Origin of the sequence: Anatilimnocola aggregata (assembly GCF_007747655.1) — a bacterium.
Classification (GTDB): Bacteria; Planctomycetota; Planctomycetia; order Pirellulales; family Pirellulaceae; genus Anatilimnocola; species Anatilimnocola aggregata.
Window position 1 is genome coordinate 2,709,783 of the sequence record NZ_CP036274.1, and the last position, 230,686, is coordinate 2,940,468.

Below are 230,686 nucleotides of genomic sequence, written 5' to 3' on the forward strand. Positions count from 1 at the left end.
TGGGCGTATCAATTGTTAGATCCAGATCACTAATTCGCTGGTTAACCACCTCTCCCGGGATTGCTTCCATGAGAATTCCAGTCGTTCTTGCATTCGCTTTGTTCTGTTTGGTCACTGACAACTCTTCGGCAGCCGATGCAATGCGTCCCAACGTGTTGTTTCTGATTTCCGACGATCTGAACAACATGCTGGGCTGTTACGGCGATCCGCTCGCCAAGACGCCACATCTGGATCGGTTGGCAGCGCGAGGAGTGCGATTCGAGCGGGCCTATTGCTCCTTTCCGTTGTGCGGTCCAAGCCGCAATTCAATGCTGACGGGCCTGTATCCCAACAGTACCGGCATCTTGGCCAATCAGCAGATTTTTCGGCAAACCATTCCGGCGCACCAGAGCCTGCCGCAGGCGTTTCGCAATGCGGGCTATTTCGCAGCGCGGATCGGCAAACTGTATCACTACAACGTGCCGAAGTCGATTGGAACCAACGGACACGATGATCCCGGCAGTTGGGAACTGGAATTGAATCCGGCTGGCGTCGACCGGCTGGAAGAAGAGCCGAAAATTACGACGTTGACCCCCGGCCAATTCGGCGGCACGCTCAGTTGGTACGCTTCGCCGAAGGGCGACCAGTACCATACCGACGGCCTGATGGCTGAGGATGCTGAATGGGTACTGGAACGCTGTGCGAAACGGCAGGATCGACCTTTCTTCTTGGCGGTCGGCTTCTTCCGCCCCCACACACCGTACGTTTCGCCCAAGTCGTACTTCGATCTGTACAACGAAAAAGAAATGCCCGTTGTGCAAGGCGTGAAAGAAGACCAGGCCGACATCCCTGCCCCCGGTCTGGGCAGCTACAAGAAGGAGCAAGACAAACTCACCGATGATCTCCGCCGGCAATGTCGACAGGCATATCTGGCGAGTATCAGCTTTATGGACGCGCAAGTTGGCCGAGTGGTCGCGGCGCTCGATCGACTGGGGCTGGCCGACAACACGATCATCGTGTTCACGAGCGATCATGGTTATCACATGGGCGAGCACGGCCTGTGGCAGAAGATGAGCCTGTTTGAAGAAAGCTCGCGCGTACCAATGCTGATCGTCGCGCCGGGAGAAAGCACGAAAGGAGGAGTGGCGAAAACTCCCGTGTCGCATCTCGATCTCTATCCGACGCTCGCCGAGCTGTGTGGCGTAAAAACTCCGGCCAATCTGCAAGGCCAAAGCCTCGTGCCGATGCTGAAAGATCCGAATGTGAAAGGACGCGGTTGGGCGCTGACTCAGGTCATGCGCGGCGGCGGTCCGGCGAGAGCCTCCGTCACTACCAACATTGGCTCCGATGGGGCAAGGTTCTTTGGCTACAGCTTACGTACGCCGCGTTGGCGTTACACTGAATGGGACGAAGGGAAAAAGGGACGAGAACTTTACGATCACGATGCGGACCCTCGCGAGCTGACCAATCTGGCAAGCTTGCCCGAACATGCTCAAACCGTTGCCGAGTTATCTCAACAAGTTCGAACTGCAGCCAAGTCTACCTATCCGCAGTCAGGAGTTACGCCGGAAATTCAGCCCGGTGTCTGGGCACCCAATCTCACGGAGCCGTAACGATGCATCACTCAAGAAATCACTCACTGGTGTGCTTGTTCGCTTTGCTGAGCGTTGTGCTGTCATCAGCGCGGTCCGCTCCGGCTCAGCCCAAAGAAGCGCCGTTCCGTTGGATCAACAAGCTCCCCGCCGAGCGCACGCCGTTGCTGCTGCATGGCACATTTGCAAGTGCCGCCAATAAGACGGATGTGGGCTACTACGTCTACTTGCCTCCTGGCTACGAACAAGCGAAGAGTTCGGACGGTGCGGTTAAACGATTCCCGGTCATTTATTACCTGCACGGCGGTCGCCCTGGTGGTGAGCACAAGAGCATCAGCATGGCAGCGGTCTTCGACGCGGCGATTAATGCGGGGCGAGTACCGCCGCTGATTTATGTCTTTGTGAATGGCGGCGAAATGAGCCACTACGACTTTCCCGAAAAGCAGTCCCTTGGTGAGACCGCGTTCGTGAAGGAACTGATCCCACACATTGACGCGAACTATCGTACGATTGCCAAACGCGAAGGTCGCGGCATCGAGGGATTCTCTCAAGGGGGTAGAGGTACGGCGCGAATCATGTTTAAGTACCCCGAACTATTTTGCTCCGCAGCCCCGATGGGTGGCGGTCATCAGCACGAAAGACATGCTGCCGAGAACCAAGGTCGCGAAACGAGCGGCGTTCAGTTTGAACCGGGTAACAATACGTACGATCTCGCTGAGGCCTATGCAAAGCGGAAGGATAAGTTCCCATTGCGCATCCTCGTGGGCGTGGGCAAGCAAGATTTCAACTATGAAGCGAATCTAGACTGGATGCGCCATCTCGCCAAGCTAGAAATTCCGTACAAACAAGCAATCGCCGGCGATGCTCCCCACAGTGCAGCAGCCTGCTACCGGAACTTGGGAGATCAGGTCATGTTGTTTCATTCCCAGAGCTTTGCGACTCCGGTCATGACCAAGTAAAAGCAGCCACTTCACAGCTATTCCATCCTGAGTGCAACCAACATGAACCAAACTCGCCGTTTCTTTTTGAAACTCGCTGCACTTTGTTGTTGGTGGCGCTCGGCATCACCTAGCGCTAACGCTGCACCGGCATCAGCAGAACCTCCGCTTCCGTTTGGCTCAGAGTTCGCCAATCTTGATTCCTGTGCCGTTGGCCAGTGGTGGAACAAGCCAAAGCCTAAAGTAGCCAACCCACCACCGCCTATGGATGTGCCCCGCAATGAAGTGGTGGCATTCGCGCTCTATACCCATGATCGGGGCGTGCTCAAGCTCACCGCGCAGCTTTATCCGCTCAAGCCGGATGAGGTGCGGGAGGCGCGGCTGGAGTTTCAACGCGACGGAAAGTGGACGGAAGCTGCCAAGTCGCCAGTTCTGTTTCCCGGCTGGAGTGCTCACTTTCGGCTTGAGAACTGGGACGACACCGAGGACGTGCCCTATCGCGTGCGGCATGCCGACGAAGCGCTCTTCGAGGGGCTAATTCGCCGCGATCCGCGCGATAAGCCAGTGATTGTCGTGGCAAATATGTCGTGTAATTCCAGCCGCACGACGGGCTTGCGACCGGAGATCATCGACAATCTGAAAATGCAGGATCCCGATCTGCTGTTCTTCGCCGGCGATCAAACGTATCGGCACACGGAGCATACTGCTGGCTGGATCGAGTTTGGGTTGCAATTTCGAGAGGTGATTCGCGATCGGCCGACGATCACCATTCCGGACGATCACGATGTTGGTCATCCCAACCTGTGGGGCGAGAATGGCAAGCGCTCGAAAATCAGCGGCAATGCCGACGGCGGTTATTTTTATCCGGTCGAGTACGTCAATCTCGTGCAGCGGGCGCAAACCTGGCACCTTCCTGACCCGGTCGATCCAGCCCCGGTCGAACGCGGCATCACGGTTTACTTCACACGACTCCGCGTCGGCGGTATCGACTTTGCAATCCTCGAAGACCGTAAGTTCAAGACTGGTCCCGCGGGCAAGATTCCCCAGATGGGGCCGCGCCCCGACCACATCAACGATCCGAAGTACGATCCAAAAACAATCGATCTGCCGGGCTTGGAGTTGCTTGGCGAGCGGCAGCATAAGTTTTTACAGAACTGGAGCGAAGACTGGACCGGCGCGGCCGTGAAGGCCGTCCTCTCACAAACGGCTTTCTGCGGTGCGGTCCATATGCACGGCAAGCGGAGCGATCGACTTCTTGCCGATCTCGATTGCAATGGCTGGCCTCAGACGGCTCGCAACAAAGCTCTCGCAGAAATTCGCCGTGTGCAGGCGGTTCATCTCTGCGGCGATCAACATCTGGCGGTGGTGGTGAAACACGGCATTAACGAGTTTGGCGATGGCCCTTATGCTTTCACGAGTCCCGCCCTCGTCAACACCATTTATGGTCGCTGGTGGCATCCACTCGACGAGCAGCCTGGGCCCAATCCCGTTGCTAACAGTCCGTTGCCCTGGACGGGCGACTTCCAAGATGGTCTCGGCAACAAGATTTCGATGCTCGCGTATGCGAACCCCCAGAATATTGCTGACGAGCGCCAACGCTCCGATGGCTATGGCATCGTTCGCTTCGATAAGCAAAAACGCCAAGTCACGTTTGAATGTTGGCCCCGCTTCGCCGACGCGAAAGAGGGTGACCAGGCTCAGTTTGCCGGCTGGCCGATTACCATCGCCGCCGCTGATAACGACGGCCGCAAGCCGGTTGCTTGGTTACCGAAACTTGTTTTCGAGAAAATGCAAGATCCTGTGGTACAGGTCATCGAAGATAAAACAGGTGAGGTGCTCTACACGCTGCGAGTTCCCGGTGAGAGTTATCAGCCCCCTGTATTTGCGGCCGGGGAGTACACCGTAAAAGTTGGCCGCGACCGCCCCAGCCAGTTCCTTTTGAAAGGAATAAAGGGCGAGCCGCGCGACGCAACAAAGCCGATCTCAGTCAAATTTGGTTAAATGTGGCCCTGAGAGCGTATTGCGGCAGCAACGTTCACTTGCTCGTTAACTCATCTCTCATTCCGCCTTCCGCAGCCGCCACAATGTTGCCGTACCGCCAAAGTGCGTGGCCGCGAGCAGGCGATTGTCGGCAGTAATAGCGACGCCAGTTATCCAGCCACTGGTTTGTTCGCCGCTGCCATCGAGTTCCAGCAGTTGCCGACCTGTTGACGCATCCCAAACACAAACGTGCCCATCCAGCCCACCGCTGAGCAAGTATTTTCCATCGGGCGAAAAGCAGACCGTTGATACGCCACGCCGTGGCGGCGCTGGCTTGTCGTGTGCGTCCCAGGCAAGAATCTGCTTCCAATCGATAGTGTTCCACAGACGCAGCTTTGCTTCAAATACACCCGTGGCGAGCCGACCTTCCCGACTTATCGCGAGGCATTGGATCGTGCGCGGCAGTTCGGGCATGTCGATGGTTTTGCTGATCGCACCTTTTTGCACATCAATCAAGCGGAAGGTGCGATCCTGCGCGGAGATCAGCTGCTTGCCGTCCGGCAGGAACGCGACAACTGTTGAACCGAACGCCGGTGGCGGATGATCGATTCGCCGCAATTGCCGGCCGGTGGCCAAGTCCCAGAGCAGAAGACCAAAGCGCTCGTTGGTCGCCACGGAAGGCGGATTAGGGCTAACGCTGGCTAGCAGTTTTGCATCGGAGGAGATTGACAGGCTTCGAATGGCACCGGCCGTCGGTCCCAGTGTGGCGAGCGGCTTGAACGTGTGGGCTTCCCAAACTTTGATCACGCCCTGTGCGCCACCGGCAACGAGGTGTGTGCCGCGTGGGTCTTGCACAATCGCATCGACGGAGCGTTCGTCGACATCGAGCGTTTGCTTAAGTTCACCGCTGCTGGGATCCCACAGGTGAACGCCAGACGTCGCGCCGGTAACAAGCAATGCGTCTCCGTTCACGAACGACAGACAATGCACCGGGTTGCCGATGCTCTTGTTAATCGCCGGATGCCTGAGGACCAGCGGCTCGCTGGCCACGAGCCGCTCTTCCGCATTTGTCGTTCTCTGCGAAGCAAGGACAAGGCAACCAACGATCGCGAACCGAATTGTCACGCAGATCATGCAAGCAGTTCCGTAAGTGGGCCGTTTTGATCGAGGCCCGTTACGAGCAAGTTGAAATTCTCCCGTGGCGCTCCGGCTGCATGCAACAGCGTGCAAAACAGCCGATTGAGCGTTGGGTTGGTTGGCAAGCCGGTGCCCGCCTCGCGTGATTCGCCGTAGTCGTTCTCGACGGTCTTAGCCGTCATCGGGTAGCTGACCAGGTGGCCGGTCTTGAGCGTGCCGCCAAGGTTGCCGAGCAACACAATTGGCCACTGCGTCCCCTGGCTGTGTTGTCGCTCCGCGCTGTCGCTCATGAAGACGACGAGCGTGTTGTCGAGCATCGTCCCATTACCTTCGGGAATGCTTTGCAAGTGCTTCATCAGGTCTGCCGTTCGCTCGGCCATGAAGTGATGTGCCCGGCGGACAACCTCGGTGCCTCGGACACCCAGTTCCGGATCAGGATTGCCATGTCCCGCGCTATGCTGGCCCATGTTCGAAAAGCCCTTGTAGTTCGGGCCGAGACTACCCATGCCCGAGGTGATGGTGATCACGTTGGTCAGGCCGGCCGAGAGGGCTGCAGTGGCAATATCAAACTGAGCATCGATTACGTCGGGCATCGATTGTGGCGGAGCAACCGCTGGCCGCGGAGCGTGCCTGGCGAGTCGGCCGTCTTCCTTTAGTGTGCCGAGCTTCCCCCAGCGTTTGCTGAGCGACTCGAGCGCATCGAGATGGTAGTCAAGTTGCTGGCGCTCAGCGCTGCCCAGGCCGGATTTTATTTGCTTCAAATCACCCGATACAAAGTCGAGCAGATTCTTGCGGGCCAAGAAGTCATTGCGGTCGGTTCCCGCAGCTCCAAACAACGACTCGTACGCCAGTTCCGGCCGGCACTGAATCGGAATCGGCTTGCCCTGGCCCCAGGCGGACAAGCCGTAGGCGGTCGAGGTATCCGTATAGCCGCCATTGATTCCGAGTACGACCAAAGGGAAGAGGCCCGGAGAGATAATCGCCAAGGCTGCGTCGATCGATTCCGCCCGCACGCGCCGTTTGTCGGCCGGCGCTTGCGGCAGGCCGGAAAGCGTGCCGTAGCCGGCGCCGTGATTTGGGTTGAGATGCGTGCCGCGCAAGCCCTGAATGATCGTCAAGCGATCTTTGAAGGGCTCAAAGGGATCAATCACCTTGGCGGGCAACTTGAGCGCGTCCAAGGAAGTAATACGAGTCTTTTCAGTAGCAAGCGGCACGCCCTCAGGCTGCACTTCGCTTTCTCGCAATCCGTTTTCGAACACGACAAAGACAAACCGCTTGGGAGCGGGCGGCTCCACCGCGCTCGCGGCCTGCGCGGTCAGGGCCCTGGCCAGCGGCGATAATAACGCGCCTCCAGCCGCAACTCCGGCAAGCCATTTGCGCCGATCGATCATGGCAATCTCCCGTTCTGAAAAAGCATTCCAAAGGTCGCGTTACGGTTCAATCTTACCGCCATCCGTCGTGCGTTCCAAAAAAGCTGGTGAGCTGAGCAGCGCGGCGAGCAGCGCCTGCAGGCTGCCGTCGTTCTCTGCATACGCACGGTGTGCCTGCAGGAGGGTAGGGCCATCCGCCAGCGTTTCGTTGCGGCCGATGAAGTAGCGGAACACGTGGCGGACGAACACCTGCTCGACTCTCTCCGAACTGGCAAGTCGCTCAATCATGTCGATCGCATTCTTCACCGGGCCATCGAGCTTCGCATCGCCCGTCCCTTGCAACTCCCCGCTCGCCTCGACCGGCTTCTCAAGCTCTGTCTCTCGATAGCGGCCGAAGTGATCGTACATTTCAAACGGCAGGCCGAGCGGATCCATTCTCACGTGGCACTTCCAACAGTAGGTCTCGCGTGTGACCCGCATCCGCTCGCGCAGCGTGCTGTGTGGCTCTTCGGGCAACTGAGCGTCGACCGTGATCGGAATCTCAGGTAGTTTGGCACCGAGCAGCTTTTCGCGAATCCACTTGCCGCGATGGATCGGGCTGTTGTCAAAATTGTCCGACTGCGAGATGAGCCAGGCCGGGTGCGTCAGGATGCCCGAACGATGACCGGCTGGCATTGCATAGCGTCGATCGGGTGCCCAAGCATCGCGGCGGATGGCGAGCTCGTCCAGCTCATAAATCCGTAGCTCCACCGGAATGCCGCGGAAGAATCCGCGGGTCGTGCTGTTCTCGCGATGCTTGCGTTTGGCGTTTTGCAACTCGGCAGCGACGATCGGCCGCGGCCCACGTTCGCTCTTGGTGAGCGTGAACGTGTCACGGGTGGTGAGCAGCTGACGCAGCACGTCGCGATCTTGCTCGATAACGTCAAGGATCAACCAGTCGGCATCGCGCACAAATGTATAAGCGGCCTCGGCCCACTCAGTTTCTTTGCGGGTGTACTTCGCATCTTCGACTACCTTGGCAGCTTGTAGCGTGGGAGCGTCTTTAAAGACGTCCGGAGCTACCGTATAGCCGAAGTACTCCTGAAAGAATCGCAGGATGCGCAGTTGGGAAGTTTGCGGATCGCGCAGGATGCGGAGCACCTGGGCATGTACTTCTGCGGGCGTCCCCAGTTCATTCTTGGCAGCGGCCGCAAGCAAGGTGGCATCGGGAGCCTGATCCGTCAGCGTGTAGGCGATGGCCCTCGCCAAATGATGCGGCGTAAGCACCTCAGGCTGCTCCTTCGCCATCTCCACGCGGTAGAGCGACTCCGGGTGCAGCATGGCAGCCAGGTATAGCTGCTCGATCGCGATCTTGGCCTCAGTAGCTGCCAGATTCTTGCGAACGAAACCGGCATACCGCTCTCGTTCGGTCACCGTGGGATCGCGGCGCAGCACTTTGCGAAAAACGTAACCCACCGCAGCCGCCACTTGCTCAGCGTTAGCCGCCACGCCTCCCTTCGTCAGCGCGACGAACTCCGGCGGTTGTGACTTGTTCGCCATGGTGTCGCGCACGATGGGCAAGGCATTTCGCAGGTGATGTTCCAATTCCGCTTCGCCAATGCGATGCGCGGAGGCGAGGTCGCTAAAGCCGGTCTTGGGATCGGGCACCATTTCCCACGGCGCGCGAACGCGGGAAGCGGAGCGCAGGCCGCGGAAACTCTCACGCAGCAGGTTTTCATATGCGGGCTGTGACAACCGCCAAAGCCTACCAGGAGTTGCGCGTTGTGCCGCTTGATGCGTGTCGACCAATGGTTTGCCCGAGAACAACGCGTCATGATCGACTTCGTTCCCTTCGCGGATGACGCCAGCCTTTTCCAGTCCTGCATGGAGCTCCGTGATCGCGGTTTGACGCTGCTGCGCAGAGGGTTGCCGGGCGTCATCGGGCGGCATGTGACCGCTCTCCAGTTGCTCCACGACCCGCTTCCAGAGTGCGAGTTCCGCGGGGGACTCTGGCTTGACAGCCAAATTATGAACGGCAACTTTGGCCTGCTGCTCATTGACGCCGTGGCATTCGATGCAATGCAGCTTGAAGAATGCGGCGAGCTGCGGATTCGGCCTGGCACCGTTCCCAGGCTGAGCTAACGATTCGGCAACAAAACACAAAAAATAAGCGAGCAAGATGGCAGTTCGCGTTAGCAGCGGCGAGGGGATCACGCGATTTAGCTCCTTTACAACGCACGTCGTAACCCTACTAGACGCAAGGCAGGACTCTTTTATTGGGATAATGTCAAAACGGTTTCTTTGCCGAGCTGCAGATTAACCTTGCATCAGTCACCAGTCCTTGCCGATCCGCAGTCGTAGTTACCTCATCGTCAAGCGAGCTTTTCCAGCGCATCATATGGCCAGGCTGCGGTTTGAATTGCTGGCAGTGCCGCGGCGTAACATCGACGGTCATCTCGCCTGCGACCAGATCATTCGAAAATCGGACGGACCAGCGGCCCGTCTCATCAACGATCTGGCCCCAGTGAAAGCCAAGGTTGATGCCGCCTACCAGTTCGCCTGCGGCCGGGTCGCCATCGCCCATTTGCTGATCGATCGAGCTGTTGCCGAACGCGGGAAAGCTTTCGTTCTTCCGGAACTTCTCGGCAGGGTAGTACTTGTTGATCAGGCCCATCGCTTGTCCCCCTTCACCATGATCACCGTTATTCCACGAAAAGGCAAAGCCATGATGGCCAGCGGTAAGGACATGCACCATGTCGATGTTCTCTTGCCAGGTGGCGTAGTCATCGCGCCGCCCGCACGACCAGCCCACGAACGGCAGCCCCGCCGGACGAGACCCCCTTCGTGAAATCTTTCGGTTTTTGCGGCGGCCAGAGCTTGCGCTCACTGGCCTGCGTGACGAACACGCGATCGCCCCAGACAATGGACGTGGATTTACCGGCATCTGGCAAAGCGACTTTCCAACGCACACTCTTGGTCTGATTCCATTCAATCGGCATGTCCGTCTCCGTGCTCACGCCCTGGCCGGTCGGCCCACGCAAACCGGGCCAGTTCTCAGCGCAAAGCGCGGCGATAGAACTGCAGAAGAGCAGTAGCGACAGAATGAACGTTTTCATTTGCAACTCGGCGGATCAACAAAACAATTTGCCCCCGGCATGCATCAGCCTATATTGATCGACGGGCTCTGGCCAAGCAAAAGTTCAATCAGGGGAATCACAATGCAGTTGTGTTTAACAAGAGTTTGGTTAGCAACTGTCATCGCCTGTTGCTTGGCGGGTACGTCGCGCGGACAAGAATCGAAGCGCTATGCCGGTGTCCTTAGCCTGGATGTGCCCGCCATTGGCACCGATAGTTCTGTCGTCTACGACTACCCCATCGTCTATGTGCGCGCCCCGCGTACGAAGGCCGACGGTCGCGCGAAGTGGGCTGAGGTGGGTGATCCACGGAGCATGGAGCCCGGTGCACCTCTCGTTCTGCTGCAGCCCAATGGCACAGAAGAAGTGCTGGTGCCGGTGACAGAAAAAGAGTCGATCGCTGACCCCGCCGTGTCGTTTGATGGACAGTGGGTCTATTACGCCAAAATGCACGACGCCCTCGGCCACCACGGGGCCGACATCTACAAGGTTCATGTGCCTACTCGCACTACCGTGCAGCTCACCGGGCAGCAGTTCACTCCCAACACCGGCGTCGCCGAGTGGTCGAAGTCGCAACTGCCGCCATGGGGCGTTTACAACCTTGGTCCCTGTCCGCTGCCGGGCGGCAAGCTGGCGTTTGTGAGCGATCGCCACGCATACAAGGCAGCAAATCCCGGGTATGCCCCGAACGCCCTTGCCCTACAGTTGTTTGTCATGAACGACGACGGTAGCAACGTGGAATGCATTGGTCACTTGAACCTGGGCATGGCGCTGCATCCGGTGGTGCTCAAGGATGGGCGGATCATGTTCAGCTCGCTGGAATCGCAAGGCTTACGAAGCCATCACTTGTGGGGAGTGTGGTCGATTCATCCCGACGGCACGCGCTGGGGGCCGCTGCTGAGTGCTTTTGAGATCGGCAACGGCACGGCTGACTCGACGCACTTTCAAACGCAGCTGAGCGACGGCAGCATCGTCGCCGAGAGCTACTACAACCTCAACAATTTCGGCTTTGGCACCTACCTGAAGTTTCCCCTTAGCGTGCCCGATGGCTATGCCAGCTTTGGCCCCGGCTACAAGCCGCACGAGCGAAACGCCAAGGTGCGGCACGGTCGGCATTCGGACGGGAGGCCAATCCACATTCAATTTCCCTTCAGTCCACATGGCATGGAATCGCTCACGCCGTTCGTGCTAAAAGGGGATTGGCCCTCGCAGCCCAGCGACCCCAAGGACAACAACTCGCCGCGGCTTGGAAAGTTCACGCATCCTGCGGCGGCCCCCGACAATCACTTGCTAACTGCTTATTCCGCGGGTTCTCTCAACAGCTTCACGCGTTATAAACCGGGATTCGATAGCGGTATTTATCTGATCAAGTCGGGTGTGCCCATCGATGAGCCGGCGCAAATGCGGCTGATCAAGAATGATCCGAATTTTCACGAGCAATGGCCCCGCGCGCTGGCACCTTACAAACGGATTTACGGCATCGACGAACCCGCGAGGCTGGAACCACTTGCTAACGACGGCAAGCAATCGCCACATTTGCCCGCCGGTTCGCCGTTTGGGCTCGTCGGCACATCGAGCCTCTATAAGCGGGAGAGCTATCCGTACGGCGCGGTGCCACCTGGCAAGGTGACCGCCGAATACGCTGGGGAGAAAGATCGCACGGGATACAAGGGCTTCGATTCATCGCACAACTGGACCGTGCAGGGTAGCGACGCAGGACTTTATTCAAACGACGAAATTCATGCGATCCGCATTGTCGCGCTTGAGCCGACTTCGGACGTGAAGGGGCGCGGCCGGACGTATTACAATCACGCCAAGGAACGGATGCGTATCTTGGGCGAAGTGCCGGTCCGCAAGTTCGCAGGAGGCAAACAGCCGCTCGATCCCGATGGCAATCCCGACACTAGCTTTCTTCTGAAATTGCCTGCCGACATTGCTTGGACGTTTCAAACGCTCAACAGGGACGGCATGGTTTTGAACAGCGCGCAGACCTGGCATCAGGTGCGCGCCGGTGAGATTCGCACCGACTGCGGTGGCTGCCACGCCCACAGCCAACAGCCGACTCGGTTCGAAGACACGGCCGCGGCGCGAAAGGACTATAGCCTGTTTGACCTGACCCAGCGCTCTCCGCTGCTGACCAGCAAGCAATTCGACGAGACAAAGAAAAAATGGGATACCGCCGATGAGAGCGGCTTGCGCCACGAGGCAGGGGTGAAAAATGTGGAATACCACCGCGACATCAAGCCGATCTTTGCCCGCAGTTGCGTGGCTTGTCATACCAAGGAGAGCAACGAGCCAGCAGGCAATCTGGTGCTCGATGAAGATGAAATTGTGAAGGCAAAGAATCCGTCCGGCCTCGGCTTCGACATCAATCTTCCCGCCAGTTATGCGCGGCTCGCGGCAGATGCTAAAGGGCAATGGGGACACAAGCCGTGGCATCGCCACGGTTGGCGAGGGGAGAGCGCCTCGCGTTATGTCACCATGATGCAATCCCGGCGCAGTCTGCTGATTTGGAAGGTCTATGGCAAGCGGCTCGATGGCTGGCAGAACGAAGACATGCCCTATGAAACGACGCCTGGTGACGTGAAGTCGATGACGCTTCGCGGCGAGTTGGTTGATCCCACTTCCCAGGTGCTCGAGATCGCGCACTTGGCCTTTCTTGGCAGCAGCATGCCTCCACCTGAGGCGGTGAAGGCCGGCAAGGTGCAACCCCTCAGCGACGAAGACCGCCGAACGCTCGTTCGTTGGATCGACCTCGGCTGCCCGATCGATTTGCAATTCGAGGGCGATCCCAAAAAACGCACGGGCTGGTTAGTCGATGATCAGCGGCCCACGTTGACGCTCACGCTGGATGATTCAGGCAAAGACAAATCCCCCTCGCGCATCCTGATTGGCATGCACGATTACGGCTCGGGTCTCGATCAAGCTTCGTTGCAAGTCAAAGCAGACTTCGAGATTGCCGGAATCGCTGCGAACGAGAACCTGGCAGCCAGTTTCAAATTGGCAGGCGATGGCGTTTGGGAATTGCCGCTTGGGTCGTCGTTGGCCAATTTAAAGACCGCTCGCATTTCAATTGAAATCAAAGACAAGCAAGGGAATACCAGTCGCCTTGAGCGAACGATGGCGCTGGGCAGCTAACAGGTTCAAATACGCTACGGACTACCCGTGTCGACCGTGGCTGGAAGGATTAGGTCGGGATGCCTTCACGAGTACTCATTTTGCGAATATTGGTCGTCGCTACTTTGATTGCACTTGCGCATTGCGGAGTGACTTACGCTGCACCGCCGAATGTCGTGCTTATCATGGTTGACGACCTGGGTTGGATGGACCTGCATTGTCAAGGCAACGAGCGCCTCAACACGCCGCGGATCGATGCGTTGGCCAAGCAAGGAATACGATTCACCAATGCTTACGCGGCTTCACCTGTTTGTTCGCCGACTCGCGGCGCGATGATCACCGGCTTGGCACCCGCGCGGCTCCGCATCACCCAGCATGGCCAGGATGGTCCCGCGTTTTGGCCTAAGGACCGACCGTTACAACCACCGGTTGCCGAACACAGACTGCCCCTCGCGACCATCACGCTGGCCGAACGTCTTAAACTGGCTGGCTATGCGACAGGCTTCTTTGGCAAGTGGCATCTTTCTGGGGAACAGGACGCCAAAGAGGGGCAGGCGGGTGGTCCAGCCTTTTGGCCGGAGCATCAGGGGTTTGATATCAACATCGGCGGCTGTGGCTTTGGCGGGCCACCGACATACTTTGACCCCTATCGAATCCCCGCCATTAAGTCGCGAAAGAAGGGTGAGTACCTGACTGATCGGTTAGCTGACGAGACGGTTACTTTCATGCGAGCCGGTCACCACAAGCCGATGTTCATTTGCTTGTGGACCTATAACGTGCACTATCCCTTTGAAGCTCCGCAGGAGCTGGTCGCGAAGTACCAAGGCAACGAGGGAGCGGGGCTCAAGAACGCAGTCTATGGCGCTCAGGTGGAAGCCACAGACCGCGCAGTTGGCAAGGTGCTCGACGAAATTGACCGACTGGGCATCGCCGATAAAACCCTCGTCATCTTAACCAGCGACAATGGCGGTTGGGAGGGTGCCACGGATAATCGGCCACTCCGATCAGGCAAGGGAGACCTATACGAAGGTGGGTTGCGGGTACCTCTCGTCGTCCGTTGGCCGAAGTTGCCGGACAAGGGCTCTGTTGCCGGGACCAGCAACGACACACCTGTAATCAGCATGGATTTGCCTGCCACGATCCTGGATGTGGCCCAAGTGACGTTGGAACGGGAGACCAAGCTCGACGGCACATCTTTGCGCCCTCTGCTCCAAGGCAAGAAGCTGGAGCGCGATGATCTGTATTTTCATTACCCGCATTATGCTTGGCATCGCTCGAACCGTCCGGGCGGTGCGATTCGCTCCGGGCAGTACAAGTTGATCCGTCGGTACGACGACAATTCGGTAGAACTCTTCGATCTGCAAAGCGACATTGGCGAAACTCAGAATCTTGCACAGCAGTTGCCGGAGGTCGCCGCAAAACTCAGAGAACGCCTCGATCGTTGGCTGCAGGACACAGCAGCACAGATGCCCACCCGGATCAAAAAAACCGAATAGAAAGCGAATTACGAGCAGCGCTGAATGCAGTAGTTGAGTCATGTCGAAGTGAGCTGGCTTTTCTGATTTCATCATCAAGTTTTCCGAAAATGCCGGCAACTGGTGGGTGCTTCGTTCAATTCTTACCTTGGTGTTATCCGTTGGCTCACCAAGGAGTTGGCCGACGCCGATACAAAGCAAACTTAGCCCTTGGATGGGTATGAAAGGCGTCAGGAGGATGCACACCTGCCTCGTTGCTTTCCTTCCCTGGCTCGTTCATGCGGCATCCGGTCCATCAGCTGTTTGCTTTGATCCTGTTAGGGATCATTCTTGGCCAAAGTGGCTGCTCATCGTTCGGAATTTGCCATCAGCGAGGATCACATCAGTTATGCCGGCTGACGTTTTCTTCGTGCCCCTCGGCAATGGATCAAGCCGAAGCGCTGGATGCTGCCGGTGATGGGCAGTGCGTCGACGCGTACTTTCATGTCTGCGCTCACGCGTGGCAAGAAATGGATGCAGGTGCAGAGGGACGCGGAGCCTCGCATGCTACCTATAACAACGCGTTGCAGAAGTTGCTGTCTGCTGCGGGGCGGCATCAGCGACTTGATCCTGCCCGCGGCCTCAAAATCTGTAACGGTGGAAGCACCCTTGTAGTTCCCATCGATTACAGCGGCTTCACTTGGGACATTGCGGACTTCCAGCGACTCCACCTGCCGCCAACTCGGCATGAGTCTCTCTTGAGCAGATACTACGCTTGCCAGGGAATTGGGTTGCCCTTAGTAGTTGAACGCGCTCGCAGGAACTGCGATGCGCTGGAAGCAAGATTCTATCCTGAGCGGTCGTTCTTTTCTGCAACCGTCGTACTGAAGTTCGACTCGTTGCCTGTTGACTCAAGCACGCTGAATGCCGCCAGTTGCGCACAGCTCACGTTCTATGATCCGCTTCAAACGGCTCGCGTCAGCACACCTGCAAGCGAACGACCGCTCGCGAATGATCTGACGGCACCGTTGGCCCAGATGTTAGACAGCGTCCCGCGCACCTACTTTGCAGGGTTCATCGAACCGAGCGGCGCAATCACGCGAGCGCGGTTGGATTTTGTGGAACCCTACCAGCCAGGAAAGATTCCCGTCGTATTGATTCATGGCCTCTATTCCGACCCACAAAGTTGGGCGGACATGATCAACGACCTGCGGGCAGCTCCGGGATTCTTAGAGCATTACCAGTTGTGGGCTTATCGCTATCCCACAGGCCAGGGATTTCTGCAGTCGGCAAAAGTCTTGCGGAACGAGTTGCGCGCCGCTGTTGCTGCGCTCGACCCGCATCAGCGAGATCCAGCCTTGCGCCGGATGGTGTTGGTGGGGCACAGTATGGGCGGACTCATCGCGAAGCTTCAGATCACTCATTCTGAAGACCTGATCTGGAACAATCTTGCCAACCGGCCATTGGAAACCATCGAGACGACCGAGCAAACTCGCGGATTTTTAGCCGAGACTTGCTATTTCGATCCGTCACCAAATATTGAGCGAGTTATCTTCATCGCAGCACCGCATAGCGGAGCATTGACCTCCAGCGAGATGATAGGCCGCGGGGCGGCATTGCTCGTTGAACCGTCACCGCTGCAGGTGGAGATGCACGACCAACTCATCCGCGACAATCCACAGACCTTCAACCCTTTGATCGAAAGGAGGATGCCCACGAGCATCGACATGCTTTCTTCGCGATCGCCACTGCTCGAAGTCATGCGAAGAATGAGGCTAAAAGAGGGGGTCAAGCTGCATAACATCATCGGTTGCTCTCATCCATTGTCACTCGACGGACCATCGGATGGAGTTGTTTCTGTACGCAGTGCGACGCATCCCTGCTGTCAAAGCGTACTAGCCGTCAATGCACAGCATGCGCATGTGCATCGTTCACAAAAGGCAAGCTACGAAGTCCTGCGCATTTTGCGCTGGTAAGCAAAGTCCTCACAAGGCGAAGCGAACTCTCAGTCGCCATGCGATATTTCGATCCACGTGCGGGAAGGCGAGCGGTCTAGGCCCGCTTGCCGCTGCACCACAGGCGCAAGCGGTCCAAATAGAGATAGACGACTGGAGTCGTGTAGAGGGTTAACATCTGGCTAAAAATCAGGCCGCCGACGATGGCAATTCCGAGTGGTTGACGAAGCTCCGCACCATTGCCAGCTCCTACGGCCAGCGGCAAGCCGGCAAGTAGTGCAGCCATGGTGGTCATCGTAATTGGTCGGAATCGCAGAATGCAGGCTTCAAAAATGGCTTCACTAGGTGACTTGCCGTGATTGCGTTCGGCGTCAAGTGCGAAGTCGATCATCATGATCGCGTTCTTCTTGACGATGCCGATTAACAGCAAGATGCCAATCAGAGCCATGACGTTTAACTCGGTCCCGCACAACATGAGCGCCAGTAGTGCACCGACTCCAGCAGAGGGGAGCGTGGATAGAATCGTAAGCGGATGAATGTAGCTCTCGTAGAGCATCCCCAGCACGATGTAGACAGTCACCAGTGCCGCGATGATTAGGAGTGGCTGGTTGCTGAGGGATGCTTGAAAGGCCTGAGCTGAGCCAGAGAACTTGCCCTGTATGCTTTCGGGCATTCCTAGTTCTCGGGACGCATTTTCAATCTCAGGAACAACTTCGCTGAGCGAGGTACCGGGTGCCAGGTTGAACGAAATGGTGGTGGAGGGAAACTGCCCGGAGTGATTCGCCGACAAGGCCGAATACCTTTGGGAGTAGCGGTAGAGTGTTTTGAGTGGAATCTGGGCATCGTTCTGTCCACGAACGTAGATGTGGTTTAAAGCATCGGGACTCTGCGCGAAGTCCTCTTCCACCTGCATTACCACGCGGTATTGGTTTTGCTCTTTATACATGGTGGAAACTTGACGCTGACCGAACGCATCGTACAGCGTGTTATCGATGGTCGACACGGTGATGCCTAAACGGGCTGCCATCGAACGGTCGATGTCCAAGCGTGACTGCAAACCTCTGTTTTGTTGATCGGTGTTGATGTCTACCAGACCGGGAATCTTGCGCATGGCACCAATCAACTTGGGGTTCCACTCGTTCAACTCGGCAAGGCTGTCACCACGCAGGCTGTATTGATACTGCGCGCTACTCGCGCGGCCACCGATGCGCAAATCTTGCACCGCTTGGAGCAACAAGGTAGCTCCAGGTAGCTTCGATGCTCGGCCGCGAATGCGAGCAATCACCTCATCGGCGGATAGTTTACGCTCGTGCAGCGGTTTCAAGGAAACAAACATGCGGCCTGAACTCGAACCACCGCCCCCGCTCATGCCGCCGATCGAAGCCGTCACTCCCGAGACAGCTGGGTCTTCGCTGACGACGGCAGCAAACTGCTCGAGCAGGCGCGCCATCGATTTGAACGAAGTATCCTGATCTGCAGGCTGCAAGCTGCCAGATAACCGGCCTGTGTCCTGTTGAGGAAAAAAGCCTTTGGGAATAATGACGTACAGATAGATCGTCAAGGCGATCGTCGTTAGCGTCACCAGCAGGGTAACGAACTGACAGCGGAGCACAATCCGCAGCGTAAATTCGTACCAACTGAGAATCCAATCGAAAAAACGCTCACTTAGTGCGTAAATCCGTCCGTGACGCTTCTCGCCGTGAGCTTTCAGCATGTAAGCGCACATCATCGGGGTGGTGGTGAGTGAAACCACCAGCGAAACCACGATGGCGACCGAAAGAGTGATGGCAAACTCGCGAAACAGTCGTCCGACGATTCCGCCCATCAGCAAAATTGGAATGAACACCGCGACCAGGGAAATACTGATCGAGAGGACGGTAAAGCCAATCTCCTGTGCACCCTTAATCGAAGCCTGCATCGGCGTCAGGCCTTTTTCGATGTGCCGAGCAATGTTTTCGATCACCACGATAGCATCGTCGACCACAAAGCCCGTCGCGATGGTGAGGGCCATTAGCGATAGATTGTCCAGGCTGTAATCCATTACGTACATCACGCCAAAAGTGCTAATCAGCGAAACCGGGACGGCTACGCTGGGAATCAAAGTCGCCCGCCAATCTCGCAAAAACAGAAAAACGACCAGAATTACCAAACCGACCGAGAGTGCAAGGGTGAACTGAACCTCCTCCAGTGACGCACGGATAGTTGCCGTACGGTCTAAGGTGACGTGCAAGTTCATGTCGGCGGGTATCTGGGCCTCCAATTGTGGCAACATCTCGCGTATACGATCGACGGTGCCGATGATGTTGGCACCTGGTTGTCGAAATATGATTAATAGGATACAGGGCTTACCGTTGGCCATACCGAACGCGCGGGTATCCTCCACTGAGTCGGTTACGCTCGCAATGTCTTGCAGGCGAACCGGTGCCCCGTTGCGATAGACGACAATCAGCGGAGCATATTCCTTCGCCGTAAAGAGTTGGTCGGTTGCTTGCAGCGACCAGGTGCGCTCGCTGTCTGCAATGCTCCCCTTAGGCCGGTTAGCATTGGCGGCGCTCAGCGCGGCGCGAACATCCTCCAGCCCCAACCGCAGGTGATTGAGAATCGTCGGATTGATATCGACGCGCACAGCAGGCGCAGAACCGCCACTCACCATGACCTGGCCAACGCCTTGTACCTGCGACAATTTCTGCTGCAAGATCGTTGACGCGGCGTCGTACATGCGCGGCTTCGTATAGGTCTCGGAAGTGATCGCCAGAATCATGATGGGGGCGTCAGCCGGGTTCACTTTGCGATACGACGGGTTGTTTGGCAGGTTGGCTGGTAGTTGACCGCGTGCGGCATTGATAGCTGCCTGCACGTCGCGCGCAGCGGCGTTGATATTGCGATCCAGTTCGAACTGCATCGTGATTTGCGTGGAGCCGAGTGAACTGGCCGAAGTCATCTCCGTGACGCCCGCAATCCGGCCGAACTGCCGCTCGAGGGGTGTCGCCACAGCAGAGGCCATGGTCTCGGGACTGGCACCAGGCAGGTTCGCACTGACTTGAATCGTCGGAAAGTCAACCTGTGGCAACGGTGAGACCGGCAGCAGTGTGTAGCCCAGCGCGCCAGCCAGCGTAATGGCAATAGTGAGTAGCGCGGTACCCACGGGCCGGCGAATGAAGGGAGTCGACAGGCTCACGTGCCTTCTCCCGTCGGCACATGTTGAACTAGGTGCTCCGGCAGGTCATCCTCCGGGACAATGGTCGTCTGGACCTTGACGCCGAAGTAGGCCCCCAAACGATCGAACCAAAGGTAGATTACGGGCGTTGTATAGAGCGTGAGGAGTTGGCTAAAGATCAAGCCGCCGATGATCGTGATTCCCAGCGGACTGCGCAATTCGGAGCCAGTGCCGGTGCCAATCGCCAAGGGGACGGCACCGAGCAAGGCTGCCATCGTCGTCATCATGATCGGACGAAAGCGAAGCAAGCAAGCTTCGAAAATGGCCTCGGCGGGTGACATGTTTTGATTGCGCTGCGCATCGAGCGCAAAGTCGATCATCATGATCGCATTCTTTTTAACGATGCCGATCAGCAGAATGATCCCAATCAGCCCGATCACACTCAGCTCGGTTCCGCAGATCAACAAAGCAACGAGCGCGCCGACGCCCGCCGATGGCAACGTCGAAAGAATCGTGATCGGATGAATATAGCTTTCGTAAAGGACGCCCAGCACGATATAGACCGTCACCAGTGCGGCCAGAATGAGGAGCGGCGTGTTCTTGATCGAAGCCAGGAACGCTTCGGCTGTTCCTTGAAAGCTGCCAATCGTGCTAGGGGGCAGACTCAACTCGGCCTTTGCTTTGTCGATGGCATCCACTGCTTCACCAAGCGACACATGTGGCGCGAGATTGAACGAGACGGTAACCACCGGGAATTGCCCCTGGTGATTGATCGTCAACGGTGCAGTCGATTCTTCGAGGCGAGTAAAAGTGCTGAGCGGAACGGCTTGGCCATTCGGAGGGCGGATATAGATTTCGTTAAGATCGCGCGGAGCGTTGCGGAATTCGGGCTGAACTTCCAATATCAGACGGTACTGATTCAGCTGGGTAAACATGATCGAAATCTGTCGCTGACCGTAGGCGTTGTATAACGCATCATCAATCATCTGCGGCGTGATCCCGAGGCGCGACGCGATGTCGCGGTCGATTACTACTCTCAGTTGCAGTCCGGAATTTTGTTGGTCGCTGGTCACATCCCGCAGCTGCGGCAACTCTTGCAGCTTTGCGACGAATTTCGGTGCCCACTCATCCAGTTCCTTTGAGTCGGGATCTTCCAGGCTGTATTGATACTGCGTGCGGCTGACACGAGTTTCGACGGTCAAATCCTGCACAGGCTGCATATAGAGGCGAATCCCCGCCACTTCATTTAACCGCGACTGCAGTCTTTGAATGACGTCGCTGGCACTCTCATGCCGCTCTTCGTGCGGTTTCAAATTGATTTGAATTCGACCGCTGTTGACGGTCGTATTGGTTCCGTCGATGCCGATGAAACTGGAGAGACTGAGCACCGCCGGGTCTTGAAGAATCGCTCGATTCAATTCCCGTTGTCGCTCGCGCATCGCTTCGAACGAAATGCTTTGCGGTGCTTCAGAGATGCCCAGAATCACGCCCGTGTCCTGCACGGGAAAAAAGCCCTTCGGAACGATCAGATAGAGATATACGGTAGCTACTAGTGTGATGGCTGAAACGACCATTGTCGCGGTTTGGTGCCGCAAGACGAACTGTAAGGTGGTGCCGTAAACTCGGATTACCCACTCGAAACACGCTTCCGAAAATCGAAACAGCCGCCCGTGCTTAGTCGGGTCGGTGTGCTTGAGGAGTTTGGCACACATCATCGGCGTGAGTGTCAGTGAGACTACCGCCGAAACCAGAATGGTTACGCTTAAAGTAACAGCAAACTCACGAAACAAACGACCAACGATGTCACCCATGAACAGCAATGGAATTAGCACGGCAATCAGCGATACGCTGAGGGAGATAATCGTAAAACCGATTTGGGCGGAACCTTTAAGCGAGGCCTCCAACGGCGAATCGCCTTCCTCAATGTAACGCATGATGTTTTCGATCATCACAATGGCATCGTCGACGACAAACCCCGTCGAAATCGTCAGGGCCATGAGTGTGAGATTATTCAGGCTGTAGTCGAGCAGATACATCACTGCAAAAGTGCCGATCAACGACAAGGGAACCGCCACACTGGGAATGATGGTGGCGTTGACGTTGCGCAGAAAGACGAAAATGACCAGCACTACGAGGGCAATTGTAAACAGCAACTCGGATTGGACGTCTTCGACCGAAGCGCGAATCGTCAACGTGCGGTCGGTTAGGATCTCGATCGAAACAGCCGCAGGCAACGAGTCTTTCAGTTGAGGCAGAAGAGCCTTGACCCGATCGACGACTTCGATTGTATTGGCCCCTGGCTGACGCTGGATGTTCAAAATGACCGCGGGCGTGTCGTTCATCCAGGCTGCTTGGCGCAGGTTCTCGACATCGTCGACCACGTCGGCAACATCGGAGAGGTGCACCGGCGAGCCGTTGCGGTAGGCGATGATCAGTTTGCGGTACTGCTCGCTGGTGAAGAGCTGATCGTTCGCGCCGATCGTATATGCCTGACGTTGGCCATCGAAACTCCCTTTCGCTTGATTGACATTGGCGGCTGCAATGACAGTGCGCACGTCCTCCAAGTTGAGGCCCAGGCTCGACAGCGCAGTAGGATTCACCTGGACGCGGATGGCTGGCTTCTGTCCGCCGCTAATGCTCACCATGCCGACGCCGCTGAGTTGCGAGATCTTTTGTGCCAAGCGTGTGTCGGCGAGGTCTTCGACTTTCGAAAGGGGCAACGTCGCCGACGAAATTGCCAGCGTTAGAATCGGAGTGTCAGCTGGGTTCGTCTTTGTATAGATCGGTGGATTTGGCAAATCGCGTGGCAGAAAAGTAGAGGCGACATTAATCGAAGACTGCACTTGCTGGGCAGCCACGTCGATGTCTAACTCAAGTGCAAAACGGAGCGTGATGACCGAGCAGCCTTCCGAGCTGGTCGACGTCATCTGCGTCAGCCCGGGAACTTGCCCAAACTGCCGTTCAAGTGGCGCGGTGACCGAGGACGCCATGACGTCGGGACCGGCACCTGGATAGAAAGTCACCACCTGTATGGTCGGATAGTCGACTTGCGGAAGCGCAGACACCGGCAACAGGCGATAGGCAATTAACCCCACCAACAAAATGGCGAGCATGAACAGCACGGTGGCAACCGGCCGCAGCACGAATGGGCGGGAAATATTCATCGTGCTTTTCGTGAAGTGTCCGCTTGACCGGGTACGACTCCATCCGGCGTTTGCGGCTTTGGGACCTCGGCTTGCTTAACGTCTGACGGACTGGCCGCAGCCGTCTTCGCACCTTCAGTCTTATGTTTCGCATCTTTTGTCTTGGCAGAGCGCCTCGAAACCTTTGCGTTTGGCTGTAACTTATCGATTCCTTCGGTGACGACGATTTCACCGAGCGCTAAGCCCGTTTCGATGGCCGTTTCTGCGCCTTCCGTTGGTCCCGGCACAACCGTTCGCAGTTCGACGGTGTCGTCGCTCTTTACCACGTAGACAAAAGCAGAATCGGGGCCGCGCTGAACGGCCGCCGAAGGAACTACAATTGCGTCAGGCATGGTATCGACCAACAGCCGCGTATTGACGAATTGATTCGGAAAAAGAGCGGCTGCGTTCTGATCGATGATCGCCTTCAACCGCAGTGTTCCCGTGGCAGAATCGACCTGGTTGTCGGTAGCAAGCAACTTGCCACTGGCCAGTTTTGTGGTGAAATCACGGTCGTACGCGTCCACTTCAAGTTCATGCCCTTCAAGCATCCGCTTACGAACGCGTGGGATTTCGTCTTGCGAAATGGTGAATGTCAGGGCAATCGGCTGCAACTGATTGATCACTGCCAGGCCGCTGGGGTCGTTCGCCCGCACGACATTGCCAACGTCCACCAACCGCAGTCCAATACGGCCATCGATCGGAGATACAATTTTGCAATACGTGATCTGCAGCTCGGCATCGGCGACCATCGCGCGATCGCTTTTAATCGCTCCTTCAGTCTGTTGCACGATGGCAAACTGGTTTTCGACTTCTTGAGTCGACACGCTGTTGGCCTTGAATAGTCGTTCTAGTCGATCCAGAGTTAACTTGGCTGCGGTCAGAGTGGCTTCATCGCGGGCCAATTGGCCTGCTGCCTGATCGCGTTGAACTTCGAACGGACGAGAATCAATCTCCGCGAGCAAATCTCCTTCGCGGACCATTTGACCTTCGACAAAGGAGACATTCACCAGTTCGCCTTCGACGCGACTGCGGATCGTGACTGTTTTCAGCGCGGTAACTGTTCCTAGCCCATTCAAATACAATTGCAGATCGCGCTGCCCCACGGTAGCCGTGACGACCGGAATGACGCGCGGGGCCTTCACCGGGGGCGGAGCTTCGACGAATAACGTCGCAAATTGTGGCCACCAGTTTGCCTGGTAATACCAGCCGGCGCCAGCGCCTGCCACAAGAAGTAGTAGCAATACAAGCCAAACGAACCTTGCTCGCGCCGGCGCAGCGGCAACTGCTACCGGACGTGGTTCGGGGACTGGTGATAAACTATCCAAATGGTCGGCGGGACCGCTTTCGGCGATCGGCGGCGGTCGCCTCTTCGGGGCATCCGAAGCTGGACCAACTGCTGATGCTGAAATTGACCTGTTCCTAATCATCGGCTGAATACGCAATCAATAGGCGGGGGTGGGACGAGGCGAGGTAACCGACGTCTGACAACTATCAGGAGAGCATAGGATTTTAGCCACTGATATCTGCCATTAGGCATATGACAGTCTGGCTCGTTTCCCCGATGATTGCGAGGAAGCAAGACCTTTCAAATTATTCACTCGGGATCGATTGCGATAGAGTTTCAATCTCAGCGAACGGCGAAATGTTACTTGGATTCCGCAGCAAGCATACTCCGACGGTAGGCGTGAGACGAACAGACCGCATTCGCCCCCCCCTGATTGCGTGCGTTTTTGCCAGTTTATTTATGTTGTGGCTACCGAGCATGGTCCGAGCACTCGATCCGCAACGACCACTTTCTCAGGCGTTACTGAGGATTTGGCAAGCACCGCAGGGGCTGCCACGAGCGGCTATTTTTGCCATTCGGCAGACGCACGATGGCTACTTATGGCTAGGAACTCAAACCGGTCTCTACCGGTTCGATGGAGTTCGTTTCGTTCCTGTTCAAGGAAGTCAAAACGAGTTGCTCGCGAATCGCTGGATTCAGACACTGTGCGAAGACACCGCGGGTAACTTGTGGATAGCCTCTGATAGCGCCGGCATGATTCGAATTCGCGATGGTGAGACTTCGTCGTTTGGACTTGCCGAAGGACTCCCTTCGACGAAAATCTACTCGCTAATCGTCGATGTGCGCGGTGACTTGTGGGTTGGCACTGAAGAGGGACTTGCGCAACTTCACGACGGAGAGTTCACCGTTTATCGAACGAGCGAAGGACTTCCTGCGAACAGCATTCGCGCAATCTGCGAAGCTGAGGATGGAACCCTTTGGATTGGTACAGAAGGACCATACGTTTGCCGTTGGGACGGTTCTCAATTCATTCAGGAAGACTTCGAGTTATTGCCTCGACATAGCACGATCCAGGCGCTTCAAGTAGGACCTAAGGAAACGATCTGGCTGGGCACCACCGCTGGACTTGTGCGGCGGAATGGAGACGCCGAGCGATTATTCACAACCGCTGACGGCTTGGGAGACGATGTCGTTCATTGTTTAGCGCCAGCCCACGATGGTGAAATTTGGGCGGGTACGAAGAGTGGCTTATGCCGAATTCATGGCGATCGAATAGAGGCGTTTCAGGCGAAGGATGGCCTTTCGCAGAGCACAGTGTTTGCGATCTGCGAAGACCACGAGGGAAGCGTGTGGGTCGGAACCAAATATGGGCTGAATCAATTTGTCGATCGGCGTACTTTGCTCCCATTCACAACCAGTGAAGGACTCCCGAGCAATGATGCCGGACCTGTGCTACAGAGTCACGAGGGCAACATTTGGGTTGGTACCCTGGGTGCTGGACTCGCAGAGTTCGATGGCCGCCAATTTTCGAGGGTCGCAACAACAAAAAATGGACTGCCAAGCGATACCATCCTTGCGCTGGCGGATGGGGGTGAAGATCAATTGTGGATCGGTACCGACCAGGGACTGTGCAGTCTCCAAAGCGGACAGGTTAGCGATATATACACAACGGTGGACGGACTTCCTTCCAATAGAATCCTCGCAATTTGCCGCGATCACACCGGCACACTCTGGGTTGGGACCGACGCGGGCTTAGTGGAGTTCGAGGACGGAAATTTTGTCTCTCCCAAAGGTGACGCATCGATTATTCAGCAGCCTTGCCAATCGCTTATCAACTACTGCGGCAAATATTTGGTGGCTTCGCTGGTGGGCGGAGGTTTGTATCGAGTTCAAAATGGCGAACTCAGCTTGCTCAACAACCACCAGCAGTTCTGGACGGATAGTCATTCCCTCTTCGTCGATGACCAAAACCGGCTTTGGGCAGCCATTCGTGGCGGCGGACTAGGTATGATTTCGGGCGATCAGCAGTTTCGCTTCAGTGTCAAAGATGGTTTGTACGATGACGAGATCTTTGGTCTGGCGAGCGATGGCAAGGGGCGACTCTGGATGGCCTGTAGTCGCGGGATATTTTTCGTGCCTCTCACGGATTTTGCGAAGTTTACAGCAGGGCAAATCTCGCGGCTGACGAGTACTACCTTCAGTCCAACGGACGCGCTGCGAACTATCGAATGTCAAAGTGGTGTGCAGCCGACGGTCTGGAAGATGCAGGATGGAAGAGTGTGGTTTTCGACGATCCGCGGTGTAATTGTGGTTGATCCACAGCGCCTCAGTCGGCAGCTGCCACCCCCTTCTGTCTTGATTGAAGAAGTGCGCGTGAACGGTCAGGAATTTCGCCCTCAACAACTGCGGGGACTGTTGCCAGGCCGTGCTAATTTTGAATTTCACTACACGGCGCTTAGCTTCGCTTCGCCGAGCCGCATCGCCTTTAGTTATCGGTTGGAGGGCTTCGACCAGGATTGGATTGGTGCTGGACAACGGCGCGAGGCGTTTTATACCAATCTCGCGCCGGGGAGTTACCGCTTTCGAGTGCGGGCGCTGAATTCCGATGGCGTGGAAACGGAAACGAATCAACCAGTCGAATTCACGCTGAGACCGCACTTCTATCAAACCTACAGTTTTATTTTTCTGGTCGTCGTCGGGATTGCAACTGCCAGCTGGGTTGCCTATCGGTTGCGTATCCGGAATATCAGAAGCCGTTTGCAGGTAGTGCTGACCGAACGAAACCGGATTGCCCGCGAATTGCACGATACGCTCATCCAAGGCTTCTCGGGCGTGACGATGCAAATGCAGGCGCTGGCCACACGGCTCCACAAATCACCCGAGTCTGAAACGCTGGCCGAGATCATTCGCGATGCTGGCGGATGCCTGAGCGAAGCGCGTCGGTCGGTCGCCGGCCTGCGCAATCCGCAAGGCACTGAGTCTGGACTCGCTACCGCGATTGCTGATACCGCCCGCCAGTTGACCGAAGGAAGCGATGTTCGCTTGCGTTTGGAACTCTGCACAGCAATCCCCAATCTGGAAGCTGACGTCGAATACAACGCGCTGCGCATTGTGCAGGAGGCCATTGCCAATGCAGTCAAACACTCGGGAGCAAGCGTGATCGACGTCAAGGTGAGCCTTGCTCGCCAAATGCTCGAAATTTCGGTCCAGGACGATGGATCCGGATTCGATGTCGCCCGGCATCTCGAGCAGGTTCAGCCTGGGCACTATGGCATTATCGGCATGCGTGAGAGAGCCAGCCAGATTCAGGCTGAACTTCATTGGCGCAGTCAGTTGCGACAAGGCACGACGGTAACGCTTCGCTTGCCCAGTTCTCCGTCCTACCGCGGTGCCGCATGAGCGGAGAGCAATATGAGCGACGATAAATCCGCAACTGTAATTCGCGTGCTCTGCGTGGATGATCATCCGTTGGTTCGCAAGGGAATCGTTGCCATCTTGGCGAACGAAGACGATGTGGAACTTGTGGCCGAAGCCGCGAATGGCAACGATGCGGTCGAACTCTTCCGCTTGCATCGGCCAGATGTCACGCTCATGGACTTGCGAATGCCGGGGCTCGACGGCATTGGGGCGATCAAAGTGATCCGCAGCGAGTTTCCAGACGCCAAGATCGTGGCACTTACCAGCTACGACGGCGACCAGGACATCTTTCGAGCCTTGGAAGCTGGTGTTCGTGGCTACCTGCTCAAGGAGATGGTTCACACCGTGGTGCTGAGCGCCATACGCAAAGTGTTCGCCGGGCAAAAACTCATGTCACCCGAAGTGGCCGAACGTGTCGCAGGATACTTTCCGCAGGACGCCCTCACTCCACGCGAAATTGAAGTCTTGTCACTCGTTGCCCAAGGTCTAGCCAACAAAGAGATTGCTGGGCAATTGGGTGCTGCCGCCGGCACGGTGAAGATTCATGTGCAGAACATTCTGGCCAAGCTACATGCTACAGACCGCACGCACGCCGTCACCATTGCCCTGCAGCGTGGCATTATCCATCTTCCGTAATGCCGGCCATTCAATGGTTCGGACACAAACTTTCACTAATCCAGTGTCTGCCATTCGGCATATGACTTTCGGCAGATGACAAAACTTGCTTTTGCTCGAAGATGGGCGGGCACGACACTTGATCGGCTTGAGAATTTACTTTGATGTAGCACCGCGGGAAATGAATCGATGGCACTTGTGTATGTGTTCAACAAAGTCGGCAAGCTTGTCGGACCGGTGGAATCGGCCGTTTGGAATCTGTCGGAGGAAAAATGGCGATCCCTACTGACCCCCGAGAAGTTTCGCGTGCTAAGAAAGCAGGGGACCGAAGCTGCCTTCTGTGGCATGCTGTACGACAACGAGCGCTGCGGAGTTTATGTCTGTGCTGGATGTAGCCTCCCTTTGTTCTCTTCGGACGCGAAGTTTGACTCGGGCACTGGTTGGCCAAGTTTCTCTCGTCCGATTGCCGCCGAAAACATCCGCGAGAAGTCTGACGACGGCCACCGCATGCAACGGGTCGAAGTGAAGTGCACTCGTTGTGACGGTCATCTAGGGCACGTTTTCCCGGATGGACCACGCCCTACGGGTTTGCGGTTTTGTTTGAACTCTGAGGCGATGATTTTCGCGCCCGATGACCAACTGGCAAAGCTCGCCGACCCTGCGGCCGAGATTTAAAATCAGGGCTTCAAACCGATCGAAAGCTTAGATACCTCAAACTGTTATGACATTCGTGGTCAGCCTGGTTGAAACAACCGGCACCCGAATGCGCTCTCATCTCTGGGCTGCTAGCTCGACCCGTCGATGATCGTTTCGGAATTCGTTGGATTTGGCCAAAAAAAGCCGTGACGTTCACCCGGGAATCCGGTCTAGAACCAAGGTTCGCTGCGCGTTGTCGCCGTGAGAGGTCGCATACCCGGTGGCTGGGCTTGACTCTCTCGGTACAATCTCAGCCACAGCGGCCAATGAAAAGGATTCCACGTTGATGTCGCCCCCCACGCTAGCAGGCCCGGTTGCCCGGGATTCTGACACGTCTGAAATTTGCATTTATCCGCGTCCAGAGATTGAGTCGCTACTGGCGAGCGCTAGGCGCGGAGATCGGCAGAGCATCGGCGAACTGCTCGCACATTGTCGTGCCTATCTGACACTGCTCGGTTCGACTCACTTCCAGCGACGGCTGCGACCACGTGTCAGCCAGTCTGATATCGTTCAAGAAGCCATGCTACGTGCGCATGCCCATTTCGCCCAGTTCCGGGGGCACACGGAACGCGAACTCATGGCCTGGCTGCGCGAGATTCTCGTCAACAGCCTGGCCCGATTTGTCGAACAGCACGTGCGCACGGCCAAGCGAGACATTCGCCGGGAAATTTCGCTGGATCAAATTCCAGGGGCAATGGGAGCATTGGCTCAATCACCGAGCGCAGAATCGTATTTCGCGCCTCATACCAGCATCCCGCCCGACGAGCGGCCGACATTACTGGCTGCTTTGTTGAGCCAACTGCCCGAACATTATCGCGAGGTACTTGTCCTCCGAAATATTCAAGGGCTTTCGTTCGAGGAAGTTGCGGAGCGACTGCATCGCTCGCCCGGTGCCACGCGAATGCTGTGGCTCCGGGCGATCGAAAAGCTCCGCGCGGTCTATCGGAAAGCGGAGCAATATGATTGATAACGACGTCACCAACTCTCAATGCGAAGCCTGCGGCGCCGACTCGGACGGCGAACGCGAGCGGCTGGCGAAAATACTGGATGAATATCTCTCGGGACTGGAGCGCGGCGAACCGGTCGGACCGGAGGAACTGCTGGCCCGGCACCCCGACGTAGCAGACCGCCTGCGCGGTTATTTGAGCGGCCTCGCGCTGTTCCACAATGCGGTTGCGGCTCAGCCTTCGCTGACCTCAATCGCCATTACCGGAGGAGTGGAACTGGGCGCGGCACTCGGCGATTATCGCCTGGTACGTGAGATCGGTCGCGGCGGCATGGGGGTGGTCTATGAAGCGGTGCAGATTTCGCTCGGACGCCGGGTCGCTGTGAAGCTGCTGCCGTTTTCTGCCACGATCAACGAAAAGCAGATTGCGCGCTTCAAGCACGAAGCACAGGCGGCTGCCCAAATTGACCACCCTCACATCGTACCCGTCTTTGGCGTTGGGCAAGCGCACGGAATTCACTACTTTGCGATGCAGTTGATTGGCGGACAGTCGCTGGGTGAACTCATCGCCGAGATGCGCGAGGAACCCGCGGGCAGCACACCGCGCACTGCCGAAACGCTCGACCATGTGATGGCTGTTGCGCGCATGGGCGTGCAAGCTGCGGAGGCGCTCGATGCAGCGCACGAGATTGGGGTCGTCCATCGCGATGTGAAACCCTCAAATCTGCTGCTCGACGAAAGAGGCAAGGTGTGGATCACCGACTTCGGCGTTGCTCGCTGCAAATCGGGTGCCTGCCTGACCGAGACCGGTTACGTGGTCGGCAGCATGCCCTACATGAGTCCGGAACAGGCCTTAGGACAGCCGGCCTTGGTCGATCATCGCACCGATGTTTATTCGCTGGGCGTCACGCTGTACGAATTGGCCACGCTGCGGCACCCCTGCGAAGGTTCGGCACAAGCGGAAACAGCCGTTGAGTACAGCCGCTCGCAGTGGCGACGTCCGCGCTGCTGGAATGGCTCGATTCCCATTGATTTCGAAAACATTGTGCTCAAAGCGATGGCAGAGAACCGTGACGAGCGGTACGCCACTGCCGGCGAGTTGGCCGACGACCTGCAGCGATTTCTCGATGGAAAGCCAATCGTTGCCCGCTGTCCCTCGTTGAGTTCGCGCGTCGAAAAATGGGCTCGGCGGCATCAGCGCTCAGTTGCGGCAACGATCGGCGCGCTAGCGCTGGGAATGATCGGTGTCGTTGTTAGTCTGGTGATGATCGCGACGGAACGTGCAGAGAAAGACACTGCCTACCGTACTGCCACTCAGAATAGCTTGCGCGCGCAACAGAACTATCAGCGTGCCGAGGCCAAGTTTCGCCAGGCGCGCGAAGTGCTCGATCGCTTCGGTGCGCGGGTCAATCAAATGCTGGCAAACGACCTTCCCGGTGTGGAGGGAATGCGGCGGGAACTGCTGGCGGAGATGCTGCCGTACTATCGCGAGTTCGCCCGCGAAGCGGCGAATGATCCGTCACTCCAGGCCGATCTGGCGCTCACCTACAGCAAGATTGGCTTTTTGTCCGAGCAGATTGGTTCGCAGTCCGACGCCGAAAGGGCCTATCAAGATGCCAAGGCGATTCTCGCGAGGCTCGTGCAAACCAAGCCAGCAAACGATGAGCATCAGCGAAGTCTGGCCCTGTGCTGTAACAATTTGGGACAGGTGCTGCAAAAGCGCGGTGCGATGGCAGCTGCCGAACAAGAAATGAAGAGGGCATTCGCGATCCAAACGCAACTCGCGGAACACTCATCACTGGCAGCGCAGGTTCAGCCAGAATTGGCAACCACCATGTGCAATTTGGGGCTCCTCTTCAGTCAGGCCGGCGATAAGCGGCAGGCTGCTGAGCAATTCCAAACAGCGATCACGATTCAGGAATCAATTCGCAAGATCACTCCCCGCGACGAAGCGAACCTAAACAATCTGGCCGCCAGCTACAACAATTTGAGCTCGCTCTATCTGCCCGCTCAATCAGCTGCAGCACAACGTTGGATCGAACGGTCACTTGCTATCCAGTCGGCTCTAGTGCGTGAGTATCCCACGCGGCGGAGTTATCAAAGCGATTTGGCGCTCAGCTACAACAATCTGGGAACCGTTCACTCGCGTTTGAATCGTCGCAGTGAAGCCGAACTGTGCTTTCGAGATGCAATTACCATTCAGGAACGGCTAGTGGCTATTGCACCGCTCGTGACGGCCTATCGCCGCGATCTAGCAACGTCCTTCAATAACTTGGGAATGGCCCAAACGAGTTCACAGTCATTGTCCGCAGCGGAATCATCGTTTGATAAAGCGCTTGCGATTCAAAAAGATCTGGTCGAAGCGCACCCACAGGACTTGAGCTTGCTGAGCGGTCTCGGGGGCATTTACAACAACCTCGGCATGGTCCGACAAGCGAACCGGCAGTGGGAAGCAGCAAGTGCAGCGTTCGAACAGGCAATTGCGGCTCAGCGTCAAGCGTATGAACGTGCTCCGGGCATAGCCCGCTTTCGTGACTCGCTGAGTAAGCACTATTTCAACCAGGCAGTTGTCTTGCGAGCGCTCCAGCGTCCTGCCGATGCAGCAGCGGCCACGCTAGCGCGTCGCGATCTCTGGCCCGACGACACAAAGCGATTGCTACGCATTGCTGACGAGTTGACTAGCATCGGCAACGAGTTCCCAGCCGGCGACCTTCGTCAGCGGTATTTGCGAGAGGCGAAGCTTACTCGAAGTACTGCAATTAGGGTGGGCGGCGAGCAGAGACCTGTGGCGCGGACGGGACCGTTTGATGTGTTGTTTCAGGATTCCGCCGGCGTGGAATACAGCAGAAAAGAGAATCAACAGTCGTTCACTGCGGCTCGTGATTGATCTTCTACCGCACTGACCACGACCAGGATAATCGCCATGTTTGAATTGATTCGATACAAGTTGCCGGGACTAGTTCCAGCAAATTTAGTTGCCGCCAGAAGGCATTTTTTCCGCCCACGACTGGAGTGTCTCGAAGCGCGCTGCATGCTCTCATTCGCGCCGATGGACGGCAATTACTTATCGGCAGAAGAAGCCATCGAGCCGGCCGAGACATTGCTGAGCGATCGGGGGCGAGGGCTCGATAGTCAACTGCCGGAATTTGAATTGCCGCCCCTGTTGGAGCAACCCAACGACAGTGAAAAGATTCCGCTACCCGATCTACCGGACTGGCAAGAGCCAATTCCGCCTCCGCCAGAGGACAACCCGTCCAACGATCAATCTGGCGACGGGGGAATGGTCGACCTTGGCAACGGGTTTGAGAACACACCTGCAGATGAAGTTGTGCCCGACGTGATGTCGGAACGTGAGTCGCGAGAAGTCATCGAGATGCTAGCCTCTCTGAAGTACCTATCCGTAAATCGGGATGCTGTTTCTTCCGCTTCGCTCGAAGATCAAGTGAATGAAACGGACAAAAGAGACTCGCGGTTCGAAAGCGACGAGCTGGATAAACTGAATTACTTTTCCAGGCATTCCGATGGGGGTTCAATCGAAATCGCCGTCGACGAGTTGGTGGCCGAAATGGAACCCGCGCGACCGGCAGCGGTCTTGTCGATGGATTCACTTCTTGAAATCTCGGTGCAAATGGACAACAGCTCCGGACGATATCAAGCGTTCGAGGTGTTGACGGGCGAGGAAGTGTCATTGCCTTCAGAGGTGCCGGAGGCCGAACAAGCAGACGCGCTGTTTGTGCCAACTTCATTGACGGACGACCTGGGCGCTATCGAAAACGACGCGGCAACTGACACGCAAGAGGGAGACGGCAGCCTGTTGGCAAATACGGCAATTGTGAACGGAGAGCCGTCGTCCCTGGAGACTGCTCCAAAACTAGCGGCGGGATTGATGGCAGGGGGCGAGCGTGGCAACCCCACCTGGTCCACAGCGATCGCGCTAGTCACGATTGGCGTTGTGTTTCAATTTCTCCGCGAGCAGAAAACCGCTCACTTGCGCTCGTGCGCAATATTACTTTGGCAAAGCTTCGTTTCAACCTATAGAACTCTGAGCCGTCGCACTTGTCGAATTGATGCCCAATGCCTTGAACGCACGGCAAACAGCGTGGCCCCCGTTGCCGTGAGCCGGACCGAAACTTAGGCAAGCTTTCCTGGGAAGCTATTTTCCTGGGGAGCTATAGCGTCTAGCGACGCCCTTATACTCTGCTGCGCTGGGCTTCGACCCGTACGGGCCGAGATAGAAACCCTTGCCACTCAGGGTGACAACAGTTTGGAGCCTCTTCATGTGCAGCCGATAGCAGGGCTGCATCTGCGTGATTGCCAGTTACTTCGCCTACTACAACACGGAGCGCAGTCTCTCGTCCCTTGATTACCTCAGTGCCACCGTTTTCGAGGCCCAACTCAACCTCCAACCGAACCTCTCCCCTTAACCACGACACTTTCCGAAATCTGCCAAGCAGCTCAGGTGGCCTCCTTGCCGAAAAGAGCTTGATTGACAAACCTCTCAACGTAAGCGAGACCCTCTTTGGCCTATCTCGTTTCGAGCGAAGCAATTCCGGATGAACTAAGTGCCATCCTTAAATACGACCGAAGCAATGCACAAATGTACTTGGTAGCATCTAGAATTGGCCTTAGCATTTTTAGCCCAGTACCGCGCAAACTTCAGTACGCCGCGCGATCCGCGGTAGCACTTATGAAAACTCAGATTCTTGGTCTTGCGGTCGGCATTACTTCGCTGATGTCGTCCGCTTTGGCGGTGCCACCGCAATCATCCAACAACGGCCGCCTGGAAGGTCCGAGAAACGTGCGACATAGCGCGGCTTCGCCGGCGCACTTGCGTGTCGAATGGGATGACATCGCGACGGGCGAAGCGGGCTATCGCATCTGGCGACGCGAGGCCGGGGGTGAGTGGTACCTGGCGGGAATCACCGGACCCGACGTCACTCACTTTGACGACGGCGGCATGAACCCATCGACTAACTACGAGCATCGGGTTGCGGCGTTCAACAAGAGTGGAGGCGAAGAGTCGGCCGTTTCCGGAGCATCGTCCACGCTGCCGATGACTGCGCACCTGGCTGCCGAAGTGCTCATCCCGTCAGGGAAGACATATCCTTCCGGACCGTCGTCGGTCTTATTGAACTCAGGCGAACTGCTCCTGGCCTATCAAACCGGAACCGCTGAGAAACGTAAGAATCACGCGAATGCATCTATCTGGCTACGTACCTCGCGCAATGGACGCGCCGCCTGGTCAGATGGCAGGCTGCTGCTCGGCGGCGACGCCCAAACGGTGTTCGGCAAATCGGCCCTCGTGCGGACGCAGGATGGCCGGTTGGGAATGACTTTCAGTCGTTGGACGTGCGACGATAAGGGAAAGATCGTCGATCGAAAACGGCAATTCATCGCGTCGGCTGATGAAGGGAAGACTTGGAGCGAACCGGTCGATGTGGGGCCCTTGTCGGCGAACAATCACACGCTCATCGTTGGTGACAAGGGGCGGCTACTCGAAGCGCTTTCTGATTTTTCCGGCGTCGCGAAGATCTACGGCTCCGACGATCACGGCGGCACGTGGCGCGAGCTCGGAAGTGTCGCCGGCAAACGACTCGGCGAAGCGGGGCTCGCCCACGTCGGCGACGGGCGGATTGTGTTCATCAGCCGCCACGAGTGGCCCTTCTACCGGTTGAGCTTCTCGAGCGATAACGGCGTGACCTGGGAAAAGACCGATGCGTTGCTGCCGCTCGGCGGCGGCGACAATCCTCCCAAACTCGTCGTGCTGCCCGATGGCAAGACTTTGGCGGCCGTCGTTCATTCCTGGTACTCGGGCAAGAAGGCGAAAGATCGCCGCCAGCTTGCTTCGCTCGTCAGTCGCGACGGCGGCCGCACCTGGGATAACTTCCGGCTGATCGGCTTTGCCCCAGATGGTGACGACGGCTTCCTGCAGCATTCTCTAATGTTCGCGAGCGATGTCGGTTATTTGTTCTATGGCGGAGGTTCGCGACTCGATACGAACGACGGCAAAGACCTGCGTCTGATTCGGTTGCATGCAGACTTTATTACTTCCACGGTTCGGTGGCCGTATGACTGGCAGGGAAAGCAGCTAAGCGAATTCGACTTGAAAGCACCACAGGGTGTTCGCTGATAGTTTTCAAGGGTGCGACCAATTATTCCCCGTATGTAATCTGGACGCGGAACGAGGGCACACTGGCGCTATGCGCAAACCTCTTGCTCAGCAGCCCGACATGAATGCGACGGACACCTTCTACCAGGGCATACTATTAGCTCGAGCTGTCTATAGCCGGCACACGGAAGCGGTAAGCGTGGTTCTTGAAGCACGTGCGGAAGTGTCGAATGTGGCTCTATGCGCAGCACGATGGCGGGATCAAGCCAGGATCTCCTTCACGACACGGGTCGGTTCCGTACCGTTGATGCGGAAATCGCGACCAGCAAAGCGATAGGTGAGTTGTTCGTAGTCCAATCCCAGTTGGTGCAAGAGGGTCGCGTGCAGGTCGTGGAAGCTAACCTTGTTTTCGACAGCAGTGCGTCCGGTTTCGTTCGTCTTACCGTAAGCGAGGCCCCCCTTCACGCCACCTCCTGCCAGCCAGAATGTGAAGCCGGAAGAGTTGTGGTTACTGCCGTTGTCCTTCGACAGCAGCGCGGTGCGACCGAACTCACCGCCCCAGACGATGAGGGTTTCGTCCAGCATGCCACGCTGTTCCAAATCTGCGAGCAGGGCGGAAATTGGACGATCGATGGCTTCGCAGTTGGCAGCCAGTTCTTTGCGATGGTTGCCATGCTGATCCCAATTCGAATGGCAAATTTCGATAAACCGGACACCCGCTTCGGCAAAGCGCCGAGCCAACAGGCATTGTCGCCCAAAGTCATCGTTGAGCGAGCGGCCAACTGCTCGCGAGTTACCGACGTTGTAGGCATCGAGCGTGGCCTGCGACTCGCCGCGAAGGTCCATTAGGTCGGGCACTGCCGACTGCATCCGGAAGCCCAGTTCCAACGATTCAATCACGGCTTCCAGGTTGGCATCGGACCGCTGCGCGACATGCTCGCGATTCATCTCCTGCACCAGCTCTAACTGGTTGCGCTTCACACTTGCGGGGAGGTGTGTGCCGGTCACATTGTTGATCGTCGCTTTGGAAATATCGGCGCCTACATAGCCAATTGCCGAGCCCTGATAGATTGGCGGCAGAAAGGCGCTGGCGTAGTTTTGAGCGCCACCCACACGAGTTTCTGGATTAATGGTGATGAATCCAGGCAGATTTTCGTTCTCACTCCCCAGTCCATACAGCACCCAGGAGCCGACGCTGGGGCGAGGAAAACGAAACTCGCCGGTGTGCATTTGCAGGAAGGCTTGCGGATGGTTCGGAACGTTGGCATACATCCCGTTAAGCAGACAGAGTTTGTCTGCCTGTTTGCTCAACTCGGGAAACAGTTCAGAAATCCAGAGTCCGCTTTCACCAGCCTGCTGAAACTTGAAGACCGAGCCGGGATGTTCTTTGTCGCCCGTTTGTGGTTTGTAGTCGAACGTGTCCACATGGGCCGGCGCGCCGCGCATGCACATGAAGATCACTCGCTTGGCCTTCGCGGGAAAGTGTGGTTGCTTCGGTACGAGCGGATTGTTCAGTTTGTTGCCAGCCGTCTTGGCTTCGCCACGGGCGTTTTGAGCACACAGCCCCGAAAGAGCGAGATAGCCAAACCCACACGAAGCGGACTGTAACAGCGAGCGGCGCGAGAGCATGGCAAGATTCCGAATGGGAAGGAATGTTTTGAACGTGAAGGTGATTACTTTGGGAGAGTGTCGCGAATCAGTCGATGTGTCGGAATTCATTCGTGGAGTACAACGATTGCCCCAGCGCGGACCAGGCGCGTCGGCGCTGATCAGGCGTCGTGGCATACAATTCCACCTGGGCTGACCGCAGAAACGCCTCCGCACGTTTCAATTCAGCCGAAGTGGGTTCCCGTTGCAGCGCCAGTTGATAGGCCAGTCCTATACGATTGGCGTCGTTTGCATTTCCTTGTGGATTCTGCCACGCCAAAACTCGCTCGGCAAATCGTTCCGCCTGCTGAACCATGAACGGGCTGTTCATTAAAAACAGTCCTTGTGCCGGCACTGTCGTAACATTGCGTGCTCCGACCACGAGGCTGGGATCAGCCAGATCGAAGACAGTCAGCTCTTCGGGCTCCCCGTTGCGGAGTATGCAGAGGTAAATACTGCGACGATTGGAAGGCTGATGAATCTTGTCCGGCGTGAGTTTGTCCTGAATGAGCGCTTCGCCGAGTCGAGCCAGCACCGAGCCTTCGCCGGGTGAACGGTCCAATTGGCCACTGACTGCCAGCGCGGAATCGCGGAACGATTCCGCGTCTAAGCGCCGGCGTTGATGCCGCCACAGGTACAGGTTGTCTGGATCGGCGGTAAATGAACTCGCGTCGAACTCGCTGCTCATTTGATAAACGCGACTGAGAACGACCGAGCGAATGAACTTCTTAAACGACCAACCATCGGCGACGAACTTCGTGGCAAGGTAGTCGAGTAGCTCTGGATGAGTCGGTGGTTCGCCATGCAAGCCGAAGTTGTCCGGTGTGCGGACAATGCCTTGGCCAAACAGGTGGTGCCAGATGCGATTCACGGCAACTCGGGCAGTAAGCGGATGCTGCGGTGCCGTGATCCACTGAGCCAATTGCAGTCGGCCACTTTGCTCCGCATCGAGTGCAGGTGGTTCGCCAATCGTGCAGACTTGTATGAAACCACGCGGTACAGCAGCACCCAGTTGACGCAACTCACCTCTGAGATTGATTTTGCAATCAGCAGGTGTCGTGCGGTCGCGGACCCCCATCGCTAGCGGCGTTCCAGCTGGATACTTGGGTGCGGCCTTTCCCTTCGCGTTTCCTTTTTTCTTTCCTTTCGTTCCTGCTTCCTCAGGTTGAACAACCGGCAACGGAGCAGGCGAGTCCTTAGTTGCCAGCACATGCAAATCGGTCGGCGGCGCGCCCCCCATATTGTTGCCGCCAGCCCCATAGAGAGTCTCGCTGCTGGTGAAGATGCCGGCGAGCGCATAATAGTCGCGGGTTGGAATAGGATCGTACTTATGATCGTGGCAACGCGCACAAGCAACCGTCAGAGCCATGGCCGCGGTCGTGACCGTTTCGATTTGATCAGCGACAACGTCCATTTGGAAATTCGGATTCCCTTGTGCGTTTGGCTTAGAACCGAGGGCTAAGAACCCGGTGGCTGTAAGGTTGGCGTTTCGTTCTTCCTGCGAGTCGGTCTGAAGCAGGTCACCAGCGATTTGCTCGGTGAGAAAGCGGTCGTAGGGCTTGTCGGCATTGAAGGCCGCGATTACGTAGTCACGATAACGCCACGCATAGGGAAAGGTCGAATTGCGAACGTTGCCGTTCGATTCACCATAGCGAGCAACGTCCAGCCAATGACGTCCCCAGCGTTCTCCGAACTGTCGCGAAGCGAGCAGGGAATCAACCAGAGCCTCAACGCTTGCCTGCCGATCGGCGGCATAGGATTGCGCAAACGTCACGGTTTCCTCGGGCGTGGGTGGCAGTCCCGTTAGGTCGTAATAGAGCCGGCGAATCAAAGTGCGAGGATCAGCATCGGCCGCCGGAGTAAGTTTGTGCTCCTCGAGGCTGGCTAGAACAAAGCGGTCGATTTCCGTGCGCGACCAGTTCGACTCTTTAACCTTGGGTGGTTCGGGTTTGGTAATGGACTGGAATGCCCAGAATTTCTTCCCCTCTTCGACATTGATCCCCGGCGGTGCTGGTGGCTGGGAATCAGCCGCCTGGACGACGGTGGTTGCAACGCGCGGATCGACCGCTCCCTGCTGCACCCATTTCACAAAGTCGTTGATCACCCCATCTGGCAGTTGCCGCTTCGGCGGCATTTCAAAACTCTCGAACTTCAATGCCTGAATAAGCAGGCTCTGCTGCGGCTTGCCGGGAACAATAGAAGGGCCCGATTCGCCACCTCGCAACAAACCTTCCCGGGAATCGAGCAACAAGCCTCCTTGAACCTTTTTGGCCGTCGCCGAATGGCACTCGTAACAGTGCTGGACCAGCACAGGGCGGATCTTCTTTTCGAAAAACGCAACCGCTTGCCGGTTTGCTTTGCTCTCCTGAGCGGAGATAACCGCCTGGCTGGCGCTCAGCCCTATGGCCAGTGCAACCAGGAATTGCCCAGGCCGAAAGATAAACGAATTTGCGGTCATGGCATCGACATTCTGGCGGGATGGCGGCGCAGAACTGAAGCATCTGTGGTCAGTTGCAGACTTGATGCGCTAGGCTGTCGTCTTAACGCGTGAAAAATGAGAACTTTCCCAGGAAAACGCGCGATCAGCTCCACAAGCCTTGTGCTGGTAGTGGCTCAGGATGACATCGCACAGCGATACGGCGGCGCGACTCAAGCCAACAGCATCGGTTGGTGACCAAAATCGGTGCAATTCTGGTCTTGATAGTGGCCGCAGGTCAGACCAGCAGGATACCTAGTTACCAAGAGAAGTTTGAGTTTGGAGCTCGGCCCCAGAGCATCTAATCGCGACAAATCGACACAATAGACTAGCCCAAAAGAGGTGCTCGAACGCCCCTGTTGCAAGCCGAATTGCCGCAAACTGAAATTAAAAGCTCTTTAGCCACTGGCATTTCATGGCCCCCTCTTTACAGTCGGATTTGTAGGCATACTCTGCGCATTCGGCGCGGTCCTACGAGACTCCCACACCCGCCGAGCCTGAGAGTAACGGCTCACTCACGGCGACTGACACCTCTCTCAATAGCACGACCTCTCCAATGCCCAACCGCAACCTTCGGTCGCTGTGGTCTCGTTTTCTTGGCAAGCAACAACGGTTGAAAACCAAACAACGCCACCAGCGTCGAGTGTTTCTTGAGGCGCTCGAAGACCGGCGGTTGTTGGCGCTCATTGCCTCCGATGGCTTTGAGGATTACACCGCCGGAGCACAGCTGGAGAGCAGCGCCGGCGTGGGGCTTAACGGCGGTACTGGGTGGACAGAGGCCTGGAATGTGGCTGATGCGAGTCGAACCGGCGTGACTGTTGTCAGTGGCGGACTCTCTTACGCTGGAGGCGGCCTGAGCATCCAGGGCGGCACACAGGCGATGCAGTATGTAGCGACAGAGACAAGCGTAACGCAATTCATTTCACGAGCGATTCCCGCAGAGTCGGGAACCGTGTATTTGAGCTTTCTCTATAACAACACCGTCAATGCGGACGGAACTGATGACTTTCTTCAAGTTGGCTTCGATTCGGGGGCATTGCCTAACCCACGCGTGAGTGCGATTGATGAGAACAACTTGTTTACCGCTCGTTCCGGCACGAGCACCTCCGGCGCCTCAAACATTTCCTCCACCACGAATACGACCTATCTGCTTGTCCTCAAGGCAGAAAAAGTCAGCACGTCGACGACGTACAATCGGGTGAGCTTGTTCGTCAATCCGACGACCACGAGCGAACCGGTAACCCCGTCGGCGGTAACGACCACTAACGGTGGCCTCGGCTCGGCCGCTTTCCTTGCATTCCGCAAGGCGCGGCTGGAAATTGGTGACACGTTCTTGTTCGATGAACTCCGCGTCGGCACAAGCTATGCCGATGTGGTGAACAACACGTCGGTCCAATTGGATGGCGCAAATCTTACGATCAGCGACATAAATTCCACCGGACTGGACAACCAGTTTTCGGTCAGCCGCAGCGGCAACATCCTCAGCGTTTCCGACACGAATCACGGGTTTCGTAGCCCACCCGCTGGCGGCACGCTCTCGGCCGACAACAAGACGGTGATGTTCGACCTGAGTGTTACCACGATCAATACGATTACCGTTAATAGCTCGGGCGGAAACGACACCGTAGCCATTAGCGAATTCGACGGCACGGCCGTCGGCGTGACAGATTTGACAATCAACACTGGTGCCGGCACGGACACAGTGAACATCAACGGCGCAATCACGGTGTCGGGCGCTGTCAACGTGACCACGGTCAATGTGAATTCGCTGGCTGCGGCGACGGTCTCCACCGGAACCGGCCTGACCATTACGAACACCGGCACGTCCAGCACGTTGGCTGGCGTAATTAGCGGTAGCGGTGCACCGCTGACCAAGTCCGGCCCTGGCACCGTTACGCTGACCAATGCCAACACCTACTCCGGCGCGACCGCCGTCAACGGCGGCACGCTGCTGGTGGATGGCTCTCTCGCAGCCGCTAGCGCGGTGATGGTCACTAGCGGGACTACGTTGGGTGGCACCGGCACCGTGAACGGCCCGATCAGCGTTGCTACGGGGGGCATACTTGCTCCCGGCACCAGCCCCGGCACGCTGAATGTAGCTGGCGTCACGTTCACCAGCGGCTCGAACTACAACGTCGAAATTACCGGCAATTCTGCGGCCCTGTACGACCGCCTGAACAATACGGGTACGGTCGCCCTAGGCGCGGGAGATGCCACGCTAAACTTGAGCGGCGCATATCTGCCGGTTCCCGGCGATTGGTTCACCATCGTCCAAGGCACGGTTACAGGCCAGTTTGCCGGCCTGCCGGACGGTTCCCTGCTGTTCTTCAACGGCCAGCCACTGACGATTGTCTATTCGAGCGCTGTTCTCGCTTTCGACGCCACGCCCACGATCGAGGGGACCGCTGGCAGCGATGGTTTTGAGATATCCCTTGATGCTTCCGGCAACGTTGTCGTGACGAATGGCGCGGTAACGATCATGACCGCGCCGCTGGCCAACTTGACCAGCCTGACCATCAACGGCGGCGATGGCGACGACACGCTGACCATCGACTACACCGGCCCCGGTGGCGAGTTCGCCTTGCCGATTACCTTCAATGGACAAAATCAGGCTAGCCCCAATCCCGGCGATGCGCTGGCCATCGTCGGCGGCGCGTTTGCCACTGCCACGTTTAACTACATCAACGCCAACAACGGCAGTATCAATCTCGACGGCACGATGATTACCTATACCGGCCTGGAGCCGCTCGCATTCAGCGGCACGGCCGACAATATGATCTTTAACTTGCCGGTCACCCACGATCAGGCTGTGCTCGAAGACGACGGTACAGCTAGCAACGGCATGTCGCGCCTGCGCAGCGCCAACAGCACCTTTGAGGTGACCACCTTCGCCAATCCTGGCGTGAGCCTCACGATCAACGCCGGTAACGGCAACGACACGATCAGCATCGCTGTCGATTTTGACTCTGGCACGGGTGCAGGTGAGTTCGCCGCGTCGCTGGTCATTAATGGCGATGTCGGAACTGATATCGTCCGCCTGCTGTCAGTGCTCGGCCTGGGCTCGGCCACTGCGGCGGGCAACCTCACGATCACCGCGGAAGATATTGTCCTTGCCGCGAACATCAGCACCGACGGCAGCGTTGCCACGGCTGCTGGCAACGTGCAGTTGAACGGGCGCATTTATCAAGATGCCTCGTTGACCATCGACACCGACGGCCCAGCTGGCGACGGCAGTATCGTTTTCAACGGACCTCTCTTTGCCACAGACTCTGCCAGCAACTCGCTGAACCTGAATGCCGGCACATTGGGCGACATCGATTTTCTGGGCACCGTCAGCGGCACCACCTTCGTCGAAGCCGGCGGAGTGATCTCGGGTGAAGCCGAACGCTATACCAACCGCTCGATCCTCAGCAGCGGAGGGGTGTGGAAGATCGCCCCCACCGAGGTGCTGCCAGGAGACGGCGCGGTAAGCATCGCCAACCCGACGGGAGGCCAATTCATGCAGGCATTGCCCGATTCGACCAGCGTCGGTGGAGCCAGCGCTTCTGGATTGCAGCGCACCAACCCCGGGCTCTTATACCGGATGAACATTACGACCCCGGGCGTTTATCGCCTGTTTTTGCGATCCGAAACCGACACGCCCACCGGCAATGCAGACTCAATTTACGTTGATCTGGTCGAGTTCATGAACGGCGCGGGAGGCGTGGCCGATTGGTACGCCACACCTACCGCCAGCGCCGATCAAAACTTTAATAGTGGAAACATTTGGCAAGGGAGCGGTGCATTTGAGGCCACCGCGCCGAGCACGGCTACCCCGATGACCTGGAACATCACGACGCCGGGCATTTACACCTTGCGGATCGTGCCACGCGAGGATGGCGCGGCAGTTGACAAGTTCATCTTCCAACACACCTCCGTCGCTCTCCCCACTGGCGCCGGAACTGCTGAGTCAATGGTCGTCGGGCCCAATCTGAATATCATCAGTGCCCACGACGTAACTGCCAACTCGTCGATCGCGGCCCAAAGCGTGATTCAGGCGGCTGGAACTGGCACGACCATGCTCTCCGGCCTGGTTGCGGCAAGCGGCGCGGCGGGGATCGACTTGACCGGCACCAATTTCACTATCACAGGCGGCCTTTCCGCCACCAACGGCCCGATTTCCATCGATCACTCGGGCGCTAACTCGCTGGATATCAATACGGGTGCGATTACCACCGGCGCTGCCGGCCTGACAGTATCCTCCGCGACTGCTTCAACAACGGGTGCCATTTTCAGCACGATTAGTGGCACCGGCGGTGTCACCAAGGACGGCCCTGGCGCGCTGATCCTCAGTGGCAACAACGACTACACCGGCACGACCACCGTCTCCGCAGGCACGTTGCTGGTTAGCGGCAGCACGGATGCAGCGAGTGCTGTAACTGTGGCCGGTGGTGCGACGCTCGGTGGCAACGGCATAGTCAACGGCAGCGTTGATGCGGCGGAGACAGGTATCTCGACGCTTGCCCCCGGTGCCAATGGTGTGGGCAAATTGACGCTGGGAAGCACCATTACCTTTGATAGCGACGCCGTCTTCGTGGTCGATATCAATGGCTCGGGGATAGCCGGGACGGACTACGATCAACTGGTCGTCAATGGCGTTGCAACACTGGCCAACGCGCCGCTGGTGCTCAATACAACAGCAGCCCCAACTACGGGCAGCACTCTCACCATTCTCGACGCGACCTCGATTACTGGTCGCTTCACTCACAATGGCCGCGTGTTGGAAGAAGGGGATACCTTTCACGAAGACGGTGTGAACTACACCATCAGCTATGTCGGCGGCGACGTCACGCTGACGGAAGCGGGCGCAACACCCGGCATCAATGGCACCACAGGTATTGATGCCTTTACAATTCGAAAGAACGGCACCAACATCGCAGTGCTACTGGGGGGCACGGTCGTTTACGCAGCTCCAAGTCCGACGAATCTATTTATCAACGGCCTCGCTGAAGCCGACACGCTGACTGTGGACTACGCCTTCGGTGGCAATTTCACGACGCCCATCTCATTCGACGGTGGCGATCCGGTCGTGGCACCAGGCGACAAATTGGTCATCAACGGTGGCACTTTCGCGACCGCGATCTTCAATTTCACTGACGGCAACTCCGGCAACGTCGATCTTGGCGGCGGCCAGGTCATCAGCTATGCGGGCCTCGAACCGGTGGACATGACTGGCTCGACAATCACCAGCCTGGTGTTCAATCTGCCTGATACCGATGAATTGGTTGACGATATTTCAACACTCGGCATTTCCGGCAGCGACTTCGTCCTCACTAGCACCAACGGTGAACATGAGTTAACGACCGTGAGCACCGCTGGTGTTATCAGCCTTGCCATTAATGGACGGCAAGGTGACGATTCAATCACGGTTCTGGCGAGTTTCTCCACCTATACCGGTTCGCTCGCGATCGATGGCGGCTTGCAGAATGACACCATCGTTATCGACGCTGCCCTCAACCTGGGTGATGGTGCCGGCGCTTCGACTGGCGCGCTCTCTTTGACCGCAAACACGGTCGACATCAACGCTGCCATTAGCACGGCCAACGAAGGTGCTACGGGCACGATTACTTTGGGCGGCGACACCGTTCGCACTACTTCTAACATCAGTACGGACGGCGCTGCGGTTTCGATCGCGGCCACGACTGGCTTCATCCTCGATGGAACCGTGACGATCGCCACGGAACTTGGCGGCAACAACAACGCGGGCAGCGTGAGCCTGACTGGGCCGGTTTCAGGCAATGCCGCCGGTCGCGATTTGATCATCAGTACCAACGTAATCGGAGCAGTTGCCTTTAACGGTGGCGCAGTTTCGTTGCCGGTATTCGGCAGCGCTGGCGGGGGTTCATTCATCAATGACCTGACGATCAACACCAGTGGAGGCACGGCAGGCGGCATCGCTGGCGTGTTGACGTTGACTGGTAATGTCACCTTGGCAAGTAGTAACGGATCAGGCGACCCCGCTGTTTTCACTTACAGGGGATCGGACGTGGCGATCGCCAACTCCCTCACGATCGACACCGAGAACGGGGCTAACGGCATCCCGGGCACCGTGGATTTTGGTACGAACAGTAACGTGTTTGCCTCTGCTGCCGGCGCTACCCTAACCATCAATGTCAATTCCGGTGGAGGGCCGGGAGGGAACATCATTGTCGGAACCATCGACAACAATGGGGGCGCGAACAACTTCCTTGGTGGTTTAACGGTGAACACGGCGGGCACCAGTAGTCAAAGTGGCGAAATGCGGTTGTACGGTGACGTGCTAGTCGACGGCGCCATTAGCCTCAGTCGTCGCACCGTTTCGATGCTTAGTGGCCTTATTCGGATCGACTCGAAGCAGTCGGCAACGGGTCCTGGAAATCCTATTACGTTGGGTGGCGCAGGTTATGCGCAAGTATCAGGCGCAGATTTTACTGTTGATTCGTCAACATCTGCAGCCGGGCAGAACGGCGGCACACTGACGATTGCCGACGCAGGATTAGATACTGCGGGTTACCCTGGGCAGTTTTTGAATGACGTGACATTTATCACATCCGGTGGCATCGGCGGGGCAGCAGGCACTACGACATTCCAGCATCAGGCAATCAATCTGAATGATAACGGCGTTTCAGATCCGGCAAGCTTGGCCGTTATCGGCGGTGGCAACATTATTTTTAGTGCTTCAGGCTTTACGGCTATCGTCATCGATACTCAGAGTGGCACGGATGGTCCCGGCGGATCCGTCGATTTTGGCACTTCGGTGATCTCAAGCAGTGGGTCAGTTCGGGACCTGTCAATTAATACCAGTGCTGGGAGCGGCAGTGGCTTGAATGGCGGCTCGGTTGTATTGGGAACTATCAGCAATTCGGGCGGCGGCCAGTTCTTCAACGACATAACCATAACTTCAAGCGGAGACGGCGCTGGCGCTGCAGGAACTGTAACTCTCGGCGGCAACATCTCTCTCGACAACAATGGCACTGGTGACCCTGCCTCGTTTACGGTCACCGGCGGTGGCAACATCATCCTCGGCGTAGCGGCAGCTTCGACAATTACGATTGACATCGAGAGCGGCAACTCCACCGGTGTGACGGATGTTGGTGGTGTTAACTTCGGCACTTCAGCTGTTTCAGCGACGAATGTGAATGTAAATCTTGCAATCGATACTTCTAATGTTGGTACGTCATCGGTTGGCGGTAATGTCACGCTCGCCGGCTTTAACAGTGCTGGAGGCAATCTAGTCAACGACCTGACGATTACTGCTGACGCGAACGGTACGCGTGGTGACGTCTCGTTCACCACTGCTGCGGTGAACCTGGCGAGTGGATTGAATGTGGCGATCGCGGATGAAATTTCGCAGAGTGCAGCCGCGCCCATTACCACCGTGAGCAGCGTGAGCATGACGGCACGCAACACCGTGTCGCTCAATGCCAATGTGAATGCTGGTGCGTCCACCATTTCTATCAGTGCCAACCAGGATGGTGCCGGGTCAGAGGGATTCACTCAGGCGAGTGGCACGAGCATCGTCACTACCAATGCGACCGCAACGGCACTTGTGGTGCGGGTGAATACAGCTGCTGGTGGCACCGGGGGCGCGGCGTTGGGTTTGCTGGAAGTGGGCGCTGCCCCCGGTCAGATCACGGTGAACACTACTTCGACAGCCGGAAGCGGGGGGGCCATCATCGATAACAACGCTGGTGTTCTGAACCTATCGGGCGGCGATGCGGCACTCTTGGCGTCCGGCGGAATTGGTTCCGCCGATGCGATTGAGATGAATCTGACGAATGTCGGCTTCAACAACTCGACTGCGGGGGATGTGCGCCTGACGGAGTTGGTAGGCACCGGCGGATTCGTGGTGAATGCGGTCGTCGGAGTAGCGACCTCGGCGAACACCGGTGGCGCAGCCTTTCTAATCGCGAGTAGTCCGATTACGTTCGCTGTGAACACCTCGGCCACCAACATCACGGCCCAGGCGTTGGAATCAGCCGCGACAAATACGGACAACATTACAGTGAACAGCGGCGTTACCGTCACCGCGACGACGGGCAACGTGCTGTTTGAAGCTGGTGACCGGATCGTGATTCAGAGCACCGGCCTGGTCACTGCTACTCTTGGCAACGTCACGTTTGATTCAGGCTTCTCTGATACTGACAACGATGGCTTGATGGACCTCAGCGGTGGTGTCTCGGCCGTTGCGGGCACGGTGACGCTCGACCTGAACGCCGAAGCTGGTCCCACGAGCAACGCTACTCAGACCGCCACCAGCACGATCACTTCGGTCACCTTGTCGTTGCTAACCACAGGTGGTGGCACCGGCGTGTTCGACCTCGATGCGCCGACAACCAACAACGTCAGCAACCTGATTGCGAATGTCGGTGGAGAGGTCGAGTATCGCGATGCCAATAGTTTAACCTTGGGCACCGGCGGGAATGGCATTACTACTTCGAACGACGATGCGACGATCTGCGTAATCGCTGGCAATCTGACGCTCAGCGACAACGTGAACCTGGGAAGCGGCACGCTCCGGCTTCAGACCGACGCCGTCGGCAGTGGGATTAGCCAATCGGCCGGCACAATTACGGCCAGTGCGTTGGGCCTCCGCTCTGGCACGGGAGGCATCAACTTGCCCACCGCCACCAACGATGTCGATACACTGGCTGGCACTACCACCGGCAGCTTCACCTTCCAGGACGCTGACGGCTTTACGATTGGAACTGTCGGGATCGACGGTTGTTTCACGCCCGGGGTTACGGGTACTTCAAGCGGCGATCTGGAATTGTGTGTGCTGACGGGCGACATCACGATCAGCGATAACATTGCCGCTGGTGGCAACACAGTTCGCCTGCAGGCATCTACCGGCAATGTCGTTGAGACTTTGGCCGCGACGATCACGGCCGGGACGCTGGGCGTGCGTGCAGGTGGTGGCAATGTCACCTTGGACAACAGCAATGATGTCGATAACCTCGCCGCATTTGCGAGCGGAAACGTCAGCGTCGTCAACGTCGGTGGCGTGATTATTGGCACCGTGGGCGCGGGGCCTTGCTTCACCGCTACGACGGGCGTGAGCACGACTGCCGGAACCATCAGCGTCATCAACAACACGAGCGGCAATATCACGATTAGCCAGGCGGTCTCGGCCGGCGGAGCAAACAGCGTCACGCTCGATGCCAATGGAGCCACTGCCGATCTGCTCGTGAATGCGTCGGTCAACTCGGCGGGTGGTGCGATCAGCCTGACAGCCGACAACGACGTGTCGTTCAATGCGACCGGCGACGTGGCAAGCAACAACGGAGCCATCACAATCACCGGCGACGCGGGCGTACCGGTTGGAGGTGCCGTGACGATGGATCCAGATACGGCCATCGATTCGGGTACCGGAACTATTCACGTTTCCGCGACCGGCAACATTACTTTGGGCGATCTGACGACAACCAATGCCACGCTCTTGGCAGTCACCATCACCAGTACTGCGGGTGGTGTTGTCGATGCCGGTGCGGACGTCGATACCGAAATTACTGCGAACGCTGCCGGCTCGCGCGTCACGATCATTGCTGCTACCGGCATCGGAGCTACTAACGCGATTGAGACGGAAGTTGCTTCGCTCGATGCCAGCGTTACTGCAGCCGGCAACATTCTGATCGTGGAAGTCAGCAGCATCGACCTGTTCGATATCGATACGGCCGCCGGCTCGATCACGATTCAATCCGGCGGGACGATGACGGCGACGGACGTGCAGTCGAATACAGACTCCGACACAAACGACATCACTCTCACGACGACTGCGGGTGGGATTGGCGTGGGAACGATCGCGGCGGGTGTGGCCGGTGATGTGTTCCTGACAGCGGCCACTGCGATTACCGATCTCGATGCCACGAACCCGGATATCACAGCTGACGATTTGGTCCTTCTCAGTACCACAGGTGTCGGTACGTTGGCCGATCCGCTGGAAACAGTTAGCTCAAATCTCGAGGCGGTTGGCGGCACCGGTGGCGTGTTCATTGCCAACTCGGGCGACCTGACGGTCGGTGGAATTGACGCACTGGTGATAGGCGTGAGTGCCACGGGAACCGGCATTGCGATCAGCACGATTGGCAACCTGGACGTGAGCGAAGACGTAATCGCCAGCGGCGCAGCTGCGGATGTGATGCTTTCCACCGTGGATCAGCTGGCCCTCACTCAAAACTTGACCGTGAACAGCGGGGTTACGGTGCAATCGACGGGTGGCAGTGTGACGCTCAATGCGGGAGACGCGTTGGAGGTGGAGGCTGGGGGCAGCGTATCGGCTGGCACGTTCCTCACGCTCAACGTTGACCAAGGTGGGGTCGATCCTCTCAATGGTGCGACGGTTAATTTGTTCGGTTCGCTCACCGCCGCGAATGGCGATGTCACGGTCAACACTGGCAACGAGGCCGATACGGTGACGGTGTCGGGCACGGTTAGTGCGCTGGCAGGGAACATTGTGGTGAATCTGGGGACCGGCAACGACGTCTTCACCAGTGCCACGAATGGCACGACCGTCATTAACGCGGGCGCGGGAACCTTCACGATCAACGCCGGTGACGGCAACGACACCATCACGACCGGCGACGCCACCTTTGCCGCGGCGATCACGGCGAGCCTGACGAACCTCAACGGTAACGATGGGACCAATCCACTCAGCGATGGCAACGACACGTTCAATGTCCGGCCGCTCAGCACGACTCCGTTCGCGGTGCGCGGCGAACGGCCGCATCTGGTGCCGGTCGGCGACACATTGAACCTCGACTTCAGCACGATCGGCATGACGATTCCCACCTTGACGGTCGGCGCGGTCAACGGCGGTGGCTGGAGCTTCACACCCTCGATGCTACTGCCGGTGAACTACAGCAGCATCGAGAAGGTGGTCACCACGCCGGCCGCCTCGGTCTACAACCTGATCATCCTGATGGACGACACGCTGCAACCGCTGGCCGATCGCCTCAAGAACAGCATCAACGGCGCCGCCGACGATGTGATCGACGTGCAGCGGATCGGCCCCACCGACTTGCAAGTGGAGGTGAATGGCGAGCAGGTCTTCCGCGGTGCCGACGCGGCGATCCGCACGCTGCAGATCCTGGGTTCGAACGACCAGGGAGACACGCTGCGAGTGAATGAAGATGCCATGCTCGGCCTGCCGCTCTTCGCAGGCGTACTCGGCGCGACGGCGGTGGCCGGTGGCCACGTCAGCCCGACGTTCACCAACCTGACTTCGCTGGCTGCGGTCCCCTTCCACTTCGATGGCGGCAACAACAGTGCGGGTGGCCCAGATGCTGCCGAGTTGTACCTGGTCGCCAGCCACGCGGTGGTCTCGACCTCCGATAATCTGGATTCTACCCACAGTGGTAACATCGGCGTTGGTGCCGGGCCGCTCGCATTTGGCACCCCACGGTTCGCGCTCTCGTTCGAGAATGTGGAGCCGATCTTATTCGTCGGAGCGGGTGGCTCGCTGACCAGCGACGCCAGCAGTTCCCCCGATAGCGACGTCACCAGCCTGACCATCAGTGATGCGGGGAGCACTTCGCTGATCGCAGCCAACCTCGGCAGTCTCACGTATGCCCCGACCACCTTCAGCGGCTTCAACTCGCTGGTGGTCCGCAGTGGTGGCGGAGCCGACACGATCGACCTCGTCGCGATCGATACGACCCCCGCCAACGGGGTTGTGCTCGACACCAGCGTGCTCCTCGATGCCGATAATCAACTCAGCACCGATCTTAGTGCCGACAACATCATCGTTCGCAGTCTCCCCGCGCTCTCGGGTGTGGCCACGCTGCTGGGTGGTCAGGGGAGCGACACCTTCAGGCTCACCGACGACCTCGACGACATTGCCGGCCCGGTGGAGGTGGACGGGGAAGGCCTCAACGTGGCGAACAATAACGACCAGTTGTTCCTCAACGATAGTGGCGACATGACGGCCGACCCGAACGTGCTGATTACCGCAGTCGTAGACACCGCCGACTACGTGGTGACGGGAGTCAACGCCAGCGGGGTGACGTTCCGCAACATCGACAGCTTCGATTACACGGGAACGCAAGGGGGCGATACAATCGACGCCCGCTTCCGCCAGAATACGACGGACCCGCACGACTTGAACACCGTAGCGCTGCGTGGCTCTGGCGGTGCCGATCAGTTCCTGCTCTACACGTCGAACCAGCGCGGCGGGGTCGATCCGGAAGGTTTGGTCACGTCGCCAGTCACCAGTGGCGTGGGGACGATCAGCCTGTATGGCGATGCGGGGAACGATATCTTCGGTCAAACGCCCGATTTGAGCGATCTGGACGACACCGGCGCGATGGACGTGGGCCTGCTCGTGCCCGCCACGACGCGGATGATTCGTCCGACCATCGCCGCGACCGCGGGGGGAAGCACCATCTTCATCGACGGTGGCGACCCGGTACCGCTGGTGAATCAGGTCGGCGATACGGTAGGCGATGTGCTGAACCTCGACGTCTCGGGGGTGCCGAACAACACGGCGATGATCGTGGGAGCCGGTTCGTCGGGGAATGTCCTCAGTGCCAACACGGCCCCCTTCAGTTGGGTCAGCATCGAAGACATCAATCTGGTCGACAACGGCAAGCTGACGGGCGTGCAGATCGGCGACGTGTTCGGCCGCGGGACCACGGGGAACGACCTGATGCAGATCTCGGCCAATGCCACGGCCGCGCTTCCGCATCAGGTGCGGGTGCGCATCGGCGGCGCGATCATGAACTACAACGTGCCGGGCAAGGCCGTGCTGTACGGCGGCAACGGAGTCGACACGATGTCGCAGACCACGGCCAAGATCCCGGCCGTGTTCTATGGCGAAGCGGGCAACGATTCGCTGGCGGGGGGCTCGAACAACGACTGGCTGGTGGGTGGCGACGGGAACGATCAGATCACAGGTGGCGAAGGCCAGAACGTGATCTGGGGGGATAACGCGCCGACGAATCCGGGCGACCCGACCCCGCAAGACTTCCAAGGGGCGAACGACGGTAACGACACGATCAGTTCGGGCAACGGAGCCGACGTGATCTATGCCGGCGGTGGCCACGACGTGGTGAACTCCGGTGGGGGCAACGACTACATCCATGCCGGGGCTGGTAACGACAGCGTCGATGCCGGGGCCGGAGACGACCGGGTGTATGGCTACAGCGGCAACGATACGCTGCAAGGCAACACCGGCAACGATCTGCTGTCGGGCGGCGACGGCAACGATTGGCTGTTGGGAAGCGCGGGCAACGACGTGCTGATCGGTGGCACAGGTGCAGACACGCTCAATGGTGGCGACGGCAACGATCTACTAATCACCGGCGGATTGGCCGGCGGTGCCGAGAACAGCACCTGGACTTCGGCTCCCAACACGATGACCTATGCGGCGAACACCTACAGCGACCCAATGGATAACGACGCAGCCCTGCTCGCACTCCTGACGGCCTGGCAGGGGAACTCCAACGCCGCTGCACCACCGCCCGAAGTGCTTGCCCTGCTCCCCATCATCGCGCCCGACGGCTCCGACGACGACGCCTGGGGCGGCAACGGCAGCGACCTCTTCAGCTGGGACGCCGCCGACATGGCCGACGAATCCCTCACCGCCCCCGGCCCCAACGACTTCAACAACCCCGCCACAGGACCAGACGTCCGACTGATCTAATCAGAATGACCGCCTGCCACGCACAAAGTTTCCGGGCTGGAAGTGACATATGGTCAATTGTTGTGGACGGTGAGGTTGAATTAGGCGGCGGCATGGTCGAGTGGTACGCCGTCTTGGATGACGACGCCGCGCAAGACATCGGGAAGCCCTGTTCATCCAAACAGTTAACCACAACTCTGTTCGAAATTTGCCGAGCAGCTCAACCGCCGCAGCGGGCGGTCCGTTTGGAGAAATTCGTCGTAGCTATTGCCTGCTTACTTTCGGCCTTCAAACTCAGCCCTTTTTCTGCAGGTCGGGGTTGAATTTAAACATGAGGTCGCCGGGGGAGTAGAAGAGAGAGTCGATGGCGTTGTCGTTGAAGACGGTAGTTAAGTTGAGATAGGTGTCGCCGTTGTTCTTGGGGGCTACTCCGCTGCCATCTTTGAGATTATTTACGCGATCGATATTCGAGTTCGCGGAGGTCCACTCAGCCATAATGTCGAGCAGGGCTGCTTCGTCGAGATCAAAGGCGGTCGTGCCGCCAATGAGGATGTCTTCGTTCCCCGCGCCACCACCGCCGTCGAGTGCATCGATGCCGAGACCGCCGATGAGAAGATCGCGGCCAAGACCGCCATAGATTTTGTCGCTGCCGACGCCGCCGAGGATGATGTCTTCGCCCTCGCCACCATCGACCACGTCGTTGCCCCCTTCGCCTCGCAGGATATCGTTACCGGCAAAGCCGCGAATGCGATTACCCAACGTGTTGCCAAAGAGCTTATCGTCAAAGGCTGAGCCGTCCAAATTGTCGATGAGTCCGGTCAATTGCAGAGTGTTATCTCCAACATCAGGTTGAACTTGCCCGGCACTGAGGGCGAGGTCAACTTCGACGGCTGCAGTCGCGAAGGAAAAATCGAGCGTGTCGGTGCCAGCTGAATCGGTGATGACGATGGCCGCGCCATGCGTGCCAATCTTGTAGACATCGTTGCCGGAGTCACCTTGCAGGTTGATGCTTCGACCCGTCTGATTGCCCAGCAGATGGAACGAATCATTGCCCGCCTTGCCAGCGAGCGTGACGACTTCCACACCGGGCAGGTAGATAGTCGGGGATTGAGCACCCAACGATAGTTCATCGCCATGCAAGCGGAGGAGTTCAGCCCGAGCGCTGCCTAGTACCACAACCGAGTCGCCATCTCCCGTGCCGCCGAGGACATCGATCGTAAACGGAGTGGGTAAAGGACCGGCGTTGAGGTCGATGGTCAGCATATTCTGCTGCCCATTGCGGACATCGAGCACAATGTGTTCCATCTTGGCCATGGGAACATTACAGAGCACTGTGCTGGTCGATTGATCGATGACTTGCACGTTAGCACCAACGCGCTTGATGAGCACGTTAGCATCGTCGGCCAAGGCAATGCTTTGCAAACCGCCGCCATTTTTGCGAACTGAGAGCACGGTCTCGGTGCCATCGATCGGGAGGAACAGTTTTTCGGTAACAAAGTCGGCAATACCACGCCCCTGCTGCTGGGCAAGCTGATTGTCGAAGTCCCAGTGCACACCAAGATAGATGCGGCTTTTGCCGTTCTCCCAGGCAGCCTGATCGTAGGAAGTGTAATTGCGGCTGAGACCGCCCCCTTCGTCCGAATGCAACGTGAACGGGAGCGCATCGTCGCCATAGAAGTTCTCAAGCACTTGGAACAGTGCCGCACCAAAGCCCGCATGCCCCGAGCCATAGGCTGGGAAGGGAGGCGTGAAATCGGGGATATTGTTCAGCGGATCGCCCGGCGCGCCCAGCGGCACCCAAGTGGGATCGCCAGTGGTGAGTGGATTATTGTCCTTGGCACCTTCGCGAATGGCCGAAACCGGACGCCAGAATTCGTAGCGATACTTGTAGTCCCAAATCACCACTCCGGCATCGGCCATGGCCACATTGCCGAGTGCAAAAAGGCGGGCATTCTCCACAACGTCGTTACCTTGAACCGCCGCGATGTCAGCCATGTTCTGGTTGTAGAGAACCAGCGGCGGCCCAAAGTTCTTGCGGTCGTAAGCCCAGAAGATGCCGATTTCAGTTTGGTCTGGAGTGCGAACGGTGCTATTGAGTGCGCCGTATTCCTTCACTTCGTTATAGGCTGCAGCATATTCAGCCGAGGTCAACTTTGGCGGCGCGGGAATGTGATAGTCGTTGGTGGTGTTGATGATAAACGGAGTGACTTTGCCCCACGCGGGATCGAGGGCCATTTGTGGCGTGCCCAGGATGGTTGGATCGGGCCGCCAGTGGCCGACCGCCTTGTTCACTTTGTAGGCTTTCACCGCGTTCGAACCGTCTGCATCGCGCAGGCCCAACATCGCTTCTGCTGCGGCTTCACCGATGTACACGCCTTCGTCCTCTTCGGGACCATCCGTAATCGCATCAAGTTCATCCGCATACCAGCCATCCACGAGAGCCGATTTTTCGGGATACAGTTCTTTGATTACCGCGCTGGCAGCAGCGGCGACGGCAGCATCGATCGAAGCGGTCGACGACGCTTGCTCGGTGAGCAGGTAGGGGGTGTGCCCGTGATCGATGGCATTCACGGCATCGTAGATGGCCAGATGCACCATCGCATAAGCGCGGGAGGATCGCGTCGGTCCCATTTGGGCATTGTCCGTGCGGACCACTTCGTGCAGATACTCGTTCCACGTGAGCACCGCGTCGGCAGCGAACATCTCGCGCGGTTCCAGGGTTTCCAGGAACATCTTCCGACGAAGTTGCTTGACCTGAGACTTATGACTCTGCGATAGGGTGCTCTGGGCGCGCAAGTGATTCGCCATCTGTTCCGCTCCACCAAGGGACTGCGAGGTTCCATGCGAAGAGGTTGCCAGCACATTCGTGCTGGCAAAGGAAGACGTCCGTGCGAAAATCTCCCTCAACGCTACATAGGGGTATCAGCCTGCGTCAACAATTTGGCTCAGGAATTCCCGCATGCCGCGCTCGGTTTTAAACCGGCGGTTCCACTAGGACTAATTTCGCAGAGCTTGCCACTCGGGAAAGCTGCGCAAACAGAAAGAGCAAAGTCAGCGTGGTAAGACGTGCGCTCGCTGGCAACGCCAGCTACTGAACGTATTGACAGATTTGCTTAACGTCGTGGTACTTCGCGCTAGGTTACTTGGCGACTTGAATCGCCAAAGCTTCAACCTGCGTGCTGCTACTGACCGGAGCGGAATTAGTCACGGTCACCTTGAGCATTTGTTCTTCGGACTGTCCGGCCAGGCGCAAGATAGGACCGGGAGCGACACCAGCGAGAACCACCAGTGCTCCGCAGAGCACGGACGCCGCGAGCGCACCATAGCCACCGGCAGCAGGAACGTCGTCACCCACTGCGGGCTGAAAGAACATCACGCTGACGAGTCGCAAGTAATAGGCAGCTGCGATCGCTGCGTTCAGGGCACCAACGACGAGTAGCAGAATGAAACCGAACGAAATATTACCGCTATTTCCCAGGGCAATTTGCAAGGCACTGGTGAACAGCGAGAACTTGCCCCAAAAGCCCGCCAGGGGTGGCAGACCTGCCAGCGAGAACATGCAAACTGCAATGACCGCTGCGGCCAACGGTTGCGACTTGCCGAGCCCGGCGAGTTCATCGACGGTTTGTAGATCGCGCCGGTGCGAGCCAAGGTAGGCCAAGGCGGTGAAAGTACCCATCGAAGCCAGCGAATAGACAACGACATAAAAAATGATGGCCGTCGTCCCGCCATCGGCATTCAGCTGGGGCAATGCAGTGCTGCCCGTCGCTGCGGCCAAACCTAGCAGCAAATAGCCGCCGTGTGCGATCGAGGAGTAAGCCATCAGCCGGCGAACGTTTCGCTGCCAGAGGGCGCAGACGTTACCGAGCGTCATCGTGATGACGGAGAGGACGAGCGCCAGTTGCCAGGCAAAGTCGGCCGAGATCGGCAGGGCGATAATCACCAGGCGAACGAGGCCAACAACACCGGCAATCTTGGGGGCAACGGCCAGCAAGCCGGCGTTCGAGTTCGTTGTTCCCTGATAAACATCGGGAGCATAGAAGTGAAACGGTGCGGCAGTGAGTTTGAATCCCAACCCGGCAAGAATGAAGACCAGGGCCAATGGGGCGAGCGGAAGGAGAGCTTTCAAAGGACTAATTGAGTCAGTGGCCGAAAGCTGCTGCAACACTTCGCGAATGCCAGGAGCAGCGGCTGTCCCTTGAATGGTGGTTGTGCCCGCCATGCCGAACAGAAATGCGAGGCCGAATAGCAGCAAGGCTGAAGAGAGAATGCTCAGAAAAAAGTACTTCATCGTTGCTTCGCTGGTAACCCGATCGCGACGACCGAGGAACAGCAACACATAGGTCGGGATCGAGATCAATTCGAAGCCCAGGAACAGCAGCACGAGTTCATTGGCCGCTGCGACGATCATCAGCCCGACCACGATGAGCATCAGCGAGCCGAGATACTCGGTCGCCAGCAGTTTGTCTGTCTGCTGCGAGGCAACGAGCGTGAAGGTGATCCCAAGCACGATTGCCAGCATTCGCAGGCAAACACTCATGCCGTTAGAAGTGACCGGCCCGCTGGTAACCGACAAGCTGCCGTCGCTGGTGGTGAAAAGCCAGATTCCCGCCACCACGTACGAGACCAAGGCAACCAGCGACCACGCTTCGCGCTGGCGAACGAAGGCACCACCTACGAACAGCAGTGTGGCGATGGCGGTGAGCAGGATTTCAGGCCCTAAGAGGCCCAGCGTGCGAGCTTCAACGAACACGGGCGAGAGCCTCCGCAGAGTTGCTTTTCGAAGGAACGGCCGCGCGAGGTTCGGCAGCTTGATAGGGTTGACCGACGCGAGCGGCGGCCTGTTCATACGCCTGATCGATGGCGGGTGCCATGGGCCGCAGGAAGTGCTGCGGAGCGAGACCAATCCACAAGGCAAGCACGGCCAACGGCGCCAGCGCGGCGATTTCACGCCAGTTCATATCTTCAATGTGATGATGGGCCGCTTCAGCAGGCTCTTTCAGCGGTCCGAAGAAGACTCGCTTCACCAGATACAGCATGTACCAGCCCCCCAGCACAACGCTGCTGACCGAGAGAACCGAGATGATCATCCACTGGGCCTGCATCACCAGGGGGGCCTGAGCATAGGCCCGCTGGAACATCCCCAGCAGCACTAAAAACTCGCCCGGGAAGCCATTCAAGCCAGGCACACCGATGCTAGAGAAAGTAAAGAAGACCATGAAAAAGCCGATCCACGGTGTTCGCAAGGCGAGGCCACTGAGATCGGCGATTTGGCGCGTGTGATACCGTTCGTAGACCATGCCCACGAGGGCGAAGAGCGCCCCGGTGCTCACGCCGTGATTTACCATTTGCAGCACACTCCCCTGCACGCCTTGCGGCGTGAGGGCAAACAGCCCGAGCATGCAGATGCCCAAGTGGCTGACCGACGAATAGGCAATCAGTTTTTTAATATCGGCCTGGGCGAGCGCCACGAGCGCTCCGTAGATGATGCCCGCGACTGAGAGCCAGAGTAAGTACGGCACACAGAAGACCGTAGCATCGGGCAGCATCGGAATGCTGAATCGCAAAAAGCCGTAGACGCCAATCTTGAGCAGAATGCCAGCCAGGATCACGCTACCTGCCGTCGGCGCTTGAACGTGGGCCAGTGGCAGCCAGGAGTGGAGCGGGAAGAGCGGAACCTTGATCGCGAAGCCCGCGAACAGGGCCACGAAGATCGCGAGTTGCCAAGTCGGCGGCAGCGGATGGGCTCTCAGTCCGGCGACGAGGTCGGCAATTCCGAAGCGCAGAACGCCATCCCCTTGCTGCTGATAATCCCAGACAACAATCGCCAGCAAACCTAGAAACGTCAGCATGCTGCCGGCAAGTGTAAAGAGGAAGAACTTGATCGCGGCATAGCGGCGATCTTCACTCCCCCAAATGCCGATCAAAAAGAAGAGCGGAATCAGGGTGAACTCGAAGAAGATATAAAACAGCAGCAGATCGCGAGCTGAAAAGACGCCGAGGCAGCCGAATTCGAGCAGCAGCAGCATGGCATAAAATAGTGCCTCGCGCTCTTTGATTGCTTCCCAGCTCACGAGGATCGCGGTGATCATCAAGACGGCGGAAAGGCCAAACATCCAAACGCCCAGGCCATCCAGTCCGACGGCGAATTTGACATCCACAGAGCCGATGGCCGGCGCTAGCCAAGCCTCGCTGGTGCCTGCATAGCCTTCGACAGGAACCTCGCCATTGGGCGGAAACCCAACGCAAACGTAGAGGGCCGCAATCAGCGTGAGGAGAGCCACGGCGAGCGCGGTATAGCGCACGGCATCGCGCCCCAGCGGCTGTACCACCCACAGGAGTGCAGCGCCAAGCAGCGGCAAAAAGATCGCAATTAGCAGGAACGTTTGCATGTCACCTTATCCTGCCCACAGCATGCGGGCAGCCAGCAAAACCACCACACCGAGCACCATGGCTGCGGCGTAAAACTGGACCAGGCCCATTTGCAGCGATCGCATCAGCGAGCCGGCAGCTTGGGGGAACCAGCCGAACGCGTTCACCAGGCCGTCGATAATCCAACGATCGATCCAGTAACAAACCTGAGCCATCAGGCGAAGTGGCCAGACGATCAGACCGTAATACAACTCATCGAAATAGAACTTGTTCTGCGACAAGCGATAGGGGGACATGAACTGCCCCAGCAGCAACGGAATGGCCAGGATCATCGATAGCACGCCCAGCATCAGGCCAACTGCGGTAACCACAAAGCCCAAGCCTACACATCGCAGCCAACGCACCGGCTGACCGATCCACCAGACTTGCTCAAGTTTCAGCACCCACTGCGGATCGGTGAAACGTTCCACCCCCTTGAGTTCAAACACATCGCGCAAGAAGTTCGCTTCTGTCCGCTCGCCCAGGTAGAGGTAAAGAGCCAACAAGATGCCGGCGATAGCTACCACCGAACTGAGGGCCGCGACCGTCAAGTGAAACTCGCCGACTGCGGGGCGAGTGGTGGCAACAAGTCCAGCCGCCAGCGAGGGAGTATGACCGATGTACTCGACCAGCAAGTTGGTCTTGGCTCCGTCCCGCATCCAAATCACGCCGATGATGACTGCACAGACAGCCAAGACCATCAGCGGGCCAGTCATCAATGGCGGAGACTCGTGCGCATGATGACCAGCCTGGGGCGGGATTCGTTCTTCACCATAAAAGGTCATGAAGAACGCGCGGAACGTATAAAAGGCAGTTAAGAAGGCCGTGAAAAGACCGGAGTAGTAGAGGACGTTGTAGATCCAGGCGAAACGGACCAGTTCGGCATCGCTGAGCGAGGCCAGCGGCGATACGACTACCTTGTCGCTTAAGCTCGGATCACTCACGTGCGCCGGAGGATGATCCGAACCATGAGCCCGGTGATGATGTTCATGTTCGAGCTCATGTACCTTCTCGTGGACAGCGCCCAGGATCGAGTCTTTGCTCCAGAAACCGGCCAGTGGAAAAAGGCCAGCCAAGGCGAGACAACCGCAGAGGAAAGTCCAGTGCGTGTGAGGCATCAACTTGCGCAGACCGCCGAACTGACGCATGTCGATGACGTTGCCCATCGCATGCATGACGCTGCCCGCACCGAGGAACAACAGTGCCTTGAAGAAGGCGTGTGTGAACAAGTGAAACATGCCGCCGGTAATACCCGCGAACGTGCCGACACCCAGGGCCAGAAACATGTAGCCGAGTTGACTAACGGTCGAGTAAGCAAGCACCCGTTTGAGGTCGAATTGAGTCAAGGCGATCAGGCCAGCCAGCAACGCTGTAAAGCCGCCGATGATTGCCACAACCAATTGCGCCGTCGGCGACATCATGAACAGCGGCGTGCAGCGAGTAATCATGTAGACCCCGGCTGTTACCATCGTCGCCGCATGGATCAGAGCGCTGACAGGAGTGGGGCCTTCCATCGCGTCCGGCAACCACACATGCAGTGGGAACTGGGCACTCTTGCCACAGGCACCGACCAGCAAGAGGAGGCAGATGGCCGTGGCCACTGCACCGCCGACATACAGGCCGTCCTGCAACCGCAGTTGGCCCAGCACACCGCGAACCAGGCTCTTTTTCGCAACTGCATCCGCTCCGTAGACATTGACCAGGTCGCGTTCGGACGAAGCGAGAACTTTAGCGATCGATTCCGGATTCGTCGTGCCGTCGCGAAGTGTGTCGTGGTAGTTCAGCGTGCCATATGTCGTCCAAATCAAAAATAGCGCCAGGGCGAAACCGAAGTCGCCAACGCGGTTGACGAGGAACGCCTTCATGCCGGCGGCAGCTGCTTCGGGCTTGGTGTACCAGAAGCCGATGAGCAGATAACTGCACACGCCGACTGCTTCCCAAAAGACAAACAGCAAAACGAAGTTGCTGACCGAGACCAGCATCGTCATCGAAAACACAAACAGGCCGACGTACGCGAAAAATCGCCAGTAGCCTCGATCGCCGTGCATGTAACCCGCACCGAAGATCGCGACCAGCGTGGCCACGAAGGTGACCATCGAGAGCATCATCGAGGTGAGGGCATCGGCGCGGAGCGCGACATCGATGCGGAAGTCTTTCCAGCCGGCATCCGATGGGGTCATGGCTGTGGCGGCATCTTCGCTGGGGGCCGTCGGCTTCAAGTCGTAGGCATTTTCAATGTTGGCCCAAGTCCAAAGCGTGACGACTCGCTCGAAGCCGGTTGCCTCTGCGGGCTGTTTGGACTGTTCGGCCAGGATCTCGCGGACGAGTAGCATGCTGCAGAGGAACGAACCGCCGATGGCAACAATGACCGGCCAATGGCTGGCTTCGCGCAGTACGCTTGCGCCGAACAGTGCGACGATGATCGCAGCGGCCAGCGGCAAGGCGGGAATCAGAATGAGGCAGAGCGAAATCGTATCCATGCGTTACACCCGGCTCCGATGCTGTTGTTCGTCGATGTTGGGCAGGGGTTCGCGGCCGGCGGGTGTCAGCGTGGGCCAAACCTGATCTTCGACTAGTTCTTCCGGGACTCGTTGATCGACAAAGGCAGGCTGTCCCTCTTCGCGGAGGTCTTGCCAGATGAGGGCATCCAGGCTGCCCGTACGTTGAGCCAGCATCAGGATGAGGGCCATGGCGATACCGGCTTCGCAAGCCGCGACCGTAATCATGAAGATCACGAGCGTCTGGCCATCCCAAGCTGTGGGGGTTCCCAACGTACCGTGGTATCGACCAAATCCGACCAGGCAAACCGCGACACCTTGAAGCATCATCTCGACGCACAAGAACATGACGATCATGTTGCGGCGGACGAGAAAGCCAATCAAGCCGATCACGAACAACAAACCGCCCACGATGAGTGAGTCGTACAGCAAGCTCAATTCATTCATCGGGCGTTGGCTCCCGGGCTCAAGGCCTCTTCGACGCGGTCTCGTTGCTTGCCTTGAATGGCGATGGCCACTGCTCCCACCAAGGCGGCCAGCAACAACGTGCCTGCCACTTCGAGGCTGATGAGATGTCGCGTGAACAGGTAACCGCCAAGGCGGGCCATGTGATTCGGATTCAAGATGTCGTTAGGCTGTTGCGCCAGGGGAGCCGAGACGGTCTTTTCTTCCGGATTGTTCTTGGCCGCTGTGGCGGCCGCGACAGCCCTGGCTTCCATGGCTTTCCCTTCTGCGACGGCCTGAGTCTTCAAGCCACTTAACGCGAGGGTCAGCATGGCCACGAGACAGCCGGCGACAAACACCGATATCGCGCGCGGGAACCAGCCCCAACTGATGCGGTCGTAAGGGGCGTGCCCTTCGGGTTGGGCCAGCATGAGCACAAACAAAAACGTCACCACGATCGCACCGGCATAGACGACAATCGTCGCCACTGCCAAAAATTGCGCTCCATCGATGAAAAACAAGCCAGAAGTACCCACCAGCGACATGGCGAACCACAGCGCGGAATAGACCGGGCTTTGGGCAGTGATGCAGCCAACGGCAGAGACCAGCGTGGTCACTGCCACCAGCCAAAACACGCCTTGAGCAGCAGGATTGGCGAGCCAGGGAAGATCGGCACCAAACAGACCGAGCGAAATGATCAACAGCAGACCGCCAATTGTCTTGCCGTGGCGAACTGCCCTCGGCAAGATCAACCAGAGACCGATGGCCGAGAGGACCAAACCCCAGGTGGTGGGACAGCGGACGATATCGGCAATGGTTAGCTTGGCGACGTCAACAGCCGCGAGGAAGAGTGGGCTCATGTGGCCGTCCCTCCCATGCCAGGCGATTTCATCGGCTCTTTATCCTTCGTAGCGTCATACACGCTGAGGAGCTTTTCCTTGTCGAACATCATTTCTTCGCGACTGCGGCCGGTCAGGTTATAGAGGCTCGTCAGTTCCACTGCATCGACCGGGCAAGCTTCTTCGCACATGCCGCAGTAGATGCACCGCAACTCGTCGATCACGAAGCTCTCGGGATACTTCTCGCGATCGGGCCACGGACTTTCGGCGGCAATGATATCGATGCAGTGGGCCGGGCAAGCGGTCGCACACAGGAAGCAGGCAACGCACTTCACGCGGCCTTGCTCGTCTTTGTTCAAGCGGTGCACGCCCCGATAGATGAGCGGATTGCCGATCTTGGGTTCTTCGTCGGGATAGCTGACGGTGACCACGTTTCCGCCGAGCGAACGCGACAGATGCTTGAACGTGGTCGTCAAACCTTGCACGAAGAGTGGCAAGTAGAGCATGCCCGATAGCCCGAGCTTGGGCTCTTCGATCCACGCGATGTTAGGGTCGTCGGGTTTCATGGGGGAACTGACTGAAGACGGAAGTTCAAAACTAAATCTGGGAGTCCACTTCGACCGACGAAAGGTCACGCCGCGGCCGATTATCGGTCACAAGCGGATTGCTGATCGCCACGCCAAGCCAACCGACGACGAGCACCACCCAGCCCAAGGCGATTGTGAGCAGAGTCCAATTGAGCGAGCCGTCGGGCGCGTACCAATGACGTAACTCTTCGACAACGGCAACGGCGACCAGATTCAAAATGCCCAGCGGCAACATGATCTTCCACGCGAGTGCCATCAACTGATCGAAGCGGAACCGCGGCCAACTCCAACGCACCAGCATAAAGAACACAATCACGGCAAAGATCTTTGCCTGGAACACGCCAATGCGAATCGCAGCGGTTAACCAGCTGATTGTTTCGGCATTCGGGTCGCCGGTGATGTAGGGCAGGTGCCAGCCACCGAGAAACAACAGAACAATCAGGAACGACGCGGCAATCATGTGGAGGAATTCAGCAACCAGGAACAATAGCAACTTCATGCCGGCATACTCGGTGTGATAACCGCCGATGAGCTCTTGTTCCGCTTCGGGCAAGTCGAACGGCAGACGCGATGCTTCGGCAAAGGCGGCAATCAAAAACACCACGAAACCCAGGGGCTGCAGGAAGGCATACCAGCCTTGGAATGCTTGGGCCCTGGTAATGGCATCCAGATCGAGCGAGCCGGCGGCCAAAACGACGCCGAGAATGCCCAGGCTGAGGGGCAGTTCGTAAGCGATGAGTTGAGCGCTGCTGCGGAGACCGCCGAGAAAGCTGTACTTGTTGTTGCTCGACCAGCCCCCGAGGATCACGCCATAGACGGCGATGCTGGAGAGCGCGAAGATCAACAGGATGCTCACGTCGATACCTGGCGCGGCGATCATTTCGATCGGCTGCTTGCTCTCGACCGGCCCGATCTTGAACGAGGGAATCATGCTTCCCATCGGAATGACGACGAATGTCGTAAGCGCGGCGGCGAGAATCACGACGGGAGCGATGGCGTAGAGCGCGTGATTAACGTGCGCCGGCGTGTAGTTTTCTTTGAGAATGAATTTGATGCCATCGGCCAGTGGTTGGCCGAGACCGAACAGGCGAACCTTGGTGCCCGGAATGCCGACGCGATTGGGGCCGATACGATCTTGCACCCAGGCTGCCATGCGCCGCTCGAGCAGCACAAAGTAAGCAGCCGCCGTCATTAGCCCGCCCAGGATAATGGCGATCTTGATTAACGGTTCGATAAAAAATTCGAGGGACATCGATGACCTACGTGGTGGCGACTGCCGGTTGAGGAGCACCCGCAGCAGCGAGTTGATTCACTTTCAAATCGACGCCCAGTTCGTGTACGCCACTCAAAGCTGGCGCGAAAAAGGGAATCTCACGAGCCGCTTCAGCGAGGACTTGCTTGGCTTGATAGAGTCCGCTGCGACCGGCCAATTGCCAGAACAGTTGACCTTCGACCAGCACGCCAGCAGGTGCACGGATGGCCCAGCGAAACGACTGCAGCCGATCGTTGAAGTTGACGTACGAACCTTCGCGTTCGGCGAATGTGCCGCCGGGCACCTGATACGTGGCCGCATCCCACAAAGGAGAGGCAAAGCAGTCCTGCACGATAAGCGTTTTTACACCCGAAAGCTTCTCGACCGCAGCGGCATCGTTCCAATTGGTCTTATAACCACCGCTAATCCAGACGCCCCCCAGCGAAGAGGCATGCTCAGTCAGGAATTCATTCCAGTCGATGACCTTGCCCGCGAAGTTCGCAGCCACGGCATCGACACCGCGGCGATTCGGGCACTTCTCGGCGTGAATGGTAAAGCCGTTCTTGAACTTCTCGTCGGTTCCTTCCACCGGAATCGGTCCCATGGCCACAATCGCTTGGGGATCGAGGCGGCGAATGTATGAAACCAGCAGAAAGGCTTCTTCGACAGTCAGGTGAGGGGACAAGACCACACCCAACTTACCGGCAGCTGTCAGCGACTTCTCCAGTTCCGCCGGCAGTGCGTGCCAATCGAGATTTGTGTAGGAGCCATTGCTCGCAGTCGTCGACTTGCGGCGGAGGTCGATCTGCCGCCCTTCATCGTGAACGTGCTTCCAGCCATAACGGCCGTCGTCACACATCCACCATTGATTGACGTGCGGATTCTCGCGCGGCTTGAGGCGATAGATGTGATCCTGGTTCTCTTCGACTTTAATCGAGCAACCGGTCGAGCAGCCCGCGCACACATTATCGTGGCTCTTCATGAACCAGACGCGCTGCTTGTAGAGGAAGTCCTTGTCGCCCAACGCGCCGACGGGGCAAAGATCGCAGACGTTGCCCGACATCTTGTTATCGAGCGGGAACTGCAATTCGCCGGCATCGTTGCGGAAGACGTCGATCTCTTCGTGCGCGCCGCGATTGATGACCATCAATTCATTGGTGCCCGAGATCTCGCGGGTGAAGCGGACGCAGCGGGTGCACATCACGCAGCGATCGACGAACAGGGTAACGGTATCACCCAGTTCACGGCGGCGACTGCTGAAAGGTTGAATATCGGCCCGGCGTTGGTCGCGACCATATTCGAAGTGATAGTCTTGCAGCGAGCATTCGCCCGCCTTGTCGCAGATGGGGCAATCAACCGGATGACGGAGCAGCAGGTCCTCTTCGACCATCGCGCGGGCGTCGATCACCTTCTGGCTGTTGGTAACGAAAACCGTTCCTTCTTTGGCCGGCGTCTGACAAGCAGGAACGAGGCGAGGCTGCATCGCGATCTTGCCGGTCGCCGCGTCTTTCTGCCCGCACTCGACGAGACACATGCGACAACTGGCGACGACGGAGAGCCCGGGATGCCAGCAGTAATGCGGCACTTCCGCGCCGGCTCGCTGGGCGACCTGAATGCCATTCAGGCGCTCCTGCGCACCGATCTCGATTTCTTTACCATCAACGATGACGACTGGCATAGTTCTTTCGCGCTTTAGTGAATGCTCAGCAGCTTGAGGGCGGGCACAGGCTTCGTTTCAGCCCAGCCATCGGGATTGGTCTTCTTGATGTACTCTTCCAACTCGCCGCGATACTTCTTAAGCGTGTTCTTCAGCGGCCAGGCGGCACCATCGGCGAGGCCGCAGATGGTGGTGCCCGGCATGATGCCGATCGTATCGCCGATTTCAGCAAGCAGATCGAGATCCTTCAGCCGTCCCTTGCCCGCCTTGATGCGAGTCAGCAAGCGAGTGGCCCAACTGGTCCCTTCACGGCAGGGCGTGCATTGGCCGCAGCTCTCGTGCGAGAAGAACCGCGCGCTGTTCATCAGGTAATCCACCATCTGCACCGTTTCGTCCATGACGACGACCGCGGCGGTGCCGAGACCAAGGCAGCCGAACTTGCCGGGCCCGTTAAAATCGAGTGGGCAGTGGAATTCATCAGCCTTGAGAATTCCCATGCTGATGCCGCCGGGAATGCAGGCCTTTGCTTTACGACCCTTCCAGATGCCGCCACCGTAACGGTCGATCAATTCTGTGACCGTGATACCGAGCGGCGCTTCGTAGCAGCCGGGCTTGTTGATGTGACCGCTGAGGCAGTAGAGCTTGGGGCCATAGCTGCCGGCATCGCGCGGGTTGTTCGGATCGGGAGGTACGCCGATCGATTTGAACCATTCGACGCCGCGATCAAAAATCTGCTTCACGCAGGCTGCGGTCTCGACGTTGTTCACGACCGTCGGCTTGCGGAAGGCACCTTCTACCGCAGGGAATGGCGGCTTGATGCGCGGCCAGGCTCGTTTGCCTTCGAGGCTTTCGATCAGGCCCGTTTCTTCGCCGCAGATATAAGCACCCGCACCGCGATGCAGGTGAATATCGAGCGAGTAATCGGTGCCGAAGATGTTCTTGCCGAGATAACCAGCGTCGTAACATTCTTGAATCGCAGCCAGGGTCCGCTTGTAGGCCAGCGGATATTCGCACCGCATGTAGTAGTAAGCTGTTTTGCAATTCGTTGCATAACAGCTAATCATCATCCCTTCGAGCACCTGGTGCGGATCGAGCTCCATCAACACGCGGTTGTTGAAGGTGCCCGGTTCGCTCTCGTCGGCATTCAGGCAGAAATAAATCGGGCCCGGATGATTCGGCGGCAGAAAGGTCCACTTCAGCCCGGTGGGAAAACCAGCGCCGCCGCGGCCACGCAGACCACTTGACTTCACCGTCTCGGCCACGTCTTTGGGAGCCAGCTTGCCGATGACTTTGCGCACTGCTTCGTAGCCGCCGTAGGCTTCATAGCCACGACGGGTCCAGCTATCGGGTTTGCCGATATTGGCGAGCAGGACTGGTTCGAAATCTGCCACGGTTTTCACTTCCTCCCTCGCTGACGCGTCGGGCTATTTGACGGACGCCACGAGTTGTTCGGCTTGCTCTGGGGACACGCTCTGGTGCAAATCGTCATTGGCCAGAATGCAGGGGGCATGTTCGCAGGCCCCGAGGCACTCGGCATATTCGAGCGAGATGCGACCGTCGGGCGTCGTTTCGCCGGCCTTCACGTGCAGCTTGTGTTCGAGATGTTCGAGCAGTTCGTCAGCGCCGCGCAAGGCACAGGCGATCGAGCGGCAAACCCACACCCGGCACTTGCCGCCCGGAGCATCCTGCTTGAAGTAACCATAGAACGTGAGCGTGTCTTGCACCTGCGACGGATGAAGCTCGAGAATCTGCGCGATCTCGACCACGGCCTGTCGCGGCACGCAGCGGAGGTGCTCGTTCACGATGTGCAGCGCGGGGACCGTCACGGCCTGCTTCGAAGGATAGCGCGGAATGAACGCGCGGATCTCTTCGATCATTTTGTCGGTAAGGATGCGTTCAGCCATGAGATTTGGGCGGTTAAAGTTAGCGGTCCAATTCCGCGGCGATAATATTCAAACTGCCGAGCACAGCGACCACGTCCGAGAGGGTATGGCCGCGAATGAGCTTGGGAAACAGCGAGAAGTGAATGTAGGACGGCGGACGGCAACGGGCCCGATAGGGCACGTCACTGCCGTCACCGGCCACATAAAAACCAAGTTCGCCGTTCGGTGATTCGATGGCCGAATAGACTTCTTCGTTCGGCACGGTGAAGCCGCGGTTCAGCATCACCAGTTCGAAGTGCGTGATCGTCCCTTCGATGGTCGAATAGACCTGCTTCTTATTCGGCAGGGTCTTGCGCTCATCGACGCCGACGTTGATCGGCCCAGCAGGCAAGTTCTCAATGGCCTGCGTAATGATCTTCAAGCTCTCGCGCATCTCGGCGAGGCGAACGTAATAACGGGCGAAGCAATCGCCGGCCTTCATGCAGCAGACGTTGAAATCGAAATCGGCATAAGCCAGATAAGGCTCGTCCTTGCGCAGATCGCGGGTCACACCGCTGGCGCGAGCGACAGGGCCCGTGGCGCTCCAATTGGTGGCTTCTTCTTTGGTCAAAATGCCCACGCCCTTGGTCCGGTCAACATAGATGCGGTTGCGATTGAGCAGCCGATCCATGTCATCTAGCGTGGCAGGGAACGTCTTCAGAAAGGTGCGGATCTTTTCGATTACCAGCGGCGTGAAGTCCTGCGACAAACCGCCCACCCGCGTATAGCTGGGGTGAAAGCGCTGGCCGGAGAGTGTTTCGAAAATGTCGTAGATGACTTCCCGCTGATAGAAGGCATACAGAAAGAACGTGAACGCGCCAGTATCGAGCCCCATCGCCCCGGTGCTGAGCAAGTGATCGCTGATGCGGGCCAGTTCCGCGACGATGACGCGGATGTACTTGCAGCGGTTGGTGATTTCGATGCCAAGCAGCTTTTCGACCGCGCCGTGCCAGGCGACACCGTTGGCGACCGGCGAGATGTAGTTCATCCGGTCGGTGATGGTGACGTATTGGTTGTAATCGAGATGTTCGCCCAGCTTTTCGAAGCCGCTATGCAGATAGCCGATATCGGGCATTGCATCGATGACGCGTTCGCCGTCGAGCTTGAGCACGATGCGCAGCGTGGTGTGAGTCGCCGGATGCTGCGGACCGAAGTTCAGGGTCCACAGGTAGTCCTGCTTGTCGGCGGTCGGTTTTTCGAGCGAAGCAATCGACATGAAACTGCTCTAGTACTTACGCCTGGTTGCGGGTCAAAACCGGGAAATTGTGCCGCTCGCCGCGACCTTGCATCGGATAATCTTTCCGCAGCGGGAACGACGTGAACTCTTCCGGCATCAGGATGCGGCGCAAGTCCGGATGGCCAACAAACTCGATGCCGAACATGTCGTACACTTCGCGCTCGAGCCAATTGGCTCCGTTCCACAGAGCACACATGCTCTCGACCTTCAGGTCGGGTTCATTGAGCATCACTCGAACCGTCAGCCGTTCGTTAGTGGTCGTGTTGGCCAGGCAATAGACCAGACCGAAGCGATCGGTCGCATCACGAAACTTGAGATAGTCGACGCAAGTCACTTCCACGAGCAGGTCGAACGAGCGGGCCTCTTTCAGCATTCGCATCGTTGGCAGCAACTCGTCGCGCGGCACGACGACGCGAGTCTGGTCACGAAAGGTCGTGACCTTCTCTTTGCCGAAGCGGCTTTCCATCGCGGCGATTGTTTCAGTGGTGGCTGGCATTCAAGTAGCCCAACGCGTCAGCGAGGGAGATGGTTAGTTGCGGTTAATTTGCGAATTGCGTTATCAAAGTTTCAGTGCGTGTACCCAGGTCTCCCTCGCTTACGCTTCGGGCTACCTTCGTCATTGGGGACTCATTTCTTCACGAGTGTTGATTCTGGATGAAAATAGTGCGACTGCCCGTACATCGGCAGTTCTTGCAGGGCCCGCTTTCGTTCCTGAGCTTGGGCGGTCTCGAATTCGGCTCCGCCGATCGTACCTTCGCGTTGGATTTTGTCTTGCAGGTCCATGATGGCCTGGATCAATTGCTCGGGACGAGGCGGGCAGCCAGGGATGTACATATCGACGGGAATGAAGCGGTCGATCCCCTGTACCACGGCATAGGTATCGAAGACGCCGCCCGTCGAGGCACAAGCACCCATCGAAATGCACCACTTGGGTTCGTGCATCTGCTGCCAGATGCGTTGCAGCACCGGCAGCATCTTCATGGCCACTCGGCCAGCGACGATCATCAGGTCGCACTGCCGCGGACTGAAGCGGAACACTTCGGCTCCAAAGCGAGCCAGGTCATGCTTACTCGCGCCGGTGGCCATTAGCTCGATCCCGCAGCAGGCGGTGGCGAACGGCATCGGCCACAAGCTGTTCTTACGGCACCAGCTGGCAAGTTCGTCGAGCTTGGTGACGACGACATTTTCTGGGAGTTCAGGCTGCTGTTCTAGCGCCATTGAAAGACCCCTTTCCGCCAGGCATACACCAGGCCGACTGCGAGCAGGGCAATAAAGACCATCGCTTCGGCAAAAATCAGCCCGCGAGAGATTCCCGCCCCGGACGCTTGAGCCACCCTGACAGCTGCATCGATCCCGTCCGGATGCCGGCTGGCAACCGCCCAGGGATAGAGAAAGAGGAGTTCGACATCGAAGATCAAAAAGGCGATGGCGACGAGGTGGAACCGCACATCAAACTTCTTGTGCGCGTCGTGAATCGGGTCCATCCCGCTCTCGTACGGCATCCGTTTGACAGCTGACTGCCGCTTAGGGCCGAATAGCGAGCCGGCAAATAGCATCACCAGGGCCAATCCGGTGGCACAGGCGCCGAACAACAAAATGGGGAGTAACTTGAGTTCCATAACCCCAGAATTTCCAAGCGGTTGCGTATTCGAACCAGGACTTTGTGAATCTTATCACAAGGTCTGGCTCAAAGAAAACCCGGCTTTAGCCCGGGTTTGCGTTTTTGATCGTATCGCCAGCTATCACTAGGGTCAATCGGGGGCGATAAGCAGCCAGGAACCGTATCCGAGTGGCAAAATTTGCTAACTGGTGAACTCTCCAGACATTTATATTGCAGCAGTCAGGGGGCCTCTTCTCTTGGAGCACACCCTTCGCGTACACGATAGCCAATCGGGCGAAACTCTGTTCGCCGCGCAAACACCTCACAAGATCGACGAAATTGCCCTTTCCGCCGATGGCAAACAATTCGCTGCAATCACCAGTGCGCACAAGATTCTAACGTGGAAACTTCCTGAGTAGTTGTTTGCATGCGATCTCCACGACCCAAGAATGTAGGAGTCTATTATGCGCCGAGCGTCTATCTCGGCATGAGGCCACGACTGGGCATCTTCATTGTTGATTCGCTGGTGCTGGGATTTGCCCTGGGCACGTTGGGAATTATTTCGACGTTGATTGCGCCGAGTCTGATAAGTCTGTATTCACCACCTGCCATGATTCTCATCTGGCTGTATGAAGTTCCGTTGAAAAGGTCTTCGTTACGAACCGTTGCCTATCGCCTCTTCGGTTGCAAGCTAGTGGATTTGCAAGGAAATCCACCCTCGCTCTTGATTCTCACCTTCCGCCTGTTCTTCTGGATGTTCGGCTTTGGCATCATGTTCTACGACCTGGTCTGGTGTGGCATCGACGATGACCATCAGGGACTGCGCGACTCGCTGGCTGGAACTTGCCTCGTCAGGCAGCAAGCGGTGCCGCTGGGAATCGGGCGGATCCAATTTCCGTTCTACTTCACGCTGGGCTGCAACTTCATGTACCCGCGCGTGGTTCATTCCACTGGCGCGACTGAATCTCAGCCAGCAGAAAAGATTGCTGCCGAATAAATAGCTCGCTGATCTTCTACGGCGTGAAATCTTCCTCGCCGGTAAGGCCGACGACGAAGGCGGCGAGCAGGTCGGCGGTGCGGTCGAGGTCTTCGAGTGAGACCATTTCGACGGCCGAGTGCATGTAGCGATTCGGCAGGCTGACGAGCCCCGTGGCACACCCCGCGCGATTGAGTTGCAGCGCGTTGGCATCGTTCGGTACCGCGCGGCCGCTGGCGGAAAGCTGATGAGGGATCATGTTGTCTTTGGCAGTTTGAATCAGCCGTTCGGTGACGTGGGGATTCATGTTCGGCCCGCGAAAAATAACCGGACCATTGCCGAGAGCAATGTCGCCTTGTTGCCGCTTGTCGATCGTCGGGCAGTCGGTCGCATGGGTCACGTCGACGGCAATGCCAATGTGCGGATCGACACCGAACGCGCTGGTCTGGGCCCCCCGCAGGCCAATCTCTTCAGCCACTGTCGACACGGCATACAAGCCCACCTGGAGCGACTGGCTCGACGCGCGGCGCAGCGCTTCGACAATCGTCCACAGGCCCGTTTTGTTGTCCATGGCCGGCGAGTTCGCCAGTGAGTTCCGCATTTCTTGAAAGCCCAACTGCAAGGTAACAGGATCACCGATGCGAACCAGTTCCTGCGATTCGGCCTTGCTCTTGGAACCGATATCGATCCAGAGGTCTTCCAGCTTGGTGATCTGTTTTCGTTCTTCGTCGGTGAGCAAGTGAATGGGCTTGCGCGAAATGACCCCCGGGATTGGCCCCTTGTCGGTCCAAACGACCATGCGTGAGCCGATCAATTGCTGGGCATCCCAACCGCCGATGGTTTGGGCATAGAGAAATCCACTATCGTGAAAGTGCGTGATCAGCATGCCGATCTGGTCGCAGTGGCCGGCCAGCATGACCCGCGTTTTGGCCCCCGGATTTTTGCAGGCAATCACATTGCCATGCAGGTCCGTTTTTACTTCATCGGCAAACGAAGCCACGTACTTGCGCACCACATCTTGAATCGGTCGTTCGTAGCCACTGGGGCTCGGCGTGTGGAGCAACTGCTTGAGAAATTCGTACGATGAGGCTTCCATGGAGGCTCCGCGGTGGATAGTTGAATTCGCTATCGCCCTATTGTCGCGGCGTTGACCCCAAGGTGGCAAGGCGGCGCGTTGAGACAAGTTCGGAGTTTTAAGTTCCGAGACAAGTACGACGTCTCAGAACTTCCTCCCCGGATTCCGGTACAGAACTTCGGCCAGCAGTTCGGGTGAGCCGGGTTCGCCCGTGCGGTCGCGATGCCAGTCAGGGTGAGTGGGGACGAACTCGTCGTGATAGGGCCAGCCGTCGAAGGGCTGATAGCCGAGAATGTTCGCGAGTTTGCTACTGTCCATGCTCACGTCGCCAGCGCGCGGGGGAAGTGGCCCCGCTTCAAGGCGCAAACAACCCATCAGGTCTTCCGGGCGATAGCCGCCGACGCGATTCACCACCTGGGCAATCTCATACAAACTGAGTGACCGGGGGCCGCCGGCGTGATAGAGCCCACTCAGTTCGCGGCGACGAAGGACTTCTTCGAGCAGGGGACTGAGGCAATCGGTATAAGTTGGCGTGCGGCGCTCGTCGAAGTAGAGCGTCGCCGGCTTCTGCTTCTTGAAGCGAGATTGAATCCAGTCAATGGCTCCCGCGTGGCCATTAAAGCTGACGCCCATCGGCAATGAGATCCGCAGCAGGCAGGCGCTGGGGCGCTCGCGAGCAATCAGATGTTCGGCTTCGACCATCGTCTTGCCATAGATGGTTACGGGATCGACTTCGTCGTCCTCGCGATGGCCGCCGCCGCGCGTGCCCGAGAAAACCAGATCGATCGACAAGTGTACGAGCCGTACCGATGTGTGGGCGATGGTCTCGAGCAGGACTTCCATGCTCTGCACATTGATCCGCCGCGCCATGCTCGGATCGAGCTCGCAGGACTTGAGCTTGCAGGTTCCTTCGCAGTGCAGCACGGCGGCAAACTGATAATTGTCGAACAACCGGCGCATGGCATCGCGGTCGTCCATATCGCAGGGAATGATCCCCGGCCCGCTCAGCGGCCAGTAGTCGGTACGGCGAATCGCCAGCACTTGATCTCCATACTTACCGCGCAAGTGTTGAAACGCGTTGTACCCCGCTACGCCTGCCAGGCCTGTAATGAGGAGCGGCAATGGGGGTTCAGCGGCGAGCATGGGGGCGAGTCGGAAGCAAGGGGAGGGAGAGATGATTACTGAGCGAACCTCTTACTATAGTAAAAAGGTCAACCGGCGCGCGGGGACGATCGGCTGCCGTTCCATCAAGTGCAGGCTTGTCGCGACAACCGCAAAATGGGGGTGTTCAATTAAGGTGTCACTAATTGGACAGGGAAGCACGTAACTCTCGGGTTTCCGAGCAATCTGTGTTCAAATAGGAGGGGCCATGTTGAACATCTAGGATGAAATTTCGAGGGTAGATTTCCAGGCGACCGGAGTTTTTCAGTCTGCATTTCGAGTCAGCTTGACGCGACGAAACTGCCCGGGCTGCAGCGATTCGCAAGGCGAACCTTGTTCGTCGACGAATTTAGCCAGCCAGCCTGCTTCAGCAGCCAGCTGCAAAAATGCGTTGGCCGTTTCCATCCGTCCAGGTTCGGCGAGCCAAACAAAGCCGCCAGTGTGCAAGCGGGCCTTCAGCGTATTGAGCAAGGGCTGGTGAAGTTCCGAGTCGTAAATGACATCGGCCGCGATGATGGTGGAATAACGGGGTTCGGTGCCTGGCGATCGCCAGTCGAGCACTTTCCCCTGCACTTGTGCAAAGCCGTTGTGCCGCGCGTTGGCGCAGGCCAGTTCGACGGCCAGAGGGACATAGTCGCTGAAGGTCACGTGGCAACCGCGAGCCAAGGCCGCCAACCCAACCAGTCCGCTGCCGCAGCCCAGTTCGAGCAGGCGAGTTTCGGCCGGCCAATTTCGGGCGAGGACCAGGGCCGCCATCGACCGCGCGGCGGGCCAGATTTGCGTCCAGTAGGGATCGGGCCACTCGTCGTCGTTGGCCGTTTGTTGCAAGAAAGCATTTTGATCGGCTGGCAAGAGCAATTCCCACGCGTGGTCGGCCACTTCGATGGTGCGCCACATCCAACCGCCGGGGATGGGGCGGGCTAGCAGTTCTTGTGAGTCGGCTAGAATGGGGCGGTGCATAACAAGCGGCATTCGCAGTAACACGGCGCAATAAAAAGTAACGAACGTGATCACCAGTCTGTGTCAGGCCTGCACGCATTGCCAAGAGGTCATTTCCGGCCGCGGTTCCGTGTTTTATCTTTGCCGTCAGTCGCAGCAAGATTCCCGCTATCCCAAGTATCCGCCGCAGCCTATCGTCCGCTGCGCCGCCTTCGAGCAAAACTGTGACCAGACACCAGGAGTGACCACCGATGACTGACGAACCTGACGAACCGGCCGATGTGCTTAGGCTCGATCATTTCCTGAAGCGGAGCGGCGTCGCGGACACCGGCGGCCAGGCGAAGGTGATGATTCAGAATGGCGACGTAAAAGTGAATGGCGAAGTCGATACTCGCCGCCGTAAAAAGTTGGTGAAGGGGGACGTGGTCGAAGTGAACGGGCAGAAGTTGGTGGTGAAGGATTAATTGGCACTCCTCACACTTTACGTGAGGAGCACTATCATTTCCGTCAAAAACAGGGCGAAAAGTCGTCTTGGCAGGAAATGTCTCGCCCTGCTAAAGTCCCGCCGCTTATCGGCCGTCCGGTTCCTCCGGGTGGCTCGTCTATTCTTGCGGCACTCATCAGCGGAGATTCGCTCGATGCACCAGCCTGGTTTACGGTTTCGCGCGCTAGTCCTCGGCAGTCTGACTGCGCTCCTCGTGCTCACCGGCCTGGCCAAGGCTGCCCCGCCGTGGGCGCAATTGATTCCCTTTCAAAAGAAGCCAGCTCCTGCGCGCACCGTGGCCTCCGCTGTCGACTATTCACTGACCGAGCAGCATGGTCCCTGGCTGATTCTGTGTACGACGTTTGTCGGCAACGCTGGCGAAGATGGAGGCGGCGATGGCGAAGCACAAGCCCACGAGTTCGCCCGCGAACTACGGACCCGCTATCGCTTGCAGGCTTATGTCTATCGTCAACATTTCGATTACACGCAGCCCGAAGTAGGGCTGGGATTTAACAGGTTTGGCGGTGCGAAAAAGATGAAGCCGATGCGCCCAGTCGAATTCAACGAATATGCTGTGATGGTTGGCAATTTCGATTCGGTCAACGATCCGCTGCTGGAAAAAACGCTCGCCCAGGTTAAGACGTTACGTCCCGCGATGCTCACCCCCGGCAAACCACAGCCTGGCCAGCGAAGCGCGACTTCAGCGCTCAGTCAGCCGCTAGATCGAATTCGCGAGTACTACCGCAGTATCGCTCCGACTGAGGAGCGTAAGAGCAAGGGACCGCTGGCGAAAGCGTTCGTCACGCGCAACCCGCTGTTGCCTGACGAATACTTTGTGGCCAAGGGGCTCGATCCGTTCCTGGTCGAAATGAACAAGAATGTCCCGCACAGTTTGCTGCGCAACCCGAAGAAGTACACGGTGAAAGTGGCCACTTTCCGCGGCGTCGACACAATGAAGCCCAAGGAATTTGAAAAACTGACGAATGAACGGCAGGGCGATTCGAAGATCGATCAGGCCGCCATCAGTGCCCGCAATCTGTGCGTGGCCCTACGCGACAAAGGCGTCGAAGCTTACGAGTTTCACGATACGTCGGAAAGCATCGTGACGATCGGTTCGTTCGACTCTGTTGGCGAAGAGCGGGCCGATGGTAAAACCGAAATCAATCCAGCTGTGCACCGCATCATGTTGGAGTACGCGGCTCAACAGCAGGCTCTGCCGAACACAACGCAAATGGGTATCGTGCCCAAAAAACTTGCGGGCATCAGCTTCGACACGCAGCCGATTCCGGTCGAAGTTCCGCGGCAATCGCTGGCCGCCACGTATAACTCCAGCGCATTGCGATAAAGCCAATCAAACGTACAGAAACATCACGCCACGAGCAGGCTGCCCAACTAACCCGGGTGGCGTTGTTGCGCTGCAGGTTGAGCGGATGTCGGTACAGGCTGACGCGGTTGATTAGTCGAGGTTGTTTCCGCTGGTGAAACCCCGACACTCACGGCGTCGATCATCCAACCGCCGGTTTCGCTTTTAATGTAACCAAGCTTGAAGTTGATTCGTGACGGACTGGACGCAAAGTAACCTTCGAGCAACAGCAGTCCCTCTTTGGATACTTGCGGCGGCGCAATCAGTGGATCGAGCACCACGATGGGCGAAAGATCGATCTTTTTCTGCCGCAAGTTTTGAAAGATGTTTGCCAGATCGCCGGCCGAATTGCGGTTGCGAAAACCGGGCGAAGCCAGGTCGCGCAGCACGGTAAAGTTGCCGGTGAGATTTCCCTGATTCACGGCGATCAGCGCGTTCTTAATCAAGATCACTGCCGCGGCGCGGTCATTCGGCGAAATGGCTGGTGGAGTCGCTGCCGGTGATTGGCCCGGTGCGGCATTTTGCGGCGGAGTTGGTTGCGGTGCGCGTGGTGGTTGCTGATTGACGGGGCCACCCACGGGAGGCCGGTATTGATGCGGCACTGGAATCTGTGGAGCTGAGTTTTGCCGAGGTGCCGTCGTGGGCTGACCCGGCGCTGGTTGACTTGGCAAGGGCTGCCCTGGCACGGGTGGGCGGAACTGTTGATAAGGATTCGCCGGGGGAGCTTGGGCGAGAGTCGTCAGGGGAGACGAAAGCAGCCAACCACAGCCCACAACCATCGCGCACGCAAGCAGCAAAGAGCTTTTCATCGAATCCATTCTCCGAAAAGAAACCAACATCGAGATGAGAGGATGCATTCCCAACACGCCGTTCGCAGGCTGGAGACGTGCCAGCCTGCGAACGTGTTTTTCCGGCCCGCCACTACCAGGCGTAGTTCACGCCCACCCGGCCACCTACCGCGCCCTTTGCAGTACCCACGCCAAAGCCACCGTTAATGAACGTGTTCTCGGTCAAGCGAGCGACGCCGCCGAACGCAAAGGCCGATGTGTCTTCGAACACACCCACATTCGCGGACACGCTGTAGTTCACATCGACGGGCAACACCGAACCAGCGCCGGCCATGGCAAGCGCCATCGCCACACCTTCGCTGTTGGTTTCGACCTGCGATTGCAAACCCTGAAATGCCGTGCTGTTGGTCAAGATCGTGTTCGGATCAGAAGCTGCCAGGTTGCCACCCGCGTCGCTCGTCACAATCATGATCGGCCCCGTTTGGGCAGCAGTGCTCGCAGCGGAAGTGATGCCGGCCGCGGTGTAGGTGTTTGTGGCGGTTCCGAGCGCGATTTGGTCGGCGCGGGTGGTGGTGGCTCCAGTTCCAATTGCGGTCGAATTAACGAAGGCCGCGGAAGCGTTGGTGCCGAAGGCAGACGAATAATCTCCCGCCGCGCTGGCACTGTTGCCATATGCCGACGCACGTTCTCCGGCAGCATTAGCATTGGAGCCGGTCGCGACCGAGAAATCTCCCGATGCGATAGATGCAAAACCGACAGCCGTTGCCCGCTCGCCAGCAGCTGATGAAACAAAACCGAACGCGGATGACCCTTCACCGTCTGCTTGGGCTGTATCACCGAAAGCTGACGAGTTGGGAGCGGTGGCCTGCGCAGTGGTGCCCACTGCCGTAGCTGACTCGGCGGAAGCATTCGCCGACGATCCCACCGCGGTCGAGCGAAGCCCCGTCGCAACCGCACCATCGCCATCGCCGGTATTGAAGTTGGTGCCGATGTATTGAGCGTGCAATTCTCCGCCACTCAACAACAACCCCATGCCCAATACCGCGCCGCTTAAAAATGTACGCCGCAGTGCGCGGCGATTTCGTTCTGTCCACAATCGATTGAACCGCATGACAACCTCCGTGTAGTTTTCGGGGAAGGACGACGCCATCCGTGCGTCGCCGCCAGCCGTACTGTCCGTTTCGACGAGCCTCAACCCGGTCGGCCAAAGTTCTGTCACCCCCCCAAGGAATTCCTTAAACGCGGGATAGGTGCAATGCGAAAAGTCGGTAAAGGGGCCGTACCGTTCGCATCCTCCGCAAGCCTTTCAGTTTCACAACTGCGACAGATTGGTATGCCTCCCGCGAAATGCGGAAAACTGCCCGCGCAACCCCTCAACTCGTGTGGACTTGTACTTTGATGTTGGGTAATCCTAATGCACTCGTACCTGCCGACGAATCCTCCCGCTAACTCAAAGTTTCACTCAGGCTCCGACGAGAAAGAGCATGACTGGTACGTCGCTGGAACCGCTAGCATTCGAAGACACTGAACGGATCTTCTCTGTACTGGGACAAGTGGGCGATCCCACGTTGCCCTTGAACCTGGTCGAGCGAAAACGGAAATTGCTTGACGACGTCCGACAGTTAATCGACGCCGATGTTTACATCTGGTCCGCCGCCATCCCCGATCCGCAGCAACCCGATGTTATGACGACACAGTTACTGGATGGGGGCTGGACGAGCGAAGGGCAACGTGTGCAGGCTTACAAAGCGCTATCCAGCCCGCTGGTGAATCAAACGCTCGCTCCGTTCAGCATCGAGGCCGCGCAGCAAATGCGGCACGTCACGCGGCTGCGTAGTGAGATTCTTACCGACGAGTGGATGCAGCAGCATGGGCAGGTCTGGCATCTTTCTGGCCTCGACTACAGTCTATTCACGATCTATCCCCTCAGTCCCACCAGTTATAGCGGCACAGGCTTTCATCGCCTGCTGGGCAAGCCTGACTTCAACAAGCGCGAGCAAAGCATCGTCCACTTCACTTTCAAACATGTCGAGTGGTTTCATCGCCGCAACGTCGACCCATCGCACATCAAGGTACTGCTCCTCAGCCCGCGCGAACGTCAAACGCTCATTCTCTTGCTCGGCGGCGACACCAAACGCGAAATCGCCGAAAAGCTGGGCATCAGTGAACACACGGTCGGCGACTATACCAAGAACATCTACAAGCACTTCGGCGTGAACAGCCGGGGCGCGCTGCAGGCGTTTTTTATGAGCGGACAGTCGGCCAGTTCGCTGTCTACGGCAGAAACATAGTGCAGGTAAATTACATCTTCTCCTGCGCGAGCTGCGACTTCGAGACTTCCTGGCCGCTGGCCTTGACGGCAAAACCAAGAGGTTTGGCGGGACGTGCCGGCCACGCTCAGCAACCATTCGGCCCATAGCCCGGGCGGTCGTCTTGCTGAGTACAACTTTTACCGATGAACAGCAGACGAAGCGACTGCTGCGGCCCTTTGGCTCTGAACTTTCGTGGTGACGCGGACCATGATCGCGCGTTTCTGAGAACGACATTCCGCCGCAGACATCTTCCGCCATAGATTGTTGCAATGTAATTAAAATGTCATTGACATGTGGTCACTAGTTGTGTTTAATTCAAGTGGCCGTATTTTCGTGTGCCTCACTTCACAAGGCAGCGAGGTGAAGGGGCGGCAGGGGTTGGCCTAATTCCGGCAAGTGAAGCGGTGCGCGAGTTTCGTCCCACACTGAAACGATGGCTCGCGAGCGGAAACGGCAAAAGGGGGTGTTGATAAAAGGGTCGCGTCATTCAGCCGTCAAACGCGCCGCACACGGGTTTGGCGCTAGGTTGGGTGGACAACGGGTGGGAGTTTTTCAACAAATTGGATGTGCGTACTCGTCGGTCAGACTACTTGGACCCAACGAAGACCCTTCACATTTGCGCCTGGAAAACGTGACCTCTTAAACTCGATTCAACGTGCCGGTGATTCCGGCAAATGAATCGGTCTCGACGCCAAAGCGTTGCAAGAGAGTCGTGAAAAGGAGGGCGAGGGGTTCTTCCTGGACGCGGGCTTCGCCTTGCCAGCCGGCATCGGTGTCGATTCCCGCGCCCGCCTGGTTATCTTCGTTCCCTTTGCCGAACTTGAGATACCGGCCGTTAGTGAACCCCAGGTTTTTTCCGCCAGCCGAGATAATCGGATAATTACGTGACAGGTGAAAGCTGCTCGAAGCAGAGCCATGCATCGCGAAGGTGTTATCCAGCATGTTGCCGTTGCCAGTCGGTTCGGGTGTGTCCTTCAGCCTTTGCACAAACCGGCCGAATTCTTCTGCCTGGTAGCGATTGTAGGTGCCGAGATTTTTCCAGCCATTGGGCTGCTTGACGGCGTGAGTCAGACCATGAGCACCGCCCAGGCCAACGGCTCTGGACAACAAATCGTGCGGACCTTCGCCGTTTTCGCGTCCCAGTTGGAACGTCGCCACACGCGTGGAATCGCTGAGGAAGGCGAGATAGATCAGCTCATACATGGTTTGGAAGTAAAGCCGAGCTTCTGCCGGAGTGGCTTCCAAATGAAGGTTGCTGGTGTCGATCACAGGAGTCGGCGTATCAATCCACTTCTGCGCTTTCGCCAGCTTAAGTTCGGTATCGCGCACGGCATCCAGATACTGCTTGAGCGTTTGCTGATCCTGCTTGGAAAGCGATTTTTCCAACGCCTTCGTATTCGCGATGAGCAAATCCAAGGCGCTCTTGCTTCTGGCCAGTCGAGCGTGAGCGTCCTTCCCACTGGTGACAAACAGCGTGTCGAAAATCTGCTTCGGTTTGTTCATGGCCGGAATGGGGCGGCCTTCTTGGTTGAACGACTGTGTCTGCGCGCCGCGTGGACCACCGATGCCTCCGTTGGTCGACATCACGAGCGAAGCGTGACGGGTAAATTCCCCAGCATGCCCAGCAATGACCTGGTCGACGGAAACGGAGTTCTTATAGGGACCATGACCGCCGATGTCCGCGCCGGTCAGAAATTGATCTGCGTTGGAATGTCCATGAACCTTTCGGGCAGCCGGGTGAGACAGGCCAGAGTAGATCGTGATATCACTGCGTAGTGGTTCGAGTACGTCGAGGACCTTTGTCAGTTCGAAGTCCTTCTCACCACCGCGCGGGAACCAACTCCAATCACTCCACGCCGGGTCTGACTTGAGCGGCAGTCCGACACCATCCGGATGATAGACGCTCAAAAAACGCTTCGGCGTTGCGTTGGGAGATGAACTGGCGAGGGACAGCGATTCAAGCCACGGCAAGGCGAGCGCTACGCCAGTTCCACGCAGGAAGTTTCGACGATGAATGGTCACTGGTCTATTACTCACGGGTGGATTGGTCATCACCGGTTTCCGACTCTTACTTCGAGTTGAATAAGTCGCTGCTCACGACTAAATGTATCAGGTCTGTAAGCTGATCTTTATTTTTTCTGAACTGGGCGGTCAGGCCATCGACATCCGCATGGTCGGCAAAGGTTAGTGGCCGACCAAGAGCATAAGCCAACATCTTGTGAACCATGGCCCTGGCAAACTGATCTTGCCGGTCTGCGAGTAGATACCGCTTGAGACCTTCTACTCCAGCCAGTTCTTGCTTGTTGAACAGGATCGAGGTGGCGTCCACCGGCTTGTTCTTGATGTTGGATCGCCAAGCACCCAAGGCATCATAATTCTCAAAAGCGATTCCCCAGGGATCGATTCGAGAATGGCACGAAATGCAACTCGGCTTGTTGCGATGGTCGGCAATGCGTTCCTTGAGCGTCATCTCCAGGATTCGAGGGTCCGTCAGATCGACTTTCGGAACATCAGCCGGCGGCGGCGGTGGAGGGTCCTGCAGAACGCGCTCCAGCAGCCAAACACCGCGCTTGAGCGGATGAGAATCGGCACCGTCGGAATTCATCGTCAACAGGCTCGCGGCAGTCAAGATTCCACCGCGGTTTGTTTGGGCAGTGCCGGGCACCCTGCGAAAATGAGGTCCGAACACGCCTGGAATGCCATAATGCTGGGCCAGTCGCTCATTGACCACGACATATTCTGAGTGCAAGAAGTCCATCACGCTGCTATTGCTACGCAGGGCTTCTCGAAAGAAAGCGACCGGCTCTTCCCGCATCGCTTCTCGGAGCGCGGCATCTTTGACATGCGTGACGCTATCCATGCCGTCCAGTCCCAACCATTGCTCCACGAAGTGGTGTGAGAATCGCTGTGCGCGTGGATCGGCCAGCATTCGATCCACCTGCAGCTTCAAAACGGCGGGATCTCTTAGCGTCCCTTTTTGGGCCAGTTGCAGGAGCTGCTGGTCTGGCACGCTCGACCAGAGAAAGAATGAAAGCCGACTTGCCAACTCCTGTTCACTGATTGTTTCTGGTCTCTTTGCATCGGCTTTCTGAGTATCCTCAGCGGCTGATCGCTGAGTCAGGTAAAGAAACTCCGGTGTCGCCAGAACAGTGGCCAAGACTTCCAGCATGGCCGGCTCAAACGCGTCAAAGTCAGAACGATACTTGGAAAGCAAGTCCATGAAAGGAAGAACTTCCTCAGCTACGACCGGACGCCGCCAGGCACGCTCAAGGAAGCGGGTGAGTACCTCCCGGCCGTAAACCTGCTCATCGTTCTTGTTCTTGCTCTCAATGAAGATGTTGGTATGGCTCGGCGGTGGCCAGTGATCGAAGTGAGGTGCGCTGACCTCGATATAATCCATCACTACTTGGAGTGCTTCCTTGCCGCCGCGAATACTCGATTCGTTGCGAATGTGCAGGAATTCATCCCGCCTGGGGAAAGTGGTCTCCAACTTGCGAAAAGGATTTCGCTGGATCTCGCTGAGCGGAATGTCGAACTCGATGAATTCCGGCTTGTCGGCCAGTGCCGTAACCGGCATATCCCGCTGGCTGACGACTTGCGAGAAATTTGCGTTATTGCTGGTATGGGCACTGAAGATCAGTCGCAGACTGGCAAACTCTTCGGGCTCGTTCGTCGTGCGCCACGCGCGAATTCGCACACGCATCATCCCTTCATCGGGCAGAAAGCGATCCAGATTTATTTTCAACTCGCTAGATCGCGGGAGGATGAATACTACGGGAGATACATCTGGGTTGTGGCCCGCAAATTCACCTGGCTGAGGAGCGGCGTTGCCGCCGGCAAACTGAATCCCATCGCCTGTTGATTGATTTAGCAGATGTGGCCTGTTCCGATGATTGCGATAGCTTTCTTCAGACTTATTGAAACGCTTGTTCTTATCGCCCGTCGCCTTGTTCATCACATCTTGCATCGAAATGATGTAGGTCACAGGCCGAGGACGTTCTCCGCTTACGGTCACTCGCTGCAGTGCTTTCAGTCCCAGCTCGCGATAGGCCTCGAATTGCGTGGTCGACATCTGCAGCAAGTCGGAACTGTTCTTAAAGCCGTCGTCCGAAGCCGCCTCCGGTGGCAAGCTGTTGGCGATTGAATAGGGCAAACCGAGAAGATCCTGCAGCGCATAGTTGTATTCGTATTTCGTCATCCGGCGAAACGAAGAATGCTCCGCACGACTGCGGCGAACGACGGACGCTTTGTTCATTTCCTCGCTGAGCCAGTCGACAATTGTTTTACGATCGGCGTCGGCCAGCCGATACTCAGGCTCGTCTTCGGGCGGCATCTCGGAATTGCTAAGGACTTTGTAGATGCCCCGCCAACGGTCAACGTCGGGGCCGGCCAATAAATCGGGATTCAACTGGTCGACGCGCAGATTCGCCATGGTCGAGTCAGGACCATGACAGCCGATGCATTTCTGGGCTAGAACCGGCCCAACGGACTTGCGGAACTGATCAAGATTGGCCGTGGGAACGGCAGGCGCTGCTCCCAGTTTTTTCTCGGCCTCTTTCAAGAACAGTGATTTCGCTCGACCCGCGTCGCGGACCTCTCCCCAAGTCAGAGACGTGCCGACTGTTTCCGTCGAAAATGCACTGCAAATAATTCCGTGCACTAACAGGAACGTGAAGATCAGAGTACGCATGGGCTGACTTGACTTTCCGCGCCAGTTCCACATTTCAAAACTTGTGCTCCAGCGGAGACAGGTCGATTGCAGGACGACAGGACGTTTGTCCGATTATTTTCCCATTTGAGATCCGCCTGGAACCGTTCCAGGCCCGAACCGACTCCAATCTAACATCGCGTTCGTTCGCGTGCATAACTCATTTGAAGCGACCTGGACGGATTTGACGCCGGGCTTTCGGAAGACGATCAATTCCACTTCCACGGTCCTCCGCTGAATCACCTACCCATTCAGCAAGAGTTCCTGGATCAATTCGTAGTTGGCTAGTTCTCAATCAACGAACGAATCGTCTCGGCCAGTCGGGGAATATTCCACGGCTTGAGTAGATCGCGATGCGAGCCTTCGATCTCTTGAACGGTCAGGCCGTTTTGAAAGAGGCCGGTCCAGCCCATTTCTCCCTGAGCACCCACATCCCATTGCGGCAGTTGACGTGAGGCTCGCAACAGATGGGCGCTACATGCCAGGGGCTGGGGGGCGTAGTTGCGAGCAGCCCGCGCGTTGGCAATGGCAATTCGGACGTAGTTGGGGGCCAGGTCAAAGACCTCCGCGTCCCGTTGCTCTTTCGGAATGCCGCGTAACAGGCCACGCGCTCGAATCCATCCCACACGGCAACGTTCCCAAACATACGACCATGTTTCTCCGCGAGGAAGACAGCGGATGCATTGCAAGTGATATTTTGCCGAGGCGGAAAGTGGAATCCTGGGCAACTGGCCAATGTAAGAGTCCAACAAGATCAGCGAACTCACTTGCTGTCCCGCCTGCTGTAACTGACGAGCTGCCTCGAAGGTGAACACGCCGCCCAGCGAAAAACCAAGCAAGCGGTATGGACCTTCCGGCTGCGCACGGCGAATGAGTCGCACGTAATGAGCAGCGATCTCTTCTATGGACTCGGGAGGATTGAGATCGTCCAAACCAGGAGGCTGCAAGCCGAAGACAGGCCGATTACCGCCGAGAGACTGGGCCAGGTGCCGGTACTTCAGCAGGTGCCCATCGATGCCGGGCAAGCAAAACAGCGGCGACAACTGCCCCTCGGGCTGGAGTCGCAAAATTGATTCCCAGGAACTGGACGACAGACCATCCTGAATATACTTGGCCACGGAACGCGGAGTCATGCGATCATGCATGAGAACCGCCATGGGAAGCCGCACACCAAATTCCTTTTCCAGTCGCAATCCCAAGCTCATTGCGGTCAGCGAGTCTCCATTCACAGTAAAAAAGCTGGTGTCGACTCCTGCATCTTCCTGGCGTAGTTCCCGCGCGAAGATCGCCGCCACTTGCGATTCCAGTGGTGATGCAGCCCGTTGCTCTCCCAGTGGAGAAACCTGCAAACCGGTCGGAGGCTCAGGAAGTTTTGAGCGGTCAACTTTGCCATTGGCTGTCAAGCAAAACTGCGGGACGGCGACCACATCCGAGGGCAGCATGTAGTCAGGAAGCGTGCTGGCTAGAAATAGCCGTAGCTGCTGATTCGTCAGCGAAACGAGCGAGCCATCATCTTGTGTCCGTGGCACCACATAAGCAATTAAGCGCACCCCCACATCGCGGCGGGCAACGACAACTGCTTCCCGAATGTCCGGATGGCGGATTAACTGGCTTTCGATTTCTCCCAATTCAATGCGATAGCCGTTGATCTTCACCTGGTGGTCAATCCGCCCCAGGAACTCCATCGTCCCATCGGGCATGTAACGACCTAGGTCGCCGGTTCGATAAAGTCGTTCCGGCGTACCGTCAATTCCGATTTCAGTAATAAAACGCTCGGCAGTAAGCTCCGGGCGATTGAGATAACCACGTGCGACACCGTCCCCACCGATTAAGAGCTCTCCGGCTTCTCCAGCGATGCAATCCTCACCCTGTGCGTCTAGGATGCGAAAATATTGCCGTGACAGTGGGCGACCATAAGGAATGCTCTTCCAGTCCGGCGCAACCTCAACAACGCGATGGAAGCAAGACCAGATGGATACTTCGGTCGCGCCTCCCAGGCTGATCAGCTGAGCTCGAGGAAAGTGCGTCATCAGTCTCTCAGGCAACTTGAGGCTGATCCAATCACCGCTGAGCATGACAAGCCGCAAGTGTTCGTAACAGTCGTAACTGAAGTCTGCGAGGAGCCGCAGCAACAGCTCCATCTGAGCGGGCACCGAATTCCAGACGGTGACTCGCTCGCGCTGCATTAAGTTGAATAGCGCGCGAGGATCTCGGATTTCTTCCATGGTCGCGAGCACGAGGCAGCCGCCCGCGGCGAATGTTCCGAAGACATCGTAGACGGATAAGTCAAATCCGAAGGGAGAAATCCCCAGCACGCGATCTTCACGCCCGATTTGAAAGCGCCGGTTGATATCCAGAATGGTATTCATCGCGGCGCCATGTTCGATCATGACGCCTTTGGGGGTTCCAGTGGAGCCCGAGGTATATAGAACGTAAGCCAGTTGACTTGGATCATCGGCTAGCGGCGCAACGGCCGCACCACTGCTCGAACTGGGGCTCACAAGCTGGTCCACGCAGCGGGCCAGTGGGCTTGTGGGTTTGGCGTAGGCGCGACGAAGCTCGGAGTCGTCGACAAAAAACTTGATGCGCGATTCAGGTGAGGAAGGGTCGATGGGCAGATACGCCGCCTGAGCGCGCAAAATACCAATCATTCCCACCAGCGTATCGACAGTTCGGGCGGCATCCAGTCCGATCAATTCTTCGTGCGGGCGCGGGGACTTCAACAATTCCTGCGCAACACTAGCCGAGCGCTCCTCCAGTTCCTGATACGTCACTCGCTCATTGCCGCAAACGACGGCAATCGCCTGTGGATTCCGTTCCGCATTCAAGAGAAAGGGATGATGCAAACAGGCAGGGCTGACCGAGTCTCTTGGCGACAGCTGCATATGTGCAGCTGAATTTGGTAAGCGGCGATCCTCCTCCTCGGTATCGTACTGCAGTTGTTGGCCGATCAATTGAGACGGGTTCATTGGCTCTCCTGCCCGTCAGACCCGTTGGCGACAGCGACAGCCGCGCCATTCATGGCTGGATAAGAATGCGCCGCGCGAAAATGCGGAGGAGCCGGATATGCTGGAGAATTGAACGCAGCTGGACGCCCATTATTAGGTAACGGAGTTGTGTCCTGGGGACGGCGATACTCGGCAATCAGGGCCACACACATTGCTGAAAACATACCGAGTGCCACGCCCAGCGCCAGGTTTAAGATTGGCTGCGGCCAACTGGGGAGCAAAGAGCGACTGGGGGCTTGCAGCACGTTGATGTTCGAAATGGAGTTGTTATTCATCGCTTGTTCGATGCGGGCCAGCTCGTTCTTCTGCGAATAGCTGAGGTAGTTGTCGCGCGCTAGTTGCAATTCGCGCTGGAGTTCATCCAGTTGGGGCTCTTGCTGATTAAGGCTCTTGATTTCGTTGTTGACCTGGGCGAGTTTCTCGCGCAACGAAGTTGTGCGCGCGGCCAGGGCAGCCACAGTCGCCTTCTGCGTCAACATGGTGACTCGCAGTTCTTGCCTCGCAGTGTTTAAGCCTTCGGTGACCTGCGTCAAATCGCTTTCCTCTTCCAGCTTGCGCCGAGCCAACTTGATTTGATCTTGAATCTGGCGAACGAGATCATGTTCCTTATTGTATTTCGACAGGATCTCCTGCTCCTTCAGTTGGACAGCATAAAGTTGCTGCCGCATCTCTTGAACCGCTGTGTTCGGCAGGCCACTAACTTTTTCCAGCACGAGTTGATCCGGTTCGTCTGCTAACAGGAACTCTTGTTTCTCGAGTTGCGCATTGGCCGCCTGAAGTTGGCTTTCCGCCTCTAACAGCGATGTCTTGAGCGAACCAGCCAAACTCAAATAGAGATCCCGCTGTTTGCCGAAATCCGAAACGCCGGACTCATTCCTGAACGCCGTAAGCCCCTTTTCCAGCTCCGAGACTTGCTTTCGCCACTTATCACTTTGATCGGAAAAGAACTCGCCGGAGCCTTCGATACGGTTGACTCGCAAATGAGCCTTGCGAGCGCTAGCGATCACACTCGTCAGGACTTGTTGGCTCAATTCTGGGCTGCCCCCCTGGTACGAAATGGCGATCACGCTATTTCGATCCACTGGCAACACTTTGATCCGCTTCCGGAATTTATCGATTGCCGCATCGCGAGGGCTGTCGACATAGAAAGGACTGAACGACTTTATATAGGCGGTCAGTCCCCGCCCCCCTGGCTTCAATTCCAACACTTCTTTGAACCCGATCTCGTCCACCACTTCTTCGGCGATCGCGCGACTTTGTAGCAACTGACGAATAGAGTTCACCTCGTTTTCGCGTGAGTCTTGAACGGAGATCACCTGATTTGTCGTGGCGGTGGGATCCAAGCCGATTGTCTCGCGTCCCAGCCGTACAAAGAGCTTCGCTTCGGACGTGAACAGGCGCTTGGTATTGAGTGTGTACGCCGTGACGCCGGCGAGCACGAGCATAAAGATCACTGCCATCTTTATTCGATGCCGATTAAAGATTTCCAGGAGATCGACAAGCAGTTCCGGTTGAGTTGCGTGCATATGAGTTATCCAGAGATAGTGCTAAGTGAGTCGCAGGAGCTTGGCGCGGCCGTCCAAGGAGAAGCCTCTTGATTGATTTCAACGGCTGGCTTCATTTGCAGCACCAGTCCAGTTAGCAAATAAAGTTCCGGCATGGTGGTCCAGAGCGTAAATGTGTCGGCGGTGAGACCGTGCAGCATTTGGCCCACCCAAACAGCGAGTAGTAAGGTTCCGAAGCGATTCCCTTGCTGATGTTGACGCCACAATCCGTAGAAAATGGCTGCGAGCAGTAAGAGCATGCAAAACAACCCTGGCAGGCCGGTTTCAACAACAACTCCTAATAGAGCGTTGTCAGCAAAGTGGCCGGGGACCACGAGATGAGCGGTTTTATAGCCTGTGCCCAAGAGCAAGTACTCGGAACATTCGAAGAGATACGAACTCCAACTTTCTAAACGTCCCGACGCAAAGCCGTTCGCCGTGGTTTGCTCCGATCCCAAAAAGCGATCGAGCGAGCCAGCCAGCGCGCCGCCTGGTTCGCCGCTACCCACCATGCTGCGCAGTGAAAGTGCCACAAAAGCAATCGTCAAAAGCATCCCCGCGACGACAATGCCATTGCGGTGCGCTCGCGAATTGGAGTGGCTTAACATCCAGAGCGTCCACAAACCGCCTACGACGTTCAACAATGCCGCGCGCGAGGAACTAACTAACACGGCGTACGCTACTACGGCGAGCACGGCGGCCGACTTCCAGGTTCGTCCAGGACTGTGATCCAGCCAGAGTGAACCAATTGCCAGCAGACACCAAAGCGAGATCAGATGACCGAACGAGGCAGTATCTCCCACGAGGCCGCTCGCGCGCAAAACTGGCGCCTGTCCGTTGGCTAACCAAAGCTTTTGTGAGTCAGCGTAAATCGGAATTTGCAGCCAATAGATGAAGAAGCCGCAGACGATGGCTGCCGCACCGCCGACGAAAAAGGCACGCAGCCCTTGGACTATTAATTTGTCGGTTACTGGCAGAATCAGCGACAGAAAGAAGGGGGATACAATTGCGAGTAGGCGCAGCCAACGCTTGGCCGAGCCCAGCAGCATTTCGCCATCGACAATCTGCACCAGCGAGAGCATTGCAGCTACTAAAAACATGGCCATCGCCAGATGATGGAGTTTTGGTGCACTTTGCAAGGCAACTAGGCAGAGCGCCAGTAAGCATGGCAACATCAGCGGCTCGCAGAGGCCAAAGCGTTCGCCCCCTATCGGCACAACGATCAACGGGACCAGTAATCCGTAAGCCATCACCAACAGTACGGCCAGGTTGTGACCGAAGGACTGAAGTGGCCGACGATAAGCTTGTTCTGGTGTGGAGCCGACAAACGCGGGCGACGTCTCGATCATTTCGACAACGCCTCACTGCTAGAACCCATAGCGCGGCGCAGACGTTCCCAGACGATGCTAAAGAGAGTCGGGTCCACGATGGTCCAAACGCCAATCGAGCGTTTCACGCAGATAACAAACAGCAGCACCTGGAGAGCGCCGACGCTCGTCGTGGCCGCAGCCAACCCGATCACTCCAAACTGCTGGGTGGCCAGAATACCAGCCAGCGCCAAGGCCAAGCTCGTGAAGCAATTCACCGCCAAGGCGGATCGCTGTTGTCCCGTCATCATCAGCGTCAGTTCCGCGCTCCCTGCGGAGACAAACGCGATTTGCCCGAGACTGAGTAGGACCAAGATCGGCGCGGCCGTCGCGTAAAATGGTCCGAAGATCAAGGCGGCAATCTGACCTGGAAAAGTGACTAGAGCGACCAAAGCCCCGATTGCTGGAATCGCAGCCAATGTCGCCGCGCCGCGCAGCAGCCGTTGCAACTCGACATTTTTACCCTGGGCTCGCAATTCGGCAATCGAGGCGATCACCGTAAGATTTACCAGTTGCATCGGCATACCGATCATCAGCATCAGACGCCGCGACGCCGCGTACAAAGCGAGGTCCTCGTGCGAAACCATGCTCCCCGCAACCCACATATCACCGAAGCCAGTACAGAACGAAAATAGCTGGCTCAACACCAACGGCAAGCAAGCCGCCAGCAAAATCCCGACCATTGGACGGGGCGTCGTACGCGACTCTGCAGGCATTTCGGCGATTCGCGCTGACGAAATTCGAGATAGATACCATAAGGCGAGTGGAATCATCAGCAGCATTGAGAGCGCGCTGAGTCCCAGCGCAGTGGCAACCGTTGGTTTGCTTACGAGTGCAGCGGCTACCAGCATCGTTAAAAAAACGACGTGGCACGCCGGGCCACCGAATTGCCCAGTTAAAAGTGTTGCTACGCGTGAGTCATGAAAGCTTCGCAGTACACCAGAGATTAGTTGCAGGAGTGGAAATGCGAGCAAGCAAAGACCAAGCAACGGTAACAGAACTGTTGGATTTGGTATGTGTAGTACGTGAATTCCCCAGAACCACATGGTTATCAGACAGACGGCGACCATGCAGGGAATACTAATCGCTGCAATGCTCCAGCCCGCACGCAGTGCTTCTCTAGCCTCGCTGGGCGATTTCAAGCCGATCCCTTCGGAAACAAACCTGACCATAGCTGTGTTGAGGCCAAACATGCCGACGACGGCACCAAAAGCCAGTACGTTCGCCAGCAAAAAGAAGACGCCCGCATCACTTGGAGTAAGAAGACGGGTGACAACCATATCGATAATGATTGCTGTTCCAATTCCCACAAGCCGAAATCCGAGCGTCGAGATTCCTTCGCTCGTGAGCCGCTTTCTTAGTGCGGTGTTCAGCGGGACTGCGCGGGTTTGCTCCTCTTGGAGACAGCCAACTAAAGACATCTGTAGTTGGCCTCAGCGCAGATCAACACGCCATTTGCGGTTGCCGCGAAAACTTCGACATCGAGCCATCGGGACCAGTTTCGCAAGTTCTTGTCTCCTCGATGTTGCCGCAAGGCTTTGATGCCAGGAGGAATTGGTGAGTGGAAGCAAAGCCGCTGTTTCTTGACACTGATCTAACCTGCGTCGATTCGCCGCGACGCGACAACAGCAGCTCGTCAGTTCATTGCTGCGGAGCACCTGGGGGAGGACAAGGCCAGAAGCGAAAGCGTTCGCAAATAACATGCCAGCAGTGCCGAGAATGCCCGTGACAACAACGCAACCGCTGATTATCGAACCTTCACTTCTAACCTTTGCGTAGCCCCGGAACCTTTCAATGCACTGAAGTACGTAGCTCAATAGTGCGGTCGCCAGTGCGTATTATTCGCCTGCGGTCACGCTGAAATTCGAAGACGTGAAACCGCACAGCTGATGTTCAGTGTTCTAGCCGATTCAACGCGACAGACTGAACAAACGATCCAGATTCGTGAACATCACAGCTCCATTTGCTCGGCCGAATAATGAAGACCTGTGATCGGCTTCTTCAGCATTTTTAACTAACCTTCGCATGGCTGACCATGTGATTGTCTGGGAATTGCGAACCAAAAGAGCTGCGAAATTCCTGCCTGATGGCTAAAAACTGAGCTTGCATGCAATCAATTTAGGCAAATGCGGCAAGTTGGGGCGTTGTTTCGCACAACTTCACAAGATGGGTTCAATGGCTATTTATCTGCTATTTAGGCTGACATTTCAGAACCGGCACAGAGTTTGCTGAATTTTTCAACTGTGTCAGGTGACCTCCCCACCGAACTTCCCCACATCCAATGCGCCCACGAATCAAACAGGGTATGACCTTCCGAGCGCAATACCAGTGCGCGCCGTCGGCATTTGTTAACTCCTATGAAGGTACTTCAATTCGTCGCCGATGGCTCGCCGGGAGGCGGCACCACTCATGTGCGCCAGATAGTTCGCGGCCTATGTGGGCAGCATGAAGTTGCCCTGCTCACTCAACGAGATTCATTTTTATCGCATCATGCCGCTGATATGTCGGTGAAACTATTTGAAGGCGACTTCTTTCAAGGTCCTCTGAGCCGCGTCAATCCACGTTGCGTCATGCAGGTTCGTAACGCGTTGCGCCGCTTTCAGCCAGACGTGATTCATTGTCATGGCGGCCGCGCAGCTTTCTTTCGGAGCTTTTTGCTCGATAACATTCCGACGGTCTACACCGCACACGGCTTGCATTACAGCAAGAAGCGAAACATCGCTGCACGCACCTTGGGACGCTGGGGAGAGCGCTTGGCCTGCCGCCACGTGGATCATGCGATCTATGTGTGTAAGCACGATGCCATGCTCGCCAAGTCCGACCACTTGCTCAGTCCCCGCACGCCAGTTTCAGTAATCTATCCGTCGATCGCGCCTCATTCGCTCCAGCGTCAGTCGCGTAACACCGCCCAACCAACGATTGGCTTTATCGGCAGGCTAGTGCCGCAGAAGGATCCCCAGGCGTTTGTCGAGATCGTCGAGCGACTACCGGAAGTTCGCGCTGTACTCGGCGGTGGTGGAGAACTCGAGCCTCAAATCCGGGCCGCTGCAATTTCGCGCGGCCTTGATTCGCGGATGGAAATGCTCGGCGAACTAAGTCCCGCCGGAGTGCAGGAATCGCTGTCGCGCATCGATATTCTGGTGATGACGTCGCGCTGGGAAGGCCTGCCAGCCCTCTTATTGGAGGCGATGTATCTCGGAGTGCCCGTTGTTTCAACGGCGGTCGGCGGCATCGCCGAAGTAGTGGAGCATGGACAAACGGGCTTGCTGTCCAGAAGCGGCAATTGCGACGAAATGGCGGACCTCGTGCGGCGGCTAATCGACAACCCCCAAGAGGCGCAGCAGATTGCCTCCCGAGCGCGCGAGCAGCTCACCGCTCAATTTCTCGAACCGGCGATGGTCGCTTCGATCACCAATGTTTATCGCCAAGTGCTTGATCGGCGTAGCGTTTCATCGCCTGCTACGCCGAAGGAGTTGCCCATCTAATGATCATCTCACAAACTCCTTATCGCGTTAGCTTCGGTGGTGGCGGCACCGACTTGCCGGCTTTCTATCAAATGGAGAGCGGAGCAGTCATCAGTGCTGCGGTTGAACGTCACATTTACGTGAGTGTTCATCCACGCTTTGAACGCAACTATCGCCTCGCTTATTCGAAAATTGAAGTCGCCAATAGCATCGACGAAATCCAACACGAACTGATTCGTGAGGCCCTGCGTGTCACAGGAATCGACGAGTTTTTAGAAATTACGACGATCGGTGATGTGCCAGCCGGCACCGGCATGGGATCCAGCAGCAGCTTGACGGTCGGGTTACTCGTCGCTTTGTATGCCTACCAAGGACGAATTGTGAGCAGCCAGCGTTTGGCGGAAGAGGCATGCCGGATCGAAATCGACATTCTGAAAAAGCCGATCGGTCGCCAGGATCAATATGCGGCAGCCTACGGTGGACTGAACCTGATTCGCTTCCATCCCGATGCTACCGTCGAGGTGGAGCCAATCGCTTGCCGGGCTGAAACGATCGATGAATTAGAATCGCAGATCGTGGTCCTTTATACCAATGCCTCGCGCAGCGCCGATGGAATTCTGAAAAAACAACAGGAAGCAGCGCCGCGTCACGCGAGCACCCTCCGAGACATGCGCAATCTGGCCGAACAGATGCGCATGACATTGTCTGGAGCGGGCGACGTGCAAGAGTTTTCGAATCTGCTGGCCGAAGGTTGGCGGCTGAAGCGCTCATTGGGCTGCGGCATCACCAACAACTCTGTTGATGAAATGTATGAAGCGGCCCTGCGCTTGGGCGCGAAGAGCGGCAAGTTGCTCGGAGCAGGTGGTGGAGGTTTCTTGCTACTGCTGGCCCCGCCGGAGCGCCATCAAAGAATTTGGGACGGTTTAGGCAAGCCGATCAAGCTGCCGCTACGTTTCGCGCGGCGCGGAGGCAAAACCATCTTCATGAGTTCGTAGGTTTTCTCCATGTTGAATCGATTCGTCAATCGCTACCCTGATCGGATGGGACCATGCTGAAGGCTTTTTTGTTGGCGGCAGGACTCGGGACGCGATTGGCTCCATTAACGAACAATATTCCTAAGTGCCTGCTTCCGTTTGCTGGACGGCCACTGTTGGACTATTGGTTCGAACTTCTGGCGGACGCAGGCTGCCTTGAGGCGCGTGTCAATACGCACGCTCATGCTGGCGCAATGCGGGAATATCTGGAGTCGGAGTTTCCCGCGAAATATCCGCAAATCAGTGAGTCACACGAACCAACATTGTTGGGTTCCGCGGGTGCGATTGCAGCCAATCCTGATTTCGCGAACGGTGCCAGTGAAGTCGTAATTATTTGCGCCGATCAGATTAGCGACGTCGATATAGCAGCGATGCTCGACTTTCATCGTCAGCACGGCGATCCGCTGACGATGTTGTTGTATCGAGTTAACAACCCTACGGAGTGTGGAATTGTTGACGTCGACGCTGACGCGCGAGTGATTGAGTTTACGGAGAAGCCTCAGTTCCCAAAAGGCAACCTGGCCAATGGCGGCATCTATATTGTTTCCGCGGCCGCTTATCGAGAAATCGCCCAACTGCGACAATTCGACTTTGGCTTCGATATCTTGCCGCGATTTGTGGGGCGAATGCGGGGCTGGACTTGGGCTGGCGTACATCGCGATATCGGCACGCACACAGCATTGGCGAAAGCTAAACTCGAGTTACCTAGTGTCGTGAAGACAATCGCTTCGCGGACCGAAGCTCAGCCCGCAATCTTCCTCGACCGCGACGGGACACTCATCGAGTCGGTTCACTACCTGACTCACCCTTCGCAGGTGCGCGTGATGCCCGACGCTGCCGCTACCTTGCGACGGTTCCATCTGGCCGGCTACCGCTGCGTGGTCACTACAAATCAGTCGGTCATCGGTCGCGGCCTGCTCACAGAAGACGGGCTTCGACTCGTACACGACGAAATGACTCGTCAACTCGCCGAGCAGAGAGCCTGGCTCGATGCAATCTATCATTGCCCATTCGCGCCGAGCAGCGACCCCGCCGGCATCCAAGAGCATTCCCATCGCAAGCCCAACCCTGGCATGCTGCTGCAGGCAGCTGGGGAATTGAATCTCGATTTAAGCCGCTCATGGATGATTGGTGACACCGACTTGGACGTCGAGGCAGGCTGCCGCGCGGGCTGTTGTGGTTCCCTGAAACTCGTAGCTACAACCGACGTAAACATTGCTGAGGAACGATATGCACACCGCTACGACAACACTCACTGTGTCCCAAGCCTAACTGCCGCCGCCGACTTGATATTCCAAAAGGTATCGCAGCCTGAACTGCCTTGCGTTGCAGTCGGGTCATTCTAAAGACGAAAGTTGAACATGAGAATCTTGCTGACAGGCGGAGCTGGCTATGTGGGAAGCGCCTGTCTTCGTCGGCTGATGAAAAATGGCCACGATCCGATTGCGTTCGATAATTTGGCAGAAGGAAATGCTGAAGCCGTGCCACAAGATCGGCTGGTCGTGGGCGATCTCGACGATCGTGAGCACTTGACTGACCTGCTCTGCACGGGCGAATTCGAGGCCGTCATGCACTTCGCGGCCGTCGCCTCCGTACCAGAATCGATTCACGACCCGGATACCTACTACCGAGTCAACGTGCAAGGAACAAAGAATGTTCTGGACGCGATGCGCCGCGCAAATCTCAAGCGACTCATCGTTAGCAGCACAGCAGCGACCTTTAGTTTTGCAGCCGCAATGCCGCTGGACGAAGATTCGCCGCAGAAGCCTGAAGTTCCCTACGGCACTACCAAGCTCGCCGCGGAATGGATGATTAAGGATTATTCCCGTGCCTATGGGCTGGGGTATGCAATTTTTCGGTACTTCAATGCTTCTGGAGCGGATTTGGATGGCCAGCATGGCGAATCCCGCCGTCATGAGAGCCACTTGATTCCCCTGATCTTTGCGGCAGCACTAGGGAAGCGTCCGGCAATTTCAGTCTTTGGAACGGACTACGATACGCCCGATGGAACTTGTGTTCGCGACTATGTCCATGTGGATGACATCGCTCAGGCCCACGAACGGGCCATGCAACAGATCAGCGAAGGCCAAGGACGCAGCTACAATTTGGGCTCAGGAACCGGAGCGACGGTGCTGCAGGTTCTGAAAGCCTGCGAAAAGGTTTTCGGCGGCCCGATTCCGCATCAGTTGGTGGCTCGACGACCTGGCGATCCGGGAACACTCATTGCCTCGCCACGGCGCGCCATCGAAGAGCTCGGTTGGAAGCTAACGTGTTCCGATCTGGAAACGATCGTCAGTTCCGCTTGGCGTTGGCATTCCGCGCATCCCAATGGCTATGGCGAGAAAAAAGTAGTGCGGAATAGCCGCGCGAACGGTCCTGAACTTGTTTCGGAGGTGGCTAGCCGATAGGTGACGGTAGCCATAGCCCGCAAGGTCTATGGCCGAGCAGCAATGCCTTGAAGGTTCGAGCCCTTTCCACTCCGCTTTCATGTTGATGGGTGAACCCAGCCACATTGTGGCCCAGGTAAACCAGACCCCAGTACTGCCGGTGCTGGGGTTTTTTGTTGCCCGCACAAAATTTCCCGCCAATTCTTCGCAGTCACGGATCGAATGCAGTTGTGGTTTGGGCGGTGGCTCCTTGAGCGTATTCAGCGGCTTGGCCACGTCAGACATCTCTCCAGCCAGATTGAGGACTGCCAAGAATGCCGATAGCAGATCTCCGGCAGCTCATTGTGGTATGCGATACGACGTAGCCTATTTAGGACCCTGAGAAATCTTTCTCATCACGTCTCGTTTTTTCACGGGAACTGTTTGCAGGCTGCGTCCCCCGTCCGCAGCGGGCTGCGTTTTGCTACAATCGCGTTTTCGACTATTTGGCGGCGACATTTCCGCAGCGAAGGCCATGGCGCATTGGCAAACAGCAGCGATTATCGGCGTGGGGCTGATTGGCGGCTCCATTGGTTTGGCGCTGCGCCGCTCGGGAGCTGTGGAGCAGGTTATTGGTGTCGGTCGCGACCCCGCGAAATTGAAAAAAGCGTGGGAAGTAGGCGCGATCGACGAGTTTGCTCTGGAATCGTCGCCCGAATTGCCGCCAGCGGATTTGGTCGTTGTTTGCACTCCCATTGAGAGCGTCGGTTCGCAGATCGCTCGTTGGACAGAGACCGCTGCGCAGGGTGCGTTGATCACCGATGCCGGAAGTACCAAAGCCAAAATTGTTGCCGCCGTAGACGCCCAACTATTGGCACACAATCCACGCCAGATTCGCTTCGTTGGCAGTCATCCTCTGGCGGGAAGTGAAAAGACCGGGGCTGAAAACGCCCGCGAAAATCTGTTCGATAAACGGACAGTTGTCGTTACACCGACGGCCCAGACCGATCCGTCCGCGGTCGAGCAGATTCAGCTGTTGTGGGAAGCGCTCGGTGCCCGGGTGCAACTAATGACGCCGCAAGCTCACGATGCCGCGGTTGCTAGTACGAGTCACTTGCCCCACTTGATTGCCAGTCTGCTCGCATCCATCACGCCGCCAGAACTATTGAAACTGACCGCCGGTGGTTGGCTCGATACGACCCGGATTGCGGCCGGAGACGTCGGGCTGTGGCAACAGATTTTGCTCGATAATCGCGAGCCAGTGCTGACCGCGTTATCTCGCTTTGAAACCGATCTCGCCTTGTGGCACCGCGCGCTGGAGCAGCGCGATGCCGTGGCCTTAGAAAAATTGCTCCAGCAAGGGAAGACCATCCGTGACGCTGTGGGAAATTGACCTGCATCCTGCTGCCGGCGAGCGCGACCTGCTTGCGACCGCAGCTGTTTCACAGGCAGCCGATTTGGGCCTGGGATCGTTTCGCGCGGCAGCCGTTCGGGGCTTCTTGCTCGAAGCCGATTTCACTCAAAGCCAGGTCGAACAACTGGCCCGCGAACTGCTCGCCGACCTCGTCGTCGAGCAACCCGTCGTGGCCAAAGTGGGTGAAGCAGTACTCCTCACAGCTCCCAGTGCCAGCGGCCTGAGTGGTAAGAGTCAACTCGTACACGTCCTGCCCAAGCCGGGCGTTACCGATCCCGTCGCCGCCAGCACGCTGACCGCCATCGCCGATTTTGGACTCAAGGCCGACGCCGTCGTCACGCTGCGCAAGTACTGGCTGGCCGATCTCGATAGCGAACGTATTCAGCTGCTGATTAAGAAACTGCTCGCGAACGATTCTATCGAACAGGCGGTTGTTGGTCCGCTCGACTTGAAGCAACTACATGTGGGCGCGCCCGGCAAGTTCGAGTTGCAGACCGTGCCAATTCGTGAACTCTCGAGCGATCAACTCGTGGCTCTGAGCCGCGCGCGGACGCTGAGTCTGACGCTCGTGGAAATGCAGACGATTCAACAGCATTTCCGCGACCTCGACCGCGAGCCTACCGATATCGAACTCGAGTCGATTGCTCAAACGTGGAGCGAGCACTGCAGTCACAAGACGCTTGCCGGCCGCGTGCACTATCGCGATGAGCAGGGTGATCGTTACTTCAACAACATGCTGAAGGAAACGATTTTTGCTGCGACGCAGAAGATTCGCGCCTCGCTCGGGGCGAACGATTGGTGCGTCAGTGTGTTCAAAGACAATGCGGGGGTGATCAAGTTCAACGACGATTTTCACATCTGCTTTAAAGTCGAGACGCATAACCGGCCGAGTGCCATCGAGCCTTACGGTGGTGCGAACACGGGTGTTGGCGGTGTGATTCGCGATACGCTTGGTACAGGCCTCGGTGCGAAGCCAATCTGCAACACCGATGTCTTCTGCTTTGCTCCACCGGATATGCCGGCCGAGCAGTTGCCTCCTGGCGTTCTCCATCCGCGGCGCATCATGCGCGGAGTGGTCTCCGGCGTGCGCGACTATGGCAACCGCATGGGCATTCCCACGGTTAACGGCGCAATCTATTTCGATGAGCGATATGTCGGCAATCCGCTGGTCTTCTGCGGTAACGTGGGGCTGATTCCCGTTGACAAAGCGGCGAAAGAAACTCAGCCCGGCGATTTGATTGTCGCCATTGGTGGCCGCACCGGTCGTGATGGTATTCACGGCGCCACATTCAGCTCGGTTGAGTTAACCAGCCAAAGTGAAAAGGTCTCGGGCGGGGCAGTGCAGATTGGTAACGCGATCACCGAGAAGATGGTTCTCGACGTCTTGCTGCAAGCTCGCGATGAAGGACTGTATACCGCGGTAACGGATTGCGGCGCAGGTGGCTTTTCTTCAGCTGTCGGCGAAATGGGTGCCGATATCGGTGCCGAGGTTTGGCTCGATAAGGCACCGCTCAAGTACGATGGCCTCAGCTATGTTGAAATCTGGATCAGTGAAGCACAAGAGCGGATGGTGTTCAGTGTGCCCGAGAAGCATTGGCCGCGATTTGAAGCCCTATGCGCTGCGGAGAATGTCGAAGCAGTCGCGCTCGGAAAATTTACGCCGACTGGCAACCTCACACTGAAGTATCAGGGACAAAAAGTCGGCGAACTGGCGATGGAGTTTCTGCACGAAGGGCGACCGAAGGTAGAACGGCAAGCTGTCTACTCCCCTCGTTCGCCGGTTGCTGCAACGACAGCTGAGAACAGCAAACTGAATCATGAAGTGACGCTGCTCAAGTTGTTGGGTTCGCTCAACGTGGCGAGTAAGGAATGGGTCATTCGCCAGTACGATCACGAGGTGCAAGGTGGCAGTGTGATCAAGCCTCTGACCGGCGCGGCGAACGACGGCCCCAGCGATGCTGCGGTATTGCGCCCGGTCCTGGACTCGCGGAAGGGAATCGTCGTCTCGTGTGGTATGAATCCACGACTGGGCGATTTCGATCCTTATCACATGGCGGCTAGTGCTATCGACGAAGCGGTACGCAATTGCGTGGCTGTCGGTGCCGACGCCACGCGCATTGCGATTCTCGATAACTTCTGCTGGGGCTATACCGATCGCCCCGAAACGCTGGGCGAACTCGTCCGCGCGGCGCTTGCTTGCCACGACCTGGCCCTGGCGCTGGGCACTCCGTTCATCAGCGGCAAAGATAGCCTCAATAATGAGTACAGCTACGATGCCGATGGGACTCGGAAGACGATTTCGATTCCCTCGACACTCCTCATCAGCGCGCTCGGGCAAGTCGCTGATGTGAGCAAGTGCGTGACGATGGACCTGAAGAGTCCGGGCAACCTGATTTATCTGGTGGGCAACACGCACGATGAATTGGCCGGTTCGCACTTGCACCTGGTTGCCGGAGTCAACGTGCTCGGCGACGGTGCTTGCGGAAGTGAAGTTCCCAAGGTGAATGGTGCTGTTGCCAGTGCGACCTTTCGAGCGGTTCATGCGGCCATTCAAGCGGGGACGGTTCGCGCTTGTCACGACCTGAGCGAAGGTGGGCTCGCAGTCGCCATTGCCGAAATGGCTTTTGCCGGAAACTGTGGCGCGAACATCAGCTTAACGAAGGTTCCGACCTCTATTCCCGCTGCCGAGCGGAACTCGCACTTCGAGAGCGTACTGCTGTACAGCGAGTCCAATACCCGCTTTTTGCTAGAAGTTCCGACCGCCGGGCAAGCTGCGTTTGAAGCGGCTCTGTCAGGGGTGCCGCATGCAGTCGTTGGCGAAGTGACGAGCACCGGCCGCCTGGTCGTAACTGGTCAAGCAGGCCTGCTGATCGACGCTGCCCTTCCTACCCTGAAAGAGGCCTGGCAAGAACCGCTGAGGTGGTAGCTGGCACTACGCCGGAGGAATCTTTTGTTCCTGAAAGGTTCTCTCCCAAGCCGCCATTTCCTTAGTGTGACACCTCTCTGCTCCCTGCTTGGCGGCGGCTGAAATATGTCGCCTCAAAGCAGGGTCACACTTTTCTACAGGAACTTCGCCATGCCACGCGTTACGCTTGGTACGCCCGATTGTCGCAACATTACGCCGCTGACCATTCACCTGCGGATCAAATTCCAGCCCGGTGGGACGGAAAAACCGGGCGAAAGCAAGGTGGTCAAGGTGCAAGGAAAGCAAATCAAACTCGGGCATATTTCACCCGGCGAACTGGAAGCATTTAAGGCCCGCTTTCAGTACGTGGTGACCGATCAGTGGAGTGGCAAGCTTTACATCGCCCTCCCGGACGCCCCACCGCCGTTGGGCCTGCCGACGACTGAGTTCCGCAAGTTCATGTATCCAGGCCTCGCTCGCTGGAACCCCTGCGTGCAATGCAAACTGAAAGTCGAACTGACCGATTCCGACTTCGATTGGTGGGTCATCGTCTGCAAACCCGAAGCTGGTCAGCCCGCGTTTCCGTCGTACATGTACACGCCCGATAAGTTGAAGCTCGTCAATTCGCAAGGGATGCCCCACGGCATGCTCTCACTCAACGATGTCAAGGTTTCGAAGAACCTGCCAGTGCTTAAGCAAACCGCCACCGACAACTGGAATGCAGCTGAGTCAATTTCGTTGCAGCAAGTGGTGGCTGGGCACGAAGTGGGGCACATGCTTGGCCTGCACCATGTCAATTACAGCCATCCACTTTGCCATGAGAAGAAGGATGAGTTGTACGACAACAACGATCCGATTTGTTATGGCGATACCGTCTTCAAAGCTGCCGATGCCATGGGCTATGGCTCCGAAGTGCGCGCTGTACACGCTCGTCCGTGGCTGCGCGTGCTTAAGCATCTCACCGGCCACAAGAAGGGGTGGCGTTTGACGACCGATCCACTCTCGCTCGGCTGTGCCACGCCCGAGACATTGCTCGAAAAAGCGACCAGTGCCGGCAAAGCGCTGCTGCAGAATGCCCTGGGCCAAATGCGTGGACTACAAGTGGGCTGACGTGCTGTCGGCCTCGTCATATTCGTCAGGCGCGGCAAAATCGCTTTCTCGGGCGAACGACGATCGCCCATTTTTTCATGCGGCAAGTCTCGTTAACGTACCAATGCGCAGTTGCGCACTAGGTTTACTTTGGTAGTAAATCCCTGCAACCGCGAAGGATGCTCGCCGTGACCTCTCGCTTTAGTTTCGTGCTCGTCCTCAGTCTGCTGACTTCTTGTCTTGCCGGCTGCGGTAGTGCTGCGCCCAGTGCAGCCGGGCTGGATGTGCCCGAGCTGCTGGAACTGCTCGAAGACGAACAGCTGAAGCAGAACCCCCAAGCGTTCGCCGAAGTCGACCTGGGCAAGTACAAGGTCTCGCGCATGTTGCCAGCCGACGAAGGACAACTGCTCGTTCGCTTTCACTTGATTGGTGTGGTGGCGGAAGCGAAGCAGCCCGACTTCGAAGCCCAACTGCCGAAGTACGAAACGCGCATTCGCGATTCCGTCCTCTCGCTTGTGCAGCGGGCGGAGCCAGAGCATTTAGCCGATCCAGCCATGAGTTTCATCAAGACCGAGATCCTGGCCACCATCAACGACAAGATGCACAGCCGGCTCCTCAAGAGCGTTGCCTTCAGCGATCTTTCCATCGAACGGCGGTAGCCCGTTCTGCTTGTCGATTGATTCGGCATGCTTGTCGCGCAGCGCGACAGCAATTCAATCGCCCCGACCGTCAGGTGACTTTCGCTGGCAATTACTGCGGCAAATCTGGCTGCCGCGCCGTTTGTATCGCGGGCATGCGATGTGCTACGCTGAAATTCAGCGATTCGCAACTTTTCTTCAGGAAGCAGCAGACATGCATACGGTTCAACTTCGTCGGCGTTTGTTCTTGGCTGGACTTGCCAGTGCGGCATTGATGGCCAATCTCGGTTTGGCCCAAGAAAAGGAAGCCAAGCCGGAAATCAAGACAGCAGCCGATCAAAAGAAGTTGTCGGCAACTGTGGCGAAGGCAATCGAGTATCTGAAGACCAAGGGCCAGGCTGAAGACGGCTCGTTCTCCAAGCAGGCGGGGATTGGCGTCACCGCCCTTGCCGTGTCGGCCATGTTGCAGAACGGGCTCTCGCCGCAAGATCCCGCCGTTGCGAAAGGCTTGAAGTTTCTCGAATCGAACATTCAACCTGGTGGCGGGATTCATTCGCCCAAGAGCCGCTTCGTAAATTACGAAACCTGCCTCGCCGTAATGACCTTCAGCAATGCGAACAAAGAAGGTAAGTACGACAAGGTTCTGAATGATGCCAACAAGTTTCTGAAGACGCTGCAATTCGATGGCGAAGAAGGTCACGACAAAGACAGCGCTTCGTTTGGTGGCGGTGGGTACGGTGCTGCCAAGGGGCGCCCCGATCTTTCGAACACCGCCTTCATGGTCGAAGCACTGCGGGCCTCGGGAGCGAGTGCCGACGATCAGGCAATTCAGAATGCTCTCATTTTTGTCTCGCGTTGTCAGAACTTGGAATCGCCACACAATACCACGCCATATGCCGCGCTGGTGAACGATGGTGGCTTTTATTACACCGGCGCTGCGATCGACGAGAGCAAAGAACTGGCGCCCAACGGCGGGCTCCGCAGTTATGGCACCATGACCTATGCCGGGCTCAAGAGCCTCATTTTTGCCGGTGTGAAAGAAGACGATCCGCGCGTGAAGGCAGCCGTGGGTTGGATCGGCAAGAACTACGATCTGAAGAGTAATCCCGGCATGGGGAGTTCGGGACTCTTCTATTACTATCAAACGTTCGCCAAATCGCTCGATACGTTTGGAAATTCCTCGGTCAAAGATGCCAAGGGAGTTGAACACGATTGGCGCAAGGATCTGGTCGAAGAACTCGCCAGCCGTCAGCGACCCGATGGCGCTTGGGTCAACGAAAATGGCCAGTGGATGGAAGGGGACGCCAACCTCTGCACTTGCTTCGCCTTGTTAGCTCTGAGCCATTGCAAAGGGAAGTAGTGAAACGGCGGCAGTGAAAAAAGTAAGCCGGCGGAGCAAAAGCTCAGCCGGCTTTTTTTGTAGGTCACATCGGCCCGATGTGCCCTCGATTCTCGAGTAGTCGATTTGCACAACGACGCGCGGCGTGCTGCTAAGTTCACATCCGGCGGATGTGAACTACTGATCTACTTCGCCTTCACGTCATAAGCCGTCAGCGATTCCTGATCGCGAATGTAAAACTTGCCACCGGCCACAATCGGGTGAGCCCAGGCAGGCTTGCCGTGAGTCTCGACCTTGAACTTGCCGTGCTCGCGATAGGCTTCGGGTGTCGCTTCGGCCAAGGCAACTTCATGACCTTCGCCCAGCAAGTAGAGCATTCCATCTGCCATGCACAGCGAGCCCTTGCCGGAACTGCGCGACTGCCAAGCAATCTTGCCGGTTGAGAACTCCATGCAAATTAAGGCACCGCCACCGTTGCTATACATGTAGTCGCCGATCTTAACGATGCCGCCGTGATGGCAGGCCATCTTCTTTTCGAAGTAGACTTCCTCGGCCTGTTGGGCAGTTCCCGCGGCTGCGATCTTTACTAAGCCACCACCAGTGCCATAAGCGCTGGAAGCAAAAACCTCGTTGCCGGAAACGATCGGAGTGCAGCAGTTCGCGGTGCCATTCGCCGGAGCTGTATAGTTCCAAAGAGGCTTTCCTTCGGCCAGCGTCACACCAAACACGCTCTTGTTCGCGAATTGCACGATCTGCCGCACGCCATCAATGGTGGCGACCACTGGCGAGGAATAGTGCGCGCCGTCGGTCACTTCTTTGCTTTGCCATACGGGCTTGCCGGTGAATTTGTTGAGCGTGAGCAGCGTGCCAGCTTTACCGCCGGGAGTCACGACGACCATGTCGTCCACAATCAGCGGCGATTCGGAGTAACCCCAGCCCGGCGTGTTGCCACCGAAATCGGTCTTCAAGTTCACGTGCCAGATGGTCTTGCCGGTGGCCGCTTCAAAACAGGTGACGTCGCCATTGCCCCCTTCGATGTAGAGTCGTTCGCCATCGACTGTCGGAGTGCCGCGGGGGCCGTCCCCCATGCCGTTTCGATAGCCACCGACCGCACCGCGCAGTTCTTCGGGCGAAAGTTCACCGTCGCCGGCAACCTTGGTCTTGATGTAGTAGTCCTTCAGTTCGCTGGGCGAAATGCTCCCATCGCGAGCTGCTTCGAACTTCACAAAAGCGACGCGCAGTTCGTCGTCGGAGAGCAAGTCGTCTCCCTTCATCGTCGCCGGATCGCGAGCATCAATGCGGCCGAAGTGGCGCTCGAGTGCCGTTCCCTTCACTTCGGTTTTTGAGAGGCGCCCATCGCCATCCTTGTCGAGGTTTTTCAAATGTGCTGCGGTGCGTGTCTCCGCGATTGCCTTCGGATCGGCACCAGCCTCGGCTGTATCGATTCGGTCGTAGGTATCACGGAGCAAGTTGCCCACTTCGGTATAGACGAGTTTGCCATCGCCATCTTTGTCGAACTCTTTGAACAAGTCAGCCGAACGACGCTGCGCCGTTGCTTCTAAATCTCCGCCAGCCGGTTTGTCGTATTTGTTCCAATCCCAGCCGAACCGGGCAATCGCTTCGGCTTCTTCAATCTTGCCATTCTTGTTCTTGTCGATCTGCTTCAGATCGTTGTCGATTCGCGTGGTCAGCAGCTGCGAAACGGGTGAGGGTTGCGTCTTCCAAATGGTCCGGCCATCTTTGGCATCGAGGCAGATGACGTGTTCCACGCCGTCAATATCTCCCTGCGTATAAATTCGACCATCTTTCACTGCCAGCGACGAATAGCCGACCCCCACCGTGTCGACTTGCCACAACTTCGGTGGACCTTCAGCGGGCCATTCCTTGAGCAGGCCTTGATCCAAGCTGATGCCGTTGCGATTCGGCCCGCGCCATTGCGGCCAGTCGCCGGCTGCATAAGGAACTTGAGCATGCACGGCAGCAGCAGAAGCCAGCGCGCAGGTGGCGAGCGCGAGCGTAAACAGTCGTTTCATGGAGGGGACTCCGGTCGGAAGAATGGCGGGCAGGTTGGGATGGGGAGGACGCAGGCGGGTAATGTGCGTGGACCAAGCGAGGTGAATTCTCCAGTCAAACTGACTATCTTGCAAGCTCGAAACGTTGCAATCGTCAGAAACCGACCGGCACGAAAGTGGGGAGAATCTTGAGCTAAGTTTGTGCAGCGGTCCAAACTCCTGCTTCACTTCGGGTCTGCACTATGTGGCTCAATCAATGGCACGAATACGCTCACGAGCATGCCTCACGCGACGAGATTGGCACAATCGAGATCAACACGCAGTATGTCACCCGCCGAAAACCAGCCTGGCTGGTCCTGCTTAAATTGTTTGGTCTGGCGTTCATGGTCGCCATCGCGATCGGCATTGCCTATCCTTCGCTGCGGCAGGTGCTCGCTCCGCTGCAATCGATGGCAGTGATTGCCGGGGTCATCTTGATTTACTCCGGGCTCGCCTTTTTCTTTCGCCCCGAGCCGAATACCGACAACCTGGGCTTTTGCGGCGGCATGCGAGACGATCCGTTCAAATATTCGGACGACATCAATCGCGGGCTAATGGATTTAGACTTTGTTCTTGGTCCCGGGCGGTATGTCTCAGAAACCTTGCTGGATGCTTGTGTTCTCGTGGGACTCGCCGGGGGCGAAGAGGTGATCGACGACTCGGCCGAAAGTGCCGCAGTCTGGAACGATGCAGAAACGCCCCCCAAGTTAGAAACCGTGACACTCCGCTCCGATCGCTTTGAGGCGTAGTGCCAACTCCGGCCGGGGTTTATCAACACCCCCCTCTTGCGTGCATCGCATTCAAGTTGTTTCGCAGCCAAGCATTGCGCCCAACTTTGCAAGTCCGAAAACATCCTGTTTGTTGATAAACCCTCTGCGACAGAGCTGGCCGCCCGGATGGATTTCCGAGCAGGCCAAGCAACGGCCTCGCGCAGCTGCGCGCACGGACCTTCCACCAAGTTGCCAAACACAGACGCTTAGATTGTTGCTACGTAGTGAATAGTTGTCAAGTATCTGCAGTCGAGATTTTGCGAGTTTTCTCATCTCGCCGTCAGCAGATTCGCTAGCTACATCGCCGCAGCCGATTAACGCGAGCGAGCGCGCACGGGTCGGCCGTTTTCCTTGGGCCTGTCAAAACCAGCTTGCCGACCACCCAAAAGTGAGCCGTGTGCTGCTACCGAAACTCACGCATCGCCCCCAGCTTATCGCTTCTCGGCCGCAAAGTGAGGTATGGCGCGCGACTACCTAGCGCCACTTACCGAAATCCCCCATTGGCCTACTTAAGTCACTATGTGCCAAAGCGGAATTATTTCCAAAGTTGAGTCTTAAGTGACACCCCACTACGTCGATAGCAACTCAGGCAGTTTCACTCCATCTCCACCTGCCTGGAATGGATGAATTGACAATTCGGTGCAGTCTCCATGCCGGCAGTTCTCTTCCAACAGCAGGCCGAGAACTCGCCCGACCCGATGGAGCGTCTGAACAATCCGCTAGCGGTTCCGCTGCGTTTGTATTCGGCGATTCAGCTCCGCAGAACATTTGACCACACGAACTTCTGGGAATAACTCAGCCATGTTTTCTTTTCTCCAGCAAGAAGCCAAGACTCGCCCGGCAGCCAAAAAACAAGCCAAGCATGCGCTCTTCTTCGAGCGACTCGAAGCCCGCGAAGTGATGAGCGGCTTCTCGGTGTTGAACCTGAACGATAGTGGTGCCGGCTCCTTGCGTCAGGCCCTGCTGAGCGCGAACAGTTCCCCCGGAGCTGACGTCATCAGCTTTAACGTGGCAGGGACGATTCAATTGTCGTCTGCCTTGCCAATTGTTACTGGCGAAGTTGATATCGACGGTACCACGGCACCAGGCTTTGCCGGCACTCCCGTTGTGGAAGTGGACTATCGCAAGACCATTGGCCTCCGTTTCTTTGCTGGCTCCGATGGCTCGGCGGTTCGCTCGCTGGGCCTGGTTAATTCCAACAGCAACGGCATCTCGCTCAAAGGCGTCAGCGATGTCGAAATCGTTGGCAACTACATCGGCCTCGATTTGGACGGCGTGACGGTCGAAGCCAACTTCGGCCAAGGCATCGATGTGACCACTGCTTCGGGCAATACCATTGGTGGCGATACTCCCCTCGAGCGGAACGTCATCTCTGCCAACCGTGGCAACGGCATCCGGATTGCAAGCTCTTCGAGCAATCAAGTCCTGGGGAACTACATCGGTACCGACGCGACTGGCAACCTCGACCGGGGCAATACATTCAATGGCGTTTGGGTCACGCTTGGCGGCACCGCCAACAACGTGGCCGGGAACGTGATCTCGGGCAACAACGTCAACGGTGTTCTGCTCAGCAACAAAACCAAGCTCAACACGGTGAGTGACAACTACTTGGGCCTCAACGCAGCGGGGACTGCCGCGGTCGGTAATACCAAGGATGGCCTGAGAATTGAGAGCTCCAGCGAAAATCTGATCGGCCATTCCGATCCGATTTCGAGCATCGACTACTTTGATTCGGAAGATGTCGCAGTCTCCGTCGATGCCTGGCAAGGCATTCGCGCTGCAGACACTGCCGACGAATATCTGCTGGTCGGCACTTCGGGCAGCGATGGCTTGCTGTTCGAAGGGAGCATCGAGGGAGTCGGAACGGACTATCTCGTCAACTATCCGGGCGCGTTCAACACCAGCGTCTATGGTCCCGACAATTTGGACGGTGACAACCTCCGCCTTGTCGGTAGCTACAAGGATCCCGATTACGACATGGGCGCAGCCACTGTCGTGCATGCGTTTCTCTACGAGGGAACAACCGACGACCTGGACGAAGCCGGCAACTACCGAAACATTGATTACCCCGGCGCGGTCTATAACTTTGCCCACAGCACCATGGGCGGCCTGGTGGTCGGCAACTACGACAGTCCAGAAGATCACGGCGAAGCTGGCCTCCCCTTAGGCCCCGGCCATGCTTACATCTATGACATCGCTACGGACGCCTTCATTACAGACATCGTCTACCCGGGTTCGCTGAGCAACACGGCCTACGGCATTTGGCACAACGGCGAAGGGAAGTACACGATCGTTGGTGGTTATAGCCTCACTGCGGTGAACAACCTGGAAGACCAGGACCAACCGATCGGCCGCGCCTACATGGTCGACTACGATGCCGTGAGCGGCGAATTTTCGAACTGGGCTTCGTTCAGCTCTCCTGAGGGAACGAACTACATCACTCACTTCGAAGGGATCAGCAGCGTCGAAAAAGGGATCTACACGCTGAATGCCGATTCGGTTCAATCCGGAACGAGCGATCCGACTCAGGGTTCTTTTGTCACGGTTCATCGTCAGGATGATGGCACGTTCGGTCCTGCAGCCTGGGTCGAACTCAACTATCCCGAAGTCGATCCGACCACCAATGTGACCAGTTCCAACTCGGTCTATGGCAACCAGGTTGTCGGGTTGGTCGTTGGCGATGAGGGGCCCATCTCGTACCAGGCGACGATCAACACTTCCTTCCAACTGTCGAATGTCATCAGCGGCAATGGCGACAATGGCATCGGTCTGTATGGTGCGCTCGACAATCAAATTGCGATGAACTACATCGGTACCGATGTCAGCGGCACGCTCGATCTGGGCAATGCGAAGAATGGCGTTCTGATTACGTCCGCCTCTGCCCGCAACCTGATCGGTGGTGTTGCCACCGGCGGTAACGACCCGACAAACGCCATCTTCGCTCGACCGCCACAAGGGAATCTGATCTCTGGCAACAATGGCAACGGTGTCTTGATCACCGACCGCGCGACGAATAACCAGCTGAGCGGTAACTTCATCGGCACTACGACCTCGGGAATCGCCCCCTTGGGTAATAGCCTTGATGGCGTGGCAATTGTGGGGGCCAATGGCAACTCGCTGATCGGTTGCACGCTGCTGGAAGATCCGTTTGTCTTCTACAACGTGGTCAGTGGCAACGGTGGTAATGGCCTGCGAGTCACGAACTCGAACGACACGACGATTCAGGCCAACTTCTTTGGCCTGGGAGCCGACAACGACACGGCGGTGGGCAATGCGCTGAACGGTGTTGTCGTGGAAGGGACTTCCACTCGCACCACCATGGGCGGGCCGATTCCGCTGGGAAATGTCGTCGCTGCCAACGTGCAAAACGGCATCGTCGTGCGCGACAAGGCGAGCTTCTTTGTCACCTACAACACCTTCTGCGGCCTGGCTGCGTTCAGTACGAATCCCGACCTGGGGAACGGCCAAGACGGCATGCTCATCACGACTACGGGTGGCAACATCCTCATCCGCACGAATGTGATCACTCGCAATGGCGACGACGGCATCGAGATCTCCGGAGCAGCGACCGACGTGCGCGTTGCCGGCAATATCATCGGGATGGACACCAACGGGCAGCTGCCGATGGGCAACGAGGGTAACGGCGTCGAAGTGGGCGGAACCGCCCATCACCTGGTCATTGGCGGCCCGCAACCGACGTTCAACATCATTCCGCAGAACATCATTTCTGCCAATCACGACAACGGTGTCGCGATTGTCGGCAAGGCGCATCACGTCACCGTATCGAACGGTTACATCGGCACCGATGTCTCTGGCGAGCATGCCTTCGGCAACACCAATGCGGGTGTGCTGCTCGGAACGGGAACTTACTCGAATACGGTCGGCTCGGAAGATCCTGACCTGCTGACGGTCATCAGCGGCAATCATGGCAACGGCATCGAAATGCGCGGCACCAAGAGTAACACCGTGCTAGGGACCATCATCGGCATGGATGCGGACAACACCGATGCCCTGCCGAACAACGCCAACGGCATTCTCATCAATAGCAGTACGGACAACGTCATCGGCCGCATTCCAACGGCCATTTCCAACGTGGCCAGCACTGCCAACATTATCGCGGGCAATGACGATAACGGTGTCTATGTCGAATCGGGTAGCCGTAATTCCATCTTCGGCAACTCGATCCATAGCAACAGCCTGCTCGGCATCGATCTGGCGCTGGGAGCCAATACCAACCAGGCAGCCCCCGTGCTGACCGCTGTACAGACGAAGCCGCTGGGTTTGCAAATCGCGGGCATCATTACCAGCAAGCCCAAGACGACCTTTATCATCGAGTTCTTTGCGAATGACTCGAACTCACCCTCGGGTCAGATCTCGCTCGGTACCAAGGCTGTGAAAACGAACGCAGCCGGAGTGGCAACTTACTCCTACTTCGGACCACTCCCGCCAGCTGGCGCGACGTTCTTCACAGCCACCGCGACCGACCCGCTCCGGAACACTTCGGAGTTCTCGAGCGCGATCACCTTCGCACCATAATCGTTTGCTGAAGTCGCCAATAGAACGACGCCGACTCATTGTGGCCTTGGGCAACTCGATTGCCCAAGGCCCTCTTCGTGCGCGAACTCAATCTGCCGTTTCGATGGGTCTGGTCGCGCAGCAATCGGGCTGAAGCACTGAAAAATTCAGCCGGTTCGTTCTCGCAGTTGGATATGCCCTCGATGTAAACTGCAGCTCGCACGAAGCTCTTTCGTGCGACTTCGAGTTCAATTCACTCCCAGCTGAAGCTCCGATGAAAAAAATCCTGCCACTGCTCGTCGCCGTATTGCTCGCCCCACTGACAATGCTGCCAGCCGCCGATTCGACCAGGCCCGTGAAGGTGTTCATTCTCGCCGGGCAGTCCAACATGGAAGGCCATGGCATCATTGCCGCCGACCCCAAGCGCAACGGCGGCCAAGGATCGCTCGAGTTTCTCGTCAAGCAAGCGGCAACTGCCAAGCAGTTTGGTCACCTGGTCGATGGGACCGGGCAATGGCGGAAGCGGGACGACGTGTTTATTTCGTATCTCGATCGCCAAGGTCCGCTCACGGTAGGTTACGGCGCAAAGCAGGAACGCATCGGGCCGGAGTTGGGGTTCGGCTCGGTGATGGGGGACGTCTGCGATGAGCCGGTCCTCTTAATCAAGTGCGCGTGGGGAGGCAAAAGTCTGGCTGTCGATTTTCGCCCGCCGAGCGCCGGCCCGGTGCCGTACTCCCTTGGCCAGAAGCAGGATGCTGCCATCGCTGAAGATCCCGCCATCCTTGGTAAGTACTACCGTGAGACGTTGAGGCTCACCAAAGGAGCGTTGGCGCAAATCAAGGAACTGGTCCCTGGGTCCGACGGTCGCTATGTCATTGCCGGGTTCGGCTGGCACCAAGGCTGGAACGATCGCATCAATGACAAGTTCAATGCCGAATACGAAAGCAACATGGCTCACTTTATCAACGACATGCGAAAAGATCTGGGTGTTCCAGCACTCCCCTTTGTCATTGCCGAGACCGGCATGAGCGGACCCGACGAGAAGCATCCGCGGGCGTTGTCGCTCATGAAGGCGCAAGCGGCGGTCGCCCAGCGGCCAGAGTTTAAGAACACCGTCGCCTTTGTTGGCACGAAGGAGTTTTGGCGTCCGCAGGAGGTTTCGCCAAGTGGCCAGGCTTATCACTGGAACACGAACGCCGAGACCTATTACTTGATTGGCGATGCGATGGGAAAGGCGATGAAGCCACTCGTCGCCAGCAAGTAAGCTTAATCCTGAGAATCGTCGAGCGGTGAACGCCGCTGTTGCCGCTTGCCGGCACTCCCTAGTAATATTACGGGGCAAGTTCATTGCTCAGCGCAGCGACAGTCGGCACGATCCGACCGGAGAAACGACGTGATGGCCCACCCGACAGGCTCCCTTTCCCTGCCCGTATCGCGGCGCACCTTTTTGACTGCCTCTAGTTGCGGTGTCGCAGGCATGACGTTCGGTCGACCGTCGACCGCAGCTCAAACAACGGTTGCGGGACAGGGGGGCCGAGCCAAATCGACGATTTTGTTTTTTCTGAGCGGCGGTGCGTCTCACATCGACATGTGGGACATGAAACCCGACGCGCCGGCCGATTATCGCGGGCCGTTTCAGCCGATTGCGACGTCAGCGCCCGGCATTTCTTTGTGCGAACATCTGCCCCTCTTGTCTAAGCAAGCGCATCATCTGGCCCTGGTGAACAGTGTTGGCGGCACGGTCAACACGAACGACCACCACGCGGGCTACTACTACAATTTGACGGGGCATGTCCCCGATCTTACGTTCCTGTCGCAGGGGAATAATCGTAAGCCCTACTCCGACGATTGGCCCTTCATGGGAACGGTCGTTGCCGCCAAACGCCCGCCACACCCCGATTTGACCAACGCGATTACGCTGCCCGAAGTGCCCGGAGCCCCGACTTATACGCGGCCGGGCCAATTCGCCGCCAAATTGGGATTGGAGCACGACCCGCTCTATGTGCACGGCAATCACGATGAGCCGCTCAAGTTCCAAGCGCCAGCCCTCACGCTGGAAGGGACCATGACGCCCGAGCGGCTAGCGCAACGTCATTCGCTCGTCAGCCATCTGGATTCCCTCCGCAAAGAATTCGATCAGCATGCCAAGGTGCGCACCTGGCATCGTCATCAAGACCGGGCGCTATCGCTGTTGATGTCGGCGAAGACGACGGAGGCGTTTGACGTCTCGCGCGAACCGCAGGCCGTCCGGCAGCGGTACGGCGAAACCGTCAACGGGCTAAGCCTGCTGTTGGCCCGTCGCCTGGTCGAGGCGGGAGTTCCGTTTGTATCGGTGTTTTGGAAGGGGGATCTCAAGAAGGCCAATGCACGCAAGTGTGCTAGTGGCGGCGGTTGGGATACGCATGGCAATAACTTCGCCTGCCTCAAAGAAGATCTGTTGCCGGAGTTCGATCGGGGCTTCTCGGCATTGGTCGAGGATCTGGCCAACCGCGGCCTGCTCGACGAGACACTCTTGTTGGTCACCAGCGAGATGGGGCGCAAACCGAAAATTGGCGATCCACGCAGCGGCGGCGTCAGCGGTGCCGGTCGCGATCACTGGACGCATTGCTTGACGGATGTGCTGGCCGGCGGCGGAATTCGTGGGGGCCAGACGTACGGATCGAGCGATCGCTTCGCCCAGTATCCGTTTAACAAACCGGTCACTCCCGCCGACATTACCAAGACGGTCTATCACGCGATGGGCATCCACAATTTGGAAGCCTTCGACGATCAGAACCGGCCCTACAATTTGCTGGCCGAAGGGAACGCGCTGAGTGAGTTGTTTTGACCGCTGCCAAAACCAATCCAAGTCGCTACTTTTGCCCAGCAATTCGATAGAGCGCTTTATCAGTGCGCAGATAGATTGAGTTCTCGATGGCGGCCGGAGAGGCCATGATCTGGCCATCGAGTTTACCCGTCCCGACGACGCGAAACTCTTTTCCCGGGGCGAGCACGGTCGTTTCGCCTTCGCGGTTCGAGCAGTAGATGTGACCGGCGGCTAGCAGCGGCGACGATGAATAATTGCCGGGAATGCGCTCGGCCCAATGGACTTTGCCACTGAGGGCATCCAGGCAGGTCGCAATTCCTTTATCGCTCACCAGATAGATCTCGTCGCCAACCAAAAGTGGAGAGGGGACCTGCGGAACTTGCCGACCATAGCGCCACGCGATTTGCGGCTTCTCTTTATCGAGCGTCACAGCCAGGAGTTCCGACTGCATGAAGCTTGTACACAGGAAGGCCATTCCATGACCAACCACGGGACGTGGAGCGAGCGAAAACCCCAGCTTCTCGTAGGGAAGTTTCCACACCTCACGACCAGCTGGGTCATAGGCATAGAGCCAGTCCGAAGCGGGCGAGAGCAACAGCGGCTGGCCCGCAACTTCGGCGACGAGTGGCGTGCCGTAACTCTTCTTTAGCTGCGGGTTCGAGTTCATCGCACCAGTGCGGTCGGTTTTCCACGCGAGCTTGCCGGTTCGCTTGTCGAGCGCTGCGATGTACTGCAGGTCGCTGCCGTCGCAATGAAAAATAAGGAGGTCTCCCCAGATCACGGGCGAACTACCCGGGCCGTTTTCGTGCTGGACCACCAAGTCTCGATTGGTCCACAGCACCTGACGCGAGACAGTATCCAGACAGGCCGTTCCATAAGCACCAAAATGGCAGTAGAGCTTGCCTGCCTCGATCACTGGCGTGGGACTCGCGAAGGAATTGGTGGCATGCGTACCTTGCGGGCTCGGCTCGACTAACAATTCGATATCGTGAAGTAACTTGCCGCTCGAGCGATCAACGCCTAAGGCACGCAAGCTCAGTTTGCCCGATACCAGGAGGGGCTGCGAGTTGGTGGTACCTTTCAGTCGCTCTGCTTTTTCTGCTTCCGAAAGGGGTGAGTCGATAGCGGTCGTTAGCCAGATCTCGTTGCCGGCAATTACGGGACTCGACCAACCCTTGCCTGGTAACGGGCACTTCCAGGCGACGTTCTCTTGTTCGCTCCAACTCGTCGGCAAGTCGCGAGCGGCGGCATGTCCTTGACCTGCAGGCCCGCGAAACTGAGGCCATTCAGGGCTGTCTGCCGCTTGAACGAATGCAGGGATGAGTAGCAGGCAAACCATCGAGCAGGAACTGGTGTGGAGCATAAGGTGCTGTGGGCAGGGGCCTAGGTGACGAAGTTTCGCTGGAGAAAGTCTTAAGCGAGGATATCGCGGACCACGGTGCCGAACACATCGGTCAAGCGATAGTCACGGCCACTATAGCGATACGTGAACTGCTCGTGATTGATTCCCATCAGGTGCAAAATGGTTGCGTGCAGGTCATGGACGTGGGTTCGCCCTTCTGTCGTGTAAGCACCGAACTCGTCGGTGACGCCGTGAATGTGCCCGCCCTTCACACCGCCGCCAGCCAGCCACATCGAGAAGGCCGCTGTGTTGTGATCGCGACCATTCTTTCCTTCTGTGTTCGGAGTGCGGCCAAATTCGCCCCCCCAAATCACCAACGTATCGTCGAGCAGTCCCCGCTGCTTCAGGTCCGCTAGGAGCCCGGCAATGGGTTGATCGACCGAGAGAGAATTCTTCGCATGGCCGGCGAGCAGGTTGCTGTGTTGATCCCAGTCGGTATGGTTCACCACCACGCAGCGCACACCTCGTTCGACCAGGCGGCGAGCCAAGAGACATTTCTGACCGTAGTCGTTGGTCGTGGGCTGATCGAGTCCATACAGTTGCTGCGTGGCTGCCGTCTCGCGGGTGATATCGAAGGCATCGGACGCGACCGTTTGCATGCGAAAGGCCAGTTCGAATGCTTCAATGCGCGCGTTCAGGGCCGAGGTATCCGCGCGACGATCCAAGTGCCGCGCATTCAACTGCTGCATGACATCCAGTTGTGCCCGCTGTTCGGTTTCAGCAATTGGCGACTTCAAGTTTGGAATCGGTTCTTTCAGATTGGGCAATCGTGTCCCTTGGAACTCAGCCGGTAAAAACGCCGAGCTGAAGACTTTCGTCGCGTCGACATTCCCCATCACATTGCCCAGGACCACGAAACCGGGCAAGTTGCGATTTTCAGTTCCCAGGCCGTACGTCAACCACGAGCCCATGCTGGGGCGAAGAAACAGACCGCTGCCGGTCATCATCTCCAGCGTCCCTTGAGCGTGGAAGAAACTATCGCAGCACATGGAGCGAATCAGGCACAGATCATCGGCGTGTGTCGCGACATGCGGGAACAATTCGCTGACGTCCATGCCGCATTCGCCATGCTTGGCGAACTTCCACGGCGAAGGAAAAGCATTCCCCAGCGGTCGCGGCTTGCCGAGCAATTTGTTCGTGTTTTGGTCGAGCACCGGCAATCGCTTCCCTTCCCAGCGCGCCAGTTCTGGCTTGGGATCGAAGGTGTCGATCTGCGAAGGGCCACCGTTCATAAACAGAAAGATGACGCGCTTGGCCCGGGGCTCATGGTGCGGCAGGCTCCGCTTCGCAGGCGATGAGTCGGCCGCAGCTGATTCGCCCAGCATCGTTGCCAGGCCCACCGAGCCGAAACCGCCGGCCAGGCAACCGAGCATTCGCCGCCGATCGATCGCTGGGAATTCTGTCTTGCCTGCTTGGTTGGTCGTCATTTCGCTCACAACACTTTCTTTCTACCGGATCAAATCGAGACCAATTCACGCGTGGGCATCAATCGAGATAGCTGAACTCATTCGTTCCCAGCAGGGCTTGAATGAACCGTTCCCACGAGTGGTCCGCCACATAGCCCTGGGCAGTTTTCACTTCCTCAGGGTCTGGCGGACGCCCAAGAGTCAGGAGCCAGAGTCGCTCCAAGCGCTGGTCGTCTGTGCTCAGTGACGAGTCCTTCGTCAACTGTTCCGCCAGTCGTTTGGAGGCATCGATCACCAGCGGGCTGTTCAGCAGAAACAAGGCCTGCGGTGCGGTCGTCGTCTCTGCGCGGGCGGGAACGATCGCCTTCGAATCGGGGCCATCAAAAATCGCGGCGGTCACATCGGTCTTGCGGCGATCGAGCGCTTCGTACATGGTCCGGCGGGGCATTTCGCTACTCGTCGCGATTGGCTTCGCCTCCGCATCTTCAGCCACTTGTTTGCCCAGTCGCAGGAGCGAATCACGCAGTTCTTCATACGTCAGTCGCCGCCGGTTCATGTGCGCGAGCGCCAGATTATCGGGATCGAGGCGGGCAGCTTCTGGTGAAACGAAACTTGTCTGTTGAAAAGTGGCGGAGAGGGCGATGTCGCGCACCAAATGCTTGACCGACCAACCCGAGGCGACAAATCGCTGCGCCAGATGATCGAGCAGTTCGGGATGCGTCGGTCGCTCGCCGAGTCGGCCGAAGTTGTCGGCAGTCCGGACCAGTCCCTTATTAAACATCTGCTGCCAGACGCGATTCACCATCACGCGTGCCGTTAACGGGTTGTCGGCCGAGGCGATCCACTCGGCCAATTCGCGACGACCACTTTGCTTGGTTTGTGTACCCAGCGAGGCCTGCTTCTCGCCAGCCAGAATTGCCGGGAAACGGCGCGGAACAACTTCCCCTTCGCGCTGATATTCACCACGCAGATAGATGGGAGCATCGCCGATCTTTTCGCGATTGCTGCCCGGCACGCCACCTTCGGCAATGGCCACGACTGCCGGTGCTGTAACTTTCTGCTTGCGCAGTTCGGCAATTTCCGTTCGCAGGGCAGCGATCTCCTGCAACTCGGGCGGGTTCTGATCCCAGCCGTTCGACTGCTGATCCTTCAGTAGTTTTTCGCGTTCCGTTTTCAGCTTGGCAATTTGATCGGTCAGGCTCTTTTTGCTGGCCGCGGTTTTCGCTCCCTTAAGTTGGGTTTCGAGGTCGGCCAATTGCGTGGTGACGGCGGCCAGCCGCGCGGCCTGCGGAACCTTCTTGGCGATGGTCGCAATTTGCTTTTCGGTCTCAGCCACAACAGCGTCGAGTTGGCGGTTCTTGGCTACTTGCTCTGCATTGAGAAGCGGCACCTCGATCAATTCGGTTGCCAGGCGGGCATCGGCAATCAGCTTGCCGGTGGCAATGTGGCTGCTGAAGAAAATGCCCGCCATTGCGTAGTAGTCGTGGGCTGAAATGGGATCGAACTTGTGATCGTGACAACGAGCGCAGGCCACCGTCAGGCCGAGCAATTGCCGACCGACCAGATCGATCTGACTATCGACGATCTCGGCCACGGCCAGATCGCGGCCGACCTGTTCCCACACGGCCAGGCTCATCATGCCGGTGGCCGTAATGCCATCGAACGAGGCACCACTGGAATGGACCCGTTCGGCGGGGATGGACTCATCGGCAGGGATGAGATCGCCAGCAATTTGCAGTTTGACAAACTGGTCGTAAGGGAGATCGCTATTGAACGCGCGAACTACCCAGCGGCGATATTCGCCCGACTTGTCGATATTGTCGGCATAGCGCACGCCATCGAGCCAGCGACGCCCCCATTGCACGCCGAACTCAGGCGAGTCGAGCAGTCGGTTCACGACGCGCTCGAAGGCGTCGCTGCTTTCATCGGCAACGAAGGCCGCGATTTCTTCCGGAGTCGGCGGCAGTCCCGTCAGAGCGAAAGTTGTGCGCCGCAAGAGTTCGTATCGATTGGCGGGCTCACCGGGACGATTGCCGACTTGCTCGAGTTTGGCCAGCACGTAACGGTCCAGGTCGTCTTTCGCCCAAGCCGAATCCTTGACTGCCGGCGGTGGCGCACTGCTCACTGGTTGAAACGACCAATGCTGCCGATCTTCCGCAGAGATTTGAAAGGCAGCGCGGCGGGGCGTCGGTGCAGCAGTCGAATCGCGCGGGTCAGGCGCACCCAGTTCTACCCATTTGACGAAGTCGGCAATCACGCTCGGTGGCAAGCGACCTTTCGGCGGCATCTCGTACGACTCGAACTTCAAAGCGCCGATGAGCAAACTTTTGGCGGCGTTGCCGGGAACGATTGCCGCACCACTCTCGCCCCCCGTCAGCAGACCTTGCTTAGTATCGAGCGATAGACCCGCCTGAAGCTTGCCTTTGGCGGCAGCTGCGGCCGAATGACATTCGTAGCAGTGTTGCACCAGGACCGGCCGGATGGACTTCTCGAATAGGGCCAGGCCGGCATCGGGCGCTTCAGCTGCTGCACTGCTTGAGACGAGCGCAGTAAGTGCGCCGATAAAGGTCAGCAAGCGAATGGGTTGGCCGCAGATATTCATCACAACTCGTTTCGGGTGGCAAAAAACTCAACGGCAGCGGAATCTACCGCACTGTAAGTTTAATCCGGACCAGGCAGGAAATGGTCGGTACACTGGTGGGGGAATGGATTTAGGTACCCTTCAGGTTATCGGCTCGGCCGCGAGGATTCAAGGAACGAAAGCACCGTCAAGCGCACTGTCATCTGAGCGTTTTGCCCTGATTGAGCTAAAGTGGGCGAATCCTCCCCTCCCTAACCAACGAGAATCGCCATGACAATTCGTTTTGCGGCAAGTTGGATCGTCGTTTTGCTGGTCGCGGGTGTCGTCCGTCCGGCGAGCGTGATGGCCGAAACGTACGAACTCGATCGCGGTTATTCGGCCACCCTGCCGACCGGCTTAAAGCTGGGAGCAGTGCCTGGAATTGCTTTCGATTCCAAAGGTGGCCTTGTCGTTTCTCACCGCGGTCCGCGCCCGATTTTGGTTTACGATGCCGACGGCAAGTTGCTCCAAATGTTCGGCGACGATGAACTGACGGCCGTGCACGGCACGCGGGTCGATGCCGACGACAACATCTGGGTCACCGATTACAAAAATCACACGGCCATCAAATTTTCCCCAGCGGGCAAGGTATTACTGCTGCTGGGCAAGCGCGATGTGGCGGGCAAAGACGAGACGACCTTCAACCGGCCGACTGACGTTGCCGTCGCGGCCAACGGAGATCTGTTTGTCTCCGATGGTTACGGCAACAGTCGAATCGTGAAGTTCACCAAGGAAGGTAAATTCATCAAGGCCTGGGGCGTGAAGGGAAAAGGCGAGGGGCAATTGAACTTGCCCCACTGCGTGCAGTTCGATGCCCAGGGACTGCTGCACGTTGCCGACCGCGAGAACAACCGCGTCCAAGTGTTTGATCAGGAAGGGGCGTTCGTGCGCAGCTACGGCGGCTTCGCTCCGTTCGGACTGTTTATTGGTCCCGACCAAACACTGTTTGTCGCCGATGGTCGAGCCAACAAGTGCCTGCACGTGAGCCTTACGGGCAAGCTCCTTTCCGAATGGGGAACCAAAGGGACGGAGCCGGGGCAGTTTCTGATGCCGCACGCGATTGCCATAGATCGGGCCGGAAAGGTCTACGTCGGCGATATCGATGGCCATCGACTGCAACGCTTTATTCGCCGCGAGTAATCAGCCGTTTAAGACTTTACTGGTTCCAGGGCATAGATCGCCGCTTGCCAGGGACGCATGTCGAGATACAGTCCGCTGTGGACCAAGTCATCGCCATTCCAATGATAAAGGTCCTCGCTCAAGCAATCGCGTAGCTGCCAGCCCTGACCGGCAAGATCACCAAATGGCAAGTGCGCGAGGCACTGGCTTTGCTGATCGGAGTAGTTAACAGCCACCACGCGCCGCTCGCCGCTGCTGTGCTGCCAGGCAAAGACCACGAAGTTGTCTTGTGTCTCGTTTTGCTCCCAAGCGGAGTCGCATTCGACCAACTGCCAGTCTCCATTCCGCACAGAATCGTCATGCAAAGCGGCCAGCAGGCGGTCGTAAAAGGCGGCTAGTTGCTCGTTCTTTGGTTCCTCCGGCGCGCGCCCCAGATGTGGCGAAATTCGCTTCAAGCGACCCTCGAACTGTCCCTGATGGAAGAACCGCAGGCCGGGCGATAAATAGGTGATTACCGCTGCTGCTTCGTGAACGCCAGGGGGGAATGTCGCTGCCGCCCGCGGTTCGTCGTGGTTCTCCAAGAACCGGGCAAGCTTATTTTGATAATCGAGGCCTGCCCAAAAATGCTCGCGGACGGGGCGAGCGTGCCGGTCGCGCAAGCGATCGTAGAGTCGCTTGTCGTACGTGTAGTCAAAGCCCTGCTGTTGCAATTCCCATTCGCGGTCCCAATAAACTTCGGCCATGAAGCAGAATCCCGGCACCAATTCGCGGACCTGCGGAATCGCCTGGGGCCAGAACGGCTGCATCGGCAATCCCCAGGTTTTTTCGAAGATGTCTGGCAGCACGAGCATGGCCATATCGCAGCGCAGGCCATCGCATTGCCGGCCAATCTTGCGCAGTTCTCCGATCAGCGCCGCCTGCGTGGCGGGGTTGCCATAGTTGAGCTGCAGCGTGTCTGGCCAACCCGAGAAGTAGGGATCGCGACCATACGCGAGCACGAGGTCGCCAGCTTGTCTTTTGACCCGGACATAATTCTGCGGCTCTCGGGCCAGATCCTGCTCGGTCCCGGGCACGTAGTACTCCGGATGGTCCGCGACCCAATGATGATCGAGCCCCGTGTGATTGGGTACGAAGTCGAGCATCAACTTCAGCCCGCGCTGCTTCATGCGAGCGCGCAAACGCGCCAGAGCCACATCACCACCGAGATTCGCATGCACATCGTAAGCAGTGATGGCGAACCCGGAACCGGGGATGTCCTCGTCGCGCAGGTCAGGCAACGTTTCGTGGAACTCCTTGAGCCACTCCGGATTGGTGCGCGAAATCCGCTCCCCCTCGGCACCCGTTTGCCACACGCTGAGGAGCCAGATCCAATCGAAGCCAGCAGCAGCCCACCGATCGAGCGCTGCGTCTGGAATGTCGTCGAGCGTTGCTGGCCGCTTCAGTTGGTGGGCAAGTTCGGTAAGCCAGACCCGAGTGTTGACTTGATAAAGGAGAGGATAACGCGACATGAAACTTTACTTCTGGGGAGAGGTGAGTTCAGGCTTCATACGACTCGGAGCGAATCAAGCGTTGATCGCCAAGCCATTACGGCGTGCCAGCCAGTGACTCGGTTGCCGGCCGCGGTTTTGTGTCCGCATTAAAATAGGCCTGCTTGCTTTCGGCGAGCGCCTTGGCGGGCGTCAGCGTGGCAAACAAATGCATGATGCGGGCGATGATTCCCGTCCAACCCGTTTGATGGTTCGCGCCCAGTCCGGCGCCATTATCGCCATGAAAGTATTCGTAAAACTGCAGATAGTCGCGCCAATGCGGATCGTTCTGAAACTTCTCCGCGCCGCCAAACACAGCGCGCTGGCCGGCTTCATTCTGCAGAAAGATGTTCCCGAGTCGGCGGCCGATTTCTTCCGCGACCTGGTACAGATTCATCATTTGCCCGGAACCCGTCGGGCATTCGACTTGAAGATTGTCGCCATAGAACGTGTAGTATTGCAGCAGCGCGCGAATCACGAGCGCGTTTACCGGCATCCAGATGGGCCCGCGCCAATTGGAGTTGCCACCGAACATGCCGGAGTCGGATTCGGCGGGGAGGTAACCCACGCCATACATCTGCCCACCCGTCTCGAACATGTAGGGATGGTCCGCGTGAAACTTCGACAGTGAACGCAAACCAAACTCGCTAAGAAACTCGTTTTCATCGAGCATTTTGGCTAACACTCGGCGCAGACGGGTTTCATCCAGAATCGAAGCAAGGTGTCGCCCATTGACTCCTGCCTGCATTGGATCATGAATGGCGGCGCGGATTTCCGGACGCTGTTCTAAGAACCGCAACAATCGCTTGCCGAGTGCGGGCTGCTTACGGAGCAGTACGCCATCGAACGCTGTCGCAGCGCACAGCGGCAGCAGACCGACCATCGAGCGGACTTTCAGGCGCTGCGATTCGCCATTGGGGAGCCGCAGCACGTCGTAATAGAAGCCATCTTCTTCGTCCCACATGCCGCAGTTCTCGCCAACGTGCCCCATTGATGAGGCAATCCACAGGAAGTGTTCGGTGAACTTGAGCACCATATCTTCGTAATCGGGATCGGTCATTGCCAATTCACCGGCAATGTCGAGCATGTTCTGGCAAAAGAGAGCCATCCAGGCTGTACCATCGGCCTGCTCCAGGTATCCGCCGGTGGGCAGCGGCGCGCTGCGGTCAAACACACCAATGTTATCGAGCCCGAGGAAGCCACCTTCGAACACATTGCGGCCCGAGCGGTCCTTGCGGTTCACCCACCAAGTGAAATTCAACAGCAGCTTTTGGAAGCAACTCTTCAGCCAATCTTTGTCTCCTGCGCCTTGCTGTCCCTTGTCCAGACGATAAGTAAAGATCGTGGCCCAGGCATGAACCGGAGGATTCACGTCGCCGAAGTTCCATTCATAGGCGGGAATCTGCCCGTTCGGGTGCATGTACCGTTCGCGGAGCATCAACTTGAGCTGCTGCTTGCCGAAGTCGGCATCTACGAGGGTGAGCGCGATCACATGAAAGGCGAGATCCCAAGCGGCGTACCACGGATACTCCCACTTGTCCGGCATCGAGATGATGTCGCCGTTGAACATGTGATGCCACTGGTCGTTGCGCGGTGCCAGTTTGCGGGAAGGCTTAAACGGATCGGAACCACGCTCTTCCAGCCAGCGGTCCACATCGTAGTGATAGAACTGTTTGCTCCAGAGCATGCCGGCAAGTGCTTGCCGCATGACGTTGGCTTCATCGGCCGACAGTTTGGGGGGCGTGATGGCCTGGTAGAACTCGTCGCATTCCCGCCGCTTGCCATCCATCGCAGCAGCGAACGGAGCACCAAACGACAAACTCGACTTACCGTTTCCGCCAGTCGTGGGCGGAGCGTCGGTCAGGCGCAGTTGCAGAACTTGCTTGCCACCAGCTGGTATTTGCAGACGATAGTGCGGCGCGACCTTAGTGCCCGTTTGGGCTGGATTGACCGCGCCGGTCTGGCCTTGGACGACGAAGTTGTTAATGCCGTCCTTTACATAAGGCGTAGGATTGGCAACACCAAAGATGCGCTGTGTGTTCGTTTCATTCTCGGTGAAGAGGAGCGGAGCAGCTCCGGCGCAATAGAGATATCGCTCGCCCAGTTCTTCATCGACCCCCTTCACAATGCTGCCTTCCTGCGTGGCAGCGATTTGCTGCAGCGAGGGTCGCGCAGCTTGATTGTGCCACGACCATTGATTGCGAAACCAGAGTGTTGGCAGCACGTGAATCTCGGCTGTGTCTGGCCCGCGGTTCTCGACCGTGATCTGAACGAGAATTTCTTCGGGCGTTGTTTTGGCATACTCGACGAAGACATCGAAGTAGCGATTCTCGTTGAACGCGCCCGTATCAAGCAGTTCGTATTCGAATTCGGCCCGGCCTCGCTGGCGGCTGGTTTGTACGAGGTCGGCATAGGGAAACGCGACTTGCGGATACTTGTACAAGTACTTCATGTACGAGTGTGTCGGCGTGGAGTCGAGATAGAAGTAGTACTCTTTGACGTCTTCGCCGTGATTGCCTTCGCTGTTGGTCAAGCCAAACAGCCGTTCTTTGAGAATGGAGTCTTGGCCATTCCAAAGGGCGACCGCAAAGCAAAGCCGCTGTTGATCGTCGGCGATGCCCGCGATGCCATCTTCGCCCCAACGATAGGCGCGCGAGCGGGCCTGATCGTGGGTGAAATAGTTCCACGCGTCGCCCCCTTCGCTGTAATCTTCACGAACCGTCCCCCATTGCCGCTCGCTCAGATACGGCCCCCATTTCTTCCAGGGTGTTTCCTGATTGCGAGCAGCGGACAAGCGGTCGTGTTCGGCGGTCATGGCAGGGACCTCAGCAGGTGTTTAGAACGGCAGTCGTAGTAGGTATCGATAGTGGCCCGGAATCGGCTCGAGCGAATTCTCGGGGAGTGGTTCGAACGGGCGGCGATTCTCCCAGGCAATGTTCTCGCTCGGCAAACTCCAAAAGTTTCCGGCGCGGTCGCGAACGACCCATTGTTGCGTCGTACGATCCACATACAACGCAACGACAAACTCAGCGGTCTCAACCATCGTGCGCTCCTTCAATAGCTAAAGTCATCCTGCCAGCCAGCACAGCCGCCACTGTGCTAGAAATGCTCCTTAATGAACTTGAACGGATAATCAGGCTCCTGGTAGTTGCCTGGCTTCTGTCGCTTCGGAAGTTCAATCTTGGATCGCGGCAACTCTTTGTACGGAATCTGGCTGAGCAAATGCGCGATGATGTTGAGCCGCGCTCGTTTCTTATCGTCGGAATGGACGCAATGCCAGGGAGCAAATTCGGTATCGGTTGCCTCGAACATTTCGTCGCGGGCGCGCGAGTAGTCGTACCATCGGCTGTACGACTTAAGATCCATCGGCGTGAGTTTCCACGTCTTGCGACCGTCGTTGATTCGCCCCTCCAAACGTCGCGTCTGCTCCTCGGGGCTGACTTCGAGCCAGTACTTAATCAACGTGATGCCTGACTCGACCATGGCCTTTTCGAAATGTGGCGCCACTTCCAGAAATCGCTGGGCTTGCTCCGGCGAACAAAACTCCATCACGCGCTCGACGCCGGCGCGGTTGTACCAGCTGCGGTCGAAGATCACGACTTCGCCAGCGGCGGGAAAGTGCGGCGCGTAGCGCTGGACATACATCTGAGACTTCTCGCGATCGGTCGGTGCCGGGAGCGCCACGACGCGAAACACGCGCGGGCTGACGCGCTCGGTGATGGCTTTGATCGTGCCACCCTTGCCAGCGCCGTCTCGTCCCTCGAAGACGATACAAATCTTCAGCCCTTTGTGCTTCACCCACTCTTGCAACTTCACCAGTTCCACGTGCAACCTTTTGAGTTCGCGGTCGTACTCCTTGCGCGAAAGTGCCTCCACAGGTGGTTCGTTCTGCTTGCGCTTTTTATCGCGGCTCATGATTGCAGGCCCTTCGTGTCACGTCATTGGCGCTGAAGAGAGGAGTAAGCGAGATTCCCGCCATTTGCATATGCTATACCGCGGTCTGTCACTATCAACAGCGACCAGCTACTCTGCATAACGAACGAGATTTCGTCACTTTAATCGCTACGGCACGCGCATGCGAACTGGCCTGATAAATTCCAGCGGAGGCGAGTCGATTGATGAGTTGCTGGTCGCTGTGCAGGGCAATTTGTGTGGGTAGCAGCGTGCGGCCCCGCACACTTGGCGCGCGGCCGCCCCCATTTGCAATCGCAATTGGGAACACGAAGGTTCCTCTAGCCGAAGCTGAACGTTTTGGCTGATGCGGCTCCAGCAGCTTACGCCCATGTAACACACAGGTTGTGACGAATTTGCGACTGATGATTCCATTGGCGCGTTGATTGCCATATAAAACCGAAACAACTCTTCTGATCCGTTCGTAGCCAGTTTTATTACTTCTCTAAGGAACGACCCATGAAAGAACAATTTAAGTGGCTGGCGATACTCGCCAGCGTGTTGGTGAGCGCGAGTGCTTGGGCTGCCGAACCCTCGGCCGACGAAACAAAAATTCGCCAGGCGGTAACCAGCTATGTAAACGCGTTCAATCAGGGGAACGCGAAAGCACTGGCCGCGCTATGGTCGCCGGAGGCTGTCTACACCAATCCGGATAGCGGCGAGCAAGTGGTCGGACGGGCCGCGATTGAAACGCAATTCGCCTCGATCTTCGCGGCAGCGAAAGGAGCGAAGCTGGAAGCCACTACCGAGAGCATTCAATTCGTTTCGCCAAATGTGGCGATCGAACAAGGGACGGCGAAAGTCCTGTCGGCAAAGGGGGATCCAGAAGAGTCTGGTTACTCTGCCGTGTATGTGAAACGCGATGGCGAGTGGCTGCTTGATCGCGTTACCGAAGAATCGCCGCCGGTGGTGCAGTCGAACTACGAACATCTCAAGTCGCTCGAGTGGATGGTTGGCACCTGGGTCGACCAGGACGAACAGAGCACGATCGAAACGACCTGCCATTGGGCCAAGAACCAGAACTTTCTGGTCCGCTCATTCACAATCTCTGCCCGCGATCGCATCAAACTCTCGGGCATGCAAATCATCGGTTGGGATCCAGCCGCCAAGAAGATTCGCTCGTGGGTCTTCGATTCGAACGGCGGCTTCGGCGAAGGTAGTTGGAGCAAGAAGGGTAACGCCTGGCACGTGCAAACGTCGGGCACTGCTGCGGATGGACGAAAAGTGTCGTCGGTCAACATCATCACCTACGTAAGCAACGATCAGTTCACGTGGCAGATCGTTAACGGCCAAATCGGCGACGAATTGCTGCCGAACATCGACGAAGTGCTCGTCGTGCGGCAAAAGACCGAGTGAACGAGTCGAGTCTGATGCGATTCCTATGAAAACCAACTTATTTTGCAGAGGTGCCTCGATGAACCGACTTTTTGTATTTGCCTTGGCGATCGGTGCCGTGACGTTCACCACCCAATCCGACTTATTAGCCCGTGGTGGTGGCGGAGGAGGTGGACGCGGTGGCGGCGGCTTTAGTGGCGGTGGCGGAGCACGGATGGGCGGCGGCGGGGGAGGAATGGCTCGTTCTCCAGCAGTCAGCAGACCTGCTCCCCGGCCAGCGCCACGACCTGCGACTCCCAACATTTCTCGTCCGGCCACGCGACCGGCCACGAATCCTCCCAGAGTTGCTACCGGCACACGGCCAGGCACAGGTGTTGGCACGGCACCGCGTCCAGGTACGGGAGTGGGTTCTGTTCCACGACCGGGAACCGGCGGCGTGGGTACGGTTCCGCGACCTGGGACCGGTGTGGCGACCCGACCTTCCAATTCTCAGTTACAGAATTTTCTCGACATCAAACCGGGTGCCGGAGCCAGCACATTGCCGGCGAATCGTCCTGGCAACATTGGCGGGGCGGTCGCGGGGGGAGTGGCTGGCGGTGCAGCAGCTGATTTTCTGCGCGACGGTGGCGCTCGGCCAAGCACTCTGCCAGCGACACGACCGGGTGTAGGTGATCGGCCGGGCGTGGGTGAACGGCCAGGAATTGGTGATCGACCCGGAGTCGGCGAGCGACCTGGGATTGCGAATCGACCAAGCCAGCTGCCAAACAACCGCCCCGATCGAATCGACAACCGGCAGGAGCGGCACGACAACCGCATGAATCGCCGCGATGAAGTTCGGGACCAGGTGCGCGACAATCATCCTCGCCTCGACTTCTGGGCCGATCATCCCAACTGGGCCGCATGGCGGATCAATCGCCCCTATCGCTGGGCCACTTGGGCAGCAATCACCGGCTGGGTCGGCTATGGGTGGAGCGATTCGGTGGGCTATGCATATGGCGAGAACGTCTATTACGACGACGGCGAGGTTTACTATGGCGATCAACCCGTGGCCACGGCAGAAGAGTATGCCCAGCAGGCCGAAGACATCGCCGCGAGTGCGCCTGACATTGCACCCGATAAGGCCGAATGGATGCCGCTTGGTGTGTTCGCCCTGACGCCCGATGGTCAGAAGTCCGGCCCCGACCCGACGCTGTTTCTGCAACTGGCCATCAGCAAAGAGGGGGTCATTAGCGGCCTGCTCAACAACACGGCCACGGGCAGTACGCAAGAAGTCGAAGGGATGGCTGATAAGAGCAGTCAGCGTGTCGCCTGGACGGTGAAGGGCAAGAGCCGACCTCTGATGGAAACCGGCATCTCGAACCTCACCGAAGATACCGCCCCCGCGCTGATTCACTTTGCTGATGGTCAAACGCAGCAGTGGCTCATGGTCCGGCTCAACGAACCGGCCATGCAGTAGTTCCCAAGAGTCGATCGTTACAACGGCGTTCTGCTCATGAGCAGCGCCGTTGGCTTTATGGTCGTTCCCACACTGCGGGCAAACGCTTTGATTCTTCGCCGTAGGTTTGCGAAACGACAAACCCGCTGGCCTGGGACATGTAAAAAATACGACCGTTGGAAACAATCGCGCCCAGGCATTCGCGCGAGTCGATGGCGGGGCCGGTCGAGACGAGTTTGCTGCCGGCAGCCAGGTCGATCATGTCCATGTTCGCGCCGAGAATATAAGAGCCCGACATGGTGAAGCGGCAGCAGGCATAGTTGTGGTCGACTCCCCCCACGACTTTGCCCGTCTGGCGATCGAAGACGTTGCCGCGACCACGCAGCGCGTTCGAGAAGATGAATTGATCGCCAACGGTCACGACATTCAAGGCAGAAGTGACCACGTCGGACTGCCAGATGAGTGAACCATCTTTGGCATCCAGGCACCAGACAAAACGATCTTTGGTGTCTTCTTTGGCGGGGTTAAAGCCGCCGATATAGATGCGGCCATCTTTGCCCGTGAGCGTACACTTGGCGGTGACGAAGTGCTTATTCGAGAGCCACACGACCTCGCCCGTCTTGGGTTCGAGACAGGCCGTCAAGCCGTTGTTCTCGGGTGGGAGCCCGCGGCGGGCACGATGGCTGGCCGAATAGCCAAAGAAGGTGGAATAGAACAACTTGCCATCGAGCAGGCAGATGCCGCAGTCGTTACCGCCGCGGCCATGTTCGGAAAAATCCTTCTGCCACACGACTTTGCCGGTATCCAAGTCCCAAGCCCACAACAGCGGGCGATTGTCTTTGGGGTAATACGGATTGTCGTTGGAATAGATCCAACTCATGACCTCGCGACCATCGGCCGCGGCTTGAGGGGCTCCTTTGAAGGTGTAGGGTTTCTCGGTTCCTTGCGGAGCATACTCGCCGGAACCAGAGGCATAGATGGCGAGATTGCCGTGAACCACGGGTGGGAATTGTCGGCTCCAACTGGGCGAACCGGTGAACGGAGCTTCCCAGAGAAGTTCGCCGGTGGCGGCATCCAGGCAACGCATCACCGAGCGTTTCATCCCTGCTTGAGGAATTAGCAGTGTGCCGTCGTAGTAGAGGGGGGACGTGAACGAAAGATAGACATCGGGCCAATAGCGACGCCAGAGCAGCCGGCCGGTGTCTTGTTCGACGGCAATGATCTGACCTTCGGCAGTGTGCGAGTACATCCGTCCGCCACCGCAGACGGGCAGATGCTTAACGGTTCCTTCCAGTCGGCGGGCCCAGCGCATGCGCAGCGGCGGAGCCAGGTCCTGCAGGTTGGCATTTGTCGAGCCGAAGTCGCCGTAGTTGGTGTACCAGTCGTACTTGGCTGCAGCGAACTTGCCCGTCAGCGGGCTGCGGATCTTGGCAACGTCGAGATTCTTCGTGGGAAGAGGTGCGTTGCCGTCGGCACCAAAGACATACAGGTAACCATCTTCACAGGGGGCGAAGATTCGGCCAGCGGCCACGGCGACCGGAGCGGTGAGCGCGGAGCCGTGGGCGGTGGCAAGCGAAGTGGGCTCACCGCCCGCCAGGGGTACGACATATAACTTGCCGTCGAGCCCACCATAGATGGCATGGTCACGCGTCAGCACGGGTGGACAAATTGATGCTGCGGGACAAAGGACCGTGGGTTGATCTTGACCTGAAGTATGCCGGCACAAGCCCAAACCTTGTTCGGGGCGCACGCGATAGACATCGTTCCCCCGAATACTAACCGCTGCGAAACTGAGGAGCCCTGGCAATTGAATGGCCGTTTGCGTGTTCTTAATGAAGTCGGTCTTCAGCTTCTCGCCGTCGAGCTTGAGAATCTCCACGCGCCCCGCGTTATCGCGACGATGCCACTGGACATACACATTCCCCGCCGCATCGGCGCTTTGGCCAAAGGTAGCGGGGAATTCAGAGCCATCGAAGGCCGGAATTTCCCCGGCCACGCGCAGCTGGGGATTGGCGCCGGCGTCATCCAGAAAAACAGTCCTGCCACCGGCGGGAATTACCACCGTCTTGCCGATGAGGCAGATATCGCGCGAGCAGACAAAGTGGTCGCGCCAGTTCACTCGCCCTTGTCGCTCCTTCAGCCAATCCTCACCGCTCCAGCGATTGCCCGTGAACTTGACGACTTCCTTCACGAAGTCCCAAGTCCAGACGAGCGTGCCATCGGGCTCAACTGCATACACCTGCGCGCCGAGGGTCGCGAAATAGACGCGGCCGTTACCAGCAGCGGGCGCTGAAAAAATTGGTTCCTGGCAATCAAGCTCGCGAACGACCTCGCCACTTTCACGATCGAGCACATAGTAGTAACCGGCCGTAGTGCCAACGTGAAGATATTTACCGCTGATGGCAGGGGCTGCCACGTTGTTGCAATTTCCCGCGCCACCACGAGTCGCGAATGTCCATAGAACCTTCAGCGAGGAGGCATCCAAGCACGTAACGACGCCGGCTCCATCGATGGCATAGACCTTGCCATCGGCAATGACCGGCGCGGCGTAGATGCCGTCGGTCAGCGGAACCGCTCCCACCAGCCCCAGTTTCGCGGGGAGCACCGTCTCGGGGTGATTGCCCGAGCGGAGAGAGTCTCCTTGGAGCTGCGGCCATTGATCCGCGGCGGCAGCAACGGTTGCACAACAAAGCACGACGAGTAACGTGAACGATTTCATGGCGACTCCTGCAAGGAAGGGGTACGCGGCCCATGATAGCGGATCGCTACGGGTAATTCGCCTGCGCACTGGCTCGCTTGCGCTCAGAGGCCGGGGAGCCTAGAATTGAAAAGCGAGTTCGATACGCGGAAAGTAACTTTGCAACAACAACGTCCAGCAGACCATTTGATGAGTCAGTCCAACCAATCGTCCCGCTTCATCACACGCTTCGCGCTCGTGCTCCTGTGCACTTTCGTGATAGCGGTTTGGCTCTTGCGGGCCGAAGGGTTTCGCTCGTGGCTGGGCCGGGACCAATCGCCGGCGAGCGCACCAGAGCCGAGTTGGGAGGCGCAGCTCAACGCGGTCAAGCAAGGCAAGTCCGATCGAATTGAAATCACCCAAACGCCGATCGGCGATGAGCAGCTCCAGCAACTGACCGAGCTAGCGGAACTGCGTGAATTGTTGATCGATCAGGGAAAAATGACGGACGGCGGTTTGGCGGCAATCTCCAAGCTCCCCAGCTTGGAACACTTGCGAATTCGTGGTGCTCGCATTGGGGATCTTGGCCTGCAGCAAATCGGTGAGATCAAGTCGCTCAAGCGGCTTAATTTGCCCCAGGCAGACTTCACCGACGAAGGGCTGGGGGCGTTATCGCATCTGCCTGAGTTGGAGTTGTTGCGGTTCGGCAGTCCCCGCGTGACGGATGTCGGAATCGCGAAGCTCGTCAAAGTTCCGTCGCTTCGTTGGCTCCACTTGATCGAGATTCCCGTTACCGATGCTGCCATGAAGCCGATTGGCGAGATGAAGCAGTTGGAATCGCTCTATCTGGATGGCGCACGCATCAGCGACGCAGGTTACGATCAACTCTTCAAAGCTCGCCCGAACCTGCACCTGCACGTCGACCAGCGGCATCACGACCGCGATCCCCACAAGCACGATCACAGCCACTAGGTACTATTTCGCCGGCCCAGCAAGTATATTTACGCATTCACCTTTTTGGAGAATGGCTGACATGAAACGTTTCGCATTGGCAATTGGCATCTTGATTACCTTGGGCGCGGTCGCCTGGGGTGCGTTCTTGCGCGTCGGTGGCACGGGCGGTGAAATGATCACCGCAGCTGACAAATGGCTCGGCACGCTGAGCGCCGAACAGAAGGCGAAGGCCGTCATGAGTTACGACGCGCCGGAGCGAGTCGACTGGCACTTCATTCCCAAAGCTACCCGCAAAGGCTTGCAGGTTAAGGAAATGAACGAGCAGCAGCGGAAGGCCGCTCACTCGTTGCTGCAGAGCGCGCTCAGCCAGATTGGCTACGGCAAAGCAACCAAGATCATGGAACTCGAAAAGGTTTTGAAAGAGCTGGAGAAGAGCAAGGTCGGCGGCAACATCCGCGACAACGAACGCTATTACTTCACTATCTTTGGCGAACCAGGCGACACCTCGCGCTGGGGGCTGAGTGTCGAAGGGCACCATACGTCGATGAACTTCGTCGTCGATAAGGGCCGCGTGATTTCGTCGACCCCCATCATGTTCGGCACCAATCCGGCCATCATGAAGGAAGAGGTCGCGGGCATCGCCAAGGGAACGCGCGTGCTGGCTGCCGAAGAGGAACTGGCGTTCGAACTACTCCACTCGCTGTCGGCCGAGCAGCGGAAGGAAGCCGTCATCGCCGAAAAAGCACTGGCCGAAGTGCGCGAAGCGGGCAAGCCCCAACCGGCGACCGATGCTGCCGAGGGGATCGCCGCCAGCAAGTTGAACGACGCCCAGAAAAAACTGCTGCGGTCGCTCATCGATACGTATGCCAACAACGTGCCGGAAGAAGTGGCGAAGGAACGGCTCGCAGCCATCGAGAAAGATGGCTTCGACAAGGTGAAGTTCGCCTGGGCGGGGGCCGACAAATTGGGGATCGGCCATTACTACCGAGTTCAAGGCGATTCGTTCGTGATTGAATTTGTGAATACGCAGCCCGATGCTGCGGGGAACCCGGCCAATCACATCCATTGCTTCTGGCGCGATATGCGTGGCGATTTCGCGCTGCCGATCAACTAGTCGAGCGTAACGACGAGTTGTTGCCTTTGCCTAGCGAGGCAACTGGGCCAACGCGGCGGCAACTCGCGCAGTTATTTCAGCGTGCAGATCCGCCGGCAGCGGACCACGCTCGGCAGCTGCCACATTGGCTGCCAGGTGCTCGGCATTGCAAGTTCCCACAATGGTTGTGTGGCAGTGCGGATGCGCGAGCGTATACCGCAGAATCAATTCAGCCCGGCTTATCTCAGCCGGCAAGAGTTCGTCAAGCCCAGCCCGAGTCCAGACATCGTCAAGTGTTGGGCGCTTCACTTCGGCATCGGGCCCACCCTGAGCGATGCCGCCCCGCAGAATGATGCCAGCGCCGGTGGCAGCTGCGGCCGTGATCAGGTCGTGATGCTGAGGTGCCAGGCATGAATAGGGAATCTGAAACGTATCGAACACGCCGAGGGCAATCAGTCCAGGCAGGTTGGGAAGTGAGCTCGACGCGCCGATAAACCGCACAAGTCCCTGCTCGCGAAAGCTGATAAGCAACTCGATCAGCCCGGTACTCTGCAACTCTGTGGCATTGCCACCGTGGAATTGCAGCACATCGAGATAGTCGGTGCGCAATCGCCGCAAACTGGTTTCCAAATTGCCTTTGATCACGTCCTGGTCCCAGACGTGGTCGATCTCCAAATGGTCGGCCTGTTGCGTGTAAACGCAGCCGCACTTGGTGGCCAGATAGTATTCGCTGCGCCGTGAGCCGATGAATCGGCCGATCCGCGCTTCGCTCTGGCCATAGTCGGGCGAAGTGTCGATGAAGTTAATCCCGGCATCGAGAACCTGGTTCAGAAAAACGTCCGCTGCTGCGTCGCTCACCACGCGCACGCCCCACGTCCGCGGACCGCGCAGCCCCATGCTGCCATAACCTAATGAGGTCACTGCGAGTCCCGTACGGCCGAGTTGGTGCTTGATCATGAGGCTACTTTGCTTCGACGAGGGTGGCGTTGCGTCAACATGATTGCATATTCTGTCAGCTAAAGCGGAAGTGCCCATCACTATCCCAGCGACCTGGGAAAAACATGCGGTCAATCCGCTCCAGGGGCCAGAACACCCGATCAGACCAAGCTCCGCCGTAGCGATAGTGTCCCGATCCTGTATTCATTCCCCAATTGGGAAGCCCAGTCGGGTCTGGATTTACCAGTGCGAAGTAACTTCCCACGTAGAGAATGGGATGAAGAAGCAACAAGATGCCTACGATAACCGATGCGGTCGAGTGTTTATTGGGCATGACGGCATTCTACGCCTGAGATCTCAGCCGCATCGCTCTGGCGGGACGTTTTCGCGCGCGAGTATCATATGAGAATGGATGCGAATGCCGCCAAGAAGTTGTCGGGCGAACGCCAAGTACACATACGAATGTTCTGGTGCGCGATTGCCCTACTCGCCGGCTCTTCAAGCCAAGCGTTGGCCCTGCCACCATTCAGTCGGGCGTGGCGCGACCGATATCTGAGCGGGGATGTCTCGGATGAATATAAGGTGGCGGCCGAAATGGCGCGCTGTCATGTCTGCCATAAAATCGCCGCCGGCAAGGCATTGAACTCATACGGGAAGGCTGCGGGAAAGTTCCTGACAAAGGATGAGTGGGTTACGGTCAGGGATGAGCCGGCAAAACTACGGCTCTATATCGACAACGGGCTGAAGCAGGCCGAAGCAGAGAAGTCGCCCAGCGGTCGAACCTTCGGAGAACTGATCAAAGACGGGATCGGTCCTTGGGACTGAATATTCTGGTTGTACCGCCTGCCGAGAAGTTTGTAATCGGCCGCGTGCTGGCTGCCGATGAATCCGGAATACGTCCCCGGGGTTCGTGTGTGAGACCGATCGATGTGCGACACCAGTAGCGTCTCCGCCGCCCAGCAGTCGTCGTTGCAAACGCAGATTCAAGTCAGCCTGCTGGTGAAGCAGCAGTCGGCCGTGAAGCAACTGGGGGCCGCAGCCGTTGAGATGATCCAGGCTGCTGGCCAGGTCGGCAAGTCGCCCGACACCGGCAAAGTATTCGACGCCGTCGGGTAATTCTCCCGGGCACACTGCCCGCCGCGAGATTTCTTTTGTAATCGCTTACGCCGGCATGAATTTAGGTAACCCGAAGCGTCAGCGAGGAGAGCGAACGGGAGGCATCGAAGCGAATTTCCTTCGTGGTCCGGTGGGAGGACTTTGGAGGTGAATCGGAGCCTGCCCATGCAAATGATTTAACGACGGCTCAGGTTCAATGCGGCGATGAGCACCCTCCTCGCTGACGCTTCGGGTTACCCAAAATGCGAGGAAATCGCATTTCCGCAACCCAACACCATGCTGGCATGAACGGGCACGTTGTTTTGCGGCGTGACCAGACGTGTCACTCGACCAGCATCTAATTGTCGTGGGATGTTCTTTTTAGTTTGGTAGAAACTGCGCTATATCTGCGCGCACTGTCTCGAAATACTAGCAATGACATGATGTGTCGTTGATGCGTAGTAATGGCGATGTCTGTTCCTTAGTCGGCCAGCATTGGCGTGCTTATTGCTGGGCGGACAAGGGTGACTTTAGCGCCGCGAGGCATTACGTCAATCAGGAAATTGAAGTTTGGAAAATTCAGACTCTGGCAAGGACTTACAGTCATTGCGCTGCGCGTAAGTGGTTGCCCAGGTGAGGCTTGTGGGAAGTGGGCAAATTGCGCGGAAATTGAGAATAACGGAAATTTCCAATTGCAAGTGTGAGCGAAGTCGGCGACATGAGATCAGGACATTATGGAAATTGATTCAGAACATTGACAGAGAATGGCAAGGACGTATGACCACGGCGAGGAGCAGAAGTGGTTGCCGGGGAGACGTTTGCGGGATTCGGGAAACTTTCGCGATTCATTGCAATTGTGGAAATTTCCTGCATCCCGAATCGGATCGGAAACGAGTGGTGCTTTGCACCGTTCGCGCCGGAGTGAGAAACGGCTTGTGGTGTACTTTCTGCCGAAAGGGCGGCGATTGTTCACGGCCTGCTAAGCGGGCTGGCGGTTCGTAGTCATGAAGTCAGCGCATCGGTTAGAATCGCCGCAGATCAAATTGCCCAGACTTGCCACCGGGAACCAACGCATGCTCTTCCGTGCTTCGTTTCGACTGATGTTGTTGCTTTGCCTCCTCACAGCGACGCTGCGTGCAGCTGAGAAGACAGCCCCGACCCGTCCGGCTTGGACGAAGTCGCGGATTGTCGGTGCGCCGCAGGCTCCCGAACCATATCGACTGGAGTCGGCGTTCCCCCAGTTGCGGTTCGAGCGGCCGACCAGCATCGAGCAGTTCCCGGGGGCTAATCGACTGCTGGTGACGGAGATGGGGGGGAAGGTCTTTACCATCGTCAAAGGGGCGGCAACTAAAGAGAAGGATCTGGTTGTCGATCTGAAGGGGCTGCTGCCGCAGGAACTGGCTGGCAAGAATGTCTCGCTCCTCGATGCCGAGTTTCATCCGCAGTTTGGCGAGAATCGCTCTCTGTTCATTTGCTATGTCCATCCGGGCAACGGCGGGCATACCCGCGTGTCGCGACTCACGTTGACTGGTGGTTCCACTCCGTCGGTTGTGCCGGGTAGTGAGCAAGTCATCATCACCTGGCCCTCGGGAGGGCATAACGCGGGCTGCTTGGAGTTTGGCAAGGATGGCTTCTTATACATTGCCACCGGCGATGGTTCGGGGCCGAATCCGCCCGACGGTCGCACGACGGGGCAAGATGTTTCCGACTTGCTGGGAGCGATCCTGCGAATCGACATCGATCGCCAGCAGGGTGACCTGGCCTATGCGATTCCCGCCGATAATCCATTCGTGAACACGCAGACCGCGCGGGGAGAGGTTTGGGCTTATGGCCTGCGCAACCCCTTCAAGATTGGCGTCGACATGGAAAGTGGCGATGTCTTCGCCGCGGACAACGGTTGGGAGTCGTGGGAAATGGTGCATCGGATTGTGCGTGGCGGTAACTGCGGCTGGCCGATCATGGAAGGGCGAGCGCTGTTGCGATCGGAGGTCAAGCCAGGTCCGACGCCCATCATTCCACCGGTGAAAGATCATCCGCATACGGAAGCGAACTCGGTGATCGGCGGGCCCGTGTATCGCGGAGCGAAGTTGCCACAGCTGGCCGGATCGTTTGTCTATGGCGACTACATCACCGGCACCATCTGGTCGGTGCGGCGCGAGAGTGACGGTTCGTATTCGCACGCGACGCTGTGCGACACCGACCAACGGATTGTCTCGTTTACGCAGGGGAATGAGGGTGAACTGTATGTGCTCGACTATGACTTCACCGGGCAGATTTACGAACTGCTGCCGTCTGACTTGCCAGATACTTCGGCGACATTTCCGCGGCGGCTGAGCGAAACGGGGCTATTCACTTCCTTAGAAAACCTTGAGCCCGCGCCGGGAGTTGTTCCCTATTCTGTACAAGTCGAACGCTGGTTGGACGGTGCGCATGCGCAGCGCTGGCTTGCCATTCCCGGTGATGGACAAGTGCAACTGTCGACGAGCAAAGAAGAGTCACCCGTTTATCCCGAGGGAACGGTGCTGGTGAAGCACTTGAGTTTGCCCGAGCACAAGCTGCGGCTGGAGACGCAACTGCTGCACTTCGAGCGGGGCGTTTGGCGGCCCTACAGCTATTTGTGGAATGAGGCCGGTACCGACGCGGAACTTGTCGACTCGATTGGAACTCAGCGAGGTCTCAAGATTCCCAGTAAGGATGCGAAGGAGGGGTTCGTCGAGCGGACGTGGCGCGCGAGCGCGGTGAACGAGTGCAAGCTTTGCCACAACGCAGAGTCGCGCAACGTGCTGGGCTTCGTTCCCCATCAATTGACTCGCTTGGTGGCAAGCTCTGGCGGAGAGACGGAACTTACGAGACTCAGTGCCATGAAGGCAGTTGCAAAAGCGCCGACGAACTCGGCCGACGATCAACTTCGGCTGGTTGATCCGCACGATGCGGCGCAGCCGCTCGACGAGCGGGCTAGATCGTACCTGCACGTGAACTGCAGCATGTGTCATCAGCCCGGCGGCAATGCGATTGTGTCGTTCTTTCTCCGCAAAGATCTGCCATTCGAAAAACTCAATACCAGCAAGGGAACGGGCATCGGCACGTTCGGCCTGCGCGATGCCAAGCTGATTGTGCCGGGCGATCCCGCCCGCAGCGTACTGATGTATCGCATGTCGAAATTGGGTTACGCGCGAATGCCGTACATTGGTTCGCAAGTCGTCGATAGCCGTGGCGTCGCGCTGATTGATGCCTGGATTCGTTCCATGCCGGGCGAAGCTGGTGCTGGAGCAGTTGCGCAGTTGTTGGAATTAACGTCCGCACTTAACGGAGAACCTGCTGCACGAGCAGCGAAGATCGATGAATTCGTCAAATCGACCGGTGGAGCGTTGGCGCTGGTGGCTCGCCTGCATGGCGGCACTGTCAAGGATGATGATCGTGCGATTGCAGTGCGGCAAGGGAGCGCGGCACCTACTGACATTCGCGGGCTGTTCGACACCTTCATTCCTGAGTCGCAGCGCCGCCCGACGTTGGGGGCCAATGTCGATCCGCAAACGATCCTGAGCAAGTCAGGCGATGTGCAACGCGGCAAATTGATCTTTTACAGCGACGGTGCCCGCTGCCGCAACTGTCATGATGCCAGCGACCGTAAGTTGTCGATTGGGCCGACGATTCAGGACATCAACAAGAAGTACACGAAGCTCACCGACCTCTTACCACACATCTTGCAACCCTCGCTGAAAGTCGACGAACCGTTCGCTGCTTACACCGCGCTCACTGACGATGGACGCGTGATCGGTGGGCTCCTCGTCGAACAGTCCGATCGCCAGGTAGTGCTGAAGACTGCCGAGAAAAAACTCGTACAACTTCCGCGGGCCAGCATCGAAGAACTGCGCAAGAGCGAGAAGTCGCTCATGCCCGATAACATCCTGAGCGACCTCACTGCCCAAGAAGCGGCTGACCTGCTGACGTACCTTGCTTCACTCGGCGCAGCCAAATAACAACAATGATTTAAGCCATCGTTGGAGTGAAACGATGAACCGATCCTTGACCGTCATAATCTGTTGGTTGCTCAAGACAGCGATTCTTGTCTTGTCACCAACTGCTGGGTTGCAGGCCGCCGGTTCCCAATTTGTGCCGCCCAACATCGTTTACATCCTGGCTGACGACAAGTAGCAAACTGAATTTGCCAGGTTCAATTGTGCCCGTGTTTAGCGGTAGATTCGCGGAATTTGGCCTCTTTGGCAAGCGGCTCCAAATCCCGGTGAATTGCGGCGGACTATGCTCGGTTGCGGAAAATTAACTACACATTGCTACAGCGCGCTTGGTTCGGTGATCTTGGAGAACTTGACGATCTCACCAGGCGCCTGGGTGGCGTAACCACGAAACTTGTCGATCGCATCGTCGATCGACTCCATAGTCCCGAGCGACGCCGTGTAGTCCAAGCGGAAGTGCACACGGTTGCTTTCATTGAGCCCTTTGCGCAAGACGGCCTTGAGCAATGCACTAACAGCCCGTTGAAATAGGCTTGGTTTTCAGTTGATAGAGGCAATGAGCGCGGGGGGCGGGCCAAGTTCTTGAAAGGTGAGCGTAGCGAGTTCCTCAGGTGGCTACAGGCGGTTGCGAGAACTGCCATGAGAAGGCAGGCGAAATACAAAGGTGAAACAACCGCCGCCAGGTCATTCGCGAATTGTTGCAGGCCGCGCGGCGTGCCCATCTTGAAGAGTACGCGCATCAGCACGCTCAGGTTGTGAGCGGCAGCTGCGATCAAGTAGCGTTTGCGCAGCTTGTCGATGCCCGTGAGCCAAGTGCGTCTCGCGCCGCCGGTCTCGCAAACGTGAGCGAAGGTTCGCTCCATCTTCTCGCTGCGGAGCCGTTGCAGTTGTTTGCCGCGCTCGCCACGCGTGCGACGGCGATTGGCGTAGACCGCGGCCTTCTGCTCCGGCGGCTTTCGGCAACGCGATGAATTCCAGTTCATCTGCAAGGTTTAGCATTCAGCGGGCTGCGGGAATTCGGTTTCTTTTTTACCTGTACTTTCAGTCGCGCAGTCGCGGTGAAGCCGCGTCGATTGGTCCGAGAAACCTGCACCAGGTAGGTTCCCGGTTTCTCGAAGCGGTGCACCGTCGGAACATATCCGTCTTTTGCCAACTGCACGACATTACCATCGCTGTGCACTACAACAGTTGGACTCCCGTCGTCAAAGTTCCAGGTTTCTTCTCCGTCGGTCGTGCGAAAGGTGCGAACCAGAAACTTCACGGCATCGCCGGCGCGAATTCCTTCGGTCGGTGCGTACGCCGCGTGAATAGACGGCGGCAGTTGCTCGGGATGTTCACGGTCGATGACATTGACAATCGCAAAATCGTAATCGACACGCCCCTCGCGATCGGTAATCTGCAGGATCTCACTGTAAACGCCCGGACGGGCATAGGTCCGTTCGAGTAGCGGTCCTTCGGCCTGCTGACCATCGGTGCATTTCCAGTGGTATTTCGCGATCGGGCCTGCCGCAGTCCAGGAACGACTACCATCGAGTTGTACTTTTTCGTTTACCGAAACGAAATGATGAGGTCGCGCCACCGCAATTAGTTGTGGTTTCCGCTCACGCAGATTCGCCTCCCAGAGGAATGCGTAGCCATCGATAATGCCCCACTGACCCGACGGTTGCCGCCCGCTGATATCGAAGTGCAAGTGCGACCAGCCGCCACTGCCTCCTTCTTTGCCCAACAGCCCCAGGGGTTGCCCGCGTTTTACCTGCTCGCCGGGTTTCAGCCCGGCCGCAATCGTGTGGAGGTGGCTATAGCGATAGAACCAGCCGCGGCTATCGAGCAGATAGACGACGTCGTAACGCGGAGCGACGGGAGTTCCCGAGTAGCCGGGCAGCACTTCCTTGCCCACGGAAACCACGAGCCCGTCGGTGGCCGCGACGACATCTACCAGGCCCTCGGCGCCGCCGATGTCGAGGCCGTAGTGGTAGTAGACATTCCCCTTGCCGGGATTTTCCCCGCCATCGACATAGGTTGGCTCGTTCGCCATTTGCGTTGCGCTCGCGAACCAAGCTTGCCTTGCGGGGTAATCAAAGGTTCCCGGATTGAGCCACGGCGAATCCGCCGGCCAGAGCCGCAGGCGGGCATCCTTCACGAGGCCCCAGGGGGCGTGACCTGCTGAGGACCGAGTGGAGTTGAGTGTGTAGCCGCGCGTGATGGGGCAATCGATCTGCACGTCGCCGATCTTCATCGGCAACCGGTAATTCGCGGAGACGAGGGTGAATGTCTGTCCCGCCACCTCGACGTCGACTTCTGCGCGACGAACGGCGTTGCGGAGGGAATCGCTTTGCTCGCGCAGGTCGCGTAGCTTCACCAAGACCTTTTTGCCGGCAAGCATTACTTCCTGCGAGTCACCGACGTTGAGGTCAATCGTCTGGAACGGCGGTTGGAGTGTCGGTTCAGGAATCGCTATTTGCGATTGCGCAGTGGAGTGGAACAGCAGGACTACAATGGCGACTGGCAACAACCTTATCATTTTGGGCCTTGTTCCTGTGGGCATAGTCATCGTCCAAGCCTGATTTTCGGGTAGTGGGATTTTATGTTGCAGAGGGCGACCGCGATTTTCATTTGCCGCCGAGTTGGCTGCGTTCGAGGTGCGTTCGAAATTCAAGACGCAAAGACTTCGTGTACTACTTCGCCGCCATTCACGGTAACCAGTTCGCGGCGGTTGTTGCGTTCGTAATAGAGGCGATGCTGATCCAGTCCCAAAGCATGCAGAATCGTCGCGTGCAGATCATGGGGCGAGACCGGCCGCTCCACTGCCGCGTAACCCACAGAATCGGTCGCGCCAATCACCTGGCCGCCGCGGACGCCCCCTCCGGCCAGCCACATTGAGTAGCCCGAGGGAGAATGATCGCGACCTGGCTTGCCGGCGCCGGGCTGGGCGGTGGGAGTGCGTCCGAACTCGCCTCCCCAAATGACCAGCGTTTGCTCCAGCAGGCCGCGGCGCTTGAGATCCTGCAGGAATCCGGCGATCGGCCGATCCGTCGCCTGGCACTTCTTGGAGTGATTCCCCAGCAAATCGCTATGGGCATCCCAGCCTCCGCTCCGAATTTGAATGAACCGCACACCCCGTTCGATCAGCCGGCGCGTAGTCAGGAGAATTCGTGCATACTCTTTGGTCTCGGCATCGTGCAGCCCGTAGAGATTCTCGGTCTCGACCGTCTCATGGCTGATATCGAAAGCCTCCGGAGCCGCTGTTTGCATCCGGAACCCCAACTCATACGAGGCAATCCTGGCTTCCAACTCCGATCGATCGCTGAACTCGGCGAGATGCCGGGCATTGAGCCGCTGCAGGAAATCGAGCTCGGCGCGGCGTTGTTGCTCCGAGACGTGCGTCGGTCGCTGCAGATGCGAAATCCCTTGCTCGCTATCGACGAAAATCCCTTGATAACGGGTGGGAAGAAATCCTGCGGCGGTCGTCGGCGGGCGCACGGTCTCGCCGGTCTTGAAAACGAGAAAGCCGGGGAGATTCTGATTCTCACTCCCCAGGCCATACGTCAACCAGGCTCCCAGGCTCGGGCGGTCTCCGAGTAATGATCCGGTTATCGACAAGTATTCTGCGGGTGCGTGAATGGGTGAGTCGTGGCGGCAACTTCGAATGACGCACAGGTCATCGGCACATCCGGCTACGTGCGGAAAGAGTTCGGATATCTCTAGCCCGCTTTGTCCTGCGCGCTGAAACTTCCAAGGGCTGGCGAGCAAGTTGTGCAGAGGCGCGCGAGCAATCTGAGGAACATCACTGGCGATCGATTCCGGCACATTCTGACCATGCAAACGGGTCAACTCCGGCTTGGGGTCGAAGGTATCATTCTGCCCCGGCCCGCCACCCAGAAAAATAAAGACAACCCGTCGGGCCGTTGCGCGGCGTTCCGTCGTCGCTGGCTCCTTGGCCGACAGGCCATCGTCGCACAGCAACCCGGCCAGCGCGGCAGCGCCGAATCCCAGCGTTGATCGTTGCAACATTTGTCGGCGGGTGAGATTCACCAAGGGTTCACTCCACATAAATGAACTCATTCAAATTGAGGAGTGCCTGGCAAACGCTCGCCGGGATTTGCGAAACATCGGCCGCCGGTTTACCAGGGATAAGAACCGGCCACAACTCTTGAGCAGCCGACAGTTCTTCAGCGGAAGGTTCGCGCAGGAGGATATGGCGAAATGCACGGTGAATCAATTCCGTCCGATCGTTGGCTCCTTTCGACAGCCGTGCGGCCAGTACGTTGCTCTGACGGACCGCGAACGGGCTGTTGAGCAAGAACAGTGACTGCAGCGGCGAAGTCGACACGTCTCGCCTCGCCACGCTGGCTGCGCATTCCTGCGGGCCGTCGAAGAGTCGCTGCACATCAGGGGCCTGCCCGCGCCGTTGAGACAGGTACAAACTGCGGCGTGTCGATTCCTCGCGTTGATCAATCGGAACGCTGGGTCCCAACACGCGGGGATTGAGTTCACCCGAGGTCGCCAACCAGGCATCGCGAATCATCTCCGCGGTCAGCCGCCGGGGGACATGCCGGGTCAGCCAGCGGTTGTCGGAATCGCGATGCGCCGAGTCGGCAGACGCGAGCGCTCTCTGCTGGTAAGTGGCTGAACTCACGATCATCCGCTGAATCTGTTTTGTGCTGCCACCGCCAGCCAGGAACTCCGCCGCCAGCCAATCGAGCAATTCCGGATGCGACGGTCGGGCTCCGCGCAGACCGAAGTCGTCGGCTGTCGCGACAAGTCCTCGCCCGAGGTGTTGTTGCCAAATTCGATTGACCCAAACTCGCGGCACTAGCGGTTGGTCGGGCTGCGTTAACCATCGCGCGAGTTCCAAACGGTTCCGCGGCGAATTCGTTGACGTGCGGCGCAAGACCTCAGGAAAGCTTGGCTGCACTTCGTTGCCCAGTTGATGCACCTCACCCCGATTGAGGATATAAGTCTTTAGTGACGCCAGTTCGACCGGGTCATACGAAAGTGGATAGAAGCCCAAACTGGGAAGCACCTGCAGGCGATGCGGACTCGTAACGGGAGAGTAATAGGCAAAGGTCTGGGGAATGGGCGGCGTCGCGGCGGTGAGTTCGTTCGTCCGCTTCTTCAGCTCGTCGTACAACTTGCGATTGGCCGGCGAGATTCGCTTTTCAATTTCGCCGTTCGACTTCTGGAACTTCAGACTGATCTTGCGGGCCCGCAACTCTTCGGCCGGCGTTCGTTGATCGGCAGGCAAATCGTAAACTCGCCGATTCTCAGGCGATAGTTGCTCACGAATTTCGGCGAAGAGTGCAGCCTTCCCTTGTTCGAAGAGCGTCCGTTGCAGCGCGACGGCCGGCGCTAACTCCGCTGGACCGACACGATCGTAATCGGCCTGGACCTCCCGCGACTGCAACTCGATATTCAGCGGCAGGCCCCGGACAAAAAACGAGTGCAGGCCGTAATAATCGCGGGCGGTGAGGGGATCAAACTTGTGATCGTGGCATTGGGCACAGTGAAGCGTCAGCCCGAGCAATCCGTTGCTAACAGCATTTACGATGTCGACGGCGACGTCGTTCCGCTGCAGCGCCTTGTCTTCTTCGTTGCTGCTAATGCGTGTGGCAGCGAGGAAACCGGTGGCGATCAGATTTTCGTCGGAGTACTCCGGCAGTTCATCGCCGGCAATTTGTTGCACGATGAACTCCGCAAAGGGCTGATCGCGATTGAATGAGCGAACCACGTAATCGCGATACCGCCAGGCGAACGGCCGTGGGTGATTGCTCTCAAAACCCTCCGATTCCGCCCAGCGGGCCAGGTCGAGCCAGAGGCGGGCCTGATGTTCGCCATAACGGGGATCGGCCAGCAAGCGATCGATGAGTCGCTCCACCGCATCGGGACTTTGATCCGCCGCGAACGCTTCCCCGTCTTCCCAAGTCGGAGGGAGACCGCAGAGATCGAGAAACAAACGTCGAACTAGTACCCGCCGCGGCGCCTCAAGCGCGGGAGCAAGTCCTTGCTCCTGATGTTTCTGCATGACAAACGCATCGACCGGTGAGCAAATCCAGTTGCCGCTGGTGTCGGGAACACTGGGCCGCCGCACTGCTTGAAACGACCAATGTTGCTGGGCGGCGATTCTCTCCGGCAGAAGATTCGTATCCCAGGGGAGTCCCGTATCGATCCAACGGGCGAGGATAGCGATTTCAGCGGGCTTGAGTCTGGGACCTTCCGGTGGCATTCGACGGTCTGGGTCGGATCCGAGAACGGCCCTCAACAAACGGCTTTCAGCGCTCTTCTTGGGAACCACAAGTGGTTCGTTGCCGTTCTCCCCGAGCAACTCCGACCGCAAATCAAGTCGCACTCCGGCGCGAGGCTGATGGCCTTCGTGGCAACGAAAGCAGCGTTCGCGCAGGATCGGCAACACATCCCTGCCGAAATCAACGGCTGTTCGCTCAACGGCCGCTGCTGGTTGCAGCCAACTGATGGCCGCAACCAAGCACATCCAAATCATGTTGATTGGTCGCGTAGACAAAGGTTGCACTCGAGGAGAGTCCGTGAACAACGCTTCACTTCAACTGCAAGGATAGTCCGTCTTTGATGCGAAGAGCAAGCAATCACTACGCACAGGGTCACCAAAAGGATTCACATGGGAGCAACGGGAAGGCAAGAATACACGCTTGGATGTTGATGCGATTTCGGTTACGCCTCCCTCCACTTCGTCCCCGGCTGACCGAGGCGCTCGCGCGAGGAAGGACTGCCACTCACTTCTTAAATTTCTCGCGAATCAGGGGCGTCAGGAACTTGGCGGTTTCATCGCCGATGACGTGATAGCCGGCGAGATTAGGGTGGCGATCGCCAAACCAGCCCGGCAGATGGCCGAAGTGAGCATCGAGCCGATTGTCGAGAACTTCCACGCTCGGATTAGCTCCCGGAACGACGAATGGCTTCACAAACTCGCGCCGGTTCTCTGGGATCTTCTCCAGGGGAAACCGGCGGTAGTTGAGCATGTCCGGGCCGCGTTTCAGCTCGGCGGCATAACGAGGATAGATATCGAACAGCCGCAGTCCTTCCGCTTTCGCGACGTCCGCGTTGAGTTTGTTCAGCCGCTGAGCTACTTCTTCGCCGCCGTAAGGAATGACCGTCATCACAATCAGCGAGGCCCGTGGATGATCCTTCCTGAGCCGCTCGATCAGCTCGTGATAATCCTTGGGGAAATTCTCGGCGAAGTTCTCGCGGCGGGCGTTGTCGTTCAAACCGTACCGAATCAGAACGAAGTCGATTCCGGGTAGTTTCGATGCTGCTTTCTCGTATCGGCCAGATTCCAATAGCCGTTGAATGTACTCGCCACTCAACCCCAGATTGATCACGTTGGTCGGCGGCAAGTCCTTCTCCGCAGCTAGTAACTCGCGTATCACGTCTTCCAGATGCGGTCCCTTGGGCACATGACGTCGCGGCACACTTCCCTCCGTCGTGCTGTCGCCGAGCAACAGGATTTGCACTTTGCCTTCGTGCTCGGCCTGAAGCGGACGGCTGCTGAAGGAGAGCGAGAAAACAATCGCAAGGAGCAGACAAACGCGGCAGCGCATCGTAGTATCCTTTGGGTTCATGGTGCAAACAACGGACGATCGGCGACGAATTCACTCCGACCACTCATACACAGTTAGTGATCCGGAGTCTGGATAAGAGCGTTGCCCGATCATTTGTGTTACGACACAGCGTTCGCCGCTCGGCTGAACATCTAGGCTCGTACAAGGGCCGATAGTGGCGGTGGTGGCGAGTGATTCATCCTTGGTGGGATCCCACGCACGCAGCTCGCCTTTGCCGATATCGCCTCCAGCCGTGAGTAGAAAGCCTTGCGCGTGAAATTGAGCCGAATAATAAAAGCCCTTCAACTGTGAAGCAAGTTTGAGTTTCAGTTCACCGGTCGCGATGTCGAACAGCAGCGCGCAAGCAGGGCCCGAGTATTCGTTACTGCCGCAGGCGACAAGCGTGTTGCCATCCGGCGAAATCGTAATCCCTCGAATGCCGCCCCACTCGATATCTTCCACGCGGCGATACGCAGAGAGTTGAGGCACATCGATGCTGCGTTGCTCCTTGCCGGTTGCAAACTCCCAGACCTTAAGCCGCGGCTTCTTCGGCTGACGGTCGGCAGAGATCAGTCGTTGACCATCCGGATGAAACGCCAGCCCGTACACAGGATGGCCCTCAATCCGCAACTTGTGCATACGCTTTCCATCACTGGCCTGCCAGACGTGTATGTTGCCATCGCGGTCACCGGTCGCGAACAGCTTGCCGTCTGGGCTGGCAGCCAGTGCGTAGATGGTGCTCGCATGAGCGGTGATCTTCCAGCGCTGCCGAGGTTTATCGCCTGTGCAGTCCCAAGCGAAAACCACACCCGCAAAGTCCGCCGTCAGAATCAGGTCTGTACCGGAACGTACGATGTTGCCGACCCAAGTCTCGTGGCCCGATAGCTCCGTGGTTGACTTAGCAGCCACATCGAGGCAAAGGATGTTGCGGTCTCTTCCTCCGGCCAGCACAAACCGGGCGGTCGGATCGAACGCGCAAGAAACCAGCGGCGAGTGGTGTTTGTATTCAGCCACTTCCTTGATTTTGGTGGGATCACTTTTCATGCATTGCCGCCGGAAGAAATGGATCAGGCGAGTAGTTCGTCAATCGGTTTCGCCGCTGGGTCTGCCACCGGATTGGTTTGTCCGCCGATGCTGTAAGATGCCGATGAATCGATACCTACGGCTCGCAAATAAGTGTGAAACAGATCACCGAGTTTGACGGGCTTGTCTTTGACTTCCGTACCGAGGTCGTTCGTCGAACCATACACCACGCCCGGCTTCACACCACAACCGGCCATAGCCACGCTCCAGGCGCGGCCCCAGTGATCGCGGCCGCCGAGCTTATTGATCTGCGGCGTGCGGCCCATCTCGCCCGAGATCACGACCAGCGTGTGCTCCAGCATGCCGCGCCGCTCGAGGTCGTCGAGCAAGGTGACCAGCGTGCGGTCGAACTCGGCACACCGGATTTGGTGCCAGTAGAAATTGTCCTGATGAGCATCCCAGTCGAAGTGAGTAACTTTCACGCAAGTGACGCCAGACTGCAGCAGCCGGCGGGCGAGCAAACAATTCTGACCGAATTCGTGCTTGCCATATTGTTCGTGATCAGCACCAGATTCTTTCGTCAAATCAAATATCTCGCGCCGATCCATCAGTGCCTGCGCTTGTTCGAATGTCGTCCGATAGGCGTCAATTGGCGCTGCATCGCGGCCCTGCCGGAAGCGTTCATCGTTCGATTTCCGGATGCGATCGACGGTCTCGGCAAGGGTTGGTTTTACCGCAGCAGGCTGGACGAGATTCTCCGGAGGCTGATTGTTGACGACCCGCACACCTTGGTACTTCGCACCCAGAAAGCCTGCATCGCCGACATCGGTGTACGCCTTCGGCCCATCGCGCCGGATCGAAACGTAGCCGGGCAACACGTCCTCGGATCGTTCTAGCAGCTTTGCTACCGCGGAGCCGAGCACCGGATAACCGGGCGCGATGCGGCCCGATTGCATGGCGTAATGTCCTTGGAAATGATCCGGGATGTTCGAATTCAGGCTGCGCACCACCGTCAGTCGATGCATGATCTTCGACGTGTGGGGCAGAAGTTCGCCGATCTGCACGCCAGGGAGTGATGTCGAGATCGCCCGGAACGGGCCGCCGGTTTTGGTGCCCGTTTTAGGGTCCCAGGTTTCGAACTGGCTCGCACCCCCGGATAGAAACAAGAGGAGCAGTTGTTTGCGAGGTAACGTCGATACCTCGGCACGCAACGGTTGCTCAATTGCCCCCGCTCCGAGTGCAGCAGCAGTCCCTTGCAACCAGGTGCGGCGTGAGATCTCCGAAGCTGCGGTACGTGATTGACGCCCTGCCATCTGCTGCTCCTGAAATCAGTGGTTCAAACGAAATTCAGACGACAACAGCAAACCCCACAGCAGAGCTTGCAACGGTTCACGCCGCTCCTTGGGAGTTTTGATCGACTGGAGCAGTTGCCGAACTTCGGCCACTTCATCCTCCGTTGGCAGGCGTGACAGCACGCTCAGATACAGTCCATCGGCCACCGACTGGATGTCGGACATCTGGTTGAGGCGCGCGAGCAGAGTGCCAGAGTCCTCTTGGAGAATCGGTAAAAGCTTCGTGCTGTTGCGAAAATACAGCGCCTGATCGACCACCGGTTGAAAGCCCTCTTCCGGTTGACCGGGAAGCCCCGTGAACGCGGCCACCAAGCTAACAGACTGACGTTCCAGGGCTTCGTTCCGCGTGATCTTCTCTTTCCAAGCCGGTGTGGGACTGGCTTCTGGCAATGGCGAAGTTTTCTTCGTTTGAGCATCGAGCCGAGCGTAATGCAATTCAATCCGACCCGTGGCCTGCAGCACCGACCACCGCAATTGTTCAGCGCTCAGCCCACGCAAAGACGCGACGGCAAATGACTGTTCCGGCAAATCCTTTGAGTCAACCGTCATCAAACTGGACCGCTGATAGGTATCGCTAAGCGCGACTTCGCGGAGAAAGCCCCTGATGTCGTAATGGTTCTCAACCAGCCAGCGTTCCAGCACGGCGAGCAATTCGGGATGTGAAGGTGGATTGGCAGCGTGATGAAGATCGAGGGGGTGTACCAATCCTCTTCCCAGCAAGATGGCCCACAAACGATTGGCGATGTTTCGCGTAAACCCTAGCGTTTCCGCGCGGGGAAGCTGCTCAGCCAGTTTCAATCGCCGGCTATAAGTGGGGACGCCCCGAACTTTTGGCTCCGGTTTGACGAGGTACTCTTTATCCTTTTCGAGCGGCGGGTCGGCAATCATTTCGCCGCCGGGCAAGCGGGGACTGGTCTCTCCGGACTTGGTCGTGAAGACCGAGACAAACGTCGTTTTGCTCGCGGCGGTTTCTGCCAGTTGTGCTCCGCGCGGCGAGAGCGGGTGCATTTTGGACCGTTCCAGAAACGCGTAAATGCCGAAGTAGTCTGCCTGGCGATAATCCGCCACGTGCGGGTCGTCATGGCACTGGGCGCACTGCAGGTCGACTCCGAGAAACAGACGTCCGACATCGCGCGTCAGTTGATGGGAAGCAACATCCCGGACGATGTAAAACTTGAATGCACCCGCAAGCTTCGCATCGGTGCCGTCACTGGCCAGCAACTCCCGAACAAGCTGGTCCCAGGGTTTATTGGCGGCAAACGACTCGGCCAAATACTCGCGCCAGGTCGCTGCGGGCACATCGTACAAGTTGCCTCCCGCCGCAATCCGTTGCTCGGTGAGCATGACATCAAACACCCGGGCCATGTGCAGTGCATAGTCGGGGCTGGCGAGCAAATCGTCAATCAGCTTTTGCCGTTTATCGGTCGCACTGTTCTCCAAGAATGCCCGAGTCGCTTGCGCTGTGGGAATGACGCCGGTCAGATCCAAATGCACGCGGCGGATGAACTCGGCGTCACTGCTAGGTCCCGCCGGTGTGACCTTCAGTTCGTCCAGCCGCTGGGAAACAAGTGAATCAATTTGCTGATGCAACGGAGGTGCATCAGCAGCGACCATAGTTAGCGAAGTCACAGCCCAGACCGCGAGGCAGATCGTCCACGCAACTGCCCTTGAAATGCCATAAATTGTGTGCATGGTGAGATGATGCCGGTGACACGCAATTCAAAAGGTCTTCGCTGGAAACATCAGTCATCGCTTATGCTTCATGGTAAGTAGTTCAATCGGCGGCTGCAATTGGCCGTTACAGGCATCCATTGATTGAAGGAGCGAGCGTGAAAATGGCTCTTCGTTCCATATCTCTCCCTGGTAATTTCGGCCTGCGTGCGCTTCATTTGGCATGGGCCTGTTGTGCACTTATCGCCTGGCAGGTTGAGTCGCACGCTGCGGAGGATTTCTCGTTGCGAGATGGTGACACCGTGGTCTTTCTGGGGGACAGCATTACGGCAGCGCGCACGTACACGAAGATCATCGAAAACTACACCCTCCTGCGCTTTCCACAGCGGCGCATACGCTTCTACAACGCCGGCATCGGCGGCGATACGGCAGCGGGGTCGCTCGCGCGATTGGAGCGCGATGTGTTCTCGCGCCGTCCCACCGTCCTCACGGTCTGCTTCGGATTGAATGACATCGGCTGGGGCTTGAAAGCCGATGATGAGCACAAGGCGCTCTATGTCAACTCACTGCGCACGATCATCGACAAGTGCCAGGAACGCAAGATTCGGGTCTTCATCTGCTCGGGTCCGATCACAGCCGAGGATCCTGACAAAGGCGAAGCGGGCTACCTGCAGAAAATGTGCGACGAAGCGTTCGTGATGGCCAAGGCGAAAGGAGCGGGAACCATCGATGTGCAGCGTCCCATGCGCGAGATCCAGCGCCGCGTGCTGAAAGTGAACCAAGGGATTGCCGACGAATCGAAGCACACCAGGTTGCATTTGGCGGATGGTGTTCACTTGAACGATCTTGGCCACCTCGCAATGGCTTACGCATTTTTGCAGGGCTTCAATGCACCAGGGGACATTTCGCAGGCCGAGATCGATATTCCGACAAAGAAAGTCACTGCAGCGGGCTGTCGGATCAGCGACGTTCGACAACTTGATGATGGCTGCGAGTTCACCCGGTTGGATGACGGATTGCCGTTCAACAACGGTTTGTTCTTTGCCCTGAATTTTGCCTACGTCCCGCTTCATCGCGATTTCAATGCCTATCGACTAAAGATCACGGGTCTGGCGGACGGAAGATATGAAGTCACCGTGAATGGCCGCAGCACGGCGAAATTCACCGCGAAGCAATTGGCGGCTGGAGTCGACATCGCCTCGACGACGACAAGTGCGTGGCAACCCGGAGGGCCCTGGGATGCACAAGCCACGGTCCTGCGTTCGCTCACCGAGGCTCGCCACGAGGTGGATACCGCCCGCTTGTTGTCTCGCCTTTACCTCGCGGATCAGCCAATCGTCGCTGAGTTAGATCGCAAGTCACAGCCTGCCGAAGAACAACTGATCGAATTGCAACGACTCGCAGCGCGGCCACGCCCTTATCACTTCGTCATCCGCCCGGCCGCTGAGGCTCCTTAGAGGCCCCGCGAATCGTATTCCCCCCAGACGTTTGATTGACTCCGCAGAGCCATTCGCATTAGGCTGGTTTTATGGGTAAGCCGCTTAGACAATGCTAGGCGTGGCCAATCCCGTCAATTACCCTCCCACCCACCCTCCCTCCTGATCGCTTCCCCACCGTAAGAAAATGGGCATACTCCCTCGAGTTGCGTTACGCCGAATACTGCCTGCGGAAAACTTCGCTGCCGTAGTTTTGTTGGCGATGGCAGCTACACAGTTCAGCAATGCCGCTGAGCGACCCGTCAGCTTTGTCAACGATGTCATGCCGGTTTTGACGAAGTCGGGTTGCAATGTCGGCGTCTGCCACGCCAAAGCCGGCGGAGGTCAAAACGGATTTCAACTCTCGCTGCTGGGATTTGAATCAGCTGATGACTATGAACACATCGTCAAGGAAGGGCGCGGACGACGGTTGCAACTCGCCGCGCCGGAGCAAAGCCTTCTCCTTCTCAAAGGGACTGCAACAATCCCACATGGCGGCGGTGTTCGCCTGGAACTGGGTGCTGAGAATTATGCCGTGCTCCGCGAGTGGATCCGCCAGGGAGCGCCGTTGGATCAGGACAAGGCGCCATCACTGACCGGGTTCGAAGTTCAGCCCGGACGAGGTTCAATTAATCGCCAGGGAGAGCAGCAGCTCACCGCGATCGCTCGCTACTCGGATGGTCAGACCCGCGATGTCACGAGGCTCGCCATCTATGAGTCCAATGATCCCGCCATGGCCGAGGTCACCGAGCGGGGCCTGGTGAAGATCCTCGATATTTCGGGCAACGTGGCCGTGATGGTTCGGTATCAGGGCAAAGTTGCCGTCTATCAAGCCTCCGTTCCGCTCGGCGCCCCGGTTGAGAGTTTCCCCGCACCAGGTAACTTTGTCGACGAACACGTTTTTGCGAACCTCAAGACGCTCGGCATTCCTCCTTCCCCCCTATGCGACGATGCCACGTTTCTCCGGCGCGTGACGTTGGACATTGGTGGGCGGTTACCGACGGAGAGCGAAGCGGCAGCATTCCTGTCGAGTCAAGATGCCGACAAACGTGACAAGGTGATTGACGAGTTGTTGCGCAGTCCCGATTACGCCGACTTTTTTGCCAACAAATGGACGGCGTTGTTGAAGAATCGCCGGGACGATGCCAGCGACATCGTTTCCAACTTTGCGTTTCATGCCTGGGTGCGCGACAGCCTGCTGGCCAACAAACCTTACGACCAATTTGTCCGCGAATTGCTGGGGGCAACGGGCAACGTGCTCGGTAATCCGCCTGTCGCCTGGTACAAGCGCGTTCAGGATCCGAAGCAACAAATCGAAGATGTCGCGCAGCTCTTCCTGGGCGTTCGCATGCAATGCGCCCAGTGCCATCACCATCCGTTCGAACGCTGGAGCCAGGACGACTACTACTCGCTTACAGCATTCTTCAGCCAGGTTGGCAGAAAGCCATCGGGAACGCGCGGCGAAGACTTGATTTTTCACAAACGTGGGATCGCCGTTGCTAACAACATGAAGACGGGCTTGCCGCTGAAACCGGCAGCCCTGGGAGACACGATTCCTGAGATTGCCCCGGATGAAGATCCCCGCCTACGACTCGCCGATTGGATGGGGTCCAAAGACAACCCGTTTTTCGCGAAGGCGCTGGTGAATCGCTACTGGAAGCACTTTTTCCAGCGCGGCCTGATCGAGCCCGAAGATGATATCCGCGATACGAATCCGCCGACCAACCCGGCGCTCCTCGCCGCGCTTGAAAGACACTTCATTGCAAGTGGCTTCGATCTGAAGGAACTCGTTCGCGTCATTACGCGGTCGAGTGCGTATCAATTGAGCGAAGTGCCGAACGAGCACAATCGCGCGGATCGGCAGAACTATTCCCGTTACTATCCGCGGCGGTTGCCAGCCGAGGTGCTGCTGGATGCCATCGATGCCGTCGCCGGGACGCAAACCGACTTCGCGAATTTGCCCCTGGGAACGCGAGCCGTCGCGCTGCCCGACAACAGTTACAACCGCTCGTCACCTTTCCTCCGAGTATTTGGACGACCGGAAGGGGCGAGTGTGTGTGAGTGCGAGCGAGTTCAATCGTCCAGCCTCGCGCAGAGCCTGCACCTGATCAATGCGCCGGACATCAAGGCCAAGCTGAGTAACGCGAATGGCCGAGCTGAACGATTAGCCAAAGATCCAAAGCCTGTGGAAGCAAAAGTTCGGGAACTTTATCTGGCGGCTTTCTCGCGCGAGCCGCGTCCTGACGAGTTGAAGACCGCCGTGACTTATCTCACTGAGCCTGCCGTCGCTGCTGACGGCTCTCCCGTCGATCCTGCCAAGGCCGCTCGCGAGAATTTCCAGGATCTGATTTGGGCGCTGATCAACACCAAAGAATTCCTCTTTAACCATTAGGCGCATAATGAACGACCGGGTTCGAAATAAGACGGGCACGACCATCGTCTCCTTATGGACGCTCGTCGCTGTCTGGCTCTGCCTGCAATCCGTTTCGCTGGCTCAATCGGTCGGTTTGCCCGCTCCCCGCCTGCTGACGACGATGCCGATGGGGGGCCAGGTCGGGTCTCAGGTCGAGGTCACCATCAGCGGCGAGTATCTCGACGACGCGGATCACCTGACTTTCTCCGATCCGCGCATCACAGCAGTCCGCAAACTGGATTCTGCGGGTCAACCCGTGCCAGGTAAGTACGTCGTCACGATCGGCGCCGATTGCCCGGCCGGACTCTACGAAGCCCGCGTGATGACTCGACTCGGGATTTCATCATCGCGGGCCTTCTCCGTGGGAGCGCTTCGAGAAGTCGTGCAGACAAAGGCCAATACGTCTCTGATGACCGCGCTGGAACTGCCGCTGAACTCGATTTGCAATGCGGCGATGACCGCTCGTGCGGTGGATCACTATGTGTTTGAGGGCCGCAAAGGTCAGCGCGTGATTGTCGATTGCGCGACACGGGGGATCGATTCCAAGTTGGACGCGGTAGTGATCATCGCCGATGCGGCTGGTCGCGACTTGCTCGTGGAACGTCGTGGCGGGGCGCTCGACTTTAAGGTTCCCAGTGACGGCCGGTATGTCATCAAGGTTCACGAGATGACTTTCAAAGGTGGGCCGGCCTATTACTATCGACTGGGCGTGTGGGAATCCCCCGCGGATGCCCCGCTCGTTCGCATGCCCACGACCAGGCCCGTCAACTCATTCTCCTGGCCGCCCCAAGGGCTGCCAGAAGTGGCAACAACCACGGAAGCCGAGCCCAATAACGAGCGAGCGAAAGGGCAAAAGATCTCGCTCCCTTGCGATCTGGCGGGCAGTTTCTTTCCTGCCGCCGATGTAGACGTCTTTGAATTTGAGGCGAAGAAGGGAGATGTCTGTTGGGTGGAAGTTGGTTCCGAGCGGTTTGGTTTGCCGACCGACCCGGCGATTCTCGTTCAGCATGTCAGCCGGACTGGCGATGAGGAGAAACTGACCGATGTTGCTGAGTTCAGCGATATCGCCAGTCCCGTCAAGGTTTCGAGCAACGGCTACGCCTACGACGGCCCTCCTTACAATGCCGGCTCTGCCGACATTCTCGGCAAACTCGAGATCAAGGAAGATGGCCTCTATCGTTTGCAATTGTCAGACCTGTTCGGCGGCACGCGCAGCGATCCCCGCAATATCTATCGCCTGGTGATTCGCAAGGCAGCTCCGGATTTTGCCCTCGTCTCGTGGGCGCTGCACATGGAACTGCGGAACGGCGATCGGAATGCCGTGTCAAAGCCACTGGCTCTGCGCGGCGGAGCGACGATGGCCTTGGAGGTGGTCGCCATTCGGCGTGACGGCTTCACTGGCGACATCGACCTGACCATGGAAGGTTTGCCGGAAGGAGTGACCGCGCACGGCTTGAGAATCCCCGCCGGGCAGTCGCGGGGCTTGATGCTCGTGACGGCGCGTGACGATGCTCCGCGCGGGATTGCGAACGCAACCTTTACAGGACGCTCGACGATCGACGGCGTCGCGGTAATTCGTCCTTGCCGAGTCGCGTCGATGGCATTTCCCATTCCCGATGCCTGGGGCGAGATTCCGAGCCCGCGACTGGTGGCTGATGTTCCTGTGGCCGTCAGCGGCTTGGAATTGGCTCCGCTTACCATCTCGCCTGCGAGCAAAGAGCCGTTGACCGTTGTAGCGGGCGAAAAGTTGACGATTCCGCTGAACCACACGCGCCGCGGCGAGTTTTCGGGATCGACTCTGAATTTGCGTACGATGGGGGCCGTGTTCGAACGCGCCCCGGCGTTTAATGTTCCGCTGACTGCAGACAGTTCGCAGGCTATTCTCGATACTGGCGCTTTGAAGGCGCCTCCGGGAGATTATTTGATCGCCTTTTACGGCGGTGTGGTGACGAAGTATCGGCACAATCCTGATGCGGTTCCTGCACTGGAGGAAGCACGCCGACAGGCTGAGCAAGAACTGCAGAAAATTGACGCCGAGTTAAAAAACTTAACCGATGCATCGAAGGCTGCACTGGCCGAAGACAAGAGTGAGGCCGAGAAGTCTCTCGAAAGCATGACCGCAAAGCAAAAGGCCGCAGCCGCTGCCTTGGCTACCGCGACCGAGCGACTCAAGACCGCAACCGAGGCTGCCAAGCCGCGCGACATTGTCGATATTCTGGTTTCCGAGCCTATTGCCATTCGGGTCCTGCCGGCGGAGAAAAAATGAGCGATTCAGACAATGCCAACTCGAATCCTGTCTGCCCCGGTCCGATCACGACCTCTGGCAATCGTCGCGCCTTCCTGCAGGCTGGCCTCGCCGGTTTCGCGACGCTGAGCCTGCCAGGCATCCTGCGGTTACAAGCACAGAACCAGTTGCTGGCAGCAGAGCGAAATTTGGCTCGCGAAAAGACCGCGGTGATCATGGTCTGGCAACCGGGCGGCTGTTCGCATCTTGAGACTTATGATCCCAAACCCGATGCCGGCAGTGAGTACAGTGGGCCATTCGAAACGATTTCCACCAAAGTGCCCGGGCTGCGTTTTTGCGAACTCCTGCCGCGGCAGGCGGCCATTGCCGACAAGTTCACGGTGCTCCGCTCGATGCGTCAGGCGGCAGGCGGTCATCCAGCTGGCTCGATGCAGCTGCTCTCAGGCGATCCGGACACCCGTGATAAACCGAAGCCGAAATTGCCCGACTGGATGTCGGTGACCAATTACCTTCGGTCGCAGGCCGGTCCGCGTCAGAATCCCTTGCCTGCCTACGTCGGCATCAATCCGCCGCTGGAATACAACGGCCCCGCGTATCTCGGTGATGCCTATTCACCGTTCGTCGTCAGCGGAGATCCTAGCAAGCCGACGTTCACGGTTCCCAACATCGGACTGACCGACGCCAATGAAGTCCGTCGCCTGGGTCGCCGTTCGTCGTTGCGGCAAAACCTCGATACGCTCGAACGCTCTTTCGATCAGCAGCGCGAGTTGGCTGCGCTCGATGAATTCGAGTCGCAGGCCATGACCTTGCTCACCAGCCCCAAGGCCAAGGAGGCTTTTGATCTCACTCGTGAAGACGAGGGCACGCGAGATCGGTATGGCCGGAATTCCTGGGGACAACAACTGCTGCTCGCGCGACGTTTGATCGAAGCGGGCGTGGATGTGGTGACCACCAGTCTCAGCGGACCGTTGTGCGGACGGGTGAACAACTGGGACGATCACGCGGTGAATCATCATGTATTCGACGCCATGCGTTTTCGCTCCGTGGCTTACGATCAGGCGGTTTCGGCGCTGATTGAAGATGTCTATGAGCGGGGCTTGGACCAACGCGTGCTCGTCGTGGTCACGGGCGAGTTCGGCCGCACGCCCAAAATCAGCTACGCCGCCAGCACCGGCGCGGGCGATGCCAGCGCTCCGGCCGGCACGCAACAACCGGGTCGCGACCATTGGCCGCGGGCATTCTCGAACATTTGGGCGGGCGGCGGCATTCAAACAGGCCGCGTAATTGGCGCCACGGATAAGCGCGGCGAAGATTCGGTCGAGCGAATCTGTGGTCCGGGCGACTTCCTGGCAACCATCTATCACCACCTGGGCATCGACGCAGCGAAGACGCTGATTCGGGATTTCAACGGACGCCCCACGCCGATTGTCGATCACGGGAAACCCATTCCGGAACTGATGGGATAGTCCAGACAATTCGTCAACCGCCTACTCCAGTCATGACCGCGCATTCCTGGGCTGCACGAGGAACAAGAGATGATCTTCCGCAGCCCGTACTCAGTTTCAGTGTTGTTCTTCGTCCTGTGTCTGACCCGATTTGCCACAAGCTCTGCTACTGGGCAATCGCCGCCGGTTATCAACGTTCTCTTCCCTGCTGGCGGAAAGGCGGGCCAAGCCGTGGTGGTGACGGCCAGCGGTAGCAATCTGCAGGGACTTCAAAAGCTGCACAGCAACATTCCTGGTTTCCAATGCGAGCGGCTCGATGGAGGCCGTTTTCGGTTGACGATCCCCGAGGGCGTGATGCCCGGACTTTATGACCTCTGGGGACAAAGTGATAATGGACTCAGCGCCCCCAGGACGTTTGCCATTAGCAATCGCACGGAGCATCAGGAGACTGAGCCCAATGATTCAGCCTCGGCGGCGATCTCCATTCCCATCGATGCTGTGATCAATGGGCGGATCGACAAGGTAAGCGACGTCGACTTTTTCCAGTTCTCGGCCAGGCAAGGACATCGCGTGGTGGTCGAATGTTGGGCTGAACGGATCGACTCCCGCCTGCGCGCGGTGCTGGAAGTGTTTGATTTGGCCGGTCGGCGACTGGCGGTGAACCGAGGCTATTTTGGGATCGATCCACTCATCGACTTTCGCGTGCCGGCCGACGGTGGCTACATCATCAAAGTGCAGGATCTGATTTCTGCAGGCAGTGCTGAACATTACTACCGACTCGACATCGACACCGGGCCTCGCGTGGCCTTTTCGTTGCCGAATGTCGTCGAACGCGGCCAGACGTCACGGGTCGTATTGTTTGGCTGGAATCTGTCGAAGAGCGGCAATCTCGCGGCTGGGACTGCCAAACACACCGACGACAATGCAGTCCATTTTGATCAGATCGAAGTCGAGATTCCCGCGGCGCTCGCGCGAGAATCTTGGCCTTTGCCTGTGAAGTTGTTGCCCCCTCAAGCGGTACTCGCAGGCGCGTCCTTCCCATACTTCCTGCGTGGCAGTCATGCGCCAGTACCCATTGGCGTGACGGATGTGCCAGTCGTCGCGGATCACCGTGATAATCACTCGCCCTCATCGGCCCAGAGAATTGACGTTCCCTGCGAAGTGAGCGGGCAGCTTGCAACCGCCGACGAACGGGATTGGTTTACCATTCAAGCGCGTCGCGGCGAAGTGTTTCAGCTGGAAGCGTTTGGGCAACGCATCCAGTCGCCAGTCGACTTACAGGTCAGAGTGCTCGACGCAGCAGGCGAACGGGAGTTGGCAAGGTTCAGCGACGAGGTGCGCAACAGCAGTGGTCCGTTTCCAACCGCTCATCTCGATCCAGCTGGTCGTTGGGTCTGCCCGGCAGATGGTCGATACCTGCTGACGATAAGTTCTTTGATTGGTGGCTCGAAAACGGACTTACGCCGGACCTATCGGTTGAGCATCCACCGTGAGGAACCTGACTTTGAACTCATTGCCCTTCCCCGTCGCGACAATCTGTCGGCCCTCAATATTCCGCGTGGAGGACGTGAAGCAATCGACCTCTTGGCGCTACGCCGCCGAGGCCTGCAGGGAGCCATTCGTGTTTTCGCCAAGGATTTGCCAGCAGGAATCGAATGTCCCGATGTTTGGCTCGGTCCCGGCGTCGATCGTGCGACCGTCATTGTCTCCGCCCAGCGCGACGCGGCCCCGTTCGGAGAGCTGAAACTGGATGGTGTTGCAGCCGACGTTCCGGAACTCGACGGGAAAAGTTCACCCATCGTTACAGCTGACATCATACCCAAGGTCGCTGCGCCGTCGGCCGCGGACATCCGTCGCCCAGTGTTGGGTGGCACGATTGTCCGAACGGGAACGCCTAATGGCTGGGGCCGCATTACTTCGCAAATGCCGCTGGCAGTTGCGGGCGATTCGCCCCTGCGAATCACGGCCGATGCTCACGAAATGCTCGATCATCATCTCTATGGAAAGTTGCAAGTGAGGCATTCCCCGGGCAGCTTTCTCGACGTCGCAGTCCACGTGGAATGGCAAGATGCCGGGCGCCAGGAAGCCGTTCGTTGCATCGGTGTGGGACTTCCTGAGTTGGTTCAGAATCAGACGACTAAGATTCCGCCTGGACAACAAAAGGGGTACGTGAGTTTCTATCTTCCGCCAGCGCTTCCCGTTGGTCGCTACTCTCTCGTCATTCATGGGGAGACCTCGCTGCTTGCTCAGGGCAAGAAACCCGAAACCGTCGTGGTCTACAGCAATCCTGTGACCTTTGATGTGCATCCTGCCGCGTTCTTGGTCGAAGTTGATCCATTCACCGAGAAACGGGTTAAACGCGGCGATGTGATCAAAGTCACCTATTCGTCAAAGCGTTTGAACGGGTTCATTGGTAAGATGCACACCGAATTAGCCGTACCGGGTCGTGTTACGGAAGTCAGTGGATTCCTCGGGCGCGGCGAAACATTTGTCGGTCAGTCCGAAACGGGTGCGTTGCAAATCATCATCAACGGCGACGCCCCTTTGGGACGGCAGTCTGATCTGCGGTTGTTGACCGTCGGTGTGCTTGAAGAAAAGCCCGTGTTCTTTGGCAGCAGCTCCCTTCCGCTGGAAGTTGTCGAGTGATGCATGTTCACCAAACCGCTGTGTGGCGGCCTTCGCTCGCGAGAGGACTACCTTACATGACCACCACCAGACTAGTTTGGCGGCAACTACTGCTGCTGCTCGTTGCCTGTGGCAGTACATGGACTGCAGTGGCGTGGTCGGCTGAGGGTGCAAAGGTCAGCGATGTCCACTTCGGCACCGACGTGGTGCCGATCCTGACTAAGCTGGGATGCAATGGCGGTGGGTGCCATGGCAAAGCGACCGGACAGAATGGCTTCAGGCTGTCGCTGTTCGGATTTGAGCCTGACGTTGACTATGACGCGCTCGTCTATGAGGGCCGCGGCCGACGCGTATCTCGCGCTGCTCCCGACCACAGCCTGCTGCTGCTGAAGGCAACGTCTCGCGTGCCGCATGGTGGCGGCCGGCGACTCGAAGAAGCGAGCGAAGACTATCGCCTGTTGCGGGACTGGATCGCTCAGGGAGCGAATCCCCCACGGGCCGATGATCCGCATCTGGATCGCATTGAGGTTTCACCGGGAGAGCAAGTCCTTCAACCAAACTCCTCGCAGCAACTGCGCGTGACCGCGTACTTCTCGAATGGAACCTCCCGCGATGTTACTCGTCAGACGGTGTACCAATCAAACGAAGGCGGCATCGCTGCCGTTGACGCGACGGGGTTAGTAAAGGCGAGTTCGCGTCACGGCCTCGCTTCGGTAATGGCTCGGTTCGGTGAGCAGATCGCCACTTTCCATGTGGCCGTCCCGTTTGCTGCGGATGGTTCGAAAATGGCAGCAGCGCAAAGTGAACTAGATGTGCTGGAACGGCAGTCGGACTCGTCAAAGATTAATCGCCTGTTGTTTCGTCAGTGGCGACGGATGGGCGTCGTGCCATCGGCAGTCGCTGACGACGCGACTTTCATTCGCCGGGCAACTCTCGACATCTGTGGAACGTTGGCGACGAGCGAGGACGTGACGGCCTATCTGGCGGATCAACGTAGCGACAAGCGTGCGCGATTGATCGACCATCTGCTGGCGCGGCCGGAGTACGCGAGCTACTTTGCGCTCAAATGGGCTGACATTTTGCAGAACCGCGGCGCCGGGTACTCGACGAGCAAGCAACGGGCGGGGACGACCCTGTTCTCTGCGTGGCTTCGCGACTCGCTTGAATCCAATAAACCGTATGACCAGTTTGTGTCGGAAATCCTCACTGCCAGTGGTAGCCAACGCGAGAACCCGCCGGCCATCTGGTATCGCACGGTGCGGAAGTCGCCTGAATATGTGGAATCGGTGGCCCAGGCGTTTCTCGGCGTCCGCGTTCAGTGCGCGCAATGCCATCACCATCCGACGGAAAGCTGGAGCCAAGAGGACTATTTTGGTCTCGCGGCCGTCTTCTCTCGCGTGGGTCGCAAAGGGGGCTTCGCCGATGCGGAAGTACCGACCGACGAGATCATTTACCTGAAGGAGCATGGCGAGGTTGTGCATCCGCGCACCGGAAAAATACTCATGCCACGGCCCTTGGGCGGGAGTGAGTTTTCGCTCGGTACCCAGGATGATCCCCGCCTCAGCCTCGCGAAGTGGATGACGAGCCGAGAAAATCCTTATTTCGCCCGGACGATGGCCAATCGCTTGTGGGCCCACTTTCTGGGACGCGGCCTCGTTCACCCGATCGATGACGCGAGAAGTACGAATCCGCCGAGCAATCCGGAACTGCTCGACGCGCTGTCGCAGGACTTTATTGCCAGCGGCTTTGACGTGAAGCAACTCGTGCGCAAGATCGCCCTCAGCCATTCCTACCAGTTGGATTCTGCACCTCACGCCGGCAATGCCGGCGACATGCAGACTTTTGCAAGGTTTTATCCTCGCCGCCTTTCGGCCGAAGTGATGCTCGACGGCATGAGCCAAGTGCTGGACGCGCCGACCATCTTCCCGGGGGTTCCCGCTGGCACTCGGGCGATTGAACTGCCGGATGAAAACGTCGCAGCGCATTTTCTCGATGTCTTCGGCCGTCCCGCACGGATGTCAGCCTGCGAATGCGAGCGCGTCGATGCGCCAGCCCTAGCCCAAGGCCTGGAATTGGTGAACTCGACCGAAATCCAACGGAAGCTGACGGTCAAGACAGGCTATGCGGAAAGATTGGCGACTAGCCACCAGTCAACAGCTGAAGTTGTGACAGAAGTCTTTCTGCGAGCACTAGCGCGACCACCGCGACCCGAAGAGTTGAAATTCGCGGTCAACTTTCTCGCTGCGGAGTCCGATCGCGCTGAAGCCATCCGCTCGCTGCTTTGGTCGCTGATAGCCACCAACGAGTTTTTGTTCAATCACTGATCTTCCTCGGGGTTCTTCGCCATGCTTCGAATCGAGGGCAAGTCCTTCCAGAACTGCTCCGGTGTTACACGCCGCAACTTTCTGCAGATCGGTGTGCCGTTGCTTGGATTGGGACTCGCCGATTTGTTGCAACGCGAGTCTCAGGCGGCCGAGAACGGCGCCACGTCCAGCAAAAAGTCCCTGATCGTCTTCTGGACGGATGGGGGCGTTAGTCAGCAGGATACGTACGACATGAAGCCGGATGCACCCGCCGAGTATCGCGGCATGTACCAGCCAATTCGTACGAGTGTTCCTGGGATAATCCTCAGTGAGCGACTTCCGCAGCAAGCGAAAGTGATGGACCGGCTCTCGATCGTGCGCTCGGTCCATCACGAGAATGGCATTCACGCTCCATCGGCTCACTGGATGCAAACCGGCTACTTTGGTCCGACCCTGGCCCGCAATGCGGCCCAAAAGCCATCGCTTGGTTCGGTCATTGCGCGGTCGCTGGGCCCCCGCCAGCCACCGCTACCCGCGTACGTGAGCATTCCCAAGTCGGAAGCGTTTGGATATCAGGGCGCCGTCTATCTGGGCAAGGCCTTTAATCCGTTCGAAGTGGGCGCCGATCCCAATGCTGCCGACTTCAAGGTTCCGAACCTGTCGCTGCCGAGCGGGCTCACGTCGCGCAGCGTCGATTCGCGGCGCATGTTGCTCAAACAATTCGATACGCTCCGCCGCGACATTGATGAGAGTGGTGTGATGGACGGACTCGACACCTTCAAGATTCAGGCGTTGGAAATGGTCGCGGGAGATCGCATGCGAGCCGCCTTCGACCTCAGTTCCGAAGACTTAGGCCTGCGCGAGAAGTATGGCCGACACCGTTATGGGCAAAGCGCCATGCTCGCGCGGCGACTCGTTGAGGCAGGTGCGCGCTGCGTGAACATCAACACGGGAAATTGGGATCATCATAACGATATCGCCAAAGGGCTCGAGCAACACTTGCCGCCCCTTGATCGCGCCATCGCCACGCTGGTGGAAGACCTGGAAGCGCGGGGCCTATTGAACGACGTAATCGTGTATTGCGTGGGCGAGTTCGGCCGCACTCCACGCATGAACGGCCATGCGGGCCGTGACCATTGGTCAGACTGCTTCAGCGTGCTACTGGCTGGCGGCGGCATCCAGGGAGGGCGCATCGTCGGTGCGAGCGAAAAGTGGGGTGGCGGGGTTCTCGAACGGATGGTATCGCCCCTCGACCTGCTCGCAACGATATACCACACACTCGGTATCTCGTTGGGTACTCACTACGAAGATGCCAGCGGCCGCCCGGTGAGCATCGTCGGTGGCGGTCAAATAATCCGAGAACTAATGTAAGGCTGCAACGGTAGATAAGCGGGACAAAGGGTTACCGATGAGTCGATACAAGGAGATCGAAGTTGCCGGTTTGCCGCGCGCGATGGGCCGCCAAATCGGCGAGGCAGCCCGCGAGGAAATTCGAGGATTTTGTGCGATTGCTTTGTCGCTTGTGAACAAGTCAATCCACGTATCCCGGGCAGCAGCCGACGAGATCATCGCCTCGACGCTTCGCAGCGCCGAGTTATATTCGACCGACATGGCCGAAGAACTCCGGGGCATGGCAGAGGGTGCGGGCGTTCCGCTATCGGATCTCATGCTGCTCCAAATCCGCAATCAGTTGCAACCGGACGCAGATGCGGGCTGCACATCCCTCTCGCTGCCAGGGCAAAGAGAAAACCGGAGCGGCCGAATCGTCGCCCAGAATTGGGACAATGACCCGGCGTTGCAACCCTTCACGCTAGTGCTCACCCGCCGTCCCATTGGAAAGCCTGCCCTGATGACCGTTACGCAAGCTGGGTTGATTGCCTACATCGGGTTCAACGAGGCTGGGATCGGCGTTTGTCTGAACACACTCCCAGCACCGTCTCGACGCTTTGGTGTGCCGCACTATTTCACGGTCCGTGGCGTTTACGAAGCCGATTCTCTCGAAACGGCCTTACATGCGGTCCAGCGAGCCGACCGAGCCATCCCAGCCAACATCATGTTGACGACACCCCAGGGACCGGCCGACCTCGAGGTGACGCTGGACTGCGTTCATGTCTTGAGCAATGAGGGCGACGCAGGCATCACGCACACGAATCACTGCCGGCATCCGGAACTGCAGACGATCAACCAACAATTTCCCGAACTAATTCAGTCGCACGAGCGACAGTCGCGAGTCGACCAACTTCTGGATTTTCCAGTGCAACATCCCGGCGTGAAAGAAGTGATGAGCCTGCTGTGCGATCATGTGGGATTTCCCCGATCGATTTGCCGTCACGCCAACGACGATCCCCAGACCGGCAGTTGGGAGACTGTCTTCTCGGTCGTCATTGAGCCTGCTGCCCGGCAAATGCATATCAGTCGCGGCACACCATGCAACCACCCCTACGAGGTCTACAATCTCACCTAGTCGTCGCCGATTGGCCGCAACCATTTTGCGCCGCGAATCTCCATTCACCAGCGAAAACCACACACAATGCGCAAGCCCTCCATAGACGCCAGGTCAGCCAGCCGTCGGACAATATTACAAGCGAGCGGCGCACTAGCGGTCGCGGCGATGCTGCCCCACGCCGCCAGCGCACAATCTCATGCAGCGGTGGTCAAACCGCTATCCAGCTACTCTGAAGTGTTAACCACGCTCGCGAAACGTGGCCGCAAGTTTCGCGTGCTAGGCTCGGCTCCCGATCAATCACCTATCGTTGCGGTGAAATGTGGCGGCACAAAATTGCCGGCCATCTTCATCAGCGGCGGAGCGCACTCCACGGAGCATGCAGGAGCGCTGGCGACCGTTGATGTGATTGAGCAACTAAAGACGGATCATGTGGTGTGGGTCGTGCCGGCTCGCGACCCGATTGGGCTCAGTGGATTTCGACATGCACTGAGTTTGGGGCTCGGCAAAGCTCCAGATTTGAAGTCGGTTGACGATCTGGATGACTTCCTGCGCAAAAATGGCGAAGTGCTGTTCGATTCGGAGGGCACCCTACTCGCAATGATCGGTGAATACGGGTACTCCAACCGCGGACTGCTGGGGAAGTTTCCCAAAGGCGCTGCATTTCTCGCACCCTTACTCGGCCGGCGAATTTGGTATGCGTCCAAGCGTTTGGATACTCCCGGCTCAGCACCGCTCGAGCGTGCTTACACGTTGATTGTCACACCCGAGGGCGAGATCCTGCATCTCAATCGTTTTCACGATACGCGCTGGGCACCTGCCGAAGTGCAGTGCGTGCGCAAGCTGATGGCTGAAATTCAACCTGGATTGACATTTGACTTGCATGAGCACGATCACGGTCCGCATTTTTGGATGTCGGCTCGCAAGCAGAAAACGGAAGAGCACGAAATCTGGGAGCGACGGATGGCCGCGCAGGCCGCTCGCGCAGTGGCTGCCAGCGGTGCGGAACTTGCGCCCGATAACTATTCCCCAGGTACGTTTTTTGAAAAGCTGGAACGAGGAATATTCTGGCTGGATGCCGGTAAGCGGGGAGAAGGACTGAACCTGGTCGATTTCGCGGTGGCAAAGTATGGCCCCGGTTTCACGATTGAAACCGGAATGCAATGTCCCTTTGAAGAACGCGTTCGCCAGCATCTGCTGGTTGTCCAGACGGCGGTCAGCGTCTTTGAACAACGGTATGCCTAATACTCTCTTGGCGGCGGACTCCCGCAGCAGAACTCTGCCCGCTCGCAGTGGCAATCGCCAGTTGGTTCGGCGATACTGAAGTTCCCGCCCAACAGCCGCGAGGCGCCTCCCCATGTTTCCCCCTCTCTCCGCCAAAATCGCTTTTTGCGTATTGGCTATCGTTGTCGACGCTGCCACGGCGCGCGCCCAGGTGCCGTACGCCGACGATCTGAAGTTTTTCGAGAACAAGATTCGCCCCGTCTTGGTGAAGCACTGTTACGCTTGTCACTCCCAGGACGCGAAAGAGGTGGGAGGCAAACTGCTGCTCGACACCCGTGCTGGTCTGCGGAAGGGGGGCGAATCGGGGCCGGCTCTGGTGGAAGGAGAGCCGGAGGAGAGCTTGCTGGTTCAAGCGCTGCTTTACGATGACCTGCAGATGCCTCCCGAGGAGCCATTGCCCGAGGCGATCATTAACGATGTGAAGGAGTGGATTCGCCGAGGTGCGCCCGATCCTCGCCAGCCCAAGAAGGTGGTGCGGCAGCGGGATGGTTCAACCGTCGTCAGCGACGAGGCGCTTTGGTCGCTGCGGCCGCGGCTCAACCCTGCGGTGCCTGAGGTGCAAACTGCGGAGTGGTGCCGCGATCCGCTCGATCGCTTTGTCTTGGCGCGCATCGAAGCAGCCAACCTGAAGCCCGCGGGCGATGCGGAGCCGGCGAAGCTCGTCCGGCGACTCTACTTTGACTTGCTCGGTCTGCCGCCGACGAAAACTGAAGTCGATCAGTTTGTCGCCGATCATCAGCGGCGCGGCGCTGTGGCCGTCTCGGCGTTAGTTGATCAGCTGCTCACAAGTCCGCAGTTCGGCGAGCGCTGGGGGCGGTTCTGGCTCGATTTCGCGCGGTACGGCGAATCGAACGGGAACGACGGCCTGGGGCGGAACCCGACCTTTCCGCATGCCTGGCGCTATCGCGATTACGTGATCGCCGCCTTCAACGCTGACACGCCTTACGATCGCTTTCTGACGGAACAGATCGCCGGAGATCTGCTGCCGAGCGATTCGCCGGAACAGCAGGATCGTCAGCGGGTGGCAACCGGGTTCTTGGCCTTGGGTTCGAAACCAGCGAAGGCCATGAACACCAATTTCGAAATGGATGTCGTCGCCGATCAGATCGATGTGATCGGCCGCGGCATCCTCGGTTTGAGCGTGGCTTGTGCCCGCTGCCACGACCACAAGTTCGATCCGATTCCCACTCGTGACTATTATGCGCTGGCTGGAATCTTCACGAGCACCGAAACCCTATGGGGAACGGCGGCCCATGAGGGCTTGACTGCGCCCGCAACCGATCTGCACGTGCTACAAGCCGCTCCTCACGTTACTCCACCCGAGGGCTTTGTGGAAACGGTGTTGGTGCTCGAATCGAACACTGGAAGGCCAAAAACGCCTCCCAAGTCCAAGTGGAAGTCCGGCACACCGCTCGCCATGGGCGTGCGCGATCGCGCGAAACCAGCCGACACGAAGGTCAACGTCAAAGGTGAGATGTCGAAGCTCGGCGAGGTGGTGCCACGAGGCTTTCTTTCGGCTTGCGAATTGTCGGAAAACATCGAAGTCGATCCAACTCAAAGTGGCCGGTTACAATTATCGCAGTGGATCACTCATCGCGATCATCCACTGACTGCGCGTGTGATGGTGAATCGAATCTGGCAGCAACTCTTTGGCACGGGAATCGTCGCGACGCCGGATGATTTCGGCGTTTATGGTGAGCGGCCAACACACCCCGAACTGCTCGACCATTTGGCGACGCGGTTTGTCAGCGGCGGCTGGTCCGTCAAGCAAATGGTCCGTTCCATTGTGCTGAGTCGAACTTATCAACTGGCCAGTGATGCGGACGCAAAATTAATCGAGGCCGATCCGCAGAATCGATTGCTCGCCCGGCATGCGCGTCGCCGGCTTGAAGCGGAAATGCTGCGCGACAGCATGCTGCTCGTCAGCGGACAATTGCAATTAGTGCCGGGCGAGGGTTCGCTCGTCAGACACCGCGATATCCTGGTGAATCTGGCAGGCAGTCTGCACCAGGCCAGCAGCCACCGCAGTATCTATCTTTGCTATCTGCGCAGTTCACCGCCACCGGAACTGGCTGCCTTCGATTTGCCCGATTTCACGACCGTGATCGGGCAGCGCGACGTGAGCATGGTACCGAGTCAAGCGCTGCACCTGTTCAACAATCCGTTTGTCATCGACCAGGCAGGACATTTCGCCCGATTGGTCACGAATGAAACAGCTTCTCCTGAGGGACGAGTGCGAATCGTTTGGGAGTGGGCTTTCGGCCGAGAACCCAGTCCCGCCGAAATTGAGAAAGCCTTAGAACTGGTGCGTGTCACCGAAGTGGAACTATCCGACAGAGAGAAAGCCTGGGCCAGCTTGTGTCAGGCTGTATTGATTACCAACGAGTTTCGGTATGTGGATTGATGATTGGTCACGACGATAGCATTTCATAAAACTGTGCTTACCTGCGTGAAGAATTCCATGGCTTACTCACGACGCGACATGCTGCAGGCCACCTCCTGCGGCTTTGGCTACCTGGCCTTACAAGCCTTAATGGGCGAGCGCGCGTCGGCGGCACCAAATTCGCTCCCGCTGCCGAAGGGCCTTGCGGCACGACAGCCGCCGCTGCCGGCGCGAGCCAAATGCGTGATCTTTCTGTGCATGAGCGGGGGGCCGGCGCAGCTGGATACGTTTGATTACAAGCCGCAGACCGGCGACAAGAAGCATCCGGGCTCGGTTTTTCCCTTTCAACAGCGTGGCCAGAGCGGATTGTGGATTTCGGATTTGCTGCCGGAAACCGCGCGCCATGCGGACCAATTGTGCGTCATCAACGGCATGCATGCCGACACGGGCATTCATGCCCAGTCGTTCCTGCAGTTGCACACCGGCGACCGTTTGCGGCAACGCCCCAGTTTGGGCTCGTGGATTAGCTACGGGCTGGGTACCGAGAATCATAACTTGCCCGGGTTCATCAGCCTGAATACTTCCAAGAGCTCGGTATATTCCAGTGCTTTCCTGCCCTCGATTTACACTGGGACTCCGATTGGCGTGAACGGCGAGAACATGTCGTCTGCCACGATCAACAACGTGACCAGCGATCATTTGCCGCTCCCCGCCAAACGCCGGCAACTCGATCTCGTGCAGTCGCTCAATCGGCAGCACCAGGCCGATCGTCCACATGATGAAAAACTGGAAGGCGTTATTCAGTCGATGGAACTTGGTTTTCAAATGCAGGCGGAAGCGCCGGGCTGGCTGGACCTCAGCCGCGAAACGCAGGCGACGCTGGACCGTTATCGAGTCAGCAAACAGGGCGAATCGATTGGCGTTTGCAAGGAATCGGACTTCGGCCGCCAATGTTTGCTGGCCCGCCGCTTCATTGAGGCCGGGGTGCGATTCGTCGAACTGAATCACGGCAGTTGGGATCAGCACAAAAATCATCGCCGCGACTTGCAGGCCAATTGCGCCGCGACCGATGCACCGATCGCGGCTTTGCTGGAAGATCTCAAGCAGCGCGGCCTGCTGGAAGATACGCTCGTGATCTGGGGCGGCGAGTTCGGCCGCCCCGGTTTGACTCCCGACGATGGCAAGGACGAGACCGACCACAACTTTCGCGGTTTCACCTTCTGGCTGGCCGGCGGCGGTGTGAAGGGTGGTTATGTCCACGGCAAGACGAACGAGACCGGCGCCCAGGCCGTCGAGGGCAAGGTCCACTTCCGCGATCTGCACGCCACGGTCCTGCACCTGCTGGGCCTCCCGGCGAATGAACTGACCTACTGGTACGCCGGCCGCGATCATCGCCTGACCGGTCCCGAAGGTGGTAAAGTGGTCCACGAGTTGTTTGCTTGAGCTTTTATTTCGCCGCAATCGAACGCTGAGACTGGTTGAGTTGTGATGAGCATGGGTCGACGAACAATTCGCTGGCTGCTGGTCGCGCTGGGCGCCGCCGCGCAGGTCTCCGCGCAAGCCGCGGACGACGGCATCGAGTTCTTTGAAAAATCGATTCGCCCGATCCTCGTGCAGCATTGCTACGAATGTCATTCGCAGGCCGCAGCCGAGAAAGGGAAGCTCCAAGCGGGATTGTTGCTCGACAGCAAGCAAGGCGTACTCACCGGCGGTGAAAGTGGCCCGGCGATCGTCGCGGGGAAGCCCGACAAGAGCCTGCTGATCGGCGCGCTGAAGTATGAGTCGTACGAAATGCCTCCCAAGGGGCGTTTGCCAGCGAGCGTGATTGCTGACTTTGAAAAATGGGTGAAGATGGGCGCGCCCGATCTGCGCGAAGCCATGTCTGCGCCAGCACCGCGGCGGACCGCGTTTCAAATCACAGCCGAAGACTGGGCTCACTGGGCGTTTCAGTCCCTGCACAAGTCGCCGCCGCCGAAGGTCCACGATGCTGCCTGGGTTCGCGACGACCTCGACCGCTATGTCCTGGCAAAGCTCGAACAAGCCGGGCGGCGTCCAAGCGGGGAGGCGGATCGAGCGGCGCTGATGCGGCGCACCACCTTCGCGCTCACCGGACTGGCTCCGACTCCTGAAGAGATTGCCGCCTTCATAGCCGACGACCGGAGCGATGGTTTCGAGCGCGTCGTCGATCGGCTGCTCAAATCGCCGGAGTTCGGCGTGCACTGGGGCCGGCACTGGCTCGATGGCGTGCGCTATGCCGACAACATCGACAAATCGGGCGAATATCGCCGCTGGGTCGTCCGGGCTTTCAATGACGATTTGCCATACGATAAGTTCCTCAAGCTGCAGATTGCCGGCGACCTGATTCCCGCCGACGAAACGGCTCCCGCAGATCGCGTGCATGAGAGCGGCGCGTCGCTCGATGGGATTACCGCCACGGGGATGATGAGCCTGGCTGTTTGGGAACAAGTGGGTCGCGACCTGGCCGTCGCCGAGATCGTCGATAGCCAGATCGATCTGGTCGGACGGCAGTTGCTGGGCCTGACGCTCGCATGTGCTCGTTGTCACGATCACAAGTTTGATCCGATCTCAACCAAAGACTATTACTCGCTGGCCGGCGTATTGTTCAGCAGCCACATCGCCACCGGCAAACTGATCGCCGACGACCGCTTGGGAACCGATCTGGTCGAGGTTCCGCTCCTCAACGCTGAGCAGGCTGCGGCGAATCGGACGCTCGATGAACAGATCGCCGAGGCCGAGGAGAAGATCGCCTCCCTCGCCAAGAAAATTCCGCAAGCCGCAAAACTGGCTGACCTGACGAAGACGTTCCCCGACCTGGAAGCTCAATTGGCGAAAGCCACCACCTCCGCCAATAAGAAGAAACTGAACGAGCAGATCGCGAAAGCCAAAGCTGAACAAGAGAAACTCACCGCCGATCAGAAATCATCCGGCTGGGAGGTCAATCCGCCTGAACTGCAGGAGATCGCAACGATTCGGGCGGAGATTGCCGACCTGCAAAAGCAAAAGTTCAAAGCCCCGTCGGCGGTTTCGATTCGCGAAGGGGGCGTGCCTGGCAGCAATCGCGCAAAGATCGGCGATGCGCCGATTTACTTGCGCGGCGAATACACGCGCGAGGGAGAGATTGTTCCGCGGCGTTTCCCAACGATCCTGGCTGGTGAGATGCAGATCCCGCTCGGCGAACGTACCCAGCAAAGCGGACGGCGGGAACTGGCGGAATGGATCGCCTCGGCCGAAAACCCGTTGACCGCGCGGGTCATGGTGAATCGCGTCTGGCAGCAATTGATCGGCAGAGGGCTGGTTCGCTCCCCCGATAATTTCGGCAAACTCGGCGAGCGACCGACGCATCCCGAACTGCTCGACCATTTAGCTCAGCGGTTCTTGGCTTCGGGCTGGTCGGTCAAGCAGTTGGTGCGCGAGATCGTCCTCTCGGCCACCTTCCGGCAAGCAAGCTTCGTCTCCGCCGAGGAAGCTCGCCTCGATCCGGACAATGCCGCCATCAGCCACATGAACCGCCGCCGGTTGACGTATGAAGAACTACGCGATTCGTTGCTCCGCTTGGGCAGGACCACGAGCGAAGATGCGCCCACCACAACTTCAGCTGCAGCCACCGAAATGCCGCGGCGGACAATGTACGAAGCCCTCGACCGCCGCAAGACGGACGTAACCGCCGCGATTTTTGACGGTCCCGATTCCAAAGCGATCGTCCCCTTCCGGGCGGAAACAACGACCGCGCCGCAAGCCCTGTTTTTGATGAACAACGCGCTGGTGGTCGATACTGCCAAGCGCCTGGCCGCTCAACTGCAGAAAGACCCGCAACTGACCACGGATAGTCAGCGGCTCGATCGACTGTGGTTGCTGACTCTTGGTCGCCCGCCGGAAACGGAAGAAATGGAAACTGCCTTCGGGTTCATCGGCAAGCACTCGTGGGAAGGATTTGTTCAGGCGCTGTTGGGTTCCAACGAGTTTGCTTATCTGGATTGATGTCGCTGGCTGCAGAATTGATTGGACGGACGAACGATGAATGACATGACGACAACGATCGACCGCCGGCAAATGCTCAGTTGCCTTGCCGGGGGATTCGGTTCGGTAGGATTGGCCGCGATGCTGGGCGAATCAGCGGCAGCGGATTCAACTCCTTCCAAGCTGAGCCTGCCTCACCATGCGCCGCGCGTGAAGCGGGTCATCTTTTTGTTCATGAACGGCGGTCCGTCGCAAATCGACACCTTCGATCCCAAGCCGGAGCTCGCTCGCTGGGAAGGGAAACGGTTGCCGGTCCTCGATCAGAATACGAACAAACTGCTCGGTAAACCACGGCCGCTGGGCAATGCCTTTCCTTCCCCTTGGAAGTTCGCCAAACATGGGGAATCCGGCCTGGATGTGAGCGAGTTGTTTCCGCACGTCGCCCGGCACGCGGACGATCTGTGCCTGATTCGTTCGATGTGCTGCGACAGTTTCTTTCACGCCCAAGGGACGCTCGAGATGATGACCGGCAGCGGTCTCTTCCTTCGGCCGAGCATGGGCTCGTGGCTGACGTACGGCCTAGGGACGGAGAATCGCAACCTGCCTGGCTTCGTCGTTCTCGGTAACGTGATGGGGAATGTCGACGCTACCAAGGTGTTCAGCTCCGCGTTCCTGCCGGCCGAGTTCCAAGGGACGCGCTTGGCGAATCTGAAAGAGCCCATCCCGAACTTGAAATCGCCTCTTGCCGATGATGAGCAGCGGGCTCGGCTCGACGTCATGCAGCAGTTCAACGCCCGGCATCTGAGTCGCCGGAACGACACCTCGGCCTTGAACGCGCGGATTGAAGCATTCGAACTGGCGTACCGCATGCAAACGGTGGCGTCGGATGCGTTCGATCTGGCGAATGAATCGGCCGCGATGCAGCGTTTGTACGGTCTCGACGAAACGAAGACGAATGCCTACGGCCAGAAATGCCTGCTGGCACGCCGGCTCGTCGAACGGGGCGTCCGCTGCGTGGTGGTGAACCACATCGATTGGGATCAACACAGCAACCTGATGGCGGGACATGCGAAGAACGCTGGCGAGGTCGATCAACCAATCGCCGGACTGCTGACGGATCTGAAGCAGCGGGGCCTGCTGGAAGATACGCTCGTGATCTGGGGCGGCGAATTCGGCCGCACGCCGAACACCGAGGGGAAGAACGGCCGCGACCACAACACGGCTGCATTCAGCATGTGGCTCGCCGGCGGCGGCGTGAAAGGTGGGCACATCCATGGCGTGACCGACGAATTCGGCGCCTACACGGTCGAGGGCCGCACCCACGTGCACGACCTGCACGCTACGATCCTGCACCTGCTAGGCATCAACCACGAGCAGTTCACCTACCGCTATGGCGGCCGCGACTACCGGCTCACGGATGTCTTCGGAAATGTCGTCCGGGAAATCCTGGCTTGATCGCGATGTGGATCTTCGTCAATTCAATGAACTGCTCAATCGCTAATAAATGTCCTTGGATAGCCTTTTTTCTGAAGCAATTCTCCATGCGTAATCGAACTCCTTGGTGGCGGCCGTGGGGATTGTTTATCGCTGCAATAGCGATCTGGAATCAAGGGTCTGGGCCCGCGCATGCTCAGCAACCCTTCGCTGCAGAGCCGCTGAGCCGCGTTGCTTTTGGCTCATGCGCCAAGCAGGACAAGCCGCAACTCATTTGGGACGCGGTCATCGAAACGAAGCCGCAATTGTTCTTGTTCCTGGGGGACAACATTTACGGCGACACCCAGGACATGCAGGTGCTCCGCGACAAGTGGAACCTGCTCGGCGCTCAGCCTGGTTACCAACGGCTCAAGGAGACCTGCCGGATCCTGGCGACCTGGGACGACCACGATTACGGCGCGAACGACGCAGGGGCGGACTATCCGAAGAAGCACGAATCGCAGCAGATCTTTCACGATTTTTTCGGCGTACCGGAGGACAGCCCGCGGCGGAAGCACGAAGGTGTGTATCACGCGCAGGTGTTTGGTCCGCTCGGCAAACGGGTGCAGATCATGCTGCTTGATGTACGTTATTTTCGCAGTCCGCTCGTCAAGGGTTTCAAGCCGGGCGAACCAGGGGACGGTTATCGCGGCGTGTATCTTCCGAACGATGATCCCGCCGCAACCATCCTGGGCGAGGCTCAATGGAAATGGCTCGCAGAGCAGTTGCGATTACCAGCCGAGTTGCGTCTGATTTGCTCCGGCACGCAGATCCTGCCGGACGAACATGGTTCGGAATGCTGGGCTAACTTCCCCCGCGAGCGGAAGAGGCTCTTCCAGACCATTCGCGAGTCGCAAGCTAAAGGCGTGGTGCTCCTGAGCGGCGATCGGCATCTCGCGGAAGTGATGAAGCTCGGGCCGGAGGAAGCCGGCATCGGCTACCCGTTGGTCGAAGTGACTTCGAGCAGCTTGAACGCCCCGAGCGGCAATGTGACAAAGGCGGGCGTTCGGTTCGCCAATGAAATCAATCGCTATCGAGTCGGCTTGACGTACTTCGACATCAACTTCGGCAACGTGCTGATCGATTGGGAGCAGGCCGATCCGCTCGTGCGCGTGCAGATCCGTGAAGAACAAGGCCAGGTTGTGCTCCAGCAGCGAATCTTGCTCAGTCAACTGCAGCCAAGCCAGCCGCCAGCTAACAAGTGATCGTAAAGATCAAACTGCGCTGCGCGCGGGAGTCGCGAAGGTCGAACTCTGACGCTGCAACTTGCGAAAAATACATGCTTGGACTTTGATGTGTTTTCGGGTAGGCTTCACGCAACTTCGCCCGACTGTTCGAGGTGCCCCATGCAAACGCAGGCTGCTCTCCCCACTCTGTTGAACGTCGGTCGCCGGCGCTGGCTCCTGCAGGCTGGGCTGGGTGTTCTGACGGGGCTATCCGTTCCACAACTCCTGCGAGCGCGAGCGGTAGCGGCGGAACGCGGCCAGGAAAAATCACAGGCGGCAGTCATTCAAATCTGGTTGTCCGGGGGCCCGAGCCAGATTGATACCTGGGACCCGAAGCCGGAGATGCCAGCGGAGATCCGTGGGCCGTATCAGCCGATCGCTACTTCGGTGCCCGGCATTTCGCTCTGCGAACACTTGCCGCTACAGGCAGCAATGATGGAGAAGTTCGCCATCATCCGCTCGATGGACGCCAGCTCGAGCAATCACACGCCGATCACGTTTCAGGCCGCCAATCCCAGTGCGCAACGCACCGAAACTGGACGCCAAGGGGGCGGCTATCCGTCGATGGGTTCCGTCGCCGCAAAGTTCCGTGGCTCCAATCAGCCGGGGATGCCGCCGTTCGTGGCGCTGGCGAAGAGCATGGTCAGCGACATCTATGGCGCCGGCGACTTGGGGCAGGCGTTCGAGCCGCTCGACGGACTCAATGTCAACGGACGGTTCGCCATGCCGGAAGGCCTAACCATCGATCGCTTGCAGGATCGGGCCGCCCTGCGACAGAAGATGGATCGGTTCGAGCATAGGGTTGCCACAACTCCGGGGTTTGGCGATCAAGACCGCAGTGTGCGTGAAGCGTTTGACCTCGTGCTCGGCGGAGCCGCTCAACGGGCTTTCGATTTGAGCCAGGAATCGGAGGCCACCCGCGATCGCTTCGGCCGGGACTCGCTCGGCGAGAAACTGCTGCTCGCGCGGCGGCTCGTAGAAGCCGGCGTGACCTACATCACGCTCAGTGATGCCTGGGGGCACTGGGATCATCACGGCGATGAAGTTCGCTGGGGCGGCATCGTGAAAGGCTTGACGCCGATGCTGCCAGTCCTCGATCGCGCGATCACGACGCTGATCAAAGATCTCGACGAGCGCGGCTTGCTGGACAACACCCTTGTGATCGTCGCGGGCGAGTTCGGCCGCAGTCCGATCATGACCAAAACAGCCGGCCGCGATCACTGGCCGGCGGTCATGTCACTGCTGCTCGCTGGTGGCGGGATCCGCGGCGGACAAGTCATTGGCAGCACCGATCGCCGCGGCGGTGAAATCCGCGACCGTCCGCTCGGCCCCGGCGATCTGGCGGCAACCGTGTTCCAGCACTTGGGCATCGCCCCCCATGACCATTGGATCAGCCCTTCAGGCCGTCCGACGCCGCTGGTCGAAAAAGGGAAACCGATCGCCGAATTGTTCTGAGGCTAACGATGCTCCTGTGGAAGATTGTTCGCGTCGCTCTGGCCGGACTGTTGACGATTGCTCTGCAACACCGCGGCTTCAGCGAGGAGCCGCCAGCGCCGCGAGCAAAAGATCATCAGCGGGTAATGTACTTCGTCGATGAGCAGGGCGCTGAGCGTCCGGTCACGAGTCGCGCAGACTGGGAGCAGCGCCGCCGGGATATCGTCACGGGCTTCGAAGCCGCGTTCGGCCCGTTGCCGGATCGCAAGAATCTCGGGCCGGTGAAGTTTCATGTCGTCCCGGGAACGCGCACCGAACTCGAAAAGTACACTCGCGAGAAACTCGAAATCGAAGTCGAAGAAGGGGACAAGCTGCGAGCCTGGCTCCTCGTTCCCAAAGGGCTCAAAACTCACCTGCCCGGAATCATCGCCATTCATCAAACGAACGGCAAGCTTGGCAAGGATGAAGTCTCCGGTCTCAGCGGGTTGAAGAATCTGCACTACGGCCTGGAGCTGGTCGAACGCGGTTATGTAGTCATCGCGCCGGACTATCCAACCTTGGGCGAGTATGCCTACGACTTCGAGAAGGACCGCTACCAGTCAGGCTCGATGAAGGGCATCTGGAATCACATGCGATGCGTCGATCTCCTCTGCGCGCACGAGCAGGTCGATTCGGAGCGGATCGCCGCGATCGGCCATTCGCTCGGTGGTCACAACTCGATCTTCCTCGCCGTGGTCGATCCGCGCGTGCAAGCCGTGGTCAGCAGTTGCGGCTGGACGCCGATGCACGATTGCTACGGCGGCAAGCTCGCGGGTTGGGCCGGCGAGCGATACGCGCCGCGGATTCGAACCGTCTACAACCTCGATGCGAATCGCGTCCCGTTCGACTACTACGAACTGATCGCCGCCGTCGCGCCGCGGGCATTCTTCACTTGCTCGCCGGTGGGGGACAGCAACTTCGACGTCGCCGGCGTGAAGAAAGCCATGCCGGTTGTCCGCGAGGTGTATGATCTGTTCGGAGTCGCCGACCGCCTGCAAGCTCGTTATCCGGAATGCGGCCATGATTTCCCGCCGGAGGTGCGCGAGGAAGCGTACAAGTTTCTCGACCAGGCGCTGCAGGAGCGCCGCTAAACATTCACCGTAGAAGTTGGCATGTCACTTCGCATTCCCACGATTGCCGATGTCCGCGCCGCGGAGCCGATCATTCGGCAACATGTGTTCCCGGCGCCACTCATTCGCTCGTATACGCTCGAACGCGAACTGCAGCTGCCGCCGACGCGGCGCGTCTGGCTCAAGGACTATGGCTGGACACCCGCCGGCTCGTTCAAGTTGCTCGGCGCTCTGAACTGGATGGCAAATTCACTGGAGCGCATTGGCGACCGCCCGGTCGCGGCGCATTCCTCTGGCAACTTTGCCTCGGGAATTGCCTTTGCGGGCATGCGCTACCAGAAGCGGGTGATTGTCGTCATGCCGGAGACCGCGCCGCGGATCAAGTTTGAACGAACCCGCTCCTTCGGGGCGGAGATCCGCACCTACGACATTGCCCGCGATCATGAGACGGGCGAGCGGGACCGAATCACGCGCGAGATCGCCGAGCAGGAGCAGGCCGTGCAAGCTTCCCCGTACGACGATCCGTTCGTGATTGCCGGCAACGGCGTGGGCGCTTGGGAGGTTGTTCAGGACCTGCAGCGCGCGAGGCGCGGCGTTTCGCATTTTTATTGCCCGATCAGCGGCGGCGGACTGATGGCGGGGCAAGCCCTGGCCATTGCCGACGGTTTTCCTGCGGCGCGGATCATCGGCGTCGAACCAGCCGGGGCGGACGATTTTCGCCAGTCGTTGGCAGCGGGCTCGATCGTGCGGCTCGCGAAGCCGACCAGCATCTGCGATGGGCTGCTGTCCTACGATGTCGGCCAGCATAACTGGCCGATCCTCCAGCAACTCGTTCGGCAGTCGCTGGCGATTGCGGACACAGCGACGCAGCAAGCGATGAAATGGCTCTACGACCAGCACGGTCTGCGAACCGAACCCTCCGGCGCCATTACCGTAGCTGGATTGCTGGGCGGCCAGATTGATCTGACGGGCGACGGCGACATCGTCGTCGTGATCAGTGGCCGCAACGTGGATGAGAACGCGTTTCGAAGGTTTATTGGCGATTAAGGCGGGAGAGGCATCGATGCGTCGATTGGTTGACGTCAAGTTCTGTGCTTGGATCGTATCCTGGGCGTTCCTGCTCGCCGGCAGCATCACTGCCGTGCAAGCGGCCGAGCCGTCAGCGGTGAAGCTGGCCGTGTTCGATGTCGATGCCACGCCGCCGCTCGGGTCGGCGATGGCCTACGATCCGGTCAAGCGGCTCGATGAAATGACCCTCCGCTGTCGTGGTATCGTGTTGGTCGGTGAAGAGAAGCCGATCGTCCTATGCGCGTTCGATTGGATCGGGATCGCTAACGAAGGGCACGATGAGTTTCGCGACGCGCTCGCCGAGGCCGCGGGCACGACGCGCGAGCGAGTCGCCGTACACACGCTCCATCAGCACGATGCGCCGGGCTGCGACTTCACGGCCGAGCGGATCCTCCGCGAGATGGGTCAGATGAACTACGGGCGATTCGAGGGGACCTTTCATCGTCAGGTCATCGCCCGGGCTGCCAACGCGATCCGAACGGCGCTAGGCACGGCCCAGCCAGTTACGCACTACGGCTGGGGACAGGCCGACGTGAAGGAAGTCGCCTCGAACCGCCGCATCAAAGGCCCGGACGGCAAGGTGCGGGCCACTCGCTACACTGCGACCCGCGATCCCGCCCTGCGGGCGGAGCCGGAGGGGGTCATCGATCCGCAGGTCTCGATCCTGTCGTTCTGGAACGGTGAGAAGCCGCTCGCGGTGCTGAGCTATTACGCTTGCCATCCGCAGAGCTACTATCGAACGGGTGTTCCCAGTCCCGATTTTCCCGGCCTGGCCCGCTTCATCCGCGGTCAGGCGGTTCCCACGGCGCTGCATGTTCATTTCAACGGCGCTGGCGGGAACATTGGCGCTGGCAAGTACAACGACGGCAACTTCGAAAATCGCATGCTCCTGGCGCAACGACTGGCCGCAGGGATGAAGCAAGCTTTTCTGGCAACGGAGAAGGCTCCGTTGTCGCCCGCCGATATTCGCTGGCAAGCGGTTGCCGTGAGTTTGCCAGTGGCGCCGCACCTGAAGGAAGACGAACTGGTGGCAGCCATCAAGACGGAGCCGCCGGCGGGTTACATTGCCAAAGCCGATCAGTTGGCCTGGCTCAAGCGGCGTCAGGCTGGGCATGAGATCGATGTTACGTGTCTGCGCGTAGGCAAGGCGCGCGTGCTGCATCTGCCGGGAGAACTATTTGTCGAGTATCAGCTGGCCGCGAAGGCGCTGCGGCCCGATCTGCAGGTGGCGCTGGCTGCCTATGGCGACTACGGCCCCGGATACATCGGCACCGCAGCCGCCTATCCCGAAGGAGGCTATGAAACGAGTCCTCGCGCGAGCAATGTCGCGCCGGAAGTCGAGGAAGTCTTGATGAATGCCATGAAGAAGCTGCTCAGCAAATAGCAGCCACCCGCGCACTCCCACCGAGCGCGAGATGGTCAGCCGTTCGTTTACGCCGTCGATCGTGAAGATCCTGGTTGCTCCGCGCAGCCAAGCCCCGACGGTGGCGCACAAGCCAATGGGGCCTTGGGCAAAAACAGCGACGGAGTCTCCGATGTGAATGCCTCCACGCTCGGCCCCGGCGGATCCTGTGCTCATGATGTCCGGGCACATCAGAACCTGTTCGTCGGTGAGACAATCCGGGATTGGTGCGAGGTTCGTCATCGCATCCGGGATCAGCACAAGTTCCGTCTGGCAGCCGTCAATGGTGTTGCCCAGCCGCTATCCGCCCATCGGCTTGCCGCCGCGCTGGGAATGGTTGCCACTCAGGCAGAAGTAACATTGGCCGCAGGGCGTGATTGCCCCGGCGATCACGGGTTGCCCGACTTCGTAGCCCGTCACAGTGGAACCGAACTGCTCGATAACGCCCATAGGTTCATGGCCGACCGTCAACCCGCGTGCGACCGGATACTCGCCCTTGAGAGTATGCACGTTGGTACCGCAGATCGTGGTCGTCGTTACGCGCAACAGTGCGTCGCGAGGACCGACTTGTGGAATCGGTTTGTCCTCCAAGACGATCCGACCTGGCTCGACGAAAATGGCGGCTTTCATGAACAGTGCCTCCCAATGCGTCTAGCACCCACCGCCCGACGAACGCATCAGTTGTTGGCGTTCATCTGAGGACCGAGTTCTTTGAAAAGCTCCACCCACGACAGCCAAATCACATTCTGAATGGTTGCTTTTCCGGTCCTCTTGAGCTCCGCAAGTTCCGCCGACGATTCGTCAGTCCAATGACCACCCGCCGCACGGAATGGGTCCGCGAAGAGCGATTACTCAAGACAGTGCCGCTGTGGCAAAAGGCGCAACCGATCAAAGAATATGTGGCAGCCGTGCGTGAAGAGGCCCAGCGCCGCGTGGCTCAGATTGACGCTGAAAGTGAACTCGGTCGGTGGCTACGTTTGGTGGAGCAATACGTGGAGTCCATCGCCCCTCTAGCTATTGGTCACGATCTTCCCACATTTTCGCTGACCTCGCCGGAGCTGGAGGTCCTCTGGCGGGAGTGTGAAGCTGATCGGCAGCCCTATTCAGCGACATTCCGTCCGAAGCAGCTACGGTAGTTTCGTGGTGCGTTCCAGCGCCGAACCCGCGACGGCTGGATTATGAATGAAGACAATACGCGTAAGAAAGCAGAGTTAATCGCTGAACGAATGTGGACATCAGCGAATTACAGCTAAGGGAAGGAATCGCCATCTCTTCCTCATGCGCAAGCGGAACGCAAAGAGTTTTCGTATCGCGGTGGATACATGACCATGTACACGGTGGAATACGGAAGCAGCTTATGTTTCCTAACGTGCTTCTTCTGTAGCACTTAGACGCCCGTTTCTTAGGGAGCCGATTCGAACTTAATCGGCTTTGGCGACGCAATGCCACTTTTTTCGCAACGACAATGGTTACCGGTTGGTGGTCGGCATGTCATACCGGCCTGGCAACGATAATGTTTGTTTCGCGAACCCACAATAATCAGTGCCATTCCGCGAGCGGTAGCGAAGGTGTGAGCGTCAGCGGCTTACGGTTTCCCTGACTTAAGCTCGCCGAGCATCTCGGCCAATGCGTCCACCAACTTCACCGAGGCGTCGAGTTGCACCTTGTTGACGCCGATCCATGTTTCGTACCCGCCGAGCCGGTGTTGCTCGGGAGTCGGCAGGTAGCCGTGCGAGCCGTGGGCGATGGAAATGTTCATCAGCGGCTGGATCGGGCTGCGCTGCTTGAGGTCTAAGCCGATCTCTGCGAACACCTCGAACGGCATCGCGGCCACGGCTAGATCGCCGATGCGATGCGTCTGCACGATTACGTCGATGGTCGGCGGCATCTCCGGCGAGTTATAGGCAAGCACCGTACTATAAGTGCTGTATCGGCTAGTGCTCATGGGCTTGATTTTCTTAGCCTTCACTGCCTCGGCCCACTCCACTTCCTCCTTCGTCGGATAGCGCCGCTTGAACGTGAGCGTCCGCTGCACCGACGTGAGTTTCACATGATCGTGCCACTTGAGCGTCTTGTGCGCCTCCGTCACCTTTTCCGCACACAGGTTCGCAACTTCCCGGGCCTTCTCATAAGGTAAATATCGTTTGGTCGGCGGCGGGCCTCGCTTGGCGAGCTCTTCATCGGAGTAGCGGGCCAAATTGTTCACGTCGCCGCTGGTACCGTTGGCCATGAGGCCGACGAAGGGTGGATCCTGATGTCGATCGGCACCGACTAACTCGCCTACGCGGTCGGCGAACATTGCGAAATAGTCGGCCGAGATTGTATTTGCCGGTATCCCGCCGACATAGTGCAGACCATAGGCAGCGAACAGCGCGATCGGCTTGCCCGAGGTCGACTGTACCGAAAGAAAGGTGATTTGCGGATCCACGGGACCGGCGGGCCGAAGCAAGCCGCTATAACCCGGGTTCGTATCGACTTGCTCGATGTTATCGTGCGCGCCGTAGATCGGGCCGCGTTTGGCAGTCAGAAACCAGCGGCGGTTGAAGACTTGCGTCCGCTCCTCGGCAACGCCCCAACCGATCCGCGCCGGTTCGAGTTGATTCACAGCACGCAGCACACCCTCGGCAATCCGCCGCGTGAGCAGCGCGCTGTAGTCGTAATACGGCACACTCTCTCCCTCTTCCAGCTTGGTGCCCGTCGAGGTGTGTGTATGAGTCGCTGAGACGAGTACGCATTCCGGTGGGATGCCGGTCGTCCTTTGGATGATCTGCTTGGCGTTAGCAACGACTTCGGCCGAAATGTGCCGCAGGTCGCAGACGACGAGCGCGAGCTTTGATTGCCCGTCGTCGAGGACCAGGCACCGAGCATGCAGTTCGTCATGCACGTGTGTCGCTGGCGGTTTGCTGGTGCGAACATTCGGGTCTGCGCCGATCGACGGGGTGATGTTGCTCGTCGCAGCACCGGCACGAAACACGCGGTCGTCCGGAGTGGCGACGTCGACAAGGCAGAGCGAAAGAAATGCCAGGCAAAGGCCTGCGAAGATCATCTGACGCGGGGTATTCATGGCGATGTATCTTTTGATCATGGTTGAGCACGTAGGAGGGCAACAACGCAGTCAGATGGATTGCGGCTCGAGTGAGGTCAAAACATGTTACATCTACCGGCCCGATGAATGTGCGGCCGGCCGATTGTCGTGCGTTGCAAACCAAGCGAGGGTTCGCCGCAGCACGTCAACCTGATGCTTTGGCTGGCGGATACCATGCCCCTCATCGGGATAGATCACTAGCTGCGTCGGCACGCCGCGAGCGAGCAGAGCCTGATGGTACATCCGGCTCATCGGCAAAGGGACGCGACGATCATCGTGCGAGTGGACAAGCAGGGTCGGCGTGGTCACCTTTTGAACATGACTATAAGGGCTGCGTTCGTGCATCCGCTCGGGTACTTCCCACGGCAGCCCGGAGAGCTCGTACTGCGTCCAGCTTTGAATATCGGATAAGCCCCACATCACATTCATGTCTGTCACTGCATTCTGTGCGACGGCGGCACGAAACTGCCGGGTATGGCCAATGAGCCAGGTTGTCATAAAGCCGCCGTAGCTGCTGCCGAAGACGAACTGCCGATCGGGATCGATCAGTTTTTCTTGTTTGAGGTGTTCGATGCCGGCGAGGATGTCGCGCATGTCGCCCCCGCCCAAATCATTCCGATCTGCGTCGAGAAACTTCTTGCCATAGCCAGTCGAGCCGCGAAAGTTGGGTTGAAAGACGGCGTAACCCGCGTGTGCCAAAACATGTGCAGTTGCACCGAATCCCTTGCTCGAACGACTATGCGGGCCGCCATGCGGATACAGAACAAGCGGATACGGGCGCTTTGCAATCTCGCGAGGCGGCAGCGTCAACACTCCTTCCAATTCCAGGCCTTCGTTCTTCCATCGCAACACGTGGTCTACCGCTATAAACCGCTCCTTCAGAATCGGATTGCTGGGAGGCGAGTATTTTTTGGACAGAGTCACTTGGCGAACCGCGGGCGATAATTCATTGTTGGAGTAATCTTCGCCGACGTTCAGTTCGATCCCTTTGGCGCTTTCAATCTCGACGCGGATCGTTTTGTTCTCCACTCCCACAAGCGTGGAGTAAATGACTGCCGACTCACCGTCCCAACAGGGATCAGGCAAAGGGAATGTTGGAATTGAGTGGGGCGGTTCGACCGTCAATTCTGCATGATGATCAAATAGGTTAACCGCCGACGGCTTGCCGAAACCCGCAACGGTGAAGTCTACCCACTGCAAATTGAAAACGTCGGCATGCGGTCCCTTTCGCGGTGAGCTGAGGCAGATCAAATGCTCACCGTCCGGATGCAGCCGAGGCGACACTTCCGGCCCAGGTCCGAACGTCAGTTGATGCTGTCTCGTGGTCGCCACTTCGATCAGAAATATGTCATAGTTTTTGTTGATGCTGAAGCGCACTGCCTCGACGTCGTTTGTCTTGTTGGCGTGTACCACGAGCCATTTGCTGTCCGGTGTCCACTGTGGATCGCCATACCAGACGTCGTCATTGGTCACTTTAAGAAAGTTGCTGGCGGCAAAGTCGCCCGGCTCTTCTTTCAACTCAGCCACCCAAATACGAGCGGTGCCATAGCCGGTGTACCCTTCGCCCTGATCGGGCCGATCCACATAAACGTCGGCCTCAATCTCCTCCTTGGTCCGCGGATCGACACCGTCATCAGCAACAAAGACGAGTCGTTTGCCATCGGGGGAAAACGCCACACGGCCATAGAAAGGATCATTGAACACGCGGCCATACGGTTTCTCCGGTCCCGCGAGCGGGATCGCTTGTTTGCCGTCGGTTGAGACCAGCCAGATGTCAGTTGCGACGTCTGACTGCAACGGCGTTGCTGGAATCTGTTTCCATCCTTGTGGGCGCAGTCGAGTAGATCGGACCGCAAGCCATTTGCCATCGGGGCTGACAGCGACATTACGCGCGTCCGGCTCATCTTTTTCAAGCAGGCGATATCCTTCCGAATCCGACCAACCTAGCGCAAACCGCTCCTGCTTCGACGTCTGATCGACGCGGCGGTAGATAACTGCAGCGGCACCTGTCTTCGGAGAGGCGACAGTGAGCTGCGGACCGGCGAGCTTGTAAATATCCTCCGGCACGAGGCGAGTTGGCTCTGCCGCGAGTATCAGCAAAGAATGGGTAACCGCCAGGAAGAACGCTAGGTGGCAAATCGGGCGCATTGTGGTCTCGCGAAGTGGGGCAAAGAACGAAATGCCGTCGGCGCAGTCTACATTTCCTGCGATTGCACTTGCTAGACAGATACTCGCTTCTTCAGGGAGCGTAACGAGGAGTCAAAGTCAGTAGACTGCCATCAGGCGGGATGAGAGGGCTGTGCACGAGTAGGACTGAATAAATGCTCGTATAACTTCCGCGGACGCATAGGGCAGGGATTGTGGGCGCTGTATCCCCAAGCCCGGCGACTCGCTCCCTGTGTTGTTGTAGCCGGAAGATCAGGAGCCAAAATCTGCTTCGGCGTGTCGGTCGAATGGCACGTAGTTGAGGAGTTTTGCGACAAGTTAGGGAGGATGCGTGGCTGCCCATCTCTCCCAGCATTACGATTTTAAGCCTAATCTACATGCCATTCGCGTGTCGGTCCGAAGCAGGTTAGAAATTAGAACACTTTCGATATTGCTGGCCAGCGCTAGCTAGGTTTCCGGGAGATTTACTGGGGATTTTCAATAACTTAGCAATCGGTTCCAACGCCATTTTGCCGCTCGTTGGATCATACAGCACTGCTGGGGCGTTCAGGATTGCGAGTTCGCGCCGTTTGCCGAGCACTTCTCGTCTTGCATCTTTGTGCCGATCGGCCAAAGGCATTGCTAGTGGCAATACGATTGACAATGTCGGCCAGCGGTGTGCCGTTGGCGAGCAGAATGCGTTACTGGTTCCACGAGACTTGGCTTCGAACCAATTAGACATTCGAGGTGTGCGATGACACGGAGTGCGCGCGGCCCTACTGTGCGGGAGGGCGCGCTGGGGCAGTCGGCGAGAGCGCGCGACCCACTAAAGTGCGAATTTTTGCCGTGAATTTGCCCGAAAGTTGCAATCCAGCAGTGCCAGGCACGTCATCTGCAATTATTCGCATTCTGCAGGCTGTGGCGACGCCCTGGGCAACCGACGTGATCGTCAAGGGTATAGACGCGCGGAGCGTGTTGCTGAGGAAAGTTAGGGGCGACACGTTGCTGATTACGTCACGTGAGGCAGGAGGTCCTTGATTACTTACGCAGTGAAGTTCACACATCGGATGCACGAACTCGTCAGCTTTTCCGACGACTAACATACATTTCCTTCTCGAATCTCTCCTCCCGAAGCGCGCCCCACGATGAATCATCGCACCGAACAGCCCTACATCATGTGGTTCGCCGATATCACCATCGGCGACATTCCGATCGTCGGCGGCAAGAACGCGTCACTGGGGGAGATGGTCCGCGAACTCACGAGCAAGGGAGTGAAAGTGCCCGATGGATTCGCCGTCACGGCCGAAGCCTATCGCCATTTCATCCGCGAAGCCCGGATTGATGAACGGATTCGCGCGACGCTCTTCGACCTCGACACGCAAGACACCGCTAACCTGAGCGAGCGCGGGCACGCCGTGCGTCAGGCCATTCTCAGCGCGACACTGCCGCAGGACCTGCAGGACCAGATCGCCGAGGCGTATCGCCGCTTACAGGGGAATACCAATGTGCCGCTGGATGTGGCCGTTCGCTCTTCGGCCACCGCGGAAGACCTCCCCGATGCTAGCTTCGCCGGGCAGCAGGAGACGTATCTCAATGTGCAGGGGATCACGGCGCTCTTGGAGACGTGCAAGCGCTGTTTTGCTTCGCTCTTCACGGATCGCGCCATCAGCTATCGCGTGGACAAAGGTTTCGACCATTTTAAGATCGCGCTCAGCATCGGCGTGCAACGGATGGTCCGGTCCGACCTCGCCTGCTCCGGCGTGATGTTCACCATTGATACGGAGTCAGGGTTCCGCGACGCCGTCCTCATCAGTTCGGCTTACGGCCTGGGTGAGAATGTGGTGCAAGGCTCGGTCACTCCCGACGAGTTCATCGTCTTCAAGCCGACGTTGAAGACCGGCCACCGGCCCATCCTGCAAAAGGTTGTCGGCAGCAAGGAGTTTGCGCTGGTGTACGACGTGGGTGGCGGAAAGATGGTCAAGAATGTTCCGGTGCCACCCGCAGATCGAGCGCGATTGTCTCTGACCGACGACGAAGTGCTCGAACTCGCGCGCTGGGGATGCATCGTCGAAGACCACTATTCCGCGAAACGAGGCCAGCCGGCGCCAATGGACTTGGAGTGGGCCAAGGACGGTCGCACCGGCGAGTTGTTCATCGTGCAAGCGCGGCCTGAAACGGTGCAGTCGCAAAAGAATCCTGACGTGCTGGAGTCCTATCAATTGGGTCAGCGCGGCAAAGTGCTGATCACGGGACGCAGCGTCGGCGAGAAAGTAGCCACGGGAAGAGTGCGGGTCATCAAGAGCGCACAGTTCATCGGTCAGTTTCAGGAAGGAGAAGTCCTCGTCACCGACAAGACTGACCCCGACTGGCAGCCGATCATGAAGAAGGCGGCCGCCATCATCACCAACCGAGGGGGCCGCACTTGCCACGCGGCGATTGTCAGCCGCGAATTGGGCGTGCCGGCGATTGTCGGCACGGATCATGGCACTAATGCGCTCAAAGACGGCCAACTGGTGACCGTGAGCTGCGCCGAAGGGGACACGGGCTTCGTCTACGAGGGTGAGTTGCCTTTCGAAGTGAAGCGCACCAGCTTGAAGACACTCGGCCATCCGCGCACGAAGGTCATGATGAACCTGGCTAATCCCGAAGAAGCATTTGCGCTTTCCTTCATCCCCAACGAAGGCGTCGGACTGGCGCGAATGGAGTTCATCGTCACGACCTATATCAAGATTCACCCGCTCGCTCTGGTGAACTTCGAGCAACTCGAGGACCTGGCCGCCAAAGCTGAGATCGAGCGACTCACGACAGGGTACACCGACAAGCCACAATTCTTTGTGGATAAGCTGGCACAGGGCGTCGCGATGCTCGCCGCAGCGTTCTATCCCAAGGACGTCATCCTGCGATTAAGCGACTTCAAAACGAACGAGTATGCGAATCTCATCGGCGGCAAAGCTTACGAACCGGTCGAAGAAAACCCGATGCTGGGCTTTCGGGGGGCGAGTCGCTACTACCATCCGCGCTATCAGGCCGGGTTCGCGTTGGAATGTCGCGCTGCGAAGAAAGTGCGAGACGAGATGGGGCTCACCAATCTCAAGCTGATGATTCCCTTCTGTCGCACCGTGGAGGAAGGCCGTCGCGTGCAAGCCGAAATGGCCAAACATGGCCTGCGAAGAGGAGAGAACGACCTCGAACTCTATGTGATGTGTGAAATCCCCAGCAATGTCATCCTTGCCGATGAGTTCGCGGACATTTTTGATGGCTTCAGCATTGGCTCGAACGATCTGACGCAACTTATTCTGGGCGTGGACCGCGATAGTGATATTGTTGCGCCCATCTTCGACGAGCGCAATGCCGCGGTGAAAAAGATGATCGCCCAAGTCATCGCGACGTGCCGCGCACGGGGTCGAAAGATTGGCATCTGCGGACAAGCGCCGAGCGACTATCCCGAGTTCGCACAGTTCCTGGTGGAGCAAGGCATCAACAGCATCTCGCTTAACCCGGACACCGTCCTTAAAACTACACTGGCAATCCTAGAAAAAGAGAGCTCCTAGAGAACTGGAGCAACGCTCCTCGCCGTGTGCCGAAACTCAACATTCATTGCTGTTCCGGCGGTAGACTTTCGATTCCAGCCGAACGACCCTCTGGTTCTGCCTGGCAATGGACCTCAAGATCCAGATGCGGTCCGGATCATCACTTTGGGAGCGAGGTCATAATGGCGCTGGAAGATATTTATAAGAACCTGTCTGAACTGGGGTTGTTTTCGAAACTCCCAGAAACGATGTTGCGCCAACTGGCGCAACTGGCCGAGCTACGCTCGTACGGTGCTGGCGGACTGCTGTTCCACGAAGGGGCACACTGCGCTGAGTTGTTTGTGCTGCAGAGGGGAAAGGTGCAGTTACAAATGCGCGTGCCGGGACGTGGATGCATCCCCATTCTGACCTTAGGGCCCGGGCAGCTTGTCGCCTGGTCCGCTATGTTGGGAACGGGTGAGATGACGACTTCGGCAACTGCGTTAGAGGAGACTTCGGCGTTCGCCTTGCCGGTAAGCAAACTCAAGGAGCTATTTGAGCAAGACCACGAATTCGGCTATCGGTTTATGGAACAATTGGCAAACGCGTTGGCTCGGCGATTGGTGGCGACCAGGTTGCAATTGTTGGACCTCTGCTCAACTGATGCGCAACAGATTTCTGTCAAGGAGGAACCGCATGGCTAAGTCTCAAGAAACAGACGATAGGCCGCCGCGGTATCTGGCCAAGGCAGCGTTTAACCGATTGTTCGCCGTGCTGGCCGAACGGGGATATCAGGTACTCGGTCCAACAATTGACCAGGAAGCGATTGTGTATGCTCCCATCCGGTCGGTAGAGGACTTGCCGCGCGGCTGGACCGATGAGCAAGCCCCTGGCAAGTATCGCATTGTGCGGCGTGACGACGAACAATGGTTTGGCTTTGTGGTCGGTCCGCACTCCTGGAAGCGTTATCTTTTTCCACCACTGACGACCGTCAGCAAAGCCGACAAAACGGCTGACGGCTGGCAGTTCAAGTCGGCGGACGATTCACCGCCGAAGCAGGCGTTTCTCGGTGTGCGGGCCTGCGAAATTGCCGCCATTCAAGTGCAGGACCGCGTATTTTTAAATGGCTCCTTTGTTGATCCTGTGTACCAACGTCAGCGATCACAATCGCTCATCATCGCGGTCAACTGTACGCAAGCTGCCCCCACATGCTTTTGCACTTCCATGAATACCGGACCAGAGTGCCAGTCGGGCTACGATATCGCGCTCACCGAATTGCCTGAGGGGTTCGTCGTCGAAACAGGAACGCCCGAGGGAGCAGCGATCGTCGCTGACTTGGAGACCCGCCCCGTAGAGGCCGATGACCTGGGTGCGGCAAAAATCGCCCGCCAGCAGGCCGTGGATCAGATTCAGCGGAGCCTGAACACGGACGGTATTCGGAATTTGCTGCTGGGCAATCTCAATCATTCACGCTGGGATGATGTCGCCAGCCGTTGCCTTTCCTGCAGCAACTGCACGATGGTCTGTCCAACGTGCTTTTGTGCTTCGGTCGAGGAAGTTGCGGACCTTTCCGGCGACCATGTGGAGCGGCAACGAAAATGGGATTCGTGCTTCAGCATCGACTTCAGCTATATGAACGGCGGGGAGGTGCGAGATCAGATTCGGTCTCGCTATCGGCAATGGCTGACGCATAAGCTCGCCTCGTGGATCGACCAGTTCGGTACTTCCGGTTGCGTCGGCTGTGGACGGTGCATCACGTGGTGTCCCGTGGGCATTGATCTGACTGAAGAAGTGGCGGCCATCCGCGGAGCAACACAGTGAGTGCAGCGCAAACCCGATTCGACTGTGAATCTGCTCCCAACCCCAATCCCTGGTTGTCAGAAACGGCGGTCATTCGCGAGATCACTGCCGAAGTGGAGGGTGTCGCCACCTATCACCTGGCGTTTGTTAACGAGGCGCGCGGCGCAACCTACCGGTTCCAACCCGGGCAATTCAACATGCTGTATTTGCCCGGCGCTGGCGAAGTACCCATCTCCCTGAGCGCCGATCCGGAAAGTGCCGGTACCTGGGCACACACAGTGCGCGCGGTGGGAAATGTAACGAAGACGCTCGCGCGACTAAAGCTCGGCGATACATTAGGTCTGCGCGGACCGTACGGCAGCGGTTGGCCTTTAGCGGAATGTGTGGGGCGCGACGTGCTCATCATCGCTGGTGGCCTGGGACTCGCACCGCTTCGGCCAGCGATTTACCACTTGCTGCGGCAGCGTGGACAGTTTGGTCGAGTCTGGCTGCTCTATGGTTCACGTTCTCCAGAACTGCTCTTATACGAGCGGGAATATCCGGACTGGATTACGAGCGGTATTTCTGTCGAAGTGACCGTGGACCGTGCTGCTCCGGGTTGGCAGGGCAATGTCGGCGTGGTGACGGTGCTGGTCGAGCAACTCAGTGACTTCGATCCAGCCAAATGCGTGGTGCTCTGTTGTGGCCCGGAAGTGATGATGCGGTTCGCGGCGCAGGGTGCATTACGGCGGGGCGTGCCCGCATCGCGAGTTTGGGTCTCGTTGGAGCGGAACATGCAATGCGCGGTCGGCTTTTGCGGCCACTGCCAACTAGGGCCGGAGTTCGTCTGCAAAGATGGACCCGTGATCCGCTACGATCGAGTCGCGTCCTGGCTGAAAGTCGAGGGACTGTGATGAGCGGCAAACCGAAACTCGCGGTCTTTAAGTTTGCGTCCTGCGATGGGTGCCAATTATCGTTGCTGAGCGCCGAAGACCAGTTGCTGGAACTTGCCGGTAAGGTGGAGATTGTTCACTTCCTTGAAGCGACCAGCCGAATCGCGGACGGTCCCTACGACGTGACGCTGGTGGAAGGTTCCATCACCACGCCGCATGACGTGGAACGCATCCGGGAGGTGCGGCGGCAGTCGGCGTATCTGGTCACGATCGGCGCTTGCGCGACGGCCGGTGGCATTCAGTCGCTCAGGAACTGGGCCAACCATCAGGAGTTCTTGCAGGCAGTTTACGCGTCTCCTGAATACATTTCATCGCTGGCTCACTCCACGCCGATTGCCGCCCATGTAAAGGTCGATTTTGAGTTGCGTGGTTGTCCGATCAACCAAAACCAACTCGTCGACGTCCTCTCCTCATTGTTGGCGGGTCGGCAGCCGCGCGTGCCACGACATACCGTTTGTCTCGACTGCAAACTGCGGGGCACGGTGTGCGTGATGGTCGCCCAAGGTCAGCCCTGTTTGGGGCCGGTCACTCATACGGGATGTGGCGCCATCTGCCCATCGTTTAATCGCGGCTGCTACGGCTGTTATGGTCCCGCGGCACAGCCCAACCTCATCAGCTTAACGACGGAGTTCTCGGCGACGGGAGTTCCACGCGAACAAGTGATCCACAGCCTGCGGAGTTTCAATGGCTACTCTGAGGAGTTCCGCCAAGAAAGTGAACGGCTGCAGGATTCACCATGAACCAATACCTCGATCCCGCCGTCACTACGTCGGAAGCAGTCGAACAACTGCAGAGCGGCATGAATATCTTCGTGCATGGCGCGTCAGCGACACCGACTCCTCTGCTCGAAGCGCTGTGCCGCCGCTGCGATCTTACCGATGTGCGGCTGTATCATATGCATACCGCTGGTCCGGCGCCCTTTGTAGAACCGGCCTGTCACGGCCGTATCCAGTCGGTGTCATTATTCACCGGCAGCCCGGTTCGGCAAGCCATTCAGGACGGGCAGGCGGACTTCATTCCGGTGTTCTTGTCCGATATCCCGGGCTTGTTTCAAAGCGGTCGGATTCGTCTCGATGCGGCGCTGCTGCAGGTTTCGCCGCCAGACAAGCATGGGTTCTGTTCGTTAGGAACATCGGTGGATGCAGCCCGCGCCGCCGCCGATTGCGCGCCGCTGCTGATCGCCGAAATCAATCGCCAGATGCCGCGCACGCACGGCCACAGTGTCGTGCCGCTAAAATCATTCGCGGCGTGGACCGCAACGGATCGCCCGCTGCACGAACACCCGCCGATGCCGGAAACACCTGTCGAAGCCGCGATCGGCGAACAGATCGCTCAGTTGATCAAGGATGGTGCCACGCTGCAAACCGGAATAGGTGCAATTCCCGATGCAGTGCTGAGCCGCTTAGGCAGCAAAAGCGACTTGGGCGTTCATACGGAAATGTTCTCTGATCGAATCGTTGATCTGGTTCACGCGGGTGTCATTACGAACCGCTGCAAAAAAATCTATCCAGGGCAGATCGTGACCAGTTTCGTCACGGGCACTCGGCGACTGTTTGATTTTGTAGATGACAACCCGCAAGTGGCGTTCTATCCCTGCGACATTACGAACGACACGAACCTGTTGCGCAAGATCGACAAACTCGTGGCCGTGAATTCCGCTTTGCAAATTGATCTTACTGGGCAGGTCTGTGCGGACTCGATCGGACATCGCATCTATTCGGGAATTGGCGGTCAAATGGATTTCATCCGCGGCGCGGCGATGTCGCCGGGTGGGCATGCGATCATCGCACTTCCCTCCACGGCCGTGAGAGGTACAGTGTCGCGGATTGTGGCGGAACTAGCGCCGGGAGCGGGTGTCGTGACAACCCGTGGACATGTGCAATGGGTCGTCACGGAGTACGGTGCTGTCAATTTGCATGGACTGTCGCTGCGGCAGCGGGGTGACGCGCTGATCGCGATTGCGCATCCCGACTTTCGTGGCGAGTTGCGGCAGCAACTCAACCAGCTCCGTCACTTTGGAGGGCTCACGCCATGACGCCTGACCAATCGACTCGGACCATCAAGATCGAAGCACTCACGCGAGTGGAAGGGGAAGGCGGCCTGCAGGTGCGCTTGCGCAACGGTGTGATCGAAGATGTGCAATTGCAAATTTACGAGCCACCTCGTTTTTTTGAGGCATTTTTGCGCGGCCGGTCCGTCGAAGAGGTTCCCGACATCACCGCCCGAATTTGCGGCATCTGCCCCGTGGCCTATCAGATGAGCAGCGTGCATGCGCTGGAATGCGCACTCGGCGTGAGCGTCACGCCGGAGATTCGGCGACTACGGCGGTTGCTGTATTGTGGCGAGTGGATCGAAAGCCACGCCCTGCACATTTACTTGCTGAATGCCCCCGATTTTCTCGGCTTCGAGAGTGGTCTGGAGATGGCCGAACGCTTTCCCGATGAGGTAAATCGCGGCTTACGACTCCGGAAGATCGGCAACCAGCTATTGGAAGCTCTCGGCGGCAGGGCCATTCATCCCATCAATGTTGCCGTGGGGGGCTTTTATCGCTCGCCCTTGCGCGAGGCGCTGCAGCAGTTAATCCCTCAGTTCGAATGGGCGGTCGAGGCGGCCGTAGAAACGACGCGCTGGGTTGCGGGATTCGAGTTTCCTGACCTTACCTGCAACTACGAGTTGGTTTCACTTACACATCCCGACGAGTACCCGATGAATGAAGGTGTGATCTCGGGATCATCGGGCTGGTCGGCGCCGGTCTCCGATTTCGAGACGGAATTTATCGAACGGCAAGTGGCACATTCGACCGCTCTGCATTGTGTTCGCACGGGTGGTACGAGTTACCTCGTGGGACCGCTCGCACGAATTGCTTTGAACCTGGAACAACTGTCACCGACGGCCCGCCGCCTGGCGCACGAATTGCCGCTGGTTTGGCCGTGTCTCAATCCCTTCCAGAGTATTGTCGCCCGCGGCCTGGAACTGATTCACGCCTTTGAAGAAGCGCTCTCGATATTGCGAAGCTATCAGCCCGCGCAGCCCACGAGAATTCCGTACGAATATCGTCCAGGTGTGGGTTGGTCCGCCACCGAGGCCCCTCGCGGACTCCTTTATCACCGCTATCGCGTGGACGAGGCCGGCCTCGTGTGTGAAGCCAAGATCGTGCCTCCGACGTCGCAGAATCAGCGGCAAATCGAGTTGGACCTGAGGCAGTGGCTGCCCGACATTATCGCGCAACCAGACGAAATCGTCGCTCGCAAGAGCGAGAACCTCGTACGTTGCTACGACCCCTGCATCAGTTGTTCCACGCACTTCCTGCGCGTCGTCATTGAGCGAGGCACGTCATGACCGACAGTGGACAACGTGCTTCGAAGCCACGCAAGCTCGCCGTGGGCATCGGGTCGCCGCATGGCGACGACCAGATTGGCTGGGCCGTGATGCGAGAACTTGCGGTTGCGATGCAGGGTGAGCTGCAGGTCAAAACGGCCAGTCAACCTCTTGAACTGCTCGACTGGTTACCGGACTTAGATCAGCTCATCATCTGCGATGCTTGCCAGGCTGACGGCGCGCCGGGTGACATTTATCGGTGGCAGTGGCCAACGGAATCTCTGGCCACATGCAAGCGCGGCGGCTCGCACGATCTAACATTGCCGTTCGTGCTCTCACTAGCGGAGCAGTTGGAGAGACTACCGCAGCAAGTCATTGTGTGGGGAATAGAACTTGGCGACACCTCGCCGGGCGCTCCGCTCAGCAGTGCAGTGCGATCCGCCATCCCCAAGATCGTGAAGCTCATAAGCGATGACCTGCAAATGACGCTTTCCAAGTCGGAGCCGATCAGCCATGCATGAATGGTCGTTTGCCAGGAAGCTGCTGCAGCAGGCGACCGGTATCTGCCACGCGAACGGCGCGAGGCACTGCTTGGAAGTGCGGGTCCAGATTGGGCCGCTGTCGGGGATCGAGGCCACCTTGCTGGAAAGTGCTTTTGAACAACTGGCCAGCGACCACGAACTCGCACCCACACGACTGGTGATCGAGCGAACGCCGCTCGTGGTACGTTGCCGCGATTGCGCGGCCGAGTCGGAGTTGTCCGATTTCGATTTCTACTGCCGATTGTGCGGTGGTCGTGCTGTGCAAGTGGTGGCGGGGGACCAATTGCAACTGGTGAGCGTCACCGTGGATGATGCGGCGTTAATGATCAAAGGTACGACATGAGCAAACAAGTGATCGTCGTCAGAAGAGATGTGCTGGCAGAAGAGCGGGCCGACGCTGCTGCGGAACGGGCCCGACTGGCGGGGCGCGGGACGCTTGCGGTCAACTTGTTGTCGTCTCCCGGAGCAGGGAAAACTTCGCTGCTGGAAGCAACCGCGCAATACTTCCAGAGCCGCCGCACGATGGCAGTGCTCGTGGGAGACCTCGAAACAGACCGCGACGCGCAGCGGCTTGCGCGCTATGTTCCCACCGTGCAACTCACCACGGGCGGAGCCTGCCATTTAGAGTTGCCGCTCGTTAAACGCGGTCTGGTGCAGCTCGGCGACCCGCAGGTCGATTTTCTGTTCATCGAAAACGTCGGTAACCTAGTATGCCCCGCCTCACACGATTTAGCGGAACATTTGCGAGTGGTTTTGCTCAGCACGACAGAAGGAGATGACAAGCCAGGCAAGTATCCGAAGATGTTTCGCACGAGTCAGGCAATGGTCATCACGAAGCTCGATTTGCTGCCGCACGTTCCCTTCTCCAGCGAATCGGCCGTGCAAGATGCGCAGCGCATTCAACCGAATCTCGATGTCTTCAACGTGTGCGCACTCGATGGCCGCGGCATTGAGGAGTGGTGCCAATATCTAGAACAACAACGGGATGCAATGCTGCAGAAGCGAGACCAGCACCCGTGACGGATGTATTGCCTAGCGCAGTTCATGTGACGTTGACCGGCCGGGTCCAGGGTCTGGGTGTAAGACCCGCAATTGCGCGGTGGGCCCGCCAGTTGTCTTTGATGGGTTGGGTGAGCAACACCTGTCGCGGGGTGGAGATCGTCGTGGGGGGCACCTCCGATGAAGTTGAACAGTTCATCCGCGAACTTCCCCAACGACTGCCCCGCGCCGCAATCGTAGAAAGCCAGGAGTGCGCGCCGATTGAACCTCCCATGTGCAAGACATTCGCCATTCGGAGTGAATCAGTTTCAGGCGCGCTAAAAGTACGCGTGCCCCCAGATCTCGCCGCTTGTGAAGACTGTCTTCGCGAAACACGAAGCGCTACGGACCGGCGTTCGAGATACCCGTTTGCCAGTTGCACGGCATGTGGTCCTCGGTATTCGATCATCGAGAAAATGCCGTATGAACGCGCTCACACAACCATGCGGAACTTCACCCTTTGCCCAATCTGTCAGAGGGAATTCAATTCGCCTGCAGATCGAAGGTATCATGCGGAGACGACCGCTTGTCCGGCTTGTGGACCGCACTGGTGGTGTTGCGACAACACAGACCGAACGATCGCCACCGGCAGAGACGCGATCCAAGCGGCGGCCGCGACCATTCTTCGCGGCGAGATCGTCGCCTTGCAGGGACTCGGCGGGTATCAACTCATTGTCGATGCCACCTCAGAGACAGCCGTCAATCGACTGCGAACTCGGAAACAGCGCAACGGCAAACCCTTCGCGGTCATGGTCGCGAGTGTCGAACAGGCCTTGCGCCTCGCGCGGTGCGACCAGACCGAGCGTCAGGCGCTCGCGTCACCTGCGGGGCCAATCGTCATCTTAGATCAGCAGCAGGGGAACGAACTTGCTCACGGTGTCTCACCCGGACTTGATACGCTGGGGCTGATGCTGCCCACGTCACCTTTGCACGATCTGCTGCTGATCGCCTGCGGGCGGCCACTCGTCGTGACCAGCGGAAACCGAGAAGGAGATCCGCTAGCGTTCGAGCACCGAGGGGCGCATATCCGCCTAGCAGCCATTGCCGACCTGTGGCTGGAGCATAACCGCCCCATTCGGCGACCCGTTGACGACAGCGTGGTCCGCGTCATAGCGGGGCGAGTTGCGGTCTTGCGTTCGGCACGCGGATTTGCGCCACTGCCTTTAGAAGTACATTCGCCGAAGCCGCTCCTGGCGATTGGGGGGCATCACAAGGCTGCCATTGCAATCAGCAATGGTGCGCAAGGCGTGCTTGGGCCTCATGTCGGCGACTTGGATTCTGCCGCTGAACGTGAGCGCTGGGAGACTCATGTTGCCGATCTGCAGAACCTATTTGGTTCGTCGCCTGTGGCGCTTACTGGCGACTTGCATCCCGATTATTACTCAAAACGTTGGGCCGCGACGCAGCCGCTTCCTTGCATGCAGGTGCAACATCATCATGCGCATGTTGTTGCCGGAATGGTCGAGCATCGCTGGCTGGACCGAGCCGTTTTGGGCGTGGCCTTTGATGGCACTGGACTCGGCGACGATGGAACCATTTGGGGCGGCGAGTTTCTCCTGGCCACATCCGCTGAGTTCAAACGCGTTGCCCATGTGTTACCATTCGACCTGCCCGGAGGCGAACGTGCCGTTCGCGAGCCGTGGCGGGTTGCTGTGTCATTGGCACAGCGCGCTGTCGGCAGTGAACGCGCCTCGAAACTCGCATTTCAGGCCGGATCTCCCCAAGTGCTCCTGCCTCTGATAGGAAATCCGCGGTTCTCACCCGTCACGACCAGCGCCGGACGCTTGTTTGATGGTATCGCCGCGCTGTTGCTCGGAGTGGAGGTCGCACAATTTGAGGGACAGGGGCCCATGGTGCTGGAGGCAGTCTGTGATCGCACTGCTGCCGGTTGTTACCCCATGCCTCTTCAGGGGACTAGGCCGTGCGTCCTTGATTGGCGACCAGCCGTGGTGCAAATTCTGGGCGATCTACAAGCCGCAGTCGCACCGGGTGTGATTGCGATGCGGTTTCATCGTGGTTTAGCGAAGGCCGTGTTGGCGGTCGCGCGTCGGTATCCGCAAAGCCCGGTTGTCTTAGGTGGCGGCTGTTTTCAGAATCGCATCCTCGTCGAATTGCTCGTCGAAATGTTTGCACAAACGGGCCAATTAATCGGCCTACCGGGACTGATCCCGGTGAATGATGGTGGTCTCGCTGCCGGACAATTGGCGATCGCTTCCAGTCAACTTGAAAATCAATACAGCAGGTGAATCGTGTGCCTCGGCGTTCCAGGGAAAGTAGTGCGCTGGATTGAACGTAGTGGCCCTTTGGCCCGCGCGGATGTCGAGTTCGCAGGAATACGCCGCGTTTGCCACCTGGCCTTGGTGCCGGAAGTTGAGGAAGGTCAATTCGTCTTGATTCATGCGGGTATCGGTATCGGCCGGATCGATGAGGCCGAGGCTCAGCGGTTGATCGTCGACCTGGCGCGGTTGGCGGATGGTGCTGATTGGTCGCGCACTGGAGACCGCACATGAAGTATGTAGATGAATTTCGAGATCCCGAAGCCGTCCGACGACTGGTTGAGGCCATTCGTCGCATGGCCACGCGGCGCTGGACGCTGATGGAAGTCTGTGGCGGTCAGACGCACAACTTGTTGCGGTACGGGATCGATGAGGCGCTGGAGGGCTGCATCGAACTGATCCACGGCCCCGGGTGTCCTGTCTGTGTGACGCCGGTCGAGACCATTGACGCGGCACAGGAATTGTCCCTGCGGCCGAACACGATCTTGGCCAGCTTTGGAGACATGCTTCGCGTGCCAGGCAGTCACGGCACGTTGCTCAGTTCGCGGAGCAAAGGTGGGCGTGTGGCGGTTGTCTATTCGCCGCTCGACGCTGTGGAAATTGCCCGCGAGCGACCACAGGATCAGATTGTGTTTTTGGCCGTGGGTTTCGAGACCACAGCGCCTGCCACCGCACTGGCAGTGCAGCAGGCAACTCACTACGGCCTCGACAATTTCAGTCTGCTGGTGGCCCATGTCTGCGTCCTGCCGGCCATGCAGATGCTGGCAACCGCGCCGGACCACCGCGCTAAGGCCTTTCTGGCCGCCGGTCACGTTTGCGCAGTCACCGGCTTCGCAGAATATGACGAGTTTGTCCGTCGATTTCGCCTTCCCCTGGTGGTGACCGGCTTTGAACCGGTCGATCTGCTGGAAGGCATCCTCGCCTGTGTGAGACAATTGGAGACCGGTGTTGCCAGCGTGGAAAACTGCTATGCGCGTAGTGTTCGCCGCGAGGGGAACCTGGCAGCCCAGCGCCTGGTCGAGCAGATTTATGAAGTACGAGATACGCCGTGGCGCGGTTTCGGTGTCATTCCTCGCGGCGGCCTGAAACTCAGGGAGGAGTGGCAGCGATTCGACGCACGGCAGCGATTCTCGGCGACGCCTGAGGTCGCGGCCTGCGCTACGGAGTGTCCGGCGGGCGACGTGCTGATCGGTCGAATCAGGCCGACGGAGTGCCCGCACTTTGGGACTCGCTGCACGCCCGACTCGCCGCTCGGAGCACCCATGGTGTCTACCGAAGGTCCATGTGCCGCCTACCATCGCTATCGAGTTGCCAGCCACGCGGGGAAGTGAGAACCATGCCTCCAGAATCGGTTTCGCGAACAAACAACGAAGGACTTTCCTGCCCCATCGAGTTGAATCGTGATGTGCCGCACGTGACCTTGGCGCACGGCGATGGCGGCCGGCTGACGCGGCAACTCGTGCGAGAACACATTACCAATCGACTGGCCAATGTTCACTTGCAGTCGCTCGATGATGCTGCGTGTTTGCCGCAACCGGTAGGGCCGCTGGCGGTCACGACCGATAGCTTTGTGGTTACGCCGTTGTTTTTCCCCGGCGGCGACATCGGCTCGCTTGCGGTGTACGGAACCGTTAATGACCTGGCTGTCTCGGGAGCGCACCCCTGTTGGTTAACGCTCGCGCTCATCCTGGAGGAAGGACTGCCGCTGGCCGTTCTCGATCAAGTGATCGCGAGTGTGGCCAGTGCCGCGCGGCGTTCCGACGTGGCGATTGTGGCTGGCGATACGAAGGTTGTTCCACGCGGCGCGGTGGATGGGTTGTTTATCAACACAACCGGAATTGGCGTTTTCCACTCGCCCGTACCTGCGGGGCCGAAATCGCTTACACCAGGAGACGAACTGATCATTAGCGGGCCCGTCGGTCAACATGGAATCGCGGTCATGGCCGCCCGCGAACGACTGAGTTTCGATCCCGCTCCTCACAGCGACTCACTGCCGCTGGTCAAGCCGATTCGAGTGTTGAGAGAACAACTCGGATCGCGCGTCAAAGCCATGCGCGACGCCACGCGAGGCGGCGTGGCAGCCGTGCTGCACGAATGGGCCGAAGCAGCCCGCGTAACGCTGGCCGTCGAGCAAGCCACGTTTCCCATGCCTGACGAACTCCGCGGCCTGTCAGAATTGTTGGGCGTCGATCCTCTTTACTTCGCCGGTGAAGGGGTCTTCTTGCTGGCCGTTGAACCGGGTGCCTGCGAGGCAGCCTTAGCCATCCTGCGCTGTCATCCAGAATCAAAGCTTGCCGCTCGCGTCGGTGAGGTCCAGGCTCAACAACGCTTCCCGGTAACCATCCGACGTGCCCTGGGAACGACGCAACCACTGGACGAACCAACCACCGCTTTGCTCCCGCGTATTTGCTGATGGAGACGCATTACGTCATTGCGTTTGTGTGGAGCATTGAACCGGGGACAACTGGTTTCTGAATGAAGCTAAATTTTGCCGCACAACGGCCGGCTATCAGGATTCATCCAACCTGCGTCGCCCGGTTATTTCGACTTCGCTGCGCAGCCCTCGCTGAATCGCGTACTGGTGGCGGAGCTCTTGCGGTGCGAGTTCGTGGAACGCCGCGAGTCGGTGATCTTCCTGGGGCATCCGGGTATGGACAAGACGCATCTGGCCACCGCGCTCGGCATTGCCGCTTGCCAGCGGGAGAAACGCGTCCGCTTCTGCCGCGTTACCGAACTGATCACGCAACTCATGGAAGCTCGGGAAGAACGGACACTGTTGCGGATGAAAGCGTCCTTGGCGAAGTTCGATCTGCTGATCCTCGACGAGCTGGGTTACGTCCCCGCCAGCAAGCTCGGCGCGGAGCTACTCTTCGAGGTGATCAGCAGCGCGTATGAACGGCAGTCGTTGATCGTGACGACTAATCTGCCCTTCGAGCAATGGACCGAAGTCCTTGGCAGCGAGCGGCTAACCGGCGCCGTGCTCAATCGGCTGACGCACCACTGTCACATCCTCGAATCGACCGGCGAAAGTTATCGCTTGCAAGATGCACGGAGACGCCGCAAGGGATCGCGCCCGAAACCCGCGACCTCCTCCTCGTCACCTGATGACGAATCGGCAGAATCCTAGCCGCCGTTAAAATCGACAAGATCCTTCCTCCTCCGGAGGAGGAAGGATTCTTACTGGAATACTCCCGCACCCTGATTTAGACTGAGACCCTCATCCACCCCGGCGCCACACTTTTCAACCGCCACGCGCTGCACTATTCGACCGTCGTTTACAGCGACTGAGTGAACATCGGATCCGGTAATCGCACCGTTGGGTCAATTGGGTGATCGTGTACCTATGCAGAGCTGCCAGCGAGTATGTGGTCGCCGGGGTCGGCACGAGTTCAGATCCTTGCCGAATTGTTTGCCGGCGTGCCCACTCGAACAAGATCACAATTGGCTTCTGTCGAATTCGTCATCAGCACGCAGAATCATCGGCAACATGTCGATTTCGATAGGTGGCCCGCCAGCGTGACTGAATTTGGTCGCGATCTGCCTAAACGGCGCCCCGGAAGCTCAAGCGATCAGCACTTCCATCCCATTAAACCAGGCCGCTGCAAGATTCTTTTTGGATTCCGTGGCGGCGTTCACGGCTGGCCTGCGAGCTAACTAAAAAGGGCTGTCGAATACAACCCCCAGCTTGACCGAATGGAAAGTCACGGCCGGCATTTGGGCCGCAGGCCTGATGTTGTGAACTGTGTCTCTCAAAGTCGCCGTGGCGGTCTTCACCGACGAGATGCACCTTGACGACCACTTGCCCGGAGGCGAAGCACTGCCGACCTAGCTTCGCCAGGCGCAAGGGCGGGTGAACTAAAGTTCGTCGTGCATCTCAATTACCTCCAGCGCGGGTGGAGTGCGCCGGGCAGATTGATCACCAGAAACTGGCGCCGCGACCGCTGCCTCCGAAGTCGACGCCAATTGAGTCGCTCCGCGGTGAAACGGCATCAGCCGCCGCAGCAAGGCAAGCAACCGATTTTCTTCCACTGCTTGAGGCTCGGAGTCTTCCTGCACCGACGCTTCGGCAGGGTGGGAGGACGTGATCACTACTGGAATCTTCTTGCCGCCGATGTCTTCCAGCTTGCCGGCTTCAACGTAGGCCGGCAACCCGCTAAGTGATTCGACAATCTGCTGCCAGAGATTGAAGTGAGTAGCGGAGACAAAATCAGGACGCTGCATGACAAGATGAACGATGCATTTTGTGTATCGAACAGACGCATCGACTGCAATCCGCCCATTGATGCCCATTTCGAGTTTTAGATCGATGGGCCAGTCTTCCGCCAAGTCAGCGGGCAGGTCCTCCAGAACCGCGCGACCGATCAATGTGCGATGTTGAGCGTTTTCCGCATCACCTTGCCAAAGTGACAAGACGATGCTCTTTCGCTGCGCGCCACGCATGATCAACTCGCGCGTCACTTCCGTTGGCAGCGGCGTGCCGCGGCGAATCAGGGTCTTGCGCATTTTCTGCTTGGTGATCGGCTCTTCCCATTCGACTCCCAGGCTGTGGGTACACTGGCTATGGATTGCCGGCATGGGCGCCATAGTCGAATGGAGTCTTTGAAAAGCATGACGAGCGGCGCCGCGCGCCACGGCTTCGTAGGGACTGATCCAAGCTTCTGGCAAGCGGCCGGTGCGCTGCTCGAGAAGTTCACGAATCGCCGGCAACTGGGAAGCGCCGCCCACGAGCAGCGTACCGTCCAATTGATGCCAATCTAAATGTGCGGCGGACAATGCCCCCTGAATGACAAGTTCCACGCGTGTGACCAGTTCACTCATGGCCGCATTGAATTTCTCGCGGGTGACTTCGATTTTGTGGGTTCTTTCGCCGACTTGCAACGTGAGATGCGTTGCAGGTCGGGACGACAGGGCGAGCTTTGCCTTTTGCGAAAATTCTAAGATGCGAAAACGGAGGCCGGGATTCATGAGCCACTTTCTTCCAGCCAACTGCGAAACTTCTTCGGCGACTCTCCGCGCCAGGCAAAGATCCCAGTCATGCCCACCGAGCTGCGGGTCCCCTTCTGTCGCGAGCGCCGACAACCCATGAAAATTGAGTGAAAGGACAGAAGCTTCGGTGGCTTGCCCGCCCATATTCAAAACCAGGATCTTTCTGAGGCTCTGTTCTTCGCCGACAAAGGACTGCGGTATTTTCTCCGCGTAGGCAAGTGCGGCTGCGAGAGGTTCGTCAATGATCTCGACGTTGGTGATGCCTGCGAGTCGCGCGGCCTCAATCGTTGCGCGACGTTGTACGTCGTTGAAAATTGCCGGTACCGCAATCGTGACGACTTTACTCCCAAGAAACTTCCGATCCCATTCCAACCGTAACTGACGCAAGATGCACGCCTGAAGCGCCTCGGGCGGCACATGAACGCCGCCAATCGCTGAGTGATACCAACGACTGCCAAGGTCCGCTTTAATGTGCGCGGCGAGTCGCTCTGGGTGGCGGCGTCCACGCAACAGCGCCTCTTCACCGACGATGGTTCGATCATCCGCCAGGTACACAGCCGCCGGCATCGACGCCTTGCCTTCCGAATTCAGCAGAATTTCGGTCTCGCCGCGTGAGTTAACCCACGAGACGACAACGTTCGTGGCTCCTAAGTCAACGCCGATCGCCGTACGAGTGGCCATAAACTTCATTCTCCGAAGACCAAAGACGCTGAAATGTGTTTAGGGATCTTGTTTATTGCAGACCACTGATTCTGCAGAGAAATCACGCATTGACCTGCATTACACCAGCCGTGTGTTACTCCGATTGACTGGAATCCTGCTTCACTGGAACGCTAATGATCAGTCCAGCGAACTTGGGCGACTTGGAAGGCTGCTGGAACAACCCACCGTGGCAACTGATGCAGCCGTCGCCGAGGGGGATCGCACCGACACGGCGATAGTAACCATCCTCGACGATGTCCACTTCTGCCTTGCCACTGGCAATTTCCTTGGCTGCTCTTTTTTCAAACTCGGTTTTGGGTTCGTGATTGATGCTCATGGGCTTCATGTTCACCGAAATCCAGCGGGCTTCCACTTTGGATTGACGCTTGATCTCGGCGAAGATGTCTTCCATCGCATGCGCCGGCACGATGGCGCGATCGCCGTGGAAGTAACGCTCGTGCATCGTGTCCAACGTGGCGGCATAGATGTCGTACATGAGTTTCGCGCGATCGCGGGCCGTTGCCACCGGAACACAATGTGATTTGTCGTCTTTAGCCTCGCTGGCATCAGGCTCAGCACAGAACGCCGCTGCCAAGTACAGCAGCCCAACGCAGCCGCAGAGGATTCCCGTTCGAATCAACCATGTCGCTTTCATCGTACTGCTCCTGTGGAACTGTTGGTTTCGGGGCCGCTTCAAACCTCGCAGAGCGCGACGATCTTACTGCTCGATTTGAGAAGTTGTTCGAGCGTCACTCCCGCAAAGGCCTTCTCCGTTGCGGCATAGGCCCGGTCCAGTTCTTTGTGCAGCGGGCAGAGGCTGGTGTGAGACTTCAGTCCCAGCGGGCACTCGCGAATCCGCACCAGTGGCGCTACGGCGTTCACCACGTCCAGGATCGAGATCTTTTTCACCGCAACTGCGAGCGTGTATCCACCGCCGGGCCCCGAGCGTGAATGGACTAGTTCCGCTCGCACCAGATCCTGCAGAACTTTATGCAAATACCGCCGCGGCACTTTCGTCTGCTCGGCAAGCAAGTCCGCGGACAGAGGGAACTCGGGCTTGTTTGCCATGCACGCCACGGCGCGTAGGGCGTATTCGGCGATTTTCGGTAACACGGTGGTTGCTCCTGCCCGGTGGCTCGCTTTCGCTCCCCACAGATTCTACACCTTGACATGAAGATTTCAATGGTTACGCTTTAGGAAATTGAACTTGACGAATGATCGCTCCCGATCAGTCCGGCTCTCGTTTTCGCCCGTCGGTCTTCATGCCGCCCGAGAAGTGCCATGCATTGCCGCAACATCTTCTGGTTGACAGTGCCGTCTTTCACTCTGACATTCGCCCCGCGAGCAGTGGCGGCGAACGGAGTCGCGGGCTCCGAAGACGTTGAAGAATCACGCAGTGAGCCTCTCTCCCGACGGCCGATTGGTCATGTACAAGCAAAAGGCCTTAACTAGCTGTGACCGAGCGGCCGCCAGCCTGTGAAAATCAACAAGTGGCGTTACCTTTCCGTTCAGGGAGTCTTTGATGTTCTGTAACCAGTGCGAGCAAACTCAAAATGGAACCGGCTGCACCGAAATTGGCGTGTGCGGGAAGGATCCGGACATCCAGTCGCTGCAAGAGATCCTGCTCTACGGGGTGAAAGGAATGGCGGCCTACGCGCATCACGCGCGGCGACTGGGTAAGGTCGACGAGGCCGTCAATGCGTTTATCGAAGAGGCCTTGTTCGCGACGGTGACCAACGTGAACTTCGACATGGAGAGTCTCTTCGAGTTGGTTCTCGAATGCGGCTCACAGAATGTCCGCGTCATGCAACTGCTCGATGAGGGGCACACGGAGTGCTTCGGAGCACCGACGCCCACAACGGTCTATGAGGGGACGAAGGCCGGACCGGGGATTCTCGTCACCGGTCACGATCTGGCCGATCTGGCCGACTTGCTGGATCAGGCGGCAGGCCAGGGCGTCAATGTTTACACGCACGGCGAAATGTTGCCTGCTCACAGTTACCCAAAACTGCGCGCACACTCGCACCTCGCCGGGCATTACGGCGGCCCGTGGCAGAATCAGCAGTGGGAATTCCCTGCATTCACCGGACCGATTCTCGCGACTACGAACTGCATTCTGATCCCGCCGGACAGCTACAAGGACCGGCTCTTCACCACACGCGTCACCGCCGTTCCCGGCGGTAAGCGGTTGAAGACGAATGACTTTTCCGCAGTGATTGCGATGGCGAAGACTTCTCCCTCGCTGCCCGATCGCAAGGTGAGAGAGTCAACGATTGGCTTCCATCATAGCGTGATCTTGAGTTTGGCCGACAAGATCGTGGCCGCCGTCAAATCGGGAGAGATCAAACGCTTCTACCTGATCGGTGGTTGCGACGGCGCGGAGATGGGCCGCAACTACTACACAAAACTGGCTCAAGGCGCACCACAAGAATCGGTGATCCTGACGCTTGGCTGCGGAAAGTACCGCATCCGCAATCACGACTACGGCACGGTGGCTGGACTGCCGCGACTGCTCGACATGGGCCAATGCAACGATGCCTACGGAGCGGTCCAAGTCGCGCTCGGTCTGGCAAGAGCCTTCGACTGCGGTGTCAACGATTTGCCGCTGTCGATCGTGTTGTCCTGGTTTGAACAGAAGGCTGTGGCCGTGCTGCTCAGCCTGCTGGCTCTGGGTGTGAAAGGGATTCGGCTCGGCCCTGTGCCTCCGGCGTTCGTGTCGCCCAACGTGTTCAAAGTCCTGCAAGAGAAGTTCGACCTCAAACTGATTGAAGCCGAACCCCCGAGGGAGTTGGTGCAGTTGGGTGCGTAGGACATCGAGGGTTCTCCGTGGGGTGACTGGCCTGTCTGCTCTTGATTCAGAACAGGACATCCCGCGGGGATGACTGTGGTTTTTTGGTTTCACTAGAGGCAATGTTTCATGCAAAGCATCGATGAAGCACGATTGGAAGCCGACTCGCAGTACCGGTACGAGTATCTGGCGGGGTTCATGGGCTTCGGCCCAGAAGACACCGCGTTGATTCAGGCGAGCGCTCCGCTCCTGGGGCCGTTGATTCCGCAATTGGTGGAGAAGACCTATGAAAAGCTGCTGAGCTATGACGCGACCGCTCGGCACTTCGTCCCAAAGCAAGCTGGATACGAAGGGCCGTTGCCAGGGGGTGTCGCCAATCTGACGCTGTCCCATCCTCAGGTGCGATTTCGTAAGGAGCATCTCAGCCGGTACTTCATGCAGCTTCTCGGCCGTTCATACGACGCCAAGATGGTCCAGTATCTCGACATGGTCGGCAAAATGCACACGCCGAAGGCCGGCAGCAAGGAGATCGATGTGCCGCTCGTCCAGATGAATGCGCTGTTGGGCCTGCTAGTCGACACCCTGACCGAGGCGATCTCGCAGCAACCACTGGATAACGCGACGATGTTGCGCACGCTTCGAGCATTCCACAAACTGCTGTGGATTCAGAACGATTTCGTCACTCGGCACTACTGCAACGGCAACGCGAACGTAACCTGAGTCGAAGTCGTTTCTAGATCCCGTAGTACCGGGAGCTCAGGTCGAATCCTGGACATCAGAGCCGTCCTGCGTGTGCATGATCGGCAAGATTCATGGTAAATCCCTTGCCATCTGTGGCGTGCAGCCGGCCTTCCTCTGCCCGAAGAATAAACGATTCCATGTTGACTGTGCTGGGGAGTTGATAAACCAGCAGCGTCCCAGAAGTCAGCGAGAAGATCTTAGTCCGTGACTCTGCTTTTTCGATGATTTTCCCTGAAATTACATCTCGGACAAATGAGTGCCCTTGAACCTTCACCAACCCTGCGTCATAGGCGACGACCTTGCCGATGAAAAAGCGGTTTTCGTCTTTGTCGAATAGGCGGCGATGAGCAATCAGCAGGTTATCACCTTCGGCAAGTAACATTTCGATGCATCCCTTCCAGGGTTCAAAGAACTTCTCAAATGGCCTCAGGCCGGCTCGTCACCATCAGCAAGCCAAGTGCCATTTCAAATGATCGCTGCAGAATCAACTGTTGTGAGCCGAGTTGTCGTCCACTTTCAAGCGATAGCGAAACCAAATATCGCGCAAGTACAGGATCACGAAAGGCAAAGCGACGGACATTCTTCAGCAGTCCTGCAAGCGACTCCCGCTCAAGACCAAATGCCAGCAGTTGGAGTCATGCCCTTAGCGACTTGCGGCAGACGTAGCCTTGCGACGCTGGCCGGGCGTCCGCTGGTCTTCTTAGGTGTGCATTGCCGCACAGACTGTCCGGTAAATCCGCACACTGCGCGGCCGATAATCGCCACGATCGACCATCGGGAAATCAGGAACTCCGCCTGGCAAGCTCTGCTGACGCCTGTGACTTATTGCAATTGATTGTTTCAGAGCGTTGCTGGCGCGAATGGCCCCAACAATGCTGTGAGGTCTTGGCATAGCACTTGCGAACCATTTTCATCTTGGGCCCGATGTGAGTGCAGATTGATTCGAAGCGGACTCATTCAATGGGACAAATCTGGCGGGCAAATCTCAGAGCTGAAACAACCTGAACCGTGAGCGCTTGTCTCTAATGAAATCAATCGAAGTTCTTCTGCTCTCCCGGAATGACGTCGTCGAACTCGGGCTTGCTCCGAGCAAAGTAGTCTCCGTGGTGGAAGATGCCCTGCGCGAACATGCGGCCGGAACCTACGAAATGCATCCCAAAATCGGCGTGCATCCCACCGGCACCGACCCTGCAAATTTCATCCACGCCATGCCGGCCTACCTCCGTCGACTTGGTGCCTGCGGTCTGAAGTGGGTCGCAGGATTCGCCCAGAACTACCAGCGTGACCTTCCCAATGTGACCGGTTTGCAGGTTTATAACGATACGGCAACCGGTATTCCGCTGGCGGTCATGGATTGCAGTTACTTAACAGGCTTGAGAACGGCGGCAGTGAGTGCCATCATCGCCCGCCGCAGTGTCGTGTCCGGTGCCCGGACCCTCGCTCTGGTGGGTTGTGGCTTCGAGGGTTCGATGCACCTTCGTTTTCTCGTTGACCAGATTCCCACGCTCAAACAAATCCGCCTCCGCGACATCCGACCCACGGCAATGGCCGCGATGAAAGACCGCGTAAGCTCTGAGTTCCAAGGCGATGTGATACTTTGCGAAGACAATGAGTCGTGCGTCAAAGACGCCGACCTGATTACCACGTGCACGAATGGCGATGAGCAGATCATCCGTCCCGAATGGTTCAAGCAGGGTGCCTTCGGCGTGGGAATCGAGGGAGGATGCGCCTATACGGCTGAGGCGCTACATCAGGCCGACAAATTCATCGTTGACGATGTAGCCTTGGCCGAATATTTCGACAAGATCGGCCGCGCTCGCCTAACGGCAGATGGCCAGCCGGATCCCGAATTTCCGGGTGGCATGCCGCCGATCTATGCCACAATCGGCGAGATTGTTGCGGGCACGAAGCCGGCCCGTGACTCGGATCAGGAGCGGATCGTCGCACTACCGATTGGAATGGCGATTTGCGACATTGCACTCGCGCACTTGGCCTATCATACAGCATTAACACGGAAGGTCGGCCAGACATTCCGGCTGGTATAGCGAGGGAATAGCAGGGGCGATTCGTTTGGATTTGCAGTACAAGGGTTTGATAAGAGGCGACAAACGTGAAGAATGCTCCGGTTCCTAACGGCGATCCAACAACTTCTCAAGCTTTGCCAGAATCAAGTTCTCCTGCTCGATCTAACGGTCAAATGCCACGTTCGATGGCGGCGGGTGATACAGCGCCGACCCTTGAGCCGCAGCCCCTGGAACAATTTGTGATCGCTGAATCGATGCGAGCGGCTCAGACTTCGAAAGTCGAAGCAGTAAAAGAGATCATCGACGGCACGCCGCAGCAGGATATTGCGTCACTGGCACGCTCGCTACAGGCGATTCTGGCAGGGGCATCGCCCGATGACGCCACGATGCTGCGAAATCTGTTTCAAGAAGATCCAGCTGCAAACTCGGGCCGGCGATCCGTTAACCCCGACACCGAATTGGCTGCCGACTGGCGCGACGGTGAGTATCCGTATAAGAACCTGTTGTCGAGAAAAAGCTACGAGCAACAAAAGTACCATTTGCAGGTTGAATTGCTGAAAGTGCAGGCCTGGGTCAAAGCTGCGAAGCAGAAGGTAGTGATCCTGTTCGAAGGACGCGATGCCGCAGGCAAGGGAGGCACCATTAAACGCTTTATGGAGCATCTGAATCCGCGCGGGGCACGGGTCGTGGCGCTTGAAAAGCCCAGCGAAGTTGAGCGTGGGCAGTGGTATTTTCAGCGGTACGTGCAGCATTTGCCCACGGCGGGAGAAATCGTGATGATGGACCGCTCCTGGTACAATCGCGCGGGCGTGGAACGCGTGATGGGATTCTGTACAGACGATGAATATCACGAATTTATGCGTCAAGCTCCGGAGTTTGAACGCAATCTCGTCCGCAGTCGGGTGATCTTGATCAAGTTCTGGTTCTCGGTAAGCCAAGCTGAGCAGCGAAGGCGTTTCGAAGAGCGCAAAGCACACCCGCTCAAGCAATGGAAGCTCTCGCCCGTCGACCTTACATCGCTCGATAAATGGGAAGCCTACACGCTGACAAAAGAAGCCATGTTTTTCAATACGGACACAGCAGATGCTCCGTGGACGGTGATAAAGTCCAATTGCAAGAAGCGTGCTCGTTTGAATGCGATGCGTTATGTTCTGCACCGTTTGCCGTATGCCAACAAGGACATCGAGGCGATCGGTCCCCTTGATCCGCTGCTGGTCGGCAGGGCCAATATCGTGTACGAGCGTGGCGAACATCCCGGCGGCATTCCGGTCCTGTGAAGCCAGCGACCGCTTGGCCCTGAACGACGGTCGAAAATTGCGAGGCGGAACTATCGGATTATCGGCAACTCGTCGGCATAGCTATTGCTGAGGTAGTTTGATTGACCGGTTCGCTAGTAGAACGTGGGAATTGATCGGCATTTGATTGAGCGAACTGCGAAGATGTGTGCGATTCCGCACGCCGGTTATCACTTCTTTGTTACACAGCGAGAAACAAATGATTCATGAAGTCTCGGGTGACATTCTGTTGACCAAAGCTGAAGCCATCGCCCATGGCGTGGCTCCGAATGATCACTTCGACCAAGGTTTGGCTGCTGCACTCCACGAAAAGTGGCCAAAGATGGTCAAGGATTTTCGCCACTATACTCATCAGACCCATCCGAAGCCGGGCGAGCTTTGGTTTTGGGGCACGATAGGTGTGCGAGTGTTCAATTTGCTGACTCAAGAGGGTGAGCACGGTCACGGAGCCAAGCCGGGCAAGGCCACCACCTCGCACGTGAACCACTGTCTGAAACGGCTTCGGCATGAGCTGGAAAAAGAGAAGATTAAAAGCGTTGCACTGCCGAAACTAGCAACTGGCGTCGGCGGATTGGATTGGGACGTCGTGCTGCCGCTCATCCGTACACACTTAGGCGAACTTTCCATTCCGGTGTTCGTTTACACGCAATATCAGAAGGGCGTACAGGCCAATGAAGTGGGGGCTTAATAACCTCGAATCAGAGGTCAATTCTCCGCTCACGTAATCGCCGGCGCAAACCGAAGTGGTCCGAACAATGGGGCCACTTCCGCAATCCTGGGCGAAACAATGGACAACTCCGACTAGGCTGCGTGAATTTCCACCAAATTCGTTGGTCCCTTCTTGAACGCGAACGATGCAATTGCATCAGCCAATGAAAGCCGTCTGGCCGCTGATCTCTGTGCTCATTTCGAGGAGTGGAATGGGACACACGAAGTTCTCAGGCTTGACCGTCAGGAGGCTGCTTTGGCAACACGTGAGAAGTTGTTCCGCCGTATTGCCCACGAGCATGCCGGCAATCCCGCTGCGGCCGATGCTGCCCACCACGAGTAGGTCGGCTTTCAGATGATTGGCGAAACGATTGATCTCTTTCCAGGGCGTGCCCCAAGTGAGATGCGGCTTGATATCGACCTGTGCTCCAAGAGGGGCTAAGAACTCAATGAGCCGATTCTTGGTGGCTTCGTAGATCTCTTCGCGCAGCGATTTTCCTTCAGGGACTTTGCTGAGAATATCTTCGGGCACATCTGCAGAATCGACAACATGCATCGTGTGCAACTGGGCGTTTGCTAGTTGTGCCAGGCTACCGGCAACTTCGATTGCGCTGCGACATACGGGGGAGAAATCGGTGGCCGTGAGAATGGCAGCAGGCTGCCCGACATGTTCGGGCCGGACGATCCAAACAGGCGCAGGGCAAGTGTGAATGAGTTTCTTGGCGGTGCTTCCGACAAAGAGCTCTTTCCAAACTGTCATCGCATGTGCGCCGGCGAACACCAAGTCGTAATCGCCATGCTGCGTCAGACGGCAAATTTCAGTTATTGGCTCTCCAAGCAAGACCTTGTGTTTGATCACCAGATATGGATGGGCAACGTTGTTGACTATTTGCTGCAGACGCTTCTCGGCATCACCCAGCACTTCGCGGTGGAACACACTGCCTTCGCCGTACAGCAGGTCAAGTTTGGCGTCGATTGAAGCCGATTGCATGGACTTTCGCATATTCGGCAGCACATTTACCAGAGTAATCGTCGCCCCTGTTTGTGTTGCGACCCACAGCGCCTGCTGGGCCGCGGCAAACGAAGCAGGCGAGAAATCAACAGCAACGAGAAGCTTGTGAAAGCTGAGCTGATTCGACATGGTTCTCAAAAGAAGCACGGAGTTTATGTTCTGAAGGTATGCAAGCACGATCACTGGCAGCGGCTAATTACACGACGCTCGGCATCCGTAAAAATGCAAACTCCATGCCGTCGATACTTGCGACAGAATGGGGCCGATTGCGTTCATCGCGTCGGCATGAGTGGCCCGAAACCGCACACCAGAGTGGCAAAAATGACGCGCTGGTTCAGAGCACTTTCCATCGCAAACCCACCGAGTACCGGGACTTCGATGACGACCAAGCGCCATTGCGCCCAAGTGACTGCGCCGAGGCAGTGAGTCCGCCGAAGTTCAGGTAGCAGCAATACTCGGCCCACTGGCACTCCAAGCCTTAGGGGCAGGCACCAGGGGCTCCAGCAGGGATGGGGCAGCCTGGGCTGGATGTAGGGGCGGGAGCAATGGGAGCTGCAAGCTCTCTTCCTAACGTTACACAACCTGGGGGAATGGCAGCCGTAAGCCTGGGGACTGGGCTGCCGAATCAGACACCCACGGCCCTCCCGCCCGCGATGCAGGCCGGCCTACCCCAGTCGGCGTGAACCCGCTGCCCGGGAGCGCATCGACGTGAAGACCGCCCAGCTCATCGACGCCGCCGGCCGGCCGAAGTACCTGGTCGATAAGCGGGATGTGATCAGCGAGTTGGTGTAGTTCACGCTCCCAAAGAACACCCTGACTCAACAAATCGACACACCCTCACGCCCGCGCGCTGCTGGCGCCCGAAATGGGGTGGAATCGTGCGATTTCGCACAACGGCTGGAACATCAAACACTGCTCCTAACGCGAAAAGAGGCTCAATTTCGAACTCGTTAAGATTGGCATCATTCGTGCGTTACTTATTACCAGCGGGTGATTCTCCCAGTTAGCGGGCACATGGAGGTAATTGAAAAGGAGACCTAATCATGGAACTTCACAACATCCTCATTTATCATTGCGTCGCTTGCGGACGGATCGTGCATGCGGAACCAGAGGCCAAGGTGCCTCAGTGCTGCGGCCACGCCATGGTGAAGGCGTCCGAAGAGACGGTTCACGGACTTGAGTCCGGCAAAGATTGGGACGACGATCTGGATCCTGAGTTCAAACCCACTAATCTGGAAGACGATTAGTGCTGCCAACAGATATGGGCGGCCTCCAGCGGCACTTGAGCCGCTGGCTGGAACGGCATGATCCGCGCGGTGTAGTGCTCGGCGGGTCGATCAGCAGGCACGCTGCCTCGATATTGAAATCCTTGTACCGAGCCTAAGAGCGGCCCGCGCAGCAGCATGGGTGCGGCTATCGGCTGTCCCGCATCGGCCGAGTCCGCAAAGAGTTCAACTCGAACCTGCTCAGAGGACAGTTCGCCCAAATAGAGCTGAGCGGTGAAGAGCCACTGCTCACCCTCCCGCTCGACGTGCACGGTTCCAAAACGCACATTCCGCCAACAGTCATCCAGGGTGTTGTGCCAGGCAGTCAGTTCACGCGCCAATAGCCCCTGTTTCGCGGTGCGCTTCAGAAAAGCTTCGGCGGCGGGCAGGTAGGCAAGGTTGGCATAATCCTGAACCATTCGGTCACTGCTGAACGGTGCCGTGAGTTGCGACATGCTGGCCTGAATCCGCTCGACCCAGGCGGACGGCAGACCCTCGGCGTCGCGGTTATAGAATTCAGGAATGACTTGTTGTTCCAGAATGTCATACAGGCGCAGCGCATCTCGCACATCGACTTCCAAGGCTGAGTCTCCGCAGCCATCGTCGATGGCCCAGCCCACGTTCGGTGTATAGGCTTCATCCCACCAGCCATCGCGCTGCGAAAGATGCAGGCCGCCGTTGACGACGACCTTCATCCCGCTCGTGCCGCAAGCCTCGGCCGGGCGCCGCGGAGTATTGAGCCAGACATCGATCCCGCCGACGAGATGCTGGGCAAGCACCATGTCGTAATCTTCCAGAAACACCACCCGATCGCACACATCCTCGCGTCGGGCAAAGTGCACCATTGCCTGCACCATGGCCTTCCCTTGGTCATCGTTCGGATGGGCCTTGCCTGCCACGATCAATTGAATCGCTCGATCGCTCGCGCGGATCATCCGCACCAGCCGCTCGACGTCGTGCAGGAGCAAATTGGGCCGTTTGTATTCGGTGAACCGGCGGGCAAAACCAATCGTCAGCACGTTCGGGTCGAGCACGTGTTCGGCCCGATGCACCACATCAGGAGATGCGCCATGTTCTCGGTATTGCCGGGCGAGACGACGGCGGACATAGTCGACTAGCGTATTGCGCGCTTTCGCGCGGAAGTTCCAGATTTCATCCAGCGACAATTGCTTGACCGAAGCCGTCGCTTCCTCCAGATTCTGAACCCAACGCCGCTCGCCAGTTCCAAAGGCCTGACTCCATAACTGGTTCGCCTCGGCCGAATCCCAGGTCGGCACATGTACGCCGTTCGTCACATGGCTGACCGGAACTTCCGCCACGGGCCAGCCGGCGAATAGCGGCGCGAACAATTGCCGGCTGACCTGGCCGTGCAAACGACTCACGCCATTCACATGTCCGCATCCACGAATGGCCAGAAAAGCCATATTGAACGGCTCGTCAGGGTCGTGCGAATTCTGGCGTTCCAGACTCAAGAGCTGTTCCGCAGGGAGACCCGAGAGTTCGATGATCCGCTGCGCGTAGCGCAGCACCATGTCGGGCGGAAACTGATCAAAAGCCGCGGCGACGGGCGTGTGCGTGGTGAACACGTTCCCGGCCCGCGTCGCCCACCAGGCAGCCTCGAACGGCAGGCCTGTCCGCCGCGCATAACTGACCGCTCGCGCCAGCACCGCGAACGCAGCATGACCCTCGTTGAGATGGCAAACCTCGACCTCAATCCCCAATTGCTCCAGCAGTAACCACCCGCCAATCCCCAGCACAATCTCTTGCAAGAACCGCTTCTCCTTGCCGGCTGCGTACAGGTTGGCGGAGATACCTCGGTCCCAAGGGCTGTTGAGCGGATCGTTCGTATCGAGCAGATAGAGCATCGTTTTGCCGACCCGCGCCTGCCAGACGCGGAGCTGCAGCGTTCGTCCTGGCAGCTCGATTCCAATTCGCACCCGGCTGCCGTCCTGATCGCAGAGGGGCGTCACCGGCAGGCTCCCCGGATCGTTGTAGGGAAACGCTTCCAGTTGCCAGCCCGATTCCGCCACCACCTGCCGAAAATAACCCTATTGATAAAGCAGACCAATGCCCACGAGCGGCACTCCCATGTCGCTGCAACTCTTCAGGTGATCGCCGGCCAACATGCCGAGCCCGCCCGAGTAAATCGGCAAGGCCTCGCTCAGACCAAACTCCATGCTGAAGTAAGCCACCTTGCGCAGCGAACTATTCGGTTGAGTCTTGGCAAACCAGCCACCCGATTCCAGATAGCGGCGGCGACGCTCCAGCCACTGATTGAGCTGCCTCTTGAGCTCTTCGTCTCGGGCGGCTTCCTCCAGCCGCTTCTGCGGCGCGTTGAGCAGAATGATGTAAGGGTTCTTCGTTCGCTCCCAGGTTTCCGCATCCAGGCGGGCCCAAATCTGGCCGGCCAGCTGGCTCCCCATCCAGCGCAGATCCATCGACAGGTCAGCAAGCTCTAACAATTCAGGAGGCAGGGTTCGATCCAGAATCGTTTTCGTAGTCATTACCATTCCCCGCCTGGCTCACGCCGTTCAACCTCACGCTGCTAAACATCATTGCCTGCAATCCTACCATCACGCTCCAGCTCCATGATGGCTTACCGGGCGCAGGTGGTTGTTTCTGCGCCAAACGGCTCAGCTGTCCGTCACAATAATCGGCACTTTTGTGCGCTCAATGCGATTGGACCGCCGCTGTTGACTGCCTCGTCCAACAGTTCGAAGAGGGTCACAACCGTTTTCCGCCACCGAAACTACCTCAAAATCGCGAAGTCGTTGTTTAAAATTACTTTCGGTCTTCAGAAAGAGAGAGCTTTTGTTCGAAGAGGGTTGGGCACAGGGAGAATCAACGCGATCCAAGAGCTGGTGACGTCCGACGAGTACCGGCATGTGCCAACCGGGACACTGGCTCGGATCGGGTCTACCAAGCCGGGACCGGCATGGGCCAAAGTCCAAAGTGGCGAGAACTCGCGCACAAAAGTCCAGAATGTCGTGAAACACAGCGTAGCGGACATTCTCACTGCTCATTCTGGCCGTAAGTCAGCCCAGTGGTGAAATGGTCGTGGGCGCAGTGCTGACTATCGGCTTGCAGCGAAGGATGTTCTCATCGTGCTCGCAAAACCCGAGAACCTCGAACGATTTCGCAGGCATCACGGCCGCGGAGCCGAACCGATTTAGAACAACGGGCTTGGAGTTCGTAGGGGGGCTCGGCTGGTATCGCAAGCATCGAGCAATTGAAGAAAGCGTGATGCGGCTATGCGAACAGTTGGCTAAGGCGTGCAATTTGAGGGCTAGCGCCGATAGGGTCGTGTGCGATCAGAGCTATTTTCCAGCTCCGTGGTAGGTATCGGAATGACGCGTAGATCAGGACCCTTTTCAGAAATGTGAAGAACGTGTCGGCAGTGCTCGTGACAACTGATGCACGTGGTGAGCGAGTTCATGTAAGTGTACGACGAGCCATCAAGGTTCTTCTCCTCCGCTAGCAGGATTAGCTTCTTGGCGGTGCGTCGTAATTCCGCACGATAATGGGAGTAGACTTGGTCGTCGGTAGCGTGCCAGTTTGTTGCATCGCAGACCTTCGCCATTTCTTCGGCACCCTTGCGGATCAGGTCGAAGTCGCTGGCCATCAAACCTTCCACCACTTTCTGCGAGCTTGCCAACTTCGCTCGCATCAAGCCGGCCAGGGCGTCCTCGCTATGCGTTGGGACAGCGGGCTTGGGTTGCCCCCACGCCAACATCGCTAGGGCAGTTGATATTACGCCGACAATGCCCAGGAGTTTCAACTTCGACATCACCACACCTACCGTCTGTTAGTTCACGGACAAACCCCTTCGTCTTTTCGGCTAATGATAATCGTACAGTTTAGGGATTCTGCCGATTGTGAGGAGCGGATCCCCAAGTAATCATATTCGGCGCTCGAATAGTGCAGCGCGCGGGGGCTGATGGTCGGTCGAAAAGTGTAGTGTTAGCCCTGCTCGGGAGAATCCGTAAGGCAGATTTGAGACTTCCCAGCGTCTCAAGCCTTACGATCTGCACCATGCTGACAACCGTGCTTTGCGCCAGGAAAATTGGGACTTTCCGCACGAGTTCTCGCCACTCGGACGGCTACTCTCCTCGCTCCCGCTGAGTTTCAACCCGACGTGTTTTCGGTGGTTATTGAGCGATAACCTCAACCATCCGCACCCAGCGCCGGTATGATCATCGCCTGCGAGAGATGGTCGGCAACAGCAAGAACATCGACGCGGCGGTCGGCCCCGATCTACAACGCGTGGCTGGCTCGCGCCGATGGCGGCGCCAGTCGTCACGTTGCCAGCCACCGACCATGACCACCTTCACCTGTAGCAGCAGGTCCTCGTCCTCCGTCGTCGACTTCACCGCCTCGTCTCGCTGCTGCGACTGATGACAGTCCCGCCCTGGAATTCGCCGCCGTCGCCGAACGGATATGGTCCGCCTTGAGCAATCCGACCGTGCCCGATGTTGTGGGGAAGGTGTATCCCATGTCGTGTTTTGATGTACAGTATTCGGAGCTGACGGGCGCCGCGTGGGAAACGCATGCTCGTGACATGCGAAGTCAGTTGAACGAATCAACGACGGTGATGATCATTCTCGATCAGCAACTTTCGGACGGCCGGGCCTACGGGTTTCTTAGAGCGTTGGGGGTATGAGTACGCAAGTCAGGACGGCCTTTCATTGCCGAACGGCATTTACCTTCCATTGCCCAAAGGATCGCCGCATGCGACCGTCGTCGTGACTTCTCCTGGGATTCTTCGCGGCATTCCCGACGATGATCGAAACGACTTACTCTATATGCAGTGATCGACACAACGTCGCGACAGGGAGTCACCAAGCCCATTTCAATCCCGGGAAGGCGCTTTTACCGGTGGCGAACTACGCAGTCGGCTGGCAGTTCGAAAATAGCTACTCGCAGCTTCCAGAGATGTTCTTCGCCATAGCGAAGCCGTCCACGGCGCGAGCGCCAAGGCTGTCAATTCTGAACAAGCGGCTGGCAGAGGAACTCGGCCTCAATCTCGAACAAATTCATCGGAAGCTGCCGCGGCTTTCTTCGCAGGGCAGGTCGTTCCAAGCGATATCGACCTATCGCACAGGCATATGGCCGACGCTGCCAATCGCTTCATCGCCGAGGTGGAGTTGATCGATCTGTAAAGCACCGAGGACGCGCCCAAGCGATAGGGTGAGGATGATTTTTTCGCTGATTCGGTCACATCGTCCGAGGGTGTGAAACCATCAGTCCAATAAAAAATCGGCGACTAATCTTCGGCATCGGCGGTCACAACTTCAGCCGGTAGGATCAATTCCTCAGCAGAACGCGCGAGGTATGGTGGTACGGTCATCAAGATTCGTTCACCGGCTGATTTCGAGAATTGCCATAGCCGGCCTGCCTGTCCCTCAGCGACCGGCACTTGGAAATAGCCCGCCTCGCGGCCGAAGGTGTGGACTTTGTGCCCCGTTGCATCGATCAAACCTTCTTAGACGAGTGGTAGAATCCCGTCGGCACCCCGGGTAACCATTCGCCAGGCGGAATTACTTTCACGGTAGGCCCCAGAGGAGTGCGCTGTTTCGAATCTGTGGTTGCTGGGTGCCGCAGAGCTCAACAAGGACACAGTATATTCTGAAGGAGCCGTGTCTCTACCGCGTTTGGTTAATAGCACCAACAGGTGTGGGCGTGGTATTCGTCGCGACTGAATAGAGTTTAACTGGAAAGGACGCCCGAGTTCACCAGTTCCAAGATCTCAAATGCTAAAAAAAAGACAGCTGACCGCCCGGAGGCGGCCAGCTGTCATGCTTGTTCGCAGCTGTGACTAGCTTCTTCAGCCTTTCACATAGCGAATCGCCTTGTTGATCGTTGGCTCGGACTTACCGAAGTGCACTGCGGCGGTCTTAATGGTCGAACCATCCAGACGCATGAACTCAGCAACCGCCGCGGCATTGAGCCTTGCCCAGTTGCGCTTGTTGGGCCTTGCGGACAGCTTGCCAGTCAGCTTGCCCCCTCCGGCCTTTTCCGCTTCGCGCAGCGCTTGACGAATCGTGGGGATGCTCACATTGAAGTGCGCCGCCAATTCGGCCATCGAAGCTTGATACTCCTGCCGATAAGCGGTCACCGCTGACGCATTCCGTCGGGCCCAGGACGTGGGGGCCGGGATCGTCAACACATGCGACACGAACCACTCCCGTCCCAACCCGGCAAACCGGTGAGGGTCCACCGCGAACGCGTTGGCCGCATCGAGCACCTCATCGTCGTGAATGACTGCACGAGCATCACGCTTGGTCCGGCGGCGAGGCTCGAAGCCTGCACTTCCATCGGCAGCCGTTCCCTGCGATTCTGACTCAGTCCATTCCACCGGGATGAAATCGAGATCGCCAGCAAGTGCACCCAGCTTGCACAGCTTAAGTTCACACCGACCATCCCGAAAACAATGGATGCCATCGATGTGCTGCGCGAGCAAGAGGCTTGTCGCCGAAGGATTGGCGCTCAGCATCGCCTCGGCGAGATGCTGCAACCGATCCACGATTACTTCGGCGTTCAACACCTCCGCTTCGATCCGCTCGCTGGCTGCCAGCGAATCGATTTCGGCGGTCAGCCGACTCAGTTGTGCTTGAGCATCGTTCAGCTGCTTCCCGAGCATGTCGCGCACGGCCTGCGACAGGTCGCGATTGCCGAGCGACATCACCCAACCCTGCGACTGTTCCTCGATCGCCTTCTGCGCTGCTTGGAGACTCGGGAGTCGATTGGGCTGATCGGCCCGCTGCCGCGCGAACGTGGCTTGCGTGAGCTGCACCAATTCGTGCACCGCAGGCGAATCGGCGCTGCAATTCGCCAAGCCCAGCCCCGCGCGAATGATGCGATAGGTTTCTTCGCGGAGCCACTGCTCCGGAACGAACCGATCGTTCACGCAGACCTTCCCTTGCTTATAGCCAGCGCAGCCGTAATAGACGTACCGCCGTTTGTTCCCCGCTTTGTCGACGTATGCAGGCCCAGAGGAAGCGGTCATCGCACGGCCACACTCAGCGCAGATCACCAAGCCCGACAACGGATAGCGAAGGGCAATTCCAGGAGCGCACAAACCGGCGATCCCAGAACTGCTGCACTCCGCCGCGACCCTTCGTCGATTCCGTGCCTGGCGCAGGTTGTTGACTCGCACCCAGCGATCGTTGTCGACGATGGGTTCACAATACTCTGGGACACGCAGCCAATCGCTTTCGGGAACGTCCTGCAGCACCCGCACATCTTGCACGATGTCCCCCGTCTGCTTGTTCCACACGAACTCGCCAGCATAGATGCGCCGCTTGAGGATCTCAGAGATAGTCGCACCCGACAGCTTGCCGACCAGATCGGTGACGCGCGAGTCGGCATTCAGCGTGGCCGCCACGCGCGTCGCACCGAAGCCATGTTCATCGGCAAGGCGAAACATCTCCTCGACGACCCAGCGCGTACGCGGATCAGGCTCGAGCACATTGTGCGCGACGGTTTCCACCCCGGCGACGTTTTTCATGACTGGCCGCAGCCGCATCCCCAGGGGGACCGGCCCCCCTGGCCACTGCTTGTGGCGAATGGCGTCGGCTTTTCCACGCCGCACTTGATGCCCCTTCACACGGCCTTCTTCCCGCGAGCGAGCCTCATCCAGGGCCGTCATGACCTGACCGGCCACAGTTGTGGGATCGGCAAAGTTATTGTTGGCGGTCACCACCAGCACGCCCTGCCGCTCGAGCTTCGCTCGGTACTCGCCGCCACGCCGCGAGCGCGAGAAGCGATCGTACGTATCGACCACGACAAGCTCGACCTGAATCACGCGCGACCTGATATCGCGGAGCATCCGTTGGTAGTCCGGTCGTTTCTCGTCGTAGCGTCCCGAAATTGCTCGGTCGACATAGATGCCGACGACCACCCACGGATAGCCGGCGCGCCGCAGCCGTTCCTGGATTTCGGCGATCTGCGACTCCGGCGACCGTTCATTCTGCGCTGCTGATGACATCCGGGCATAGATGACAATCTGGTATGCCCGCAACGGGTTATAAGAGGACTGATTCATTGTTCGCATTCCCTTTTCGTAGTAGAGTTCACTTGGCACCGAGCCATGACCTCCGCGATGTGCGCCAGCAGCGACCTACGTCGTGCTGCCTGGATCTCTTGCGCGAGCTCCAGCAGGTTTGGCTGATTGCCCTCGACGTGAAGGGGAATTCCGGTCGCGATCGCGGTAAGACGTTTCCGCAGCGAATTGTTCAGTGACTCGTCGGATTGTTCCGGCGAGACAGACGGTGGGTTCGGCATGATTCATTCCTTGTTTTTAAGGGGGAAGCGTCGCTAGCATCCGCAGACGCTGCGAGCCGCTGAGATGTCACGAGCCAGAGTTCGATTCAGAGTTAGCCCACTGAACTGCTGTTGCCGCGCGGGGCGAGGCGATTCGAGTCGCCTGCTCGTTGTGCTTCAGGCAGTGCTCAGCACTGAGGAGCGCCCAGACATAGGCCCGCCGTGTGTCGCGGCAAAACAGCGGGGCGGCCGTCCCACGAAATAAGATCTCGCGAAAGCCGAGCTGCACGGCGCGTTGCAGATAGCGACGATCGCTGCAGCAGCGAACTTGCGCGCCACTGCGCTCCGAGCTCGATAGAACCAGTTCCGTGACGGAGCTTGAATCATTCTTAGCGCGGACAGCGACAGAGCCATTCAAGTCAATGGTGATCGGTTCGTTCTGATCAGCGCCGCCTGGTAAGTGCTTGAGCTTTTGCAGGATGAACGTGGCATCAGCTTCGGCCAGCGACAGCGTGGTATCGGCCTGCTCGCGGGCTGGTATCTGAGACTCGACATCCGGAAAACGCGCTTCGTGCTTAATCTTCAGCCAGAGCGTCCAGCGTGGAGCGCGGAACACCAGCCAATCTTCCGTCCGTCCCACGTGCCGTTCGTCGGTCGCTGCGAGCCGCAGCTTGGTGAATACTGGACAGCGACGCGCCAACACATCTCCGCTCCACGGGAAACGAAAACCGGATAGCAAGATCGCCTGGCGACCATCGGTGGCGGCCAGTTGTCCGCCGTCTCCCCGAAAGCGAATGCACCCGAGCGAGTAACGCAGCGACGCGATGTCCGTCGTGGCGGCCGCCTCGCGCAGGGCGGTCAGCAACTCAGCGTCGTTCGCGCAATCCTGAGCTGGCAAACTCGGCCAGGCAGCGGGCTCCAGCGCTGGTGCCGATAACACTTGCGGGATCCCGACCTCGGACCAGCGAAACACATTGCCTTCTAGCGTTGCCGCCAATTCCAACGGTTCGTGCTGCCGGCCTTCGACCTTGGCCAAGGAACCGTAGGGCACTGAAATGGGGGCACCGCTACCTGCTCCCTCAACAGTGAACTCGATCGCAACATTCTCGTTCTGAGCCCGTACGAGCAGCCCAGCAACGGTCGGAACAAAGGTCACTGGCGTATCGCTTTTGCTGGGCGTGAGCTCCAGTGCTGCGCGCAGCAGCGGGCGGACGTAATAAAGGGCTGAACGGTGTAAACGCAGCATGGCTAGATCTCCTTGGTAAGCAGCAAGAACAAAAAAAGGGGCCACCTCGCCGCAGCGAAGTGGCCCCCAGTAAAAACAACGCTAGAATCCCCAACCGCTGGGGACGAGCGAGTCGGGATGCCGGCGCTCGCGCTCCAAGGCATCCCAATCGACGAACTGCGGGGACGACGGTTCGGAGTCGAAATCGACTTCGAACTCTGGCACGATCGAAAATCCCCGGCGACGAATTTCATGCAGGTCTTCGCCGGTCGCTTGAGAAATAGCCGTTTCGAGTTCGCATTGAGTCATCAGCAGAATCTCCATGAAAATGGGTGAGCGCATGCGCGCAGCGGTAGCGAGTGACTGGAAATAGAGGTCCGAAGCAAACGTTGCCCCGGGCAGAAGACGGGCTAGGTGCCTGGTTCGAGCCAGTGCCGCTCTAACCATTCGCGTTCCGCGCTGAGGGCGAGTGAACGCGTGGCAAACGGTCCAAGTTCAGGACCGTGAACCGGGGACAGGTCAGCCAGCCACTGGCCGTCGTCAGTCGGCTCGACATGCGAGCCTCGCGCGATAGCCAGTTGACCCAAAGTGGCTAGCTCGATCGTCTCGTCGTAGAGACCACGAATCGAGCCGTCGACTTGAATAACGAGTTGCATCGGTGCTTCCCTTCTAATGCGGCCGACGAACCAGATTGCGACGAGGACGATCGACCATTAGGCCATCGAGCACGCTTTGTACTCCGGAGAGCTGGGAGGCAACTTCCTGACGCAGACCGCGATCGTCGCGGAGCTTTTGCGGACCGACCCCGCGCACGATCCGCTGCGCCTGCGAGACCAGTTCCTCCAATTGCTGGTGGGAACCGACATTCAGCGATTGGAAGCGCTGGAAGAACTCCCGCAGATTCTCGATGGCGGAGTCACGGAAGACTTTGGGTTTGCCATCGACGTCTCCCGTGAGCCGTTCGGTTAGATGCTCCAGCAGCTTGGCAAACTCTTCGAAGAAAGCTTGCTCCGCCAGTTGAATCGCTTCAGTAAAGCGAGCCTGCACCCGAGTGCATTCCTGTTGAAACAGGTCGGGAGACAGTTGCTGGAGATAATGGGGCGGGTCAATCGACGGCCAATCCCAGTTCACATCGAACATGCCCCGCAACGTGACCGGATAGTCGCTGGCATTGAAGAGACGACCGAGCCGCTGACGGGCCGAGCGTTTGAGTTCCGCATAGCTCTCCTCTAGCTGTTCGACAGTCTCTCCCAATTCCCCTTTCAGCGAAGTCAGCTGCACATTGAACGCCGCAATATCCGCGCGGCGAATCAAGCGAATACCTGGTTCGGGAAAGGGGAGAGAAACGCGGCGCCAGTACTGCACAATCTGACCGCGCAGGGCAGTCACCGCCTTCATGGCCGGATGGGTGGTATCGATCAGCTTCTTGCGGGCTGACAGAAACTCTTTCTCGGCGTCGAAGGTATCGGCGGCCTGCGATTGTTGCTCGGCCGTGAGCGACTTGCGGGATCCGAACCAGGTAAACGAGACACGGGCTGCGGCCATCGCCGCTCGCAAGCGGTCAGCCAGCGGATCTACCGGATTACCGGTCAGGGGAATCGAAACTCGATCAGCAACAGACATGGTCATAGGACCTCCAAGAAGTTTGGAAAATGAGAAGGACAAGAAAAGCCGCGGGGCCAAACGACGGTCGTTTGGCCCCGCGGCAACGTGAGTAAAACAACGAGGTCATGCGCTGCTATCGCACTGGCCTAAAGACGAAGCTAGTTCTGCTGGGCCGACCGGCTGACCTTGCGCCGCGTGGTAGCAGGATTGGCTCCGTGCTCGTAGATCCCTGGTTGATCGGCGGCGAGGCAGCGGCCGCTGGCCCAGGTCCGCAACCGTTCCACCGACTCTGCTGCGGTCACCGCGATCGGAGCAATGTTCTGGGCAGCCACAGTCAGGGGAACATCGAGTAAGGCCGCCAAGCGGCAGCAAGCGCGGACCTCTGCGCCCGTCCACTGCTCATCACAGGGACGAGCCTGCTGCGGATCGAGCCCGAACGTCGCCAGATAGAGTTCCCAGATCTGCTGGCGCTGCGTTGCATTGGGGAGGTCGATGAAGACGACTCCATCAAAACGTTCCGCCCGCGCGAACTCGGGTGGTAGCCGACTGACATCGTTGCACGTCCCCACGAAGAAGACGTCACTGGTATGGTCGTTGTAGGGTAGGCAGCCAGCGAGTTCCCCAACCGTCCCGGTTGGGCACTTTTCCAACTGCCCCCCTCCGAACCGGACTTGCGACTTTCATCGCATCCGGCTCTCCAGTGTTATCTTTCAATGAATCGAGGATCGGTCGTACTGGCCATTGTCAATTTGCAGATGGCAAGCACGACAGACTACTAGTGTCTTTCGTCTGCGAGCAATCATCACTTCTTTCCACGGTGCCTTCACTCGTCGACCAGGTTGGTTGAGATCGGAGAGCTTGCGAATGTGGTGAACCTCCACTTGGTTCGTACTTCCGCACAGTTCGCAGTGATCCGCGACCAACCGTTTGACGAGTTCAGACCGTCGGTTCCAAGAAGGAGATGTTGCCGAATCGGAAAGACCGAAGGGACGATCTTGTTTCCGCAGAGGAATCCCACCGAAGACAGCTACCAACGGCCGCTTATCGGGCCGAGGTTGAATAGCTCCGATGGTTTTTAGAGGACCATGCACGGTGATCGCTTCACTCCGGTATTTTCGGAACACCTGAGAAAGCGTCATCTGATGCTTGGCCGCCAACGTTTTGCAGAGCGAAATCTCCATGGCTCGACGGACTTTGGAAAGCCTTTTCGAGACATTGTGGGCCATGAGGTAGTAATTGACCAACCCTCGCCATTCCGATTGATAAAGCGAGATGATCGAGAGATCGTCATCGCTTAACAGTTCGGGACGATGGATGACCTTTCCAGCCTTCATAAACCGCTGGACTTTCGCCCGCTGAACATCGGCGGGCACGAGTAAGGCAATCTTGCCATTCACACTTCTGGTTCGCTGTGATCCAGCAACCTTCGTGGCGCAATGACTAACCTTGATCTCGTGACCAAGAAAGCGGGCTGATTCGGTCTTAGCGTGCGTCACCAACGTCTTTGCTTGTGACAACTCCAATTGAAGTTGTCCTTGCAGGAAGCAGGCGATCTTCGCTTTGATCTCGTCGGCCTCAACTTTCGGTCCAATGAATCCCAACAGAAAATCATCCG

General features: G+C 57.9%; 155 protein-coding genes and 3 pseudogenes (1 of these 158 running past the window's edge). 83 read left to right on the top strand and 75 right to left on the bottom strand.

The window, feature by feature from the left end; genetic code table 11:
- Positions 1–68 precede the first annotated feature (68 nt).
- The 3 genes from ETAA8_RS10375 to ETAA8_RS10385 all read left to right on the top strand — a co-directional run bounded on the left by ETAA8_RS10375 (position 69) and on the right by ETAA8_RS10385 (position 4,510).
- Positions 69–1,592 (top strand): sulfatase, encoded by a 1,524-nt coding sequence (locus tag ETAA8_RS10375; protein ID WP_145087950.1) that lies wholly within the window; start codon positions 69–71, stop codon positions 1,590–1,592.
- A 2-nt stretch (positions 1,593–1,594) separates the two neighbouring features.
- The gene (locus ETAA8_RS10380) at positions 1,595–2,530 is read left to right on the top strand and encodes an alpha/beta hydrolase (RefSeq protein WP_145087951.1); all 936 of its coding nucleotides are present in this window, start codon (positions 1,595–1,597) and stop codon (positions 2,528–2,530) included.
- 243 nt (positions 2,531–2,773) lie between these two features.
- The gene (locus tag ETAA8_RS10385; RefSeq protein WP_202921733.1) at positions 2,774–4,510 is read left to right on the top strand and encodes a hypothetical protein; all 1,737 of its coding nucleotides are present in this window, start codon (positions 2,774–2,776) and stop codon (positions 4,508–4,510) included.
- Between the two features lie 57 nt (positions 4,511–4,567).
- Here ETAA8_RS10385 and ETAA8_RS10390 read toward each other — a convergent pair whose 3' ends face one another.
- The 5 genes from ETAA8_RS10390 to ETAA8_RS10410 all read right to left on the bottom strand — a co-directional run bounded on the left by ETAA8_RS10390 (position 4,568) and on the right by ETAA8_RS10410 (position 10,091).
- Positions 4,568–5,623 carry a WD40 repeat domain-containing protein gene (locus ETAA8_RS10390; RefSeq protein ID WP_145087953.1) on the bottom strand — a complete coding sequence of 352 codons (1,056 nt, stop codon included), beginning with the start codon at positions 5,621–5,623 and terminating at the stop codon, positions 4,568–4,570.
- Positions 5,620–7,017 (bottom strand): DUF1552 domain-containing protein, encoded by a 1,398-nt coding sequence (locus ETAA8_RS10395; RefSeq protein ID WP_145087954.1) that lies wholly within the window; start codon positions 7,015–7,017, stop codon positions 5,620–5,622. Before ETAA8_RS10395 ends, ETAA8_RS10390 begins: the two co-directional genes overlap by 4 nt.
- A 39-nt stretch (positions 7,018–7,056) precedes the next feature.
- The gene (locus ETAA8_RS10400) at positions 7,057–9,189 is read right to left on the bottom strand and encodes a DUF1588 domain-containing protein (protein WP_145087955.1); all 2,133 of its coding nucleotides are present in this window, start codon (positions 9,187–9,189) and stop codon (positions 7,057–7,059) included.
- A 73-nt stretch (positions 9,190–9,262) separates the two neighbouring features.
- A complete protein-coding gene (locus ETAA8_RS10405; RefSeq protein ID WP_145087956.1) occupies positions 9,263–9,787 on the bottom strand; it encodes a hypothetical protein in 525 nt (174 codons plus the stop codon).
- Positions 9,759–10,091: a hypothetical protein gene (locus ETAA8_RS10410; protein ID WP_145087957.1), complete on the bottom strand. Its 333-nt coding sequence runs from the start codon at positions 10,089–10,091 to the stop codon at positions 9,759–9,761. Before ETAA8_RS10410 ends, ETAA8_RS10405 begins: the two co-directional genes overlap by 29 nt.
- Before the next feature lie 102 nt (positions 10,092–10,193).
- On the opposite strand from ETAA8_RS10410, the gene ETAA8_RS10415 reads away from it, so the two are divergent.
- The 3 genes from ETAA8_RS10415 (at position 10,194) to ETAA8_RS10425 (ending at position 16,656) form a co-directional block, all read left to right on the top strand.
- The gene (locus ETAA8_RS10415; protein ID WP_145087958.1) at positions 10,194–13,247 is read left to right on the top strand and encodes an HzsA-related protein; all 3,054 of its coding nucleotides are present in this window, start codon (positions 10,194–10,196) and stop codon (positions 13,245–13,247) included.
- Between the two features lie 59 nt (positions 13,248–13,306).
- On the top strand, positions 13,307–14,722 hold the full coding sequence (locus ETAA8_RS10420; protein ID WP_145087959.1) for a sulfatase: 1,416 nt from the start codon (positions 13,307–13,309) through the stop codon (positions 14,720–14,722).
- A gap of 749 nt (positions 14,723–15,471) precedes the next feature.
- Positions 15,472–16,656, top strand: a complete 1,185-nt coding sequence (locus ETAA8_RS10425) for an esterase/lipase family protein (RefSeq protein WP_202921734.1) — start codon at positions 15,472–15,474, stop codon at positions 16,654–16,656.
- A 76-nt stretch (positions 16,657–16,732) separates the two neighbouring features.
- Here the strand turns inward: ETAA8_RS10425 and ETAA8_RS10430 are convergent, their stop codons facing one another.
- From ETAA8_RS10430 to ETAA8_RS10440, 3 genes are read right to left on the bottom strand one after another with little or no spacing between them, the layout of a single operon-like run.
- Positions 16,733–19,813, bottom strand: coding sequence for a multidrug efflux RND transporter permease subunit (locus ETAA8_RS10430; protein ID WP_145087961.1), 3,081 nt, complete (start codon positions 19,811–19,813; stop codon positions 16,733–16,735).
- On the bottom strand, positions 19,810–22,956 hold the full coding sequence (locus ETAA8_RS10435; RefSeq protein ID WP_145087962.1) for a multidrug efflux RND transporter permease subunit: 3,147 nt from the start codon (positions 22,954–22,956) through the stop codon (positions 19,810–19,812). The genes ETAA8_RS10430 and ETAA8_RS10435 overlap by 4 nt, the downstream gene beginning before the upstream one ends.
- Positions 22,953–24,218, bottom strand: a complete 1,266-nt coding sequence (locus ETAA8_RS10440; protein ID WP_202921735.1) for an efflux RND transporter periplasmic adaptor subunit — start codon at positions 24,216–24,218, stop codon at positions 22,953–22,955. The genes ETAA8_RS10435 and ETAA8_RS10440 overlap by 4 nt, the downstream gene beginning before the upstream one ends.
- A 521-nt stretch (positions 24,219–24,739) precedes the next feature.
- On the opposite strand from ETAA8_RS10440, the pseudogene ETAA8_RS35890 reads away from it, so the two are divergent.
- The 8 genes and pseudogenes from ETAA8_RS35890 to ETAA8_RS10475 all read left to right on the top strand — a co-directional run.
- Positions 24,740–25,000, top strand: a pseudogene (locus tag ETAA8_RS35890) (two-component regulator propeller domain-containing protein); the annotation flags it as partial.
- Positions 25,001–25,015: 15 nt separating this feature from the next.
- On the top strand, positions 25,016–27,661 hold the full coding sequence (locus ETAA8_RS10445) for a sensor histidine kinase (RefSeq protein WP_202921736.1): 2,646 nt from the start codon (positions 25,016–25,018) through the stop codon (positions 27,659–27,661).
- 12 nt (positions 27,662–27,673) lie between these two features.
- Entirely contained in the window at positions 27,674–28,315 is a 642-nt protein-coding gene (locus ETAA8_RS10450) for a response regulator (RefSeq protein ID WP_145087965.1), read from the top strand.
- Between the two features lie 168 nt (positions 28,316–28,483).
- Complete coding sequence (gene msrB / locus ETAA8_RS10455; RefSeq protein ID WP_145087966.1) at positions 28,484–28,969, top strand: peptide-methionine (R)-S-oxide reductase MsrB; 486 nt, start codon at positions 28,484–28,486, stop codon at positions 28,967–28,969.
- Positions 28,970–29,276: 307 nt separating this feature from the next.
- Positions 29,277–29,957, top strand: a complete 681-nt coding sequence (locus ETAA8_RS10460; protein WP_145087967.1) for a sigma-70 family RNA polymerase sigma factor — start codon at positions 29,277–29,279, stop codon at positions 29,955–29,957.
- Positions 29,950–32,823, top strand: a complete 2,874-nt coding sequence (locus ETAA8_RS10465; protein WP_145087968.1) for a serine/threonine-protein kinase — start codon at positions 29,950–29,952, stop codon at positions 32,821–32,823. Before ETAA8_RS10460 ends, ETAA8_RS10465 begins: the two co-directional genes overlap by 8 nt.
- Positions 32,824–32,967: 144 nt before the next feature.
- The gene (locus tag ETAA8_RS10470; protein ID WP_145087969.1) at positions 32,968–34,071 is read left to right on the top strand and encodes a hypothetical protein; all 1,104 of its coding nucleotides are present in this window, start codon (positions 32,968–32,970) and stop codon (positions 34,069–34,071) included.
- Positions 34,072–34,623: 552 nt separating this feature from the next.
- On the top strand, positions 34,624–36,066 hold the full coding sequence (locus tag ETAA8_RS10475; RefSeq protein WP_202921737.1) for a sialidase family protein: 1,443 nt from the start codon (positions 34,624–34,626) through the stop codon (positions 36,064–36,066).
- 240 nt (positions 36,067–36,306) lie between these two features.
- On the opposite strand, the gene ETAA8_RS10480 is transcribed toward ETAA8_RS10475, so the two are convergent.
- The gene (locus tag ETAA8_RS10480) at positions 36,307–37,674 is read right to left on the bottom strand and encodes a DUF1501 domain-containing protein (RefSeq protein ID WP_145087971.1); all 1,368 of its coding nucleotides are present in this window, start codon (positions 37,672–37,674) and stop codon (positions 36,307–36,309) included.
- Positions 37,675–37,741: 67 nt separating this feature from the next.
- On the bottom strand, positions 37,742–40,150 hold the full coding sequence (locus tag ETAA8_RS10485; RefSeq protein WP_145087972.1) for a PSD1 and planctomycete cytochrome C domain-containing protein: 2,409 nt from the start codon (positions 40,148–40,150) through the stop codon (positions 37,742–37,744).
- 631 nt (positions 40,151–40,781) lie between these two features.
- On the opposite strand from ETAA8_RS10485, the gene ETAA8_RS10490 reads away from it, so the two are divergent.
- Positions 40,782–53,825: an autotransporter-associated beta strand repeat-containing protein gene (locus tag ETAA8_RS10490; protein WP_202921738.1), complete on the top strand. Its 13,044-nt coding sequence runs from the start codon at positions 40,782–40,784 to the stop codon at positions 53,823–53,825.
- A 273-nt stretch (positions 53,826–54,098) separates the two neighbouring features.
- Here the strand turns inward: ETAA8_RS10490 and ETAA8_RS10495 are convergent, their stop codons facing one another.
- The 15 genes from ETAA8_RS10495 to ETAA8_RS10565 form a co-directional block, all read right to left on the bottom strand.
- A complete protein-coding gene (locus ETAA8_RS10495) occupies positions 54,099–56,612 on the bottom strand; it encodes a hypothetical protein (protein WP_145087974.1) in 2,514 nt (837 codons plus the stop codon).
- Positions 56,613–56,943: 331 nt separating this feature from the next.
- A complete protein-coding gene (locus tag ETAA8_RS10500) occupies positions 56,944–58,557 on the bottom strand; it encodes an NADH-quinone oxidoreductase subunit N (protein WP_202921739.1) in 1,614 nt (537 codons plus the stop codon).
- Positions 58,547–60,196 carry a complex I subunit 4 family protein gene (locus tag ETAA8_RS10505; protein WP_145087976.1) on the bottom strand — a complete coding sequence of 550 codons (1,650 nt, stop codon included), beginning with the start codon at positions 60,194–60,196 and terminating at the stop codon, positions 58,547–58,549. Before ETAA8_RS10505 ends, ETAA8_RS10500 begins: the two co-directional genes overlap by 11 nt.
- Positions 60,197–60,202: 6 nt before the next feature.
- The gene (locus ETAA8_RS10510; RefSeq protein WP_202921740.1) at positions 60,203–62,695 is read right to left on the bottom strand and encodes an NADH-quinone oxidoreductase subunit L; all 2,493 of its coding nucleotides are present in this window, start codon (positions 62,693–62,695) and stop codon (positions 60,203–60,205) included.
- A gap of 3 nt (positions 62,696–62,698) precedes the next feature.
- Positions 62,699–63,160 carry an NADH-quinone oxidoreductase subunit NuoK gene (gene nuoK, locus ETAA8_RS10515; RefSeq protein ID WP_145087977.1) on the bottom strand — a complete coding sequence of 154 codons (462 nt, stop codon included), beginning with the start codon at positions 63,158–63,160 and terminating at the stop codon, positions 62,699–62,701.
- The gene (locus ETAA8_RS10520) at positions 63,157–64,017 is read right to left on the bottom strand and encodes an NADH-quinone oxidoreductase subunit J family protein (protein ID WP_145087978.1); all 861 of its coding nucleotides are present in this window, start codon (positions 64,015–64,017) and stop codon (positions 63,157–63,159) included. The genes nuoK and ETAA8_RS10520 overlap by 4 nt, the downstream gene beginning before the upstream one ends.
- The gene (locus tag ETAA8_RS10525; protein ID WP_145087979.1) at positions 64,014–64,562 is read right to left on the bottom strand and encodes a NuoI/complex I 23 kDa subunit family protein; all 549 of its coding nucleotides are present in this window, start codon (positions 64,560–64,562) and stop codon (positions 64,014–64,016) included. Before ETAA8_RS10525 ends, ETAA8_RS10520 begins: the two co-directional genes overlap by 4 nt.
- 31 nt (positions 64,563–64,593) lie before the next feature.
- The gene (gene nuoH, locus ETAA8_RS10530) at positions 64,594–65,835 is read right to left on the bottom strand and encodes an NADH-quinone oxidoreductase subunit NuoH (RefSeq protein WP_145087980.1); all 1,242 of its coding nucleotides are present in this window, start codon (positions 65,833–65,835) and stop codon (positions 64,594–64,596) included.
- A gap of 7 nt (positions 65,836–65,842) precedes the next feature.
- A complete protein-coding gene (locus tag ETAA8_RS10535; protein ID WP_145087981.1) occupies positions 65,843–67,513 on the bottom strand; it encodes a 2Fe-2S iron-sulfur cluster-binding protein in 1,671 nt (556 codons plus the stop codon).
- A 14-nt stretch (positions 67,514–67,527) separates the two neighbouring features.
- Positions 67,528–68,892, bottom strand: coding sequence for an NADH-quinone oxidoreductase subunit NuoF (gene nuoF, locus ETAA8_RS10540; protein WP_238397727.1), 1,365 nt, complete (start codon positions 68,890–68,892; stop codon positions 67,528–67,530).
- A 24-nt stretch (positions 68,893–68,916) separates the two neighbouring features.
- Complete coding sequence (locus tag ETAA8_RS10545) at positions 68,917–69,396, bottom strand: NADH-quinone oxidoreductase subunit NuoE family protein (RefSeq protein WP_145087983.1); 480 nt, start codon at positions 69,394–69,396, stop codon at positions 68,917–68,919.
- A 19-nt stretch (positions 69,397–69,415) separates the two neighbouring features.
- Positions 69,416–70,630, bottom strand: coding sequence for an NADH dehydrogenase (quinone) subunit D (nuoD, locus tag ETAA8_RS10550; RefSeq protein WP_145087984.1), 1,215 nt, complete (start codon positions 70,628–70,630; stop codon positions 69,416–69,418).
- 16 nt (positions 70,631–70,646) lie between these two features.
- Positions 70,647–71,147 carry an NADH-quinone oxidoreductase subunit C gene (locus tag ETAA8_RS10555; protein ID WP_145087985.1) on the bottom strand — a complete coding sequence of 167 codons (501 nt, stop codon included), beginning with the start codon at positions 71,145–71,147 and terminating at the stop codon, positions 70,647–70,649.
- A 131-nt stretch (positions 71,148–71,278) separates the two neighbouring features.
- Positions 71,279–71,869 carry an NADH-quinone oxidoreductase subunit B gene (locus ETAA8_RS10560; protein ID WP_145087986.1) on the bottom strand — a complete coding sequence of 197 codons (591 nt, stop codon included), beginning with the start codon at positions 71,867–71,869 and terminating at the stop codon, positions 71,279–71,281.
- Entirely contained in the window at positions 71,860–72,270 is a 411-nt protein-coding gene (locus ETAA8_RS10565) for an NADH-quinone oxidoreductase subunit A (RefSeq protein ID WP_145087987.1), read from the bottom strand. The genes ETAA8_RS10560 and ETAA8_RS10565 overlap by 10 nt, the downstream gene beginning before the upstream one ends.
- Before the next feature lie 238 nt (positions 72,271–72,508).
- Between ETAA8_RS10565 and ETAA8_RS34540 the strand changes: the two genes are divergently transcribed.
- Both ETAA8_RS34540 and ETAA8_RS10570 read left to right on the top strand, forming a co-directional pair.
- Positions 72,509–72,670, top strand: a complete 162-nt coding sequence (locus ETAA8_RS34540; RefSeq protein ID WP_202921741.1) for a hypothetical protein — start codon at positions 72,509–72,511, stop codon at positions 72,668–72,670.
- A gap of 8 nt (positions 72,671–72,678) precedes the next feature.
- Positions 72,679–73,248, top strand: a complete 570-nt coding sequence (locus ETAA8_RS10570; RefSeq protein WP_145087988.1) for an RDD family protein — start codon at positions 72,679–72,681, stop codon at positions 73,246–73,248.
- A gap of 16 nt (positions 73,249–73,264) precedes the next feature.
- On the opposite strand, the gene ETAA8_RS10575 is transcribed toward ETAA8_RS10570, so the two are convergent.
- The 3 genes from ETAA8_RS10575 to ETAA8_RS10585 form a co-directional block, all read right to left on the bottom strand.
- Positions 73,265–74,323, bottom strand: a complete 1,059-nt coding sequence (locus ETAA8_RS10575) for a M42 family metallopeptidase (RefSeq protein ID WP_145087989.1) — start codon at positions 74,321–74,323, stop codon at positions 73,265–73,267.
- Positions 74,324–74,446: 123 nt separating this feature from the next.
- Positions 74,447–75,445 (bottom strand): SDR family oxidoreductase, encoded by a 999-nt coding sequence (locus ETAA8_RS10580; RefSeq protein WP_145087990.1) that lies wholly within the window; start codon positions 75,443–75,445, stop codon positions 74,447–74,449.
- 282 nt (positions 75,446–75,727) lie between these two features.
- Complete coding sequence (locus tag ETAA8_RS10585) at positions 75,728–76,423, bottom strand: class I SAM-dependent methyltransferase (RefSeq protein ID WP_202921742.1); 696 nt, start codon at positions 76,421–76,423, stop codon at positions 75,728–75,730.
- A 230-nt stretch (positions 76,424–76,653) separates the two neighbouring features.
- On the opposite strand from ETAA8_RS10585, the gene ETAA8_RS10595 reads away from it, so the two are divergent.
- Together ETAA8_RS10595 and ETAA8_RS10600 are read left to right on the top strand one after the other, a co-directional pair.
- The gene (locus tag ETAA8_RS10595; RefSeq protein ID WP_145087993.1) at positions 76,654–76,866 is read left to right on the top strand and encodes an RNA-binding S4 domain-containing protein; all 213 of its coding nucleotides are present in this window, start codon (positions 76,654–76,656) and stop codon (positions 76,864–76,866) included.
- Positions 76,867–77,040: 174 nt separating this feature from the next.
- Positions 77,041–78,231 (top strand): hypothetical protein, encoded by a 1,191-nt coding sequence (locus tag ETAA8_RS10600; protein ID WP_145087994.1) that lies wholly within the window; start codon positions 77,041–77,043, stop codon positions 78,229–78,231.
- A gap of 47 nt (positions 78,232–78,278) precedes the next feature.
- Here ETAA8_RS10600 and ETAA8_RS10605 read toward each other — a convergent pair whose 3' ends face one another.
- On the bottom strand, positions 78,279–79,058 hold the full coding sequence (locus tag ETAA8_RS10605; RefSeq protein ID WP_145087995.1) for a hypothetical protein: 780 nt from the start codon (positions 79,056–79,058) through the stop codon (positions 78,279–78,281).
- A 112-nt stretch (positions 79,059–79,170) separates the two neighbouring features.
- Positions 79,171–80,148 (bottom strand): YadA-like family protein, encoded by a 978-nt coding sequence (locus ETAA8_RS10610; RefSeq protein WP_202921743.1) that lies wholly within the window; start codon positions 80,146–80,148, stop codon positions 79,171–79,173.
- Positions 80,149–80,521: 373 nt separating this feature from the next.
- Here ETAA8_RS10610 and ETAA8_RS10615 point away from each other — a divergent pair, with 373 nt between their 5' ends.
- Positions 80,522–81,328, top strand: a complete 807-nt coding sequence (locus tag ETAA8_RS10615; protein WP_145087997.1) for a helix-turn-helix transcriptional regulator — start codon at positions 80,522–80,524, stop codon at positions 81,326–81,328.
- A 660-nt stretch (positions 81,329–81,988) separates the two neighbouring features.
- Here ETAA8_RS10615 and ETAA8_RS10620 read toward each other — a convergent pair.
- The 6 genes from ETAA8_RS10620 to ETAA8_RS10645 all read right to left on the bottom strand — a co-directional run bounded on the left by ETAA8_RS10620 (position 81,989) and on the right by ETAA8_RS10645 (position 93,286).
- The gene (locus ETAA8_RS10620; RefSeq protein WP_145087998.1) at positions 81,989–83,401 is read right to left on the bottom strand and encodes a DUF1552 domain-containing protein; all 1,413 of its coding nucleotides are present in this window, start codon (positions 83,399–83,401) and stop codon (positions 81,989–81,991) included.
- Between the two features lie 16 nt (positions 83,402–83,417).
- On the bottom strand, positions 83,418–86,039 hold the full coding sequence (locus ETAA8_RS10625) for a DUF1592 domain-containing protein (protein WP_202921744.1): 2,622 nt from the start codon (positions 86,037–86,039) through the stop codon (positions 83,418–83,420).
- Between the two features lie 302 nt (positions 86,040–86,341).
- Positions 86,342–89,026: a non-ribosomal peptide synthetase gene (locus ETAA8_RS10630; protein WP_145088000.1), complete on the bottom strand. Its 2,685-nt coding sequence runs from the start codon at positions 89,024–89,026 to the stop codon at positions 86,342–86,344.
- Positions 89,023–90,591, bottom strand: a complete 1,569-nt coding sequence (locus ETAA8_RS10635; protein ID WP_145088001.1) for a GumC family protein — start codon at positions 90,589–90,591, stop codon at positions 89,023–89,025. The genes ETAA8_RS10630 and ETAA8_RS10635 overlap by 4 nt, the downstream gene beginning before the upstream one ends.
- 5 nt (positions 90,592–90,596) lie before the next feature.
- The gene (locus ETAA8_RS10640; protein ID WP_145088002.1) at positions 90,597–91,958 is read right to left on the bottom strand and encodes an O-antigen ligase family protein; all 1,362 of its coding nucleotides are present in this window, start codon (positions 91,956–91,958) and stop codon (positions 90,597–90,599) included.
- Positions 91,955–93,286 (bottom strand): lipopolysaccharide biosynthesis protein, encoded by a 1,332-nt coding sequence (locus tag ETAA8_RS10645; RefSeq protein WP_238397728.1) that lies wholly within the window; start codon positions 93,284–93,286, stop codon positions 91,955–91,957. Before ETAA8_RS10645 ends, ETAA8_RS10640 begins: the two co-directional genes overlap by 4 nt.
- Positions 93,287–94,333: 1,047 nt before the next feature.
- Between ETAA8_RS10645 and ETAA8_RS10650 the strand changes: the two genes are divergently transcribed.
- The 9 genes from ETAA8_RS10650 (at position 94,334) to ETAA8_RS10690 (ending at position 106,246) form a co-directional block, all read left to right on the top strand.
- Positions 94,334–95,461, top strand: coding sequence for a glycosyltransferase family 4 protein (locus ETAA8_RS10650; RefSeq protein ID WP_145088004.1), 1,128 nt, complete (start codon positions 94,334–94,336; stop codon positions 95,459–95,461).
- Positions 95,461–96,435, top strand: a complete 975-nt coding sequence (locus ETAA8_RS10655) for a GHMP family kinase ATP-binding protein (RefSeq protein ID WP_145088005.1) — start codon at positions 95,461–95,463, stop codon at positions 96,433–96,435. Before ETAA8_RS10650 ends, ETAA8_RS10655 begins: the two co-directional genes overlap by 1 nt.
- Before the next feature lie 53 nt (positions 96,436–96,488).
- Positions 96,489–97,820, top strand: a complete 1,332-nt coding sequence (locus tag ETAA8_RS34545) for an HAD-IIIA family hydrolase (protein ID WP_202921746.1) — start codon at positions 96,489–96,491, stop codon at positions 97,818–97,820.
- Positions 97,821–97,835: 15 nt separating this feature from the next.
- A complete protein-coding gene (galE, locus tag ETAA8_RS10665; RefSeq protein WP_145088006.1) occupies positions 97,836–98,882 on the top strand; it encodes a UDP-glucose 4-epimerase GalE in 1,047 nt (348 codons plus the stop codon).
- A gap of 493 nt (positions 98,883–99,375) precedes the next feature.
- A complete protein-coding gene (locus ETAA8_RS10670) occupies positions 99,376–100,233 on the top strand; it encodes a prephenate dehydrogenase (RefSeq protein WP_145088007.1) in 858 nt (285 codons plus the stop codon).
- The gene (gene purL, locus ETAA8_RS10675) at positions 100,214–103,180 is read left to right on the top strand and encodes a phosphoribosylformylglycinamidine synthase subunit PurL (protein WP_145088008.1); all 2,967 of its coding nucleotides are present in this window, start codon (positions 100,214–100,216) and stop codon (positions 103,178–103,180) included. Before ETAA8_RS10670 ends, purL begins: the two co-directional genes overlap by 20 nt.
- Before the next feature lie 150 nt (positions 103,181–103,330).
- Positions 103,331–104,269 (top strand): hypothetical protein, encoded by a 939-nt coding sequence (locus tag ETAA8_RS10680; protein WP_145088009.1) that lies wholly within the window; start codon positions 103,331–103,333, stop codon positions 104,267–104,269.
- Positions 104,270–104,436: 167 nt separating this feature from the next.
- Complete coding sequence (locus tag ETAA8_RS10685; protein ID WP_202921747.1) at positions 104,437–104,907, top strand: flagellar basal body-associated FliL family protein; 471 nt, start codon at positions 104,437–104,439, stop codon at positions 104,905–104,907.
- Positions 104,908–105,100: 193 nt separating this feature from the next.
- Complete coding sequence (locus ETAA8_RS10690) at positions 105,101–106,246, top strand: prenyltransferase/squalene oxidase repeat-containing protein (protein WP_145088011.1); 1,146 nt, start codon at positions 105,101–105,103, stop codon at positions 106,244–106,246.
- A 164-nt stretch (positions 106,247–106,410) separates the two neighbouring features.
- Here ETAA8_RS10690 and ETAA8_RS10695 read toward each other — a convergent pair whose 3' ends face one another.
- A complete protein-coding gene (locus ETAA8_RS10695) occupies positions 106,411–108,258 on the bottom strand; it encodes an outer membrane protein assembly factor BamB family protein (protein WP_145088012.1) in 1,848 nt (615 codons plus the stop codon).
- Positions 108,259–108,479: 221 nt separating this feature from the next.
- Here ETAA8_RS10695 and ETAA8_RS10700 point away from each other — a divergent pair, with 221 nt between their 5' ends.
- The 5 genes from ETAA8_RS10700 to ETAA8_RS10715 all read left to right on the top strand — a co-directional run bounded on the left by ETAA8_RS10700 (position 108,480) and on the right by ETAA8_RS10715 (position 116,388).
- Positions 108,480–109,025, top strand: a complete 546-nt coding sequence (locus ETAA8_RS10700; RefSeq protein WP_145088013.1) for a hypothetical protein — start codon at positions 108,480–108,482, stop codon at positions 109,023–109,025.
- 671 nt (positions 109,026–109,696) lie between these two features.
- Positions 109,697–109,840: a hypothetical protein gene (locus ETAA8_RS34550; RefSeq protein ID WP_202921748.1), complete on the top strand. Its 144-nt coding sequence runs from the start codon at positions 109,697–109,699 to the stop codon at positions 109,838–109,840.
- Positions 109,841–109,847: 7 nt separating this feature from the next.
- The gene (locus tag ETAA8_RS10705; RefSeq protein WP_145088014.1) at positions 109,848–113,582 is read left to right on the top strand and encodes a beta strand repeat-containing protein; all 3,735 of its coding nucleotides are present in this window, start codon (positions 109,848–109,850) and stop codon (positions 113,580–113,582) included.
- A 253-nt stretch (positions 113,583–113,835) separates the two neighbouring features.
- Entirely contained in the window at positions 113,836–114,825 is a 990-nt protein-coding gene (locus tag ETAA8_RS10710) for a sialate O-acetylesterase (RefSeq protein WP_145088015.1), read from the top strand.
- A 213-nt stretch (positions 114,826–115,038) separates the two neighbouring features.
- Positions 115,039–116,388, top strand: a complete 1,350-nt coding sequence (locus ETAA8_RS10715; protein ID WP_202921749.1) for a DUF1501 domain-containing protein — start codon at positions 115,039–115,041, stop codon at positions 116,386–116,388.
- A gap of 25 nt (positions 116,389–116,413) precedes the next feature.
- Here ETAA8_RS10715 and ETAA8_RS10720 read toward each other — a convergent pair whose 3' ends face one another.
- Genes ETAA8_RS10720 through ETAA8_RS10730 form a run of 3 tightly spaced genes read right to left on the bottom strand, consistent with a single transcriptional unit; the run spans position 116,414 to position 121,777 of the window.
- On the bottom strand, positions 116,414–117,730 hold the full coding sequence (locus ETAA8_RS10720) for an outer membrane protein assembly factor BamB family protein (protein ID WP_145088017.1): 1,317 nt from the start codon (positions 117,728–117,730) through the stop codon (positions 116,414–116,416).
- Between the two features lie 50 nt (positions 117,731–117,780).
- Entirely contained in the window at positions 117,781–119,196 is a 1,416-nt protein-coding gene (locus ETAA8_RS10725) for a DUF1501 domain-containing protein (protein WP_202921750.1), read from the bottom strand.
- Between the two features lie 58 nt (positions 119,197–119,254).
- Entirely contained in the window at positions 119,255–121,777 is a 2,523-nt protein-coding gene (locus ETAA8_RS10730; protein ID WP_145088018.1) for a PSD1 and planctomycete cytochrome C domain-containing protein, read from the bottom strand.
- 249 nt (positions 121,778–122,026) lie between these two features.
- Here ETAA8_RS10730 and ETAA8_RS10735 point away from each other — a divergent pair, with 249 nt between their 5' ends.
- Entirely contained in the window at positions 122,027–122,935 is a 909-nt protein-coding gene (locus tag ETAA8_RS10735) for a peptidyl-alpha-hydroxyglycine alpha-amidating lyase family protein (protein WP_145088019.1), read from the top strand.
- Between the two features lie 8 nt (positions 122,936–122,943).
- Here ETAA8_RS10735 and ETAA8_RS10740 read toward each other — a convergent pair whose 3' ends face one another.
- From ETAA8_RS10740 to ppk2 (ETAA8_RS10755), 4 genes are all read right to left on the bottom strand, one after another.
- Positions 122,944–124,422, bottom strand: a complete 1,479-nt coding sequence (locus ETAA8_RS10740; protein ID WP_145088020.1) for an alpha-amylase family glycosyl hydrolase — start codon at positions 124,420–124,422, stop codon at positions 122,944–122,946.
- Between the two features lie 76 nt (positions 124,423–124,498).
- Complete coding sequence (locus tag ETAA8_RS10745; RefSeq protein WP_145088021.1) at positions 124,499–127,255, bottom strand: MGH1-like glycoside hydrolase domain-containing protein; 2,757 nt, start codon at positions 127,253–127,255, stop codon at positions 124,499–124,501.
- Positions 127,256–127,276: 21 nt separating this feature from the next.
- On the bottom strand, positions 127,277–127,483 hold the full coding sequence (locus tag ETAA8_RS10750; RefSeq protein ID WP_145088022.1) for a hypothetical protein: 207 nt from the start codon (positions 127,481–127,483) through the stop codon (positions 127,277–127,279).
- 56 nt (positions 127,484–127,539) lie between these two features.
- Positions 127,540–128,355, bottom strand: coding sequence for a polyphosphate kinase 2 (gene ppk2 / locus ETAA8_RS10755; RefSeq protein WP_145088023.1), 816 nt, complete (start codon positions 128,353–128,355; stop codon positions 127,540–127,542).
- Positions 128,356–128,850: 495 nt separating this feature from the next.
- Between ppk2 (ETAA8_RS10755) and ETAA8_RS10760 the strand changes: the two genes are divergently transcribed.
- Both ETAA8_RS10760 and ETAA8_RS10765 read left to right on the top strand, forming a co-directional pair.
- Positions 128,851–129,747, top strand: coding sequence for an SgcJ/EcaC family oxidoreductase (locus tag ETAA8_RS10760; protein ID WP_145088024.1), 897 nt, complete (start codon positions 128,851–128,853; stop codon positions 129,745–129,747).
- 58 nt (positions 129,748–129,805) lie between these two features.
- A complete protein-coding gene (locus ETAA8_RS10765; RefSeq protein ID WP_145088025.1) occupies positions 129,806–131,182 on the top strand; it encodes a hypothetical protein in 1,377 nt (458 codons plus the stop codon).
- A gap of 55 nt (positions 131,183–131,237) precedes the next feature.
- Here ETAA8_RS10765 and ETAA8_RS10770 read toward each other — a convergent pair whose 3' ends face one another.
- Positions 131,238–133,880, bottom strand: coding sequence for an outer membrane protein assembly factor BamB family protein (locus ETAA8_RS10770; RefSeq protein WP_145088026.1), 2,643 nt, complete (start codon positions 133,878–133,880; stop codon positions 131,238–131,240).
- A 168-nt stretch (positions 133,881–134,048) separates the two neighbouring features.
- On the opposite strand from ETAA8_RS10770, the gene ETAA8_RS10775 reads away from it, so the two are divergent.
- On the top strand, positions 134,049–134,810 hold the full coding sequence (locus ETAA8_RS10775) for a leucine-rich repeat domain-containing protein (protein ID WP_145088027.1): 762 nt from the start codon (positions 134,049–134,051) through the stop codon (positions 134,808–134,810).
- Positions 134,811–134,871: 61 nt separating this feature from the next.
- The gene (locus ETAA8_RS10780) at positions 134,872–135,906 is read left to right on the top strand and encodes a DUF3500 domain-containing protein (protein ID WP_238397729.1); all 1,035 of its coding nucleotides are present in this window, start codon (positions 134,872–134,874) and stop codon (positions 135,904–135,906) included.
- A 30-nt stretch (positions 135,907–135,936) separates the two neighbouring features.
- Here the strand turns inward: ETAA8_RS10780 and ETAA8_RS10785 are convergent, their stop codons facing one another.
- Positions 135,937–136,842 (bottom strand): aldo/keto reductase, encoded by a 906-nt coding sequence (locus ETAA8_RS10785; protein ID WP_145088029.1) that lies wholly within the window; start codon positions 136,840–136,842, stop codon positions 135,937–135,939.
- A gap of 55 nt (positions 136,843–136,897) precedes the next feature.
- A complete protein-coding gene (locus ETAA8_RS10790) occupies positions 136,898–137,155 on the bottom strand; it encodes a hypothetical protein (protein ID WP_145088030.1) in 258 nt (85 codons plus the stop codon).
- A gap of 74 nt (positions 137,156–137,229) precedes the next feature.
- Here ETAA8_RS10790 and ETAA8_RS10795 point away from each other — a divergent pair, with 74 nt between their 5' ends.
- The 4 genes from ETAA8_RS10795 to ETAA8_RS34555 all read left to right on the top strand — a co-directional run bounded on the left by ETAA8_RS10795 (position 137,230) and on the right by ETAA8_RS34555 (position 142,071).
- Complete coding sequence (locus tag ETAA8_RS10795; protein WP_145088031.1) at positions 137,230–137,646, top strand: hypothetical protein; 417 nt, start codon at positions 137,230–137,232, stop codon at positions 137,644–137,646.
- 102 nt (positions 137,647–137,748) lie between these two features.
- Entirely contained in the window at positions 137,749–137,937 is a 189-nt protein-coding gene (locus tag ETAA8_RS10800; protein ID WP_145088032.1) for a hypothetical protein, read from the top strand.
- Between the two features lie 1,052 nt (positions 137,938–138,989).
- The gene (locus ETAA8_RS10805) at positions 138,990–141,896 is read left to right on the top strand and encodes a PQQ-dependent sugar dehydrogenase (RefSeq protein WP_202921751.1); all 2,907 of its coding nucleotides are present in this window, start codon (positions 138,990–138,992) and stop codon (positions 141,894–141,896) included.
- 34 nt (positions 141,897–141,930) lie between these two features.
- Positions 141,931–142,071 (top strand): hypothetical protein, encoded by a 141-nt coding sequence (locus tag ETAA8_RS34555; protein ID WP_202921752.1) that lies wholly within the window; start codon positions 141,931–141,933, stop codon positions 142,069–142,071.
- A gap of 137 nt (positions 142,072–142,208) precedes the next feature.
- Here the strand turns inward: ETAA8_RS34555 and ETAA8_RS34560 are convergent, their stop codons facing one another.
- The 9 genes and pseudogenes from ETAA8_RS34560 to ETAA8_RS10845 all read right to left on the bottom strand — a co-directional run bounded on the left by ETAA8_RS34560 (position 142,209) and on the right by ETAA8_RS10845 (position 153,528).
- Complete coding sequence (locus ETAA8_RS34560) at positions 142,209–142,397, bottom strand: hypothetical protein (RefSeq protein ID WP_202921984.1); 189 nt, start codon at positions 142,395–142,397, stop codon at positions 142,209–142,211.
- 245 nt (positions 142,398–142,642) lie between these two features.
- Positions 142,643–142,873 (bottom strand): annotated as a pseudogene (locus ETAA8_RS10810) (transposase); the annotation flags it as partial.
- Positions 142,870–144,411 (bottom strand): PKD domain-containing protein, encoded by a 1,542-nt coding sequence (locus ETAA8_RS10815; RefSeq protein WP_238397730.1) that lies wholly within the window; start codon positions 144,409–144,411, stop codon positions 142,870–142,872. The gene ETAA8_RS10815 and the pseudogene ETAA8_RS10810, both read right to left, overlap by 4 nt.
- A 131-nt stretch (positions 144,412–144,542) precedes the next feature.
- The gene (locus ETAA8_RS10820; protein WP_145088035.1) at positions 144,543–145,940 is read right to left on the bottom strand and encodes a DUF1501 domain-containing protein; all 1,398 of its coding nucleotides are present in this window, start codon (positions 145,938–145,940) and stop codon (positions 144,543–144,545) included.
- Positions 145,930–148,407: a PSD1 and planctomycete cytochrome C domain-containing protein gene (locus ETAA8_RS10825; protein WP_145088036.1), complete on the bottom strand. Its 2,478-nt coding sequence runs from the start codon at positions 148,405–148,407 to the stop codon at positions 145,930–145,932. Before ETAA8_RS10825 ends, ETAA8_RS10820 begins: the two co-directional genes overlap by 11 nt.
- Positions 148,408–148,636: 229 nt before the next feature.
- Positions 148,637–149,461: an SGNH/GDSL hydrolase family protein gene (locus ETAA8_RS10830; RefSeq protein ID WP_145088037.1), complete on the bottom strand. Its 825-nt coding sequence runs from the start codon at positions 149,459–149,461 to the stop codon at positions 148,637–148,639.
- 51 nt (positions 149,462–149,512) lie between these two features.
- The gene (locus tag ETAA8_RS10835; protein ID WP_145088038.1) at positions 149,513–150,505 is read right to left on the bottom strand and encodes a WD40 repeat domain-containing protein; all 993 of its coding nucleotides are present in this window, start codon (positions 150,503–150,505) and stop codon (positions 149,513–149,515) included.
- A gap of 23 nt (positions 150,506–150,528) precedes the next feature.
- Positions 150,529–151,797, bottom strand: a complete 1,269-nt coding sequence (locus ETAA8_RS10840; RefSeq protein ID WP_145088039.1) for a DUF1501 domain-containing protein — start codon at positions 151,795–151,797, stop codon at positions 150,529–150,531.
- A gap of 15 nt (positions 151,798–151,812) precedes the next feature.
- Positions 151,813–153,528 (bottom strand): DUF1549 domain-containing protein, encoded by a 1,716-nt coding sequence (locus tag ETAA8_RS10845; RefSeq protein WP_145088040.1) that lies wholly within the window; start codon positions 153,526–153,528, stop codon positions 151,813–151,815.
- A 143-nt stretch (positions 153,529–153,671) separates the two neighbouring features.
- Here ETAA8_RS10845 and ETAA8_RS10850 point away from each other — a divergent pair, with 143 nt between their 5' ends.
- The 18 genes from ETAA8_RS10850 to ETAA8_RS10935 all read left to right on the top strand — a co-directional run bounded on the left by ETAA8_RS10850 (position 153,672) and on the right by ETAA8_RS10935 (position 183,795).
- A complete protein-coding gene (locus ETAA8_RS10850) occupies positions 153,672–154,964 on the top strand; it encodes an SGNH/GDSL hydrolase family protein (protein ID WP_145088041.1) in 1,293 nt (430 codons plus the stop codon).
- 241 nt (positions 154,965–155,205) lie between these two features.
- Entirely contained in the window at positions 155,206–157,374 is a 2,169-nt protein-coding gene (locus ETAA8_RS10855; RefSeq protein WP_238397731.1) for a DUF1549 domain-containing protein, read from the top strand.
- A 7-nt stretch (positions 157,375–157,381) separates the two neighbouring features.
- Positions 157,382–159,661, top strand: a complete 2,280-nt coding sequence (locus ETAA8_RS10860; protein WP_145088043.1) for a serine protease — start codon at positions 157,382–157,384, stop codon at positions 159,659–159,661.
- On the top strand, positions 159,658–161,106 hold the full coding sequence (locus tag ETAA8_RS10865) for a DUF1501 domain-containing protein (RefSeq protein WP_202921754.1): 1,449 nt from the start codon (positions 159,658–159,660) through the stop codon (positions 161,104–161,106). Before ETAA8_RS10860 ends, ETAA8_RS10865 begins: the two co-directional genes overlap by 4 nt.
- Positions 161,107–161,175: 69 nt before the next feature.
- Positions 161,176–163,731: a PPC domain-containing protein gene (locus ETAA8_RS10870; RefSeq protein ID WP_145088044.1), complete on the top strand. Its 2,556-nt coding sequence runs from the start codon at positions 161,176–161,178 to the stop codon at positions 163,729–163,731.
- 56 nt (positions 163,732–163,787) lie between these two features.
- Positions 163,788–166,034, top strand: a complete 2,247-nt coding sequence (locus ETAA8_RS10875; RefSeq protein ID WP_202921755.1) for a DUF1549 domain-containing protein — start codon at positions 163,788–163,790, stop codon at positions 166,032–166,034.
- Between the two features lie 21 nt (positions 166,035–166,055).
- Entirely contained in the window at positions 166,056–167,384 is a 1,329-nt protein-coding gene (locus tag ETAA8_RS10880; RefSeq protein WP_145088046.1) for a DUF1501 domain-containing protein, read from the top strand.
- Between the two features lie 37 nt (positions 167,385–167,421).
- Positions 167,422–168,477 (top strand): C45 family autoproteolytic acyltransferase/hydolase, encoded by a 1,056-nt coding sequence (locus tag ETAA8_RS10885; protein WP_145088047.1) that lies wholly within the window; start codon positions 167,422–167,424, stop codon positions 168,475–168,477.
- 216 nt (positions 168,478–168,693) lie between these two features.
- Positions 168,694–169,701 carry a hypothetical protein gene (locus ETAA8_RS10890; RefSeq protein WP_145088048.1) on the top strand — a complete coding sequence of 336 codons (1,008 nt, stop codon included), beginning with the start codon at positions 168,694–168,696 and terminating at the stop codon, positions 169,699–169,701.
- A gap of 112 nt (positions 169,702–169,813) precedes the next feature.
- Positions 169,814–172,144: a PSD1 and planctomycete cytochrome C domain-containing protein gene (locus ETAA8_RS10895; protein ID WP_145088049.1), complete on the top strand. Its 2,331-nt coding sequence runs from the start codon at positions 169,814–169,816 to the stop codon at positions 172,142–172,144.
- Between the two features lie 57 nt (positions 172,145–172,201).
- Positions 172,202–173,566, top strand: a complete 1,365-nt coding sequence (locus tag ETAA8_RS10900; protein WP_145088050.1) for a DUF1501 domain-containing protein — start codon at positions 172,202–172,204, stop codon at positions 173,564–173,566.
- 51 nt (positions 173,567–173,617) lie between these two features.
- A complete protein-coding gene (locus ETAA8_RS10905) occupies positions 173,618–176,122 on the top strand; it encodes a PSD1 and planctomycete cytochrome C domain-containing protein (protein ID WP_202921756.1) in 2,505 nt (834 codons plus the stop codon).
- Between the two features lie 45 nt (positions 176,123–176,167).
- Entirely contained in the window at positions 176,168–177,556 is a 1,389-nt protein-coding gene (locus ETAA8_RS10910; protein WP_238397732.1) for a DUF1501 domain-containing protein, read from the top strand.
- Positions 177,557–177,642: 86 nt separating this feature from the next.
- Entirely contained in the window at positions 177,643–178,779 is a 1,137-nt protein-coding gene (locus tag ETAA8_RS10915) for an alkaline phosphatase D family protein (protein WP_145088053.1), read from the top strand.
- A 141-nt stretch (positions 178,780–178,920) separates the two neighbouring features.
- On the top strand, positions 178,921–180,255 hold the full coding sequence (locus ETAA8_RS10920; protein WP_145088054.1) for a DUF1501 domain-containing protein: 1,335 nt from the start codon (positions 178,921–178,923) through the stop codon (positions 180,253–180,255).
- An 8-nt stretch (positions 180,256–180,263) separates the two neighbouring features.
- A complete protein-coding gene (locus tag ETAA8_RS10925; RefSeq protein ID WP_145088055.1) occupies positions 180,264–181,364 on the top strand; it encodes an alpha/beta hydrolase in 1,101 nt (366 codons plus the stop codon).
- Positions 181,365–181,385: 21 nt separating this feature from the next.
- Positions 181,386–182,390 carry a threonine ammonia-lyase gene (locus tag ETAA8_RS10930; RefSeq protein WP_145088056.1) on the top strand — a complete coding sequence of 335 codons (1,005 nt, stop codon included), beginning with the start codon at positions 181,386–181,388 and terminating at the stop codon, positions 182,388–182,390.
- A 16-nt stretch (positions 182,391–182,406) separates the two neighbouring features.
- Entirely contained in the window at positions 182,407–183,795 is a 1,389-nt protein-coding gene (locus ETAA8_RS10935) for a hypothetical protein (protein WP_238397733.1), read from the top strand.
- Positions 183,796–184,113: 318 nt separating this feature from the next.
- Here the strand turns inward: ETAA8_RS10935 and ETAA8_RS34565 are convergent, their stop codons facing one another.
- Positions 184,114–184,443, bottom strand: coding sequence for an alcohol dehydrogenase catalytic domain-containing protein (locus ETAA8_RS34565; protein WP_202921757.1), 330 nt, complete (start codon positions 184,441–184,443; stop codon positions 184,114–184,116).
- Between the two features lie 179 nt (positions 184,444–184,622).
- Here ETAA8_RS34565 and ETAA8_RS10945 point away from each other — a divergent pair, with 179 nt between their 5' ends.
- Positions 184,623–184,949, top strand: a complete 327-nt coding sequence (locus tag ETAA8_RS10945; protein ID WP_145088057.1) for a hypothetical protein — start codon at positions 184,623–184,625, stop codon at positions 184,947–184,949.
- A 449-nt stretch (positions 184,950–185,398) separates the two neighbouring features.
- Here the strand turns inward: ETAA8_RS10945 and ETAA8_RS10950 are convergent, their stop codons facing one another.
- Positions 185,399–186,877 (bottom strand): hypothetical protein, encoded by a 1,479-nt coding sequence (locus tag ETAA8_RS10950; protein WP_145088058.1) that lies wholly within the window; start codon positions 186,875–186,877, stop codon positions 185,399–185,401.
- Between the two features lie 93 nt (positions 186,878–186,970).
- A complete protein-coding gene (locus tag ETAA8_RS10955) occupies positions 186,971–189,046 on the bottom strand; it encodes a S9 family peptidase (protein WP_145088059.1) in 2,076 nt (691 codons plus the stop codon).
- 1,142 nt (positions 189,047–190,188) lie between these two features.
- Between ETAA8_RS10955 and ppsA the strand changes: the two genes are divergently transcribed.
- The 15 genes from ppsA to istB all read left to right on the top strand — a co-directional run bounded on the left by ppsA (position 190,189) and on the right by istB (position 205,585).
- Entirely contained in the window at positions 190,189–192,594 is a 2,406-nt protein-coding gene (gene ppsA / locus ETAA8_RS10960; RefSeq protein ID WP_145088060.1) for a phosphoenolpyruvate synthase, read from the top strand.
- Between the two features lie 161 nt (positions 192,595–192,755).
- A complete protein-coding gene (locus tag ETAA8_RS10965) occupies positions 192,756–193,256 on the top strand; it encodes a Crp/Fnr family transcriptional regulator (RefSeq protein ID WP_145088061.1) in 501 nt (166 codons plus the stop codon).
- A complete protein-coding gene (locus tag ETAA8_RS10970) occupies positions 193,249–194,373 on the top strand; it encodes a 4Fe-4S dicluster domain-containing protein (protein ID WP_145088062.1) in 1,125 nt (374 codons plus the stop codon). The genes ETAA8_RS10965 and ETAA8_RS10970 overlap by 8 nt, the downstream gene beginning before the upstream one ends.
- Positions 194,370–195,245: an FAD/NAD(P)-binding protein gene (locus tag ETAA8_RS10975; RefSeq protein WP_145088063.1), complete on the top strand. Its 876-nt coding sequence runs from the start codon at positions 194,370–194,372 to the stop codon at positions 195,243–195,245. Before ETAA8_RS10970 ends, ETAA8_RS10975 begins: the two co-directional genes overlap by 4 nt.
- On the top strand, positions 195,245–196,024 hold the full coding sequence (locus ETAA8_RS10980) for an NADH-quinone oxidoreductase subunit B family protein (RefSeq protein ID WP_145088064.1): 780 nt from the start codon (positions 195,245–195,247) through the stop codon (positions 196,022–196,024). The genes ETAA8_RS10975 and ETAA8_RS10980 overlap by 1 nt, the downstream gene beginning before the upstream one ends.
- On the top strand, positions 196,021–197,319 hold the full coding sequence (locus tag ETAA8_RS10985) for an acetyl-CoA hydrolase/transferase family protein (protein ID WP_145088065.1): 1,299 nt from the start codon (positions 196,021–196,023) through the stop codon (positions 197,317–197,319). The genes ETAA8_RS10980 and ETAA8_RS10985 overlap by 4 nt, the downstream gene beginning before the upstream one ends.
- On the top strand, positions 197,316–198,623 hold the full coding sequence (locus ETAA8_RS10990) for a Ni/Fe hydrogenase subunit alpha (protein ID WP_145088066.1): 1,308 nt from the start codon (positions 197,316–197,318) through the stop codon (positions 198,621–198,623). Before ETAA8_RS10985 ends, ETAA8_RS10990 begins: the two co-directional genes overlap by 4 nt.
- Positions 198,620–199,123, top strand: coding sequence for a hydrogenase maturation protease (locus ETAA8_RS10995; protein WP_145088067.1), 504 nt, complete (start codon positions 198,620–198,622; stop codon positions 199,121–199,123). Before ETAA8_RS10990 ends, ETAA8_RS10995 begins: the two co-directional genes overlap by 4 nt.
- Positions 199,116–199,487, top strand: coding sequence for a hydrogenase maturation nickel metallochaperone HypA/HybF (locus ETAA8_RS11000; protein ID WP_145088068.1), 372 nt, complete (start codon positions 199,116–199,118; stop codon positions 199,485–199,487). Before ETAA8_RS10995 ends, ETAA8_RS11000 begins: the two co-directional genes overlap by 8 nt.
- Positions 199,484–200,164 carry a hydrogenase nickel incorporation protein HypB gene (gene hypB / locus ETAA8_RS11005; protein ID WP_145088069.1) on the top strand — a complete coding sequence of 227 codons (681 nt, stop codon included), beginning with the start codon at positions 199,484–199,486 and terminating at the stop codon, positions 200,162–200,164. The genes ETAA8_RS11000 and hypB overlap by 4 nt, the downstream gene beginning before the upstream one ends.
- Before the next feature lie 26 nt (positions 200,165–200,190).
- On the top strand, positions 200,191–202,428 hold the full coding sequence (gene hypF, locus ETAA8_RS11010) for a carbamoyltransferase HypF (protein ID WP_238397800.1): 2,238 nt from the start codon (positions 200,191–200,193) through the stop codon (positions 202,426–202,428).
- A gap of 3 nt (positions 202,429–202,431) precedes the next feature.
- Positions 202,432–202,692: a HypC/HybG/HupF family hydrogenase formation chaperone gene (locus tag ETAA8_RS11015; RefSeq protein ID WP_145088071.1), complete on the top strand. Its 261-nt coding sequence runs from the start codon at positions 202,432–202,434 to the stop codon at positions 202,690–202,692.
- Complete coding sequence (gene hypD, locus ETAA8_RS11020) at positions 202,689–203,789, top strand: hydrogenase formation protein HypD (protein ID WP_145088072.1); 1,101 nt, start codon at positions 202,689–202,691, stop codon at positions 203,787–203,789. Before ETAA8_RS11015 ends, hypD begins: the two co-directional genes overlap by 4 nt.
- 5 nt (positions 203,790–203,794) lie before the next feature.
- A complete protein-coding gene (gene hypE, locus ETAA8_RS11025) occupies positions 203,795–204,871 on the top strand; it encodes a hydrogenase expression/formation protein HypE (protein WP_202921759.1) in 1,077 nt (358 codons plus the stop codon).
- Positions 204,872–204,946: 75 nt separating this feature from the next.
- A complete protein-coding gene (gene istB, locus ETAA8_RS11030) occupies positions 204,947–205,585 on the top strand; it encodes an IS21-like element helper ATPase IstB (RefSeq protein ID WP_315851588.1) in 639 nt (212 codons plus the stop codon).
- A gap of 728 nt (positions 205,586–206,313) precedes the next feature.
- Here the strand turns inward: istB and ETAA8_RS11035 are convergent.
- The 3 genes from ETAA8_RS11035 to ETAA8_RS11045 all read right to left on the bottom strand — a co-directional run bounded on the left by ETAA8_RS11035 (position 206,314) and on the right by ETAA8_RS11045 (position 209,259).
- Complete coding sequence (locus ETAA8_RS11035; protein ID WP_202921760.1) at positions 206,314–208,125, bottom strand: Hsp70 family protein; 1,812 nt, start codon at positions 208,123–208,125, stop codon at positions 206,314–206,316.
- A gap of 115 nt (positions 208,126–208,240) precedes the next feature.
- A complete protein-coding gene (locus ETAA8_RS11040) occupies positions 208,241–208,801 on the bottom strand; it encodes a c-type heme family protein (RefSeq protein ID WP_145088075.1) in 561 nt (186 codons plus the stop codon).
- A gap of 38 nt (positions 208,802–208,839) precedes the next feature.
- On the bottom strand, positions 208,840–209,259 hold the full coding sequence (locus ETAA8_RS11045; RefSeq protein WP_145088076.1) for an Rrf2 family transcriptional regulator: 420 nt from the start codon (positions 209,257–209,259) through the stop codon (positions 208,840–208,842).
- A gap of 409 nt (positions 209,260–209,668) precedes the next feature.
- Here ETAA8_RS11045 and hcp point away from each other — a divergent pair, with 409 nt between their 5' ends.
- Positions 209,669–210,955 (top strand): hydroxylamine reductase, encoded by a 1,287-nt coding sequence (hcp, locus tag ETAA8_RS11050; protein ID WP_145088077.1) that lies wholly within the window; start codon positions 209,669–209,671, stop codon positions 210,953–210,955.
- Between the two features lie 108 nt (positions 210,956–211,063).
- Complete coding sequence (locus ETAA8_RS11055; RefSeq protein ID WP_145088078.1) at positions 211,064–211,654, top strand: protoglobin family protein; 591 nt, start codon at positions 211,064–211,066, stop codon at positions 211,652–211,654.
- A gap of 55 nt (positions 211,655–211,709) precedes the next feature.
- On the opposite strand, the gene ETAA8_RS11060 is transcribed toward ETAA8_RS11055, so the two are convergent.
- Positions 211,710–212,057 carry a hypothetical protein gene (locus tag ETAA8_RS11060; RefSeq protein WP_145088079.1) on the bottom strand — a complete coding sequence of 116 codons (348 nt, stop codon included), beginning with the start codon at positions 212,055–212,057 and terminating at the stop codon, positions 211,710–211,712.
- Between the two features lie 643 nt (positions 212,058–212,700).
- Between ETAA8_RS11060 and ETAA8_RS11065 the strand changes: the two genes are divergently transcribed.
- The 3 genes from ETAA8_RS11065 (at position 212,701) to ETAA8_RS11075 (ending at position 215,682) form a co-directional block, all read left to right on the top strand.
- On the top strand, positions 212,701–213,720 hold the full coding sequence (locus ETAA8_RS11065; protein ID WP_145088080.1) for an ornithine cyclodeaminase family protein: 1,020 nt from the start codon (positions 212,701–212,703) through the stop codon (positions 213,718–213,720).
- Between the two features lie 152 nt (positions 213,721–213,872).
- Positions 213,873–214,976, top strand: a complete 1,104-nt coding sequence (gene ppk2, locus ETAA8_RS11070; protein ID WP_145088081.1) for a polyphosphate kinase 2 — start codon at positions 213,873–213,875, stop codon at positions 214,974–214,976.
- Between the two features lie 217 nt (positions 214,977–215,193).
- Positions 215,194–215,682: a macro domain-containing protein gene (locus ETAA8_RS11075; protein ID WP_145088082.1), complete on the top strand. Its 489-nt coding sequence runs from the start codon at positions 215,194–215,196 to the stop codon at positions 215,680–215,682.
- Positions 215,683–215,859: 177 nt separating this feature from the next.
- Here ETAA8_RS11075 and ETAA8_RS11080 read toward each other — a convergent pair whose 3' ends face one another.
- Positions 215,860–216,843: a universal stress protein gene (locus ETAA8_RS11080; protein ID WP_145088083.1), complete on the bottom strand. Its 984-nt coding sequence runs from the start codon at positions 216,841–216,843 to the stop codon at positions 215,860–215,862.
- A gap of 914 nt (positions 216,844–217,757) precedes the next feature.
- Between ETAA8_RS11080 and ETAA8_RS11085 the strand changes: the two genes are divergently transcribed.
- The gene (locus tag ETAA8_RS11085) at positions 217,758–217,961 is read left to right on the top strand and encodes a hypothetical protein (RefSeq protein ID WP_145088084.1); all 204 of its coding nucleotides are present in this window, start codon (positions 217,758–217,760) and stop codon (positions 217,959–217,961) included.
- Here the strand turns inward: ETAA8_RS11085 and glgP are convergent.
- The 11 genes and pseudogenes from glgP to ETAA8_RS11135 all read right to left on the bottom strand — a co-directional run.
- Positions 217,958–220,015 (bottom strand): annotated as a pseudogene (gene glgP, locus ETAA8_RS11090) (alpha-glucan family phosphorylase); the annotation flags it as partial. The gene ETAA8_RS11085 and the pseudogene glgP overlap by 4 nt on opposite strands.
- A 12-nt stretch (positions 220,016–220,027) precedes the next feature.
- Entirely contained in the window at positions 220,028–220,483 is a 456-nt protein-coding gene (locus ETAA8_RS34570) for a DUF3417 domain-containing protein (RefSeq protein WP_202921762.1), read from the bottom strand.
- A 782-nt stretch (positions 220,484–221,265) separates the two neighbouring features.
- Positions 221,266–221,766, bottom strand: coding sequence for a hypothetical protein (locus ETAA8_RS11095; protein WP_145088085.1), 501 nt, complete (start codon positions 221,764–221,766; stop codon positions 221,266–221,268).
- Positions 221,767–223,242: 1,476 nt separating this feature from the next.
- The gene (locus ETAA8_RS11100; protein ID WP_145088086.1) at positions 223,243–223,455 is read right to left on the bottom strand and encodes a hypothetical protein; all 213 of its coding nucleotides are present in this window, start codon (positions 223,453–223,455) and stop codon (positions 223,243–223,245) included.
- Between the two features lie 348 nt (positions 223,456–223,803).
- A complete protein-coding gene (locus tag ETAA8_RS11105; protein ID WP_202921763.1) occupies positions 223,804–226,023 on the bottom strand; it encodes a recombinase family protein in 2,220 nt (739 codons plus the stop codon).
- Positions 226,024–226,329: 306 nt separating this feature from the next.
- The gene (locus tag ETAA8_RS11110; RefSeq protein ID WP_145088088.1) at positions 226,330–227,487 is read right to left on the bottom strand and encodes a hypothetical protein; all 1,158 of its coding nucleotides are present in this window, start codon (positions 227,485–227,487) and stop codon (positions 226,330–226,332) included.
- A gap of 81 nt (positions 227,488–227,568) precedes the next feature.
- Positions 227,569–227,808 (bottom strand): hypothetical protein, encoded by a 240-nt coding sequence (locus tag ETAA8_RS11115; protein ID WP_202921764.1) that lies wholly within the window; start codon positions 227,806–227,808, stop codon positions 227,569–227,571.
- A 68-nt stretch (positions 227,809–227,876) separates the two neighbouring features.
- Positions 227,877–228,122, bottom strand: a complete 246-nt coding sequence (locus tag ETAA8_RS11120) for a hypothetical protein (RefSeq protein WP_145088089.1) — start codon at positions 228,120–228,122, stop codon at positions 227,877–227,879.
- A 13-nt stretch (positions 228,123–228,135) separates the two neighbouring features.
- Positions 228,136–229,095: a hypothetical protein gene (locus ETAA8_RS11125; protein ID WP_315851589.1), complete on the bottom strand. Its 960-nt coding sequence runs from the start codon at positions 229,093–229,095 to the stop codon at positions 228,136–228,138.
- A gap of 134 nt (positions 229,096–229,229) precedes the next feature.
- A complete protein-coding gene (locus ETAA8_RS11130) occupies positions 229,230–229,721 on the bottom strand; it encodes an ATP-binding protein (RefSeq protein WP_202921765.1) in 492 nt (163 codons plus the stop codon).
- Positions 229,722–229,781: 60 nt separating this feature from the next.
- Positions 229,782–230,686: the 3' portion of a reverse transcriptase/maturase family protein gene (locus ETAA8_RS11135; RefSeq protein ID WP_202921377.1), read on the bottom strand. Its footprint extends 835 nt past the window's final position; only the last 905 of its 1,740 coding nucleotides appear in the window; the start codon falls outside the window, past its right edge; its stop codon occupies positions 229,782–229,784.

Coding starts and splice junctions, on each gene's coding strand:
- ETAA8_RS10375 (WP_145087950.1), top strand. CDS start 69: ATGAGAATTCCAGTCGTTCTTGCATTCGCTTTGTTCTGTTTGGTCACT.
- ETAA8_RS10380 (WP_145087951.1), top strand. CDS start 1,595: ATGCATCACTCAAGAAATCACTCACTGGTGTGCTTGTTCGCTTTGCTG.
- ETAA8_RS10385 (WP_202921733.1), top strand. CDS start 2,774: ATGGATGTGCCCCGCAATGAAGTGGTGGCATTCGCGCTCTATACCCAT.
- ETAA8_RS10390 (WP_145087953.1), bottom strand. CDS start 5,623: ATGATCTGCGTGACAATTCGGTTCGCGATCGTTGGTTGCCTTGTCCTT.
- ETAA8_RS10395 (WP_145087954.1), bottom strand. CDS start 7,017: ATGATCGATCGGCGCAAATGGCTTGCCGGAGTTGCGGCTGGAGGCGCG.
- ETAA8_RS10410 (WP_145087957.1), bottom strand. CDS start 10,091: ATGAAAACGTTCATTCTGTCGCTACTGCTCTTCTGCAGTTCTATCGCC.
- ETAA8_RS10415 (WP_145087958.1), top strand. CDS start 10,194: ATGCAGTTGTGTTTAACAAGAGTTTGGTTAGCAACTGTCATCGCCTGT.
- ETAA8_RS10420 (WP_145087959.1), top strand. CDS start 13,307: ATGCCTTCACGAGTACTCATTTTGCGAATATTGGTCGTCGCTACTTTG.
- ETAA8_RS10435 (WP_145087962.1), bottom strand. CDS start 22,956: ATGAATATTTCCCGCCCATTCGTGCTGCGGCCGGTTGCCACCGTGCTG.
- ETAA8_RS10445 (WP_202921736.1), top strand. CDS start 25,016: ATGATTCGAATTCGCGATGGTGAGACTTCGTCGTTTGGACTTGCCGAA.
- ETAA8_RS10450 (WP_145087965.1), top strand. CDS start 27,674: ATGAGCGACGATAAATCCGCAACTGTAATTCGCGTGCTCTGCGTGGAT.
- msrB (WP_145087966.1), top strand. CDS start 28,484: ATGGCACTTGTGTATGTGTTCAACAAAGTCGGCAAGCTTGTCGGACCG.
- ETAA8_RS10460 (WP_145087967.1), top strand. CDS start 29,277: ATGTCGCCCCCCACGCTAGCAGGCCCGGTTGCCCGGGATTCTGACACG.
- ETAA8_RS10465 (WP_145087968.1), top strand. CDS start 29,950: ATGATTGATAACGACGTCACCAACTCTCAATGCGAAGCCTGCGGCGCC.
- ETAA8_RS10470 (WP_145087969.1), top strand. CDS start 32,968: ATGCTCTCATTCGCGCCGATGGACGGCAATTACTTATCGGCAGAAGAA.
- ETAA8_RS10475 (WP_202921737.1), top strand. CDS start 34,624: ATGAAAACTCAGATTCTTGGTCTTGCGGTCGGCATTACTTCGCTGATG.
- ETAA8_RS10480 (WP_145087971.1), bottom strand. CDS start 37,674: ATGCTCTCGCGCCGCTCGCTGTTACAGTCCGCTTCGTGTGGGTTTGGC.
- ETAA8_RS10485 (WP_145087972.1), bottom strand. CDS start 40,150: ATGACCGCAAATTCGTTTATCTTTCGGCCTGGGCAATTCCTGGTTGCA.
- ETAA8_RS10495 (WP_145087974.1), bottom strand. CDS start 56,612: ATGGCGAATCACTTGCGCGCCCAGAGCACCCTATCGCAGAGTCATAAG.
- ETAA8_RS10505 (WP_145087976.1), bottom strand. CDS start 60,196: ATGCAAACGTTCCTGCTAATTGCGATCTTTTTGCCGCTGCTTGGCGCT.
- ETAA8_RS10510 (WP_202921740.1), bottom strand. CDS start 62,695: ATGGATACGATTTCGCTCTGCCTCATTCTGATTCCCGCCTTGCCGCTG.
- nuoK (WP_145087977.1), bottom strand. CDS start 63,160: ATGAATGAATTGAGCTTGCTGTACGACTCACTCATCGTGGGCGGTTTG.
- ETAA8_RS10520 (WP_145087978.1), bottom strand. CDS start 64,017: ATGAGCCCACTCTTCCTCGCGGCTGTTGACGTCGCCAAGCTAACCATT.
- ETAA8_RS10525 (WP_145087979.1), bottom strand. CDS start 64,562: ATGAAACCCGACGACCCTAACATCGCGTGGATCGAAGAGCCCAAGCTC.
- nuoH (WP_145087980.1), bottom strand. CDS start 65,835: ATGTCCCTCGAATTTTTTATCGAACCGTTAATCAAGATCGCCATTATC.
- ETAA8_RS10535 (WP_145087981.1), bottom strand. CDS start 67,513: ATGCCAGTCGTCATCGTTGATGGTAAAGAAATCGAGATCGGTGCGCAG.
- ETAA8_RS10545 (WP_145087983.1), bottom strand. CDS start 69,396: ATGGCTGAACGCATCCTTACCGACAAAATGATCGAAGAGATCCGCGCG.
- nuoD (WP_145087984.1), bottom strand. CDS start 70,630: ATGTCGATTGCTTCGCTCGAAAAACCGACCGCCGACAAGCAGGACTAC.
- ETAA8_RS10555 (WP_145087985.1), bottom strand. CDS start 71,147: ATGCCAGCCACCACTGAAACAATCGCCGCGATGGAAAGCCGCTTCGGC.
- ETAA8_RS10560 (WP_145087986.1), bottom strand. CDS start 71,869: ATGGCGCTAGAACAGCAGCCTGAACTCCCAGAAAATGTCGTCGTCACC.
- ETAA8_RS10565 (WP_145087987.1), bottom strand. CDS start 72,270: ATGGAACTCAAGTTACTCCCCATTTTGTTGTTCGGCGCCTGTGCCACC.
- ETAA8_RS10570 (WP_145087988.1), top strand. CDS start 72,679: ATGCGATCTCCACGACCCAAGAATGTAGGAGTCTATTATGCGCCGAGC.
- ETAA8_RS10575 (WP_145087989.1), bottom strand. CDS start 74,323: ATGGAAGCCTCATCGTACGAATTTCTCAAGCAGTTGCTCCACACGCCG.
- ETAA8_RS10580 (WP_145087990.1), bottom strand. CDS start 75,445: ATGCTCGCCGCTGAACCCCCATTGCCGCTCCTCATTACAGGCCTGGCA.
- ETAA8_RS10585 (WP_202921742.1), bottom strand. CDS start 76,423: ATGCACCGCCCCATTCTAGCCGACTCACAAGAACTGCTAGCCCGCCCC.
- ETAA8_RS10595 (WP_145087993.1), top strand. CDS start 76,654: ATGACTGACGAACCTGACGAACCGGCCGATGTGCTTAGGCTCGATCAT.
- ETAA8_RS10600 (WP_145087994.1), top strand. CDS start 77,041: ATGCACCAGCCTGGTTTACGGTTTCGCGCGCTAGTCCTCGGCAGTCTG.
- ETAA8_RS10605 (WP_145087995.1), bottom strand. CDS start 79,058: ATGAAAAGCTCTTTGCTGCTTGCGTGCGCGATGGTTGTGGGCTGTGGT.
- ETAA8_RS10610 (WP_202921743.1), bottom strand. CDS start 80,148: ATGCGGTTCAATCGATTGTGGACAGAACGAAATCGCCGCGCACTGCGG.
- ETAA8_RS10615 (WP_145087997.1), top strand. CDS start 80,522: ATGACTGGTACGTCGCTGGAACCGCTAGCATTCGAAGACACTGAACGG.
- ETAA8_RS10620 (WP_145087998.1), bottom strand. CDS start 83,401: ATGACCAATCCACCCGTGAGTAATAGACCAGTGACCATTCATCGTCGA.
- ETAA8_RS10625 (WP_202921744.1), bottom strand. CDS start 86,039: ATGCGTACTCTGATCTTCACGTTCCTGTTAGTGCACGGAATTATTTGC.
- ETAA8_RS10630 (WP_145088000.1), bottom strand. CDS start 89,026: ATGAACCCGTCTCAATTGATCGGCCAACAACTGCAGTACGATACCGAG.
- ETAA8_RS10635 (WP_145088001.1), bottom strand. CDS start 90,591: ATGCACGCAACTCAACCGGAACTGCTTGTCGATCTCCTGGAAATCTTT.
- ETAA8_RS10640 (WP_145088002.1), bottom strand. CDS start 91,958: ATGATCGAGACGTCGCCCGCGTTTGTCGGCTCCACACCAGAACAAGCT.
- ETAA8_RS10650 (WP_145088004.1), top strand. CDS start 94,334: ATGAAGGTACTTCAATTCGTCGCCGATGGCTCGCCGGGAGGCGGCACC.
- ETAA8_RS10655 (WP_145088005.1), top strand. CDS start 95,461: ATGATCATCTCACAAACTCCTTATCGCGTTAGCTTCGGTGGTGGCGGC.
- ETAA8_RS34545 (WP_202921746.1), top strand. CDS start 96,489: ATGCTGAAGGCTTTTTTGTTGGCGGCAGGACTCGGGACGCGATTGGCT.
- galE (WP_145088006.1), top strand. CDS start 97,836: ATGAGAATCTTGCTGACAGGCGGAGCTGGCTATGTGGGAAGCGCCTGT.
- ETAA8_RS10670 (WP_145088007.1), top strand. CDS start 99,376: ATGGCGCATTGGCAAACAGCAGCGATTATCGGCGTGGGGCTGATTGGC.
- ETAA8_RS10680 (WP_145088009.1), top strand. CDS start 103,331: ATGCCACGCGTTACGCTTGGTACGCCCGATTGTCGCAACATTACGCCG.
- ETAA8_RS10690 (WP_145088011.1), top strand. CDS start 105,101: ATGCATACGGTTCAACTTCGTCGGCGTTTGTTCTTGGCTGGACTTGCC.
- ETAA8_RS10695 (WP_145088012.1), bottom strand. CDS start 108,258: ATGAAACGACTGTTTACGCTCGCGCTCGCCACCTGCGCGCTGGCTTCT.
- ETAA8_RS10700 (WP_145088013.1), top strand. CDS start 108,480: ATGTGGCTCAATCAATGGCACGAATACGCTCACGAGCATGCCTCACGC.
- ETAA8_RS34550 (WP_202921748.1), top strand. CDS start 109,697: ATGCCGGCAGTTCTCTTCCAACAGCAGGCCGAGAACTCGCCCGACCCG.
- ETAA8_RS10705 (WP_145088014.1), top strand. CDS start 109,848: ATGTTTTCTTTTCTCCAGCAAGAAGCCAAGACTCGCCCGGCAGCCAAA.
- ETAA8_RS10710 (WP_145088015.1), top strand. CDS start 113,836: ATGAAAAAAATCCTGCCACTGCTCGTCGCCGTATTGCTCGCCCCACTG.
- ETAA8_RS10715 (WP_202921749.1), top strand. CDS start 115,039: ATGACGTTCGGTCGACCGTCGACCGCAGCTCAAACAACGGTTGCGGGA.
- ETAA8_RS10720 (WP_145088017.1), bottom strand. CDS start 117,730: ATGCTCCACACCAGTTCCTGCTCGATGGTTTGCCTGCTACTCATCCCT.
- ETAA8_RS10725 (WP_202921750.1), bottom strand. CDS start 119,196: ATGACGACCAACCAAGCAGGCAAGACAGAATTCCCAGCGATCGATCGG.
- ETAA8_RS10730 (WP_145088018.1), bottom strand. CDS start 121,777: ATGAATATCTGCGGCCAACCCATTCGCTTGCTGACCTTTATCGGCGCA.
- ETAA8_RS10735 (WP_145088019.1), top strand. CDS start 122,027: ATGACAATTCGTTTTGCGGCAAGTTGGATCGTCGTTTTGCTGGTCGCG.
- ETAA8_RS10740 (WP_145088020.1), bottom strand. CDS start 124,422: ATGTCGCGTTATCCTCTCCTTTATCAAGTCAACACTCGGGTCTGGCTT.
- ETAA8_RS10745 (WP_145088021.1), bottom strand. CDS start 127,255: ATGACCGCCGAACACGACCGCTTGTCCGCTGCTCGCAATCAGGAAACA.
- ETAA8_RS10750 (WP_145088022.1), bottom strand. CDS start 127,483: ATGGTTGAGACCGCTGAGTTTGTCGTTGCGTTGTATGTGGATCGTACG.
- ppk2 (WP_145088023.1), bottom strand. CDS start 128,355: ATGAGCCGCGATAAAAAGCGCAAGCAGAACGAACCACCTGTGGAGGCA.
- ETAA8_RS10760 (WP_145088024.1), top strand. CDS start 128,851: ATGAAAGAACAATTTAAGTGGCTGGCGATACTCGCCAGCGTGTTGGTG.
- ETAA8_RS10765 (WP_145088025.1), top strand. CDS start 129,806: ATGAACCGACTTTTTGTATTTGCCTTGGCGATCGGTGCCGTGACGTTC.
- ETAA8_RS10770 (WP_145088026.1), bottom strand. CDS start 133,880: ATGAAATCGTTCACGTTACTCGTCGTGCTTTGTTGTGCAACCGTTGCT.
- ETAA8_RS10775 (WP_145088027.1), top strand. CDS start 134,049: ATGAGTCAGTCCAACCAATCGTCCCGCTTCATCACACGCTTCGCGCTC.
- ETAA8_RS10780 (WP_238397729.1), top strand. CDS start 134,872: ATGAAACGTTTCGCATTGGCAATTGGCATCTTGATTACCTTGGGCGCG.
- ETAA8_RS10785 (WP_145088029.1), bottom strand. CDS start 136,842: ATGATCAAGCACCAACTCGGCCGTACGGGACTCGCAGTGACCTCATTA.
- ETAA8_RS10790 (WP_145088030.1), bottom strand. CDS start 137,155: ATGCCCAATAAACACTCGACCGCATCGGTTATCGTAGGCATCTTGTTG.
- ETAA8_RS10795 (WP_145088031.1), top strand. CDS start 137,230: ATGGATGCGAATGCCGCCAAGAAGTTGTCGGGCGAACGCCAAGTACAC.
- ETAA8_RS10800 (WP_145088032.1), top strand. CDS start 137,749: ATGTGCGACACCAGTAGCGTCTCCGCCGCCCAGCAGTCGTCGTTGCAA.
- ETAA8_RS10805 (WP_202921751.1), top strand. CDS start 138,990: ATGCTCTTCCGTGCTTCGTTTCGACTGATGTTGTTGCTTTGCCTCCTC.
- ETAA8_RS34555 (WP_202921752.1), top strand. CDS start 141,931: ATGAACCGATCCTTGACCGTCATAATCTGTTGGTTGCTCAAGACAGCG.
- ETAA8_RS10815 (WP_238397730.1), bottom strand. CDS start 144,411: ATGATAAGGTTGTTGCCAGTCGCCATTGTAGTCCTGCTGTTCCACTCC.
- ETAA8_RS10820 (WP_145088035.1), bottom strand. CDS start 145,940: ATGTGGAGTGAACCCTTGGTGAATCTCACCCGCCGACAAATGTTGCAA.
- ETAA8_RS10830 (WP_145088037.1), bottom strand. CDS start 149,461: ATGCGCTGCCGCGTTTGTCTGCTCCTTGCGATTGTTTTCTCGCTCTCC.
- ETAA8_RS10835 (WP_145088038.1), bottom strand. CDS start 150,505: ATGAAAAGTGATCCCACCAAAATCAAGGAAGTGGCTGAATACAAACAC.
- ETAA8_RS10840 (WP_145088039.1), bottom strand. CDS start 151,797: ATGGCAGGGCGTCAATCACGTACCGCAGCTTCGGAGATCTCACGCCGC.
- ETAA8_RS10845 (WP_145088040.1), bottom strand. CDS start 153,528: ATGCACACAATTTATGGCATTTCAAGGGCAGTTGCGTGGACGATCTGC.
- ETAA8_RS10850 (WP_145088041.1), top strand. CDS start 153,672: ATGGCTCTTCGTTCCATATCTCTCCCTGGTAATTTCGGCCTGCGTGCG.
- ETAA8_RS10855 (WP_238397731.1), top strand. CDS start 155,206: ATGGCAGCTACACAGTTCAGCAATGCCGCTGAGCGACCCGTCAGCTTT.
- ETAA8_RS10860 (WP_145088043.1), top strand. CDS start 157,382: ATGAACGACCGGGTTCGAAATAAGACGGGCACGACCATCGTCTCCTTA.
- ETAA8_RS10865 (WP_202921754.1), top strand. CDS start 159,658: ATGAGCGATTCAGACAATGCCAACTCGAATCCTGTCTGCCCCGGTCCG.
- ETAA8_RS10870 (WP_145088044.1), top strand. CDS start 161,176: ATGATCTTCCGCAGCCCGTACTCAGTTTCAGTGTTGTTCTTCGTCCTG.
- ETAA8_RS10875 (WP_202921755.1), top strand. CDS start 163,788: ATGACCACCACCAGACTAGTTTGGCGGCAACTACTGCTGCTGCTCGTT.
- ETAA8_RS10880 (WP_145088046.1), top strand. CDS start 166,056: ATGCTTCGAATCGAGGGCAAGTCCTTCCAGAACTGCTCCGGTGTTACA.
- ETAA8_RS10885 (WP_145088047.1), top strand. CDS start 167,422: ATGAGTCGATACAAGGAGATCGAAGTTGCCGGTTTGCCGCGCGCGATG.
- ETAA8_RS10895 (WP_145088049.1), top strand. CDS start 169,814: ATGTTTCCCCCTCTCTCCGCCAAAATCGCTTTTTGCGTATTGGCTATC.
- ETAA8_RS10900 (WP_145088050.1), top strand. CDS start 172,202: ATGGCTTACTCACGACGCGACATGCTGCAGGCCACCTCCTGCGGCTTT.
- ETAA8_RS10905 (WP_202921756.1), top strand. CDS start 173,618: ATGGGTCGACGAACAATTCGCTGGCTGCTGGTCGCGCTGGGCGCCGCC.
- ETAA8_RS10910 (WP_238397732.1), top strand. CDS start 176,168: ATGACGACAACGATCGACCGCCGGCAAATGCTCAGTTGCCTTGCCGGG.
- ETAA8_RS10915 (WP_145088053.1), top strand. CDS start 177,643: ATGCGTAATCGAACTCCTTGGTGGCGGCCGTGGGGATTGTTTATCGCT.
- ETAA8_RS10920 (WP_145088054.1), top strand. CDS start 178,921: ATGCAAACGCAGGCTGCTCTCCCCACTCTGTTGAACGTCGGTCGCCGG.
- ETAA8_RS10925 (WP_145088055.1), top strand. CDS start 180,264: ATGCTCCTGTGGAAGATTGTTCGCGTCGCTCTGGCCGGACTGTTGACG.
- ETAA8_RS10930 (WP_145088056.1), top strand. CDS start 181,386: ATGTCACTTCGCATTCCCACGATTGCCGATGTCCGCGCCGCGGAGCCG.
- ETAA8_RS10935 (WP_238397733.1), top strand. CDS start 182,407: ATGCGTCGATTGGTTGACGTCAAGTTCTGTGCTTGGATCGTATCCTGG.
- ETAA8_RS34565 (WP_202921757.1), bottom strand. CDS start 184,443: ATGAAAGCCGCCATTTTCGTCGAGCCAGGTCGGATCGTCTTGGAGGAC.
- ETAA8_RS10945 (WP_145088057.1), top strand. CDS start 184,623: ATGACCACCCGCCGCACGGAATGGGTCCGCGAAGAGCGATTACTCAAG.
- ETAA8_RS10950 (WP_145088058.1), bottom strand. CDS start 186,877: ATGAATACCCCGCGTCAGATGATCTTCGCAGGCCTTTGCCTGGCATTT.
- ETAA8_RS10955 (WP_145088059.1), bottom strand. CDS start 189,046: ATGCGCCCGATTTGCCACCTAGCGTTCTTCCTGGCGGTTACCCATTCT.
- ppsA (WP_145088060.1), top strand. CDS start 190,189: ATGAATCATCGCACCGAACAGCCCTACATCATGTGGTTCGCCGATATC.
- ETAA8_RS10965 (WP_145088061.1), top strand. CDS start 192,756: ATGGCGCTGGAAGATATTTATAAGAACCTGTCTGAACTGGGGTTGTTT.
- ETAA8_RS10970 (WP_145088062.1), top strand. CDS start 193,249: ATGGCTAAGTCTCAAGAAACAGACGATAGGCCGCCGCGGTATCTGGCC.
- ETAA8_RS10980 (WP_145088064.1), top strand. CDS start 195,245: ATGAGCGGCAAACCGAAACTCGCGGTCTTTAAGTTTGCGTCCTGCGAT.
- ETAA8_RS10985 (WP_145088065.1), top strand. CDS start 196,021: ATGAACCAATACCTCGATCCCGCCGTCACTACGTCGGAAGCAGTCGAA.
- ETAA8_RS10990 (WP_145088066.1), top strand. CDS start 197,316: ATGACGCCTGACCAATCGACTCGGACCATCAAGATCGAAGCACTCACG.
- ETAA8_RS10995 (WP_145088067.1), top strand. CDS start 198,620: ATGACCGACAGTGGACAACGTGCTTCGAAGCCACGCAAGCTCGCCGTG.
- ETAA8_RS11000 (WP_145088068.1), top strand. CDS start 199,116: ATGCATGAATGGTCGTTTGCCAGGAAGCTGCTGCAGCAGGCGACCGGT.
- hypB (WP_145088069.1), top strand. CDS start 199,484: ATGAGCAAACAAGTGATCGTCGTCAGAAGAGATGTGCTGGCAGAAGAG.
- hypD (WP_145088072.1), top strand. CDS start 202,689: ATGAAGTATGTAGATGAATTTCGAGATCCCGAAGCCGTCCGACGACTG.
- hypE (WP_202921759.1), top strand. CDS start 203,795: ATGCCTCCAGAATCGGTTTCGCGAACAAACAACGAAGGACTTTCCTGC.
- ETAA8_RS11035 (WP_202921760.1), bottom strand. CDS start 208,125: ATGGCCACTCGTACGGCGATCGGCGTTGACTTAGGAGCCACGAACGTT.
- ETAA8_RS11040 (WP_145088075.1), bottom strand. CDS start 208,801: ATGAAAGCGACATGGTTGATTCGAACGGGAATCCTCTGCGGCTGCGTT.
- hcp (WP_145088077.1), top strand. CDS start 209,669: ATGTTCTGTAACCAGTGCGAGCAAACTCAAAATGGAACCGGCTGCACC.
- ETAA8_RS11055 (WP_145088078.1), top strand. CDS start 211,064: ATGCAAAGCATCGATGAAGCACGATTGGAAGCCGACTCGCAGTACCGG.
- ETAA8_RS11060 (WP_145088079.1), bottom strand. CDS start 212,057: ATGTTACTTGCCGAAGGTGATAACCTGCTGATTGCTCATCGCCGCCTA.
- ETAA8_RS11065 (WP_145088080.1), top strand. CDS start 212,701: ATGAAATCAATCGAAGTTCTTCTGCTCTCCCGGAATGACGTCGTCGAA.
- ppk2 (WP_145088081.1), top strand. CDS start 213,873: ATGCCACGTTCGATGGCGGCGGGTGATACAGCGCCGACCCTTGAGCCG.
- ETAA8_RS11075 (WP_145088082.1), top strand. CDS start 215,194: ATGATTCATGAAGTCTCGGGTGACATTCTGTTGACCAAAGCTGAAGCC.
- ETAA8_RS11080 (WP_145088083.1), bottom strand. CDS start 216,843: ATGTCGAATCAGCTCAGCTTTCACAAGCTTCTCGTTGCTGTTGATTTC.
- ETAA8_RS11085 (WP_145088084.1), top strand. CDS start 217,758: ATGGAACTTCACAACATCCTCATTTATCATTGCGTCGCTTGCGGACGG.
- ETAA8_RS34570 (WP_202921762.1), bottom strand. CDS start 220,483: ATGACTACGAAAACGATTCTGGATCGAACCCTGCCTCCTGAATTGTTA.
- ETAA8_RS11095 (WP_145088085.1), bottom strand. CDS start 221,766: ATGTCGAAGTTGAAACTCCTGGGCATTGTCGGCGTAATATCAACTGCC.
- ETAA8_RS11105 (WP_202921763.1), bottom strand. CDS start 226,023: ATGAATCAGTCCTCTTATAACCCGTTGCGGGCATACCAGATTGTCATC.
- ETAA8_RS11110 (WP_145088088.1), bottom strand. CDS start 227,487: ATGCTGCGTTTACACCGTTCAGCCCTTTATTACGTCCGCCCGCTGCTG.
- ETAA8_RS11115 (WP_202921764.1), bottom strand. CDS start 227,808: ATGCGCTCACCCATTTTCATGGAGATTCTGCTGATGACTCAATGCGAA.
- ETAA8_RS11120 (WP_145088089.1), bottom strand. CDS start 228,122: ATGCAACTCGTTATTCAAGTCGACGGCTCGATTCGTGGTCTCTACGAC.
- ETAA8_RS11125 (WP_315851589.1), bottom strand. CDS start 229,095: ATGACCATGTCTGTTGCTGATCGAGTTTCGATTCCCCTGACCGGTAAT.